A 226,509-nucleotide genomic window follows, 5' to 3' on the forward strand; every position below is an offset into this window, starting at 1 on the left:
TCACCCAGAATCTGGTCGACAACCGCGGGGAACTCGAGGAGCTGTTGCACGTCTTCCCGACCAGCCTGGCCAACTTCTACAACATCTACAACCCCGACACCGGAACCGAAGCCGGGGTTTTCGTGCTGAACAACTTCTCGAACCCCATCGAATTCGTCTGCGGTGGTATCGCCAGCGTGGAGAACCTCGGTGCCGCGGAGGCGGCCCGGAAATGTCGCGACTACCTGGGACCGGTGCTCGGCCTGATGAACTTCAACTACCTGCCCGTGCCGGTGAACCCCGCGCTGGGCGCCTCGCCGCGCCCGGAGAACATCATCTACAGCGAACCGCATCTCGTGCCGCAGGTGGTGGACCCGGCAGCCGCACCGCAGCCCCCGGCCCCCTCGCTCGCGGATATCCTGTTCCCCGGGGGACGGTGATCACATGCCGATACCTGGTGGCCGGACGAGATGGCACCGGAGGGTGCTCAGCTGTGCGTGTGTCCTGCTGACCGCCACCGGCTGCGCCTGGGACGGGGTCAACTCGTTACCGCTGCCGGGCGCGGCGGGTCGCGGCGGCGATGCCACCGTGCTGTATGTGGAGATGGCCGATATCGGGACGCTGACCCCGAATTCCCCGGTGCTCATCGACGATGTGGTGGTCGGCAGTATCGGCGAGATCCGGGTGGAGAACTGGCACGCGCTGGTGGAGGTGTCCATCGAGCCGGGGGAGGTGGTACCCGCCAACGCGCAGGCCCGGGTCGGGCAGACCAGCCTGCTGGGCTCGATGCATCTGGCTCTGAATCCGCCGCCGGGACAGCGGCCGCGGGGCCGGCTGGAGCCGGGAGCGCGGATCGGACTCGACGATACGGCCACCTACCCCTCGACCGAACAGACCTTGGCCTCGCTGTCGGTTGTGGTCAACGGCGGTGGGCTGGGGCAGGTGGGCGATATCGTCGGGAGTCTCGGCGCGGCCTTGCAGGGCCGCGAAACCGTGATCCGCGCCCTGCTGGACCGGCTGGACGTTTTCCTCGGCACCCTCGACGCTCAGCGCGCCGATATCGTCGCCGCTCTCGACGGCCTCGCGCGGCTGGGCGGCGTTTTCGCCGCCCAGCGCGATGTACTCACCGAGGCATTGCGCGAGATCCCGCCGGCGCTCGACGTGCTCATCGCCGAACGGCCCGATCTCGTCACCGCGCTGGACCGGTTGCGCACCTTCAGCGATACCACCGGTGGTGTCCTGAACACCGTGCGCGACGATCTGCTCGCCAATCTGCGCAATCTCGAACCCACCCTGCGCGCGCTGGCGGCGGTGGGGCCGGACCTCAATTCGGCGATCCAGTTCGCGACCGTGTTCCCGTACGGCCAGTACCTGGTCGACAACGGGGTACGCGGCGACTACATCAATCTGTTCGCCACCGTGGACCTCACGATCCCGCGTCTGCGCCGGGAACTGCTGCTGGGCACACCGTGGGGTGATCCGACCGCGGTCATCCAGGCAGCCGTCGGCGATCCGGGTTATGCGGAGCAGACCAGGAACCCGCTGGGCTTCGGGGTGGTTCCGCCCCCCGCGGCCCCGCCCGCGCCCGCCCCGGCGGAGGCCCCCGCGCCCGCTCCGGCCCAGGCCCCCGCTCCGGCGCCGAATCCGGTGTTTCCGCTACCCCAGATCCAGCTACCCCGGATACCTCTGCCTCCCGGGATAGGAGGCGGCTGATGCTGCTGTCCCGTTTCGTCCGTGCCCAGCTGGTCGTCTTCGGCATCCTGTCGGTGATCGGCCTGGGCGTGATGTCGGTGGTGTACATGAAACTCCCGGTCCTGGCCGGTATCGGCACCATCGGGGTCACCGTCGAGCTCCCGGAGGCCGGCGGACTCTACCGGTTCGCCAATGTGACCTACCGCGGGGTGCGGGTGGGGAAGGTGACCGGCGTCGAACTCGGCGGCGATGGGGTGCGGGCCACGCTGGCGATCGATGGTTCGTATCGGATCCCCACCGATCTGCTCGCGGAAGTCCGCAGTGTTTCGGCGGTCGGCGAGCAATACGTGGATCTGCTGCCGCGTACCGATTCCCCGCCCTATCTCTACGACGGCGCGACCGTCGAACGCCGCGATACCGCGGTACCACAGCCGGTGGGCCCGATGCTCGACCGGCTCAGCGCCCTGGTGGGCACCATCCCTCGGGACGATCTGCGCCGGCTGCTGGACGAGATGTTCGCCGGCGTCAACGGCGCGAGCGACGATCTGGAATCGCTGCTCACCTCCGCGGAGAAACTGACCGCGGAGATGAATGGGGTAGGCGAACAGACCCGCACCCTGGTGCAGGACAGCGTTGCGCTGCTGGATTCGCAGGTGCGGTCCGCGGACGCCATTCGTATCTGGACCCGGGCCACCGCGGACGTTACCGGTCAGTTGGTGGCCGATGATCCGCACATCCGGAATCTGCTGCGTTCCGGGCCCGGTTTCTCCGACGAGGTGGCGCGGCTGCTGGATTCGCTGCACCTCACCCTTCCGGTGCTGCTGTCGAACCTCACCTCGGTGGGTCAGCTCGCGGTCACCTACAACGCGGGCCTGGAACAACTGCTGGTACTGCTGCCGCCGGCGGTATCGCTGGTCCAGGCGGTACAGCCCACGAAGAACGCTTCCGGGTTGGGTATCGGCGACTTCCGGATCAGCGGTGTCTCCGATCCGCCCGCCTGTACGGTCGGCTTCCTGCCACCCTCGCAGTGGCGTTCACCGCAGGACGTGACGACCATCGATACCCCTGACAATCTGTACTGCAAACTGCCACAGGACCATTCCGTGGCGGTACGCGGTGCGCGCAATATCCCTTGCGCGAACAACCCCGCCAAGCGGGCACCCACGGCCGCGATCTGCAACAGCGACCAGGAATACGTTCCGGTGGCACCGGAACAGCCGGTGCTCGGCCCGTATCCCCGTGATCCCGAACTGGAAGGCCAGGGTGTGCCGCCGGATTCGCGTTTCGCGCCACCGCCCGGTAACGCGCCCGCCGCGGACATCCCGGCTCCGGCACCGGCGGTCGGGTTCGCGCGGTACGACCCGGACACGGGGGAGTACCTGGCGCCGGACGGGCGGCTCTACCGCCAGACCGATCTGGTGGCGGACAGTCACCGGAGCTGGGAGGAGATGCTTCCGCGCTGAAGAACGAGGGTGGGCGGTGGTTTCCGCGGCCGCCACCCGGAGGATCGGCGCCCGGCCGGGCCGGATCGGTGTGGACCCGGACATCGGATGGGGCCCGCGTGCTAACTCCGGGGCAGGCCGAGGACGCGCTGGGCGATGATATTGCGCTGGATCTCGGAGGTCCCGCCCGCGATCGTGCCGGAGAAACTGCGCAGATAGCGTTCGAACCAGCTCGGCGCGTGGTCCTCCAGGTTCAGCAGGTTGTGCCGGGAGGTGACCGCGGGGTGGATCAGCCCGTCGGCGCCGGCGGCGTCGAGGGCGGCTTCCAGGCCCCGCTGCACGCTCTCCGAGCCCAGTAGCTTCAGAACCGACAGCGCCGCCACATCGGTTTCGCCGCGGGCCTCTCTGGCCAGTGCCGTGGAGCCCAGTAGTTCCAGGGCCTGCAGATCCATCACCGCGGTGGCGAAACGGTCGGTATCCAGTTCGGTACGCGGGAGGAAATCCTGCACCAGCATCCGCAGGCGCTGGGCGAAACTCATCCAGAGCAGGGTGCGTTCGTGGCCGAGGGAGCCGGTGGCCACCGTCCAGCCCTGATTCGGCGCGCCGACCAGGTTCTCCACGGGCACCCGGGCGCCGTCGAAGAACACTTCGTTGAAATCCAGATCGTCACCGGCGCACGCGGAGGCGAACGGCCGTCGCCGCACTCCGAGCGTATCGGTGGGGATCAACAGCACCGAGATACCTCGGTGTTTGGGTGCGTGCGGATCGGTGCGGACGAAGGTCAGGAGGACATCGGAGTCGTGCGCGCCCGAGGTCCACACTTTCTGACCGGTGACCACGTAATGGTCACCGTCGCGCACCGCGCGGGTGCGTAACCCCGCCAGATCCGATCCGGCGCCGGGCTCGCTCATCCCGAGCGCCGCGGGCATCTCGCCGCGCAGGATCGGCACCGCCCACTTCCGTTGCTGCTCGGGCGTTCCGAATGTGATGAGGGAGGCGGCGATGATGCCCTGGCCCTGCGGGTTGCAGCTTTCGTAGATCCGGCGCGCCGCCAGTTCCGCACGGTGTACGTACTGTTGCAGTACGGTCGCGTTGCGCCCGCCGAACTCGGGCGGATAGCCCGGCACCAGCCAGCCGTGGTCGAACTGCAGGCTCTGCCATCGCCGTGCCCATTCCGGGACGTGGGAGCTCGAGCGGGGCCGTTCACCCGCGATCGCCTCGGGCGGCAGATGCTCGTCGAGGAACGCGATGAACTCGGCGCGGAACTGCTCCACGTCCTCGTCGAAAGTCAACTGCACGGTGTACCTCCTCTGGCTATATATGAGAATATCATTCTCCTAATGGGATATCCTAGTTTTCATAGGCGGTGCGGCCAGGGTGGACGGTGGGTTCATCCGGGTGCTCGCCACGGTGACGGGAGGTACGGCCATGCGGAGTGCCGGCGGCGGGCCGACCCTGCGGCAGCGCATCGACGCGCGGTCGGTGCGCACCACCGAACTTTTCGGCAGTACCCAGGTGCGGCGCTTCCTGGATGCGGCGCGCTCGCTGATCACCGAGCGGGGCAGCACCGATTTCACCATGCACGAGGTGGTCGCCCGGGCGGGGCAGTCACTGCGCAGTTTCTATCTGCTCTTCGACGGTAAGCACGAGTTGTTGCTGGCGCTCTACGAGGAGGCGATCGCCGGGATCGCCGACCGGATCCGCGAGGCCACGGCCAACGACGACGATCCACTGGACAGGCTGCGCATCGCCGTCGAGCTGCTGTTCGAGTTCTGCCGGCCCGATCCCGGCGCCCATCGTCCGCTGTTCACCGAATTCGCACCCCGGCTGCTCGTATCCGAACCGATCGAGATCCAGGTGGCGCACGCGGCGCTGTTCGACCTGCTGGCCGATCTCATGCGGGAGGCCGGCGCGGCGGGCCGGCTGCGGTCCCGGACCCGGCCACGCCGGTTGGCCGCCATGACATTGCACACCGTGATGTTCGTGGCGCAGGGGGCGCGACCCGAGGACGGCGCGCATCCGATCACCGCGGCCGAGGTGTGGCGGCTCTGCGCGTTCGGTGCGGTCGGGAAGGCCGGGGGTGTGGGGCTCGGCGGGTGAACCGGAACCGAGGACCGATCGGCCGCTCGATGCAGGGGGGTGACATCCAGCGGATATGATATTCTCTATTTTCGAGAATATGAATATCATCCGCCGGGTGCCGACTCGCGGTGCTCGGCGTTCAGGAAGTAGTCGCATGAGTATTTCGCTACTGCTGGATATGGCGGCCTCCTGCGCGCCCGATCGGGTGGTCGTCGTATCCGGTGACGTGCGGTGGACCGGTGCGGAACTGGACGCGCTGGCGCACGGGGGCGCGGGCGCCATCGCCGCCTCCGGCGCGCGCAGTGTGGCCTATGTGGGCACCGGCGGCGCGCTGCTGCCGCTGCTCGTCTTCGCTTCCGCGCGGGCCGGGGTGCCCTTCACTCCGCTGAACTACCGGCTCGGCGGCGATAAGCTCGCCGAGCTGGTGCGGCGACTCGATACGCCCCTCGTCGTCCATGACGACGCGTACACCGAGGCGGTGAAGGGTGACGCGGAGCTGCTGTGGGATTCGGAGCTGTTCCTGGAGCGCGCGCGTACCACCGCACCCGCCGGGGCGGAACCGGACCCCGAATCGGCGGCCGTCGTCCTGTTCACCTCCGGGACCACATCGCAGCCGAAAGCGGTGGAGCTCTCCCACAACAACCTGGTCGGCTATATCACCGGCACGGTGGAGTTCGCCTCGGCGGCCGACGACGATATCGCCCTGATCTGTGTACCGCCGTATCACGTCGCCGGTATCGGCGCGGCACTGTCGAACCTCTACGCCGGGCGGAAAATGGTTTATCTGCGCCATTTCGATCCGCGCGAGTGGATCCGGCTGGTCGATACCGAGCGGGTCACCACGGCGACCGTGGTGCCCACCATGCTGGACCGGATCGTCACCGGCCTGCGGGCCACCGGCTCGCGCCTGCCCACCTTGCGCATCCTGGCCTACGGTGGTTCCAAGGTGGCGTTGCCGCTGGTGCGTACCGCGCTGGAACTGCTGCCCCACGTCGGCTTCGTCAACGCCTACGGTCTCACCGAGACCAGTTCCACCGTCGCGGTCCTCGGCCCCGACGACCACCGGGCCGCACTGGCCTCCGCGGACGAGAAGATCGCCCGCAGGCTCGCTTCGGTGGGGCAGCCGGTACCGGGCATCGAGGTGCAGATCCGCGACGACAGCGGTGCCGTCGTGCCCGCCGGGATCACCGGAGAACTGTTCGTCCGCGGGGCCCAGGTGTCCGGCCGCTACACCGGGATCGGCTCGGTGCTCGACGCCGAGGGCTGGTTTCCCACCCGGGACCGCGCGGTGCTCGACGCCGACGGCTATCTGTTCATCCACGGACGCAGCGACGACACCATCATTCGCGGAGGAGAGAACATCGCACCCGCGGAGATCGAGGACGTGCTGGTGGAACACCCCGCCGTGCGCGATATCGCGGTGGTCGGCGTGGCGGACGCCGAATGGGGGCAGATCATCGTGGCGGTCGTGGTGCCCGCCGATCCCCCGCACACCCCGGACCCCGAGGAGCTCCGCGCCTGGGTGCGCTCGCGGCTACGGGGCTCACGTACCCCCGACCGGGTGGTGTTCCGGGCGGAACTGCCCGCTACCCCCACCGGGAAGATCTTGCGTCGCGAACTCGTCGCCGAACTGACCGGAACCGCCGGTGCCCGATCACACGGCCGCTGAAAGGAAGAACGCTCATGGTCACAACCGGTACCCGGCTACGCAGCCAGGTGTGTACCACCGAGGTCATCGTGGTGCGCACGGCCGGAAGCCTCGACGATCTGCGGGCGGGAGGAGTGCCGATGGTCCCTCTCGAAGGTGCCGCGCCGGCCCCGGCCGGCAGTCCGCGAGAAGGGTTCGCCGACGGCAATCTGATCGGTAAACGCTATATCGACGACAGCGGCGCCGAGGTTCTCGTGACCAAGGCCGGCGCCGGCACGCTGAGCGTGGGAACCACCCCGTTGTCCATCAAGGAAGCCAAACCGTTGCCCGCGAGCGACTAGACGAGTGATCGAGGTGGGAGAGATGTCCCGGACCACCACGGACCCGCTGATCCTGGCGGCCGAGCAGGCCGATGCCGAAGCGGCGGCCGCGGAGGCGGAGGCCGTCGCCGCGCAGGCCTCGGCCACAGCGGCCCGGGCCCGGGCGCGGGCCGCGCGGTTGCGCCGCGCGGCCGCCGGACCGGGAAGTGCCCCGGAAACGGAAACGGTGGCCACCGATCCGGCGGGGGCGGCCGCGCCGGTAAGCGACCATACCGCTGCCGCCGCGCCGACCGGGACAACCGCTGCTGCCGCCGCGCCGACCGGGACAACCGCTGCTGCCGCCGCGCCGACCGGGACAACCGCCGGTGGCGGCGATACCGGGGTAACCGAGGCCGGGGACACCGAGGTGGAGGCCGCGGATACCGGAGCAGGAGGGACCGTGAGCGCCGGACCGCGGTCCGCCGGGGCCGCCGGCGCGGAGGTACGGGCAGCCGGAACCGTCGAGGCCGAACCGGCCGACACGGCGCCGGACCCGGGAGCGCACGCCGAACCCGCCCCGAAAGGTACGGTGCGCGGCCGCTTCGCGAAACGGCTCCCGCGGGTGCCGGTCCGCGCGCTACCGCGCCCCTCGGGCCGGGTGCTCGGGCGGATCGCGGCGGCTGTGGTGATCGTCGTATCGCTCGGTGCCGGCGGTTTCACGGTGTGGAACCACTACCGGCTCACCGCCGAGCAGGCGCGTGCGGACGAGTACCTCGAGGCCGCGCGGGCGGGGGTCATCGCGCTCACCAGTCTGGACTCCACTCGGGCGGCCGATGATGTGCGCCGGGTGCTGGACCATTCCACCGGTGCCTTCCGAACCGATTTCCAGTCCCGTTCCGAGGATTTCACCAAGGTGGTGGCACAGTCCCGGGTCGCTACCCGGGGCGAGATCACCGCCGCCGCCGTCGAATCGATGACCGAGGAGTCGGCGGTCGTCCTGGTTTCGGCGGTTTCGAAGGTCACCAATTCCGCGGGGGCGCAGGAGGAGCCGCGGGTGTGGCGGTTGAGTGTCACGGTCACCCGGGACGGCTCCGCGGTGAAGATGTCGAAGGTGGAGTTCGTACCATGAGAATGCCCGGTTTCCCCCGTACCGTCCGCCGGCCCGGCGAACCGGTCCTCCTCGTGCTGTCGGCCGTGGTGGCGGTGGCCCTGGCCGCCCTGCTGGTCTTCCATTGTCGCCCGGACGCCCCCGGGGATGCGGTGCGCAACGAGGTGCTCACAGCGGCGACGGAGGGCACCGTCGCCCTGCTGTCCTATTCGCCGGATTCACTGGACCGCGATTTCGCCGCCGCGAAAGCACGGATGACCGGCGATTTCCTCACCTATTACACCCAGTTCACCGGGAAGGTCATCGCTCCGGCCGCCACGGAGAAGTCGGTGCGGACCTCGGCGACGATCGCGCGTTCGGCGGTGGCCGAACTGTACGAGGATTCCGCGGTCGCGCTGTTGTTCGTCAACCAGACCACCACCAGCGCCGAGAAACCGGAACCCGCGCTGGCCGCGAGCAGTGTGCGGGTGACTCTGTCGAAGGTGGACGGTTCCTGGCTGATCTCCTCGTTCGATCCCGTCTGAGCGCCGCCGGAGGCGGGCGGGTGGACCGGCGCGGACGACCGGCGTGCAAAATGGGATGTATGCCGCAAACGAGTCCTGTGACCGCATGGAAGGCCCTCCGTGAGGGTAACGATCGTTTTGTCGAGGGTGCCCTGCAACATCCCAACCAGGGCGTGGCCCTGCGCGCCGAACTCGCCGCGGGCCAGCATCCCGCCGCGATCGTCTTCGGTTGCGGCGATTCCCGGGTGGCCGCGGAGATCATCTTCGATCAGGGGCTCGGCGATATGTTCGTGGTCCGCACCGCGGGGCATGTCATCGACAGTTCGGTCCTCGGGTCGATCGAATACGGGGTGGAGATCCTGCACGTGCCGCTGATCGTGATCCTCGGACACGATAGTTGCGGTGCCGTCCGCGCGACGATCGACGCGCTCGATGACGGCGCGGTTCCCGGGGGGTTCATTCGCAGCGTCGTCGAACGCGTCGCGCCCTCGATTCTGCTGGGCCGCCGGGAAGGGCTGTCCTCGGTCGACGAGTTGGAGGCCCGCCACGTCGAGGAGACCGCGCAGCAGCTGGTCGAGCGGTCGGCCGTGGTCGCGGAACGTATCGAGGCCGGTGAACTGGCGATCGCCTGTGTCACCTACGAGTTGGCCGAGGGCCGCGCCCGGCTGAACCGGGCGATCGGCGATATCGGCCAACTCGAATAACGGGCTCCGGCGCCGAAGGGGGCCGGCCGCGGCTATGTGTCCGGCATGCTCGGCGATTCCACTGTTTCCGCGTGGGGAGTGGCGCCGGGCCCGGTGGTTTCGGGCAGCCTGGTGATCGCGTGTACGGGGCAGTCCAGGAGCGCCCGGGTCACGGCGTCCCGGTCGGCCGGGGCGATCACCGGATCACCGGCGAGCGAGGCGTAACCCCAGTCGTCGAGTGGGAAGTGTTCGGGTGCGTGTGCGGCGCAGATGCCGAACCCGGCGCAGAGCGTGCGGTCCAGTTTGATCTTCACAGCAGCGCCTCCGTCTCCACCCGGTAGGGGGCCCGGCCGGGCGCGGGTCCGGCCGCGCATTCCGGGCAGGGCTTCCCGAGGTGGGCCGCCACCTCCCGTGGGAAGCGGTCCAGCAGACCGGCCGCGGTATCGCAGGCGGCGTCGAGGGTTCCGCAGGCCCCGCGTCCGCGCAGCACCGTCGACCAGCGGCGGACTCGGCGCAGGTCGTCCGCGCCGGCGCGGCCCTCGGCGAGTGCGGTGACGGCCGCGGCCATGGCGGCCGTTCCGTTGAAACACGATCCGCACTGCCCCGCGTTCTCCCGGTCGAAATAGTTCAGCACCGCCGCGGCCACGGCCACCGGGCATTCGGTCGTGAGCAGCGCGATCGCCCCGCAGCCCAGGCCGGCTCCTGCCTGCCGCAGGGATTCGTGGTCGAGGGTCAGCTCGAGAACCCCGCGGCCGAGTAAACCGGTGAAATATCCGCCGATCAGTGCCCCGCGCAGTTCCGTCTCCGCTGTGCCGTGCAGGGCGAGCAGGTCCGCGAAGGGCAGGCCGTGCGGGAGCTCGTAGAGAACGGGTGGACGCCCCGCGGCGGTGACCGTGGCCAGGAAGGTCCCGGGGGAGAGCGGAGTGCCGGTGGCACGGAAGGCGTCTGTACCCCAGCGGTCCAGGAAAGGGAGATTGGCCAGAGTCTCCACATTGCTCACCAGCGTGGGCAGACCGGCCACCCCCGCTTCGAAGGGGCGCGGTGGTTTGTCGGTGGGTACGGCCGGGCCGCCGTTGATCGCCCGGACCGCCGCCGTCTCCTCCCCGGCGACGTATCCGGCGGCGACCCGCACCACCGTGACTTCCGGCCCGCCGGGCAGCGCACCGCCGAGTTCGGCCAGGGCCGCTTCGGCGCTGCGGGCCGATTCCGGGTCCGAGACGTAGACGTAGCCGCGCCGGGCCCCCACCAGCGCCGCCGCCAGTCGCATACCGTCGAGCACCAGGTGGGGCCGGTTCCGCAGCAGCCAGCGATCCTTGAACGAGGCGGGTTCGCCCTCCTCGCCGTTGGCCACGACCACCGTTTCCGTCCACCCGGCCGGTGCGCCGGCCCCCGCCCGGCCACCGGCCCGGACACCGCGCACCTTCACGGCGAACGGGAAGGCGGCCCCGCCCCGCCCACGTAATCCGCTGTGTTCGACCGCCTCCGTGAGGGCCTGTACCGGCCCCAGGGCGCGGTAGCCGCCGCTCGCACGGTATTCGTCGGCGCTCTCCACTCCGCCGCCCGTCCGGAGCAGGCGCGGCTCGGTGCCGGGATACGGGACCACGGTGAGCCCCCCGGCCGAGGAGAAGGTGTGCTGCATCGTCCCTCCTGAGTGGGCGCGGCGCCGGGCCGCGCGTATTAGGCTCTTACACATGCGAACTGCGGTGTTGCGGGTGAACATCGACCCGGCCGGTGAACTCACCGCCGATTCGCTGACGCGGGGTACGGCGGCCCTGACCGCCGGACTCGCCGACACCGGGGGCCGCGTGCTGGAGAAGGATCTCGCCGCGCTGCCACCCTCCCAGCGCGAGATCCAGGTGCTGCTGGAGACCGCCGACGCCACGGCCGATACGGAGCGTCTGGTCGCGCTCTGCGCGCTGGCGTTCGGTACCGAGCCGCTGCCCGGGGTGGTCACGTATATCAGCCGCGGTACCGACGCGGACGCCCACGGCGTACTCGCCGGCTTCGGCCTCACCGGGGAGATCGTCCGGTCGCCGGACCCCGAAGGCTACGACATCCTGTGGGTCCACCTGCGCGAATCCGATCTCGAGCGCGTTCCGGAGAGCCGGATACACACCGCCCTGGAAGCCGCCACCAACTGCGAGGTCCGTATCCATACGGTGTGATCCCGTGCCCGCAGCCGTCATCACCGGTCCAGGAATTCCAGGATTCCCGGCGCGGCCAGCACCCAGGTGTCGAACATGTTGTACCGCCGCACCCGGCCGTGGGCGCGATCGGCCATGGCCCGCTCCCAGGCGTCCTCCGGCCACGGCGGGTCGATCAGCGTGGACCCCTCGATCAGGCAGCTCACCTCGAGCGACGTGCGTTTGGGATGATCGAGATCCTTGGCTCCGCCGCGAATGACGAGGGTGGGTATCCGGATGCGGTCGAACATCTCGTCGTCCACCCCCGGTATGGTCTGCCCCGGTTTGGGCACGTAGGCGTTGAGCCAGCGCAGGGAGAGCCGGACGAATTCGTCGGCATCCAGCGCGCGCAGTCGTCGCTCGTTGTCCGGGTTCTCCGCGATGCGCTCGCGCCACTCCTTCATCCGCAGCAGTCCCTCGATCCCGAGCCCGCGCACGGCCTGCAAACTGGGCAGCACATAGTAGGCGCCCAGATTGAAGGTGCCGTAGACGCCGCCGACGATATTCCACAGCACCAGATCGGTCACCAGCTCCGGGTACAGCATGGCGGTGAGCATCGAATCGCGGGCGCCGCCGGAACCGCCGGCCAGGATCACCGGCCCGGTGCCGAGTGCGGCCAGCAGGCCGCGCAGGGTTTCGGCGCGCATATGCGATTCGGTCTGCCCGTAGAACTGCACATCCGACGCGCCGCAATTGGGCCGATCCCAGAGCAGCACGCGGTGCCCGCCCGCCACGAGGGCCTCGGCCAGCGGGCGCAGTCCGGGAATATCCTTGCTGTAGCGGCCACCGGGGGTGAGCACGATGAGATCGCCGGTCGTACCGAGTATTTCGTAGACGACCTTTCCGCCGTTGACCGTGACCGCGGGCATCGCACACTCCTGAAGGGTTCGGGTGGGAACCGGATCGGCGCTGTAGCGACCGCCCGGATCCGCGTACTGTCCGTCTCGGCTGATCAGGCGGTGATCAGCACCTCGTCCCCGACCACCCGGACCGGATAGGTGCGGATACTCCATTCCGGTTTGACCGCGGTGGTGCCGGTGGCCAGTTCGAAACCCCACTGATGCCACGGGCAGTAGACGAATTCGTTGTCGCGCACCATCACCGCATCGCCGGGGACCGATTCGTCGACCACCGTGCGGCCGCGTGTCCGGCCCGCGCACAGGGGCCCGCCCTCGTGCGGGCAGTAGTTGGCGATGGCGTAGAACGTGCCGTTGACGTTGTAGACCCCCACTCCGTACCGGCCGATGGGCACCACCTTCGACGAACCGGGCGGGATCTCGGCCACGGTGGCGACCACGTGTTCGCGGCCCTGCGCGAGCCGAACAGCGTCGCGGCCGGGAGGTGGAATCGGTTCGCCGTCGGCGGGCCGGACGGTGCCACCGGCGGCGGGGCGCGTGGGTTCGGTGTCGATGGGCCGGCCCGGTTCGCTGTCGGCCGGGCCGGGGTGTCCGGTGTGCGCGGTCATCAGTGCACCCGAGTCTGTCCGCGCAGTGCCGGTACGGATTCCGGCAGATGGTAGGTCTCGATACCGTTGCGGAACATCACCTTCTCCCGTGCCGCCGGCGGAAGATGTTTCACCAGCCAGCGGGGGTCGTCGAAGGTCCAGTGCGGATAGTCCGAGGAGTACAGCAGGATCTTGTCCGCTTCCATCCATTCCAAGGCCCGGGTGAGTTCGGTCTTGTCCTGCGGATAGTCCAGTGGCTGGGTGGTGAACCTGATGTGTTCCTTCACGTACTCCGACGGTTTGCGGGTGATCGGCAGGAACGAACCGCGGGCCGCGTAGATGGCGTCCATCCGCCACATCAGCGGCAGGATCCAGGTGAAAGCGTGTTCCACGAAAACGATGCGCAGCTGCGGGAAGCGGTCGAAGACCCCGTCGAAGATCAGGCTCATCACCTGGTTCGCCGCCAGCAGCGAGTAGGTGACCATGAAATCGTGGTTGTAGCTGGGGAACCCGACCGGCGGCATGGGCATCGTCTCGTATGCCCCGCGGCTGAGATGACAGCTCACCGGCAGCGAGTGCGCCACGGCCGCGGCCCAGATCGGGTCGTACCGCGGATCACCCCACGACGGCCGTGGTTCGGCCTTGATCAGGATCTGTGCCATGTAGGGATGTCCGGCCCAGTGCTCGATTTCGGCCACCGCGGCCCGCGGCTCGTCGATCGCCACGCAGATCGACCCGCGCCAGCGCTGGTGCCAGTTGTTGTACGGGTCGAGCCAGTGCGCGTCGAGCCAGCGGTTGACCGCGGTGGCCATCGCGGCGGTCGCCTCGGGGAGCCGGGTGGCCTTCACGGTGGGTTCGAGGATCACGATATCGGAGCCCGCCGCCATGATGAGCTGGCGGAAGGCCATATCCGGGTCGCTGCCGGGGAATTCGCCGTCCGCGGGAAAGGTGTCCACGCGCATGGCCTTCGAATGCGCGTAGTCGGGCGCGTCGTAGACGATGGTGTCGCCGACACGGTGGCTGAGGAAGAACGAGCTGCGCATCGGCTCCGGTATGTGGTCCACCAGCTCGCCCCGCCGGGGGACCGGGTGGACATCGGAGTCGACGACGCGTACCGGAACCATTTCCGTGGCGGGAATACGTTCCCGATCCTGTGCCGTGGTCATAGTGCCTCCTGGAGCACCTGTGCGAGAGCGGCCGTACGCGGTGCCGGCATCAGCCGGCCGTGCGCACGGCGTCCATATCGATGCCGTACAGGCGCGCGGCGTTGCGCCAGTAGAGTTTTTCGCGCTGCTCGGTCGTGAGAGCGGCCGGCAGGGTGTCGGTATCGCCGCAGTGCCAGTGCGGATAACTGGAGCCGAACATCACCATCTCGTCCTTGCCGGTGAAATCCAGCCATTCCGCCGCGAAGTCCGCGTCGCCGGGCCCGTCGATACCGGCGTGCACGAAGTACACGTGCCCGGGCAGGTAATCGCTGGGCATCCGGGGCGCCCACGGTGTCTGCTCGAGGTGCGGCCGGCCGAACGTATCCATCCGCCACGTGAACGGGGTCAGCAGATCGGCACCGCCGTCGGCCCAGACGAATCTCAGATCCGGGAACCGCTCGAACACACCCTCGGCGATCATGTTCATCAGGTGGTAGAGGTAGTTCAGGCCCATGAACCCGAAGTACTGCTCGTAGGTGCGGGGGTGACCGGAGGGTGTGGGCGGCAGGCCGATGCTCTCCCCGGTCTCGATATGCGCGGCCACCGGCAGGTTCGCCGCGGCCGCCGCCTCCCACAGGGGCCAGAACTGGGGTTTACCGTAGAGTTCGCGCGATTGCAGCGGGACGCCGAGCTGCACGATCCGGGGATGGCCGCCCAGGCGCTCGATCTCGCGCAGGGCGCCGCTGATGTCCTCCGGGTTGACCCGCAGCGTGCCGCGGAACCGCTGGGCGTAGGCGCTGTTCTCCAGCCAGCGCGAGATCAGCATATCGTTGTGGGCGGACAGTACCGCGGTGGTGAGGTGCCGGTCGGGCAGGATACCGCGGGTCATCGGATGCAGTACCGCCACGTCCACCCCGCGCGCACCGAAGAGGTGCTCGCCCACGAACTCCGGGTCCGAGCCCGGATACCCTTTACGGGGTCCGCGGGCGCCCTCGACGTATTCCCCGCCGGGCGCGCCGTACCAATCCATTTCGGCGTCGGGAACGCCCCGGCTCTTGAACGGTTCGCGCAGGAAGCCGCGCATATCGTCGTTCGAACGGAAGAAGATGTGCACGCTGGTATCGATCACCGGGGTGCGGGTGCCGTCGGGCAGGTCCTTCATCGCGATACCTCGGGGGAAGAGGTACCGGCCGAACCCCGCGGTATCGGCCGGTACCGCGGGAGTCAGTAATCGATCACGGCGGCCTCCGGCCGCTCGGTCACCGGGGCGGCCAGGCCCTGTTCGTCACAGATTCGCTGGAGCCGGTCCAGGGTCTCGTCGAGGCCGGGGCCCAGGCGTTCGCCGGGGGTGAAGGCGGCCGGCAGATGCCGCATGCCCTGGATGACGCCGATGGTGTCGTAGTGCACGGTGCCCTCGGGATCGCAGGTGTAGTCGGGCATCCGATCCAGCACCGCCAGCAGCATCGATTTGAATACCGTCCGCGCCACATTCGATCCGATGCACCGGTGGACGCCGAGGCCGAAGCTGAAGTGCCGGTTGCCTTTCCGGTCCAGCACGATCTCGTCGGGCTCCGGGAAGATGGATTCGTCCCGATTGGCCATCGCCCAGGAGAGCCACAGGCGGTCCCCTTCTCGGAACTCGGTGTTCTGGTAGGTGCAGTCCTCGGCGATGGTGCGGCCGTCGCCCGGTGCGGGGGTGAAGTAGCGGAGGAACTCCTCGGTGGCGGAATCGAGCAGTTCGTCGCGATCCCGGCTCAGTTCCGCGCGCTGTTGCGGATGCTCCGACAGCCATTCCAGCGAATGCGCGGTGAGGGCGGTGGTGGTGTCGAAACCGCCGCCGATGAGCAGGCCGATCATGCCGAGCAGCTCCATATCGGGGGCGGGTTCGCCGTCGATGCGCAGTTCGGTGAGCGCCTTGATCAGACCCGGGCGGGGAGCGGTTTTGGCCTCGTGGAGGCTGGTGAGGATATCGAGGCCCATCGTGCGGTGCATCTCCGCGACCCGCGCGGCATCCGGGGAATCCTCGGGTGTGTAGACCGAAGCGTGCACCGGATCGCTGTACACCGACCATTTCTTCAGCGGAATACCGAGCATGGCCAGGGTCAGTACCGCCGGGACGATATTGGCCAGGTCGTCGACGAAATCGATACGGCCGGTCTCGATCTTCTCGTCCAGGCAGGCCCGTACGACTTCGTCGATGAACGGTTGCCAGCGTTTCACCGCGGCGGGGGACAGGTACGGGTTGAGCACCGAACGGTAGAGGCGGTGCTCCGGCTCGTCCATTTCCAGCATGCCGCCGCGCACCATGGCGGCCCGGCGCGGTTTGGGAATGGAGATGCCCTGGTAGCCGCGGCGTTCGTTGTGCACATCGTGGTCGACCGAGACCTCCGGGCAGCGGGCGAGTTCGAAGACCGCGTTACCGCTGGCGGCGACCCAGTGCCCGTCGTAGGTATCGGTCCATGCCACAGGGCATTTCGCGTGCATCTCGCGGGTGATCGCGGTGAACCGCTCGCGGTATTCGGGGGTGTGCCGATCGAAATGGTACCGATTCTGTTTACGCCGGTCGTTATCCGTAGGAGTCACGGTCTGTAGTCCCTCTGCTGGTCACTGGGTGCGGCGAACCTTCGCCGGGGTCCCGGAACGCTGCGCCGCTCCGGGAGTCGTCGGGGTGCCGACTCGCCACCGGGCGGCGGCGCGCAGATCGATCGCCCTGCGATATACGCGCCGTCGGCACCGGCGTGGCCGGGCGGGGTCAGAGCTTGTGGTCGTACCACTTCAGGTAGCCGCCGGCGTCTACGCGCATCTGCATACCTGTGACGTAGCGGGCTTCGTCGGAGACGAGATACAGGATGGCGTTGGAGATGTCGACCGGTTCGATCCACGGCGTCTTCATGGCCTGCTGCACGTAGAAGGCGGGTTCGGCATCGGCGCGGGTCGGGTGTTCCAGATCGGGCCGGAACGATCGGTACATCGGTTCGCTCTGCAACATATCGGTGTTGCAGTTGGTGGGGTGTACCGCGTTGGCACGGATACCCCGGGGTGCGAGATGCCGGGCGATATCGAAGATGTAGTACGACAGCGCCCGCTTGGAATGTACATAGGCCATTCCGCCGAGATCCGCGCCCGGACGGTCCATCTTGCTGGTGTCCACCATCGCCGCGGTGGAGCCGGTGGCCACGATGGCCGCGCCGTCGCCGAGATGCGGGAGTGCGGCCTGGATGGCGTTGATCGTGCCGACCAGGTTGGTGTCGATGACATCGATCCACGCCTGGATATCGGGTTGGCCCTTCATACCGGCGACACCGGCCTGGGCGATCACGATATCGAGTTTGCCGAATTCCGCGACGCCCGCGTCCAGCGCGGCTTTCAGCGCGACGGCGTCGCGGACATCGGTCCGGGTCGCGATGATGCGGCGCCCGGTCTTCTCGACCAGGCGCACGGTTTCGTCGAGGTCTTCGGGGGTGGCCAGCGGATATCCGATGGTGGGCAGATCCTGGCAGAGGTCGACCGCGATGATATCGGCGCCCTCTTCGGCCAGGCGTACCGCGTGGCTCCGGCCCTGACCGCGCGCGGCGCCCGTGATGAATGCGACTTTGCCCTCGACACGTCCCACAGCATTCCCTTTCGATCCGTATTCGGGAGTGGCCTGCCCGGGGCGCCGGACCACCGGAGGTGAACGGCGGCACGGGGCAGGGTGCGCGGCGCACGCCGCGCGTTGATCCGGCCGTGGACCCGGTGCGGTATCGACCCGGCACCGCCGGGCGCCGGTGGCGGACATACGGCTGTTCTCGTATGCGAAAAGAACTACGTTTTCGCATACGAGAACGGTACTCTACCCCTGGGGTCGGCGGCAAGGTTTGACAATGAGGCTGGTTGCCCGTTCGGTCCGTAGTCGAGTGCCGATTCGGCGGCCGGGTTTCGCCGCGGTTCCGTGGGCGGTATCGGTGCCGTCGAATTCTACGTTCTCTTGAAAAGAGAATTTTATTTTCACCAGTCGGCGGCGGGGCCGCGACACGTTGTCCGCTCCCTTTTCGCGTGGTCCGGCGACTCCGCCGGCGCGGAAGGGGTGAACGGATATGAACATCCGAGCCGGCCGAGGCGGTGGCATATGACGCGGGCCGTTCCGGACGCACTACGCGCCCGGTATATCGCGAACGGCTGGTGGACGCGCGACACCATGGGGGGTCTGCTCGGCCGCGGTCTGGCCGCCGCACCCGCCGGCCCCGCGCTCATCGCTTTCACCTCCGGCACCACGAGCGCGCCCAAGGGTGTGGTGCATAGTCACCAGACCCTCGGCTGCGAAGCCCGGCGGCTCGCCGAACGCAATACCGAGGATCGCGGCGACCAGTATGGTCGAGCATCCCGACTGCACTCCGGGGCATCTCGCGCATATGCGCTATGTGGGCCCGGGTGGTTCGGCCGTGCCGGCCGCGGTGACCCGGATGCTGGCCGAGCTCGGGATCACCGCCTTCCGTGCGTACGGAAGTACCGAGCATCCTTCGATCACCGCCTCGGCGCTGGACGCCCCGGAGCGGGAGCGGCTCGCCACGGACGGCCGGGCGATGCCGGGGGGTGGAGATACGGATCGCGCCCGACGGCGAGATCCTGAGCCGCGGGCCGGATCTGTGCCTGGGATATACCGATCCCGAGCTGACCGCGCGGGCGTTCGATGCCGAGGGCTGGTACCGCACCGGTGATATCGGGGTTCTGGATGCCGCCGCCTGTCTGACGATTGCCGATCGCAAGGCCGATATCGTCATCCGCGGTGGCGAGAACGTGGGGGCGCGCGAGGTCGAGGACGTGCTCGACGCGATGCCGCAGGTGGTGGAGTCGGTGGTGATCGCGTTGCCCGATGAGCGCTTCGGTGAGGTGGTGGGCGCGGTGTTGCGGCTGCACCCCGGATGTGTCCTGCCGTCTCATCGGGAGGTGCGGGAGTTCTTCGAGCGGGCGGGGGTGGCGCGGCAGAAGCTGCCGGAGCGGTTGTTCGAGGCCGCGGACTTCCCGCGGACACCCAGCGGCAAGATCCAGAAGCATTTGATCCGTGAAGGTATTGCGACATCCGTACTGCGAGAATAGTATTCTCAAAAAGCGAGATTATCGTTTTACGCGGCGCCGGTCCGGCTCGTGTTCGCACGGCAGCCCGCCGGACCGGCGCCTTCTACCCCGCCTGCTCGCCGAAAGGACAGCGCAGTGCCATCGCATCAGCCGCCGGCCGCCGAACCCGCCCCGAGGACCAGCTGGGACGAGGAGACCGATGTCGTCGTCCTGGGCAGCGGCGCCGCCGGACTCACCGCGGCGCTCACCGCCGGGGTGGAAGGCGCGGCGGTGGAACTGTTCGAAAAGGCGCCCACCGTAGGCGGGACGAGCGCGGTCTCCGGTGGCCTGGCCTGGATCCCCGCGCACAACCGGGCGGAGCGGGAACTCACCGTCGACGCCGCGCTGGCCTATCTCACCGCGCAATCCCTGGATTCCATGGACGACGAGCTGGTCGAGGTATTCGTCCGCACCGGCGCCCGCATGCTGGATTTCGTCGAACAGCACAGCGGTGTCACCTTCGAAGTCGCCGAGGGTTTCCCGGATTACAAACCCGAACTGCCGGGCGGACAGCCGGCCGGTGGCCGCTCGCTCGGCCCGGCCGCCTATGACCTGGCCCGGCTCGGCGCCTGGCGTGACCGCCTCACCACCTTCCCGCTCGACTGGAGCAATGTCGGGTTCGACGCCGAAACCCGGGCCCGGTTGCGTGCCGTGCTCGGTGCTGCCTCCGCCGATATCTGTGTGGCCGGCCAGGCACTGGTGGCCGGACTGCTCGAAGGCGTACTGGCCGCCGGGATCATCCCGCGTACCGGGGCGCGCGGAGCGGAATTGATCACCGAGGGCGCGACTGTCGCCGGGGTCCGGATCGCGGTCGGGGACGGGGAGCTCACGATCCGGGCACGCCGCGGCGTGGTGCTGGCCACCGGTGGTTTCGAATGGGACCCCGGCCTGGTGAAGGCTTTTCTGCGCGGTCCGATGACCGGCCCGGTATCGCCGCCGCACAACACCGGCGACGGATTGCGGATGGCCATGGCGCTCGGCGCCGATCTCGGCAATATGGGCGAAGCCTGGTGGGTGCCGGTGGTTCAGCTACCCGGTGACACCATCGGCGGCCGGCAGCGCAGCCGCAGTGTGCGGCTGGAACGGACCCGCCCGCGCAGCATCATCGTGAACCGGGCCGGGAAACGGTTCGTCAACGAGGCCGCCGAGTACAACTCGATGGCCGGTGCCTTCCACTACCTGGACCCGCGCGGCGGGTACGTGAACAACCCCGGCTGGATGGTCTTCGATGCCGAGCACCTGCGGCGCTACGGGTTCCTGGGGGTCGAGCCGGGCGGCGCCGCGCCGGAATGGTTCTGCGAATCCGCGGATCTCGGCGAACTCGGCGCCCGGACCGGTATCGACCCCGCGGGGCTGGGCCACACCGTCGCCGAGTGGAACCGCGCGGTCGCGGCCGGCGCGGATCCGCAGTTCGGCCGCGGCGCCAGCGAATACGACGGTTATTGGGGCGATCCGGACGCCGATACGGTCGCCGGCCGCACGCTCGGGCCCCTCGACACCGCCCCCTATTACGCGGTGCCGGTGACCGTGGGCGCCATGGGCACCAAAGGTGGTCCGCGCACCGACCGCGATGCGCGGGTACGGCATATCGGCGGTGCGGTGATCCCGGGGTTGTACGCGGTGGGGAATGCGATGGCCGGGGTGACCGGCCGGGCCTACGGCGGCGCCGGCGGAACCATCGGGCCCGGGATGGTGTGGGGGTTCCGGGCCGGATACAACGCCGCCACCGGCGAATCGGTGAAGTGCTGAAACGGCACCCGCCCCGGTGGATCGACAGAGCGGAAGGTAGCAGTGCCGGAATACGAGAGTGTGTGGTGCGACCTGCAGGGCGTCGCGTTCAGCCAGGGGTATCTGGATGTGGAGGGAGTGCGCACCCGGTACCTGCACGCCGGTGACCGCAACGCTCCGGCGCTGGTGCTGCTGCACGGGTCGGGTGGGCACGCCGAGGCCTATGTCCGCAACCTGGCGGCGCACGCCGCGCACTTCTCCACCTGGTCGATCGATATGCTCGGCCACGGGTACACCGGCAAACCCGGGCATCCGCTCGAAATCGAGCACTATACGCGGCATCTCATCGCCTTCCTGGACACCATCGGCGCGCCCCGGGCACATATCAGCGGCGAATCGCTCGGCGGCTGGGTGGCCGCCCGGACCGCCTACGAGCATCCGGGCCGGGTCGACCGCCTGGTCCTGAACACCGCGGGCGGATCGCAGGCCGATCCGGAGGTCATGCGACGGATCGTCACCCTGTCCATGGCCGCGGCCGCCGACCCCACCTGGGAGACGGTGCAGGCCCGGATCAAATGGCTGATGGCCGATAAATCCAAGGATTACGCCGATATCGTCGCCAGCCGGCAGCGGATCTATCGGCAGCCCGGATTCGTCGACGCCATGCGCGACATCATGGCGCTGCAGGATCCGGAGGTCCGGGCCCGCAATCTGCTGGGCCCGGCGGAATACGGCGGTATCACCGCACCGACTCTGGTGGTGTGGACCAGCGACGATCCCACCGCCGACGTGGCCGAGGGCAAACGGATCGCGGCCATGATCCCCGGTGCGCGGTTCGAGGTGCTCCCGGGGTGCGGCCACTGGCCGCAGTACGAGGCACCCGCGGCCTTCGACGCACTCCATCTCGAATTCCTGCTGGGTGGTTGATATGGACACCGGAAACGGCATCGGTGCGGCAGCGGTCGAGGTCCTCGTCGTCGGCGCGGGGCCGGTGGGCCTGACCCTCGCGAACATCCTGGGACGCTACGGGGTCCGGACCCTGCTGGTGGAGGAGCGGCCCGGCCTCATCGATTATCCGCGCGGCGTCGGGATGGACGACGAATCGCTGCGCACCCTGCAATCCACCGGCTTGCTCGAGCGGATCCTGCCGCATACCAACCCGGATCAGATCATGCGGTTCGTGGACGGGCGGCGACGGCTGCTGGCCGAGATCGCGCCCACCGACCAGCCGTTCGGCTGGCCCAAACGCAGTGGTTTCATCCAGCCGCTGGTGGACGCCGAACTGCTGCGCGGCCTGGACCGCTTCGACTGTGTGGAGATCCGCTGGGGGACGGCGCTGACCGGCTGCCACGACACCGGCGAGCTGGTCGTAGCGGAGCTGGAAACCGCCGACGGCCCGGAGCGGATCCGCGCCCGCTATGTGGTGGGCAGCGACGGCGGGCGCAGTACCACCCGGCGCGCGATGGGGGTGACGTTCGCGGGCACCACCTCCTCGACCCGCTGGCTGGTGGTCGATATCGACGGTGATCCGCTCGGGCATCCGAATGTGGAGGTCGGCGCGGACCCGGTACGGCCGAATGTCTCGATATCGCTGGCGCACGGTATCCGGCGGTTCGAATTCCTGCTCCACGCGCACGAAACCGACGCGGAAGCCGAAACCCCCGAATTCCTGGCGCGGCTGCTGGCCCCCTTCGTTCCGCATCCGGAGCGGCTCGAGGTGATCCGGCGGCGGGTCTACACCCACCATTCCCGGATCGCCGGTGAATTCCGGAAGGGCCGGGTGCTGCTGGCCGGAGACGCCGCGCATCTCATGCCGGTCTGGCAGGGACAGGGCTACAACAGCGGTATCCGGGACGCGGCGAACCTCGGCTGGAAGCTGGCGGCGGTGGTGTCGGGGCTCGCCGGCGCCGCCCTGCTCGACACCTACGACCAGGAACGGCGCGAACACGCCCGCGCCATGATCGATCTGTCGACCTTGGTCGGGCGGGTCATCTCACCGACGAACCACCGGGTCGCCGCCGTGCGGGATGCGCTGGTGCGCGGGCTGGCGCTGGTACCGCCGCTGAAACGGTATGTGCTCGGGATGCGGTTCAAACCCATGCCGCGCTACGACCGCGGCGCGGTGGTGCACGGCTGGTCGCGGTCGCCGCGGTCCGCTGTCGGCACCCTGTTCATCCAACCGCGGGTCGCGACCCGTGCGCAGCCCGCGGTACTGCTCGACGACACGCTGGGTCCGTGGTTCGCGGTGCTGTGCTGGAACAACCAGCCACGAAAAGCGCTGGGCGAAAAGGAATTCGGGATCTGGAAGGCGCTCGGGGCGCGTTTCGTGGAGGCGCGGCCCGCCACCCAGCTGCACTGGACCGGACACGACGACCCGGATGTGGTGGTCGTCGGGGACAGCACCGGCGCCTTGAAGAAATGGTTCGACGCCCAACTCGATTCGGTGCTCTTCCTGCGCCCGGACCGCTGTATCGCGGGCGCCTCCATCGCCCAGCACGCCGCCGAACTCGGGGCGGCGCTGCGCAGAACTTTTGAACTCACTCCGGGAGGTACCGATGCCGCTGGCCGTGTGCTGCGTCTCGCACAGCCCGCTCCTTGAGCTCCCGGGGCCCGGGCCCGAGCTGCGTGCGGAGGTCGGAGCAGCACTGGACCGGGCCCGGGATTTCGTACGCGAGTTCGACCCGGAACTGGTGGTGCTGTTCGCCCCGGACCACTACAACGGTTTCTTCTACAAGCTCATGCCGCCCTTCTGCGTCGGCACGGCGGCGACCGCGGTGGGAGACTACGGGACCCACGCCGGACCGTTGCACGTTCCGGAGGGGCGCGCGCTACGGCTGGCCGAAACGCTGCTCGATACCGGGATCGATATCGCTACCTCGGCGGAGATGTCGGTCGATCACGGCACGGTGCAGCCACTGCAGCGGTTGTTCGGTGACGCCACCGCGCGGCCGGTGATCCCTGTCTTCGTGAATTCCGTGGCGACACCGCTCGGTCCGCTGCGCCGGGTGCGGGCGCTGGGTACCGCGGTCGGTCGCCATCTCATGACCCTGAGCGAACGAGTTCTGGTCATCGGCTCGGGTGGTCTGTCCCACGACCCACCGGTGCCCCAGCGGGCGACCGCTCCCGAGCCGGTGCTGGAACGGATAGTGCACGGGCGTGCGATGACCACCGAGCAGCGGGCCGCTCGGCAGACCGCGGTGATCGCGGCCGCCCGTGATTTCGCCGCCGGTGACAGTCCGTTGCGGGCGCTCAACCCGGAATGGGACCGGGCGTTCCTCGACCTGGTGGACACCGGCCGCCTGGCGGCCGTCGACGACTGGGACAACAACGAGATCACCCGGGTCGCGGGCAATTCCGCGCACGAGATCCGCACCTGGGTGGCGGCGTTCGCGGCCTTGGCCGCGCAGGGGTCGTACCGGACCGAGGTGCGCTACTACCGGCCCGCGCCCGAGCTCATCGCCGGTTTCGCCGTGCGTACGGCCCGGTCCGCCGATGAGGCGATCGACGACAGGAGGCGATGAGTGAGCACCGACGAGACGGAATTCGACGAAACCGTCGATCTGCTGGTGGTCGGGTCCGGTGGCGGCGGGATGAGCGCGGCGCTGCGCGCCGACGCGCTCGGACTGGAGACCCTGGTGGTGGAGAAGGCCGAGTACTACGGGGGTTCCACCGCGTTGTCCGGCGGCGGCATCTGGGTGCCGAACGCGCCGGCGCAGCAGCGGGACGGGTTCGCGCTCGACCCCGGCGCGGTGCTCGGATATCTGCGGACCATCACCGGTGGGCTGGTCACCGACCAGCGGTTGCGTGCCTACGTCGAAAAAGCGCCGGAGATGATGGCGTTTCTCGAAAAGCGCAGCCGGTGGCTGGAATTCGTGTGGAAACCCGGATACGCCGATTACTACCCCGAGCTCGCGGGCGGTTCGCCGCAGGGCAGCACCATCAATGTGCCGCCGATCGATCTGCGCGCCCTCGGCGACGAGGAAGACAAGCTGCTCAAACCACTCGCCCTCGCGCCGAAGGGGATCTGGCTGGGCCCCAAGGAGCTGCGGCTGTTCTACCAGGTCCGGCAGAACTGGCGTGGTAAGGCCGTGATGCTCAGGCTGCTCTGGCGGATGTTCCGGGCGCGCGTCTTCGGCGACCGGATCGCCGCCATCGGCCAATCTCTGATCGCCCGGTTGCGGCTGGCGTTGCAGGAACGCGATATCCCGCTGTGGCTGGGCTCGCCGATGATCTCGCTGATCACCACTGCCGGCGGCGAGGTGACCGGAGCCGTGGTGCTCCGCGACGGCGCGGCGGTGCGGATCCGGGCGCGGCGCGGCGTGATCCTGGCGACCGGCGGTTTCGACCACGATATGGCCTGGCGCAAAGCGGAACTGCCGGAAGTGGAGCAGGACTGGAGTTTCGGTAATCCGGCGGCTCTCGGCGACGGTATCCGCGCCGGACAGCAGGTCGGCGCCGCCACCGATCTGATGGACGAGGCCTGGTGGTTCCCGGCCGTCCAGTGGCCGGACGGCCGGATGCAGTTCATGCTCAACGAGCGGATGATGCCGGCCCAGTTCATCGTGAACGGCGCGGGAAAGCGGTTCGTCAACGAGGCCGCGCCCTATATGGATTTCGGGCACGCCATGATCGAAGGGCAGCGCAGCGGGGTCACCCATATCCCGTGCTGGCTGATCACCGACCACAGGTCCTGGCGCAGGTATGTGATCGGCGGGCATCTGCCCATTCCGAAGGTGCCGTTCGCCCCGGTTCCCACCGGTTTCCGGATGGTACGGGCCTGGCTGGAATCCGGGGTGGTGAAAACCGCGGACACCTGGGCGGAACTGGCCGAGCGGATCGGGGTGCCCGCCGCCGCGCTCGCCGCCACCGCGGCCCGGTTCGACGAGCTGGCCCGGTCCGGGCACGATGACGATTTCCGGCGCGGGGACAGCGTCTACGACAACTACTACGGCGATCCCACGCTGCCCAATCCGAATCTGTACCCCCTCGGCAAACCTCCCTACTACGCCTTCCGCATCGTGCTCGGCGATCTGGGCACCTCGGGTGGTCTGCGCACCGACGAGCACGCCCGGGTATTGGGTGCCGACGGGTCGGTGATCGACGGCCTGTACGCGGTGGGCAACACCTCGGCGGCGGTCATGGGCCGCAGCTACGCCGGCGCCGGAGCCACCATCGGCCCGGCCATGACCTTCGGATACATCGCCGCCGAACACTGCGCGGGACGGGTGGCGGCCACGGGGGACGACGGCGCGGGGGCGGGCCGGCTCGCGGCCGCGGGCGATGACACGACGACGGAATCCACTGGAGGTAACCGATGAAAATATCCCTCTTCTACGAGTTCGCCCTGCCGCGGCCGTGGAGCGACGACGACGAATTCGAGATGTTCTCCGACGGGCTGGACGAGGTGGAAGCTGCGGACAAGGCCGGTTTCTCCACCGTCTGGCTCACCGAACACCATTTCCTCGAGGAGTACTGCCACTCCACCGCGCCGGAAATGTTCCTCGCCGCCGCCAGTCAGCGGACCGAGAACATCCGGCTCGGCTTCGGGGTGATGCATCTGCCGCCGGCCATCAACCACCCCGCCCGGGTCGCCGAACGGGTCGCCACCCTGGACCATCTGTCCGGCGGGCGCGTCGAATTCGGTACCGGAGAATCGTCGTCGGTGGGTGAGCTCGGCGGTTTCGGTATCGACCCCGCCGATAAACGCGGCCAGTGGGAAGAAGCGCTCGATGTCACCATCCGCTGTATGACCGAAACCCCGTTCACCGGGTTCAAGGGTCAGCACATCGAGATGCCGCCGCGCAATGTGATCCCGAAACCGCGCCAGCGGCCCCACCCGCCGCTGTGGGTGGCCTGTACCCGGCCGTCGTCGGTGCAGATGGCCGCCCAGAAGGGGATCGGCGCGCTGAGCTTCGCCTATACCGGCCCCGGGCCGCTCGGCGACCGGGTGCGCGGCTACTACCAGGAATTCGAGGAGAAGGCGGCGCCCACGGTTCCACTGCTCAACCCGAACATCCTGGCCATCGGCGGTGACCTGTCGATGATGGTGGCGCGTACCGACACCGAGGCGATCCGGCGCCTCGGTGTGGGCGGCGGCTTCTTCTCGTTCGGGATCATGCACTACTACATGACCGGTATGCACACCCCTGGCCGCACCGGCGTGTGGGAACGCTATCTGGACGCGGTGAAAGAGGACGAGACCCTCGCCTACGGGCCCGGCCGCGGCGCCATCGGCTCCCCGGCTACGGTGCGCGAATTCCTGCGCGGCTACGAGGAGAGCGGGGTCGACGAGATCATTCTGCTGCTCAATCCGCGCAGCCACGAGGGCACGATGGAATCCATCGAGCTCATGGGCAAGGAGATTCTGCCCGAATTCATCGAGCGCGACGAGAAAGCCGTAGCGGAGAAGGCGAAACGGCTGGAACCGGTGCTGGAGAAGGTCGAGGCGCGTCGCCGCCCCCTGGCCTCGCCCGAATTCGACGAGCAGTACTCGTTCGGCGGCCTGCCCACCGGCCGCGGCGGCACGTTCACCGCCAGTGAGATCCCCGAGGCCATGGCCGAGATCAACGAGGGCCGGGTGCAGGCGGCGCAACGGCTCCGGGAAGAACAGCAGGGCTGATCTCTGCCGGTGGGACGGGAACGAGGTGAGGAGAGCCGGGTGGACACCATCGACCAGCGCTGGCGCTACGACGGTAAACGCGTGGTGGTGACGGGTTGCGCCTCCGGTATCGGCGCGTGTGTGGTAACCCAGCTGCGGCAGCTGGGTGCCGAGATCGTCGGGCTCGACCTGCTCCGCCCCGGCACCGGACTCGACGAATTCCACGAGATGGACCAGGCCGATCCCGCCTCCATCGACCGCGCCGTGCGCAAGGTCGGGCCGGGGGTCGAGGCTCTGTTCAATATCGCCGGCGTCTCCTCGGGAATCGGTGATCCGCTGCGGGTGGTGACCATCAACTTCCTCGGATTGCGGCATTTCACCGAGGCCCTGGTGCCGGATATGCGGCCCGGTGCGGCGGTGGTCAGTGTTTCGTCGCTGGCCGCCGCCGGGTACCTGGACAACCGCTGGGCGGTCAAGGGGCTGCTGGACACGGAGTCGATGGCGGCCGGGATCGATTGGTGCGCCGACCATCCGGAGGCCCTCGCCGACGGCGGGTACCGGTTGTCCAAGGAGGCGATCGTCCTCTACACGATGCGGCGATCGGTGGAGCTGGCCGCACGGGGGATCCGGATGAACTGCACCGGCCCGGGTGTCACCGAAACTCCCATCCTGGACCAGCTGCGCACCGCGTACGGCCAGGACTATCTCGACGGGATCCCCAAACCTCTGGGCCGGGCGGCCGATCCCGTCGAACAGGCGGCGGCGCTGCTGTTCCTCAACAGCCGGGCCGCCGGCTACATCACCGGCCAGGTGCTGTGGGTCGACGGCGGGAATCTCGCCGGACGCCTGGCGAACGAACTGGCCGGTTCCGCGCCGGCGGTTACCGAATGAGAACCGAAGGAGGAGCAGCGTGGCTACTCTGACCGAATTCCGCAGGGTCGGCGACAGGGTGCGCAACTGGGGGCGCTGGGGCGCGGCCGACGAACTCGGCACGCTCAATTTCATCACCCCCGCCAAGGTCGCGGCCGCCGCCGGGCTGGTGCGGTACGGGAAAGTGTTCCCGCTGGGTATCGATTTCGGTTCGTCCGGGCCGCAGGGCGCCTTCCAGTTCCGGCAGAACCCGACCCATGTGATGACCGTCGACGGCGGCGACGCCGAAACCCTGGTGCAGTACGGTCCGAAATGGCTGCGCAATTCCGTGGCCACCCAGTTGAGCGGTTTCTTCGAGGACAACCCGTTTCGTTTCAACGACGATCTGGTCGTGATGCCGCTGCAGGCCGCCACCCAGTGGGACGCGTTCTCGCACGTCTACTACGACGACAAGCTCTACAACGGTTTCCCGGCGAATTCGGTCACCAGCCTGGGCGCTTTCCACTGCGGTATCGACAAGGTGGACAGCAAGGGGGTCACCGGTCGCGGGATCCTGCTCGATTTCGTACGGCACCGCGGCGCCGATACCTATCTCGTACCCGGTGAACCGATCACCCCCGACGAACTGGACGAGGTCGCCGCCCGCCAGGGCGTGAGCGTCGAATCGGGCGATATCGTGCTGATCCGCACCGGCTGGTGGAACCGTTTCCTCGAGGCCGGTGACGGCGCTGAACCCTATTCGGGCCTGGACTGGCGTTGCGCGCAGTGGTTGCACGAGCACGAGATCGCCGCGGTGGCGGCGGACAATCTGATGGTGGAGGACCCGGTTTCCGGCGTCGAGGGCACCTTCTTGCCCATGCATATGCTCTGCCTTCGCGATATGGGTCTCCTGCTCGGCGAATACTGGGATTTCACCGCGCTGGCCGCCGATTGCGCCGCCGACGGCGTCTACGAATTCCAGTTGATCGCACCCCCGCTGCGCATCGTCGGCGCCGTGGGTTCGCCGATCAATCCGATCGCCATCAAATAGGAGGCCGGTGATGACCGCGGGAAGCACCATGGTGGATCGCACAGAACTCGGCACGGATACGCGGCCGTTCGTCGTCGGTCTCGGCGGGACGCTGCGGGCGAACTCCTCGACCGAGCGCGCGTTACGGCACTGCCTGGACGAGGTCGAGCGCCGCGGTGGGCGTACCGCCCTGTTCAGCGGCGCGGATATCAACCTACCCATGTACAACCCGCACGATCCCGCCCGCACCCCGCAGGCGGTCGCGCTGGTGGAGGCGCTGCGGGCCGCCGATGCCGTGCTCGTCGGCTCACCCGGCTATCACGGCGCGATCTCCGGCCTGGTGAAGAACGCCCTGGACTATGTGGAGGATATGCGGGCCGATTCCACGGTCTACCTGGACAACAAGCCGTGGGGCTGTATCACCTGCGCCTACGGCTGGCAGGCCGCGGTCGGCACCCTCGGCCAGCTGCGGGGGATCGGTCACGCCCTGCGTGCCTGGCCCACTCCTCTCGGTGTGGCGATCAATTCGGCGGACGAGATCTGGGACGAGACCGGCGCCCTGGCCGATCCGGGGGTGCGCGGGCAGCTCGAGTTGCTGGCCGCCCAGGTGCTCACCCGCGCCAGAGCGATCGGCGGCCCCGCATGATGCGATACCTTCGCCTTCGCTTCGGTCTCCGCGTCAGTATGCCGGCCGATCGCCGGTCTCGGGGGTGCGGCATGGAGACAGCATGAGCGGTTTCGCGCACCGCACTCTCGTGGTGGACGGTTTACGCACGCATTTTCTGGAGGCGGGGGCGGGTGAGCCGGTTGTTCTGCTGCACGGCGGCGAATTCGGCGCGAGCGCCGAAATCGGCTGGGAGCACACCATTACCGCGCTCGCACAGCGCTATCACGTATTCGCACCGGATATGCTCGGCTTCGGCGAATCGGCCAAGGTCGTCGATTTCGCCGACGGCCGGGGTATACGTATCCGCCATATCGCCCGGTTCTGCGCGCTGCTCGGTATCGAATCCGCGTATTTCGTGGGTAATTCCATGGGCGCGGTGAATCTGCTGGCCGATACCACCGCCGCGCATCCGGTGCTGCCGGTGCGCGCCATGGTGACCATCTGCGGTGGCGGGCAGATCCGGGCCGGCGAGCATATGCGAGCCCTCTACGATTTCGACGCCACCCTGCCCGCCATGCGCAGGATCGTCGCCGCGCTGTTCGCCTCGCCCGCGTACCCGGCCGACGAGGATTATGTGCGCCGCCGGTTCGATTCGGCGACCGCTCCCGGCGCCTGGGAGGCGGTCGCGGCCGCGCGGTTCCGGCGTCCCGATGCCCCACCGCCGCCCGGTCCGGGGGATCGCCCGTTCGAGCGGATCCGGGTCCCGACCCTGGTGATCGAGGGCGGTGCCGACAAACTGCTGCCCCCGGGCTGGGCCGCCGAACTCGCGGCCCGTATCCCGGATGCCCGTTCGGCCGTTGTCGACGAGGCCGGGCACTGTCCGCAGCTGGAACGGCCCGACGCGGTCAACGCGCTGCTCCTGGACTTCCTGGACCGGCAATCCCGTCCCGCGCCGATCCCCGGCTACGCGCGTAGCGGGTGAGCCGCCGCGGAACCCCCGAGGGCTACGGAAAGTCGTGACGAGAGGAATCCAGGGTATGGGCAACGAATTGGCGGGCAAGGTCGCGGTGGTCACCGGGGGCGCGACCGGGCTGGGCAGCGCCATGGTCGAGCGGTTCGTGGCCGAAGGCGCCCGGGTGGTGGTGGGCGATCTCGACGCCGACGGTGGTGCCGCCGTGGCACAGCGCTGTGGCGCCGGTGCGCTGTTCCGGACCACCGATGTCGCCGACCCCGATCAGGTCGCCGCGCTCGTCGAGTTCGCGGTGCGGCGTTTCGGCGGACTGCACATCATGTGCAACAACGCCGGTATCTCCGGGAAGATGCACCGCAGCATCCTGCACGACGATTTCGCCGACTTCTACCGGGTGATGTCGGTCAATGTGCTCGGTGTCATGGCGGGGACCGGGATGGCCGCCCGCCATATGTCCGAGCACGGCGGCGGCTCGATCATCAACCTGTCCTCGGTGGGCGGGGTGCAGGCCGGCGGCGGGGTGATGACCTATCGCGCCTCCAAGGCGGCGGTCATCCATTTCACGAAATCCGCGGCGATCGAACTGGCGCAGTACGAGATCCGGGTCAACTGCATCGCTCCCGGCAATATCCCCACCGATCTGCTCGCCAAGGCCTCCACCACCATGTCGCCGGAGAAAGCGGAGCGGATGACGCGGGCCATGCGGGAGATGATGAACCAGGACCGCCCCCTGCCCCGGGAGGGCACGCCGGCTGATGTCGCCGAAGCGGCCGTCTACTTCGCCGGGGACCGCTCCCGCTATCTGACCGGAACGGTACTCACCGTCGACGGTGGCACCACCGCCGGTAAACCGTTGCGCCCCCGCGGGCCCGCCCCGGCGGCCGGCGGTTCCGCCTCCGTTCCGGCAGCAGCGTCGTGAACCGGCCGCGCCCGATCCACACCATCAGAGAGAGAACGTCATGAAAGTGACTGTCGAACAAGGGAAATGCATCGCCGCCGGGCATTGCGTGATGGCGGCGGACGCGGTGTTCGATCAGCGCGAGGACGACGGCATCGTCGTCCTGCTGGACGAGAACCCGCCGGACGAGCTCGCCGCCGAGGTGCGCGAGGCCGCCGCCGTGTGCCCCGCCATGGCCATTCACGTCCACGAGGAGTAGCAGTGTCGAATTCTTCCGGAGCCGAAACACCCACCCAGGCCGCACCGGACCCGGCCGAGATCCTGGCCTATCCGCAGGACCGGGCGCCCGGCTGCCCGTTCGCACCGCCACCCGCGGTGCTCGGGCTGATCACCGAGCGGCCGCTGAGCCGCGTCCGGATCTGGGACGGCAGTACCCCGTGGCTGGTCACCGGTTACGCCGAACTCAAAGCGCTCATGTCCGATCCGCGGATCAGCGTCGACGATTCCCAGCCGGGCTTTCCGCACTGGAACGAGGGCATGCTCGATCTGGTCGGCCATCGCGCCAAATCGGTGTTCAACACCGACGGCGAGGAGCACAGCCGGTTCCGCCGGATGATGACCAAACCGTTCACCGTCAAACGTGTCGACGCGCTGCGCCCGGCCATCCAGCAGATCACCGACGATCATATCGATGCCATCCTCGCCGGCCCGCGGCCGGCGGACCTGGTCGAAGCGCTGGCGCTGCCGGTGCCGTCACTGGTGATCAGCGAGATGCTGGGCGTGCCCTACGCGGATCACGAGTTCTTCCAGCAGCACGCGACGACCGGTGTCTCCCGCTATGCCACCAAGGAGGAGGCGGCGCAGGGCCGGGTCGGCCTGGCCCGGTATCTGATCGACTTGATCGAGGCCAAGATGGAGAACCCGGCCGAGGATATGGTCACCGAACTCGCCGAACGGGTCACCGCGGGGGAGATCTCCATGAAGGAGGCCGCCCAGATCGGCACCGGGGTACTCATCGCCGGTCACGAGACCAGTGCGAACATGATCGCCCTCGGTGCCCTCGCCCTGCTCGAGCATCCCGATCAGCTCGCTCTGCTGCGCGATACCGACGATCCCAAGGTCGTCGCGAACGCGGTCGAGGAACTGCTGCGCTATCTGAGCATCATCCAGAACGGCCAGCGCCGGGTGGCGCTCGACGATATCGAGATCGGTGGGCACACCATCGAGGCCGGTGACGGCGTCATCATCGACCTCGCACCCGCCAACTGGGATCCGGACCAGTTCCCGGAACCGGAGAAACTCGATCTGACCCGCCCGGCCCGGCTGCACGTCGGCTTCGGTTTCGGGCCGCACCAGTGCGTGGGCCAGCAGCTGGCCCGGGTAGAACTGCAGATCGTCTTCAAGACGCTGCTCGAGCGGATACCCGGTATGCGGCTGGCGATTCCGCTGGAAGACGTCGAATTCAAACACGACAAGCTGGCCTACGGCGTCTATCGCCTGCCGGTGACGTGGTGAGCACACCAGCGACTTTCCGAGAGGTGACCGACCCGTGACGACCAGCGCACCCAGTGAGCTCCACTACGACCCCTACGACGTCGAGCTCAACGCCGACCCGTATCCCATGTTCAAGCGGCTCCGTGAGGAGCGGCCGCTGTACTACGACGAAACCCACGATTTCTACGCGCTGAGCCGCTTCGCCGATGTCAATGCCGCGCTGATCGACAAGGACACCTTCAGCTCGGCGCGCGGCGCCATCATCGAGCTCATCAAGGCGAATATCGAGATTCCGCCGGGCGTGCTGATCTTCGAGGATCCTCCGGTGCACACGATGCACCGCAAACTGCTCTCCCGGATGTTCACCCCGCGCAAGATCTCCGCCCTCGAACACAAGATCCGCGAATTCTGCTGCCGCAGCCTGGATCCGCTGGTGGGTACCGGCCGGATCGATTTCATCGCCGATCTGGGAGCGCAGATGCCGATGCGGACCATCGGCATGCTGCTCGGTATTCCCGAGGAGGAGCAGGAGGCGGTCCGGGATTTCGCCAACGACCAGATGCGCACCGAAGAGGGCAAACCGATGCGGGTCTCGGCGGAGAGCCTGGCCAGCGGCGAGCTCTTCGAGAAGTACATCGACTGGCGTGCCGAACACCCTTCCGACGACATCATTTCCGAGCTGATCGGGGTGGAGTTCGAGGACGAGACCGGAACGGTCCGCCGCCTGACCCGCGACGAGATCCTCACCTACGTGAATGTGGTGGCCGGCGCCGGCAACGAAACCACCACCCGGCTCATCGGCTGGGCCGGGAAGGTACTCGCCGAACATCCCGATCAGCGGCGTGAGCTGGTCGAGAACCCGGCACTCGTCCCCGCTGCCGTCGAGGAGCTGCTGCGTTTCGAGCCGCCCGCCCCCCATGTGGCGCGTTACGTCACCCGCGATATCGAATATCACGGGCAGACCGTTCCCGAGGGCAGTGTGATGATGATGCTCATCGGCGCCGCCAATCGCGACCACCGCCAATTCGCTCCCGACGGCGACGTGTTCGATATCCATCGGGAGAGCAAGCCGCATCTGGCCTTCAGCGTGGGCACCCATTTCTGCATGGGTTCGGCGCTGGCCCGGCTGGAAGGGCGGATCGCGCTGGAGGAGATCCTGAAGCGCTTCCCCGCATGGGAAACCGATCTGTCGAATGCGAAACTCTCGCCGACTTCGACGGTGCGGGGTTGGGAGTCCATGCCGGCGTTCACCACCTGAGTCGTCGTGGGTGGGCCGGGGGCTATCCGGTACCGGTCGCTGCGGATGCCGGAACTCCGCGTACCGGTTAGTCTGCTTCCGTAGTTCGAGCATGCGGAGCGGAGTGCCATGGGTGAGAAGAACCGGCAGTGGGTCCTGGTGCGGCGGCCGGTGGGTAATCGGTACGCGGACGCGGTCGAATTGCGGACGGGGGAAACCCCGGAGCTCGGCAGCGGTGATGTGCTGATCCGCAACATCTACCTGTCCCTGGACGCGGGCACCCGGATGTGGATGGGCCCCCGGGAGGACTCCTACTCCCCACCCACACCCCTCGGGTCGGCGGTCATCAGCACCGTGGTGGGTTCGGTGGTGGACTCCCGGCATCCCGACTACCGGGCGGGTGATCTGGTGCGCGCCTATGGCCAATGGGCGGATTTCTCCCTCTCGCGCCCGGACGAGGTCTATGTGGAACGGTTGAGCCGCACCCTGGACGACCCGCGTCAGCACCTCGGCGTATTCGGTGCCAACGGCTGGACGGCCTACCTGGGGGTGCTGGAGTACGGCGAGGCCGGGCCGGGGGAGACCTTCGTCGTCTCGGCGGCCTCCGGGGTGACCGGGGCGCTGGCCGGGCAGATCGCCCGGCTGCACGGCTGCCGGGTCGTCGGGATCACCGGCTCACCGGAGAAATGCGAATGGCTCACCGGTGAACTCGGCTTCGACGCGGCGATCGACCGGAACGCCGGTGAACTCGGCCCCGCCCTGCGCGCCGCCTGCCCCGACGGTGTGGACGTCTATTTCGACAATGTGGGCGGCGCGGTGCTCGACGACGTGCTGGGAGCGATGAACCTGTTCGGGCGGGTCGCGGTGTGCGGGCTGCTCACCCACTACGACCGCGACGAGCCCGCCGCCGGGCCCGCCCGCTTCGATCAGATACTGATGAAGCGCCTCACCATGCGAGGGTTCTTCTCGCCGGATTTCTACCACCGCGGCCCGGACCTGAATCGCCGGATGCGGTCGTGGTACGAGGAGGGCAAGCTCCGCATGAACTTCGACGTGACGCCGGGCTTGGAGCACACTCTCGACGCCTACGCCCGCCTGTTCACCGGGGCGAAGGTGGGCAAAGCGCTGGTACAGGTGGGCGAGCCGGACTTCTGAACCCACCGGCAGCTCGGCCGCGACGGAGTTCGCGAAACAGGTCTGCGGCCACGGGTGGTTCGCGGCGACACCGGCCGGCTACCACCTCGTCAATGGCTGGGTGCCGATAATCCAGCCTCTACGCTGGCCTGATGTTCTTCATCTTCGGTTTCGGCACCAAGCGCAAGCCTCTCGGCCCCGGAGAAACTCGGACCTGCCCGCGCTGTCACAACACCACGCAGTGGCTGCGCATGCGGGAATTCAAGCAGTTCACGGTGTTCTTCGTGCCGGTTGTCCGCTGGAAGCGCCGTCGGTTCGAGGCCTGCGGAGTCTGTGGCGCCGAGATCGCGGCCTGAACGGAGACGCCGGGGGCGCCGAGCGGGCGGTGCGGCGGCCGATTATGCGTTCGCGCCAATCGGTATTGGCATTCTCATTTTTCGCAAGTATCGTATTCAACGATGAACGACGCAGTCCACACCTCCTCGGGTATCCCGCTCGAGCCGGTCTACGGGCCGGACGATCGGCGTACCGAACCACCCGCGCCCGGCGTGTTTCCGTTCACCCGGGGCAACTACGCCACCGGATACCGGGGACGGCTGTGGACCTTCCGGCAGTACTCGGGCTTCGGTACGGCCGAGGAGTCCAACCGCCGCTACCGCTATTTGCTGGAGCAGGGCGGCACCGGGCTCTCGGTGGCCCTGGACCTGCCCACCCAATGCGGTTACGACTCCGACGATCCCGAGGTGCTCGAGGAAGTGGGGCGCGTGGGTGTCGCCGTGGACACCCTGGCCGACGTCGAAATCCTGTTCGACGGCATTCCGCTGGACGAGATCAGCACCAGTTTCACCATCAACGGCACGGCCGCGATCCTGCTCGCGTTCTACGTCGCGGCCGCGGAGAAGAAAGGCGTGCCCCGGGCGGCGCTCACCGGCACCATCCAGAACGACATTCTCAAGGAGTACGCCTCCCGCGGCACCTGGATCTGGCCGCCGCAGCCCTCGCTGCGGTTGATCGCCGACACCATCGAGTTCTGCGCCGCCGAAGTGCCGCGGTTCAACGCCATCTCGGTGGCCGGAGCGCATTTCCGGGATGCCGGCGCGACCGCGGTCCAGGAAATGGCGTTCACCCTGGCGGACGGTGTCACCTACTGCGATACCGTCGTCGAACGCGGCCGGATGAGTATCGAGAAATTCGCCCCGCAGATCTCGTTCTTCTTCTACACCCACGGTGATTTCTTCGAAGAGATCGCCAAATACCGGGCCGGGCGGCGCCGCTGGGCCACCATCGTGCGTGAACGTTACGGCGCCACCAGCGACAAGGCCTCGATGTTCCGCTTCGGCTGTGTCGCCGGCGGCGCCTCCCTCTACGCCCCGCAGGCGCAGAACAACCTGGTGCGGGTGGCCTACGAGGCCATGGCGGCGGTGCTCGGCGGGGTGCAGTCCATGTTCACCGCGGCCTGGGACGAGCCGTTCGCGCTGCCCAGTGAGGAATCGGCGACCATGGCGTTGCGCACTCAGCAGATCCTGGCCTACGAAACCGGTGTCACCCGGGTGGCCGACCCTCTGGGCGGCTCCTACTTCGTGGAAGCGCTGACCGACAGCACCGAGGCGGCCATCCAGGAGATCATGACCGACCTGGAGAATCGAGGCGGCATGGTCCGGGCCATCGAGGACGGGTATCTGCAGGGCCTGATCGCCGACGAGGCCTACACACTGCACCGGGATATCGAATCCGGCGCCAAACCGGTGGTCGGGGTCAACACCTTCGTCTCCGACGAACCCGCCCCCGAGATCGCGACCTACGAACTGGACCCCGCGGGCCGCGAAACCCAGTTGAAACGGCTCGCCGAGGTGAAGGCGCACCGGGATTCCGCCGCCGTCCGCGCCACCCTGGCCGCGCTGTCCCGCAGCGCAGAGGGAGACGACAACCTCATGCCTCGGTTGATCGACTGCGCCAACGCCTACTGCACCGTGGGGGAGATGACCGCCGCGCTCAAAGCGGTCTGGGGCGAATTCCGGCAGCCGGTGGTGTTCTGATGACCGCCCGGGTGCTGGTCGCCAAACCCGGCCTGGACGGCCACGACCGCGGTGCGAAGATCGTCGCGCGCACCCTGCGCGACGCCGGGTTCGAGGTGGTCTACACCGGTATCCGGCAGCGTATCGAGGACATCGTGTCCATCGCCGTTCAGGAGGATGTGGCGGTGGTGGGGCTGAGCATCCTGTCCGGGGCGCATATCGCACTCACGAAACGGGTGGTCGACGCCCTGCGCGCCGCCGACGCGGCCGATATCGCGGTGGTGGTCGGCGGCACCATCCCGCAGGGTGATATCGAGAAGCTGCGCGCCGCCGGGGCCGCGGCGGTCTTCCCGACCGGGACACCGCTGGACCGGCTGGTCACCGAGATGCGGGCGCTCACCGGTATCGAGGCCCCGTCCCGACTCCCGGGCGCCGGGCGCCCGGGTCCGGAGCCGCCGCCGTGACGGTGGGCGGCGGCTCCTCTCGAATCGTCGACAGGTGGAGGAATCGTGCGGATCGGTGTGATGATCGGGCCCGAGCGTGGCGATACCGCGCGCAAGGCCGCCCGGATGGCCGACGATATCCGCTGGGCCGAAGCGGCCGGGCTGGATACCGCGTGGATCCCGCAGATCCCCACGGATTTCGACGCGCTGATCACCGTCGCGCTGCTGGGTTCGGTCACCGAGCGGATCGAGCTGGGCACCGCTGTGGTCCCGCTGCAGGCGCAGCATCCGATAGCGCTGGCCCGGCAGGCATTGTCGGCGCATGCGGTGGCCGGTGGCCGGCTGGCACTGGGGGTGGGACCGTCGCATCACTGGATCGTGCGGGACATGCTCGGGCTGCCGTACGAGAAACCGGCCGCCTACACCCGCGATTACCTCGAAGTGCTGACTCCCGCCTTGAACGGGCCGGGCCGGGTTCAGGTGTCGAACGGGACCTTCACGGTGGACAATCCGCTCGATCTGGGCCCGGTGGCCCGGATTCCGGTGCTGGTGGCGGCGCTCGGCCCGGTGATGTTGCGCATCGCCGGGGAGCACACCGACGGCACCATTCTGTGGATGGCCGACGAGCGGGCCATCGCCGACCATATCGCTCCGCGGATCACCAAGGCCGCCGCGGCCGCGGGCCGCCCGGCCCCCCGTATCGTGGCCGGTCTCCCGGTATGCCTGTGTACCGCCGCGGAGGTGGACACGGCCCGCGAGCGGGCGAACCGGATCCTGGGCGAGGCCGAGGTCTCCCCGAACTACCAGCGCCTGCTGGAGCAGGGCGATGCCCGCGATATCGGCGATATCTGTCTCGCCGGCGACGAGGACGCGATCGCCGCCGGTCTGCGCCGCTACGCGGAGGCCGGCGCCACCGATCTGTCCGTACGGTTGCTGCCGATCGGCGATACCCGTGCGGAACTGATCGCCTCCAAACGACGTACCCGGCAGATGATCGCCGATGTCGCGAAGGACCTCCGCTGATGCGATACCTCCGCCTTCGCTGCGGCCTCCGCGGTCCGCATGCACCCGCGTCGAAGGAGCTGCTATGACCTCGGGTCCGCTGGCCGGTATCCGGGTTCTGGAGGTCGGCACCATGCTGGCCGGCCCCTACGCCACGATGATGCTGGCGGATCTCGGCGCCGACGTGGTGAAACTCGAACCGCCCGGCGGGGATATCTCCCGGAAGGTCGGCGATTCCTATTTCGCCAGCCTCAACCGCGGCAAACGCAGTATCTGCCTCGACCTGGCCTCGGCCGAGGGGCAGCGGCGGCTGGGTGAACTGGCCGCGGAATCCCATGCGCTACTGGTGAACCTGAAACCCTCGGCCATCCGGAAACTGGGCCTCACCTACGAGGCGCTGCGCCGGTACAACGAGCGTCTCGTCTGCGTCGCCCTCACCGGATTCGGTCTCGGCAACGGTGACGATCCGGCGTTCGACTACGTGGTGCAGGCCGCGACCGGAGTGGCCGCCCTCACCGGCGACCCGGCCGGGCCGCCCACCCTGCCCGGCTATTCGTCCGCCGACAACTCCACCGGTCTCACCGCGGCCCTCGGCTTGCTCGCGCAGATCGTCTCCGGACGCGGCGGGCAGATCGATGTCTCGCTCCGCGATGTGATGCTCTCCCAGCTCAACTACCACGCCGCCGCCTACCTCGACAACGGCACCGAGCCCCAGCGCCGCCCACACGGTGCGCACTCCTATTACGTTCCCGCGCAACTGTTCCCGACGGCCGAGGGTTACCTGGCCCTGTTCGTCACCCACGACGGTTTCTGGAAATCCTTCGCGAAGGAAGCCGGGATCACCGGTTTCGCGACCATGGCGGAACGGGTGGCCCGGCGCGCCGAAGTCCTGAGCCTGGTGACCACCGCTCTGACCACCGATACAGCGGTCTCCTGGGAAGCCCGGCTACGCCCGCTGGGGGTACCCGCCGCGGCGGTACGCACCCTGCCGCAAGCCTTGGACGACACTCCGGAAGTGGTGGTGCGGGCCGGGGAACACCGGCTCGTCGCGTGCCCGGTGCGGGTGGCGGGCTGGACACCGGACTACCGGCCACCGCCCCGGCTCGGCGAACACGGCGGCGCGGTCGCTCGAGCAACCGCGCCCCACGGTCGGCCTCTTCGAAACCCGGCGTCAGCGGATGCGCCTCGGGGGGGAAGGTGAATCGTTGCCCCACCGGGAAAGGGCGGGAATACCGAGAGAAAGGTCCCTACGTGGAGCAACCGTCGAGCAGGAGGCGGATGGTGAGACGCACGTCGTAGTTCGGATCGACCATTTCCGCACCCGCGCAGATATCGCCGATGGCGCGCATCAGCTGATAGGCGGTGATGTCGTCGGTGATCTCGCCCGCGTTCCGGGCGGCGGCGAGCAGGTCGTCGAGCACCGGCACGAGCCGGTCGAGGAACAGTGCGTGCAGGGCGGTGCGGCCGTCGGGATCGTTGCGCATCGCGGCGCCGAGGCCGTGCTTGGTCACCAGGAAGTCCGCGAAGAGATCCACCCACCGGCGCAGTGCGGCCGACGGTGAGCTCGCGGTCGCGAGCAGCGTGGGCCCGGCCTCGGCGCAGGCGTCGACCTGGTGCCGGTAGACGGCCGCGACGAGGTCCGCCCGCGTGGGGAAGTGCCGGTAGATCGTCCCCATACCGACACCGGCTGCGGCGGCGATCCGGCGTACCGGTGCGTCCACCCCGTACGTGACGAACACCGATGCCGCGGCGTCGAGCAGGGCCCGCTCGTTGCGCCGAGCGTCGGCCCGTTTGGCCGAGCTCCCGGTGGCCGGAATCGTCTCGTCGCCGGTGTCCATGCGATGCCTCTTTCTCACGACTGCGCTTGCCAAGCGGAACATTGCTCCGTATATTCGGAGCAGCGCTCCACTTAGCAGTGTATCTGCCGTTCACCCCACCCGAAGCCATGTCGCCACGGGAGCGAGCGCACCGTAATCGAAGGGAACCCCATGCCTGCACCCGATATGACCGCCCCGAGCGCCGTACCCGCCCTGACCACACCCGTCATCAGCGTGAAACCGGTCGTCCTGCCCGATCCGGAACGCGGCGAGGACCTGCAGGTGCGTGTCTCCGCGCCCACCACCGGCACCGATCTCCCGGTTCTGGTGTTCGCCCACGGCTTCGGCGAATCGATGTCCTCCTACGATCCGCTGGTCGACTTCTGGGCGAGCAACGGATTCGTCGTCCTGCAACCCACTTTCCTCGATTCCCGCACCCTCGGCCTCACCCCCACCGACCCCCGCTACCCGGATATCTGGCGCATCCGGGTCCGGGATGTCACGCGGGTACTCGACGAACTCGACCACATCGTCGCCGCGATCGCGGGACTCGGCGACCGCATCGACCGGGACCGCATCGCCCTCGCGGGGCACTCGTGGGGCGGGCAGACCACCGGCATGCTGCTCGGCGCGCGGGTGCTCGGCGCCGATGGGCAACCGGGACCCGATATGACCGATCCACGTGTGAAAGCCGGTGTACTCCTCGCCACCACCGGAATCGCCGGCGACGATCTGACCCCGTTCGCCGCGGCGAACTTCCCCTTCATGCGCCCCGACTTCACCGGCTCTACCACACCGACCTTCGTGGTCGCGGGCGACCACGACCGGTCCCACCTCTCCACGCGCGGCCCCGACTGGTTCACCGACGTCTACACCCACAGCCCCGGCGCCCGAAGCCTGCTCACCGTCTTCGGCGGCGAGCATTCGCTCGGCGGTATCCACGGCTACAACGCCGCGGACACCACCGACGAAAGCCCCGAACGCGTGGCCCTGATCCGGGAAATCACGTGGGCCTATCTCCGCAGCGCGCTCGGTATCGACGACACGGCATGGAAAGAAGCGCAGCTCGCCCTCGCGCGAACCGCCGACCCGATCGGGCGCATCGAGAACAAGTAGAAGCCCCTCCGGCCGAATCGGATCCGGATGCGCCCGCGTCCCGCCTACTGTCCGCCGCCGCGGCACTCCCGGAGCCGCCGTGCCGGTTCATCCCGTACGCACAGCCCCACTTCGCTCGGCTGCGGCCGGTCGATCCGGATTCGGGAGGGAAGGTCGGCAGCGCAGGCGGCACCGGGTTCGAGAACCATGGGCACGGGCCGGATCAAGCTCGCCGACGCTCGTTTTCCACAAGATCCCATACGGTCGTCTGCCGGCGAGTCCGGTCCCACCATTGCACACAGGTACGGTCGGGGACATCGGTGGCCATGGCCGCGTTGATCTTGCCGAGCGCGCGCCGCGAACGGGTGAACTGCCAATCGGCGGCGTGGTCTTCCGCCGTGTAGTCGGCGATCCATCGCGTTGCGCTGAAATGCGGTTGCGGGGGCACGGGAAGCACCGAGTTCTCGGTGAGCGACAGCCCCAGAGCAACCGCGTCCTCCCGGGTCACGGCGGTGGAGTGGGTGAACCATACGCGGTGTCCCGGATCCCGGGGGTCGCGGCAGACCCCGATGAGACGGGGGTCGCCCGCGAACAGCACCCATCCAGTGAACTCGTGTTCGATCGGGGTTACCACTTCACCGGCGATATCGCCGTATCTGCTGGTCAAGTGGAGCGGAGTGTCGGCGGAAGTCACCCATTCGTGGTGTTCACCGGTTCTCCGGGACGGCCGGCGACGCGGTCGCCGTATCCAGGCGCCGTGCTTGAAGCGATACGGTTCCCACGGGTAACGGTCGAGAACATGGGCGATACACGCCAGCTCATCGGGAGTTCCGATATCGTTGGCCGGTTTCACGATGCCACCTCACCTCGTAGCGTCAGTACGGCAGATCCGCGATCCACGGCGAATCATTCGCCGTGCCGCGGAAACGGGCCCCGCGCCGCGGCGAGACCTTGTTCGCCGGTGGAGTTTCCGGCTCGACCCGATGTGTCTCCTGCGCTGCGGCAGGGCCGCGGCGCCGCGACTTCTCGGGCAACCAGGGAAGGGAACCGATTCGCTCCCAGCGGCGTCTGATCTACGGGATCGCTGATCTACCTGCGCGAGGAGTGGTATGAATAGTCGGCAGCCGGCCGCCCGTGGCCCTGGTGAACCGGAGTCAGGGGCTCGGTTTGCGTAATTTTCTCGTAGCACTGGCCCGATCGGGCGTGCTCGGTTCGCTGGCCAAGGTCGCCGGCTGGATGGGTGTAGCCGCGGTGGGGATGCTCGTCATCGCGTGGGTCGGCAACCCCTACGCCGACGATGTGCCCGAAGTGGAGCAGGCGGCTCCGTCGTGGCTGCCTCCCGCCCCGGCGGAGTCACCGCCGGAACCGCCACTACCGCCCGGATTTCCCTCCATGGCCTTTCCGCCGCCGCTACCCGAGGTGGTCGCGGGGCAACCCCGGACTGTTCCGACAAGATTCGGGCTCGACTACTCCGTACCCGCAGGGGACGGCTGGCGCCCGTCCAACGGCCGGACCGTCAGCTGGTCCGAAGGCGGCCGGACGATCGCTTCCTACGGCGCGGTGAGCGATTACGGCTACGGCTATTGCCCGGAAACCGAGGGTTCGGTCCTCGCGAGAGTCGGGGTCCGGGGCCGCAACGGCATCGATATCGACACCGCGGCGCGTGAAGCGGCCGATCGAGCCGGCGCGATATTCTCCGGCGCCGCGGGCGCTCGTCCCGATGTGGACCTCCGAGGGCCGGTACCGGCCGAAGTCGCGGGGCGTCCCGCCGTCCGGTACACGGCGGTGGTCACCAGAATCCCCACCGAGTCCTCCTGCGACCCGAGCGCCGCGCAGTTCGATGTCGTGGCCACGCCCGCATACGCATCCGCCGAGGTGATGGTGCTGATCCTACAGCGGCACACCGGCCTGCCGGACGCCCTGAGCGAGCGCGATGCCGAAGCGATCCTGACTTCCCTGCACCCTACGAAGCGATGACGAAAGAAAGGCCGGACAGGTGGCGGAAACACTGATAGCGGAATCGGCGCAGATCGCCGGGCTGGGGAATGCGCTCGACGCCGTGGGTGCCGATGTGAAGGCCATCGCCGATTTCGTGGGCGCATATTGTGTGGTGAGCTCCGAGGGCCTCGGCGGGGCGATACTCGAGCCGCTGACCGCGCCGTTCACGCACGCGGCGGGGACCTTCGAAACCCGGATGGCCGGTATCGGCAACACCACCGCGAACAGCGGCGACGAACTGAACCGTACCGCATGGATGTACCACGACCAGGACAAGAAGACCTACGAGGCACTCAATGCGGCCACTACGAACCTGATCACCGGCCAGGGGGTGGCCCTCGATGCCGATCGGGAGAACACCGGCTTGGTCATGGACTACCCCGATCCGGTCGCGTACCCGAAACCGAACGAGATCCAGCTCGACCCGCCTTCGGCGGCGCCCCCGGAACTCGCGGATCTGATCGCGGAGACCACCGGCGTGGTCGGTGATGTCAACGAGGCGGTCAAGAACGTCACCAGGATGGCGGGCAGTGAGGTCAATATCCTGGAAATGGTGCTCTCCCGGATCACCGCGAACTGGAACGAGCTGCGCCGGATCGGTGAGACCTACAAGGTCGCGGGCAATGCGATGGAAAGCTCCGGGGCGAATCTCGAGGACGCGGTGCGCCGGGTCGGTCCGCACTGGGACGGCAGAGCGGCCATAGCCTTCGAGGCGTGGGCGGGAAGTCAGGTCGCGGCTATGAAGTGGGAGGGGCCCGTGGGACGGGTCATCTCCGACCTGCTCAACACCGTCGCCGACAAGATTCGTGACGGTGTCCGCCGGGCCTGCGAGAAACTCCGCGATTTCGTGACCTCCTTTGTGGATTTCCGCAGTACCAAACAGATTTTCAAAGCCCTCGTCAAGAAGATTCCCGGAATCGGGACGGCGCTCGAGATCATCGATATGGCCCGGAAGGTCTGGGACATAGTCGATCTCGTCAACACGATCATCACCGAGATCGAGGATGTGCGAAATCGGACGAAGGAGTTTCTGGAGTGGATCGGTAATCCGGTCGGTAAGGGTAAGGACTGGATCACCCAGAAGCTCGAGCCGATCACCAGCCGTGTCGACGACGCCGCCCGGCGGGCGGCGCTGGTGAACGATATCGGGAAGGTCGCCCAGGCCGAGGACACGATGAACCGGCCGAAGGAAGCCTATGAGGTCGGGTCCGGCCGGGCTCCGTGGGAGGACGCGGTATGACGATCGTTCGGCGCGGTTCGATAACCGGATCAGGTGGTAGCGGTGTTCGATGACCCGAACCTGGACCCCGGCGTGGAGGCCATGGCCCGCCGGGTCCTCACCGCGGCGCAACGCCTGGAGACGGCGAGCCTACGAGTGGAACGCGCCGTGCTCGAGGATCTGTGGAACGCACCGGTTCCGGTGAGCGAGGAACTCATGGCATCACTGGCGGCGATGCCGAATGCCTCACCGGAGTTACGGCACTACGGCGCGCGCGTCGAAGCGGGCGAATGCCGCTGGCCGGATATCGAGCAGTTCGCACGGCCGGTCCCGCCGGAGGTCGCGGAATTGAAGAATTCGCCCTCCTATGTATGGATCTGGGGGCCGCCGGTTTCCGCACCGGAAACACCGATACCCCGGCCGATCGCGCGCCGCGACGACAACGTGGTCGGCCCGAGCGATTGGCCCGACGATTTCGATGAATACCCGGCACAAAGGACTTGGTTGCAATGAGAAGAACATTGGTGACGGCACTGCTCGCCGGAATCGTCACGGTGACGAGTACTTCCTGCGGTGGCGGTGGTGACACGGCGGCCACACCGCGCGCCGATCATCCCTGCGATATCCCCGCCGCGGCCCTGACCGAAGCGGGAATCGCACCGGAGCCCTTGATGACCGAACCCTTCGGGACCGAATTCTCGGGATGGGAGGGCTGCATCTGGAAATCCGCCGCCGGGTGGTACGACGCGGCCGTGTACTTCGGGCCGGCCTCGCTGAACGAGTTCCAGCAGAACCCGCGCTACCAGGATTACCGGGTGGTGGGGCCCGCCACGGTCGGCGATCGGACGGCACTCGAAATCGGCGACGCACTCGACCCGGAGCGGAAGGAACGATGCTACTTCGGTGTGGAACTTGCGCAGGGCATGGCGCTCATCTGGTCGCGTCTGCCGGTCGGGCCGGGCGGGCGCGCGGCAGGTGGCGATATCTGTGCGGAGGGTGAGCGGGTCGCCGGGGAATTGAGCCCCTACCTGCCCGGATGACGGTGTGGCGACGCATTGTCGATGGTCTGATCACAAAGGAGTTGGCTTGTCCGTATCTACCCGTAAACGCCTCGCGGTGCTCGCGTCGGCCGCGGTTGTCCTCGCTGTAGCGGGATGCGCCGGTGCTGATCACGCTACGGCGCCCGCCCCCGCCCCGGCGACGACCACAGCCGGCGTCGCGGCGTCCCCGCCGCCTGTCGTGCCCAGTGTGAACCCGGTATCGGGCCTGGATGCGTGTGCTCTGCTGACCTCGGAAGAGGTGGTCGGCATTCTCGACACCCAGGGCTTGGCCCCGGAACGCACGAACGACGAGAAGGACGGCCGGGTGGTCGCGGAATCCTGCAACTGGGGTTCGGAATCGGAAGGACTGGTCTCCGTGGGGTGGATGCTCGAGCCGATCCCCGCATGGGGCGAAAACGAACGATCACGCGCCTTCACCGAAGCCGTCGGCCGCAAGGTCACGCTGAACCCATGGGACGGAAAAGCCTGCACCGTCTTCGCCGAAAGAGCGAACGGCAACCTCGGAATCAATATCGTCCCCTCCGCGGAGTACTTGACCGCTCGGCCCTCGGCCCCGGGAGACGACATCTGCGACCGGAACATGGCGACGATCGTCACAGCCTTCGGGCGCGCCCGACCCGCATAGCCCCCGCACCCGCTGATCGCGGGGCTGCAGGCCGATTTCCGGTATCTCTGACATCGTGGACACCATGTCGCTCCGTCGCCGAAATACTTTCCTGCTCCGCACTTTTCACTTCCGCGCGGCGGGGATAGCCGCCGTCCTCGCCTGTGCGGCGGTGACCGCTGCGGGGTGCGGGCAGATGAAATCGGAGACCATGAAGGTGGGTGACTGCGGCTATTTCACGCAGGAGCAGAAGAACCGTTCCTGGGATCTGCAGCACCGGCCCTGCACCGATCCGGAAGCCGCGCTGGTGGTTGTGCGCGAGGCGGCGAGAGCGAACTGCGCCGACCACTCGTACAGCTGGGTTCCCCGCGGGAGGAGAACGGGAAAAACCATTTATGTCTGCACCCACCTCAATGCTCGGGTCGGTGACTGCTTCAACGATCCGGAGTACCGCTACGGGAACCTGGATCTCCTGCGGAAAGTGCCGTGTACGACGCCGGGGGCGTACCAGGTGAATACTCGTGTCGAGCGTGATGAATACGGCGTCTGCGACGCTGTGCGCCGCAAATACGAACAGACCACCAGTATCCGGCACAAACAGCCGCCGGTCTCGTTCTGCCTGCATCGCGTCGACGCCTGACCGCCTCGCCGGAGAGATGAACGCGGCGGGGTGGGGAGCAGGCGCACGCCTCGGCGTGGCCGGCTGTCACCGTTGCGGTACCTTCACGGAGTCGTACGGCTACGAAGGGAGCAGAGGTGTTGGGGGCGGGCGCGACCTTCGCTGGGTACCAGGTCGAAAAAGTGCTGGGGCAGGGCGGTATGGGCACCGTGTACCTGGCGCAGCATCCGCGGCTGCCCCGCAGCGTGGCTCTGAAACTGTTGAACCGGGAGGTTTCCACCGATCCCGAGCTTGTCCGCCGTTTCGAACGGGAAGCCGATGTCATCGCGCGGCTCGAACATCCGGGGATAGTCGGTGTACTGGACCGGGGCGCCGACGACGGTCATCTGTGGATCGCGATGCAGTACATCCGCGGAACCGATGCCGCGTCCTGGGACGCGCGGGCCCATCCGGTGGGCACAGCGGTGCGCTTACTCGGCGAAACCGCGTCCGCGCTGGATTTCGCGCACAGCCGGGGGGTGTTGCACCGCGATGTGAAACCGGCCAACATCCTGATCTCCGAGGCGGATTCGTTCCGGGAATCCCGCGCGGTGCTCACCGATTTCGGAATCGCCCGCCTCACCGACGCCACCGATACCAAGATCACGGTCACCGGTACGTTCACCGCGACCCTCGCCTACGGTTCGCCGGAACAGCTGTCCGGTGAAGTGGTGGACCACCGCTCCGACCAGTACTCCCTGGCCTGCACCCTGTTCGCGCTACTGGCCGGGCAGCCACCCTACGCCTCGACCAACCCGGGGCAGGTCGTGATGGGACATATCGCGCAGCCCGTGCCCCGGCTCACCGCCGTCCGGCCGGATCTCCATCCGGCGGTGGACGCGGTATTCGAGCGCGCGATGGCCAAACAGCGCGACGACCGCTTCGCCACCTGCACCGAGTTCGTCACCGCGGCGCGTACCGCACTCGAGGGCCACCGTATCGGCGCGCCGGCCGCCCGCACGGCGCCCACCGTGCACAATGCGCAGGCACACGGCCACGCGATATCGCCCGGCCCGAATCCGGTGTTCCCTACCCCCGCCGGCCGAGTCGCACCACCACCACCTCCGCCGCCCGAAGCTCAGCTCTATCCGGCTTCGCAGGGCGCTCGCCGCGCGGAGGGGCGGAACGGGTCGTCGCCGTCGCGATTCCCGGCTTTCACCGCGGCGATCACCACACTGGTCATGAGCTTGCTTCCGGTGGGCATCTTCATGGAAGCTTTCAGGGAATTCACCCAGCATCCCAACACCCCTGACATGATCGGCACACTGGTCATGGGAGCCGTAGTAGTGCTGTGGGTTACGGCGGGGCTCTCCTTGTTGGCGGGCACGCGTGTCGGCCGGATCTTGACGGGTATCTGCTCTGTTATCGGGCTTCTGATTGCAGGGGGTGCCTTGTTCGTGCTCACGGTACAGCGACAACTCGAGTTCGGGGCGTTCCTGGTGTTCGCCGTGATCACCGTGTGCAACGGAGCCGCTCTGTGGTGCACTTTGGCGCGGGACACGGGACTATGGATCGATTACCGCACCCGTAGCCGACGCCGGTGAGACCAGCGCAACTCACCGATGCGGGTCGGGCACTGCCTGCTACCGTCCGATTCGCCCGGTGTCGCCGGGCCGGTCCGGCTCGGTTTGCCGCCTGATCTCCGAGCTCGTCCTCTCGAATTTCCCGGGTTCCATGGCGACCGAGCCGCGTCCCATGTGCCTGATGTGGGCTGTCGCGGTTGAGCGACGGATGGGGAGGTCGGTAGGGTCGGTTGGACGCGGGGGGCCGGCCGGTTCCCGGTTCGATATGGAATGCCGGTGTCGGGAGGTTCGTGATGACCGTTGGTCGATCGATGCGGGGGATTCTGTGTGGTGTGGGGGCTGCGCTGCTGGTCGCGGGGTGTGGGTCCGGAACCGAGGGGTCGGCGTCTTCGGTGACCACGACCACCGGGTTGCCGATCGCGGCGGAGGCGCCGTCGTCGTTCGATCCGTGTACCGATATTCCGCAGGAAGTGCTGGCGTCGGAGGATTTGCGGCGAGGGGTGACGGACGCGAATGTGGACGGGTCGCGAGGGATCAAGTGGCGGGGGTGTAGTTACGTGGCTCCGGACAGCTATGCGGTGGGGATCACCACGACGAACTTGACGCTGCCTGTAGTGCGGGACAACGACCAGTTCGTGGTCCGGCAGGAGTACACGGTCGACGGCCGGGCGGCGATAGCGGTGAACGCGGCCGACGATACCGACGTGCGGGCGTCCTGTTTGTTCTATGTGGAGATGAACGGAGGAAGTCTCGAACTCTCCATGGATAATCCGGCGTCGAACGATAAGACCGGCCATCTGGATACATGTGAACTCGGGCTGGGTCTGGCTCAGAAGCTCGCTCCCTTGATCCCGGATGCTTGAGCGGACGGGAACCAGCAGTTGTGATAAGCGGGAGAGAGTTCGGAGATGAGTGAGGATGCGGCCTCGCGTCCTTTGGAGGATCTGCTGACCGAGGCGCGAGAGGGGCGTTTGTCAGTGAATCTCGGTGCCGGCTCGCCGGATACGGTGCGGGTGAACGCCGAAGAATTCGTGTATATGGAGCGTGACTGTGAAGGGTTCAAACTCCTGATACGGGAATTGCAGCGCATCGCGCGGGAAATCCATAGCCGTGAGCGATGGGATCTCGGGGAGGCCAGTAAAGATCTTTCCTCGGCCGCGGTGCTGGTCAACCGTTTCCGTACCAAGGCGCAGAACGCGGAAGACGGAAACGATATCCACGCGATTCTGGAGGAACATTACCGGATCGTCGAGGATATTCAGGAGTTGCACCGGGTGATCGCGCAGCGGTATATGGAGACCGATGAGGCGTTCGCCGGCCGGTACAACGAGTTGATGGCCGGGGCGCCACCGGTCGTGCCGTTGGCGCTGCCGTCGCCGTTCTTGCCGACTCCGGGGCAGTAGGAGAAGCGTGGTGCGGCTACGTGGCGCGTCGGTCCATTCGGAACAGGGGGTGCGATGACCGTTCAGAACGAAGGCCCGAAGATCGGTGACCCGGAGGAACCCAACGGGTTCTCCCATAGCGAGATCAACGAGGCGTTCGAACCGCTGAGTCCGGGTGAACACGGAATGACGGCGTCCGAGCAGTACGGGCAGATCGCCGATCAGTGGGAGAGCGGGGTGAAAGTGTTCGCCGCGCGTATCCGCCGGTCCAGTGCGGCGGCCTGGGAGGGGCCGGCGGCGGAGCAGTCGCGGCAGGCGATCGGCAATTACGCCACCAGGGCCGAAGACCTGGTTCCCGCGTTGAATGCGCTCGCGGTTCAGGTTTATGACGCCGTCGTGTCGATCATGCGCACCCAGAACAATCTGCCCGAGGTGATCGAGAAGCGTTGGGGTATACACCCGTCCGAGTGGACCATTCTCGGGTTTCATAACAAACGGACCGATAACGAGGAAGCGGCCCGGCAGGTCATGCGGGACTATTACGTGACCGGTTTCGTCCAGGCCGATACGAAGATCCCGGTCCTGCCCGCTCCGGTGAACCCGACCCAGCCCCTGCACACCGATCTGCCCGCCGGTACGCGCGACCAGCCCGGGCCGGGCGGTACCTCCACCGACCAGGGCGGCGATCCCAACGGCACGGATACCGGCGGACCGCAGGGAGAGAATCCCACCGGCGAGGAACCCGGGACGGAACAGCCGGGCACCGAACAACCGGAGGAGCCGGGTACCGAACTGCCCGGGACGACGCCCGCGGGGACGACGACCCCGTCCACCACCGAGAATCCGGCACCCACCACACCCAGCACCACCACCGTGCCGAGTACCACCTCGACCACCCCCGGGCCGGGGACACCCGGTTCCCCGAGCGGCAGTCCGGTGACCACCGGCGACCCCGGCCGCAGTGTGCCCGGCACCCCGAACACCACCGGGACTCCGGCGGTGGCGACCACCGGGACCACCAGTTCCAGCGCGGCGCGCAGCGGTATGCCGGGCATGATGTCGCCGGGTATGGCCGGTCGCGGCCGGCAGGGAGAGGACGACGAGAAGCACCAGTCCCCGGACTATCTCGTCAACGCCGAGAACACCGACGAACTGCTCGGGGATCTGCCGCCGACGATTCCCGGCGGGGTACTGGGCGCCGATATACCGGCCGCGCGGCCGGTGGAACGCGACTGACCGACTCGCCGCCCGCTCCGGGGACCGACCGGCGACGGGCGGCGCGGAGGTGTCGGCAGTTGTCACAGGATCGAGGAAAAACCACCGATAATGAGCACCTGGATCTGGGAGCCGGACGATTTCGCCGCGCTCTGGTACCGCGACGGGATCGACCGGTTCCCGCGCCCGCTGCACTATCTGAGCCGCTACAAGACCCGCAATTCGTTCGAGGCGCATGCGGCGGCCGTGCGGGCGCGGTACGACCGGGACGAGCGTGAACTGATCCGGCGAACCCTGCACACCGTATCCGACGGTGATCTGCGGATCGAGATCCTGGGGGCCTCGACCGTGACCGTCAAGGGCCGGATGCGTGAATACCGGGTGGTCGGCTCGCGTAATGCGCATTATGGGGTGGTATTGGCGCAGTCGGCGATCGACGGTGTCGACGGCCCGATCCATGCCCAGCTGTTCGCCGCCGAACAGCTGCCGAAACGTCTCGCGGCGCTGGTGCCGCCGTGCGATCCCGGCCGGGAGGCGGCGGCTACGTTCCATATCGACGATCTCGCCCCCGGCGGTGCAGAGCGGCAATCCTTCCGGCGCGGTCCCGGTGAACAGTACCGGCGGCTCGCGCAGCGGCCCGCGGACGGCGGCGGTGTGGCGGGCCTGCGGGTCGGGTCGGTTCTGGATCGTCCCGAGCCCTGGTACCGGACTCGGTGGTTCGATATCACCGGCGACGGCCGCTACCTGGAAAAGCGGACCCGCGACCATGTCACGCTGCGGCCCGTCGCCGCCGCCGAGCTCGCGGCCGGGTTCGCCGACTGGATCGACCACGCGCTGCTCCGGCTGCGCGAGGACGAGCCGGATACCTGGTAGCACCGTCGGTGCTGCCCCGGCTGTTCGCGGCAGCATCGGCGAACCCGCGCGGGCGGTGCGGCACAGGGCCGTCGGCTCGCTGCTATTCATCGAGATACCGTGCGATATCGGTGAGAGTGGCTGCCGTGTGCAGCGGTTCACCGTCCACAGCGTCCAGCAGCGACCATCCGGCTGGTGTGCCCGGCTCGCGGACGAGCCGGTAACCGAGGCTCTCGGCCTGGGCCGCGAGCATATCGAACGGTACGAGGTGATGGTCGCGCCCCGGGGCTTCGCTCATCGGGCTTTCCCGGTTTCCTGAGACGACCAGTGACGCAGGGCGTTCGATACCCGGACGAGGGTGGATATATCGGTCGGCGGTTTCCATTTTCCGCCCACGGGGATGGAATTCGCGCCGGGGATACGGCGCGGCAGTTTTTCTTTCACGAGCGCGGTTTCCTTCGTGTGGGCGGATCAGTACTCCGAGAATTCCCGGCCGTCGGGAATCATTTTGCGCGCCTCGATCAAGTGGGCCCTGGCCTGTCTTTTGACCGGGCAGGTCGCCGAGAGGCATTCGATATGGGTCTGCATCACCTGGTGCGCGTAGCCGACGGTCATCACGGGTACGCGCCGGTGATCGGTCACCGGTAGTCCGAACAGCATGGTCACCTCGTCACGTCGGGGAGGGGTCGGCCGCTCCCGCTCGGCGAAAGCTGCACGGTGCGCTTAGAATTCGCCGAACTGGTGCGGAGTGATATGGAAAATTCCGCCACGGAACTTCCCATACCTTTTTGCGCGCACACTCAGTGAACCACCCTCTTCCCCGATTGGGAACCGATACGTAAGATTCAGTCGCACAATGGAATTGCTCCGGGTGGATGGGTAATTCCGAGCAGTTCGACTGTTCCATTCGAGATGGAATAACCGCGAGTAACGTCAACGGAAGGGGATATACCTGTGTCGATCGAACTGAACGCCACGAACCCACCGACCCTGCCGCGCCGGGTACTCGGCCGCCGCTTGCGCGAACTGCGCGAGGAGGCCGGGATGAGCCGGGCGAATGCGGCCCGGCGGTGCGAGATGGGCGCGCAAACCCTGTGGCGCTTGGAATCCGGGCGCAACAGCGAGACCAAGAAGATGGTGGTCAATGCGCTGTGTGATACATATGGAGCGAGCGACGCCGACCGCCGCGAATTGCTGTGGCTGGTCGAAGAATCCCGTAAGGACGGGTGGTGGCAGTCGTCGTATGCCGGTGCAGTGGTGCCCGAGGCGGAGATGTTCCTCGGGCTCGAACAGGCGGCATGTGAGGTCTTCTCGTGGCAGACCATCCTTTTGCCGGGACTGTTGCAAACTCGCGCTTATCGAACTGCCCTGTGGGAGGTCGCGAAACCGCTCGGGCGGTCGATCGAGCTCGATCGTGAGGTTGCTCTACTCCAGCGGAGACAGGAGAGGTTGTACGACTCCTCGGGTTTCGCCTTGGAAGTAGCGCTGAGCGAGGCCACGCTTCGGCAGCGTATCGGCGGCGCCGAGACCATGGCACATCAGCTGGACCATCTTGTCGAGGTGGCCGCGCTGCCGCGGGTTTCGCTGCGAGTCGTACCGTTCGATGCGCCGGATCATCTTGGATGGACAGCGAAGCACTTCGTCTACCTGGGATTTCCTGAGCACCTGAACCCGGTTCTGACCGAACCACCGGTTGTGTACATCGAGGGGTTCACCGGATCGTTGTACCTGGACAAGCCAGGTGAGATCGACTGGTATCAGGCAGCTCGCGCGTCGATCCTGGACGTAGCATTGGACGAGCGAGAAACACAGCGCCTCATCGAGGCGACGGCGAGGGAGTATCGGGCATGAGCGTCGACCTATCCGGAGCAGCCTGGTTCAAGAGCACCCGTAGTGCCAGCGGAAACGATTGTGTCGAGGTCGCCCACTTGCGTGGTGGTCTGGTGGGGGTGCGGGATTCCAAGAATCCCAGCGGTCCGGCGCTGGTTTTCGGGCCGGGGGAGTGGGATACCTTCACTGCCGGTCTGCGCGCGGGTGGGCTCGGCTCAGCGGATCGAGGCATCTGAAGTATCGGGTCGAAGCGGTCGTGCTCCCGCCGCTCGGCCGGAGTGCCGCCGGTTCTTCATCGGCCCGCCCGGTCGCCCCGCATACCCGCTGCTCTGCACTCGGGCCGTCGATGCCGACGGGTGGGGCCGGCTCGATGAGCGGTTTCGCTCGGATTGCCGGGCGGATCAGCCGATATCGACCGGGGAACGGATATTCGAACGACACGCCTACTCGGTCGGTGCGCGTTCATTCGACCGCGGGCGATAACCGGACCCGTGTAAGAGCGGATGTCCTCGCCCGATGGGTACCCGTTCCCCGGTCGGCAAGGACCGGGAGGAAGTCATCGGTACCGCTACCGTGTCAGCGGGTGTGTCAGGGCGGCGTCAGGGCGGTGTCAGCGATGACGGCGACAGTATTCCTATGAGCAACATCGAATCGAGCGCGGAAGTCGCCGGTAACCACTCCAAGATCCTGAGCAAGGATTTCCGCGCTGTCGCCCGGACAGCGCGGGAAACCGCGCTCGGCGGGCGACAGCGAGTCCGCTGAGCTGCGACCGAGCGGCCACAGCCGGCCGATGGTCCATCCCCCGGGACGTCGTCCCGGAATCTCCCCTCATCGAACAGGCCGAACCTGTTTCAGCACAACCAGTTCCGAAGGAGCTCCGCCATGTCCATCACCCTGACCGACCAGGACAAGTCCATCATCCGCACCGCCGCCTACGGTGCGGTATCGCTGATCTCCGCCGCCGACGCGGCCGGTTCCCCGCACAAGGCCGCCACCCGCGGCTCGATCGCCCTGACAGCGGCGACCGGCCTGGTCGGGCACGTGCTGGCCGCCAAGTCCAGGGATATCGACGTGAAAGGTAAGACCGTCGCCGACCTCGCCGATCAGGTGCTGCCGGCCTTGACCGCGGCCACGAGTCTGCTGAAAGCACAGGATCCGGTCGAGGCCGACAATTTCCGCAACACGGTCCTGGTGGCGGTCGAGGCGGCCACCCGCCCGCACGGGAGTGTGCCCGGCCCCGTCCTGGCCGATATGACTCGTAAGATCACCGCTGCCCTCGACGCCGCGTGACGGCAGCCGCCGGGGCCTGGAACAGCAGGATTCCAGGTCCCGGCGTCCTGTCGTCCGCTGGTCCTGTGGTCTGCTACTTCTCCGGAGATCTCGCGGAACGTGCGGTCCGGAAGTGGCGTACCAGTGCGCCGCCGAGCACGATCACCGCCAGGAGCACGACGGTCGGCACGAGGACGTCCCTGGTGGATCGAGCGACTTCCACACCCGCTACGACCAGGGAGATCAGGGCGATCAGGGCCGGTAGAGCCGGCAGCTGCCCGGTCAACTCTTCTCCTGCTCCGGACAGACCTGCGAGGCCCTGCGTTCGTTGCGCTGTTCGCCTGCCCTGCCGATGTACCGCGTAGCAACCGGTCGGCGCGGCGATGAGTTCCCGGTGCGGAAGGCGTCTACACCGGTATGTCGACGCATACTCTCGAAACCACCGGTGCCGATATCGTCTACGACGTGCACGGCCCCCTGCCGGCCGCCGCGGGCAGGCCGCCGCTGTTCCTGATCGGGCAGCCCATGGAGGCCGCCGGTTTCCGCGCGCTCGCCGCGCGTTTCCCCGACCGCACCGTCGTCACCTACGACCCGCGGGGTATCGGCCGCAGCGTCCGCAAGGACGGTCGCGTCGACCACGTGCCGGAGGTCCAAGCCGAGGACGTTCACGCCGTGGTCGAAGCACTCGGGGCCGGTCCGGTCGAAATGTTCGCGAGCAGCGGCGGCGCGGTGACCGCGCTCGCGCTCGTGGCGGCCCACCCCGATGACGTGGTCACCCTGGTGGCGCACGAGCCGCCGCTGATTCCGGTGCTGCCCGATGCCGCGGCCGCCGAACGCGCCCGCGCGGCCGTACGGGACGTATACGAAGCCAAAGGTTTCGGTGCCGGGATGGCGGCCTTCCTCACGATGGGCTCCTGGCAGGGCGAGTTCACCGACGAGTACTTCGCTCAGCCCACCCCCGACCCCACCCTGTTCGGGATGCCGGCCGAGGACGACGGCTCCCGGGACGACCCGCTGCTGTCGGATCGGTCGTGGGCGGTCAGCAGCTACCGCCCCGACCCCACCGTGGTGGCCGCGGCGCGGACCCGCGTCGTCATCGCCGTGGGAGCCGAAACGGGAAATACGTTCACCGGCCGCACAGCGGTGGCGACAGCCGAACTGTTCGGTCAGCGGGCGACCGTGTTCCCCAGCCATCACGGTGGCTTCCTCGATGGTGAATTCGGATATGCGGGGCAGCCCGAGGAATTCGCGCACAAGCTGCGCGAAGTCCTGGACGGTCAGGACTGAGCACACCAGAGGGTACGTACCTGCCCGTCCCGGCCGCACTCCGCCGTTCGGCAGAGTGTGGCCGGTCCCGCATTATGCCGGTGTGTCCTGGAGAGACGGCTTTCACGCCGAGGTGAGTACGGTGCCGAGGTTCGCCGCCAGTGCCTCCGCTATGGCGCGAGCGCCCGGCACCAACTCGGCCTGCCCCGCCCGAGGGCCGCTGATACCTTCACGTTCGGCCATATGCGAGCCGAAGACGGCCACGCTGACGAAAACATTGCTCTTCCGGAAGGCGTTCGAGGCGGTATCGTCCGGAGCCCCCCAGGCTTCGAAGGACTCATCACCGAGGCCGGTTGGCGCGCTGCCTTTCGCAGCATCGAATGCCCGATCGAAATGACGTTCCGTGGCCGCGACCGCGTCATCGCCCGATTTCAGCGAGAACGACAGGGTGATGGTGCGCTGGAGGGGTTGCCCGGCCGACCAGGGCTCGACCTTCTGATACCGGGCGCTGCACACTTCGACGGTTGTTTCCGGGGTGGACAGGCCCGCGCTCTCATCTTCGAACCGGACCGCCTCGCTGAACAGCGCGCCCGTATAGGCGCGGATGGCATCCATCGCCGGTGCCGACACCTGCGCGCAGGAATCCGGCAACCCACCGAACATCGGCCTCGTCCCGGTGTGCCCGGTTTCCTCGGCTCCGCATGCTGTTACGGCCCCGAGAATCAACAGTGCGCTCATCGTGGTCGACCGAAACCCTCGGAAACGACTCCGCATCCGCCGCCCGCGTTCCATCCCGCGACCCCCTTCTGTTTCCAACCGTCGTCCTGATTGTCGTACACGCGAGACTCGATGGTCGGAGTTCGGATTGTTCGCTGTCCGGGAGCGTATCGGGCGGACCTGCCGAGGGCGGCTTCCGGTCCGGAGCCTCAACCCTTGCCCAAGGTGCGGCTCAGGAGGGGGAGGAGACGGTCCCAGTGGCGTTGCAGCCCGGCGGGATCGAAAGCGGCGGTATCGGACATGGTGAAGCCGTGGACGGTACCCGGATAGATCTCGGAGGTGTAGCCGACCCCCGCGGCGTCCAGCATATGGTCGAGTTCGCCGAGAGCGGCGGGCGTGAGATCGGTTGCGGCGTGGCCGAAGTGGATCTGCGCGGTGACAGGGCGGAAGCCGTCGGGGCCGTCGGCGGCCACGGGGGCGTGGAATGCGGCCAGGGCGGCTACCCGGCCGGGGTGGGCGGCCGCGGTGCGCGTCGCCAGGAGGCCGCCGATGCAGTAGCCGGTGACCGCGACCGGACCGGCCGGCGCTCAGAGGAGCACCGGGTCGCCTATCCGTGTGCGGCGTAATGCCGTCCCGGTAGTCATCGCCGCACAGCCTAACCCACCGCGCACGGTCATCGGTATCCGCGCGGAGCCGGTCAGCGGATACCCGGCAGGCGCACCCGCGCGACCAGGGCGCGGTGATCCGCACCCGGTAGTCCGACGGTTTCCACCGCGACCGCACGGGCCTGCGCGAGAACGATGTGGTCGATACCGACCACCGGCGGCCACCATTTGTCGGTCGGGTAGGTGACGAGATGTCCGGCGCCCGCCTGGGCGGCGGCGTCGCCGAAACGGTCCGATACCAGTGCGCGGAATTGCGAATGGTCGTGGGTCGCGTTGAAGTCGCCGCCCGCGATCACCGGCCGGTCGGCGGGGGAACGGTCGAGAATGCCGCGCAGCCGGGTCAACTCGTCGGCCCAGACCCGCGTGCCGAAAACCGGTGGTACCGGATGCAACGCGTACACCGTGACCGGCCCGGCACCGGGGATATCCACCGTCGCCGAGAGCTGGTTCAGGACGAAGCCGTCGTATTCGACGGTCTCCGACAGCGGGTAGGCGCTCCAGATTCCCGTACCGGCCGCGGTCCGGCCGGGTGAGAGGTACCGGTAGGGCAACAACCGGTCGAGGCCGGCCCGGCCGAGATCCGTCACCGCCGCCGGGGTGAGCTCGTTGACGGTGAGCACCCCGACCTCCCGTTCCCGCACCTGCTGGACCAGGGATCGGGGGTCGGCACCGTCGAACAGCAGATTGGCCTGCATGACCGTCAATTCGGGGCCGTCGCCGGTGCTCGGGTGGGCGAGATACAGCGGAGCCTGGGTGCATGCCGCGGCGGCGGCGACGAGCACCGTCACCGCCGCGCCGCGCCACTGCCGCACGGCTGCCCACACCACCATGGCGACCGGCGCGGCACCCATCAGGTACGGCGCGAGGGAGGCGGCCAGCACCAGCGGTTGAGCCGATGAGCGGCTGAAATGCAATCCCACCCCGGCGGCTCCGGCCAGCGTCGCCGCCCAGGCGAGGGCATGGATTCCGGCGCGGATCCATTTCGACATCACGGGGACAGACAAACACACCGGTGCGCGCCACCGGGCGCCGCGGCCCTGTATGCGCGTCCGGCCGATATCGCACTCGGAATACGAGCGATCCAGGGAGGTCGAGAGGCCACCCGAACGCAACCCCGCTCCGGTCGGCACGTGTTCACCCAGTGGTAAGGGGTGGGCTTGCGGAGCCGGCCGACCCCGGTGACGGGTCGGGAAGAAGACCGGGCCTACACGGTGGGCTGCGGGCATTCCGGTCGTGGTCGATGGGCCGTGCCGGTGAACGCGCCGTCGGTGTGTACGCGCGGCCGTTGTGGATTCACGCGGCTCGGACGAGGCGGTTGGCGAGGGTGGACATGGTGTAGGTGCCGATGCCCAGGACCACTTCCAGGGCGTTGCGCTCGGTGAACCCCTGTGCCCGTAGGGCTTCGAGTGCCTCGTCGTCCACCGCGCCGGCGTGCGCCAGCACTTCCAGGGTGAAGGTCCGGATGGCCTCGAGGCGCTGGTCTGTCAGCGTCCGGCCGGCGCGTAGCGCCGCGATCAACTCGGAATCCGCACCGATCTTGCGGAGTTTGCCGGTGTGCATGGCGATACAGAGGTGACAGTCGTTTCGTACCGCGACGACCATGATGACGACCTCGCGTGCCAACGGATCGAGGGTGCAGTGCTCGAAACTCTCGCTCATGGCGAGGAATCCGTTGAGCAGTTCGGGCGAGGTCGCCAACCGCGCCACGGCTTCGGGCACCGTGCCGCCCGAGCGTTGCGCGAAGGCCGCCATCGTCTGTCGTGCGGCTTCCGGGGCGGTGTCCAGGGTATGGGTGTCGAACATTCCAGCTTCCTAATATAGACAACATGGTTGACGATGAAATGGTAAACCAGGTTGTCGTTTCCGGCAACGATGGCGACCGTGGCGCCCCGCCCAGGCCCGGCTACGAGCTCCCGGTACTGCTGTTCGCGGGATTCCGCACGCTGATCGACGAGCTGCACGCCGAACTCGCCCGGCAGGGCTACCCGGATATGCGCCCCGCGCATGGTTTCGCCATGCAGGCCATCGGTCCCGAGGGGGCGACCGCCAGTGATATCGGCCGTCGGCTCGGAATTTCCAAGCAGGCGGCCGGGAAGACCGTCGACCGCCTGGTCGCCGCGGGCTACGCCGAACGCGCCGACGACCCCGCCGACGCCCGCCGCAAACTCGTCCGTCTCACTCGGCGCGGATTCGACGCGCTGGCCCGCTCCGCGGCCGTCTTCGACCACCTCCGCGCCACCTGGTCCGAACGGTTGGGTGAAACCCGACTTCGCGCGATGGAAGACGACCTACGCGCCGTCGCCGCCCCCGCCGCCTTCCGGCTCGACGCCGAGAGTTGGCTCGGTGGAATGAGCTGACGCCTTACCTCTTCGGCCGTGCCGTGCCGTGCCGTGCCGTGAGTGTGCGGGTCGGTCGTTCGGAGCCGGCCGGGTCTTCGGCCGCCGGGTTTCCGTTCCGTGTTCGATACCGCGGAGGGTGGGCCGAGGTTCCGGCGAGATCGGCGAGCGGCGCCGGTGGAAGTGGGCATCCCCTCTCCAGCGCTGGTGGGCGCGGGTGGGCCCGAGTACCGTTGCCGTGTTCCGGGCCGCTCGCGTGCCTCGGGCGGGGAATCGGGATCACTCCAACGAGGTGAGAAGAGATGGACGGACTCCGGACCGTCGTACTGGTCGCGGCCACCGTGGCCACCGGGCTGATGGCCGGGGTATTCGGCATCTACGCGGTGGCGATCATGCCCGGCCTGCGGACCACCGATGACCGCACGTTCATCGGCGCGTACCAGGCGATCGATCGCGCGATCATCAATCCGCTGTTCCTGGCCACTTTCCTGGGTGCCCTGATCCTGTCGGCCGCGGCGGCGTTGCTGCATCTCGGCGGTGCGGGCCGGTCGGTGCTGCTCTGGTCGGCGGCCGCGGCGCTGCTCTACCTGATGGCGGTGGTGATCACCTTCGCTGTGCACCTGCCGCTCAACGATGCGTTGAAGGCCGCGGGCGCACCCGCCGACCTGGCCGATCCGGCAGCGGTGCGGGAAGCGTTCGCCGAGGCGCGGTGGGTGGCCTGGAATATCGTGCGCACGGTGACGAGCACGGCGGCGTTCGCCTGCCTGAGCTGGGCGCTGGTGCTATGGGGGAAGACCCAGACCGCGAGCTGACCGCGCGGATATACGCGAGCGCTGGGCGGCCGTGTCGATACACCGCCGGGGTGGGGCCGCGCGGCATCGAGATCGCGTAGCGATCGGATACGTGCGCCCGGTCTGCTCAGCGGGTGGCGGCTCGTCGGGCGAATTCACCGACCACGGCCGTCGTCGCGGTGACGACGATATCGTCGACCCATTCCGGGATCGGGGCTGCCCGCGCGATGAAATCGCGGACCATGCCGTACGGAATGGCCTTGACCGTAGCGCTCGCGATATCCATGGCGTATTCATCGGCGGTGCCGAATTGGGCGGTGACCGCATCGCGTAAAGCGGCGTTCATCTCGTCGTTCACGGTGGTGATCGCGGCGCGCAGATCGTCGGGGCCGATCTCGAGCAGTTCGTCGCGATGGAACATTTTCATCGCGCGCGCTTCGGTGGGATGGTCACGGCAATAACGCGGCAGGTACGCCGCGGCGGCGAGTAACGGGTCGGGGCCGGTCAGTGCGTGGATGAGGCCGATATGAAAGCGACGGATCGAACGCAGCCAGAGTCTGGCGAGGAGTTCGTCGCGGGAGGCGAAACGCAGGTAGATCGACCCGGTGGGTATGCCGGAAGCGGTGCTGACCGCCGTTATCGCCGGTCGGCCGATCGCCGGGTCGGCCAGCAGATCGCGGGCCGCGTCCAGGATCTGATCGTCGGTGAAGCGCCGGGGTCTTGCCACAGGGACAGCCTAGGGCATAGTTTTAGAATATGGATTCTAAAACTGGGTTCCCGGTAGTCGGCAGCATGCTCACCTTCATCGGCGCCGCCCACACCGCGCTGGGCGTCGTCATATGGACGACCCGAGACCAAGACATGGCGCTGTCGTTCTGGTTCACCGCCTTCGGTGTCGCCGGAGCCGGTCTCGGGGTCGCGGTGATAGAGGTGGAACGAGCGCGCGGTTACGTCACCACGCCGGTCCTTGCCGCTACGGCGGTACTGGCCGGTTTCGGGCTCGCCTTCGAGCCCGTATCGGGATTCCTCACTGTTCTCGTACCGCTCGCCGTCGGTGTCCGGCACTGGCTCGGCAGGCGGAAGGCCGTCACCGCCCTGGTGTAGGGGCCGGTATCCCCGGGAGAGCGATCGACGTCTTCTCCGGTGTGGGTGGCTGTTGACGATCACGAAAAGTCTTTCACAGCAGCATTATTCAGGGACAATGAACGAGCAACGCCCCTTCGCTCCGCCCGGCACGCAGCGGCCCGTATCCGTGGTCCGGTCCCGCCGCCATGAGGACACCGCCGAACCGAGCGCCGGGTGATCGGCACCTTGCTGGCTCTCGGAGCGGTCACCATCGCCCCGACCGCCTGCGGTAGTAGCGAATCCGGTGCCCGGCAGGCCCCGACGAGCCCGTCACCGGTATCGGCAGGCCTCCGGCCCGGGAACTTTCCTGCAGGGCACGACCGGGCAAGGCGGCACCACCACCCTCAGTACCGGTGGGTCCACCCCGATCACCATGCGCCCGCTGACCTTCCACGACAATGCCGCCACCGTCGAGATATTCCCCGGTAACCCGTGAACACAGCCGCATCGTGACATGGACAAGGGAATCGACCTGTTTCCCGGACTTCGCGAACGATCGCGCGATCAGTACTACCCGCCGGCATCGGCGTGTGCCGATGCCGACGGGCCCCCGAATCCGCTCGGGTGCGCACCGGGTATCTCCTCGGTCCGGTAGCCGGGCAGGTGACGGGACCGCGTTTCCGGTGCGGTGGCCGCCGCGGCCGGTCAGCCCCGGCCGGTAACCGGTCCGCGGGCCGCACCCGGCTGGGCCCGGAGAACCTCGCTGGCAAGGAATTCGCTGCGGTGTGCCCCGGGGTCCAGCCGGCCGCGGCTGTCGTCGCGGGAGGACTGTCGCCAGATCGGGCTGTCGACGAAATGGTTGTCGAACCGTTCCTGGGTTTCCAGGATCTCGACCGGGTTCGCCAGGCCCTTGCGGATCCGATCGCCCAGCCGGAAATAGTCGAAACGTTCGATACCCGGGGTGAAGACGATCAGGACGTCCGCCGAGGAAGTCGCGGGGGCAGCCCAGGCGTGTGTCATATTCGGCGGGATCAGCAGGAAATCGCCGGCGCCGATCTCGTGGATCTCCTCGCCGGCCAGCACGCGCAAGCGCCCGTCGAGCAGGTAGAACAGTTCGGCGGAAGTCGAGTGGTAGTGCGGCGGCGGGCCATCGGCGCCAGCGGGCAGGAATGCGCGGTTCGCGCTGAGTTTTCCGCCGGTCATATCGTGGTCGGCGTAGAGCCGCACACCCATGGTGTCCAGCGTCTCGGCCTCCTCGTGCCGGACGAGCAAGGCCTTGTCACCGGTGTTCGGGGCACCGGTATCGGAATCGGTCATCGTTTGCTCCTGACGTTCTCCCGGAACCGCTCCGGGTAATGGCATAGAGATCTCGAGGCGTCCTGGTGTGACATCGAGGACACGGAGCTGCCACGGTCACCCGGATCACCATTCGAATCCGTGTGTCCCGGCGCCCACGTGTTCGGTCCGGCCGTCGCCGAGCCGGATATCGCCGGTCGCGCCGGGTGGAATCGTCACCTCCAGGTGCACCCGGTCGCCGCTGGATCGCCAGCTGCTGCGGGCGATCCCGAACGGGGTGGTGACGGATGCCGACGCATGCGTGAGGCCGCCGCCGACGAACGGCTCGACCCGGACGACGCGATAGCCCGGCTCGGCGGGGGTGATGCCGGCCAGCCCTTCGATCAGCCATCGAGCGACGGTTCCGAACGCGTAATGGTTGTGCGACCCTTTGCCGCTGCCGTCGCGACGGTAGGCCTCCCAGGTCTCCCAGGTCGTGGTCGCGCCCCGCCCCACCTGGTGCAGCCACGAGGGCGCGCTCGTCTGCAACAGCAGAGCAAAGGCCAGATCGGCGCGGTGACCGGCGGCGAGCACCGGCAGGATCATGGGGGTGCTCAGGAAACCGGTGCCGATATGGTGGTCGGCCTGCTCGATCAGCCGCGCCAATCGGGCGACCGCGGCCGGACGCTGCGATGGGGTGAGCAGATCGAATGCCAGGGCACGGACGTAATCGTCCTGCTTGTCCGCCCCGATCCGGCCGTCCGGCCGGACGAACGCGGACCGCCACGCGTCTGCGATATGTTCGGACAGCTCGGCGTAGTACTGCGCATCCTCGGCCGCGCCGATCACCTCGGCGATACGGGACAGCATCCTCGTGGAGTGCGCGAAGTAGGCCGTCGCGACCACCGGCCGATGCCGGATCAGGTCACGGGCGAGGACCGCGAACGGTTCACCGGGACGCAGCCACTCACCCCAGTGGAAGCCGGTGTCGAGGATGTAGCGCTCCTTCGCGCCGACCCGCTTGCGTAGCCACCGCGTGGGGGAATGTTTCGTCCGAGCGGTGCGCTCCAGATGACCGACCCATCGCCGCATACTGTCGTACCGGCGTTTCAATACCGCTGTGTCGCCGTAGTACCGGTACAGCGTCCACGGCAGCGCGACCACGACGTCGCCCCAGCCGACCGCGGTCGCCGTGAGCCGGGTGAGCCGGCTCGGCCCACCACTGAACGCGGACGCTTCGCTGGGCACGAACGGTGGGACGGTGCCGTCGGGAAACTGTTCGATCGCCAGATTGCGCAGATACCGGTTCAGGTAACCGTGCGCGTCGACCAGCAGGGCAGCTGTGGGCGCGAATACCTGGATATCACCGGTCCAGCCGGACCGCTCGCGAGTCGGGCAATCGGTCGGGGTGTCGGTGAAGTTCGACCGCAGGCTCCACAACACATTGCGCTGCAGCCGGTTCAGCCGCTCGTCGGAGCATTCGAAGGCGCCGGTTACCGGTAGGTCGGAGGACAGCACCACCCCCTGCACATCGCCCACCGCCAGGTCCGGCTCGAGCCCATCGACCTGGAGATAGCGGAACCCGTGAATCGTGAACCAGGTCTGGAACCGCTCGTCGTGGCTCCCGAGGATCACCTCGTCCCGCTGCGGAGCGACCTTCATCATCGGCGGCGCGTCGAGATAGGTCAGATCGACTTCTCCCGCGGACGTGAGCAGTTCGCTGTGGGTGAGCTGTACTCGCGATCCGCGCCGGCCCGACAGCCCGATCCGCACCACCCCGGCGAAGTTCTGGCCGAAATCGACGATCTGCGCACCCGAAGCCAGCCGGGTGATCGTCCGCGGGGCCATCGTCTCGATCGCGCGCACCGGTGGGAGCTCCTCCGCCACCAGTGAACGAGACGGCTGCGTCAGCACCTCGACCGGCGCCATCCGCGCGGGCGGATGGTCGTCGCGGAGCCAGTCGTCCGCGGATATCCGTAAGTCGCAGCGCTCGCCGTGCATCGGGTCCGCGGCGCGGATACGTCCCGGACCGCCGTACCAGCTCGGGCCTGTCCCGACACCGACCGTGCGGCCGTCGGCCAGCTCCAGTTCGAGCTGCGCGAATCCCGCGAGCCGGTCCCCGTAGACCGCGCGCCGGGCATTCATCCCGAGACGTCCTCGGTAGCGGCCGTCGCCGAGCGCCAGCGCGATGACATTGCGTCCGCGCCGGAAATTCCGCGAGACGTCGTAGGTTCGGTACTCGACGATCGAGTCGAACGGTGTCCATCGCGGAACGAGCGCGGGGCCGGTCAGATCGCGACCGTTGACGAAGAACCGGTACCAGCCCAGCCCGCTGACATAGGCGCGGCCGCGCACCACCTCTTCGGTCAGTTCGACCGTACCGCGCAGATATACGGCGGCATCCGGGCCGGGCAGTGTCGTAGGCGCCGCCGAAACCCAATGCGCGGACCACCAACCCGGATCCAGCACCCCGGTCTCGAACCAGGCCGGCTCGCTCCACGCCCCGCACCGGCCGTGCGCGTCCTCCAGGCACACCCGCCAGTGATACCGGCACCGCGCCCGCAAGGGTGGGCCCTGGTACGGCGCACCGAACGGCAGTGCCGACTCGACTCGCCCACTGCGCCACACCGTATCCGCGCCGAAATCCGCGGAAGTCGCTACCTCGATCAGATACGCGACCTGCGCCGCCCGGTCGTCCTCGGTAGCGGCGGGAAGCCACGAGAATTCGGGCACGGGGTTGTCGATGCCCAGTGGAGCGGTCCGGCGGTCGGTCCGGAGTCCGGTGGCGGGCAAGAGCATCGCTTTCTGCTGCGACATCGATCATTCCTCGGTGACGAAATCGGCCATCATGGACATGTCCTCGTGCTCGAGGTTGTGGCAGTGCAGCATGTAGCTACCGGGATGGTCGGTGAACCGGACGGCGATCTCGACGGCTTCGGCGGGATTCATATCGATGGTGTCCTTCCACCCGGAGTCGAACGGCCCGGGTGCGCGATTGTTGCGGGACAGCACCACGAACGGATCCAGATGTATGTGCACCGGGTGGCGGAAATCGCTGACGAAACGCCATATCTCGGTGGTGCCGAGGCGGGGACGTGCCAGCACCTGACCTGCTTCGTACGGCTGCCCGTTGATGGTCCAGCCGTGGTCGGGCCGGAGCTGGAAATGGAAATCGCGGGTGGTCACCGCCCGGCCCGGGGCCGGCGCGGGGCCGCTGCTCAAACGGTCGGGTAGCGGCGGTGAATCGCGAACCGGACCGGTGATCTCGAAACACATGACCTCGCCGGCCGGACCGCTGCCGAGCCGGTTCACCAGCCGCACCCGGGTGCCCGGGCGATACCGGGCGAAATCGACGAGGATATCGAACCGTTCGGCCGGGGCGGCGTCGATGCTGTCGTGCGGAAGCGGGCGCGTGAGCAACCCGCCGTCGCTGCCGATCTGCACCAGAGCGGCACCACCGGGTGGCGGTGGGTCCAGCTCCAGGCGGTAGCGCCGGGCGTTGGAGGCGTTCAGCAGCCGGAATCGGTAGCGGGTCGCTTCCACCGGTAGTACGGGCCAGGGGGCGCCGTTGACCAGGACGACATCACCGAGCACACCGTTCATGTAGTTTTCGGTGACGCCGTGGGCGTGCAGCCGTGGATCGGCGAGGGGGTAGCGGAACGATCCATCGGCGGCGAAGGAGCGGTCGGTGATCATGAGCGGAATATCGTGCTTCCCACCGGGCAGGCCGAGGGCGTCTTCCTCCTCGTCGCGGATCAGATGGAAGCCCGCGAGCCCCTGCCACACCATGTATCCGGTGACACCGTGACCGTGGTCGTGGTACCAGAGCGTCGCCGCGCGCTGGGCGTTCGGATAGCTGTAGTCGCGGTGGCCGTGGGCGACCGTCCGGAGGCCGGTGTGCCCGGAGTGCGCCGCGGAGTGCCCCTGCCCCACGGGCAGCGTCACATCCATCGGGTATCCGTCGCTGTCGGCCGGGGTGTGTCCGCCGTGCAGGTGGACCACCGTGGGCCGGGGCAGTTCGTTGCGATGGCGCACCACTGTCCGGCGGCCCGAGCGGGTCACGATGGTCGGTCCGGGGAAACTTCCATCGTAGGTCCAGGCCGGGGTCCGGTAGCCGGGGACGATCTCGAGTTCGGCGATCCGCTGGGTGATCTCGTAATAGTCGACGTCGGCCTCCTGCCGGGCCGGGTCGAGCACCCGGGGTATCGGTAGCGGTGACCGGAAACGGGGCGGTAGCGGTAGCTCACTGGGCAGGACGAGTTCCGGCCGCCCGGGTACCAGCAGGTGAGCGCCACCGGCCCAGCCGGCAGCGGCCACCCCGGCGACCGTCGCCGCCGTACCGAGGAACCCGCGCCGCGTCATCCGCCGCGTCATCGCGATCCCTCCGGTTCCCTCGGGGTCTGCCACCAGGCGGCGTAGGTGGTCTGCAGCACCCCCACAGTGAGCAGTACCGCCAAGGGCACATGGGCGACCAGGATCCGCTCCTCACCCAGCGGGAACAACACCCCCACGATCACCAGCTGCACCACACTCGTCAGCACCGGCCGCCAGGTCGTCAGACGCATCCGGGCACAGGTGATCGCCGCGATCGTCTGCACGACGAGCAGCAGACCGGTGAGGCCGCCGTTGCGGGCATGCGCGGCCAGCGCTTCGAAACCGCCGGACAAGAAGCTGCCCGCCAGCGCGGCCTGCATCAGGACCAGCACGGCCACGCCGGTTGTCGCGGCGCGCAACGAAAAGACCGGCCATCTCGCGGGGGCGCGTTGCGCGGAGGCCGGGGACGATACGGCGGTCACCGGATTCCGCTCAGCTTGTCGGGGTTGGTGATCGAGTAGATACCGGTGATGCGGTCTTCTCCGGGCGCGAGGTCCACCACGACCACGGCGAGCGGGCTGTCTCCGGTGAACACCAGCGCACACGGATCGTCCCCGGCCCGGCGGTAGCGGATGTCCAGTCCCGCGGGCAGGGTTGCGGCGACCGACACGAACAGCGCGGCGACCGCGTCGCGCCCCCGGACCGGCCGCAGGCTGGTCGCCGGACCTTTACCTCCGCCATCGGTCCACAGGGTCACCTCCGGCGCCAACACCTCCAGCAACGCCGGTAGGTCACCGCCCAGGGCGGCGGCAGCGAACCGCTCGGTGACCCGGGCATGCACCTCCGGCTCGGCCTTCCGGCGCGGCCGGCGGGTATGGACGTGGCGGCGGGCGCGGCTGGCCAGCTGCCGGACGGCGGCCGGGGAGCGATCCAGGATCCGCGCGATCTCCGGATGATCGAACCCGAACACGTCGTGCAAGACGAATACGGCGCGTTCCAGGGGGGACAGGGTCTCCAGCACCACCAGCAACGCCATCGACAACGACTCGGTGTGCTCGAGCGCCGTGCTCGCGTCGTCGCCGGCCACCAACGGCTCCGGTAACCACTGACCGACATAGGTCTCGCGCCTACGGTTCAGTTCGGCCCGCCGGGCCAGTGCGGTGTTCGCCGCGACCCGAACGAGGTAGGCACGGGGGTTCTCGACCGGCTCGGCCTCGGGGCGCCGATGCCGAGCCGCCCACGCCAGCCACACCTCCTGCAGCACATCCTCGGTGTCGGCAACGCTGCCGAGCATGGTGTAGACCACCGAGAACAACAGTTCGCGGTAGCCGAGAAACCGATCCGTGACCGCCTCGTCGACGGCATGCTGCGGCGTAGCCGCCATGGTGAACCTCCTCAGCCGTTCCATTGTGTTCGCGACCGAAGAGGTTCACTGCGGGCACTGTGTGACAGAGTGGACGTAATTGTGACCTACGCGACTCCGGACCAGAACCACACCTGCGGTCGAGCGAACCGGGCCGGTTACCTCACCCGTCATCCGCGGTCCAGGTAGAGCCGTTCGCAGGGCAACCGTGGCGTCCCGGCCGTGGAGGCGTGGAGCAATGTGACCGAGCCTGCCTGCCGGTTACGCCACTCCGCCATGAACAACAACGCCGCCGTCCGGCACGCCACATACTCGAGCCTTGTCCCGTGCAGGAAAATGCTCAGCTGCAGCGGGTATTCGCTGTCCACGGGACACCGAAGGTGCTGCGCCTGGACAACGGGCCGGAAATGATTTCAGCAGCGCTGCGATCGTTTTGCAACGACCGGGTCGGGATCAGCTATATCCCGCCGGGCACCCCGTGGAACAACGGCTACGTGGAATCGTTCAACCGGCGCCTGCGGGTGGAGTGCCTGAACCGCAACCACTGGACCAGCCTGCTCGAGGCGCGGGTGGTGATCGCCGATTTCAAGCATGAGCACAACCACCGGCACCGGCATTCGGCGCTGGGCTACCGGACCCCGGCCGAGTACGCTGCGGCCTGCACCCACACCCACCATCCGGTGGGCTGCGACATCAACTGAACACCGATCAAACGACACCGACTCTGAAACCGGGTGCTCGCGTTATCGGGGACTGGTCAGTCGAACCGGCCGCGCGGAAATCTACGTGGGCCGCGCCGTATCTCGTTCGGAACAGTTCGAGCCGGGCGGTCGCTCGGCTATGTGCGTTCGATCCAGAATCCCCCCTTATCGATCACGATTTCGCAGGGCCCGGCGATCGTACCGGCCTTGTATACGGCCTCGCTGAGATGCGTCGACATCAACAGCATCCACGTCTCCCACTGAGTGCTCGCCCCGCCGGGCTTCCCGGTGTCCGCTGTGACGCTTGTGTAGTAGTCGCGAAGCTGTTGCTCGGTGAACCGGAACTTCAGCGGAGGAGCGACCGGTCCCCCGACGGTGGCGGTGACTTGCAGCCTGCCTACGTCGCCGCGGCTGATTCGGTACCCGGCTTCGGTGCCGGCGCGAATAACCGATTCGATGAGTTCGTCGACGCTGGGCTCAGGCTCTGCCATCACAGCCTCCTCCGGGGGATGCGGTAACGATCACGCCGTTCGCGTTCACTATCACGGTGGGCTGAACGGTTTTGGCTATGGTTCCGGTAGCACGATTCACCAGGTAGATCTGCCCGGTATGACAATACTTGCCATCGCGGACCGGGCCGTGCCAGTCCGGGGCGTCGTGGGCCTTGGACATCGCCATATCGGCAATGTCCCGCCAGTTCCGGCCCTCGATTGCCGCCAGGTTCTCCCAGTCGCTCATATGCCGTTGTTGGATATGTCGGTATCCGCTCCTGTCGTTACCGCAGAGCAGCTTCCATTCACCGAAGGTCGTGACGACCTTGTCCTCCGGCGAGCTGGCTCCGCACGCGCCCCACGGGAAGGATGCATGAGCCACCGGACTCGGCGTCAATCCCATGATCGGTAACGCTGCCGCGGCCACGGCCGTCACAAGTACACATATCTTCAACTCGACTCCCCCTCTTGCACCGATCGGTGCCCTGCTTGACAACCTACTTTGACGGTGCAGGCACCGTTTCGGTTCCGCGTCTCTGACGCCGCGCCCGAGTACTACAGAAAACCGCTGGTAAAGCTGCTGAACGCACGGGATTCAGCTCTCGGTACGGGCCTTGCGGCGCAGGCCGACGCCCGTGCCACTCGAGCGATGGTGAAGGCGATCATGGGTGATAATCGGAGCTGGATAAAGATGGTGGGGTAAATGAGATCGCGCGAATTCATCATGTTGCTGAAGAACTTCGGCAAAGTGGAGTGGTATCGCCACGTCGGGGGGATCGATGGCGACGGGAGGGCGAGGCCACCGCTCGTGGTCTGGCGGTTCTCCGAGCCTCGGCCGGTGGAATTTGCGGCCGGGCTGCGCGGCATCGTCGAGGCCGACAGCCGCGAGGTCGATTGGTTGTTCGATACTTCTCGCCGGAACTGGGTGCTCGTGCCGAGCCGGGTGATGGAAGAGAAGCATCGTCACGGGTTTGCGGTCGAAGCGCAGGCCGTCGACCTGCTGCAGGGGGAAGATCCAGAGTTCGGCCAGCGGTCGGTGAGCGACTTCGAGCGAATCCTACGGGCTCTGGATCAACTCGTGGGAACACCGGAATAGGGGCATCTGCCGTCCTGCTCCGCCACGACGGCCACATCGTAGGGTGCGGCGACGAGCAGGAGAACCTGCCCGAGCGCTTGCCGCGCTGGTTCGGCGCAGCCCGCACATTCAGCGGTCCTCAACGGCAGCATGTGAGGAATCGACCTCGGCAAGGGGCATGTATCCGAGGCTGCCCGACAACCGGGAGCGCAAAGCGCGGGACACCGGCTGCACCGGATCATTCGTAGCGGACCGTCACCGAGGGGGTGTCGGGGACCGCCTGGCAGGTGAGGATGTAGCCCTCGTCGAGGTCGTCGTCGGTGAGGGCGTCGTTGACCCGCATGGTCGCCTTGCCCTCGGTGAGTTTGGCCATGCAGGTGGCGCAGTTGCCGGATTCGCAGGAGAACGGGGGTGCCAGTCCGGCCCGGCGGGCGCTTTCCAGCAGGGTTTCGCCGTCGCGGCGGGGGACGGACTTCTTCTTCCGGTTGAGGAAGATGGTCACCGTGCCCTCCTCGGTGCTCGCCGCGGCGGGAGGTGCGGTCGCGACGGTGTTCGCCGGTGCCGCAGCGGGTTTCGGCGGGTCGGCCGCGGGTGGGGCCGGTTTGGCCGGGCCGCCGCCGAAACGTTCGGAGAAGATCCGGCCCGGGCCCGGTAGCGCGTTCTCGACGAGTTCCATGAAGGGTTCCGGGCCGCATATATAGGCGTCACCGGCGGTGTGGGGGCCCACGAATGCGAGGACCTTCGCGGCGTCTACGTAACCGTGTTCGTCGTCGCGGTGCCGCAGGACGGTCAGGCGGCCGGGGTAGCGGGCGGCCAGTTCCGCGAGGGCGGTTTCGAAGATGGCGGAGGCGCGGTCGCGATCGGCGCACAGCAGGCGGACGGTGCGGCCGGTGGTGGCGAGGGTGGTTTTGGCCAGGGAGATGATCGGCGTGATGCCGCTGCCGCCGGCGAAGCCGAGCACCGGGGCGTCGCCTTCGCGCAGGCAGAACCGGCCGGTGGGCAGCGTCAGTTCGACCTCGTCGCCTTCGCCGAGGTTGTCGTGCATCCAGTTCGAGACCAGGCCACCGGGTACGCGTTTGACGGTGGTCGTGAATTCGGTGTCGGTGTGGGGGCAGCTGGACATCGAGTACGAGCGGAAGTACGGCTTGCCGGCGACGACCACCTTGAACGTGCAGAACTGGCCGGCCTGATAGGAGAAGGGGCCGTCGTGCGGTTCCAGCACGAAGGTGCGGGTGTCCGGTGTCTCCCGCACGATCCGGATCACCTTCGCGCGCCGGAACAACGGTGGTCTCGCCATGGCCTCCTCCTTCTGGTATTAAGATTCTATCCAGGCGAGAATGATATTCTCAAATTCGGATAGGAACGGCCATGAAGTGTGATCTGATCGGGGAACGCGGATGACGGGTCCCACGGTACTCGCCTTCGCGGAGCGCGAGTACACCCGCGCCGAGCTGGACGCGGCGGCGGACGGCCTGGCCGAGGTGCTCGCGGAGCGCGGCGTGGCGGCCGGGCAGCGGGTGGCGCTGATGTCCTCCAACCGGCCGGAATTCGTGACCGCCGTCCTGGCCGTCTGGCGGCTGGGGGCCGCCGTCGTGCTGCTGAGCCCGGCGTGGAAACGTGCCGAGGTCGCGCACGCGCTGGAGATCACGGAAGCCCGGCACGCGCTCGGCGATCACCCGGTGCTGGCCGAGCTCATGGACATGATCTCTCTGGACGATCGGGTACCGCCGGCCACCCGGAGCTTCGCCGCGCCCGACCCCGGCGGCGATGCGGTGCTCGTGTTCAGTTCCGGTACCACCGGACTGCCGAAGGCGGTGCGGCATACGCATGCCTCGTTCGCGGCGGCGGTGCGGCACTGGCGCGATGCCCTGCGGTTGGGGCCCGGCGACCGGATCCAGGTGGCGACCCCACCGTCGCATATTCTCGGCATCCTCAATATCGTCACAGCCCTCGAATGCGGCGCCCGGGTGCGGCTACACCAGCGATTCGAGCTGGAACAGGTGCTGCGGACCATCGAAACAGACAAGATCACCATCGAGATGGCGGTGGCGCCGATCGCGCTGGCCATGGCGCGGCATCCGGATCTGGAGAGCTACGACCTCTCCTCCCTGCGCTACATCATGTGGGGCGCGACCCCGGTGACGGCCAGTGTCGCCGAAACCGTCACCCGGCGCACCGGCGTGACGTGGCTGCCCGCCTACGGGGCGAGCGAACTCCCGGTGATCGCCTGCAATCCGATCGGCTCATCGCGGCTGGATTCGGTGGGTGAACCCGTGCCCGGGGTGCGGGTACGGGTGGTGTCGCTGGACGACGGGAAGCCGGTGGCGCCGGGGGTGGACGGGGAGATCCAGGTGCGTGCCGAGTCGGTGATGGCCGGCTACCTGCCCGATTCGGCGACCGCGGGGGCGTTCGACGACGGCTGGTACCGCACCGGCGACGTCGGGAATCTGGATTCCGACGGCTGGCTGCGGCTCACCGACCGGTCCAAGGAAATGATCAAGGTCCGCGGGTTCCAGGTGGCTCCGGCGGAGATCGAGGCCGTACTGCACGGCCACGACGCGGTCGCCGACTGCGCGGTGTTCGGGGTGCCCGACGGCGCGAACGGGGAGGCGATCATGGCCGCCGTCGCGACCTCGGCGCCGGTGACGGCCGAGGAACTGATGACGACCGTGCGGGAGCGGCTGGCCGGTTACAAGCGGTTGCGGCGGGTGTGGTTCGTGGACGAGATCCCCCGTCTGCCGTCCGGCAAGGTACTGCGGCGAGTGCTGAAGGAGCGGTATGGACGTCCGGCCGACGAGTGAACAGCGGCAACTACGGGACGCCGCGGCGAAACTGGCCGGCGAGCTCGGACCGGGTTCGGTATCCGATCTCGCGGACGCCCGGCGCCGCGCCCGGCTGGAGGAAGCGGTGACGGGTACGGGCTTTCGGGAACTGCGTTCCGACGGCGCCTCCGGGGTGGAGGTGGCGATCGTGGCCGAGGAATTCGCGCGGGGTCTGGTGGACGTCCCGTTCCTGGGACCGGTTCTCGCCGACGATCTACAGGGCCGGCTCGACGGAGACACCGCGCGGTGGACGGTCGCGCACGCGGGGGTCGCGATCGATGCGGCCGGCTGCGACCGGGTGCTGAAGCTGGAGGGCAGTGGGGTGTTCGCCGGGCCGGTCGGAGACGAGGTGGCGGGGGCGGATCTCACCCGGGCCGCAGGAGCGGCCGCGGGTCCGTGGGAATCGCGCGCCGATATCTCCCCCGGACACCGGGACCGCTGGCTGGCCTTGGCCATCGCCACCACCTGCGCCGATCTGGTGGGCGCGGCGCGTGGCGCGCAGCGGCTCGCGGTGGACTACGCGAAAGTCCGGGCGCAGTACGGGAAGACGATCGGCTCCTATCAGGCGATCGGGCATCTGCTGGCGGAGAGCGAGGCCCTGATCGAGGGCTCGATCAGCGTGCTGTGGCATGCCGCCTGGGCCGTCGACGAACTCGAACCCGCCGCGGCGCTGCGGGCCGCGCGGATCGCCAAGATCTATGCCGCGCGCGCCGCCCGCACCGTATGTGAAACCGCGATCCAGGTGCACGGGGGGATCGGTAACACCTGGGAATGCCTGGCGCACGTGTATCTGCGGCGGGCGCTGGTGTCTGCCGAACTGTTCCCCGTACGCCTGGAGGAGGCCGGTCGTGGACTTTCGTGATTCCCCGGAGGAGGCGGCGTTCCGGGAACGCCTGCGCGACTGGCTCGCCGAGGTGGCGGGAAAATACCCGACCTCCGGTGACGAGTACTGGGCCCGGCAGGGCGAATGGCATGCCGAGCTGTACCGGGCCGGATTCTTCGGGCTGTCCTGGCCCCGGGAATACGGCGGCCGGGAACTGCCGCCGGTGTACGACGTGATCCTGGACGAGGAACTGGCGCTCGCGGGAGCGCCGCCGCGGCCGAGCCTCGGCTATCTGATCCAGGGCCTCGGCCGGCACGCGAGCCCGCAACTGTGCCGCCGCTTCCTGCCCGGCATGATCGACGGGAGTCAGCGGTGGTGCCAGGGTTTCAGCGAACCGGGCGCCGGATCGGATCTGGCTTCCCTCACCACCACCGCCACCCGCGACGGTGACGAGTACGTGATCCACGGCCACAAGATCTGGACCAGCTATTCCGATGTGGCCGACTGGTGTCTGCTGCTGGCCCGCACCGATCCCGCCGCCCCCCGGCACAAGGGGATCTCGGCATTCGTGCTCTCGATGAAACAGCCCGGGGTGTGGCAGCGACCGCTGGAGATGATGAGCGGGGTGACCACCGAATTCGGGCAGGTCCTCTTCGACGGTGCCCGAGTACCCGCGGATCAGATGGTGGGCGCGCCCGGGGAGGGCTGGCAACTGGCCATGACCGTGGTCGGGCACGAACGCGAACCGTCCACCCTCGGATACGCCGCGCGCTACGGGAAGCTGGTGCGCCAGCTGGCCGCGCGTACCGAAGGCGCGGTCCCCGGCGAACTCGCCTGGGCCGCGGTGCAGGCGGAGATGCTGCGGCTGCACGTGCGCCGGCGGCTGTCCGAACAACTGGACGGGGTGACCCACGGTCCGCAGGGGTCGCTGGACAAACTGCTCATGACCTGGGTCGACCAGTCGGTCGGGCATGCCGCGCTCGCCGTGGCGGGCACCGGCGACCAGGAGATGTTCGGTGCCTACCTCTACAGCCGCGCGCAGAGCGTGATGGGCGGGACATCGCAGATCCAGAAGAACATCGTCGCCGCGCGCATCCTCGGATTGGGAGCCTGAAATGTACGATATGCCGCCGGAAATCGACGTCCGCGCCGACGGGCCGCTGCGGATCATCACCCTCAACCGCCCGGACACGCTCAATGCCGTCGACGATGCGCTGCACACCGGGCTGGCCCGGCTGTGGCCCCGGCTCGCCGAAGACCACGAGGCGCGGGCTGCGGTGCTCACCGGCGCCGGCAAGGCGTTCTCCGCGGGCGGCGATTTCGCGTACCTGGCGGAGCTGGGCCGCGATACGGTGCTGCGCGAGAAGACCATCGCGCACGGTCGCGATATCGTGCTCGGGATGGCGCGCTGCCGGGTCCCGGTGGTCGCCGCGGTCAACGGGCCCGCCGTCGGTCTCGGCTGCAGCCTGGTATCGCTCAGCGATATCGTCTACATCGCCGAAACCGCCTACCTCGCCGACCCCCATGTGCAGGTCGGGCTGGTGGCTGCCGACGGTGGCCCGCTGACCTGGCCGCTGCACACCAGTCTGCTGCTGGCCAAGGAGTACGCGCTCACCGGTGCGCGTATCCCGGCCGAACGCGCGCGGGAGATGGGTCTGGCCAATCATGTGGTGGCCGATCCGCTGGCGGAGGCGCTGGCCTGCGCGAAGCGGATCGCGGGAATGCCCCGCCAAGCGGTGGAAGCGACCAAGCGGGTCCTGAACATACAGCTCGAGAAATCGGTGGCGGCCACTCTGGACTACGCCACCACCGCGGAGTACCAGTCGTTCCAGACCGACGATTTCCACACGACGATCGCCCGGCTCGACTCGGGGAAGAAGTAGCTTCCGGGGGACGAATACCGCAGTGGCCATTGGTTTTCCGCTCTCTATGCTGAGCGGATGGACGCACCAGCCTGTGAGTACCACCCGTGGCCGGAATTCCGGCCGGTAACCGAATCGACATGGGAAGGAGTTCTCTCGGAGAACCAGGAGACCGGTGCGCCGGAGCTGACGTGGAAGATCTACTTCGACGGCTGGCCGAACGGGGATTCCGGGGTGGAATTCCATATCGAGTCGATCCCGTTCGCCGTATCGTCGTGGCGTGAGCTCGAAGGCGCGCAGGCCGAATGCGAAGAGTTCGGCGAGCCGATCGAGGCCTACCTCTACGACGGCGAACACAGCAATTTCGATTATGTGCGCGTCCGGGCGCTGCATCAGACCGGAACGACGGTGCGCTTCGTGATCCATCTGGGCTGGTGCGAGGTGGACCGGGTCAAAGTGGAATCGGCCGAGGAAGAGTGGGCCGATATCGATCGGCTGCGGGCGGTGGTGGATGCCGAGTTCGCGGGCATAACGGTCCACACGCCGGAGCACCGATCGGCCGATTTCATCGATACCACCGGTTTGGTGTTCGACGCTTCCGCCGGCATCTATCGGCCGTCCGGGGATCGAGCGCCCCAGCCGGATGACGAGTAGGTAGCCGACAGGGATTCCGGGCATGGGATGGTACCGGTGATCCCGGTACCGTCCTGCGGGGCGAGTACTCTCCCCGGCCGATGTTGTCGCTGCCCTCTGGTTCGATCGCGTTGTGACACAGGTCGAACAGCATCTGTTCGCGGTGATTTCGAGGCACATATCACCATCGAATCGCGAGCAGCTCACGCCACGTCTGTGAGCATCGCGGCCGGCCCCGGCGCCCCGCTCATATCGCCGCGCTGGTGGTTACCGGAGCGCTGCCGCGATGGTGTCGACCCGGTTGGTCCAGACGAAACCGGTGAATCCCGGAGGTATCCGGTCGAGGGATTCGGGAGTGTCGAAGCCCTCGGAGAAACCGCCGGAACCGGCGACCAGCACGATTCTGGCATCCGCGTCGGCCATGCGTTCGGCGAACTGTTCCGGCCAGCCCCACAGCACGGGCACGTAGCCCTCGGGAATATGCAGTTGCGTGTGGTGGCAGGCGGCGGGGGCCGCGCCGGCCCAGCCCACCGCCTCGTACCCGCCCAGGCAGTCGACCATGATCTGCTTGGACATGACGCGCATATCGGGCAGGCGTTCGCGGATGGCTGCGATCGGCTTGTCGCCGCCGTAGACGGTGAGCCGGTCCGAGTTCTCCCCGGCCAGTTGCTCGGCCAGGGCCGCGCCTTCCGCGGGATCGTTGCTCTTGATATCGATCAGCAGCGACTGGGTGGGGAAGGCGGCGAGTACTTCCTCGAGGGTGGGCATGAGACCGACACCTTTCCCCCGGAAAGGATAGGTTTTGCCGCCATCGGCGGTGTAGCCGTATCCGATATCGAGTTTCCGCAGTTCGTCCATGGTGTAGTCACGGGTGGTGCCGGTGCCGTCGGTGCGGCAGTCGAGTGTCCAGTCGTGGAAGACCGCGAATTTGTCGTCGGCGGTCCAGTGGACGTCGAACTCCACCTGATCCGCGCCTGCGTCGAAGGCGGCCCGGATCCCGGCAATGGTGTTCTCCAGGTAGCCGTGGACCGGTGGGTTGATACGCGAGGCGGTGCAGGTGTCCGCCTCGATACCGTCCATGGGGTAGGTCTGTGCCATGCCGCGGTGTGCGAGCACCGACGGTCGCCCGCCGGGATCGGCGGCGGCGGGTGGCGTTGTGGTGTCGGCGAACAGGAATCCCGCCAGCAGTGTGCTCACCATGAGGGGCATCCAGTAGCGCTCGGTCTTCCATTGCCGCCGCGGGGTGGACAGCGAAACATATCCGGGCTCGGGCATGCCGGTATCCTGGCACATCTCCGATGTGGCCGGCGAGTACGAGATGAACTTCGATACCCTTGTGCCGCAAGGGTTCACGATCGAATTGCCGGGGGATCCGCTCATTTCGGGCAGGGAAAGCGCAGCAGGCTCCCGTGATCCTGCGGCGCACCTGCCCGATGCATGTATTCGAACCGAATCACGGGTGTCGAAAGAGCTTGGATGGCAGTCTGATACATGTGACGGGTGTAGACGCTGGGTTCTGGGTCCGGATACTCGGGGTCGTGCTCGGGCCGGGGCAGAAGGTGTACCGGATGTGGCGGCCGAGTACCGAGCGAGAATCGATCGCGCTGCTGTCGGATCGATTGGCCGGCAAGGTCAAGGAAGAAGAGGAAAGGTTACAGCGGGAGCTACGGGCCGAGGGCCGTTCGTTCATGAACGTGAAGTTCACCGCCGCTCCGCAACCCCGCCGAGGCAATAAGGCCCTGAAGAGCGCCGAGGTCGGGAAGATCGCCGATTACTTCGTGTTGCCGCCCGAAAGACACCGGCACCGGCTGGTCGTACTCGGTAAGGCGGGGAGCGGCAAAACGGTGGCCGCCACCTATCTGGTGACCAAGCTCCTGGACAAACGGTGGGATATCGCCGAAGGACAGCGCGCCGAGGAACCGGTACCTGTGCGGGTCAATGCCGCGGGCTGGGACGGCAGAGCGGAACTGGACCGGTGGCTGACCACCCGGCTCGGCATCGACTACCGCCTGCCCGCCAACGTCGCCCAGGAAATGGTCGAACGTGGCCTGATCCTGCCCGTGATCGACGGCCTCGACGAAATGGACCCCGACGACGAGGACAGACCCCGCGCTCGCGCGTTGCTGTATCGGCTCAATCACGCTCCGTGGAGGCACCGGCCCGTCGTGGTCCTGTGCCGATCCACCGAATTCGAGCGCCTGACCGATATCAGTCGGGACAACGGACTGCACGGTGCCACCACGATCACCCTGCAGAAATTGCCCACCGAACTGGTGATAGACCACCTCACCAGCTACGAGCACGATATCGGCACCCGCGACACGGCTTGGGCCGATCTCACGAACCATCTCCGCGACCACCGCGACGGCCCCTTGACCGAGGCACTGAAGAACCCTTGGTTGCTCGATCTCACCATTACCACCCTGAGCGACAGACCGGACACCGCCGCACGGCTCATCGCCTGTACCGATATCGATGCCGTTCGCGGAATCCTTTTCGCCGCACAGGTTCCCGCCGCTGTCGCAACGACCGGTGGTAGCGAGAAGTACCGCGACTACACCAGCGACAACGTCGAGAAGTGGCTGCAGTCCCTGGCCCGATGCCTCCGGCGGCGCCGCCACTCCGGCAGAGACGGCACCGCCATCAGACTCGACGAAATCTGGGAAATCGCCGGATCCGCCCGCGCCCTGCACGCGATCGCGGTCGGACTCCTGGTGGGAGTCACGGCCGGGCTCGGCTTCGGGCTTGCGGGTTGGCTCGCGCGCGGGCTCGTGGTCGGGCTCGTGCTCGGGCTCGGGTCCGCGTCCATGGGCGGGCTCATCGGCGGGCTCGTGGCGTGGCGCAGCCCAGCCTCTCTCCCGGCTCGTGTGGCTTGGAGCGTGCCCGGCAGATCCCGCTGGAAAGAATGGCTCGGGAGCGGGCTCATGGGCGGGCTCATCGCCGGGTTCACGGTCGGGCCCGCGGTCGGGCTCATGGGCGGGCTCGCAGTGGGGCTCGTGGGCGGGCTCGCGACCGGACTCATGGTCGGGCTCAGAGTCGATCCGGAAGAACGATTGGCTCTCGTGGTCGACGAGCGGCGACTTATTCGCGACGACGCCCGAGCCGCAGCCGTTACTGCCGTTGCCTTCGGTCTCGTGGTCGGGCTCCTGTTCGGGCTGAACACCGGGCTTCCGGCCGGGTTCGACACCGGCCTCGCGTTCGGGATGGCGGGCGGCCTCACAGCTGGGCTCGGGGGCGGGCTCGCGTTCGGGATCGCGACAGGCCGGTTCTACGTCGCCGCAATCGTTTTCCTATTTACGAAGGATTTCCCGAAGAAACCCGGCCTGTTCCTCGACTGGGCCCGCCGCAATGGCCTGCTCCGGGTCAACGGCATCGCCTATCAGTTCCGGCACGAGACCTATCAGCAATGGATCCACGCCCGCGCCCGGTCCGGCGAAGTCGCCGCGGTTCCCGCTGCGGACAGCGCCGAACTTCGGTGAGGATCGCTCGGAGAAGGCTTTCGGAAGAGCGAGTGCGGTGTCGGCGGGCGCGGTGTGCCGACCTTCGGGATGACCTCCGGAAGGGGATCGAGCAGTTCACCGCGATATCGTCCGGACACAGGTCTGGGGCCGGGCCGAGATAGCGACTGCGCCGGTCCATCCCGGACGCCGCACCGGGGGTGCGGGCTCGCTCACTTCGGCGGGAAACGCAGGGCACCGTCGAGGCGGATGACTTCGCCGTTGAGGTAGTCGTTCTCCACGATCGACTGCACCAGCTGCCCGTACTCCGGGGAGCGGCCCATCCGCTTGGGGAACGGGATCTGCGGGGACCAGTACTGCTCGAGCTGGTCGGCTGCCTTGCCGTAGGCGGGGGTGTTGAAGGTACCCGGGGCGATGGTCACCACGCGGATGCCGAGCGGGGACAGATCGCGGGCCGCGACCAGGGTCATCCCGATCACGCCGCCCTTGGCCGCGGAGTAGGGCAGTTGGCCGATCTGGCCTTCGTATCCGGCGACCGAGGCCGTGTTCACGATGACTCCGCGCGAACCCTCTGCGGTGGGTTCGGATTCGGCGATGGCCGCGGCGGACAGCCGCATCACGTTGAACACCGCGATCAGATAGAACTCGATGGTGGTGCGGAATCCGTCGAGGGCCAGCGGCGAACCGTCCTTACCCACCAGCCGGCCTCCGCTCGCCGGGCCGCCGTGCGTATCGACCGAGATGCGCAGTGGGCCGAGGGATTTCGCTTCCGCTACGGCCGCCCGGACCGACTCCTCGCTGGTGGCGTCGGTGTGCACATAGCGGATACCGAGTTCGTCGGACAGTTGTTCGCCCTTGTCGTCGGCGATATCGGCCACCACGACCTTGGCGCCGGCCGCGTGCAGGCGCCGGACCGTGGCCTCGCCCAGGCCGCCCGTGCCACCGACGACAATCGCCGAACTTCCCTCGATCTGCATACCGACACCCTCTCTTGCGATTACCGCTCTCTAATTGAGAGAATACTATTCTCATGTATATCGGCAAGATCGTCGACGTGGGGGAAACCGGAGAGAACTGATGCCTGAAGCCGTGATCGTATCCGCGCTGCGCACCCCGATCGGTACCGCCGTGAAGGGAACCCTGCGCGAAACCACCGCCTTCGACCTCGCCCACCGTGTGGTCGAGGCGACGACGAAACAGCTGGAAACCGATGCGCCCGTCGACGATGTGATCCTGGGTGAGGGCCGGTACGGCGGCGGAGTGATCGCCCGGCACGCCGCGATCACCGCGGGACTCACCGGTGTGCCCGGTCTGGCGCACAACCGGCACTGTGCGGCCGGGATGGCGGCCGTGCAGACCGCGGCGGCCGGTATCCGGGCCGGAATGGACCGGCTGGTTCTCGCCGGTGGGGTGAACGCGGACTCCACCGCGCCCAGGACGCGGTTCCGCACCGGTCCCGGCGAATGGGCCGATCCGTGGACCTCACCGTCGCATCCGGACCGGCCGGACGCGCCGAACCTGGACATGTCGATCACCGTCGGCTGGAACACCGCGGTGAAATCCGGTATCTCCCGGGAGGAGCTGGACGCCTGGGCGCTGCGGTCGCATCGCCATGCGGTCGCGGCGATCGACGAGGGCCGGTTCGCCGACGAGGTGGTACCGATCGATACCCCGTTCGGGCAGTTCGCGGTGGACGAACATCCCCGCCGCACGACCACCCTGGAAAAGCTCGCGTCGCTGAAGGTACTGCACCCCGAGATCGAGGGATTCTCGATCACCGCGGGCAACGCGGCCGGCGCCAACGACGGAGCCGCCCTGCTCACCGTCGCCAGCGACGAACTCGGTCTGCCGGCCCTGGCCACGATCCGGTCCTGGGCCTCGGTGGGGGTGGACCCCGCCGATACCGGCCTGGCGCCCATCGAGGCCATCACGAAAGCCGCCCGGAAGGCCGGTATCTCGCTGGGCGAGGTGAAGCTGTTCGAGATCAACGAGGCGTTCGCGTCGGTACCGATCGCGGCCGTCCGGGCGCTGGATCTGGACCCGGACCTGGTGAACGTGAACGGTAGCGGCTGCTCTCTCGGGCATCCCGTGGCCGCCACCGGCGCGCGGATGATCGTCACCACGGTGCACGAATTGCGCCGGCGCGGCGGTGGACTGGCGCTTGTCGCCATGTGCGCCGGCGGTGGAATGGGGTCGGCGACAGTCCTCGAGGTCGCCGCGCCGTGAGAGTTCCGGAGTGACGACGCGGGGGAGCGGAGGGGCGGTGGAGTGAAGAATCGAGACACCGCCGGCCCCGGTCCGCACCAGACCGCAGCCGGCGCCATGGCACTGATCACCGCAGCCCGCGCCGGGTCGGTACGGGCGGCGGGCCGGCTGCTCACCTTGATCGAGGGCGACCGGCGCGAGGAGGTGCTGGAACTGTTGGCGCCCGCGCCGATCCGGGTGCTCGGGTTCACCGGCCCTCCCGGCGCCGGTAAATCCACGACCATCGCCGCGGTGGTCACGGTCTACCGCGCGCAGGGCCTGCGAGTGGCCGTACTGGCCGTGGACCCCTCCTCGCCCTACAGCGGCGGCGCTCTGCTCGGCGACCGGATCCGGATGGCCGCCCATATCGACGATCCGCGGGTACTCATCCGCTCGATGGCCACGCGGGGCCATCTGGGTGGGTTGTCGGCCGCTGTGCCGGCGGCGATCCGATTGCTGGCCGCCCTGTCCTACGATCTCGTGGTCATCGAATCGGTGGGGGTCGGGCAGTCGGAGACCGAGATCGCCGCGGTGGCCGATCCGACCGTCGTGGTGCTGACCCCGGGCGCCGGAGACGCGGTGCAGGCGGCGAAAGCCGGACTGCTGGAGGTCGCCGATCTGCTGCTGGTGAACAAAGCCGACCGGCCGGGCGCCGAACAAACCGTCCGCGATCTGCGGGCGGAATCCGGCGCGCCGATCCACACCGCCGTCGCCACCACCGGTACCGGTATCCCCGAGCTGGTGGCGGCCATCGACGATCATCACCGCGCCGATACCGCGGAACGCCGGGCCGCCCGCGCCCGTTCACAGATCCTGTCGCTCGCGCACAGCAGGCTGCGCTCCCATCCCGGCCTCGATCTTCTCGCCGCCGAGGTCGCCGCCGGGCGGCGTGATCCCTACACCGCAGCGGAACTGCTGGCACCGTGAGCCGCGGAACCACCGGGCGTGGTGACAGTCGATGCCGGCGGCGCGGGCAGCGCGGCGGGCGCCCGGTCAGACCATGGTGGCGGGAACAGCGGTGATCAGTCCCCCGTCGACCAGCAGGTCCTGGCCGTTGATATAGGAGGCTTCGGGGGAGGCCAGGAAGGCGACCGTGGCGGCGATATCCGCCGGCGTGCCGAGCCGGCCCGCCGCGACCGTCGAAACGGCCGCGGACTGTGCCCGGTCGGAAACATTCGCGGTGTACGAAGGGGTTTCGATATAGCCGGGGCTTATCGAGTTGACCCGGATCCGGCGTGGCGCCAGCTCGGCCGCGAGTGATCGCGCAAGGTTCCCGGTGGCAGCTTTGGTAGCCGAGTAGAGGGACGCGTCCGGTACACCGCGGTGCACCGCCCACGACGAGTTGACCACGATCGCGCTGTTCTCGGACAGCAGCGGCAGAGCCTTCTGAATGGTGAAGAAGACGCCCTTGAAGTTGGTGGCGATCACGCGGTCGAATTCCGTCTCGGTGATCTCCGAGGTGGGGACGAAGGCCGCGGTCCCGGCATTGGCGAAGAGTACATCGAGCCGGCCATAGCGGCTCCGTATTCGTTCCATGAGGAAGTCGAGGTCCGCGGTATCGGCGACGTCGCCGCGGACCGTCAGCAGGCGGTCACCACCATCCATTTCCCTTGCCGCGGTGGCGAGCTGGTCCTCACCCCGGCCGGTGATGATCACCTGCGCGCCTTCGGCGAGCAGCCGCCGGGCGGAGGCCGCTCCGATACCACTGCTGCCGCCGGTGACCAGGGCGACCTTGCCGTCGAATCGAAACTTCTCGGTGGGCATCATGAGGTGTCCTACCTTTCAAAGTGTGGGCCTGATCCGGTCATTCGTAGGATCGGAAGGCCCCGGGGGTTTCGGGTATGGCTGTCATTGCGGCGCTGTTGGTCCTTTCCCGTGTGCGCGGTTCGATCAACATCGAACCTTCCGGTGTTCATTCCGGAATGCACACCGGATGCGGATATCCGCCCGCGCACTGCAACGCCGGACGGTCCGGAACCGCGGCACCGCCCGGTCCCCGCGCATACCGGAGATCGTGACGCGCGTATGGGGCGACTCAGGGGCGGAAACGCAGGAGGGCCTCCTGCGCGAAGGAGGCCACCAGAGTGCCGTCGGCGGTGAGCACATCACCGCGGCCGTAGGCGCGGCCGTGTGCCATGACCGGCCCGTTGTGCCGCAGCAGCAGCCAGTTGTCGCAGCGGAAAGGGCGGTGGAACCAGAGGGTGTGCGAGGTGGTGGCCGAGGTGAACGCGGTGCCGTTACCGCTGTGGTCGAAACCGTCCACCGCGCGCAGCACCGTGCCGATCACATTGAGGTCGGAGGCGTAGGCCACCAGCCCCGGGGCCATTTCGGGGCCCACCTCGGGTGTGCGCATCCACAGGTCGTACTGGGCCGGACCGGCCGCCTTGTCGTTCAGATCGGTGAGCGAGCGGGTCTCCCACGGGATCAGCCCGATCTCCACCTGTCGTTCGGCGCCCGGGACCGGAGGTACCGATGCGATCTCCTGGCTCACCGGACCCTCCTCCATCACGGTCATCGACACCAGTGCGGTGGCGATCACCTCGCCCTTCTGGCGGGCGACGATGGTCAGGGTGGCGAAGGAGCGGCCGCGATGCTGGGGTTGCACCACGTAGTAGACCGGTGCGTCGCTCTTGCCCTCGCGCGCGAAGATCACGTGCACGGATTTCACCGATTTGTCCGGGCAGGCGAAAACGGCCGCACGCAGGAACTGCGCCAGCAACTGGCCGCCGAACAGCCGGTGGTACTCGAGTTCCTGGTTGGGGCCCTCGAATACCGACAGGGTGGCCTGTGGATCCGGGGAGGGTGCCGGGTCGTCCGCACCGGGGTGCGATGAGGACGGACGCAGGCGTAGGTCCATACAGGCGAGGAGGTCGGTCCAGAGATCGGGCATACACCGAGTGTAAACCCGTATCTCCTCTCTGGAGAACCTTGTTCTCGGCTAGCTTCGGCGGGCGAACCCCTGGGCGCAGAATTCCCAGATCTCCTCGGCGGAGATCGGATACGACGTCTCGTCATCGATTCCGCCGTTGGACTGTGCGGTGAACATGACCGTCTGCATCACCATGGCCGCCATCCGGCGCGGATTGACATCGGCGCGTAGTAGTCCGGCCTTGTCGGCATCCACCATCAGTTCGGTGAAGAGAGTCAGCAGCGGAGTATGTGCCACCTTCACCTGGGCAGGGTGGCTGACCAGCAGCTGGGGTGCGAAATCGGTGAAGAGGGGACGCTGGGCGGTGGGGTCCGGGCGGCACAACTCGAAGAGGAGTTCCACGGCGAGCTGGAGCCGGTCGAGGGCGTCGTCCTTGCCCGCGGCGGCGGCGCGGATCTGGTCCGCGGTGCGGCTCAGGGCATCCTCGAAGAGTGCCAGCAGCAGCTCGTGCTTACCGTCGAACTGCAGGTAGAAGCTGCGCAGCGACTGCTTCGACCGGTCCACGACCTCCTGGACCGTGAAATCGGTGGTGCCCTTCTCGGTGATGATCGCCTGGGCGGCATCGAGAAACCGCTGAACCCGCTGTTCGGCGCGGAGTTTCGCGGTGCGAATGGAGCGCTCGACGGCGCGCTGCTTCCAGGCCGGTTCCTCGCTCGGGCTGGTCACCGGCCGGCCCGTCCGATCTCATCGATCCCGTATGTGGAGAACATGAATGCACTGTACCGGAGAATGTCCCATGTCTGGGCAGGCACGTCCCGTGTTCGCGCCAGTGGGGAGACTATTAATTTCATCTAAAGAGAATGATATTCTCCTAAATGGAACGCAACCCGCCCTCAGGAGGCAGCCCGAATGCTCTTCGAGTTCGACGCCGATCAGCGGCTGCTGCGCGAGACGGTCCGGGAGGTCACCGCCAAGGAGTGTCCGGCCTCGGTGATCCGGGAGATCGTGGACGCCGGGGCCGACCCGGGCCGGCTCTGGGAAACCTATGTCGAACTCGGCTGGACCGAACTCGTCGAGCCGGCGGCGACCGTGGAACTCGGTATCGTGCTCGAGGGATTGGGCCGGGCCACCGATCCGACACCGTATCTTGCCACGATGACCCAGTTCGCCCCGCTCGCAGGGGGTTTCGTCGCCGCGGAGGGGACCGGCGCGGCCGTGTTCGCGGGTGTCACCGCCAGCCGTGACGGTGACGGCTGGCTGCTGCGCGGAACCGCCGATCAGGTACTCGACGGTGACCGCTGCGACCGGCTGGCCGTGGTGACCGACGCGGGTGTGTTCGTGGTGCCCGCACACGCGGTGAGCGCCCGGCGGCTCGAGATATTCGATCCGGTGCTGCACCTGGCCGAGGTCACCGTCGACAATGTGTGGGTGACCGACGGCGACCGGTGCGCCGCGGACCCGCGCCGCGCCCACCAGCTCGCCCTGACCGGACTGGCCCTCACCACGGTCGGTGCCTGCCAGCGTGTCCTGGACCTCGTGCTCGAACATGTGCGTACCCGGCGGCAGTTCGATACCCCGATCGGTGCGTTCCAGGCGGTGCAGCACAAGGCCGCCGATATGCACGTGGCCATCGAACGGGCGCGGGCGCTGGGATATTTCGCGGCGCTGTGCCTCGCGGAGAACGATCCGCGGCGCCGGCTGGCGGCGGCGATGGCGAAGGCCGCGGCGGGTGAATGCCAGTCCGTCGTCTTCCGTCACGGTGTACAGCTTTTCGGGGCCATGGGCTTCACCTGGGAAAACGATCTGCAGTTCGCGATCAAACGGGCCAAGGCCGGCGAACTGTTGTTCGGGGGCGCGGCCGTGCACCGGGCGGTGGTCGCGGCGGAATACCGCGCGGCCCGGCGCTGATCGGCGACATCATGGGATCGCGCCCGCGCGGCGGCCGGTCCGCCCGGTCTCCGGGCGGCGCAGTACACGGAATACCAGCCCCGGGCCCGGCGCCCGGGGCTTCCCGGAATCGAGGAGCACAGCTTTGCCGTATATCGACTACGAGGTCGCCGACAAGATCGCGACGATAACCCTGAACCGGCCCGAGGCCGCCAATGCGCAGAATTCCGCCCTGCTGGACGAGCTCGATGCCGCCTGGACCCGGGCCGCCGCCGACGACGAGGTCGTGGTGATCGTCCTGAACGCCGCCGGTAAACATTTCTCGGCCGGCCACGATCTGAAGGACGACAGCTGGCCGAAGCCGGAGAAACTCACCCTCGACTGGATCTACCGGAACGAGAGCCGACGCTATCTGGAATACACGCTGCGGTGGCGCAATGTGCCCAAACCGTCGATCGCGGCGGTGCAGGGCCGGTGCATCGCCGGTGGGCTGATGCTGTGCTGGCCGTGCGATCTGATCATCGCGGCCGATAACGCGCTGTTCTCCGACCCGGTGGCCATGATGGGTATCGGCGGGGTCGAATACCACGGTCACACCTGGGAACTCGGGCACCGGAAGGCCAAGGAGATCCTGTTCACCGGCCGGCCCGTCACGGCGCGGGAGGCCGAACAGACCGGCATGGTCAATATGGTGGTGCCACTGGCGGAATTGCCGGCCAAAACCGCGGAGGTGGCCGCTCAGATCGCGCGGATGCCACCCTTCGGTTTGCGGCAGGCCAAGCGCGCGGTGAACCAGACGCTCGACGTCCAGGGTTTCTACGCCGCGATCCAATCCGTTTTCGATATCCATTCCACCGGTCACGGAAACGCGCTCAGCGTGAGCGGGTATCCGATTCTGGTGGACCTCGAACAGATGAAGAGCAATATCAAGTAGGTGATGATCGGGTCGTCCCGTTCGCCGCGGTGACGATCTCTCGTATCGGAAAACCGGCCGCCGCCACGCTCACCGCGGCGGCTTCTCCGGAGGCCGGGGAGGCGATCGCCGTCGGTGGTCCGGCGCCGCCCGCCACCCTGACCGTCCGGCCGGAAAGGAACACCCTCGGCTCGGTGCTCCGGGGACGGCCGCGGGCCCGCGCTCCGAGTGCCGGTATGACGTCTCCGGTGTGCGGGTGCTCGGCGCGAAAACCACCGATATCGCCTACACCTGCTGCCGGGCGGCGGTCCGCTACTGCCGGACAGCCGGGACAGGCGATCGGGGAGGGCGATAGCTGGAAGGGGCCGCCGTGACGTGCTGCGCGCTGCCGCTGGTGCGGGGCGGCAGGGAAACCGTGCCGGCTCGCGGCTGATCCGGCCGTCCGGCGGGTCCCGCGCACCGGGACGGGAAGCCCGCGTAATAGGCCGGATATTTCTCCGATCAAATACCGTGAATCCGCCTGAACCCCTGCGGATACCGGGCTACACTCCCGCGACAGCTGCGGTAACGCCCTTCGCGATACCGCCTATCAGCACTCTTCAGAAAGTTGAACAGATGTTACGAAGACGCCGGGCGGCCCGTTGTGCCGCGGCCGGTGGTATCGCGCTCGCCCTGACCGCGATCACCGGCTGCGGCAACTTCTTCGGCCCCGACAACTGCTATGTCCTGCCCACAACCGCGGCCCCGGCCGCAGCCGTGGTCGAAGAAACAGCCGCTCCGGCCGCCGCCGGAGCCGATTCACCGGCGGCGGCGAGCGCCGCGATCACCGGCGTCTACGAAGCGTTCTTCGATCCCGGAACCTCGACCGCGGACCGGATCGCCCTGGTCGAACGCGGTGACGAATTCGAAACCGAGATATCCGGAATGGTGAACCATATCCGGACCGCGCTCACCACGGTGGAAATCGCCGATGTGACGCTGCTCGGACCGGAACGCGCCGAATTGCGTTTCACTCTCCAGATTTCCGGTAACCCGGTGGTGAGCGATCAACTCGGCCACGCGGTCCGGGAACCCGAGGGATGGAAGATCGCGGCCTCCACGATGTGTGGTCTGGTCGCCATATCCGGAGGTACCTCGCAGGCCTGCGGGTGACCGGAATCCGGCCCCGGCAGCCGGAGCGCCCGCCCGGGCGGCGTCGAGCCGGGAAATCCGGCCACCGCCCTGGCGCGCCGACCAGGGCGAGGGCATCGCCGATCAGTGGAATCACAGCTGGGGTAACCGGGGGGCGTAACCGAGGGCGCGCAGGATCGCGCCGGCCTCCCGGGTGAGCTCCCGGGCACTGCCGAGTAAACCGTCGAGCACCAGTGCGCGCCGGTAGTGACGATGGAACTCGTGTTCGGCCGTGAAACCGATCCCACCCAATACCTGCTGGCAGTTCCGCGCGGTGAACAGTGCCGCGCGTCCGGCCGCGGCCTTGGCCAGCAGCCCGCTCAGCGTATCGAATTCGGCCGGTCGCAAGGGGCGGCCACCGGGGAGTGCGGGATGGTCCGCGTCCCGGGCGGAGAGCCCCAGGGTGGCCTCGGCTCCCTCGATGGCGACCAGCGATTCGGCGAGCCGGTGCCGGATCGCCTGGAAACCGGCCACGGGCCTGCCGAACTGGTGCCGCCGCAGCGCGTGCGTACGGGCCAGGCCCAGCATGGCGCGCGCCGAGCCCACCAGCCACCAGCTCAGCGCCCGCCGGGCCGCGGCAGGGGGCGGATCAGCGATGACCGCGGAGGAGCCGGTGGTCACGCCGATGCGGAACAAGGGGAGCTCGGGGTCGAGCAGGCCGGAGTCCGCAGCGTCGGTGTAACTCCAGCGCATCAGGATGCCGCCCGTGAACGGAAGAGGAACGGCTTCGCCCGGGGCGCGACCGGCCGCGTGCGCGAAGACATCGTTGAGCAGCGGCGCGTGCGCGCCGGTCTCGCCGAGGAGCCGGAACACCAGCGCCACGGCGATCTCGGCGGTTTCCGGGGGCCCGGTGAGCAGCTCCGGCCAGCCCAGAGCGCACAGTGCCGCATACAGTTCGGCTCCGGTGGCCGCGCTCATCGTCTTACGGAGCGTATCGGCGAGCAGGGTCTGTTCCTCGGCGTCCACCTCACTCCTTCCCCAGATCGAGCAGGCGGCGGGCGATGATATTGCGCTGGATCTCGGCTGTGCCGCCGTAGATGGTCGCCGCCCGCGAATACAGGAACTCCGGGCGCCACTCGCTATCGGCGAGTTCGATCTCGCCCGGCAGCAGATCCCGGGCCGTATCGAACAGCTGCTGTTCCGCCGTCGCCAGCAGCACCTTGTCGATGGAGGTCTCCGGGCCCAGCGCGGCGCCGGCGGCGAGCCGTCGCTGGGTGGCGCGGGACCGGCAGCGCACCGTGTGCAACGCCAGGTAGGCGGCGCCGAGGTCGGCATCGTCGGTGGCCGCCGCGGTCCGGTCCAGTACCCGGTCCAGGCGGGTGAAGAGATAGGCGATCCGATGCCAGAAACAGGTGGAGCGCTCGTAGGGCAGCAGGTCCATCGCCACCCGCCAGCCGTCGCCGGGCCGGCCCAGCATTCGGTCGGCGGGCACCACGACCCCGTCGAAGAACACCTCGGCGAATTCATCCACCCCGTGCATCGTGCGCAACGGCCGGACCGTGATCCCTGGGGTGTCCATATCGATGAAGAAGGCGGTGATCCCGTCGTGGCCAGGCCCGGTGCGGGTCAGCAGAACGCAGCGGGACGCGAACTGCGCCAGGCTGGTCCACACTTTCTGCCCGTCGACCACCCAGTCCGTGCCGCGGGGTTCGGCCCGGGTGCGCAGCGAGGCGAGATCCGAACCGGAGCCGGGTTCGGAGAAACCCTGGCACCACTGTTCGCTGCCGTCGAGGAGCCGGGGCACCGTACGCGCGGCCAACTCGGGGCGGGCGTAGGAGATCACGGTGGGCGCGAGTACCTCGACCATGGAGTAGATCCCGGGCTCGGCGAGGCCGCGGGTGGCGATCTCCTCACCGAGTATCGCCCGCAACAGCGGCTCGCCGCCCAGCCCGCCGACCGTCTCCGGCCAGCCGTACCGCATCCAGCCCGCGTCGTAGAGGGCGCGGCGCACCCGGCCCAGTTGGGCGACCTGGGCGTCGAAACCGGTTTCGGGTCCGGGGGTGAGGTCGTGCTCGTCCAGCCAGGTGCGCAGGCGGGTGCGGAATTCCGCCACCTTCATGCTGTGTCCACCGCGGGCCGCTCGAAGGCATGCGGGATACCGGAATCGTGCACCCCGCTGCGCCGGATGAAGGTCATGGCGCGGGTGCGCAGCCGCCAGCCCTGCTCGGTGCGCCGATAGGTATCGGTGTAGTAGCCGATCCGCATATCATGGCTCGAATGCTCGACGAAGCACAGGGGCTGGGTACCGGTGCCGGTATCACCGTCCAGTTCGATCAGCGGCGTGCCGGTGAGGAAGAGGCCCTTCGGTGCGGCGGCCACGAGTTCGGGGAACACGTCGAGGGTGTAGGTGTCGCCGAACGCGCTGTAGGTGCCGTCGGGGGTGAACACGCCGATCACACCGTCGATATCGCCCCGGGTGATGGTCACCGCGTAGCGGGCCAGCAGTTGCTGGATCTCGATCAGGTCATCGGTTGCCGACATAGGTCTTCCCACCTTTCATCACGAACCGCACCCGCTGGGTGACGGTGATATCGGCCAGCGGATCGCCGGGCACCCCGATCACGTCCGCCAGCAGGCCTTCGGCCAGCCGGCCGCGATCCGCGACCCGGATCAGCTCCGCCGCGGTGACGGTCGCCGCGCGCAGCACCGACAGCGGGTCCAGGCCGCGGTCGACCAGCGCCACCAGTTCGTCGGCATTGCGGCCGTGGGGAATGGCCGGTGCGTCGGTACCGGCCGCGATCTTCACTCCGGCGTCGAAGGCCGCCTTCACCGAAGTACGGGCCCGGGGGAACATGTCGGCGGCCTTGGCCTGCAGTTCCGGCGCCGCCCTGGATACGTCCATGGCGTCGGCCAGCCGGGTGGTCGGCACCAGATAGGTGCCTTCGCGGACCATGAGGTCGATGGCTTCGTCGTCGATCAGGAAGCCGTGCTCGATACAGTCGATCCCGGCGCCGACCGCCTCCTTCACCGCCTCCGCTCCGTGCGTGTGCGCGGCGACCCGCAACCCCCGCCGGTGCGCCTCGTCCACGATCGCCCGCAGCTCCTCGGTGGAGTAGTGCTGTGCGCCCGGGGCGCCCGTCAGCGACATCACCCCGCCCGAAACGCAGACCTTGATCAGCTGGGCGCCGTGCTTGATCTGGTAGCGCACGGCCTTGCGTACCTCGTCCACCCCGTTGGCGATGCCCTCCTCCAGCGTCAGTTTCAGCACGTCGGGGGCGAACCCGGAGAACATGGTGGGGTCGAGGTGACCACCGGTGGGTGTGATGGCGTGGCCCGCGGGCACGATGCGCGGGCCGTCGATCCACCCGGCGTCGATCGCTTTGCCCAGGGCCACATCCAGCAGATAGCCACCGGTTTTGACGAACAGGCCCAGATTGCGCACGGTGGTGAACCCGGCACGCAGGGTGCGCCGGGCGTTACCCACCGCGCGCAGCATCCGCAGCGGCGGGTCGTCCTGAACCGAGGAGGTCAGGCCGGTTTCACCCCGCCCGCCCATCAGGAGGTTCACCTCCATGTCCATCAGGCCGGGCAGCAGGACGAGATCACCGAGCTCGACGATCTCCCCTTCCGGCGCGCCCCCGACGCCGGCGATCCGGTCGCCGTCGATACGCAGGATGCCGGGCCGGACGATCTCGCCGGTATCCACGTCGAGCAGCCCGGCGGCTCGCAGGGTCAGCACGGTCAGACCACCGGCTCCCGCACGATATCGAGATAGGCCGCCCCGCTGTCGGGCACCCGCGGTTGCTTCCACACCTCCACCGGGAACGACACCATCACCAGCGACTGCAGCAGATGGAACAGGTTGCGCGCGTCCTCGGGCAGATCGTCCAGCGGGAAGCGGTCGCAGTAGGCGATGGCGTCCTCGAGACGTGGGAAGGCCGCGTCGTAGAAGGCCTGCATATCCGGCATGGTCGAGGCCAGACGTTTGGCGTATCGCTCGGGTTCGGTGGCCAGGATCCAGTCGGCGAACGGTGCCAGATCGGCGAATTCGGCGGGTAGTGCGGCCTCGGTGGCTTGTTCAGCGGTTGCCATTGCGGTACTCCTCGACTGTGTCCCGGGCCGTCCTGTGCAGGTGACGGAGCAGGATCTCCTGATCATTGAGGGGGAATTCGGTGACGGTGCGGGTCGCCAGCATGGTCTGGGTGGCCTCGAGGGTGTTGGCGTCCTGGAGCGCGTATTCCTTGAATGTCACCCCGGCCAGTTCCTGGGCCAGCCGTTCCCGGGCCGTTCTGGCGGGGACGAAGTACAGGTTGGCCTCGAAGATGTGGCGGTCCACCGCGGTCGGCCAGTAGTGGTAGGTGAGATACCACCCCGGCGCCCAGAACAGCAGTGAGAAGTTGGGCCAGATCTCGAATTCGTCCACCCCCCAGGCGCGGTGGCCGCTGGGATTGATGCCCACCGGTAACGGATCCAGGCCCTCGATATCGGGCCGGTCCCACGGACCGAACAGGCCGCTGCGCAGCACCCGCTCGATCGGTTTGACCATCGCGAGGTCCTTGGGGGGCGCCATCCCGCCCCACGAGGAGATCATCGAATGTGGTTTCTGCAATTCGTAGTGCAGCGCCTCGTAGCCGTAGCCGGCGAGTTTGTCGGCCTCGTCCTTGACCGCCTGCTTCATGTGCAGGATCGGCGCGTGGTAGAACTCGGCGAACGCGTCGATGAACAGTTTCCAGTTGCTGCCGATCTCGGCCTTGTAGCTGAACACCTCGGTCATCTCGTGGAACGGATAACCTTCCAGCCCTTTGATCATGGGGCCGAGGAAGGTGGTCAGCGGTTCGGCATCGGGGTCGAGGTTGACGAAGACGAACCCTTCCCACACCTCGCAGCGCACACTCTCGAGTCCGTAGTCGGCGCGGTCGAGGCCGAAGAACTCCTTCTCCTGCTGAACGAAGGTCAGTTCGCCCTCCAGGCTGTAGCGCCAGGCATGATATTTGCAGGTGAACTGTTTGCAGAAGCCCGAGGTCTCCTCGTTGGGGAAATCGTCCCAGACCAGTTTGTTACCGCGGTGGCGGCAGATGTTGTGGTAGGCGTGGATCTCGTCGTCGTTACCCCGCACGATGATCAGCGAGGTGCCCGCGCAGGAGAGTTCCTTGGTGAAATAGCTGCCTTTGCGCGGTAACCGTTCCACCCGGCCGACATTGAGCCAGGTGCGTTTGAAGATGGCGTTGCGCTCGTCCTCGTAGAACTGCGGGTCGATGGAATCGGTGTAGTCGACCGGACCGGTGCCCAGGTCGGGGTAGTTCTCGGTCCAGCTACCCGCAGCCGGCTTGTTGAAGTGTGCCAAGGGATTACCTCTCGTACTCGGTGCGGATGCCGAGGGTGTTGAATGCCACGGCGAGTGTGCTGTAGGTGCCGACGGTGAAGATCAGGTCCATCCGCTGGTGCTCGTCGAGCAGCGCGCACAGCGCCTCCCAGGTGGTATCGGACAGATTCGATTTCTCGTCGAGTTCGTCGACCACCCGCAGGATCAGCCGGTCGGGTTCGGTACCGGCCTCGCCGCGGCGGACGGCTTCGATCTCCTGCGCGGTGATCCCTTCGGCGAGAGCGGCTTGCCGGTGGTGGTTCCACTCGTAGACGCAGTCGCGCCGGTGTGCGACCCGCAGGATGACGAGTTCGCGTATCCGGGGTGGTAGCGAGGACCGGAAGAGCAGATGGACGTTCAGGGTGAGGAACGCCTTGGTCAGTGCCGGGTGCCGTACCAGCGTCGCCAGGGCGTTGCTCGCGGATTCGGGGTTGCGCAGCGCGCGCGGCAGCATCACCCGGAGCGCGGCATCGACTTCCTCGTCCCATTGGTCCGCGGGCAACGGTGGTACGCGCATCGCGCCTCCTCTCTCTGAGAATGGTATTCTCAGTTTCGAATAACAGATTTCCACGCATGGGCCGGTTAGTCAACGCGAGGGCTTATCTACAGGTGAGGGCCACGCGGTGCGGTGGGGGTCCGATGTGGCTGTGGCGCTCGTGCCGGCCTTCCGGAGTGTTGGGTACCCGAAAAGCAGGATATTGATTCTCGATAAGTGAGAAGCTAGTTTTCACTCACCGGGAGCTGGGCGCGACACCCGGATACGCCGGGGAGCCCCGGGCATGGAGCTCGGTGCACGGGCGGGACGCGCGCCCGCCCGATCACGCTCGGCCGGCCGGTGGGGTCGGCGCAGAAAGGACCATCGTGAGACCGAAGCGAACAGCCGCCGCCCTACTGGCCGTGGCCCTGCTCGCCACCGCCGGATGCGGCGGACGCAATGGCAGCGAAACCGATTCCGCCGCATCGACCGGCCCGGTGAACGCCGATTTCGGTGACCTGACCGGTGTCTGCCGGGACGGTGACGCCTCGGGCGCGCCCACCCAGGGCGTCACCGATAACGAGATCACCGTCGGCGTCTTCACCGATATCGGCTACTCGAAGAACCCCGAGTTCGTCGACGCCGCGAAGGTTTTCACCTCCTGGTGCAACGCCGCCGGCGGTATCAACGGTCGCACGATCACCACCGAGATCCACGATGCGAAGATGATGGCGGTCCGCCAGAAAATGGTGGAGGCCTGCCGCACCGATTTCGCGCTGGTCGGGGGCGGGGCCGGACTCGACGGCCTCGGGGCGAAGGAACGGCTGGAATGCACCCTGCCCGAAATTCCGGCGCAGGTCTCCCAGCAGCCGAACCTCGGCACCGATCTGCAGGTGATCCCCTCACCCAGTACCTACGCCCACTACGACCCCTACAACGGTTTCCGGCAGTGGCTCACCGAAGAGGCCTATCCGCAGTCGGCGGGCGCCGTCGGCATCATCAACGGTGATTCCCCGGTGACCAAGATCCTGGGTGACAAGGCCGTCGAATCGCTGCGGGCCATGGGCGCGAACGTCGTCTACAACGAGCTCTACCCCGTAGGCGGTGTCACCGACTGGACACCCTACGCGCAGGCCATCAAGAACAGCGGAGTCCGCGGACTGATCTTCTACGGCGAGGACGCCCCGCTGGCCAAACTCGAGGAAAAACTGACCTCGATGGATTACCGGCTCGACTGGATCGACCCGAACAACAACGCTTTCCGGCCCGACTACATCGATCTACTGGGCCGTTCGGCGAGCTTCCAGAACAATCTGGTGGACCTGGGCGGGGTGGTGCCCCCGCAGCTGGCCGGCGAAGCACCCGCCATGCGGCGGCTACAGGAACTGTACGAACAGTACGCGCCGGATGCCGTGATCACCCTGCCCGCCGTGCGCGCCTTCTCGGCATGGCTGCTGTTCGCGAAGGCGGCGAACAGCTGCGGCTCGGAGCTGACCCGGACCTGCCTGGTGGAGACCGCCCAGCGGGAAACCGCGTGGACGGGCGGTGGTCTGCACAGCCCGAACGATCTGTCGAACAAGGACGCGCCGCCGACCTGCTTCAATGTCATGCAGGCCACGCCGGAGGGATGGAAACCGGCGGACTTCGGCGCCGACAACGGCCTCTTCCGCTGTGATATCCCGCCGTACCGGTACACCGGCGACTACGGTGAACCGCTGACCCTCGCCGATGTCGGCAAAACCATGGCGGACGTCCAGTAACCTGCCATGGACCAATTCCTCGCCTTCGGGATCGTCGGGCTGAGCACCGCGGCCGTCTACGCCGTGATCGGCAGCGGCCTGGTGCTCACCCATACGACCACCGGCGTCTTCAACTTCGCGCACGGCGCCGCCGGCATGATGGCGGCGTTCTCCTACTGGCAGCTCACCGTCGGCTGGGGGGTACCGGTACCGGTCGCGCTGGCCATCGTGCTGCTGGTCCTGGCCCCGCTGTCCGGGCTGCTGGTGGAGCGGGCGCTGCGGGCGGTTCAAGGGCTGGGTGACGCGGAGAAGCTGGTGATGACTGTCGCGCTGCTGAGCGGTCTCATCGCCACCGCGCGCTGGATCTGGGATCCGATACAGGCGCGTACGCTACCGGTTTTCTTCGCCGACGCCGAACCGATCCGGCTCGGGTCGGCGACCGTGACCTGGCATCAGGTTCTCACCATGCTGGTGGCGGTCGTGGTGGCGGCGGCGTTGCGGGTACTGCTGTTCAACACCCGCACCGGTGCGGAAATGCGGGCCACCGTGGACGACCGGGCCCTGGCCGGGCTCACCGGTGCCGACCCGGTCCGCGCCGGCCGGGTGGCCTGGATCCTCGGCATCGAATCGGCCGCGGTAGGCGGTATCCTCATCGCCCCGACGGTATCCCTGGATGCCGCCACCCTCTCGCTGCTGATCGTCAGCGCCTACACCGCCGCGATCTTCGGCCGGCTGCGCAGCCTGCCGATGACCTTCCTCGGCGCGGTCGTGGTGGGGCTGATGGAGAGTTATCTGACCGGTTACCTGCCGCAGAACGAATACCTGCCCGGGCTGCGCCTGGCGGCACCGGCACTGCTGCTGCTCGCGGCGCTGCTGCTGTTCCCGCACGACCGGTTGCGCGGGCGTGACCGCACCCTGAGCCCCGTACCCATCCCCTCGCGCGGGGGCGCGGTGTTCTTCGCCGCGCTCATCGTGGTGCTCGGCTCGGTGATCGCCACCACCCTCGGCGAAAGCGATCTCATCGCCTACGGGCCGATGTTCGCGTTCGGTGTCATCGCGCTGTCCTTCGTCCCGCTGTCCGGATACGCGGGCCAGATTTCGCTGGCCCAGCTGAGTATGGCGGGCATCGGTGCCCTCGCCTACGCGCATCTGGCCCCGGACGGGCAATGGTGGGGGCTGCTCGGCGCGGTACTGATCGCGGCCGCGGCCGGGGCGCTTGTCGCACTGCCCGCACTACGGCTCTCGGGCGTGTACCTGGCGCTGGGTACCGCCGCCTTCGCGGTGGTGCTGGACCGGTGGATCTTCACCCTGCCCGCGTTCGAGGTGGCGGGCGTGCGCATCGCGTTCTTCGACCAGGGCTCGGTCGAGGTGGTGGGGCCGAATCTGTTCGGGCTGGCGCTGGACACCGCCGGGCGGATCACCGTGTTCGCGGCGGTCTGCCTGGCGCTGGCCACCCTCGGGGTCGCGGCGCTGCGCCGGGGGCGGTACGGCCGCCGGCTCATCGCCCTGCGCGACAGCGAAGCCGCCTACGCCACGCTGGGCGGGAACCTGCTGCTGGCCAAGGTGGCGGTTTTCGCGCTCGGCGCGGGTCTGGCCGGGCTCGGCGGAGCGCTGTACGGAATGCAGCTGGGGTCGGTGACCCCGGAACAGTTCAACTTCGTCGCGGGTCTGCCCCTCTTCCTGGTGGCGGTGTTCGCCGGACTGGGTGCGGTGGGCAACGGGCTGTTCGTGGGTATCGCGCTGTTCGGGCCGCTGCTGGCGGTACCGGTGCTCTTCCCGTCCACCGAGAACCTGGTCCACGTGATCCCGGCACTGGCCGGTATCGCCTTCGGCGGCGGCGTGGTGAGCCATGGGGCGGTGGCCCGGATCCGGGAGGGATTCGAGGCCGCGATCCGTAACCGGGCGGCGCTGGCGGCGATGGTGGGTATCCCGGTGCTGCTGTGGGTGCTGCGCCTGGCCGGTGCCATCGACGGCTGGATCCTGTTCTGGGGTTCTGTTCTCGGTGTTTTCACGGTGCGGATCTGGGCGAACCATCGCGAACAGCGCGCGGTCGCGGCGGAATCCGATGTGCCGGTCGAGTGGTGGGGTGTGAAACGGCCGTGGCGTCCGTCGGACAGGGAGGTGCTCGATCATGCCATCACTGCTGGACGTTAGTGGTATCACCGTCGCCTTCGGCGGCCGGCGGGCTCTCGACGGCGCCGGGCTGCGTGCCGAGGCCGGGCGGATCACCGGTTTGATCGGCCCGAACGGTGCCGGGAAGAGCACTCTGTTCGATGTGATCTGCGGGCTGCGGCGACCGGTCGCGGGCCGGATCCGCCTGGGGGAGCGGGATATCACCCGGTTCGATCCCGCCCGGCGGGCCCGGCACGGGATGGCCCGGACCTTCCAGCGCTCGGAACTGTTCGGCCGGCTCTCGGTGCGCGACAACCTGCTGGTCGCCGCCGAACTCGGCCCGCACCGGCGGCACGCGAAGCAGATCGCCGACGAGCTCCTCGATCGTCTCGGCCTCGGCGCGCGCGCCGGCGATCTCGCCGATTCCCTCCCCACCGGGCCGGCCCGGCTGGTGGAGGTGGGCCGTGCCCTGGCGCTGCGGCCGGCGCTGCTGCTGCTCGACGAACCCGCCGCCGGCCAGGACGACGCGGAAACCGAGCGTTTCGCCGGGCTGCTGCGTTCGGTCGCCGCCGACGGAACCGCGGTGGTGCTGGTGGAACACGATATGGGCCTGGTGATGAGCGTCTGCGATCACGTCTACGTCCTCGATCTGGGCGTGGTCATCGCCGACGGCCCGCCGGAGACGATTCGCGGTGACGCCCGGGTACTCGCGGCCTACCTGGGGGAGGACCGATGACCGCCCTGCTGGAAATGCGCGGTATCCGTGCCGCCTACGACACGATCACCGTGCTGCACGGTGTCGACCTGAGCGTGCGGGCCGGTGCGGTGGTGGCGTTGCTCGGCCCCAACGGAGCGGGGAAGACGACCACACTCGCGGTCGCCGCCGGCGTGCATCCGGTGACGGACGGGGAACTGTGGCTGGGCGGCCGCCGGGTGAACGGGGTCGCCGCCCGCGCGCTGGCCCGAGCCGGGGTATGCCTGATCCCGGAGGGCCGCGGTATCTTCCCGAACCTCACCGTGCGCGACAACCTGCTGATGATGACCTTCACCGGCCGGCCGCGCGCGGAGATCGAGGAAATCGCGTTCGCCCGGTTCCCGATCCTGGCCCAGCGCGCCGGGCAGACGGCCGGCACCCTGTCCGGCGGCGAACAGCAGATGCTGGCGCTGGCACGCGGATTGGCCACCGACCCCGCGGTGCTCATGCTGGACGAATTGTCCATGGGGCTGGCGCCCTTGGTGGTCGGCCGGCTCTACGAGCAGGTCGCCGAAATCGCCCGGCAGGGGGTCGCGGTGCTCATCGTCGAACAGTTCGCCGCCGCCGTTCTCGATATCGCCGACTCCGCCGCCGTCCTCATCCGCGGCCGGGTCGAACACCAGGGCCCGCCCGACGCCGGATTGCGCAGCGAATTGGCCACCTTCTACCTAGGAAGTCCCCGATGACCGAATCAACTCGTGCGGACCGTTTCGTCCAGGAACTCGCGGATCTGAGAATTCCCGATCCCGCCGCCGGGCGCGGCGCACTGTGGCTGCGAGCCGGTGCCGCGCTGCTGATCCTGGGTCCGGTGGTGACCGTGCTGGCCTATCTGCTGTCGCACAACACCTCCGACGCGCTGGTGCAGCGCGACGCGCTCGTCGTCGCGCTGGCCGGGGTGGCACTGAGCATCGTGGGCGCGGCGCTGTTCCTGCGCTACTCGCTGACCGGCGTGCTGCGGTACTGGATGGCCCGGCAGTCCTACGACCTGGCCCAGCTCGCCGACCGGTTGCCCGGTGGGGACGGTCGTGAGCTGGGCGAGGCCGGTGGCCCGGCCACGGTGAACCGGTGAACGCCGGGGCCGGACCGTGGCCCCGGCGGTGGAGCCGCGCGCTGTCGCGGTGACGCACCCCGCGCGGCGGTGGAGGCGAACCGGCCGGTGTTCGACGAGAGGGAGTTGATGTGTCCGACGGTATGAGTTTCGAGCTGACCGAGGATCAGCGGCTGATCCGGGATTCGGTGGCCGAACTGGCCCGGAAATTCGACGATCGGTACTGGATGGAAAAGGACCGGGAACACGAATTCCCCACCGAGTTCTATCGCGCTGTCGCGGACGGCGGCTGGCTGGGCCTCTGTATCCCCGAGGAATACGGCGGCCACGGTCTCGGAATCACCGAGGCTTCGATTCTGGCCGAACAGGTCGCCCGCTCCGGTGGCGGAATGAACGCCGCCTCCGCGATCCATATGTCCATTTTCGGTATGCAACCGGTGGTGGTGCACGGTTCGGAAGAGCTGAAACAGCGCACCCTGCCGCGGGTGGCCCGCGGGGATCTGCACGTATGTTTCGGTGTCACCGAACCGGAGGCGGGTCTGGACACCAGCCGGATCACGACCTTCGCCCGCCGCGCCGGCGACCACTATGTGGTGAACGGGCGCAAGGTGTGGATCTCGAAAGCGCTGGAGTCGGAGAAGATCCTGCTGCTGACACGCACCCGGAAGTACGACGAGGTCGAGAAGAAGACCGGGGGGATGACGCTGTTCCTCACCGATCTCGATCGCGATCACGTGGATATCAGGCCGATTCCGAAGATGGGCCGCAACGCGGTGTCCTCCAACGAGGTGTTCATCGACGATCTGCGTATTCCGGTCGAGGACCGGGTGGGCGAGGAAGGACGCGGGTTCGACTATCTGCTCGACGGCCTCAATCCCGAGCGGATGCTGATCGCGGCCGAAGCCCTCGGCCTGGGCCGGGTGGCCCTGGATCGAGCGGTCCGCTATGCCTGTGACCGCGAGGTTTTCGGCCGCCCGATCGGTAAGAACCAGGGCATCCAGTTCCCGCTCGCCGACTCGCTGGCCCGGTTGGACGCGGCGGAGCTGGTGCTGCGGAAGGCGACCTGGCTCTACGACCGGGGCGAACCCTGTGGCCGGGAAGCCAATACCGCCAAATATCTGTGCGCGGACGCCGGTTTCGAAGCCGCCGACTGGGCGCTGCAAACCCACGGTGGGATGGGCTATTCGGAGGAGTACCACGTCTCCCGGTATTTCCGGGAAGCGCGAGTGATGCGTATCGCGCCGATCAGTCAGGAAATGATCCTCAACTATCTGGGATCGCATGCGTTGGGAATGCCGAGGAGTTACTGATGGCAGCGAAGAACGGTTTGTTCGATCTGACCGGGCGCGCGGCCCTGGTCACCGGGGCGGCGGGCGGTATCGGCTCGGCGGTGGCCCGTGCGCTGGCCGCCCACGGAGCGGCCGTACTGGTCACCGACCTCGACGGCGCGGCCGCCGGTGCGGTCGCGGAGAAGATCGCCGCGGACGGCGGCCGGGCCCGGGCGTGCGCACTGGACGTGGCCGATCCCGGATCCGCCACCGCGGCGGCCCGCCGGGCCGCCGAACTGGGTGCGGGAACCGTGCACATCGTCGTGAACAATGCCGGGATCACCGCACCGGCGATGTTCCCGAAGACTACGCCGGAATCGATGCGCGGGATCTTCGATGTGCACGTACTGGGAACCTTCCATTGCAGCCAGGCCGTGCTGCCGTATCTGCCGTCGGACGGAACCGGCCGGATCATCAATGTCACCTCTTCCGCCGGGCTCACCGGAACGCTGGGCCAGGTGAACTATTCCGCCGCCAAAGCCGGGATCATCGGTCTCACGAAATCGCTGGCCCGGGAACTCGCCCGCCAGAACATCCTGGTGAACGCATTGGCCCCGCTGGCGGCTACGCCGATGACCGAAACCATCCGTACCGACGAGAAATTCGCCGAGCAGATGCGCAATCGTATTCCGCTGCGCCGCTGGGCCGAACCCGACGAAGTGGCCGGTGCCTTCGTCTTCCTGGCCTCCGATGCCGCGTCGTTCGTGACGGGACAGGTGCTGCCGGTCGACGGTGGCATGGTGATGTGATGCCCGGGTCCGGCCCGCTGGCGGGCGTGCTGGTGGTAGCGCTGGAACAGGCGGTATCCGCCCCCATGTGTACCCGCACCCTCGCGGATTTCGGCGCCCGGGTGATCAAGGTGGAGAACCCGGCCGGTGGCGATTTCGCCCGTCACTACGACGATGTGGTGGCCGGTCAGGCCGCCCATTTCGTCTGGGTGAACCGGGGCAAGGAATCGCTGGCGCTGGATCTGAAATCCGAACGCGGGCTGGCTCTCCTGCACGAGCTGCTGGATCGCGCGGATGTGCTGGTGTCGAATCTGGCGCCCGGTGCGACCGCCCGGCTGGGGGTGGCCCCGCCGCAACTGGCCCGGCGCCACCCCCGGTTGATCGCCCTGGAGATAGACGGCTTCGGTGCGGGTGGTCCGCTCTCGCACAAGCGGGCCTACGACCTGCTCGTCCAGGCGGAGTCCGGGGTGTGCGCGGTGACCGGGCGTCCCGGGGAACCGGCCAAACCCGGCCCCGCCGTCGCGGATGTGACGACGGGGCTGTACGCGGCACTGTCGATCCTGGCCACCCTGTGCGGGCGGTATCGCGGAACCGGGCCCGCCGGTGCGGCGATCGGTATCAGCCTGTTCGACACCATGGCCGAGATGATGGGGTACCACCTGCACTACACCCGGCATTCCGGGGTGGAACAGCAGCCGCTGGGTATGAGCTCACCCGCCGTGGCGCCCTATGGCGCCTACGCCACGGCGGACGGGCACACCGTGGTGCTGGGCACCACCAACGACCGGGAATGGCAGCGGCTGGCCCGCGATGTCCTGTGCCGTCCGGATCTGGCCGGAGACACCCGGTTCCGCACCAATACCGATCGAGTGCGTCACCGCCCGGCGCTGGACGCGGCCATCGGTGCCTGGTGTGCCCGGCACACCCTCGCCGAGGTGCAGGAAGCGGCCGACGATGCCGGTATCGGTAATGCGCGCTACAACACCGCGGCCGAGGTGCTCGCCCATCCGCAATTGGCGCAGCGCCACCGCTGGCGCGAGATCGGTAGTCCCGGTGGGCCGATACCCGCCCTGTTGCCGCCCGCCGTGATCAGCGGTTTCGAGCCGCGGATGGGCGCGGTGCCGGGTCTGGGGGAACATACCGGCGCGATCCTGCGGGAGCTGGGCCGCACCGCGGCCGATATCGCCGCGCTACGCGCCGATGCGGTGATCGGCCCCGAATACGTGGGCGCCGGGGAGCGGTCGTGAAAGCGCCGGAACCGGATCTGATCGTCGCCGACCGGGGTCCGGTACGGACGGTGACGCTGAACCGGCCGCAGCGTAAGAACGCGATGACCTGGGCGATGTGGCGGGAGCTGGCGAATATCCTGCGGGACACCGCCGATGACCGGGCGGTCCGGGCGCTGGTGCTCACCGGGGCCGGGGGCGCGTTCTGCTCGGGCGCCGATATCTCGGTGCCCGACGCCCGCCATCCCCTGGACAAGATGCGGATCTTCACCGATCTGGCACTGCACCTGCACGAGCTGCCGGTTCCCACCGTCGCCTTGGTGCGCGGGGTGGCCGTGGGCGCGGGCTGGAATCTGGCGCTGGGCTGCGATCTGGTGGTGGCCACCCCGGACGCCACTTTCGCGCAGCTCTTCGCCCGGCGGGGGCTGTCGCTGGATCTCGGCGGTTCCTGGCTGCTGCCCAAGCTGGTGGGTCTGCAGCAGGCCAAACGGCTGGCGCTGCTCGCCGAAACCGTCGACGCCGCGCGAGCCGAAACGCTGGGCCTGGTCACCTGGGTGGTCGCCGCGGCCGAGGCCGAACAGTTCACCGCCGACCTCGCGGATCGGCTGGCGGCGGGGCCCCCGGTGGCTCTGGCCCAGTCGAAAGCGCTGCTCAACGAGGGCGCGAACAGTACATTGCGGGAGGCATTGGCGGGCGAGGCGCGGGCCCAAGGCATCAACTTCGCCACGGACGACGCCCCGGAGGCGTATGCGGCCTTCGCCGGGAAACGTCCGGCCCGGTTCACCGGCGCCTGGTCGTTACCGCCCGCCGGTGGGGCCGTGCGGAAAGGAAGTGGGTAGATGCGGGAAGTGGTGATCGCCGGCGCGGTGCGTACTCCGGTCGGTGAACGTAAGGGCGGCGGCACCGCCGGCGTCACCGTCGTAGAACTCGTCTCCTAGGAAGAATATGCGCCGCGAGCTGTTCACCGCCGACCACGAAGCCTTCCGGGCGCTGGCGCGGGAGTTCATCGAGAAGGAGGTCGTCCCGCGCTATCCGGAATGGGAGAAGCGGGGCCGGATGCCGCGTGAAGTCTTCCGGCGACTGGGGGATCTGGGGTTGCTCGGGACCGCCGTCCCCGCGGAATACGGTGGTCTGGGCATCCGGGACTACCGGTACAACGTGGTCTTGCAGGAAGAAGCGCAGCGGGCGCTGGTCACCCTCGGTACCGTGCGCACCCAGCTCGACGTGATCCTGCCCTATTTCCTCGAATACGCCGACCCCACCCAGCGCGAACGCTGGTTCCCCGGGCTCGCCGCCGGCACCCTGCTCACCGCTGTGGCGATGACCGAACCGGGTACGGGATCCGATCTCGCCGGTATCCGCACCACCGCCGTGCGCGACGGGGAGAACTATGTGCTCAACGGGGCGAAAACCTTCATCACCGGGGGGCTGCTCGCCGATCTGGTGGTCGTGGTGGCCCGCACCGCCACCGATCCGGGCAACCGGCGCGCGGGCCTGACACTGCTCGTGGTCGAGGACGGGATGCCCGGTTTCACCAGGGGACGGGTGCTGGACAAGATGGGTTGCAAGGTGCAGGACACGGTGGAGCTGTCGTTCACCGATGTGCGGGTTCCGGTGGCCAACCGGCTGGGGGAGGAGGGTGCCGCCTTCGGCTACCTCGGCCACAATCTGCCGCAGGAGCGGATGACCGTGGCGGTGGGGTCGGTGGCCCAGGCGCGGGCGGCGCTGACCGCGACGATCGAATACGTCAGGGACCGCAAGGCTTTCGGCACACCGGTGGCCTCGTTCCAGAACACCAAATTCGAACTCGCCGCCGTCTCCGCCGAGATCGAGGCCGCGCAGACCATGGTGGACCGGGGTGTGCGGGATCTGGTGGACGGGTTTCTCTCCGGTGCCGATGCCGCGCGGGTGAAACTGTTCGCCACCGAGACCCAGGCCCGGGTGGTGGACCGGTGTCTGCAGCTCTTCGGCGGCTACGGCTACATGATGGAGTACCCGATAGCCCGGCTGTACAACGATGCCCGGGTGGCCCGGATCTACGCGGGTACCAGTGAGGTGATGAAAGTTATCATTGCCAAGGATCTCGATTTGTGATGTATGGCATAAACATTCCTTTCTTGAGAGCTGCATCACATGATGATTGCCGGGCCTACTGTTTCAGCAGTTGGTTCGTCGAACGGAGTACCGGGTGAGCAGCCCACGGGATGGAATCGGCAGAGCGACCCGGCCCGGCGAACTTCCCGGCCGGGCAGGTGCCGGATTGTGCGCCGTCGAGATCATGCGCGCGCACGCCCGTCGCCATCCCCTACGGCACCGGCTCGCCATCGTGGCGCCGAACACCGTCGAGGTGGTGCGGTACGCGGGCGGGCTGATCTTCGACCGGATGGCGGCCGGCTGGGAGGTCGTCGCGGTCCTCACCGAAACGGATGCGGTACGACCCCTGGAGATCGTGGGGGCCGCCGTGGTGGATCTGACCACCGCGCTGGACTCACCGGTCCACGACACCTGGCCGGAAAGCGTTCTGGTGGCGCCGGAGATCTTCGTCGCCGACGAACGAGTCCGGACCGGTGTGATCGATTGCCTCGACGGGGGACTCAACGAACTCGCGGTGTGGGGAGAGGACCTCCCGGAGGAACTGGCCGCGCGGGTGACCTCGGTGCACCACCGGCTGAGTGTGGCCGCCCGGGCCTTCAAACGGTGCGCGCTCGGCGCCGCCGGTATCGGGCCGCAGGCGGAGGAGAGTATCGAGGTCTTCCACGGGGGTGCCGTGCTGCTCGCGGATCTGCGCGGATGTCAGGATCTGGTTCGAGCGGTCTGAACCGGCCGGTGGGAAGGGCTCCGTGTATCGGTCCGGCCCCACGTGCGGCTCGGACGCGGGGGCGCCCGCGCCGCACCGCCGCCCGAACAGTGCGGCCGGGTGGTTCACCCGCCGCGATACCGTGCTCGGGCGGTCGGGTCGATCACCACCTTGCCCACGGCATACCCTTCGGCGACCTCGCGGAGCGCTTCGACCGTGTGCTCGAGGGGGAAGACCGCCCCGATATGCGGTCTCACCCGTTCGGCGAGGTCGCCGCCCACCGCGGTGCCGTTGGTGGCGCCGATCCCGGCGATCAGGTTCCCGTTCAGGGCATTGCGCGCCTGCGGGCGGTTCAGGGTGAGGACGGTGACCGGCCCGCGCCGCTCGACCAGGAATTCTTCATCGCTCATGACCGGTACCCCGTTGTCTCGGCGAGTTCGGCGGCCGATCGCATGAGGCCGGGCACGATCGGGCCGAAGGATCCCCGCTCGGAGGTGGTCGGGCGGATCGCGCGGCAGGCGGTGGCCGAGCGGGAAGCCGAGTACGCGGACGAGATCCGCCGGCTCCTGGACGCCGCTCTGGAGCAGGTGCGCCGGTGCGGTCCGGGTGCGCGCCCGCGTGTGGCGGATATCGTGGCCGCGGCCGGGCTCTCCAACGATGCCTTCTATCGGCATTTCCGTTCCAAGGACGCACTGATGGCCGCGGTGCTGGCCGACGGCGCGGAACGGCTGGTGGACTATGTGGTGCACCGCATGTCGAAGGAGTCCGGCCCGCAAGAGCGGATCCGCTGCTGGGTGGCGGCGATTCTGGCGCAGGCCGGCGCGGCGCTCGCCGCCGACGCCCGGGCGGTGTTGTGCCATACCGGCGATCTCGGCGCGGATCTCGTGACAGGCCGGGCGGGGTCGGCGCCCCGGCGGCTCGCCGTGCTGCTGCACGATCCGTTCGCCGATCTCGGGGTGCGCGAACCGGAATTCGCTGCCGGTCTGGCGGCGTACGCGACGGTGGGAAAGCTTTCGGAGTACCTGTGGGCGAACGTGGAGCCGTCGGATGTGGAGGTCGAGCGGATGGGCGATTTCTGCCTGGCCGTGGTCGCCGCCGCGCGGGGAGGCGCCGCGAGTGCTGCCGGGTAGCGCGGAGGTGGGGTGCGGCGCTGTTCGGTGGGGCGGATACCTCCGCCCGGATGCCGGCGGGTCTCGCTGCCGGTGTGGATGCGGCGGCGGAGGATGGCGAGCCAAAATAGGTAAACATTGCAATCCTTATGAGGATTGCCGTAGGGTGCTGCGTATGGACTTCACGATGGGCGCGGCCGCCGGGAAGCTCCGAGGGGAGTTGCGCCGGCTCATCGCCGAGAAAGTCCCCGCCGACTACCTCGGTGCCTTCACCGACGACCCGGCCGATCTGGCCGTGGCCCAGCGTTTCTGCGCACTCCTGGCCGCTCGCGGCCTGCTCTGCCTGGCCTGGCCCGAAGAGTTCGGTGGCCGCGGCGCGACGGTCTGGGAACAGACCGTGGTGCGCGAGGAGATGTGGGCGCAGCACGAACCGCGTGGCGCCCAGTACATGGGGGTCAACTGGGTGGGGCCCACCGTCATGCGGCACGGCACCCCCGAACAGCGCCGCGAACATCTACCGCCGATCGCCCGGGGCGAGGTCGTCTGGTGTCAGGGGTTCAGCGAACCCGACGCCGGCTCGGACCTGGCGTCGTTGCGCACCACCGCGCGCCGCGACGGCGACGGGTGGTCCATCTCCGGGCAGAAGATCTGGACCTCCTACGCGACCATGGCGCAGTGGTGTTTCCTGCTGGCCCGCACCGCCGAGGGCGAGCGAAAGCAGCAGGGACTCACGGTTTTCCTGCTGCCCATGTCGGCTCCCGGCATCACGGTCCGGCCGATCGCCTCGATGCTGGGGCCGCATCACCTCAACGAAGTGTTCTTCGACGGTGTGCGCGCCACGGACGCCGATGTGCTGGGTGGGGTGGACGAGGGCTGGGCGGTGGTGCAGGAAGTGCTGGCGTTCGAACGGGTCGGGATAGCGCGCTATGCCCGCTGCGAACGGCTGCTGCACCGGGCGCCCGAGGTACTGGGCCCGGCCTGGGACGAAGTCCCGGCCGCCCTGCGTGGCCGTTGGGCGCGCTCGCTCACCCGGTGCCGGCGAGCCCGGCTGCTCGCCTATCAGGTACTCGCGCTGCAGCAGTCGGGTACGGTCGCGCCCGGCGACGCGGCGGCCTACCGGATCGCGGTGACCCGGCTCGATCAGGAGAGCGCCGAGGTGCTGGTGGAACTCGCCGCGGCCGTACCCGGCGATTCCGCGGCGCGGCGCCGGTTCCGGCGGGCGGTCGAGGATCACTGGCGGTATGCCAATGCCGCCACGGTCGCGTCCGGAAGTATCGAGGTACAGCGCATCCTGCTCGCGCGCGAACTACTGGCGGACCCCCGGCCGGGTGGTGCGGTGCGCGCTCGATCGCGGTGGACCTCGGCATCCGGAGCGCGGGCGGCCACGGAACGGTCCGAATCGTGAGCGAGACCAGCGGGCGACCGGGGAACAGTACAGCGGAGACCGGTGCGCGGCGACCCGGGCGTACTCCGGGGCCCGACGCCGCGCCGGCGCGGCGGGAGCTGCTCGCGGACCGGCCGCGGAACCGGGAGCGTCCTCGCGACCCGTCGGCGCGGCCGGACGGCATCTCCCGCCTCGGTGGCAACTCCGCCCCCGATATCCGCCCGGGTAGGCCGCCGGTCCGCGAACCGGTGCGGCTCGGCCCCGCGGCCGCTGCGGTCACGGAATCACCGGCGGACCGCGACCGGCGGGAAGGCCGCGACCGGCGCAGGAGGAGAGCGTGAGTACGTCCAACGGTGCCGCCGGGCACGATATGCGGATAGAAATATCCACTGAGGCAAAGGAATTCGGTCGCTCGGTGGTGTACGCGCTGCGTGCGGCCGGTGGTGACGCCCTGGTCCGGCTGGCCGAAGAAGAACCGGACCGGCGGCAGGCGCTGATCGAGCCGGTCCTCGCCGAACTCGGCGCGTGGGAGCTGGCGCCACGGCGGAGCCCGCTCGAACTCGAGGCCGCCGCGGCGCTGTGCCGGGGCGCCGGATACTGGGCCACGCCCTACCCCGTGGCGGAGCGGCTGGCCCGGCCGGCCGCCCCCGGTTACGACGGCCTGATCGTGGTGTCGGGGGCCGAGCCCGCGGGTGTGGTGGCGGGGGTGGACCTGCGGTGGGCGACGGTCGCGCCGGACGGTGCCCGGGGCGTCGCCCGGCCGCGGGAGGCGGTGGGGCCGGTGCGGCATACGGCGTTCGTCACCCCGCTCGATATCCGGCCCATCGACGGAGACGGCACCCGCGATCTGGCGCTCGCCCTGACCCTGCCGTGCTGGACGCTGCTGGGCATGTTGGACCGGGCCCTGGAACTGACCCGCCACCATATCGGGATACGCGAGCAGTTCGGCCGGCCGCTGGCCGAATTCCAGGGGGTGCAGTTCCAGCTCACCGAGGCCGAGGTCGATCGGCGGGGAGTCGATCTACTGGCCCGGTACGCCCTGTGGAGTATCCAGACCGGCCGCCCGGAGGCGGTGGACGATGCGCTGGCCCTGCGGCTCGCGGCGCTGGAAGCCGCCGATATCGTCTTCCGGACCGCGCACCAGTTGCACGGCGCCATCGGATTCTGTGATGAGACCGGCCTGTCCTGGCTGTCCCGGTACAGCCTGCCGCTGCGCCGGCTCCCGCTGGGGGTGTCCGGAACCGAAGCGCTGCTGACCACGCGGATCGGGCGACGCGGTCTGGCGGGGTTGTTCTCCGATCCGGTGGGGGTATGAGATGCGATACGACCTGCCCGGGGTGCTGACCGTCACCGGTGCGGGAGCCGTGCGCACCGTCACGCTCAACCGTCCCGGCGAACTGAACGCGGTGAACGCCGAGTTGCATCGGGCTCTGGCCCGGGTGTGGCGGCAACTCGCGGCCGATGCCGCGGCCCGGGTCGTGATCCTCACGGGCGCGGGGCGAGCCTTCAGCGCGGGCGGCGATCTGGACTGGATCAGCTCGTTCCTGGACGATCCGGTGGCCCGCGACGAAAGTATCCGGGAGGGCGCGGAGATCATCGAGGAACTGCTGCGTTTCCCGCTTCCGGTGATCGCGGCGGTCAACGGGCCCGCGGTCGGTCTGGGTGCGAGTATCGCCGTGCTGAGCGATATCGTCCTGATCTCCGACCGTGCCCATCTGGCCGACCCGCATATCGCGGTCGGGCTGGTGGCCGGCGACGGCGGGGCCGCGTTCTGGCCGTTGCTCACCCCTGTCCTGCGTTCGCGCGAGTACCTCTACACCGGCGATCGGATCGACGCGACCACCGCGGTCGAACTCGGGCTGGCCACCCGGGTGGTTCCCGCCGCGGAGCTGCCCGCCGCGGCACAGGCTCTCGCCGACCGCTTGGCGCACCTACCGCAGAGTGCGCTCAGCGGCACCAAACGGGTGGTGAACATGTATCTTTCGCAAGCCCTGGCGGGGCCGTTGCAGGCCGGTTTCGCCGCCGAGGTGGCGACCATGCAGTCGCCGGAACACCGCGACCGGCTACGCGCCCTGCGGGGAGCCGGCCGGACAGCGCCGGGAGACGCCGATGGCCCCCGACGGTGATCTCGCCGCCTTCCGCGCGGAGGTGCGGCAGTGGTGCCGTGACAATGTCCCGGCGGGGTGGCGTACCGCCCAGACCGGTGTCGGCGACGCAGAATTCGTGGCTTTTCAGCGAGACTGGTTCCGGCGTTTGCGTGCGGCGGGATACGCGGTGCCGCACTGGCCGAGCGCCTACGGCGGCGGTATGCCGATCCCCCGGCAGGTCGTGCTGTATCAGGAACTCGCCGCGCACGACGCCCCGCGCCTGGTGCTGGCCTTCGTGGCGATCCACCATGCCGCGGCCACCCTGCTGGCCGGCGGTACCGAGGAGCAGCGCCGGCGGCATCTGCCGGCGATTCTCGACGGTGAACTGTGGGCCCAGGGGTTCTCCGAACCGGACGCGGGTTCGGACCTGGCCGGTTTGCGTACCGCGGCCCGGCGCGACGGGGGTGATTACGTGGTCACCGGCCAGAAGGTGTGGGCCAGTGGCGCGCAGTACGCCGACTGGTGCCTGCTGCTGGCCCGTACCGATCCGGCCGCACCGAAACGGAAGGGGATCTCGTATTTCCTGATGGATATGCGCAGCCCGGGGGTCGAGGTGCGGCCCATCCGCCAGGCGACCGGGGAATCGCATTTCTGCGAGATCTTCCTCGACGAAGTGCGTATTCCGGCCGCGAACCTGCTCGGAGCCGAGAACCGGGGCTGGCAGCTGGCGCAGCGGACGCTGGGTGCCGAGCGGGGGCTGACCATGCTCGAACTCGCCGAACGCCTCGGGAACGCCGGTTTCGGGTGGTTGCTGGATGCCTGCCGGACCCGCGATGCCTTCGGGCGGCGCCCGGTCGACGACGGGTACACCGCCGACCGGCTGGCCCGGCTGGAGATCGAACTGAACGGGCTGCGTGCGTTGTGCCGGGATCTGGTGGAACGCCACGAGGCGGGTGCCGCCGGTCCGGCCGATGCCTCGATCGTCAAGCTCTACTACAGCGAGCTCCTGCAGCGGATGACCGATTTCGGTGCCGAGATCTGCGGTCTGCCGGGGCAGACGGTCCTGCGCAAGCCGCTGTCGGGCGGATGGGAATCCGGAGCGTGGGTGCTGGATTTCGTTGGTTCGTGGGAATGGACGATACCCGGCGGCAGTAGTGAGATCCAGCGCACCATCATCGGCGAACGCGGTCTGGGCCTGCCCCGGGAACCGGTGGGGGAACGATGAGCGGCGAGTTCGGTGAGTTCCACGACGAACTGCGTACTGTCGCGCGGGAGCTGCTCGGACGGTCGGGGGACGTGGCCGACTGGACGGTGCTCGCCCGTGCCGGATGGACCGGGCTGGAGGTCGCGGCCGAACACGGGGGAGCGGCGGCGACCTTCGCGGAGACAGCGATCCTGCTCGAGGAGGTGGGGCGGGCGGCGGTGCGCACCGCCTACCCGAGCGTCGCCGCGGCGGGCGTCGGCGTTCTGGAACTCCTCGAGCCGAACGCCCGCCGGGACGCGGAACTGCGTGCCACCGTCGCGGGAACCGCGGTTCCCGTCACGGTGCTCGCAGGGGATATGGTGCCGGCGGCCGGCGGCGAAACGGCCTGTGCCGGCACCGGAGGCATAGTACCCACATTCCGGCTCACCCAAACCACCGCGAATATCCATCTGTCCGGTTCCGCGGCTTTCGTTCCGGACGCGCCGGTCGCCACCACCCTGCTGGTACCGGCACAGGCCCCCGACGGCGCCGCCCATCTCGTCTGCGTGGAACCGGGTACGCCCGGTGTGCGGGTCACCGGACAGGAGGTGGTCGATACGACCCGGAACCTCGGCCGGGTGACGGCCGACGAGGTGGTGGTGGCGCCGGACTCGGTCCTGTCCTTCCGGGGTGACCCGCGGCGCGCGCTGCGCACTCTCTACGACCGGGCCGCCCTGGCCGTCGCCTGCGACGGCCTGGGGATCGCGGCGGCCATGCTGGACACCACGGTCGGGTACGTCCGGGTACGAACCCAGTTCGATCGGCCCATCGGGTCGTTCCAGGCGGTGAAACACGCCTGCGCCGATATGCTCGTGGACCTGACGCTCGCCCGGCGATTGGTCGGCGACGCGGTCTCGGCGGTGACCGGTGGCGCGCCGGAGAGCGGCCGGGCGGTAGCCATGGCCAAGGCCTACACCGGTGAAGCCGCGGTGCGGATCGCCGGTAAGGCGCTTCAGTTGCACGGTGGTATCGGTTACACCTGGGACAGCGGTATCCACCGCTATCTCAAGCGCGCCACGCTGGGCCGGGTGCTCTACGGCGCGCCCGCCGAGCATCGCGGAACACTGACCGGCCGTTATCGGAGAACGTGACCCCGCCGGACTACGGCCGGGACAGACGTCGTGCGGCCAGCTCCCGCAGCTCACCGGATCTGATCTTGGCGCTGCCGGTGAGGCAGAGATCGTCCTCGGTGAAGAACAGGATCTCGCGCGGCACCTTGTAACTGGCGAGCTGCTGTCGCAGGAACTCCCGGATCTCGCCCGCTTCCAGCGACCGGTCGCGGTGCGGGACCACACAGGAGACGACCAGCTCGCCGAGGGTTTCGTGCGGGACCCCCACCGTGCGCCCGATCTTCACTCCCGGATAGTGGCTCAGGATCTCGTCCACCTCCAGCGGTGAAACATTCGCGCCACCGGTCTTGATGATGTCGGTGAGCCGTCCCTCCCAGTACAGGCGGCCCACCTCGTCGAGGTAGCCGCCGTCGCCGGTATGGAAGAAGCCGTCGTCGTCGAGGGTTTCGTCGAGCGGCGTGCCGAGGTACCCGAGCATCAGGGTCGGTCCCTTGACGCAGATCTCACCGTGCTCGCCGCGGCGCAGCGCCGTACCGGTGAGCGGATCGGCGATCTTCACCGTCACCCCCGGTAGCGGCACACCGCTACTGCCCGCGATGACCTCCTCCGGAGTGCCGGCGGGAAAACAGGTGGTGATGGTGAAGGTTTCGGTGTTGCCGTAGGCGTGACCCGGTTCGGTCCAGTCGGTATCCACGGTGGGATGGGTGGCCAGCGGCAGAGCGCGGTCCACGAAACGCAGACTGCGCAACTGCGCGGTGCCCCAGTTCGGCGCGCCCTGCAACTGGGCGTGCTGATGCGGCCAGGCCACCGGGAAGGTCACCCGGTGGGAGCCGATGAGCTCCAGTGCCGTCGTGGCGTCGAACAGCGACTGCAGTACCAGTGTTCCGCCGGCGGCGAGGGTGGCGCCGAGCGCCTGGGCGAAATTCCCCGACCAGAAGAAACCGTTGGCCGTCCAGCAGCGCACGTCGTCGTCGGGACCGAACCCGAACATACGCCGGAACCGCCACATCTGGATGGCGACGCCGCGATGCGCGCTGCGGATACCTTTCGGTTTGCTGGTGGTCCCGGACGAGAAGAACAGCACGGCGGTATCGCTGGGCCGCACGGTGGCGGCCGCGGCGTCGATCAGCGCGGGGTCGGTATCCCTGCCCCGCGCCAGGAAGGCCTCCCAGCTCTCGACCGCGGTCGCGCCGGCCGGTGCCCCGATGGCCGCCAGATACCGCAGGAAGGGATAGGCGGTGACGGCGAGCGCACCGGGCGCGGCGGTGCCGAGCGCCGGGTGCAGACCGGTGAGTACGGCGGTGAAATCCGTTTTCGCCACGTGACGTTCGTACAGCAGCACCGATACTTCGGATGTCCGCAGCAGATGGTCCAGTTCGGGGGCGGTGGAGAAGGTGCTGAGCGCGACCGCGACCCCACCGGCCAGCGAGATGCCGAATACGGCGGCCGGCCATTCGGCACGGTTGGTCATGAGCACGCCGACGCGGGTGTCCTTCCCGACGCCCAGTGCCCGCAGTGCCCGCGCCACCTCGTGGGCCCGCTCCCACAGGTCGGTGTAGGTCCATTCCACGCCGTGGGCGGGGGACAGCAACGCGGTGCGCCCGGCGTAGCGTTCGGTCACTTCGCGGAGGAACCCCGGAAGGGTCAGCGCCCCGAGGCCGGGTTCCTCGTGCAGCGGTGGTCCCGTGACGATCGCCACCGGCCGGTCGGGAGTGTGCTGGATGCCGGTGCTCATCGCCGGTTGTCCTCTCTGACGGTGGTACCCGCGCGGGTTGCGCCGCTACAGTGGGAGTTCGACCTCGGCGGTGCAGTCCACCAGTACGCCGCCGTCCTGGTTGGTGAGTTTCAGCCGTATCCGGACCAGCGGCACCCCCCAGCTCGATTCCGGCTTCTTGTCCACGATCTCGGCGTCGAAACAGGTGATGTCCCCTTCGAACGCCGGCGAGCGGAAATCGGCCTTGGAATGGCGGACCATACCGTCGTTACCGGCCCAATAGGCCAGATAATCGGTGCACCAGGCGCCCATGGTGGCCCCGTACCCGTAGGCCCGCGCCATGCCCACGGCGCCGGCTTTGTCCGCGTCGATATGGCCGCGGGAGGGACCGACGTAGAGGCCGTCCCGCAGCCGCGGGTCGATTTCGGCGCCCTCTTCGTCGAAAGCGAAACCCTCGGTCCAGCCGGGGTCCTGATGGACCCACGGGTCCTCGACCCCTGTCGGCGCCGTCCACCGGAAGGTGCCCCAGATGTTGAACAGGAAGGCCCGGTATTCGGTGGTGAAGCTCGCGATACTGTGCGGGCCGATCACCCGGCGCGGTAGCCGGTCGCCGACCTTCACCTCGTCGAACCGCGGCGAGACACCGAGCCGGTTGGACAGCAACCATTCGGTGCGCAGCGCCTCGATCTCGGCCAGTTCCGGGGCCGACCATGTCTTGATCTCACCGAGCTGGTTCTCATACATTCCGCGTTCGGCGGCCTCTTCGGCGAGATACCGGATCGCGGTCGAGCGTTCGCGGGCCACGAGGGCACCGTGCTGGTTGCGATGGGTGGTGTCGCCCCGGGAGAACATGGTGGGGCCGGCGAATCTCGTTTCCACCACCTTGTAGTCGTGGAAACGCCGCTCCTGGAACAGCTGGTCGCCGGGGCGCACCGGGCAGCCGTAGAACCACCACTCCTCGCCGCCGAAGATCAGGTGACTGTTCGGGATCCGCCCCACACAGGCCGGCGCCGCGCCGTGCCCGTAGTCCAGGGCCACCGCGATCGACTGCGGGGCGATCAGCCCGCCGTAGCGGGATTCGCGGGCGAACTCCTGATCCCAGTGCAACGGGTTCGGGTAGTCCATCGCCATCACCCAGCGGCGGATATCGGAGGCGCTGCACGGCTCCCACAGTTGCCCGCCGCCGATCGGTGTGCCGACCCGGTGCTCGACATCGCTCAGATCGAGTGCGACTGTGCGCTCGGTCGATTTCTTGTTCACGACAACTCCTGCTCAGCGGTTCACGTCGACGACTATCCGGCCGCGGACCGTGCCCGCGACGAAACCGCCGGCCGCTTCGATCGCCTCCGCCAGCGTGATCTCGCGGACGATCGAATCGAGTGCGGCCGGATCCAGGTCGCGCGCGAGGCGGCGCCAGGCGGCGAGCCGTTTCCGCCGGGGTGCCAGCACACTGTCCACCCCCAGCAGTGAAACGCCGCGCAGGATGAACGGGGCCACGGTGGCCGGGAAATCCATGCCCTGCGCGAGGCCGCAGGCGGCCACCGGGCCGCCGTAGCGGGTCTGCGCGCAGGCATTGGCGAGAGTATGGCTACCGGCGGTGTCGACGACTCCGGCCCAGCGTTCCTTCTGCAGTGGTCTGCCCTTGTCGGCGAGTTCGGCGCGATCGATGACAGTGGTGGCGCCGAGTTGCTTCAGGTAGGCGTGTTCACCGGCTTTGCCGGTGGCCGCCGCCACCGTGAAACCGGCCTCGGTCAGCAGAGGGATGGCGATACTGCCCACACCGCCGGTCGCGCCGGTCACCAGCACCTCACCCGCTTCGGGGGTGAGGCCGTGATCCAGGAGGGCAGCGACGCAGAGCGCGGCGGTATAGCCGGCCGTGCCGATGGCCATGGCCTGGCGTTCGGTGAACTCGGTGGGTAGTGGGATCAGCCAGTCGCCGTCGAGCCGGGCGCGCTGGGCCAGCCCGCCCCAGTGGGTTTCGCCCACACCCCAGCCGTTGAGGACGACCCTGTCACCGGCGGACCAGTCGGCGTGGGTGCTCGCGGTCACGGTACCGGCGAGATCGATCCCGGGAACCATGGGAAATCCGCGGACCACCGGGGATGCGCCGGTGATGGCGAGGGCGTCTTTGTAGTTGAGCGTGGACCAGGCGACCTCGACCTCGACGTCGCCCTCGGGCAACTGTGCCTCGTCCACGCTGGTGAGCGCTACCCGCGAACCGGTCTCGTCCTTGTCGATGAGAAGTGCGGAGAACATCGGTGATGTGTTCCTTCCTGGATCCGTTCGGTGGCCGTTCCAGCGGCTCGAGCGGGGTGCGCGGGGACAGCGCTCGGCTCCGGCGAGCGTGAGAATTATGTTCTCTTAAACAAGAATTATATTTCCATCGGACTGGGTGCTGTCAACACCCGGCCGGCGGTCAGCGGGCGGTCCAGCCTCCGTCGACCACGATGGTCTGCCCGGTCACGTACCGGCCGGCGTCACCGGCCAGCCATACGATCGCGCCGACGATGTCCTCGGGGGTGCCCTCGGTGGGCAGCGGGATATTGCGACGCAGATATTCGGCGCCCCGCTCGCTGTCGTAGAGGCTGCCGGTGATCTCGCTGCGGAAGAAACCCGGCGCCACCGTATTGACCCGGATGGCATACCGGGCCCACTGCACGGCGAGTTCCGTGGTGAGTCCGGACAGCCCGGTCTTACTCGCGGCATACGCGGCCTGCGGGATACCGGGAATCCCGACCCGGCCGCTGATCGAGGAGACGTTCACGATCGCACCGCGCCCGCGCTCACGCATATGCGGGAACACCTGCTGGGCCAGGAGCAGCGGTGCGAGCAGATTCAGCTCCAGCGTGCGCCGGATATCGTCCGCCGACTCCGCCTCCGCGCGTGCGGTACCGAACCGGTTGCCGGCGGCGTTGACCAGGATTTCGGGCGGGCCCAGGCCCGCGGCGACCGCGGGCACGAGTTCGGCGAGCGAGTTCGGATCGGCGAGGTCGCAGCCCAGCGCCAGACCGCCGATCTCGGCGGCCAGCGTCTCCAGCCGGTCCCGCCGGCGGGCCACCACCGCCACCCGCGCGCCGAGCCCGGCCAGCGCCCGGCTCACCGCGGCGCCCAGCCCGGAGGATCCGCCGGTCACCAGCGCCACCCGGCCGTCGAGTTCGAAGGGGCGCACCGCCGCCGCACGCGCTTCGTTCATACCCGGTCTCCGGGCGCGATCAGCGACGGGAGTTCGGTGCGCACGACCTTGCCCATGGCATTGAGGGGCAGGGACTCGACCGCGGCCCACACCTCGGGCACCTTGTACCCGGCCAGCTCGCCCCGGCAGTACTCGGCCAGGGCGGCGAAATCGACCGGGGCGCCGCCTGTCTCGATCACGGCGGCCACCTGCTGTCCGAGTCGGGCGTGCGGTACGCCGCAGACGGCGGCCCGGCCGACCGCCGGATGGGTCGCCAGCACCCGCTCCACCTCGAGCGGGTAGATATTCGCGCCGCCGCGGATGATCACCATTTTCTTGCGGTCCAGGACCGTGAGCCAGCCGTCGGTGTCGACGGTACCGATATCCCCGGTGGCGACCGGCCCGTCCGGTACGGGCCGGATTCCACCGTTCTCCCAGTACCCGAGCGGTGGGCGCCACAGGCCCGCCCACGGGCCGTCGGTACGCCCGGCGAGACGTAGTTCACCGAGCTCGCCGGGTGGAAGCCGGTTGCCCGCCTCGTCATAGGCGGCGACATCGTAGTGCGGTAGTACCCGGCCGCTGGCTCGTTCCCGCCGGTCCGAACCGGGTGGATCGATGGCGACCACCGTCGGTGCCTCGGTGAGGCCGTAGGTGGCCCGCGGTACCAGGCCGTGCGCGGCGGCGAATGCCGAACGCAAGGCATCGGGGGTATCGCCGCCGCCGCTCCACACCTCTCGCAGCGTATCCAGGCGCAGCTCCGGGTGGGTGGCGAAATCGTGGAGCTGGGCGGGGGCTCCGTTCCATACGGTCACCCGTCGCGTAGCGATCCATTCCGCCACCCCGGCGTGGTCGCGGCGGTCCATGATCACCGCGCATCCGCCGGCCTGGGCGGTGAGCAGGGTCGACAGCACCATGAGATTGAGGATGGTCAGCGGGAAACTATCACCCTTGCGCAGCTCGGGGCCCCAACCGCGAGTGGCGATCAGGACGGCACCGGGAACCAGCAGATTGCGCTGGCTGTGTACCACCGCCTTCGGCCGGCCGGAGGTGCCGCTGGTGAAGGCGATTCCGGCCGGGGCGTCGAGGTCCGGTGCGAGTGCGGGTATTTCGACGTCCGTCGCGCGGGCGGCCGCCCAGCGCGCCGGATCCACTCGAGCCGGGGAGTCGATGAGGCAGCGCGGTCCGGCGAGTACGACTTCCGGGTCGACCAGTTCGTACAGTGCGTGCTGTTCGGCGGCGGTCAGGGCTTCGCCGATTCCGGCCCAGACCGCGCCGATCCGCTGCGCGCCGTGGAACGCGGCGACGATCCCGAGGTCGTTGGGGAGGCAGGCCGCGACGCGGTCGCCGGGCCGCACGCCCAGCGCCCACAGGGCGCTCGCCGCCGCGCGGGCCTGCTCGTCGAGTTCGCGATAGGTCCACACCCCGGATGCCGCCTCGAGGGCGGGAGCGTTCGGGCGTGCGGTGAGTGCGGGACGCAGGACATCGGCGATGGAGGCGGGTAGGCGGGGAATCCGCTCGCCGCGACCGGCATTCCTGTCGCTGCCATTGAAACCGGGCACCTCTCCTTGATATCACTATCCTTACAAAGATTCATCAGATAGCTGCCGATTCGGTACGGCGGCCGATGAAGGTAGGGCGTATGCGGCACACAGGTCCCCTGACCGGGGTGCGGGTGATCGACCTGACGGCGATGGTGATGGGGCCCTACTGCACCCAGATCATGGCCGATATGGGCGCGGACGTGATCAAGGTAGAGCCCCCGGCCGGGGACAACACCCGCCGGATCTCGGTAGCCCCCGAATCCGGGATGAGTGGTGTATTCGTCAATGTCAACCGGGGCAAGCGCAGTGTGGTGCTCGATCTGCGCGCCGCGGCGGGCAAGACCGCGCTGCGCGAATTGATCCGCGGAGCGGACGTTTTCATCCATTCCATGCGCGGTAAGGCGGTGACCGCCCTGGGATTCGGCTACGAACAGGTCGCCGCCCTCGAACCGGCCATCGTGTACACCAACTGCTACGGCTACGGCCGGCGCGGTCCCGACGCCGACCGCACCGCCTACGACGATACGATCCAGGCCGAATGCGGGCTGCCCCACGTACAGGAACTGCTCACCGGCACATCGGGATACGTGGGCACCATCATGGCCGACAAGATCGCCGGACTCACCGCTGTCTACGCCACCACCATGGCGCTGTTCCACCGCGAGCGGACCGGCGAGGGTCAGGAGGTGGAGGTGGCCATGTTCGAAACCATGGCGGCCTTCATGCTGGTCGAACACGCCAACGGCGCACTGTTCGATCCGCCGCTGGGCTCCGCCGCCTATCCGCGCGCGGTGACGCCGGAACGTACCCCGTACCGCACCGCGGACGGCTTTATCTCGGCACTGGTCTACAACGACAAACAGTGGAACGCCTTCGTATCGGCCGTTCGTCCGGCCTGGGCGGGCCCGGAGTTCGCGACCCTGCCCCAGCGCGCGGAGCGGATCGGCACCGTCTACGCCCATCTGCGCGACACCTTCCGCACTCGGACCACCGCCGCCTGGCTCGAACTGCTGCATTCGCTCGATATTCCGGCCGCCCCGGTACGAACGCTCGACGAACTGTTCGACAACCCCCACCTGAACGCGGCGGGGTTCTTCGAAAATGTCGACAGCCCCGGCGGGCCATTGCGTTTCCCGGGCCCGCCGACCTGGTTCTCCCGGACACCGGGCCGGGTGGCGGGGCCCGCACCCCGCCTCGGCGCCCACACCGGTGAGGTACTGGGGGAGATCGCGCGGAGAACCGCCGCCGGCGTGCCGGGCCGCGGTGACGGACGGGGAACGGCGATATGACCGGCCCCGCGCTCGACCTGAGCGCATGGCTGCGGCCGGGCGACCGGATCGTGATCGGACAGGCCTGCGGGGAACCGTCCACCCTGGTGGAGGCACTGATCGAGCAGGGACCGGGTATCGGCGGCCTCTCCGCCTTCGTGGCCACGAGTTTCTCCGGCCGCTTCGCTCCCGGTATCGGCCGCTCCGTCGCGGTGTCGAGTATGGGCGCCATCGGGGCGCTGCGTGGCCTGGCCCGCAGCGGTGAACTCGCCATCGTGCCCTGTCATGTGGAGCGGGTGGGACCCATGATCGAATCCGGGCAAATCGGCTGCGATGTGGCCTTCGTGCAGGTCGCTCCCGCGGATTCCGCAGGCAGGCACAGTTTCGGTTTGATCGGGGACCACGTCCGGGCCGCGGTCGACCGGGCCCGGGTGGTGATCGCCGAGGTCAACGACCAGGTGCCCTACACCTACGGGGAAGGGCTGGATGCGACCGAGATCGACTGCGCGATAACGGTGTCCCGGCCGCCGGTGGAGGTACCGCCCGCCCCGGCCGGGGCGCTGGAGGAGGCCGTCGCCGGACATATCGCGGCGTATATCGGTGACGGTGCGGTACTGCAGGTGGGGGTCGGGTCGGTACCCGAGGCGGTCCTGCGCCGGCTGGGCGACCGCAGCGATCTGGGCGTGCACTCGGGAATGATGGGCGAGGGCCTGGTGGATCTGATCGAGGCGGGAGTCCTCACCAACGCGCGCAAGAAATTCGCCCCGGGCGTCTCGGTCACCGGTGCCCTCATCGGTACCCGGCGGCTCTACGATTTCGCGCACCGCAACCCGGCGCTGCGCCTGTGCCCCACCTCCTACACCCACGATGCGGCGGTACTCGCGCGGATCGAGAACCTGGTGACGCTCAACGCGGCGCTCGAGGTGGATCTGACCGGTCAGGTCAACGCCGAACAATCCGGTGCGAGCTATATCGGCGGTACCGGTGGGCAGGTCGATTTCGTCCGGGCCGGCCTGCGTGCACCCGGCGGCCGATCGATCATCGCCCTGCCCGCCACCGCGAAAGGGGGCACCGTCAGCCGGATCACCGGTGCGCTGTCGGGGCCGGTCACCACCGCACGCAGCGAAATCGACGTGGTGGTCACCGAATTCGGCGCCGCCGAACTGGCGGGCCGGACGCTGGCCGAACGGGCCCGCCGGCTGGTCGGTATCGCCCACCCGGATTTCCGGGAGGGCCTGGCGCGTGCCGCGCATCGTATCGAGCAGCGAGGTTACTGAATGGAAGACGCCGTACTCTTCAACGCCCGTGCCGATGGAACAGCGATCATCACGCTCAACCGCCCGCGAACCCGCAACTGTCTGTCCGCGGAAGTCCGGGCGGGGCTGTTCGCGGCGTGGCATCGTTTCGAGCACGATCCGGCGCTGCGGATCGCGATCCTCACCGGTGCGGGGCCCACGGCTTTCTGCGCGGGGGGTGATCTGCGGGAAATGGTGGATACCCGGATGGCGGAACCACCGCGCGATATGTTCCCCGTCCCCTACGACACCGTCGAGTTGTCGAAACCCACTATCGCGGCCGTCAACGGCGCGGCCTTCGCCGGCGGCTGGATGATCGCGCAGGCCTGTGATCTGTGCGTTGCCAGTACCACCGCGACCTTCGCGGTGAGCGAGGTGAAGGTCGGCCGTAGTTCACCGTGGGCGGCGCCGCTGATCCATATGATCCCGCAGCGCATCATGATGGAGATCCTGCTCACCGGTGATCCGATCACCGCGCAACGCGCGTACGAGATCGGCCTGGTGAACCGGCTGGCCGAACCCGGGGAGCTGTTACCGGCCGCGCTCGACCTGGCCGCTGTCGTGCTCGCCGGGGCGCCGCTCTCCGTGCGGGCCGCCCGTGAAACCGTCATGCTGGCCACCGAAATGGGGCGTTCGGCCGCGCTGCGGGCGGCGCGCCACGCCTCGGCTCGCGCCTATCACAGCGCGGACGCGCAGGAAGGACCCGCCGCGTTCGCGGAGAAGCGGATGCCGCGCTGGACGGGCCGGTAGCCGATCCGCACGCACTGCTCGCGGTGACCCTCGCCGCGATCATGTTCTCCAACGTCTTCGTACCCACCGAGTCCATGCCCGGCGCGGTGCGGGCGATCGCGGAGTGGAATCCGGTGAGCGCGCTCGTGGCCGCGGTACGCGAGCTGTTCGGCGCGCCGGGCGTTGTCGCCGCGGACGCGGCGTGGCCGCTGCGTGAACCGATCGCCGCCTCGCTGCTCTGGATCGCCCTGATCCTGGCGGTGACCGTGCCGGTGGTCCTACGGCGGTACGGCGCGGATGAGCATTCCTCGCTCCGGCCGGCCCGCGGCCCGGCTTCCGGTCTCGGTGCGGTGTGCGCGCAGAGGCGTCCGGAGCTCTTCTCGCGGCCCTACCCTGCGGGTTCGTCGATGATCTTGATAGCCCATTCGGGACAGGCGTCCGCGGCGGTTCGCACCGCCTCGTGGAGGTCCTCCGAGATTTCCTCACCGATCGCCTCGGCATAACCGTAGTCGTTGAGGGCGAACACTTCCGAGCACAGCGTGGTGCAGATTCCGTGGCCTTTGCAGGAGTCCGCGTCGACGATCACCTTCATGGACCTAGCCTTCCGTGCGGTCGAATTTCAGATGCAGCGCCACGATCCCGCGCAGGATGAAAGTCGGCAGGTAGGTGTATCGGCGGTCGCCCGCCGGGCCGTGCGCGCTCGCATCGATGCGGATATCGGTGGTCCGTTCCAGCAGTCGTTCGATCACGACCTTCGCCTCGGTACGCGCCAGCGGTGCGCCCGGGCAGGTGTGGATACCGCGGCCGAAGGCGATATGCGACCGGGCGTTCGAGCGTTGCGGATCGAAGGCGTTCGGGTTCTCGAACCGGCGGGGATCCCGGTTGGCGCCCCCGTTGGCGAGCATGAGCACGGTTCCGGCGGGGATCTCCACACCGCCGACCGTGGTGGCGGTTTTCGCCAGCCGGAAATCGCCCTTCACCGGGCTCTCCATCCGCAGCATCTCTTCGATGAAGTTGCCGATCCGCTCGTGGTCCGCGCGCAGCCACCGCTGCAGTTGCCGATCCTCGGCGATCGTCTTCAGCGCCGAGGACAGCAGCCGCACCGTGGTCTCCTGCCCGGCGGAGAACAGATTGGTGGCCACGCGGACCACATCGATCACCTCGGGCCGGCTGCCGTCGGGGAAGGTGGCGGTGGCGAGGCCGGTGAGGACATCGGCGCGGGGACTCTCGCGCCGGTCGGCGATATAGGCCGAGAACTTCTCGTAGAGGAACTCGATCGGGTTGTGTTCCATCGCGTGGTCGGCGTCGGTGCTGCCGACCGTGCCGGTGCGGTGCGGGTCGCGCTGGAGGGTGTTCAGGAACTCTTGCTGATCCTCCGGCGGTACCCCGAGCAGGTCGGCGATGATGTAGAGGGTGAAGGGGCCGGCGAAATCGCGGATGAGTTCACCTTTGCCGGGAGCGAGGAACTCGTCGAGCATCTTATCGGCCATATCCCACATGGCCTCTTCGTTCTCCCGGAGACGTTTCGGGGTGATCAGCCGCATGAGCAGACCGCGGTGCGCGGTATGGGTGGGCGGGTCCAGAGCCGGTAGTTGATCGCTGAACGGCAGCGAATCGCGGTGCTCGGCGATGAGCGCCTCCACATCGGAGTTCTCGTCGATGGGAACGGGAAAGCCGGGGAAGGGGCCGGTGACCGAGATGCAGGAGGAGAACCGCTCCGCGTCGTTGAGTACTTCCAGCGCCTCGTCGTAGCCGGTCACCATCATGACGTTGTGGTGTTTCTCCCGGGTGACCGGGCACTGTGCGCGCAAGGCGTCGAAGTAGGGGTAGGGATCGGCGACCAGTTCCTGCCCGAGGAAGAAGTCCAGATCCTGGAAGTTTTTCACGTGACGGTTCCCTTCACCTCGCCGGCTCCCACCGCCACGAGCAGCACTGCCGGTTGACTTCCGCATTTGAGAATATAACTCTCATCTGTGAGTATGAGATTTCCACACGGTATGCCGTGCGTCAACCGGAGGACCGCAGAAAATGCCCGACGAACTCACCGCTGACCAGCGGCTCTTCCAGCAGACCACCCGAGAGTTCCTGGCCGCTACCGTGCCCGTGGCGACGGTACGCGCGCTCGGCGAGGCCGGTACCGGCTTCGGCAGCGACTGGTGGCGATCGGCCACCGAACTCGGCTGGACCGCCATGCTGGTGTCCGAGGAGCACGGCGGCGGCACGATTTCCGGTCGGCCGATGACCGAATTGACCTTGGTGGCAAGGGAACTCGGCCGAGCCTGTGCGCCCGGTCCGTTCGTCACCGTCAATGCCGTATTGGCGGGGCTGGCGAGCGCGGGCAGTGGCTGCACCGAGACGATCCCGGATATCGTCGCGGGTGCGGTGATCGCCGCGTGGGCGGTCTACGAACCCGGCCGGGGAATGGAAGTGATCACCACCCTGGCCGCGCAGAACGCTCCCGCCGAGGGGGTAGGGGTCCAGGCGGTGCGCGACGGTGCCGGTTACCGCCTGACCGGAGTGAAGGACCGCGTCGAATCCGGTGAGCGGGCCGATATGTTCCTGGTATCGGCGCGGAGCGCCGACGGGCCGGTCCAGCTCCTCGTACCCGCGGACGCCCCCGGGGTGACGGTGACCCCCACCTGGACCCTGGACCTGGTGCGCCGTACCGCCCGTATCGATTTCGACGGGGTCGCGGTGCCGCCGGACGCGGTGGTGCACACCGGGGCCGCCGCGGCCGCCGCCGTACGCGCCCAGTTGCACACCGCCGCGGTGCTCACCGCGGCGGAGACGGTGGGCGCCACGGACAAAGCGGTGGAGGCGACGCTGGCCTGGTTGAACGACCGCTTCACCTTCGGCCGGCCACTCGCCTCGTACCAGGCGCTCAAACACCGGATGGCCGATAACAAGACCTGGCTAGAGGCCTGCCGGGCCACCGCCGCGGCCGCCGCCGCGGCGATGGACGACGATCCGGGCGGCGCGGACGAGGTGGTCAGTGTCGCGAAATCGTATGTGGGTGCGAAAGCTCCGGTGATCGGCCAGGACTGCGTGCAGTTGCACGGTGGCATCGGGGTCACCTGGGAACACGATCTGCACCTGTACCTGCGCCGGATCGGCCTGGGGCGCGCGTTCTACGGCACGCCCGAGGAACATCGGCGCCGGATCACCGATCTCCTCCTCGCCGCCGCGTAGTGCGACCGGCATCCTCCTGGAAGGCGGTACCGCTGTGACCACCGAACTGGAACCCGTGCCCGAGTTCCGCGAGCGCGCCCGGATATGGTTGCGCGACAATCTCGCGCCCGCGCCGCCGGATCAGGGCCCGCCGGACAGCAAGCAGGAGTGGGACCGGGCGCGTGAATTGCAGCGCCTGCTCCACGACGGCGGTTTCGCGGGGATCTGCTTCCCGAAGGAATACGGCGGTCTCGGTCTGAGCCCGGCGCATCAGCAGGCGTTCACCGAGGAGGCCTACGCCTATGAGATGCCGGTGATCCTCAACGTCCCCACACTGTCCATCTGTGCCGCCACTCTGCTCGATCTGGGCACCGAGGAACAGAAGCAGCGGCATCTACCCGCCGTGCTCCGCGGGGACGAAGTGCTGGTGCAGCTGTTGTCCGAGCCCCGGGGCGGGTCCGATCTGGCCGGGCTCACCACTCGCGCCGAGCGAGACGGGGACCGGTGGATCCTCAACGGTTCCAAGATCTGGAGTTCGGGCGCCTATGCCGCGGACTACGGTCTGTGCCTGGCCCGTACCAACTGGGAGGTGCCCAAACATCGTGGGCTGACCATGTTCCTCGTGCCGATGGGTGCCGCCGGGGTGACCGTGCGGCGGATCAAACAGGTCACCGGGTCCACCGAGTTCTGCCAGGAGTTCTTCGACGATGTGAGCCTCGACGTGGACGCGGTGCTGGGCCGGGTGGACAACGGCTGGGAGGCCGCCTCCCGGTTGCTCCATCACGAACGGTCCGCCATCGGCGGTACCTCGCCCTATCTCAGTGGTGCCCGCCCGCATCTGGGCGGGGAGGATTCGCGGATCCTCGAGCTGGCCCGCCGGCTCGGCCTGCTCGACGATATCCGCGTCCGCGAGGATATCGGTGAGGCCCGGGCCATGACCGTGGTCCGCGACCAGCTCATCGCGCATATCACCCACGGCATCCGCGCGGGGGAGCTGCCACCGGCAGCCGGTTCGATCACCCGGTTGTTCAGCGCCGAGAACTCCTGGTTGCAAACCGATATGGCCGTCAAGGTCGCCGGCGCCGCGGCGGCCACCCACATGCCCGGTGATCCCGCCGATACCGCCAGGATCGGCACCGATTTCCTGTTCCGCGCGGCCTGGAGCCTGGCCGGCGGTAGTACCGAGATGGCGCGGAATGTGATCGGTGAACGGGTGCTCGGTATGCCCCGGGAATACGCCGCCGACCGGGATGTGCCGTTCAACGAGGTCGAGCGCGGCCGGTAACCGGCGGGCGGTCATTCGTCGCCGGGGCGGCGTTCGTCCGGGCCGGGTGGGAGGTCGGCCAGAATCTGCAGGGCGTTGAGGAAGCCGCGCCGATCGGCGGCCGGAATGTGGTGGAGAAGCCGTTCCTCGCGCGCCCGGATCTCCGTCTGCGCCGCCGCGGCGAGGCGGTGGCCCGCCGGGGTGAGTTCCAGCAGGCGGGCGCGGCGGTCGGCCGGATCCGGGGTGCGTTCGATGAGCCCACGGTGCTGGAGGTCGTCGAGTACCGCGATGATCCGTGTCTTGTCCGCCCCGATCTCCTGTGCGAGAACTCCCTGGCCGCGGGCGGGGCCGCGGCTCAGGGCGATGAGGACCGTGTACGCCCACATGGTGAGTCCGTGGTTGTCGAGTACGGGGCGTTCCAGCGCGATGAGGGTTCGCATGAACGGTGCGAGCATGGCCGCGAGGTCCGGACGATCCGTTGATCCCATGGATCGAACCTACCGCGCGAAAATAATAAGCATTGACCTACTATAAGCATGTGCGTATCGTCTCGGCCATGACTACCGAAGACCTTCGAGAACTCGACCGCCGGGCCGTGCTCGGCACCGTGGATATCGCCGGACTCGTCACCGCCGACCGTCTCGCCGACCCCACCCCCTGTGCCGGCTGGAACGTGGGCGATCTGCTGGCGCATATGGCCGTTCAGCACCGCGGATTCGCCGCGGCCGCCCGCGGTCACGGCGACGACCCGGCGCTCTGGCGTCCGCGCTCGCCGGGGCCGCACACCAGGGACGAATACCGCGAATCGGCCGCGGAGGTACTGGCCGCCTTCGCCGAACCCGATGTGCCGCAACGACTCTTCGCCATGCCGGAATTCGGCCCCGGTGTCACGGTGCCGGGGCATCGGGCCATCGGATTCCATCTCGTGGACTACGTGGTGCACGGCTGGGATCTCGCCCGCGCGCTGGAGGTGGACTACCCCTGGGACCCGGATTTCGCCGAACCCGTGCTGCGTATCGCCGAAGAAGTCCCCGACGGCCCGGAACGGGAGAATCCGGGCTCACCTTTCGCGCGGGCACTGCCGGACGAGGATTCCGGCACCCCGCTGGAGCGGATCCTGCGCCTGCTCGGCCGCTCCCCACGGTGGCCGGCGACCGACTGATCCGCGAACACTCCGTGGCCCGAGCCGGTCCGGGGCCCGGACCCGGCCGAGCCGCCCGTTATCCGCGGGCGATCTCCGCGCGCCAGGCCGGGCTGTCGACGTAGTGGTTGTCGTAGGTCTGCGAGCTCGCGCGGATCTCCTCGACCGTGGCCTCCCCCTGGTACACCCGCTCCAGCAACCGGTAGTAGTCGAAGCGGTGCAGACCCGGGGTGAAGACCACGAGCAATTCGGCCTCGGTATCGAGGGCGGGGGCGAAGGCGTGCGGCACCGTGGGTGGAACGGTGAGGAAATCACCCCGGTCGAGCCGGACGACCTCCTCGCCGAGCAGCATTCGTACCGAACCCTCCAGGACCAGGAACATTTCGGTGGCCTTCGTGTGGAAATGCGCGGGCGCACCCGGTGAACCCTTGCGCAGTGTCGCCTTGTTGGCGGTGAGTGCACCCCCGGTCTCCCCGGCATCGCCGAGCAGGGTGATCAGACTGAGCGCGCCGTCCTGCAGCGTCTCGGCCGTCGCGGAACGCACCAGCAGCGGGGCGGTGGGCTGTACGGAGGTGGTCATCGGGACTCCCAGGGTTCGGGCGGGGCGTTTCACCCGCTGCTTCCTTCTTCTGCGAGGTCGACGAAGTGGCCACGGGGAGTGTGACATCGGCCCGCGGAGCCCGCCGTCGTACTCGCGCCGACCGGCCGTGCGGTCGCCCCCACGGAACGCCTGCCCGGCTTCTTCCGGCGGCCGTATCCGGGACGAGGTCAGGCGGGATCGACCGCCGCGCGTATGGCGGGCTCGAGCGGCCCGAGATCGGCACCCAGCCGGTCGGCCAGCTCGCGGGCGACCGCGACATCCTTGCGGAGGAAATCACCGACCGATGCGGCGAACGCCGCGACCGAACCCTTCGCCGCGACGCTGCGGACCGCCCGGCCCGAACTACTGGCGTGCGGTAACGCGGCCAGTACCTCGGCCTCGGTGAGGCCCAGCCGGCCGGCCAGCCGCACAGCCGCGGTGACCAGACCTATCTGCGCGGCGAACAGCGAATTGTTGACGAGTTTCACCCGCTGGCCGTTCCCCAGCGCCCCGACCTCCAGAATCGGATCGGCGTAGGCCGCCAGCACCGGGCGGGCACGCCGCACCCCCGCCGCGTCCCCGCCGAGGAACACCGTCAGCGACCCCGCGGCGATATCGTGCGGGCCGCCGCTCACCGGCGCGTCCACCACATGGCGGCCCGCGGCGGCCGGGGCGGCGGCGAGCGCGGTCACCGTCTCGGGGCTGCCCGTGGTGTGCACGATCAGAACCGTCCCGGCCGGCACGGTATCGAGCAGGCCGCTGCCCACACAGACCTCACGGACCTGCTCGTCGGTGAAGACACAGATCACCACCGCCTCCGCCTGCTGCCCCGCCTCGGCCGCCGAGCCGACAGCGGTCGCCCCGGCCGTGGTGATCGCCTCGCGGGCGGCGGGAGTGCGCCCGGCCGCCCGGACACTGTGGCCGGCCGCCACCAGGCGGCGGATCATGGGCACACCCATCCGGCCGGCGCCGACGAATCCGATACGCACTCGATTCTCCTTGGATCGGGGCGCCGGCAGCGCCGAGGACATGACGACCCGGAGGTCACGATTGTCGGCGCGGCCGGCCCATCATGCGCAGAGTGGCGTCCGCGGTGTCCAGCACCACGCCGCCGGCGCTATCGGCGGCCGCCGCCAATTCCGCCACCAACCGCACGTCTTTACTCAATAGATCGCCGGCGTGTCCGGCGATCTGATCCAGCGATCCGCCACCGGCCAGGATGCGGCCCAGCGCGAAACTGCTACCACTGCCGTTACCGATCACCTCACCCAGCCGCCGCGGGCTCACACCGAGCCGCGCACCGAGTTCCAGAACGCTCACCGCGGTGGCCAGATGGGCGGTGAACAGCAGATTGTTCAGCAGTTTGGTGGTCTGTCCGGCGCCGACATCGCCCAGGTGCACCACCGGGTTCGCGTAGGTTCCGAAAACCGGCAGGCAGCGCGCGAGTGTCTGCTCGTCTCCACCGGCCATGACCAGCAGCCGTCCCGCTTCGACCGCGGGAGCGCCGCCGCTGACCGGGGCATCGATCAGTGAAACGCCCTGGGCGGCGACGCTTTCGGCCAGCGATCGGCAGGTGCCGGGATGCACCGTGCTGTGGATGGCGATCACCGGGGGCGCGGTGCGTTCACCCGCCGACGCGGCGAACCCGGCCAGTACCCCGTCCGCGCGTTCGAGTACGTCCCGCACATCGTCGTCGCCGACCACACACAGGCAGACGAGATCGCTGGCGGCGGCCAGCGCCGCCGGGCTGCCGGCGAACTTCGCGGCCGTATCCGCGTACGGGTCCAGGGTCGCGGCCCGGCGGGCCCACAGGGTCGTCGGATACCCGGCCTCGACGATACGGCGGGCCATCGGCCCGCCCTGACTTCCCAATCCGATGAATCCGACGCGCATATGTTCCTCCGTTCGCACAGGTCAGGATTCGGAGTCCGCCGGGGCGCCCGGACGCCAGAACACGGCCAGCAGCCCGGCGGTCGCGAGGAGGCCCAGGCCCAGCGCGATCGCCCCGCCGGTCCAGCCGGTGATCTCGATCCCCAGGGCACGGTCCAGCGAGAGCTCGCCGGGGCCGAGCAGCCCCAGTACCAGGCTGACGACCGCCAGGACGAGTACGTACTCGTAGCCGTCCTTGAAGACGAAGAACCCGTTGGTCCGGTGCGCCAGGAGACCGGCCACCAGCATCACCGAGATCACCGCGGCCGCGGCCAGGGGCGTGAGCAGGCCGAACACCAGGAGCGCGCCCGCGCCGATTTCGGTGAGCACGCTCAGCCATGCCTGAAGTACCCCGTTGCGCAGGCCGAGACCGCTGAACCAGCGCGCGGTGCCGGCGATCTTGCCGCCGCCGATCCAGTGATTGACCCCGTGGGCGATCATGGTGCCTCCCACGACGAGGCGCAGCAGCAACAGTGCGATATCGGTGACGTCCATCGGTTACCTTTCCGGCCGCGTTACGCCGCCGCCGTCGAATTGCAGGGTGGTTCCGGAGAATTCTCCGGTGCTGCGGGCGATGATGCATTCCTCGGCGAAGGCCAGCGTGGCGAGGTGGTAGACCGGCGCGGTATAGCCGAGGCTGATGTTCCCGGCCGGTACCGGCCAGTTCGAGGCCCAGCAGTTCGGCGCCGCGCTCGTCGGCCGCCATCCGCACCGCCAGTTCGCAGCCCGCCGAATGCGCGAGCAGGAGCACGCCCGCGCCGCGCGGGGCGCCGTCCAGTAGCGCGTCGATCGCGCCGCCGTGCAGGGCGACCACCACGGCCCGCGGCGCCGGCGCCGCGGCCAGCAACCCGGACACCGGAATACCCGCTACGGACGGCACTGCGGCGACCACCGGCAGCGGACCGGTGGAATCGGCCGATACCGCCTCGGAGTCGATCAGCGTCACCACACACCCCGGCTCGCCGCGCCCATCAGGCTTCGCTCCGTAGCAGGACGACCCCACCAGGGGTGAGCCCGCCGCTGGACACCACCGCGACCTTCGCGCCGCCGACCTGCCGGTCGCCGGCGGTACCGCGCAGCTGGACCACCGCCTCGTGCAGCAGGCCCATCCCATGGGTGCGGCCGTGCGAGAGCTGGCCACCGTGGGTGTTCAGCGGCAGGAGGCCGTCGCGGGCGATGTTCTTCCCGCCGTCCAGGAAATCCTTGGCCGCACCGATCTCACAGAAGCCGAGTGCCTCGATCCAGGACAGGCAGTTGATGGTGAAACCGTCGTACAGTTCGGCTACGTCCACATCCTCGGGCCGCAGATCGGTGCGGGTCCACAGATGCGCCGCCGGGCCGAGCACCTGCGGTTCGTGGGTGAGTGTGCTCTGGTCCCATTCGATCCGCTCGGCGATCTGGGTGCCCACGGCCTCCACCCGGATGGCCGGTCCCGGTAGATCCGCTGCCGCGGCACGGGAGGAAACGATCACCGCGACCGCGCCGTCGCACGGTACATCGCAGTCGTAGAGGCCGAACGGCGTGGTGATCGGCCGGGCGTTCAGGTAATCGTCCATGGTCAGGGGGTCGCGGTAGACCGCGCTCGGGTTCGCCGCGGCGTTCGCCCGCTGGTTCAGTGCGATCCAGCCCAGCGTTTCGCGGGTGGTTCCGTAGTCGTGGAAATGCCGCTGCGCCTTCTGCGCCAGCGTATGCGCGGCCGAGATGGACCCGAACGGATGCAGCCAGCTGGTGGTCCGGCCGCTGTTCGGCGCCGTGCTGGTGCCGCGTCTGGTCAACTCGTTGAACGTGGCCTCCCAGACCGTGCGGAAACACAGCACATGGGTGGCCAGCCCGGCATGGACCGCGAGCATGGCGGCGATCACGGAACCGCCGGGCCCGAAGGTCTCGATACCGCCGTTGTGCCAGGTGGGCCGGATACCGAGTGCGGCCTCGAGCGCGGTGACCCCGCCTTCCCCGAAGCCGCCGAGGTTACCGCCACCGGGATAGGAGGACAGCCCGTCGATATCGCCGAGGGTCAGCCCCGCGTCCGCGACGGCCTGTTCGCAGGCGTCGACGGTGAGGGCCAGCGGCGGTTTCATCAGCCGTCGCCCGATTCGCGACATCCCGATTCCGGTGAGCGCGACACTGTCTTCGAACTTGGGGCGGCGCAGCATGGGGGAGACGTGCCGGCCGAACTGGTCCGGGGCGATCTCGTCGGCCGGTAGCGGCGCCGGGCCGGGTTGCCGCGCGGTGGGGCGGAACAGTGGCAGCCAGACATCGTCGTCCTGCTGGAACACCACCTCCAGCCGCATACCGAGGGTGAGTTCCGCCGGATCGCAGTCGACGATATTGGTGGTGAGCCGGACCCGCTGATCTTCCTCGAGCGCTACTGTCGCCACCACGTACGGCGGTGGCAGCCCGGGCAGGCCGAAACGGTGGTTCACCGTGAACGACGCCAGGATCGCGGTGCCGGAGACGGTCCGGGGCGCCAGTTCCCGGCCGCGGCAGTACCGGCAGATCGGCTGCGGCGGATGGATCAGCGCCGAACACGCCCGGCACTGCTGTATCCGGAGCCGCCCGTCGGCACCCGAGGTCCAGAAGAACTCGGTGTCCAGGGACAGCAGCGGGAGCGGTCTACCGGATCGGGGTGCCGGATCGTCACCGGCCGGCGGGGTCGGTCCGCTCGCTCGTATCGGCGGTGTCGTATCGCCCTCGGGCGTCGGCGGTGCCATATCGCCTCCTCGTATCGCCGGTGCGGCGGCCGGGGCCACCGGGGCGAAGTGTGTCCTCATCGCAGCGGCGGACGGCCGGCCGTCCGCCGCGGGTCGGAAATCGTGGGCCGGGGTCCTTCAGATCCGGGCGCTGTCGCGGCGGACCGTCACCGGCTCGGCGAGCCGCTGCTCGTCGCAGATCGTCTGTGACTTCTCCAGGGTTTCCGCCAGACCCGGACCCACCGGCTCGCCCGGAGTGAAGGTGGCGGGCAGATGGCGCATTCCCTGGACCACCGCGATGGTCTCGTAGTGCACGGTTTCCTCCGGGAGGCACCGGAAATCCGGTATCCGGTCCAGGACGGCGGTATCCGGTTGGTCGAACACCGCGGGGTCGCGATTGGCCATCGCCCAGGACAGCCACAACCGTTCCCCTTCGGCGAAGCGGGCCCCGGCCAGTTCCACGTCCGCGTTGAGGGACCGTCCGTCACCGGGGGCCGGGGTGAAGTAGCGCAGGAACTCCTCGGTCGCCGAATCCAGCAGTTGTTCCCGCTCTCTGCTGAGGATTTCGCGTTGCTCCGGATGTTCGGAGAGCCATTCCAGGGAATGCGCGGTGGTGGTGGCGGCCTTGTCGGTGGATTCGGTGGCGGCCATCGGATGCCCCTCGGACTACTCGGTGAGCGAGATCGCGCGCTCGGGGCACGAATGCACCGCTTCGCGCACCTGCTCTTCTCGGTCGTGGGCTACATTCTCGTCCACCGGGGACGAATGGCCGTCGATTTCGCTGAGTTCGAACGCTTTCGGCGCGATCATCGCGCAGAGGGTATGCCCTTGGCAGCGTTGCTGGTCGACATGGACCTTCACGGTGGTACTTCCCTTCGGATGCGGTGGGCGGATTCCCGGGGCGGGTCAGGTGTTGCGGCCGCCGTTGACGCCGATGATCTGACCGGTGATGTAGCCGGCCTCTTCGGAGATGAGGAAAGCGCAGGTGGCGGCGATATCTTCGGGTTTGCCGACCCGTCGCACCGGGGTGCGCTGGATATGGTCGGCGACACTGCCGCCGAGCAGGCGGCGTTCCTCGGATCGGCGCAGCATCGGGGTATCGATGAAGCCGGGCGGTACCGCGTTGACCGTGATCCCGGCGGGGCCCAGTTCCAGCGCCAGCGATTTGGTGAGTCCGTTGACCGCCGATTTCGACGCGACGTAATGGGACATGAACGGCTGGCCCGAATGGGCGCTGGAGGAGGAGATGTTGACGATCCGGCCCCAGCCCGCCGCGAGCATATCCGGTAGGACCGCCTGGGTGGTGTGGAAGACACCGTGCAGGTTCACCTCGATGACCCGCTTCCATTCGGCGAAATCGATGTTCTGGAAGCGTTTGAATCCGTCGACGCCGGCGGCGTTGACGAGAACGGTGATCGGGCCCAGTTTTTCGCGGATACCGGTGAGCGCGGCGGCGATGCTGTCGGGGTCGGTGACATCGGCCCGATAGGCGAGATCGTCTTCGGTGGAGGCGTTGCGGTCCAGGGCCGCCACATGGAATCCGTCGCTGCGCAACCGCTGCGCGATGGCCAGTCCGATACCCGAGGCGCCGCCGGTGACAACTGCGGTTTTCACGCTTGCCTCTCCTCTCTCGCACCCACCGGTGCAAGAATGAGCATTCCGAATAAAGAGAACCGTACTCTCGTGAGGAACTGGTGCGCAAGGTTCGCGAAAGCTGCACATCTGGCGACTCCGGTGCCTGGGTGGGATCGCTCCGGCTCGCCGAATCGGCAGTGGGGCCAATGCTGGCAAATGTACTATTCTCCTCAAATGAGAATGCTATTTTCACGAACTTTCGAGGAGGCGGGATGTCAACGCAGGAAGAAGCGATGACCGCCACGCAACGGCTGCTCATCGATGGGCGGCTGGTCGAGACCGGACGCACCCTGGCCTCGATCAATCCCGCGAACGGTGCGGTGGTCGGCTACGCCCCCGAGGCCGGTGTCGCCGAGGTCGACGCCGCCGTGGCCGCCGCCCGCCGTGCGTTCGACACCACCGACTGGTCCACGAATCACGAATTCCGCGCCCGGTGCCTGGATCAGCTCTACCGCGCCCTGCGGGACAATGTGGAGGAACTGCGGGCCCTGATGATCGTCGAGGTGGGCGCGAGCTACATCCTCACGAAGGGCAACCAACTCGAAACCCCGTTCGAGATCGTCAAATATTACGCCGGGGTACTGCGTGACTACGCCTGGACCGAGGACCTGGGCCCGGTGGAGATCCGCGGCGCGCGGCATCAGCGCTGGGTGGAGAAGGAAGGCGCGGGAGTCGTGGCGGCCATCGCCGCCTACAACTACCCCTACCAGCTGGCCTTCGCCAAACTCGCGCCCGCTCTCGCCGCGGGCTGCACGGTCGTACTCAAAGGCGCCCCCGATACCCCGCTGATCACCCTGGCCCTGGGTGAACTCATCACCCGGCACACCGATATCCCCGCGGGTGTGGTGAACATCCTGGCCGGTTCCGACGTCGCCGTGGGGGAACGGATGACCACCCACCCCGACGTCGACGTGGTCTCCTTCACCGGCTCCACCCCGGTGGGCCGCAAGATCATGGCTGCCGCCAGCGCCACCCTGAAGAAGGTGTTCCTCGAGCTCGGCGGGAAATCCGCCGCCATCCTGCTCGACGATGCCGACTACGCCATGGGCGCCGTATTCGCCGCGTTCAGCATCTGCTCCCACGCCGGTCAAGGCTGCGCGATCACCACCCGGCTGCTGGTGCCGCGCGTGGATCACGACAAGGTCGCCGAACTGGTCGTCGCGAACCTGGCCAACATCACCTACGGCGACCCGGCCGACCCCGCGAACTACATGGGCCCACTGATCAGTGAGCGGCAGCGCGACAAAGTGCACGGACTGGTCGAACGGGCGGTCGCCGCGGGCGCCACGCTGGTGACCGGCGGCGAGAAGGTGGACCCGGGCTTCTTCTACAAGCCGACACTGCTGGCGAATGTCGACCCGGACAGCGAGATCGCCCAGGAAGAGGTGTTCGGCCCGGTGCTGGCGCTCATCCCGTACGACGATATCGACGACGCCGTGCGGATCGCCAACAATTCCATCTACGGCCTGTCCGGTGGGGTTTTCGGGGTCGACGCGGAACGAGCCCGCGCGGTGGCGCGCCGCATCCGTACCGGCACGTTCAGTATCAACGGCGGCAACTACTTCCACCCGGACGCCCCCTTCGGCGGCTACAAACAGTCGGGCGTCGGCCGGGAGATGGGTGTGGTCGGGATGGAGGAGTTCATGGAGAGCAAAACGCTCGCCGAGGTGGTCTCGTGACCGGCCCACTGGAGGGGGTGACGGTCCTCGAAGTCGCCATGTACGGGTTCGTGCCCTCGGCGGGCGCGGTACTCGCCGACTGGGGCGCGAATGTGATCAAGGTCGAGCACGCGGTGACCGGTGACCCGCAGCGCGGCCTGCGCCGGATCGGCAAGTTCGAGGTCGAAGGCGATCCGAACCCGAATATCGAGCACGCCAACCGCGGTAAACGCAGTATCGGCGTGGATATGTCGGTGGCCGGCGGCCGCGAGGTCGTCTACGAACTGGCGCGGCGCGCGGATGTGTTCCTCACCAGTTTCCTGCCCTCGGCTCGCGCGAAGTTCGGGATCGATATCGACGATATCCGCGCGGTCAACCCGGCCGTCGTGTACGCCCGCGGCAGTGCGCTCGGTCCGCGCGGTCGGGAGGCCGATCGCGGTGGCTACGATATGACCGCGTTCTGGTGTCGCGGGGGAGTCGCCGCCACCATCACGCCGGAAGGTATCGACGGAATGATCCAGCCACCCGGCCCGGCCTTCGGAGACACCATCTCCGGTACCAACCTGGCCGGTGGGATCGCGGCGGCGCTGTTCCGGCGGGAACGTACGGGGGAACCCTCGATCGTCGACGTCTCGCTGCTGGGAAGCGGTCTGTGGTCGCTGGGGCACACCATCGCGCTGTCGGCGTATCAGGGCGAGCCGCTGATCGCGCCGCCGCCCGGTACCCACGGCGCGATGTCGAATCCGCTGTCCGGGCTCTACCGGACCGCCGACGACCGGTACCTCTCCTTCGTCATGTTGCAGCCCGGAAAATTCTGGGCCGATGTCTGCCACCATATCGACCGGCCGGAACTGGCCGAGGATCCGCGTTTCGCCGATGCGGCGCGGATCGCCGCGAACACGGACGCCGGGGTGGAGATCCTGCGCGAGGCGATCGCGCAGCGGACCCTGGGCGAGTGGACGAAGAAGTTCGCGACCCTGAAGGGGCCTTGGGCGCCGGTGCAGGATTCCCGGCAGGTGGGGGAGGACGAGCAGATCCGGGCCAACGAGTACCTACTGCCGGCGGGTGAACTCGAGCTGGTGTCCAGCCCGGTGCAGTTCGACGTCACCGCGCCGGAATTACGGCCGGGCCCGGAGTTCGCGGCACAGACCGAGGAGGTCCTGCTCGAACTCGGTCTGGACTGGGACCGCATCATCGAACTGAAAACCGAGGGGGCGATCGCCTGAGAGCGTTCGCGAAGCTGTCGCGCCGGATCGGGCCGGGCCCCCGATCGAGTGGCCCGGCCCGGTTGTCGCGGTCAGCTGCTCTCGCAGCCGATACCGTTGCCGTCGCGGTCGAGCCCGTATTCGTCGGGGCCGATCACCCGCACCCGGCCCGTGTACTCCGGGCCGTTACCGCTGCCGCCTGCACAGTCGACATCACTGGTGACAGGGACGCACGGATCGTAGGAGGCGTGGCATCCCGCCGGTTGCGCGGTGGCCGGCTGGGCGGCACCGATCAGACCGGAGGAGACGAGGGCGAGGGTGAGGGCCCCGAGGGCGGCCGGCAGTCGCATGAGAAGCTTTCTTCCGAGGGAGTGAACGAAACGCTGAAGTTTTGCACGGCGAGAGTCACCGTCATCCGGTTTCAATGGAAACAAGACCTGTAAATCGGCGTTACCGGATCCTTACCGGAATCCCGGACAGCGGCTCCTCGGCCGGGAATCGTCCCGGTGGTGGGGGTGTTGTTCCGGGCACGTCCCGCCCGAACGTCTCGGAGGCCGCCTCATGACGACACCCAGCGTGAACGGATTGATCGACACCACAACCGATTTCGGCGCCCGGGTCGCCGAAAGACTGGAAAACGAGCAGATCGTGTGGCTGACGACCGTCGGCCCCACCGGTACCCCGCAGCCGAACCCGGTGTGGTTCCACTGGCAGGCGGGGTCCTTCCTGATCTTCAGCCAGCCCGACCGGCCGAAGCTCCGCAATATCGCCCGCAGCCCCCGGGTGGCCCTGCACTTCAACAGTACGGCGGGCGGTGCGGAGATCGTGGTGTTCGGGGGCAGTGCCCGGGTGGAAGACGCGGTCGGCCCGGAGGAGGTCGCGGCCTACCTCGACAAATACCAGGAAGGGTTGGCCGGGCTCGCCACCACCGCCGAACAGTTCCGTACCGAGTACTCGGTGCCCATCCGGGTCGTCCCCGACCGGATACGCGGTTTCTGAACCGGGGGCCGCCCGGCGAGATCGTCCGGGCGGCCCCCGTTTGTTCAGAACTCCAGCTCGGACCAGGGGATGCGGATCGGAAACGGGAAGTCGACGGTCACCGCGTCGGAGTCCTTCGGCGTCCATTTGCCGATCAGCCGATAGTCGGCGTGGCGAAATCGGACTTTCCGGTCCGGCCGAAGAAGATATTCGTTTCGGTATGGACGCGCCAGCACTGTCCGGGGTCCCTGCTCATTTCGCGGCGTGCGCACCCCCGGAGGCCGTTCCACAGCAGGTTCGTGAACTCCTGGTGTTCGGCGGGACCGCGACGCAGCCAGACGACCCGGCCTTCCCAGAGCTCGATCTGGCGGGCGAGTTCCTCCGGAAGTTGTCCCAATTCCTCCCAGGTCATGTACTCCGGAAGGTCGGGGCGTTGCCTGGAGCGGGAAGGCATGAGCCCATAGTAGCTCCGGTAATCGCAGCTCACCGTGCTATTCGGCGGTTGCTCACGGGGCCGGGGCCGGTGCGTGCGGGTCGCCCGGCCTGTCCGGGTGGTCAGCTCGCGTATCTGGCGGCGTAGCGTTCGGCGTACTGGCGGCGGGTCGTGGTGGACAGGTCGACGTCGGCGGCCGCTGCGCGTAGCGCGCCGACCGTGGCGCGCTCGCGCGGTGTGCGGGCGAACGGGTCCCAGCCGAAGAACCGGCAGGCATTCTGCCAGGTGATCTTGTCGATATCGGAATCGTCGGCGCCCGCCGATTCGAGTTCGTGGAGTACGAATTCGGGCGCGCCCGGCCACAGTGAATCCGAATGCGGGTAGTCGCATTCCCACGCGATATTGTCGATACCGATCTCGTGCCGCAGTTTCAGTGAGGTGGGATCGGTGACGTAGCAGGCGAGTACATGCTCCCGGAAGACGTCGCTGGGCATCTTGCCGCCGAAATCGCGGCGCAGCCAGCGCTGGTTGGTGTAATGCCGGTCGGAGCGGTCGAGGAAGAACGGGATCCAGCCGACACCGCCTTCGGAGAGCGCGACCTTCAGCTGCGGATAGGAGCGGAACGCCGGACCCCACAGCAGATCCTGGGTGCCGATCAGCGAAATGCTGGGCGCGAGGATCATGAGATTGTCGATCGGCGCGTCCGGCGCCAGTTTCAGGACGCCGAAGCCCTGGCCGATATGCAGGTTCATCACGGTGTCGTTATCGCTGAGCGCCTGGAAAACCGGGCCCCAGTAGTCGATATCGTGATAGCTGGGCAGGCCGTCGATATGGGGCAGTTCCGGCATGGTCACCGAATGGCAGCCCTTGGCGGCGACGCGGTTGATCTCGTCCACCGCGAGTCGCGGCTCCCACAGCGGCAGGATCGCGATCGGGATGAACCGGCCCGGATAGGCGCCGGCCCATTCCTCGATATGCCAGTCGTTGTAGGCGGAGATCATCGCGACGGTGATCTCGTCCATTCCGCCGCGGCTCAGATGCCCGGCGCTGAAACCGGTGAAGGTGGGGAAGCACATGGAGGCGAGGACGCCGTTGGCGTCCATATCGCGTACCCGGTCGTGGATGTCGTAGACGGCGGGCCGCATCTCGGCGTATCCGGCGGGGTCGTAGCCCCATTCCTCGGGCGGCCAGGAGACGACCGCGTTGAGGCCGGTGACGCCGGTCGGCCGGTCCCGGTATATCCAGCGATCGATGCCCTTGTCGTCGACGACGACCTTCGGCGCGTATTCGGCGTACTTCTTCGGCACGTGGTGGTCGAACATATCGCGCGGTTCGACCACGTGGTCGTCGATGCTCACCAGGATCATATCGTCGATATTCACCGGACTCCTCGCTGTTCGTGGTCGCCGCCGGGTCACCCGGACCTGCGAGATTTTTGATCTCTTAAAATGAGAATTACACTCTCATATCAGGTTCACGATACACCGTGCCCGTGGGCAGGTCGACCGATCGGGGACGGCGGCTCCGCCGGTGCTCACGCTCCGGAACGGGCGGTCCGGAAAGGTAGGCGATATCGCAAGAGCTCGGCAGCCGGTAGCGCGGTCGCAACGAACGCCGGCTTCCCCGATCCGGCGATGTTCGGAGCCAGAGGATGCGTCCGGCCGGCCGTTCGAGATCTCGGGGTGGGGTGACGGGGGTTTCCGAAACGGCTACGAGTACGGTGGCCGGTTCTGTCGGCCGCCGATGGAGGGGCCCACGTACCGATTCCTGTTCGCCAGGAAGACGAATGGTTACGGAATGGACTGTTCACGTCCGGTGAAGTGAAACGCTTCGACCCCGCAGCTGTGCGCGAACTTCCGCCACGGTCTACGGGCTCTCGGCGGAGTACACGGGGACACCGGCGATCACCGTGAGCCGCACCGCCGAGCGCTCGGGGGTGCCGATCTCCGCCGGGGGCATCCGCAGCAGGAGCAGATCGGCCGGTGCGCCCGGGGATACCGTCCGCAGCACCCCGGGCGCGTCCGAACGCCCGAGGAACAGCGAGAGCGCCGTGCGAAGCGGCACCCGCTCCCGCCCGGCACCATCCGGCCGCGGCTGTATCGCGGCACGCAGAACGGCCCACGGGTCGGCGCCGCCGAACGGGGCGTCGGTACCGGCCGCCACCGGTACCCCCGCGTCGATCAGTGAGCCGAGCCGCCAGTGATCCGGCCGGTCGCCGTCGGGTACCTCCCGCGCGTACTGGGCGGCGCGCTCCACCGCGAAATGCGGTTGTGTCACCACGGTCACGGCGCGGGCGCGCAGCCACCCGACGGTATCCGCGGCGACGAGAGCGCCGTGCTCGATCCGGTCGCCGGGCACGACACCGGCCGTATCCAGCGCGAGCATGGTGAGCACCAGCTGCACCCGGGTCACACAGTGCACCGCCACCGGACGGCCCACCGCGTGCGTGGCCCGGATCCGGGCGGTGAACTCGTCGATATCGGGCAGTGTGGTGTCGTCCAGCAGGAACTTGGTGGGGCCCAACGAGAAACGTGCCACTTCGGGTGCGGTGATTCCGGGCGGGGCCATACAGCACAACCGCTGGCGGATCGTCCCGCTCGCCACCTGCCGCGCGAAATCATCGATATTGGCCCGGTCGAGCCCCGGGGTGGCGTCGGTACAGCCCGTGACGCCCGCCGCGGCGCCCGCCGCGCTGAGCGCCCCGAGATCGGAGTTCGCGGTGGGGAGCCGCTCACGTAACCAGGTATCCATCCGCCAGAGACGTCCGGTGACGCGCTGCGCGGTATCGCGTTCCACCCCGTCGTGGAAACAGTGCGAGAGTCCCACGGCCCGGCATCCCGCCGAATTCAACGACCACAGCGCACCGGTCCGGTGCTGCACCCGCACCGGGCGTGTGGGCACCAGCCGGTCCAGGGCCCAGCGATCCAGCGGTCCCGCGACCTCGTCGTGATAGCCCACCGCGCGGATCCACCGGCCCGGCGCGAGCTCGGCATCGGCGCGTCGCAGCGCCGCGGCGAAACCGGCCGCGTCGCGGACCGACGGTGGCCCGACGGTCAGCGAATCCCGCTGCGCGGCCAGCGCCCGCAGATGGATGTGGTGATCGTGGAAGCCGGGCAGTAGCCAGCCGCCGCGCGCGTCGATATCGTCCTCGCCGGCCCGCGGTCGCAATCCGGTACCGCATTCGGTGATCCGCTCCCCGGCCCAGCGCACATCGCGGTGAGGGCTGCCGAAAACGGTGGCGTTACGGATCAGCACGGCGCGACCGGGTCCGCGGTGCCGAGCCAGGGGGCCCGGTGCCGCCCAGCGGGTTCGGTGACCCGAGGCGGCAGCACCGGTTCGCATCGGCCGCCGGCCGCGCAGCGCACCGACCATCCGACCGCGGTACGTATCAGGCGGTGCGGCCCGTGATCGGGTGGCGGGCCGGCGGCGAACGCCGCGGCGGTGTCCCGCATCGACAGATCGATCAGCACTCCGCCGCCCGCGGTGAACGCCGCGAGGACGGCCAGGGCGGCGCATACGCCGGAGAGCGGATCGGCGACGGCGTCGGCGCAGAACACCGGGCCCGACGCGGTCCAGCCGACCAGCCCGCCCGCCACGGCGGCATCGTCACCGAACGCCACCCGCATGGGTTCGGCGCGCCCGTATCCGGTGAGGCCGAGCCAGATCTGCCCGGGCCGGTGGGCGCGCTGCCCGGGCGCCAGGCCGAGCGCCGCGAGCGCGCGCGGGCGGGAGGCCTCCAGCACGATATCGGCCCGGTCGAGTAGCGCGGCCAGTTCCCGGCGCCCGGCCGCGGAACGGAAGTCCACCGACCGGAGCTCGTGCCCGGCATGCAGCCAGTCGAAGAAACGCCGGTCGGCGCGCGCGCCGTCAGGACGCTGCGGGCTCTCGACCTTCACCACATGCGCTCCGGCGAGCCCCAGAATCCGGGCCGCCAGCGGGCCGGCCCACATCGCGGACAGATCCACGACGAGACACCCCGGCAGCCGCGAAAGGTGAGCGCGTTCGGCGATCCGCGTCATCCGCCACGGGGCGCGGGCGACACCATCGGCCGCACGTGGGGGCAGCGCGGCACCCGGTACACCCAGCAACTGGGCCCGGTCGCTCAATTCCACGGCGGGCGTGGTCGCGGCCGCGCGGGTCAGCGCGTCCCACGGCTCGTCACCTCCGGCGCCGCCGACGATCGCGGGTACCGCGGCGATATCGTCGGGCCGGGAAAGGGTGATCGCGCACCAGCCGTCCGCGGTCGGCAGCAACCGGGTGGCGCCGCCCGCGGACCGGCGGCCCGCCCGTTCGTAACCCGACCACGCGGCGCGGCGGCCGAGGACGGTGGCCGGATCGGGCTCGACTCGGATACCCACCGCTTCGGTGAGGTCACCCACCGTGCGCAGCGCGGCGCCGAGCAGACCGTAGGCGGAGGCGGGGGAGAGATCGGGGGGACCGTCGGCGAATCCGGTGAGAGCCATGGCCCCGGAACCGGCCCAGGCCAGGACCGGGCATTCGCTCGTATCCGTGCGGTGATACGCGAGGGTCGCGCCGAGGCCGGTGAGCCATCCGCGCACGATACCGGCCGGGTCATCCGGTTTCCTCGGGTTCGCGGGCACTACGCGCCCTCGTCGATCGCGTCCACCAGACCCCAGCGCAGCGCCGCGGCGGCCGTGAGCCGGTCCCCGGTGATCATGAGCCAGGCCGCGCGCCAGCGTCCGATCCGCCGCGGCACGCTCACCGTCCCCCCGGCACCGGGAATCAGCCCCATGGCGACCTCCGGGAACGCGAAGAACGCCGACGGCGCGGCCACCACGGTCCCGCCGAACGCGGCCATCTCCGCTCCGGCACCGATACAACCCCCGTGCACACGCACGGTGAGGCGGTCGGTGAGGCGGTCCATCAGACGCCACGGAGCGCGATCCAACCGGGTCAGGTAGGCGGCCACCGGATCATCGGACGTGCCGAATTCGGCGAGATCGCCGCCACTGCAGAACGATGGCCCCGCACCCGATAACCCGACCGCGGTGACGGCCGGGTCCACAACCGCCGGCAGCAGCGCGGCGAGCAGTTCCTCACGCAACCGGAAACTCAGCGCGTTACGGCGCTCGGGATGGTCGAGAACGATCCGGTAGTGGTTTCCTGCCCGCTCGGCCCGTACCAGGTCGCGGCCGAGGCACGAGGCCGGCCGCGCGGGACCGCGCTCGGCCAGCCAACGCCGGAACTCACCGCCGCCCAGCAGCATCGAGAACACCGCCGCCTCGGCCGCGAGTCCGCGCACCGTCTCCGGGTGCCCGGTCTGCCGGAGCACCTGGCCGCAGGCGACGGCAGCCTGCGGGTTGTGCGCCACCGCCGACCACAGCCCCGCGATCGCGGAGTCCAGTGCCTCGACCCGGACGAGTTCGGGGCTGTCCACCGGCGCCTCGGTCAGCGTGAACGCCGTGGCGCGCAGCACGGGTGCCAACCGTGGTGCCGGTGCCCCCCGCAGTACGCCGGCGACCAGTGCCGTCGAATCGCGGCATCGGGCCGCCAGCCGGGTGAGCACCGCGTCGTCGGCCGTATCCAGCGCATCCAGATCCAGCAGGATCAGCGGTCGCGTCGGCACCCCGGTGGGGGAGAGTTCGAGTTCCAGGGGAAGATCGAACTCCGCCGCCGAGGTGAAATACGGAGCGTTGCGATCGGTGGCGGGTTCCGTGCGGCCGATCATTCCTGCTTTCTACCAGGGGCACTGTCAGCGCAACCGGTCTTTCATCACTTTGCCGGTGGCGTTGAGCGGTAGCTCGTCCAGGAACACCACCGAGCGCGGCACCTTGTACCCGGCCATCCGCTCCCGGCACCACGCGAGGAGCTCGGCGGCGCTGATCTCCTGGCGCGCGACCACGAACGCTCTGCCCACCTGGCCGAGCCGCTCGTCGGGAACTCCGATGACGGCGGCCCGGGCCACCTTCGGATGCTCCAGCAGGAAACCCTCGATTTCGGCCGGATAGGCGTTGAACCCGCCGACGATGTACATATCCTTCTTACGCCCGATGACCTTCAGCCGCCCGGCGTCGTCGAGGCTGCCCAGATCGCCGGTGTGCAGCCAGCCGTCGGCGTCGATCGCCGCCGCCGTGCCCTCCGGGTCGTCCAGGTAGCCCTGCATCACGCTGTAGCCACGGATGAGTACCTCGCCGTCCTCGGCGATACGCAGTTCGATCCCGTCGCAGGCGCGGCCCGCGGTGGTCGCGATCTGTTCGAAGGTATCGCCGGGGCGGGAGGCGGTGGCCGTGCCCGCCTCCGTCAGGCCGTAGCCGGTCATGATCGACCGGAACGGCAGCTCCTCGCGGATACGCCGGATCAGGTCGACCGGGATATCCGCCGCTCCCGTGACAGCGGCCCGCAGCGACGAGATATCGTGCGTGCCCCGGTGTTCGAGAAGGGAGTGGTACAGGGTCGGTGGTCCCGGAAGCATGGTCACCCGTTCGGTTTCCACGAGTTCGAGCACCCTGCCGATATCGAAGACCGGTACCGGCAGCATGGTCGCGCCCCGGATCAACGACGATACGATCCCGGCCTTCAGGCCGAAGGTGTGGAAGAACGGGTTGACGAGCAGATATCTGTCGCCTTCCCGTAGATCCGCCAGATCGCACCATTCCGCGTAGAGCCGCAGTGTCTGCAGATGGTTCATCATCACGCCCTTGGGGCGTCCCGTGGTGCCCGAGGTGTAGATGATGTCGGCGATATCGGTACCGGCGACCTCCCGTTCGAACGGCGCGCCGCTGCCGAGGAAATCGGATTTCAGATCGACCACGGGCACTCCGGGAGGTGCCGGATAGTCCGCTCCGAGGAATCCTTTCTGCACCAGCAGGATCCGGGCACCGCTGCGGCGGATGACATCGGCCGCTTCTTCGGCTTTGAAGCGGGTGTTCACCGGTACCAGCACCCCGCCTGCGGTGAGCAGGCCGAGTGCGGCGACGATCCACTCCGCGGAGTTCGGGGCCCAGATCGCCGCCCGGTCCCCTGTACCGATACCCGCCGCGGCGAAGGCACCCGCGGCCCGGCGTACCCGGTCCACGAGTTCGATATAGCTCCACCGCCGTTCGCCGTCGACGACCGCTTCGGCGTCGCCGAAGCGGTCCGCCGCGGACAACACCAGCTGCGGAATGGTCTGCCGGCCCGCTGCCGCCTCCGGGCCCGACTCGCTCATACCCCGAGCAGCCGCGCCAGGTTGCCGCCCATGATCTTGGCCTGGTTCTCCAAGGGCATGTCCTTGATCTCGTGGATATAGCGGGCCGGTTCGGCCAGGCCCTCCGGATGCGGCCAATCGGAGCCGAACAGCACATGGTCGGCGCCCATCACCTGCGACAGTCGTTCCAGATCCTCTTCCCAGAACGGGCTGACATAGAGGCTCTGTTTGATGGCCTCGATCGGATCCCGGAAACCGAAGCCCTCCGGTGCCTTCTTGTAGACGTCGGACAGTTGCTGCAGCAACGGTTCGAGCCAGGCCGAGCCGTTTTCGATAACGGCGATCTTCAGCTCGGGGAACCGGTTCAACGCGCCGTGGCACACCCAGGAAGCGACCGCGTCGGTGACCGGACGCCACTGGTTGGTCATGGCGAAGGTGTTGGTCTGGAAGGGGAGCATCTCGAGGCTGTTGCCGTCCCATTCGGCGTCGAAGCGCGAATAGCCACTGTCGGAGGAATGCATGGTGACCAGGACGTCGAGCTCGACGACTCGTTTCCAGAACGGATCGAATTCCGGCAGGGCGAACGACCGCATGCCCTTGAAACCGGGGACCGGGGCCGGGCGTACCAGGATCGCCTTGGCGCCGTGTTCGACGACGGCCCAGTTCAGTTCGTCGATCGCCCGTTCGACGATCGGCAGGGTGATCACCGGCACGGTGAAGATCCGGCCGGAGTGGACGAAACTGCCGTCTTGACCCCAGTCGTCGAGCATCCAGCGGTTCAGTGATTCGATCACCGCGTGGATCAGCTCGGGATGGTGGCGCATACGCTCTTCGACCAGGCTGGCCAGGGTCGGGAACATCAGCGCCCGCTGCAACTGGAGATCGTCCATGACCTTCAGCCGGGCCTCGGGATCACGGAAGGCGTCGATCGCTTTCATCGATTTGCCGAAGATCTCACGCCGGCTCTTGCCCTCGGGGTTGCCGTGTTTGAAGTACTCCTCCATGGCGCCGGGGCGGGCCACGACCTCGAAGGTGGGGTTGGGGATGTACTCGCTGATCCGACCGAGTACCGCGATCTTGGTGCGGCCGTTGATCTCGACGTACTGGATCGCCCCCTCGTACTCCTTGGGCAGGTGCCGGGTGAGCGCTTCCTTGGTCTCGTAGAGATGGTTGTCGGCGTCGAAGAGCTGGTAGGGCAAATCCACTTTGGTCATGAGATCCTCCTTGGCTATTTATGAGAATCGTATTCTCATAAAGGGTCGGTCGCAACGGCTTCGCTCCGCGCCGCGGCCAGATCGCGCCGGACGGCGAACTTCTGGATCTTTCCGCTGGGCGTGCGCGGGAAATCGGCGACGATATGCAGTTCCTCGGGCCACTTCTGTTTGGCGAGGCCCGCGCGCTCGAAATGCGCGCGCAAGGCCGCGAGATCGGGTTCGCGGTGTGCCGGCAGGCAGCGCACGACCGCGGCGGTGCGCTCACCGAGCCGCGGATCCGGTACGGCCACCGCGATTCCCTCCGCCACTCCGGGCAGGGTGAGCAGTACCTCCTCCACCTCCAGCGCACTCACGTTCTCGCCGCCCCGGATGATGATGTCGGATTTACGGTCGGTGACGGTCAGATAGCCGTCGGGGTCGCGGGTGCCGATATCGCCGGTGCGGTACCACCCGTCGGCGTCGAAGGCGCGGGCGGTGAGCGCGGGATCGGTGTAGCCGAGGCACAGATCCGGGCCCCGGCTGATGATCTCGCCGTCAGGGCCCAGCCGGATCTCCACCCCGGGTAGGGCGGCACCGTCGGTGAACATGCGTTTTCCGGCGGGAGCGGTGGCCGGTGAGCCGGTGACCGAGGGATGCTCGGTGCTGCCGTAGGACCGGAAAACGGTGATTCCGAGGTTTTCCAGCCGGGTGCTCACCGCGGCCGGTACCGGCGCCCCGCCGAGCCCGGCGTAGCGCAACTGCCGGAGATGGGCCGGCCGGTAGTCCGGGTGATCCAGCAGGCTGGTGACGAAATAGCTCACGCCGCCACCGACGCAGATGTTCTCGGTGGCCATGAGCTCGAGCACCCATCCCGGATCCCAGAGGTCGATCAGATGGATCGGAGCGCCGTCGAGCACCGGGATCAGCAGTGCGTTGAGCATGCCGATGAAATGCCCCACCGGCGCCGAGGTGAGCTGGTCGCCGCGGTCCGGTGGATACATCCCGGCCAGTTGGCGGACCTCACAGGCCAGGGTGTTGTGACTGTGTACGACGCCCTTCGGAGCGCTGGTGGTGCCGGAGGTGAAGGCGATGCACGCGGGGCCGTCGGGGTCGGTGGCGAGCACCCCCGGCATCGGTTCTGGATCGAGGAGGTCGTCGAAATCGCGTCCGACCACCCCCACCACGGGAACCGTGGTGCTCGACCGGGGATCGAATTCGTTGTGGCCGAAACGTTCGCAGGTGACGAAGACCTTCGGTTCCACCGCGGTGAGGATGTAGTCGAGTTCCTTGCGGCCGTAGAAATGCGCGATCGGCACGACGGTGGTGCCCAGGAGTGCGGAGGCCCAGTAGGTGACCGCCGCCTCCATCCAGTTGGGGAGCTGGAAAGCGACGATATCGCCCGGGCCCACCCCGCGACGGTGTAATCCGGCGGCCAGCCGGCACGCGATATGTTCCACGCCGGCGAAGGTGCCCGAATACGGGTGGATTCGGGAGTGCGCCGCGAAGGTCGTCGTGGGAGCGGCGGCGAGGCCGCGGGCCAGGAGTTCACCGAGCGTTTCGTCGGCCCACCACCCGGCTTCGCGATAGCGACGGGCCAGTTCGGGAGGGATCGTGCGCAGGGGCGAGCCGGGCCCGGAGGTGGTAGCGGAGCGTGGCTCTGGGGGGCCGTCGTTCGTGCGCCCTGGATACGGCATCTGGAACTCCCGATCCGCCGCCGGAAACCGGCGGGAAAGTATATTGTTCTCTAGCTAAGAGAATCACATTTCCGTCGAGGAGAACAAGTTGTGATCGAGCTCGAACGGGCGGACGGTCTGGCCGTCGTCACCGTCAACCGGCCGCATGCGCGCAACGCGCTGGCCCCGGACACGATGGACGAGCTGGCGAAGGCGATCGACGGCGCGGCCGGTGCCCGGGCCCTCGTCATCACCGGAGCGGGCGATCGCGCGTTCGTTTCCGGGGGAGATCTCCGCGAGCTGGCCGCGTTGCGGACCGAGGAGCAGGCGGCCGCCATGGCGAACCGGATGCGGGAGGTGTGCGATAAGCTCGCCCGCTTCCCGGGACCGGTGATCGCCGCGCTGAACGGGCATGCGCTGGGGGGTGGCGCCGAGGTCGCGGTGGCCGCGGATATCCGGATCGCCGCGGACGATATCGCCATCGGGTTCAACCAGGTGGCTCTGGCGATCATGCCGGCGTGGGGCGGAGCCGAACGGCTGGCACGGCTGGTGGGCCACGGCCGGGCGCTGCTTCTGGCGGGTACGGGGGAGCTCGTGTCCGCCACCGACGCCGAACGCCTGGGCCTGATCGATCGGGTACTGCCGCGCGCGGATTTCGCCGCGGGGTGGCGTGCTCTGGCGGCCGCGCTGGCCACCCCGGCCGCAGGGGAGATCAAACGGGTCGTCTCCGGCGCGAGCCGGGAAGAGGCGGTGGCGGCCTTCGCTCGGCTCTGGGTGTCCGACGCGCACTGGGCTGCGGCGGACCGGGTGCTGAATCGGAGGAGGTGAGCTCGTGATACGGGGCCGCTTACGGCGAGAGCGTGTTCTCCAGGAGATCGATCTCCCGCTCCGCGAACGCGAAGGTTTCGGCGTGGCCCGCCGTCATACCCAGTGCCTGTTCGAGGACCACCATCCGGGCCGAACTCGTCATCAGTACCGAGAGCACCTCGGCCGGAAAGCGGTTCGTATCGACGCCGTACTCGCCGAGCAATCGGGCCAGTGCCTCGGTCTGTGCCGCGCGGAACCGTTCGGAGTAACGGACCACTTCGGTCCGGATCGCCGACCGGTGATTGGCCAGCCCTACGAACTCCATGGTGAACCGCGCCGCCGTGGTGTCCGTGCTGAATTTCCACAGCGCATGCAGGGGGCGATCGGATTTCAGCACCCGCGTCAGGGTTTCGAGACCCTCGTCGGCCCGGCGGCGGAAGAGTTCCAGGAACAACTCGTCCATGGACCGGAAGTAGTAGTGCACCAATTGCGGTTTGAGTCCGGCGTGCTCGGCGATCCGGCGCGAGGTCACCGCCGCCCAGCCCTTTTCCAGCATCAGCTGTTCCGCGGAATCCATCAGGACGCCGCGGTTCTTGGCGTCGGGCGCGCCGAGCCGCCGGGGTGATGACATGTTTCGGCCTCCTCCAGGATTTCCGCGTGGTGACGCCGGTCATCGGGTCACCGGGGATCGTATCCCGCGGCCACGGAGTGTTGACGTCCTCCCGTCGCCCATGCTAAGCATGTGCTCAGCATCACACCTGAGCGGTCGCTCAGCAGGGGTCCTCCCGGTCGGCGCCCGGGGTGTGGTGTGGTCCGGCGCGAGGAGGCTGCCGTGGGGAATTCGCGACGGCGGCACGCGCGCCCGGTGGCAGGTATCGCGGCGGCGAGCGGGCCGCGGCGCGACCGAGCCGGTATCGACCGGTTGTCCCCGGCCGGCGACAGATTCTGCTGATATCAGGAGGTTCCCGTGACCGATTTCGATACGGTCGACTACTTCACCGACCCCTCGCTGGTGCCGGATCCCCATCCCTACTACGACCATCTGCGCGCCAAATGCCCGGTGACCCGGGAACCCCACTACGGTGTCTGGGCGGTCACCGGATACCAGGAGGCCACTGACGTCCTGCGCGATTCGGACACCTTCTCCTCGTGTATCGCTGTGGGTGGCCCGTTCCCGCCGCTGCCGTTCACCCCCGAGGGCGACGACATCACCGCCCAGATCGCGCGGCACCGGACCCAGCTGCCGATGTACGAGCACATGGTCACCATGGACCCGCCGGACCACACCGCCGCCCGGTCGCTGCTCAACAAACTTCTCGTGCCCTCGCGGCTGAAGGAGAACGAGGAGTTCATGTGGAAACTCGCCGACAAACAGCTCGACGAGTTCATCGACGACGGCCGCTGTGAATTCCTCTCCGCCTACGCCAAGGTCTTCACCCTGCTCGTGATCGCCGACCTGCTCGGCGTTCCGGAGGAGTATCACGAGGAACTGCGCGTCAACCTCGCCGGCGGGCCCACCGTGGGGTCGATCGACAAGGAGATCGTGCCCACGAATCCGCTGGAGTGGCTGGACAACCTGTTCGGTGAGCTCATCTCCGATCGTCGTCGCAACCCGCAGGACGATGTACTGACCTCACTGGCCCGGGCGAAATATCCCGACGGCTCGACCCCGGAGGTCATCGACGTGGTTCGTACCGCGACGTTCCTGTTCGGGGCGGGTCAGGAGACCACCGCCAAACTGCTCGGCAGCGCGATGCAGTTCATGACGGTCCGGCCCGATCTGCAGGACGCGCTGCGCGCCGACCGGAGCAGGATCCCGGTTTTCATCGAGGAGACACTGCGGATGCAGGCGCCGGTGAAAAGCGGATTCCGGCTGGCGAAGAAGCCGGTGGAGATCGGTGAGGTGGCACTGCCGGCCGGTTCTTTGGTGATGGTGTGCCCGGGCGCCGCCAACCGCGACCCGCGCCGTTTCGATAATCCGCACGAATTCGATCTGGACCGTCCCAATTTCCGCGAACACATGGCCTTCGGCCGCGGGGTGCACACCTGCCCCGGCAGTCCGCTGGCACGTGTGGAGGGCCGGGTCTCGCTGGAGCGGATTCTGGACCGGATGCTCGATATCCGGCTCGACCCGGAAAAGCACGGCTCCGCCGAGGATCCCCGGTTCACCTTCGAGCCGACGTTCATCCTGCGCGGCCTGACCGAACTGCACCTCACCTACACGCCGAACTCCTGAAAACCCACCACCACGACAGGATCCAGTTCTCCTACTGCTGGAACCGGGAAAAGAGGTAGTCATGACCGGACGGGTCGAAGGCAAGGTCGCCTTCATCACCGGCGCGGCACGCGGTCAGGGTCGCAGCCATGCCGTACGGCTGGCCGAAGAGGGCGCCGACATCATCGCCGTCGACATCTGTAAAACGATCGATACGGTGGAGATCCCGCTGGCCACTCCGGAGGATCTCGCCGAAACCGAGGAACTGGTGAAGAAGACCGGCCGCCGGATCGTCACCGCCGAGGTCGATGTCCGCGATTCCGCCGCGCTGCGGGCCTCGCTCGCCGAAGCCGTGGGGGAGCTGGGCAGACTGGATATCATCGTCGCCAACGCCGGGATCGCCAGTGGCGGCGACACCCTGGCCGAGACCGATGAACAGGTCTGGCAGGACATGATCGACGTCAACCTCAGCGGTGTGTGGAAATCGGTGAAAGCCGGTGTCCCGCATATCCTGGAGGGCGGCCGGGGCGGTTCGATCGTGCTCACCAGCTCGGTCGGTGGCCTCAAGGCCTATCCGCAGACCGGCCACTACGTCGCCGCCAAACACGGTGTCGTGGGCCTGATGCGGGCGTTCGCGGTGGAATTGGGTCAGCACTCGATCCGGGTCAACTCGGTGCATCCCACCCATGTGAGCACCGCGATGATCATGAACGAGAAGACGTTCAAGATGTTCCGTCCCGATCTGGAGAACCCCACCGCCGACGATATGGCGCCGATCTGCCAGATGTTCCACACTCTTCCGGTGCCGTGGGTGGATCCGATCGATATCAGCAATGCCGTGCTGTATCTGGCTTCGGACGAGGCCCGCTACCTCACCGGCGTAACCCTGCCCGTGGATTGCGGGTCGATGCTGAAGTGACGGCGCGCGGCGGAGCGCTTACTGCTGCGCCGTCGCCGACGGCGGGATCGGCCGCGAGCGCCGATCACCGTCGTCCTGTTTACCGCAGGTCGATACCAGGAGGGCGATGATCAACATTCCCATCATCGCCGCAACGGCGAGCGGGACCTTGGGCTGACGCAGTTCCTCGGCTTCGTCGTGGGCCGCTTCCAGCGGCAATTGGTACTGGATGAGGGTTAACGCAGGCTCCGCATCGACGGCCGGGGTTCCGCTGGACCGGTTCGCACCTCGTTCGGCGTTCTCGGGGGCCGACGGCGATCCGATTTCCAACACTTGACCACTGATCATGGCTGAAATGGTATCGGCATCCGACCGGCAGGTATCCAATAATTTCCCACCATTGGGAGCTTTCGTGCTCGGCTGGAACGCGGATCGGCGGGGTTTTCCGGCCCTTGTGAGCGTATCGGTGATACCTCGGGCGGGCGGCCGGGCGCCGGTTTCCGTCTTGTGAACAGCGAAGGATCCGGCGACGGTCTGATTTTCTAAAGCATTGTCGCACAAGGAAATTCGATACGAATCGTCACTCGACCGGCCGGGCTTCTCCGGTATCGGACGCTATCGGATCGGGGTGCCGATGCCGGGCCGGTCGCCACCTGTGGGCGGGAGCATACCGTCTGCCGGAAGTGGGATGGGTCTCCCGAGGTTCCGAGACGGACATCACTCGAGGGGCAGGGTCCGGCGCAGTTCGGTGACGGCGATACGAGCGCCTTCGGCAATGGCGGCGTCGACCGCCGGGAGCGCCGGGTCGGCCCGGGCGGCGCGGGTGAACACCGCCACCGCGACCGGATATTCGCGCGGGAACTCGACGACGGCGACCTCGTTGCGAATGATGCCGATGGTCCCGGTCTTTCCCGCCACCGCCACCCCGCGATGCGGGAAACCGGCGGCGATCCGGTGCGGCCAGACCTGGCGTCGCATCACCGCCCTGACGAAATCCGTCTGCTCCGGCGACACCACCCGCCCCCGCCAGACGGCGGACAGCAGCCGGGTCATCTCCTCCGGCGTGGTGGCGCTCGTATAGGCGGGATCGTACGCGGAGACGGTCCACGCCTCGTCGTTGTCGGTGAGCGCGGCGAAAGCCTCGACCGTGCTGTGCGTATCGGTATCCCGGACCAGGCTGCGCTGGATATCCGCCGTCCCCCCGATGAGACGAGTGGCCGTGAGACCCAGCGAGTCCAGTAGTTCGTGTACCGCGGTCAGGCCGATCTCGCCGAGCAGCAGATCCGCGGCGGCGTTGTCGGACACCGTCATCATGGAGGTCGCCAGATCACGGCGGCTCATGGTGACCGGATCGTGCAGGGCGGAGATCCCGGTCGGTCCGGGGGTGCAATCGGCCGGGTTCAAGGTCAACCGGGCGAGCGGATCCAACCGGCCGGCGTCCACGGCGCGGCAGTAGGCAAGGAGGAGCGGCAGTTTGTAGACCGATGCGGTGACCACCCGCTCGTACCCGCCGATGGAGATCTCCTCGGCAGTGCCGTCGCAGCGGCGGGCGTGCAGCCGCCCGGTGCACCCCGCGTCGGCGAATACCGCCCGGATCCGTTCGGCCGCGGTCACCGCAGGCGTTCCCGGTACAGCACCCCGTCCAGGGCATCCGCCTGGCCCTCGGCGCCGGGGCGGTGGATCACCCGGCAGCGCAACGCCACCGTCTGCGGTGCCATCCGCAGCCACGCGACACCGGGGATATGCGACGGCGGAGTGGTGGTGAGACCGAAGCACGCTCCCGCGGCGACCGCGGCGAGCACCGCGCGATCGTCGTGCACCGTAACGGCCGGTGCGTCCAGGCCCCGTTCGCGTAGCAGGTCCCGGACCGTGTCGGAGGCAGGCGGATTGGCGGCGCGCGGATAGGTGGCATAACCGAGGCCGGCCAGCATCGGGAAGGCCGGGCGTCGGCTCGTGGCGCTGCGATGGTCGGCGGGGACCACGACCCAGCGCGGTAGTTTCACCACGGGCCGGGCCTCGACACCGTCCACCAGTGCCGGATGTTCGATCACCGCCACATCGCAGAGTCCGGAACGCACCGCCGCCACCAGATCGACGGTGCCGCCCACTGTGGTGGACACCGCGGCGCCGGTGGTCTTCCCGGTGCGCAGAACGGTGACGCAGGCGGTGACGATCCGATCGGGGAGCGCCGCGGTCGCGCCCCAGTGCACTGTGCCACGGGTCCGGGCGATCCGCTCGGCTTCGGCGAGAAACCGTTCGGCGTCGTCGACCAGCAGCCGGGCCCGGGGCAGGAGCTGGCGGCCGGCCGCGGTCAGCACCGCCCCCTGCCGGGTGCGGTGTACGAGTTCGACGCCGAGCTTGGTCTCGAGCCGGCGCAGGCCCTGGGACAGCGGTGGCTGTGTCATATCCAGGGCGGTGGCCGCCCGCCCGAAATGCCCCTCATCGGCGATGGCGACGAAATAGCCGAGATGGCGGATCAGGTCCATAGCGATATTGAACCAGCGGGCGTTCGTGAGTCGGTCCACCTGCCGATTCGCGGGCCTGGTCCGATACCGAAACAGGGATTGAGCTGTATCTATATCAAATGTGAATGACATGCGGGAGTGTCGGATATTGGCGCCGTTCGCCGGGGCGGTGTGTGCTGCGGGTGTGAAACCGATCCGATCCGCATACCGCATGCCGGTGGGCCGCCGGTTGTCGGCGATCGTGCTGGTGGTCGCCGCCCTGATCACCGGCGCCTGCGGGGCCGATACCGGCACCACCGGGAACTCGGCCACATCGGCCGCCGACGCACCGGAGATCGCGGAGTTGGGCACTACGTTGCTCACGCTCGAGGATCGGTACGACGTCCGGTACGGGATCGCCGCGTACGAACCCGCGCGGGGCAAGACCTTTCACTGGAATGCCGGGGACCGGTTCGGGATGGGCTCGGTCTTCACGGTGTACGCGGTGGCCGCTGTTCTGCGGCTCGCCGAACGCGGGGAGCTGGATCTGAACGAACGGGTGCCGATCGATCCCGAGAACATCGTGCCGAACTCGCCGACCACGAGCTACCACGCCGGTGAGACGTTGAGCTGGTACGAGTTGAGCCGCGCCGCGCTCGTGCGCAGCGACGGTACCGCCGCCAATATGCTGTTGCGCCGCCTGGGCGGGCCGCGCGCGGTCACCGATCTGGCACGTACCGTCGGCGATACCGAAACCCGGCTGGATCGCTGGGAACCCACGCTGAACGAGGCCACCCCCGGCGATCCGCGCGACACCAGCACCGCCGCGGCCCTCGCGACCGGCTACCATCAGCTGCTCCTCGGCGGTGCCCTGGACACGGTGCATCGCCGCATGCTCACCGGGTGGTTGCGCTCGAGCGTCACCTCGCGGGAACGGATACGTGCGGGCCTACCGCTGGGCTGGGTCGCGGCCGACAAAGCCGGTGGCGGCAGCTACGGTGCCGCGAACGCCGCCGGGGTGGTATGGGGTCCCACCGGGCGCTCGTTCGTGCTGGTGATATTCAGCCGCTCCACCATCGGCTACCCCACTGCCGCCCCCGCCGACGTGGCCGTGGCCGATGCCGCCACAGCAGTCCTGAAGGCCATGTCGAAGTGAGTGTTCCGGTGTGCTCGTACGGCCGGGCGACCCACGGGCCGGCGATCGGTCACGGGGAGCCGAGTTCCTTGTCCATATGGATCGACGAGATCCGGTACCCGCTGCGGCGGTACAGCGCGATGGCCGCCGCGTTGTCGCCCACCACGTTCAGGCCGAGCCGGGTGCCGCCCCCATCCGCCACCAGCCGTTCGACGGCGGCGAGGATCGCCGAACCGTAGCCTCGGCGCCGGAACGGTTCGTGTACGTCGATGTCGTAGAGCCAGGCGGAATCCGCCGTGCCGGTGGTGGCCTGGGGGTCGGGCCCGACCCATGCGTCACCGACCACCTCGCCGTCCTCGTTCTCGGCGACGACGAGATGGTGTCCTTCGGTATCGCGTCCGGCGGGCAGGAAGTGGGCCGTGCCCTGTCGTGCCCGCTTCCATGCCTCGTCCGCGGGCATGAACCTGCCGAGTTCCCGGGCGCCTTCGGCTTCGCGATGCCGCGTGGCCTGTTCGTACTCCGCTTCCGTCATTTTCCGCAAGGTCACCTTCGGTATGTCCATGGCGACCATCTTCGACGGAAGGGCGAGCGAGGCAACCGAATTCCGGCCGGAGTGGCGCGGCGGCCACCACAGCTGCCGTCGTGGCAACCGGAGAACCGCGGGCCGGTATGGGCTCGGGTCCGGGAAGCATCCGGGGGAGTGGGCCGGGTGCGTGCCTGGCCCGGCTGTGACCGCTACGCCGGTGGCCCTCGCGCGGCGAGGTGCTCCGCAATCTCGCCCGAATCGAATATTTCCCGAATTGAGAATGGTATTCTCGCTGGTGATGCCGGGTCGGCGTACGCCGGTTCGCGGTAGCGCTCGGGTATGCCCGTTGCGGCCCGCGTCAGGTTTCTTTCATCCTTACAAAGATTGCAATACTTGTTGCACTTGTAGGTATAGGGCGTTAGATTCCTTACAAGTCCGCGACATCGGGGCGGATCAACGCCAGCGGCCGGGTCGGTTGGGAGTCAGTCGGAATGTTGCAGCAGGAGGCCCGCTATCGAGGCGGCCGATCGATCGGGCTCGCGGCGGGCTGGAGCCAGCGGCGCGTCACGCCACCGAGCCGGTTGTTCGGCGCCAACGGGCTGCGCACGGGGCCGGACGGCCGGATCTACATCGCCCAGGTGACCGGAAGCCAGATCAGCGCCCTCGATATCGACACCGGCGCACTCGAAACCATCAGCGCCAAGGGCGGCGATATCGTCGCACCCGACGACTGCGCTTTCGACCCCGCCGGAAATCTGTACGCGACCGAGGTGATGGACGGTCGTGTCAGCGTCCGCCACACCGACGGCACCACACGGTTGCTGCGCGCGGATCTGCCCAGCGCCAACGGCATCACGGTGTACCGGGGCCGGCTTTTCGTCAACGAATGCCGGCCCGGTGGACGCCTCATGGAACTGCCGTTGGACGGCGGTACGCCGCGCATCCTGCTGGAGAACCTGGCCCAGCCCAATGCCATGGAGGTCGGCCCCGACGGGTTGCTCTACTACCCCGTGATGGGCACCAACGAAATCTGGCGGGTCCATCCCGACGGCGGCGAACCCGAGCGGGTCGCCGGTGATCTCGGCGTACCGGACTCGGTGAAATTCGATTCCGCGGGATACATCGTGTCGACCCAGGTGGCATCCGGCCAGGTGCTGCGCATCGATCCACGCACCGGCGAGAAGACGGTACTGGCGGATCTCGGTCCGGGCCTGGACAACTGCACGCTGGTGGACGGCCGGCTCTTCGTCTCCCATTTCACCGGTGAGATCACCGAGATCCGATCCGACGGGAGCACCCGCACCACCCTGCCGGGCGGGCTGAACTGGCCGCTGGATCTCACCGTGGGCCCCGACGGCACCCTGTTCGTCGCCGACGGCACCTATTTCTACGCCGCCGGGCCCGACGGTCTCGAAACCGTGGGCATGCTGTTCGGTCCGGCCTACCCGGGATTCATCCGCGGGGTGACCGCCACGGGGCCCGGCGAATTCGTCGTCACCACCTCCGGCGGCCAGATCACCCGCTGGCGGCCCGCCGCCGGGGAGAGCGAAATCCTGGCCGGCGGGGAAGCGCCGTTCGATCAGCTGTACGGGATAGAGACCGGGCCCGGGGGCCGGACGGTCGCCGCGGAGTTCGGCACCGGCCGGGTCATCGGGGTCACCGGCAGCGGCGGCTTCGAGATACTGGCCACGGGGCTCGCCGGCCCCCTCGGCCTCGCCTTCACCGCGGGCGGTACCTGCCTGGTCGCCGAATCCGGTGCGGGCCGGATCGTTTCGGTGACACCCGCCGGGGTGGACACGGTGGTCGACGGGCTGGACACCCCGCAGGGCATCCTCGTTCGCGGCTCCCGGCTGCTGATCGTCGATTCCGGTGCGAAAACTCTTGTCGCGGTCGATCTGGATACCAAGGCGCGCGAGGTACTGGCCTGGAACCTACCGGTGGGTGCCCCGCCCGGGGTCGTTCCGAAACCGCTGCTGGGCATGCCGCCGTTCTCGGGCCCCCAGGGGCCGTTCGCCGGGATCGCCGCCGCGGCGGACGGAACCCTCTATGTCTCCGCCGACGCCGAGGGCAGTGTGCTCGCGTTCCGGAAGGACGGGCAACCATGACCGGCGACTTCTTCGGCCTGGCCGGTCGCGTGGTGATCGTATCCGGTGCGGGCGGCGGCGGAATCGGCACCGCGGTGACCAGACTGGTCGCGCAGGCGGGCGCGACGGTCCTGGGTGTGAGCCGGGGCGCGGAGAACCTCGCGAAATACGTCGGACCCCTGGCGGCAGAGGGACTGAAGGTGATCCCGGTGCAGGCCGACGCCGCCACCGACGAAGGAATCGCCACCGTGCTGCGGGCCGCCGGCCGGGCCGGCGGCGACCTCTACGGCCTGGTGAACATCGCCGGGGGCGCCGCCCCCGCCACCTGGATGCCGGCCACCCGGGTGACGCGGGCGGACTGGCGCGCGCTGTTCCAGCAGAACCTCGAATCGATGTTCTTCATGAGCCAGGCCGTGGCCGCCGAGATCGCCGGCCGGGGCCGGCCGGGATCCATTGTCTCGCTGTCCTCCATCAGCGGGATGAACACCGCCCCCTTCCACATCGCCTACGGCACCGCGAAAGCCGCGCTGGCCGCCACCACCCGCACCCTGGCGGTCGAACTGGCACTGCGCGATATCCGGGTGAACGCCGTCGCACCGGGTGTCACCGAAACCCCCGCGTCGGGGACCTACGTCGACGAAGACGCGGACCGCGACCGGCGCGCCATCGCGATGGGGCGGCGCGGCCGCCCCGAGGAGCAGGCCGGTGCCGTGCTGTTCCTGCTCTCGCGGTTGTCGTCCTACATCACCGGTCAGACGATCCTGGTCGACGGGGGACTGAACCTGAAATGGACGCATCTGGGCGCCGACAACACCTCGCTGTTCCTGAAGGACGAGGGTTTCCGCGCCGCCATCACCACCTAGCCACCGATATGTACCGCACCGACACCGACTGTCCCCGGCCCCGGGGTGGGAGAACGCCATGAGCGAAACCGTCGACGATATCGCCACGAACACCGAACCGCTGTCCGCACCGATGACGATCGGGGTGGAGGCGTATCTGAGCCCGGAATACGCCGCGGCCGAACGGGACAAGCTGTGGCGCAAGGTGTGGCAGCAGATCGGCCGGGTCGAGGAGATCCCCCGCGTCGGCGACTACCTCACCTACGAGATCCTCGACGATTCGTTCGTCATCGTGCGCACCGCACCCGATACGATCCGCGCCTACCACAATGTGTGCGCCCATCGCGGCCGCCGGCTGATCGACACCCCGCCGGGCGAACGTAACGCCAAGGGCCGTAAGAAGCAGTTCGTCTGCGGTTTCCACGGTTGGCGCTACGACCTCGAAGGCCGGAACACGTTCGTACCCGAGCGCGAGGACTGGCCGTGCGGGCTCACCGAACGCAACGACGGCCTCGTCGATGTGCGGGTGGACACCTGGGGTGGCTGGATCTGGATCAACCCGGATCCCGACGGCACGGAGAGCCTGCGCGACTACCTGGAACCCGCGGCCACCCTGCTCGACCCCTTCCACCTGGAGAACATGCGCTATCGGTGGCGGCGCTGGCTGGTATTCGACTGCAACTGGAAGGTCGCGCTCGAGGCCTTCATGGAGACCTATCACGTGCCCTACACCCACCCCGAGTTCATGAACTTCGGCATGTTCCTGGGCTGGGCGCGGGCCCAGGGCAAACACAGCAATATCGGATACGACGCGCCGAAAGGTATGGAGGAGAACCAGGGCAAGCTCCGTATCGGCCACGGACCCGACGCCCGGAAATCCACCATCGACCTGCAGAACTTCACCTGGGAGAACGCCAATACCAACACCACCTGGACCATGGTCGAGGCGGCGCGCCGGCTCGTCGACGAGCTGCCCGAGGGCACCCCGGCCCCGGAGGTCATGCAGCACTGGCTGGCCTCGGCCCGCGCCGACGACGAGAAGCGCGGTGTCATCTGGCCGGTCGTATCCCCGGCCGAGGTCGCGGCGGCCGGAACCGCGTGGCAGATCTTCCCGAACTTCCAGATCGGGCACGCGGTGAACAATATGCTCTGCTACAGCGCCCGGCCCTACGGTGACGACCCGGGCACATGTATTTTCGAGGCCGCCGTGTACGAACTCTTCCCCGAAGGGGAGGAGCCGGAAACGGAATGGGTGCACACCCCACAGGACGATCCGGGCTGGCGCACCGTGCTGCCGCAGGATTTCGACAATATGGCGGCGGTGCAGCAGGGTATGAAGACCCAGGGTTTCACCGGCCCCAAACCGAATCCCTATCGCGAGCGCAGCATCGTCAACCTGCACCACAACCTCGCGAAGTACATGGGCACCGGCGCCCCGCGCGACCTCGCCTGATCCCGGCGCCACCGGCCCGATCCATCCACCGAGGAATCCGAATGAACAACTGCGCACCCACGCGGACCCCCGAGATCGACCATGCCGCGCTGCGGGCCACATATCTGGCCGAACGCGATAAGCGGCTGCGGCCGGAGGGACAGCAGCAGTACGTGGTGACCGAGGACGGATTCACCGGCTTCTTCGAAGGCGACCCCTACACCCCGGTGGCGCCCCGGGAACCGTTGTCGGCGGATATCGATGTGGTGGTCCTCGGCGGCGGCTGGGCGGGTCTCATCGCGGGTGCGCGGCTGACCCGGGCCGGGGTGACGGATTTCCGGATCATCGAACTGGGCGGCGATTTCGGCGGTGCCTGGTACTGGAACCGGTATCCGGGAATCCAATGTGATTCCGACTCCTACTGTTACCTGCCGCTGCTGGAGGAGACCGGGTACATCCCGGCCCAGAAATACGCCTACGGTGATGAATGCTTCGAGCACGCACAGCGCATAGGCAAACACTTCGGTCTGTACGAGAAGGCGATCTTCTCCACGATGGTGAAGTCCCTGGAATGGGACGGGTCGCTCGAGCGGTGGCGCATCGGCACCAACCGGGACGACGATATCCGTGCCCGGTTCGTGGTGATGGCACAGGGACCGTTCAACAAGCCGAAACTGCCGGGTATCCCGGGCCTGAGCGATTTCACCGGCCATATGTTCCATTCCGCCCGTTGGGATTACGCCTACACCGGCGGAGATATGCGCGGGGGCCTCACCGGTCTCGAGGACAAAACGGTCGCGGTGATCGGGACCGGGGCCAGCGGGGTCCAGGTGATCCCGCATATCGCCCGCGCCGCCGAGCATCTGTACGTCTTCCAGCGCACACCGTCCTATATCGACGAGCGCGGTAACGTCCCCACCGACCCCGAATGGGTGGAATCGTTGCGGCCGGGCTGGCAGTCGCGGCGCCGCCGCAATTTCCACACCGCCGCCTTCGAGGCGTTCGCGCCGGGCCAGCCGGACCTGGTATGTGACGGCTGGACCGAGGTCAGCCGCAATGTTCAAGCCTATCTGGACGAGAACAACCTCTGGGCGGAGGTGACACCGGAGAAATTCGCCGAGATCCGGGAGATCCAGGACTACCGGGCGATGGAACGGATCCGGCAGCGGGTGGATGCTGTCGTCGACGATCCGGTGACCGCGGCGGCGCTCAAACCGTATTACCGATTCCTGTGCAAACGACCGTGTTTCAACGACGAATACCTGCCCACCTTCAACCGCGACAATGTGACGCTGGTCGATGTCTCGGCCACCAAGGGGGTCGAACGGATCACCTCGAAGGGCATCATCGCGGCCGGGGTGGAACACGAGGTCGACTGCATCGTTTTCGCCAGCGGTTTCGAGATCACCACCGGACTCGAACGCCGCTACGGTATCCATCCCTTCACCGGCCGCGACGGGCGCTCGCTCTACGACCACTGGTCGCGGGGTTACCGCACCCTGCACGGCCTCACCAGCGACGGTTTCCCGAACATCTTCTTCACCGGATTCATCCAGGGCGGTGTCACCGCGAGCACCACCGATATGTTCGATCAGCAGGCCACCCATGCCGCCTACATCATCGGTGCGGCGCTGAACCGGGATGCGCGGACGGTGGAACCGACCACCGAGGCCGTGGACCGCTGGTGCGCCACCATCCGGGAAACCGCCGTAGACAACAGCGACTTCCAGCGTGAATGCACCCCCGGCTACTACAACAACGAAGGGGAGCGCACCATCCGCTCCCATCTCGGTGAACCGTACTGGCCGGGTTTCTACGCCCTGGAGGACATCCTGCGGAGCTGGCGGGAAACCGGCCGCCTGGAGGGGCTGGCGCTCGGCGCATGACACGCCGTGGCCGAGAGTTGGGAGAAGCGTTGTCCGAGATGCGGTTCGACGGGCGCGTCGCGGTGGTCACCGGCGGCGGCCGCGGTTTGGGGCGGGCGTATGCCCTGCTACTGGCGGCCCGGGGCGCCGCGGTCGTGGTGAACGATGTGGGCGGCGGTATCCCGGGTGATGGCGGCGATGCCGAAGTGGCCGGGGCGGTGGCCGAACATATCGTCGCCGCCGGTGGGCGGGCGGTCGTGAATACCGATTCGGTGGCCACCCCGGAGGGTGGCCGGGCGATCGTGGCGACCGCGCTCGACACCTACGGCCGCATCGATGTGCTCGTCCACAACGCGGGTACGGTGCGTTCCGCTCCACTCACCGAGATGAGCTACGCGGATTTCGACTCCGTACTCGACGTCCATCTGCGCGGGGCGTTCCACGTTGTGCGCGCGGCATTTCCGGTGATGCGCGCGGCCGGCTACGGCCGGGTCGTCCTGACCTCCTCCATCGGCGGCCTGTACGGCAACCGGAACGTCGCCAACTATGCCGTCGCCAAGGCCGGCGTGATCGGGCTGTCCAATGTGGTGGCGCTCGAGGGCGCCGAATACGGCGTGAAATCGAATGTGATCGTGCCCGCGGCGATCACCCGGCTCGCCGACGGGCTCGATACCTCGAACTATCCGCCGATGGAACCGGAACTGGTGGCGCCCGCGGTGGGCTGGCTGGCCCACGAATCCTGCTCGGTCAGCGGGGAAATGCTGGTGGCGCTGGCCGGACGGGTGGCGCGCGCCTATATCGCGGAAACCCCCGGTGTCTACCAGCCGGAATGGAGTATCGAGGAGGTCGGGGCCCGGATCGGTGAAATACGCGACACCACGGATTCGTGGCTGCTGCCGGTCGTTCCCTCGGCACACAGCGACCATATCGGCCGGAGTTTCGCCATGGCCACGGGAGGAAAATGAGTATGGCGGTCAAAGTTTACGAACGGATTCTGGATCTCTTCGAAGCCGAGGGAATCGACACCGTTTTCGGTATCCCGGACCCGAATTTCGTTCATCTCTTCCACCTCGCCGACGAACGGGGCTGGAACGTGGTGGCCCCGCATCACGAGGAATCCGCGGGGTTCATGGCCGAAGCCGTCTCCCGGATGACCGGTAGGGCCGCGGTGTGCATCGGTACCCTCGGTCCCGGCGTAGCCAATATGGCCGGCGCCATGATGTGCGCCAAGGTGGAGAATTCGCCGGTGATCTTCCTGGGCGGTCAGCGCGCCCGGATCACCGAACAGCGGGTCCGCCGGGGCCGGATCCAATTCGTGAAACAATCCGGCCTGTTCGAACCGTCGGTGAAATACGCGGCCAGTATCGAATACGCCGACCAGACCGACGAGGTCATCCGCGAAGGTCTGCGCAAGGCGCTGTCGGGCACCCCCGGCCCGGTCTATATCGAATATCCCTCCCATGTGATCCAGGAGGAACTCGAGGTCGCCCCGCCGCTACCGCCGGAGCGCTACCGCCTGGTGGGCCAGACCGCGGGCCAGGACAAGGTGGATGCCGCCGCCGAACTCATCCGGCAGGCGCGGCAGCCGATCCTGCTGGTGGGGCATGGGGTACACACCGCGCGGGCCGGTGCCTCGGTGAAGGCGCTGGCCGATCTCATGGCCTGCCCGGTCATCCAGACCTCCGGCGGCACCTCGTTCATCGCGGGACTGGAGGACCGTACCTTCCCCTACGGATTCTCGCCGTCGGCGGTGGAGGCGGTGGTGGAATCCGATCTGTGCCTGGCCATCGGCACCGAACTCGGCGAACCCGTGCACTACGGGCGCGGCCGGCACTGGGCGGCCGGAGAGGAGCAGCGGAACTGGATCCTGATCGAGCAGGACCCCACCGCCATCGGCGTCAACCGCCCCATCGACGTACCGCTGGTCGGCGATCTGCGGGCGATCGTCCCGCAGCTCACCGCGGCCCTGAAGAACACTCCGCGCACCCCGACCCCCGAACTCGCGCGGTGGATCGAACAGGACGCCTCCCGGCTCACCGAACTCGCCGAGAGCGCGCCCACCGGCGGTACCCCGGTCCATCCCGCCCGGCTGGTCGTGGAGGCCACCAAGGATTTCCCGGCCGACGGGATCCTGGTCCGCGACGGTGGCGCCACCACGATCTTCGGCTGGACCTACACCCAGTGCAAACCGCACGACGTGATCTGGAACCAGAACTTCGGTCACCTCGGTACCGGGCTGCCCTACGCGGTGGGCGCTTCGGTCGCCGACGGCGGGAAACGCCCGGTACTGATGATCACCGGCGACTCCTCGTTCCAGTTCCAGATCGCGGAACTGGAGACCGCGGCGCGGCTGAACCTGCCGCTGGTCTGCGTGGTCGCCGTGGACTACGCATGGGGGCTCGAGGTCGGGGTGTACAAGCGCACCTTCGGGCACGGATCCCGCGAAACGGCGGTGCACTGGAGCAAGGACACCCGGCTCGACAAGGTCGCCGAGGGCTTCGGCTGCTACGGCGAATACGTCGAATCCGACGCCGAGATCGCCCCCGCCGTCGAACGTGCCTTCGCCAGCGGTAGACCGGGCGTTGTCCACGTCGCCGTGGATCCGAAGGCCAATTCCGAGGAAATGCCGAGCTACGACGAGTTCCGCACCTGGTACGCGGAAGGGATGCAGTGATGCGCGAATATCCGAGGTTCTATATCGGCGGCAAGTGGACCGAGCCCGTGCGGGAACGGACCATGGAGGTGATCAACCCCGCCACCGAGGAGGTATGCGGGCGGGTGGCCGTGGGGTCGGCCGCCGATGTGGATGCCGCCGTCACCGCGGCCCGCGCGGCATTCCCGGCGTGGTCCGCCGGTACGGTGGCCGAACGGCTCGACCTGTTCCGGGCCATCGGCGCCGAATACACCGAGCGCACCGGTGATCTCGCCGCGGCGTTGACCGAGGAGATGGGCGCTCCGAGCGGGCTGGCCGGTGGGTTCCAGGTCGATCTCGTGGTCGGGCATCTGCGGCAGGCGGCCGAGGTGCTGGAGAACTACCGGTTCGAGGAGCAGCGCGGCGCCACCCTGATCGTGAAGGAACCCATCGGTGTCTGCGGCCTCATCACGCCGTGGAACTGGCCGATGGCCCTGATCGCGGTGAAAGTGTTTCCCGCCCTGGCCACCGGGTGCACCATGGTGCTCAAACCGTCCGAGCGTTCGCCGTTCACCGGGCAGATCTTCACCGAGGTGCTGGCCGCGGCGGGGGTGCCGGCCGGGGTCTTCAATATGGTGCAGGGCGACGGACCGAGCGTCGGTGTGCCGCTGTCCGCGCATCCGGGGGTCGATATGATCTCGTTCACCGGCTCCACCCGCGCGGGTATCGATATCGCCCGCAATGCCGCGCCCACGGTGAAGCGGGTGGCGCAGGAACTCGGCGGTAAAGGGCCCAACATCATCCTCGACGACGAGGATCTCGCCACCAATGTGGGCCGGGGTGTCGCCGATATGATGGGCAATTCGGGCCAGACCTGCAGCGCGCCGTCGCGCATGCTGGTCCCCGCGAACCGGATGCGGGAGGTCGTCGCGGCCGCGCGCGCCGCTACCGAGGGCCTCACGGTCGGCGATCCCACCGGTGCGGTCGCCGTCGGTCCGGTGGTCGCGGGCTCACAGTTCGACCGGATCCAGGCCCTCATCCAGAAGGGGATCGATGAGGGCGCGACCGTCGTCGCCGGTGGTACCGGCCGTCCGGACGGCCTGGAGAAGGGGTTCTATGTCAAACCCACCGTGTTCGCCGATGTCACCAACGAGATGACCATCGCGCGCGAGGAGATCTTCGGGCCGGTCCTGGTGATCATCGGTTACGACACCGTCGACGAGGCCGTCGATATCGCCAACGACACCGATTACGGTCTCGCGGGTTTCGTCGCGGGTCGTGACCTCGACCGGGCTCGCGCCATCGCCCGTCGCCTGCGGGCCGGATCGGTCGCCATCAACGGCGGTTTCGATTTCGCCGCCCCATTCGGGGGCTACAAGAAGAGCGGTAACGGCCGCGAATGGGGTGCGGCCGGATTCGAGGAATACCTGGAGATCAAAGGCATCCTCGGGTATGCGCCCGAAGCGGCCGAGGCGTAGCCCGACGCGGAACCTCACCCCGGGCGTCGGCAGGCTCCGCCCGGCCGCCGTTCGAGCGGTGATACCCGGTGCGGCAACGAGATCGGAGGAGTCATGAGCGAAGAACCCGCCCCGTCCGGCTACCGGGAGCGCCCCGACTACCGTGTGGAGCTGCTCGCCCGCACCAATGTGATGACCGCTGTTCACGCCGGGCAACGGCTGGCGAGCAGCGATTCCTGCCTTCTGGTGGACGAGCAGGATCACGGGCTGGTGGTGTACTTCCCGCCCGGCGCGGTGGACCTGAGCCTGCTCGAAACCGTGGAGCTGCGCACCGTCTGTCCGTTCAAAGGACGGGCGTGCTACTGGACCGTGCCCGGCAGCGACCGGCCGTGGCTCGCCTGGAGCTACCCCGAGCCGCATCCTCAGGTGGCGCGGCTGGCCGGATACATCGCGTTCGATCAGGCCGCGGTCGAGGTGACCATCGGCGCCGGCCGCTATACCGGAGTCCGGCGGTGACCGGCCTGCCCGCCCCGGAACCGGCCGACGGAGCGCCGGAGTCGTCGATGGCACGTATGGTGGCGATATTCGACGTCCGGCCGGATCCGGCGGTGCCCGCCCGTTTCTCCGGTGACAGCGACGGCGGCGGCCGACGAGTGGTCGACGGCAGCCAGATCCTCGGGCAGAGCATCGTGGCCGCGGCCAAATCCCTCCCCGGCCGGACCGTGCGCACCGCGCACGCGCTGTTCGTCTCCGCGGCCGATCCCGATATCGCCCTCGAGTTCACCGTGACACCGATCCGGACCGGACGCAGTTTCGCGAGCGCCACGGTCACCGTCCGGCAGGATTCGAAGGTGCGGGTGAGTTGTGCGATTCTGCTCGACGAACCACAGCCGGACGTGGTCCGGCGCGATATTCCCGCGGGTCTTGCGGTACCGGGGCCCGCGGAGGCCGTCCCCGCCGCGAATCTGCCGCTGCCGGGACGGGAGGTCCGTATCGTCGGCAGTACCGATATCGACGACCCCGGCGAAGTGGGTCCGCCGGTGGTGGACGCATGGCTGCGGTACGCGACCGTTCCGGACCGGGACGAGCTGCGCCGAGCCGTACTCGCCCATTTCACCGGGCATCTGGGGATCTCCACAGCGCTGCGGCCCCATCCGGGCCTCGGCACCGCGCAGGCCCATCACACCCTGTCGACCGCGCCGATGGGAATCGCGGTCACCTTCCACGAGCCCGTGCGCTGGGAGGGCTGGCTGCGCTATCACCACGAAGCCACCTATGTGGGCGCGGGCACGGCGTATATCCGCGGCCAGATCAGTACCGAGAGCGGTCGGCTGATCGCCTCGTTCACCCAGGACGCCATGATCCGCGCCTTCGCGCCGGGGCCGGTCACCGAGATACCCGCCGCGGCGCGGCTGTAGCTCAGCGCCGGGCGGCCTGAGCGGAACGGATCGCCTGCTGCGCCGGTGTCGACGACGCGTTCACGATGCCGTCGTCGAACCGTTCCAGCAGCAGCGCCTGGGTGGCGGCCAGATGGGCGCAGGCCATGTGCTCGGCGGCCGACGCCTGTCCGGAGGCGATATCGTCGACGATCTTCTGATGCGTGCGCACCGCCGCCCGGGCCTGCTCCGGCGAGGGGTATTCGCCCCGGCCGGTCAGTGCTTCCGCCCACGCCTCTTCCTGCGCGGACCACAGGGCCACCAGGCTGCTGACCACATACCGCACCGTCGCGTTGGGGGTGAAGGAGACCACCAGGTCGTGGAATTCCCGGGCGGTCTGGGTGAACGCCACTCCGTCGTCGATGAGCTCCAGCGATTTCTCGACGTTCGCCGTGAGCACCGGGACCACCACATCGAGCCGGTCCGCGCGCCGGGCGCATTCCGCCGCGCACATGGGTTCCAGCATTTGCAATCCGGTCGCGAGATCCCGGAGCGTGACGCGGCCGCCCTGCAGCGCGAGCCCGAGGTGGTAGGCGGCCGAGGTCTCGCCGGGGCGGTGCACCTCCGCGCCCCCGACATTGCCGCGGCGCACGGTGACCAGACCCTCGGTCTCCAGGATTCGGATCGCTTCCCGGATCGAGGGATAGGACACGCCGAATTCCTGGACCAGCTGATCCTGGGTGGGCAGCCGATAATCGTCGGTGCCGTTCAGGATGCGGGTGCGCAGTTCGTCGGCGACGGTCTGTGCCACCCGATGCTGGGCGACCCGCCCGCGTCGCGCGGCCGTCACCGGGACCGCATCCCTTCGGAAGAGTGCGCCATGGCCCGAGTTTATCAGTGTGGTAGCTAGCTCCTGAATGATTGTAATGATTGTGCGGATGAACGGTCACCCGGTCGGCGCCGCCTCTCGATGACTCCTCCGTCTGTCCGCCACCGCGCAGTACATCGCCCCGGCCGCGGTCGCCCGGAGGCCGCACCAGATCGCCGTACTATGCCGCCAACCGGAAACTCACCGGCATCTCCTATCGGAACCTGTCACTGTCACGCGGGAGAAAACGAGCCGGAGCGCCCTCGAATTCCTCGGCGGCCCACAGGGATCGGGATTCGGCGGTGTGTACGGCCTCATCGGTCGGCAGGGTGGAATTCGGTCGAGTCGGAACGCCTGCCCTCTGATCCCGGGGCGGCGAGAAGGGCCGCGATGCGCCCGGACGCGACGACGGCCACCTGGCGCGCGACCCGGGGCGGGGCCGCCGCGGACCAGATGGCCGCTGGATCGATCACCGCCAACCCGACGGGCGATCGATCCGGGAACGCACGAGCGGCGATCGGTGGGTCACCGATCGCCGGTCGTGCTCAGGAATTCGTCATCGCGAGAGCGTGTTGCGCAGCTCGGTGAGGGTGGCGCGGCGCTCGTAGGTGATCCAGGCGAAGATCGCGGCGAGCACCAGGGGGAAGATCGCCATCGAGGGCTTGTCGACGAGGAAGGCCTGCGTCCCGGCGGCGAGCACGGTGAGAACGGACAGGCCCGCGGCGGCCGCGGCGGACAGCCGTGGCACCATCAGGCCGATACCGCCCGCCACCTCGGCCACTCCGATGAAGACGAGCAGCCCGAAGGGGATGGTCAGATTCTCCACGGCGTTCTCCGTCAGGATGTGCGGTATCACCAGCTTCGGCCCGCCGGAGGCGATGATGAAGAACAGGCCGAGCAGGATCTGCAGAGTCCACAGGACCCGGTTGCGGATCTTGGCCGGGCGGTCGGCGACGGCGTAGGAGAAATCGGCGGTGGAGGTGGCGGTGGTGGTCATTTCCGGTTCCTTCTGTTCGGTCGCGCCGGGTTGGTAGCGCGTTCACCAGATAGGACGGAGCACCGTCCGAGAAGTCATCGCTGTCCGCGAATTTTTTTCGGAGCCCCTGCTGTACCGGCTCGGCCCCGGAAGCGAGCCGGCCGCTGCTGTTTCCGTGGCCCCCTCCCGATCGGCCACGCGGGCGAGCCGGCGGATCGCCAGGTGCGGACACGGGCGCGCCCGGCGGGTGAGCGCCGGGCGCGCGATCGGGGACCGTGGGTCAGGAGACGACGCCGCTGAGCTCGTTCGGGACATCGGGCAGGGTGACCGAAGCGGTCACCGCGCCGGAGGCCAGATCGATGCGGTGGATCTGTTTGGTCGCCGGATCACTGACATAGGCGATATCGCCGCGGACGAACAGCGCGGGACGCGGCTGCTGCCAGTCGATCGGTTCCTGCCAGGGATCCATGACATCGATGGTCCGGGAGACCTTCCCGGCGACCGGGTCGATCACGTGGAGGGCGCCGTCGGTACCGAGTACGAGAGCCTCGCCCCGCGGTCCCCGGGCCAGCGAGCGGAAGGTGTAGCTGGTGCCGAGATCGACCAGGCGTAGTGTCCGCTTCTCCGTATCGATCAACGAGATCTGTTCGGGCCGTTCCAGTTCGGCGTGCTCGTCCTTCTTGTAGTCACCGAGCACTATCGGCGACACCTCGCTGCCCGCCTGATTGCCGATGCGGCCGTACGGGGTCGGGCTGGTGACCTTGCTCAGTGTGCCGTCCCGGTAGATCAGCACCCCGTTCTCGCAGCCGACGACCAGCGCATCCCCGGCCGCGGTGGCCTCGCCGTGCACCCCGGGGCAGTCCTCGTTGCGGGCGATCTCCTCGCGTCCGGCGTCCAGGATCGCCAGCCCGGACCGTTTCTCCTCGGTGCCGAGAGTGACGGCCAGTTCACCGCTCTCCAGTTCCACGGCTACACCGTGGTGCGGGGCGGCGGCCTGGTACGTGGTGGTCTCCGGGGCCCCGCCGGCGAGATCGGCGGGGCCGAAGGAGGTCACGAGACCGGTGCCGTCGGAGAACAGCACGGTACGGCCGGCGTGCCGGACCACGTGTCCCGGTTTCGGTCCGGGGAATTCGATATCGGTGAACCGCGCGCCCACCGCGTCGAGCACCTCGAATCCGGCCGATGTCGATACGACGACGTGCCGGTCGTCTCCGGCCGGATTGATCCGGTTGAATCCCGCCAGTTCCACGCCGCCGCCCCGGACCAGAGTGGTGCCGTCCAACAGGTGGATCCCGCCGTCGTAGGTCACCGCCAGCGGTGCGGCTATCGCCGTGTCATCGTCGGTATCGGCACCGCAGCCGCTCAGCGCGACGACCGCGGTGAGCAGACCGGATAGGGCCGCGGCCCGTTTCGTGCCCGTCCGAATATGCATGACGCTCCCTCATCTTCTCCTGTGCTGGCTGCGGCAGCGCGATATCGCAGCGGTCCGGTCATGCGGGCGCCAGACCGTCCACCACGGCGGTGGTGTTGGCGCGCATCATTTCCAGGTAGGTGGCCGCGCCCTCGCCGGGCGCGGTCAGTGATTCCGAGTGCAGGCCGACGATGCGGACCTGTACACCGGACTGTTCGGCCAGCGCCTGGGCCAGCCGGTCGGGGCGCGCGGAATCGACGAAGATCGCCGGCACCCCGGTGGTGCGGATGGCCGTGGCCAGATCGGCGAGATCGGCCGCGCTCGGTGACGCCAGGGTGGTTCCCCCCGGAATCACCGCACCTACCACCTCGAAGTCGTATCGGTCGGCGAGATAACCGAATACGTGGTGGTTGGTGACGAGCTTGCGGCGCTCGGGCGCGACCGTCCCGAACCGGTCCCTCATCCACTGGTTCAGTCGGTCGAGTTCCGTGAGGTAGCGCTGCGCGTTCGTGCGCACGGCCGCGGCGTCCACGCCGGGCACCGTTTCGATCACGCGGTCGCGAATGATCTCGACCGCGCGGTGTACCCGCTCGGGGTCGGTCCAGAAATGCGGGTCCGGCCGGCCCGCCCCGTCACCGGCGCGATACGGCAGGGGGTCGATCTGCGGGCCCACCGCCAGCGTCGGGATCCCGGCGTCGGCGGCGGTGGCCACATGGCGGGCCAGTCCCTCTTCCAGCCCCAGGCCGTTCTCGATGACGAGATCGGCGTCGTCCAGCACCGCGGCCTCCTGCGCCGACAGCGCGAAGGAGTGCGGATCCGAACCCGGCGGCATCAGGACGGTCACCGGGGCCGTGTCACCGACCACCGCCCGGGTGATGTCGCCGAGGATATCCGTGGTCACCACCACCCCGGCGCCACCGGAATCCGTGGTGCCGCAGCCCGCTACGGCGAGAGTGCCGGCCAGGAGGGCGGCGCAGAGTCGGAGAAGGGTTTTCATCGGCCGGTCTCCACCATCAGCTCGGGTGCGATATCGAGTGGGAAGGTCCGGGCGATCCGCAGGTCGTCGGCGTAGTCGATCTCGTGGATCGCGCGGGCGGCCGGGTCGTTGACATAGGCGCGGTCCGCGTCGACCAGCAGCACCGGTGGCGTCGCCGGGTTCACGGGCGCGGCGAGTACCCGGGTGTGTGCCGTCTCGGCACCGGTTACGGGATCGTAGGCGTGCAGGACACCGTCGGGGTCGAGCGCGAGGATCGCGGTACCCGCGCCCGCGGTGGTGGCCGCGACCACCGGACCGGTTTCGATGGGGCGCCAGGTGCGCCGGGCGAGCTCGAGGACGAGCACCCGCGGGCCGTGCACGGTGACCAGGACATCGCTGCCGCGGCGGTGGAAGAACCCGTCGGCGCGGCCCGTCGTGCCGGGTGGAGAGGGCAGTTTCTCGGCGGTGAACGCACCATCGTCCTCGGCGACCAGTAGTGCGCCGTCGGCGCAGGAGAAGACCGCGCCCCGCCGGGTGAGTGTATGCGCGCCCGTCTCGGGGCACGGGGGTGTGAGCGTCCGGACGAGTGTGTCCTCGCGGCTGCGGACCTCGATCCGCCCGGCGGGATCCGCGGTGAGGAGATGGCCGCCGTAGGGGAGAGCGGCCCTTTTCAGCACCGGGCCGGGGCGGAACTCGCCCGCGTCGAGAGCGGTCCGGTCGGCCAGGGCCGTGGAGCCGTCGGCCAGTACCGCCGCGGCCACCACGGTATCGCTGTGCGCGGTGCGGACCGTGCCGTCGAGGGTGCCGATCCGGCGCGGCTGGGTCCGGTAGTAGTGCACATGGTCGCCGTGGTCGACGACCCAGCTGCCGCTGTCGAGAACAGTGGTGGTGCCGGTGGCGGCCAGATAGGCGTAACGCCCGTCGGCGGCGATACCGGTGACTCCCGGCACCGGGTCCTGGGCGAGGATCTCCTCGGTCACCAGGTCCAGCACCTGGATCCGGCCCGAGGCGCGTTCGGCGATCACCAGCCGCGGCTGCGCGCTCGCGCTCTCCTCGGCGCCCGCCACATAGCCGTGCGGGGTCGGCTCGGCCACGGGGTCGCCGTCGCCGCTACCGCAGGCGGTGATGGGTAGCAGGAGGAGCGCCGATACCCCGGCTCGCGCTTTACCGCCGATCGGCCGGCGGCCCCGGCGTGGTGTCCGGACCGGTTCCGGATCGCCGGTGGCGCCGGGGCCCGGCCCGCCGGAGCGGTTCGTCCGCGTGGTGGTGCGGATCCGTGCCACGAGCGCGGAGGCGAAGAACAGCGCGACCGCCGTCGCGGCGATGGTGGCACCGGCCGCGGTACCCGCGTGCCAGGAGACCAGCAGTCCCACCACGGTGGACACCGCGCCGAAAAGGGCTGCCAGCATCATGATGCGCGGGATCCGGTGGGTGAAGTAGGTCGCGGCGGCGGGTGGGGCGATCAGCAGTCCGAATACGAGCAGTGTGCCCACGATGTGGAAGGACGCCGCGATCGCCAGGGTCAGCAAGGCGAGCAGGGCGATCTGCGCGCGGCGCGGATGCAGGCCCAGCGTATGGGCGGTGCGGGGATCGAAACTCAGTGCGACGAAGGCGCGGTGGCCCGAGACGGTGAGCGCCAGCGCGAGCAGCAGGGCGGCCAGCAGGAAGACGAGATCCCGGTCGCGGGTGGCGAGTACGTCGCCGAAGAGGAACCCGGTGAGGTCCACCGCGAACGATTGCGACCGTGATATCAGGATCACGCCGGTGGCGAGCATACCGACGAACAGCAACCCGATTCCGGTATCGGTGGACAGGCGCCGGTTGCGGCTGAGTACCGAGACCCCGGCTGCCATGGCCGATGCGCTGATCAGCGCGCCGAGTAGCAGGTTCCCGCCGAGCAGGGCCGCGACGGCGACGCCGGGCAGCATGCCGTGGGCCATGGCTTCCCCCAGAAAGGCCATACCGCGCACGACGACCCAGGTACCGGCGAGCGCGCACAGACAGGAGACCAGCAGTCCGCCCCACAGAGCCCGTTGGACGAATGAAACCTCGAACGGGGCGATCAGCCACTCCATGATCGAACACTGTAAACTGATAACGATTGTCATTACAAGTTTGTTGCGGGAGTCATACGATGCGCACGGCGGATATCGAAATCACCGGTCTGGCCGCGGGTTACCCGGGAAACCCGGTATTGCGCGAGGTCACCGCGACGCTGCCGGGAGGCCGGGTGAGCGCCCTGCTCGGACCCAACGGCTCCGGTAAATCCACCCTGCTCGCCGTGCTCGCGGGCATTCTCGAACCGGCGAGCGGTTCGATCCGGCGTCCCGGTCACCGCCGACCGGCCCTGGTCGTGCAGCAGCAGGCGGTACCGGCGACGCTCCCCATCACCGTCCGGGAGACCGTCGCCATGGGCCGCTGGGCGCATCGGGGCCTCTGGCGCCGGCTCACCTCGGCCGACCGTGCCGTGGTCGCCGACTGCCTGGCGCGGATGGATATCACCGATCTCGCCGGCCGCCGGCTCGACACCCTCTCCGGTGGGCAGCGGCAGCGGGTGCTCCTGGCCCGCGCGCTGGCCCAGGAATCCGATCTGCTGCTGCTGGACGAGCCCAGTACCGGGCTCGATTCGGCGGCCCGGGCGGCCATCGGCACGGCCGTCAGGGAAGCCGCCGCCGCCGGGGTCACCGTGGTCCACGCCACCCACGATTACGCGGATGCCCGGGATGCCGACCACTGCGTACTGCTGCGGGGTGGGCGCCTGGTGACGCAAGGTGAACCCGGTACCGTCCTCGCGGCAGCCGGCTGAGCCCGCTGTTCGCGCGGCCGCGGTGCGGGTCCGGGCGAACGCTGGTGCGACGATGAGAACATCCTCTACTGTTTGTCTCATTGCTCGCCCGCAGCGACGACAGGGAGGTCGGATCGTGGACTCGTGCCAGGTGGCCAGGGCGTTCGTCGCCGTATCGCGCCGAGCCGGAATCCGTCGACGGGAGCCGTAGTGCAGAATCGCCCGACCGCAGCGGAGCTGCTGGAATCACTTGCCGAACTGCTGGAGGACACCCTGCTGCCGGCGCTGCCCCCGGATCTGCAACACCGGGCACGCGTCGGTGCCAACCTGGCCCGTATCCTCGGGCGCGAAGCCGAACTGGGTCCCGCCGCGGCCGCCCGGGAAGCCGAACTGCTCGCCGCGGTCCCCGAAGGCGACGAGAACGCGCTGTGGCAGGCGCTCACCGAGATCGCGCGGGCCGATCTCGCGATAGCCAAACCCGGCTACGACAGCTGGGAGGGCGAATGAGCACCGATCCGGTCCGGGGGCTGGCCGAGTACCTCACCGGCGAATTCGGTGGTGAGGTCACGATCTCCGAGGCGCGGTTCCTCTCCGCCGGGGCACGCCGGCGCAATATCGCCTTCACCGCCACCACCGGGGGAACACCGCGACGGCTGGTGGCGACCGTGGTGCCACCAGCGGTCGAACTCATGCCCGTCGGCGCCGAGGCCGCGGTGCGGGAGCTCGCCCGTACCGCGGGCGTCCCGGTACCGGCCGTGGTCGCCGTATGCGCCGACACCGCCTACGTGGGCGAACCGTTCCTGGTCTCCGAGCATATCGACGGAGAGACCGTGCCGCGGCGGGTGTTACGCACCGTCGCCGCGGCCGGTAACGCGGAGACGATCGCGCGGCAGTGGGGCGCGGCCATGGCCGGGCTGCACGGTATCGACCCGGCCACCGCCCCGGAAGCGGTTCCGGCGGCCGGAGCGGACCCGGCGGCCGAACAACTCGCCGAGGCCGAGGCGGCGGTCGCGGCATTGCTCGCCGACCGCCCCGTCTTCTCGCTCGCGCTGCGCTGGCTGGCGAAACGCCTGCCCGGCCCGCCGCCGCGGCCCGCCCTCGTACACACCGATATGCGCAACGGCAACCTGATCATCGGCGCCGACGGGTTGCGTGCCGTACTGGACTGGGAGGGCGCCCAGCGGTTCGGCGACCCCATGCGCGATGTCGCCTGGCCCGCCCTGCGGATGTGGCGGTTCCGCGAGGACGCCGCGGAATTCGGCGGAATCGCCGGCCGGGCGACCTTCGTCCGCGGATACGAGGAAGCCGGGGGAACCTTCGATCTCGACCGGTACCGCTGGTGGAAGGTCATGGGCACGCTCTACTGGGGAGCCGGTCTCGCCCAGCAGGCGGCGGCCCATCTGGACGGTACGGTCCGGGATATCGTCATGGCCGCCAGCGGCCGCCGGGTCTCGGAAATCGAATGGGATCTGCTCATGCAGATCCGCCCCCGCGTGAAAGCATAGGAGAGACCGTGGATTTCGAGCTGCCCGCCGAACTGCGTGCCTATCTGGCCGAACTCGACGATTTCATCGAGCGCGAGATCGAGCCCCTCGAACGAGCCGACGACAACATCCGGTTCTTCGACCACCGTCGCGAGGACGCACGCACCGACTGGGACCGCGGCGGCCTGCCCAGCGCGGAATGGGAGGAACTGCTCGCCGAATCCCGCCGCCGCGCCGATGCCGCCGGTCACTACCGCTATGCCTTCCCCAAGGAATTCGGCGGCCGGGACGGCACCAACCTGGGAATGGCCGTTATCCGGGAACATCTCGCGCGGCGCGGTCTGGGTCTGCACTGCGATCTGCAGAACGAGCACGCCATCGTGGCCAACAATGTCGGTCTGCTGCTGATGCTGGAATACGGGACGGCCGAGCAGAAGGCGCGGTGGGTGGACGGTCTCGCCGCGGGCACCCGGTTCTTCGCCTTCGGTATCACCGAACCCGAGCACGGCTCCGATGCCACCCATATGGAGACCACCGCCGTCCGCGACGGCGACGACTGGGTGATCAACGGCTGTAAGACCTGGAACACCGGGGTGCACATCGCCGACGCCGATCTCATCTTCGCCCGCACCTCCGGTGCGGCGGGCGACGGACGGGGTATCACCGCGTTCCTGGTTCCCACCGACGCCCCGGGTTTCACGGTCGAGGAATATCTGTGGACCTTCAATATGCCCACCGATCATGCCCGCGTCTCCCTCACCGATGTGCGTGTCCCGCATTCGGCGATCTTCGGGCAGGAGGGTCGCGGCCTGGCGGTGGTGCAGCATTTCTTCAACGAGAACCGCATCCGGCAGGCCGCGTCCAGTCTCGGCGCCGCGCAGTACTGCGTGGACCGTGCCGTCGCCTACGCCAACGAACGCAAACCGTTCGGTAAACCGCTCTCGGCGAATCAGGCCATCCAGTTCCAACTGGTCGAACTGCACACCCAGTGCGAGATGCTGCGCGCGTTGGTGCACAAGACCGCCTGGTCGATGGACACCTACGGGACATTCGCCGTCTCCGAACAGGTCTCGATGTGCAACTACTGGGCCAACCGGCTCTGCTGTGAGGCCGCCGACCGGGCCATGCAGGTGCACGGGGGGCTCGGCTATTCCCGCTACACCCCCTTCGAGCACATCTACCGGCATCATCGCCGCTACCGCATCACCGAGGGGGCGGAGGAGATCCAGATGCGGCGGGTGGCGGGATACCTGTTCGGGTTCATGGATCGCGCGGTGGTGAAAGGCGTCGGAGCCGAGGGGTCGGCAGCCGGGAAACCCGCCTCGGCGTAGCCGCCCGGCGGGCGGATGCCGGTCCGGGTACGTGGCGCCGTGGCGTCGGACGGGCCCACCGGTGGGTCAGGAGTGGAGGTACGAGCACCGATGAGCGCACAGCCGCAGAAAGTTCTGGTCGCCAACCGCGGCGAAATCGCCCTGCGGGTCTTCCGGGCGGCGCACTCGCTGGGGATCGGCACCGTGGGAGTGCGTTCCCGGGACGACGAAGGGGCGCTGCACGCCCGGCGGTGCGACGAATCGGTGGTGCTGCCCGGATCGGGACCGGCGGCCTATCTGGATATCGACGCGGTGCTGACCGCGGCGGCCCGGTGCGGTGCGGAGATGATCCATCCGGGGTACGGGTTCCTCTCGGAAAGCGCGGATTTCGCGCGCGCCTGCCGCAAGGCGGAGATCACCTTCGTGGGCCCGTCCACGGAGACCCTGGAGTTGTTCGGAGACAAGGGCCGGGCCCGCGTCCTCGCCGCCGAGCACGGGGTGCCGGTACTACCCGGAACCTCCGGTCCGACCACGCTGGCGGAGATGGCGGAGTTCCTTGCCGCGGCGGACGGTCCGGTGATGGTGAAGGCACTCGCCGGCGGTGGTGGACGCGGCACCCGGGTGGTCCGCACGGCCGCCGAGCTGCCGGGCGCCTTCGCGGAATGCCGGGCCGAGGCCACCGGCGCCTTCGGTAGCGGTGAGCTGTACATCGAACAGTTGCTCACCGGTGCCCGGCACCTGGAAGTGCAGCTCGTGGGAGACGGGACAGGGGAGGTGAGCCACCTCTGGGACCGGGACTGCAGTGTGCAGCGCCGCCACCAGAAGCTGATCGAGGCCGCCCCCGTCACCGTCCTCGGCGAGGACGCCCGGGCGCGGATGCTCACCGCCGCGGTGCGGCTGGGCCGGGCCGCCGAGCTGTGCGGGGTCGCGACGGTGGAGTTCCTCGCGCTGCCCGACGGCCGCTGCTATTTCCTGGAGGTCAATCCGCGGTTGCAGGTCGAGCACACGGTCACCGAACAGGTCACCGGGGTGGACCTCGTGCGCACGCAACTGCGGCTGGCCGGTGGCGCCACGCTCGCGGAGCTCGGCCTCGACCAGAGCGCGATCCCGCCCCCGGCCGGCGCGGCCCTGCAGATCCGGATCAACGCCGAAACGGTCCGCCCCGACGGGACACTCGCACCCGCGGCCGGCACGCTCACCGGTTTCGATATGCCCAGCGGCGCCGGAGTCCGGGTGGATACGGCGGGCCGCACCGGCGCGCCGGTCAACCCTCGCTTCGACACCCTGCTGGCGAAGATCGTGGTACACCACCGCGACGGTGGCACCGCCGCGCACCGGCTCGCCGACCGGGCGCTGCGGGAGACCTCGATCACCGGTGTCCCGACGAATCTGGCTTTCCAGCGCGCGCTGCTGGCGGACCCGGTCTTCGCCGCGGGCGAGCACGATACGACATGGGTGGACCGCGACCTGGCCCGGATCGCCGCCCGTGCCCGGGAATTCGAACAGGAAGCCACGGTACCCGCATCACCGGCGCCGGAGGCAACGCGCGGAGCTTGCGGTGATACGCCGCCCGGCGACCCCGATGCGGTGCGGGCCGGTACCGCGGGGGTGGTGGCGGCGATCGAGGTCGAACCCGGCCGCGGTGTGCCCGCCGGGGCCACGGTGGCCGTGGTCGAGGCGATGAAGATGCATCATCCGGTACGCACGGACCGAGCCGGCACGGTGGCGGAGATCCCGGTACGGGTCGGTGATTTCCTGGCCGAGGGTGACACCGTGGTGCGGCTGGGACCGAGTACCGCCGATGAGCCGGTGGACCGCCCCGTGGAAACCGTTGTCGCCCCGGACCATATCCGTCCCGACCTCGCGGCGCTACGGGAGCGCCGCGCCAAACTCCACGACGAAGCCCGCGCCGAGGCCGTGACCAAACGCCACCGTCTCGGTATGCGCACCGCCCGGGAGAACATCGCCGCGCTCACCGACGACGGCCTGCTGGTCGAGTACGGCGGTTTCGCCGTGGCCGCCCAGCGGGCCCACCGTGATCTCGCCGAGCTCGAGGCCCGCACCCCCGCGGACGGAATCGTCACCGGACTGGGCCGGATCAACGGCGATCTCTTCGCCGCCGACCGCAGCACCTGCGCGATCCTCGCCTACGACTACACGGTGCTGGCGGGCACCCAGGGCTATTTCAGCCATCAGAAGACCGACCGCCTGCTGAAACTGGCCCGCGCCCGCGGCTATCCGCTGGTTCTCTTCGCCGAGGGCGGCGGCGGACGCCCGGGGGACAGCGATCCTCCGATGGTGGCGGGCCTGCACTATCCGACATTCGCCGCGATGGGTGCCCTCAGCGGTGAGGTACCGACCGTCGGAATCGCGGCCGGCCGCTGCTTCGCCGGTAACGCCGCCCTGCTCGGCAGCTGTGATGTGGTGATCGCGACCGAGAATTCCACGATCGGTATGGCGGGCCCGGCGATGATCGAAGGCGGCGGGCTCGGGGTGTACGCGCCGGAAGAGGTGGGTCCGATCGAGGTGCAGCGGCACAACGGGGTGGTGGATATCGTCGTCGCCGACGAGGCCGAGGCGACCGAGGTCGCGCGCCGCTACCTCGCGTATTTCCAGGGCCGGGTGCCGGCGGGTGCTGTCGCCGACCAGCGTGCCCTGCGGCATCTGATCCCGGAGGATCGCAAACGGGTATACGACATCCGGGCCGTGGTGGATACACTCTTCGATCTCGGTTCGGTGCTCGAGCTGCGCCGGGATTTCGCGCCCACCGTGCTCACCGCGCTCGCCCGGATCGAGGGCGCGCCGGTCGGGGTGGTGGCGAACGACCCCGCTTTTCTCGGTGGCGCCGTGGATGTGGCGGGTGCCGATAAACTGGCCCGGTTCCTGCACCTGTGCGATGCCTACGGCCTTCCGGTCGTATCGCTGTGCGATACCCCGGGTTTCATGGTGGGCCCCGAATCCGAGCGGCAGGCCGCGGTTCGGCATTTCTCCCGGCTTTTCGTACTCGGTGGGCATCTCACCGTGCCGCTGGTGACCGTGGTCCTGCGCAAGGGCTACGGCCTCGGGGCGCTGGCGATGGCCGGGGGCGGTTTCCACGAGACCGATATGATCGTCGCCTGGCCTACCGGAGAATTCGGCGGGATGGGCCTGGAAGGCGCGGTGCGCCTGGCCTCCCGGGATCTGCTCGCCGCCATCGAGGACCCCGCCGAGCGGGCCCGCCGCTTCGACGAATTGGTGGCGCTGGCCTATCAGCGGGGCAGCGCGCTCAACACCGCCGCCCACCTGGAGATCGACGATGTGATCGACCCGGCCGATACCCGCGATGTCCTCGGCGCGGTGCTGCTCTCGCGGCCGGGACCGCCGCGGGAGGGCTGGCGCAACAGCCGGCGGCGGGTGGGCATCGATACCTGGTAGCCGCCGATGAGGTGGGCGCCGCGCTCCTCGGCGCGAAACGAACCGGAAAGACCGGTGATGCTCCTAGGCTCGGAGCGGGCCGGTCGTCGTAGGGGCCGACCGGCTCGCCGCCGACCCGGCGCCTCCGCGGCGCACCCCGACCGACGGCACCGGGTTCTCCCGGCTGCCGGGACAAGGATCAGCCATGAGCACCTCCCCGGTACGGATCGAGCGCAACGGCCCGGTGCTCACCGTGATCCTCGCGCGTCCGCAGGCCCGCAACGCGGTGGACGGCCCGACCGGTACCGCGCTGTTCGAGGCCTTCGCCGCTTTCGACCGTGATGATTCGGCCTCGGTGGCCGTGCTGTGGGGCGAAGGTGGCACCTTCTGTTCCGGCGCCGATCTGAAGGCCTTCGGTACCGACCGGGCCAATCCGCTCACCGCCGATGGACGCGGGCCGATGGGACCGACCCGGATGCGGCTGGGTAAACCCGTGATCGCCGCGGTCGCCGGGCATGCCGTGGCCGGTGGGCTGGAATTGGCCCTCTGGTGTGATCTGCGGGTCGCGGCCGAGGACGCGGTGTTCGGGGTGTTCTGCCGGCGCTGGGGTGTTCCGCTCATCGACGGCGCGACGGTGCGCCTGCCCCGGCTGATCGGCACCGGCCGGGCGCTGGACATGGTGCTCACCGGCCGGCCGGTCGGTGCCGCCGAAGCGCACGCGATAGGACTGGCCGACCGGGTCGTTCCGGTGGGGCGGGAACGCGCGGCCGCCGAAGAACTCGCCGCCGAGATCGCCGCCTTCCCGCAGACCTGTCAGCGCCACGACCGGCTTTCGCTTCTCGAACAGGAGGGGATGACCGAGGAGCAGGCCCTGGCCAACGAATGGGAACACGGCATGATCTCCCTCGCCGCCGATGCCGCCGCGGGTGCCCGGCGCTTCGCCGCGGGAGCCGGCCGCGGGGGCACCTTCACCGAACGGGATTGACCGGGCGCGAGCGGCGTGTCACCGGCTCGGTGTGACCGGTGTACGTGCCAGCAGTTCCGCCAGGCGGGCGCTCATCGCCCGGCCCGCGGTGTGCAGGGGTTCGGTGGAGCGCAGGGTGCGGCTCAGTACGAACGCACCCTCGAGCGCGGTGAGCAGCGCGAGGATGAATTCCCGGGCGGCGGCCCGGTCCAGCCCGCGTCCCGCGAAATACGCGCTACCCTCCTCGATCCACGCGGTCATGACCTCGGCGGCGACCGCGCGCAACTCCGGTTCGGTATCGGCCACCTCGCCCGCGACGGTGCCCACCGGGCACATATTGATCCATCCGGTCTGCTCGATCTGCTCGGCGGCCGCGGTGAATGCCGCGGGTACGGCTGCCCGCAGATCCGGGTGGGGGTCCAGGAGCAGGGGGAGGAGCTGTCCGTAGGCCACCCCGGCGGTGCGTAGCGCGACCGCCGCCAGCTCCGGTTTCCCACCGGGGAAGTGGTGATACAGCGAGCCCATGGGTGCGTTCGCGGCCAGGGTGATCTGTTTGACGCTGGTTCCGCTGTAGCCCCGGGTGCGCAGTAGTTCGGTCATCGCGGTGACCAGGCGGTCGCGGGTACTGGTTGACATCTTCTCGGCCACCGACCCAGAATAGAACAGACACTCTAGAGCACTCACTCTAGAGTGATCGCTCGAAAGGAATCGCACGGTGCCGATGATCGAACTGCCTGCGGGCCGGATGCACTATGTGGAGCAGGGCGAGGGCCCGCCCGTGGTCCTCCTGCACGGTCTGCTGATGAACCACACGGTGTGGGACGGCGTGCTCGATCTGCTGCCGCCCGGCTTCCGCTATATCCGGCCGGATCTGCCACTGGGCGCCCACCCCGTCGCGCTGGAGCCGGGCACCGATCTGAGCCTGCACGGCCTCAACCGGCTCATCGCGGATTTCCTGGCCGCGTTGGATCTCCGGGATGTGGTGCTCGTACACAGCGACTGGGGCGGCGCGCTGTTCCTCACCGCCTACGGCCTGGACGAGCGGGTGAGCCGGCTGATCGTGCTACCGTGCGAGGCGTTCGACAATTTCCCGCCCGGGCTACCCGGGAAAATGGCCACCGTGGCCGCCTGGCTTCCCGGCGGAATCTCGCTGGCGCTGTGGCAACTCCGGGTACGCTGGTTGCGCGCGTTACCGTTGCTCTTCGGGTGGATGGCCCGCGTCCCCCTTCCCGACGCGCTGGTGCGCGGCTGGACCGAGCCGGGGCTGCGCGACCCCCGGATCCGCCGGGACCTGCTCGCCTACGTCCGGTCCGGCTTCCGGAAAGCCGAACTGATCGCGAATACCGAAGCGCTGCGGCACTTCCCGGGCGACGCCCTGATCCTCTGGTCCAGCGCGGGCAAGGTGATGCCCCGCGAGCACGGCCGGCGGCTCGCCGAGCTGATCCCCGGCGCCCGGCTGGTGGAGATCGACGACGCCTACGTGTTGTCCATGCTGGACCGGCCCGAGGCCGTCGCGGCCGCGATGGCCGATTTCCTCACCGCCGATCGGGCCGGTCGAGCCTGACGGCGGCGGCACCGTTCACAGCCGGGGCGCGACCTCCGCCGCGAAGAGCTCCATCGTGGCGGCAGCCTCTTTCGCACCGACCATGAAGATCACCGAGTCGATACCCTGGCCGGCCCGTTCCCCCAGCCGGTCCACCAGCATGGCCGGGGTACCGACATATCCTTCGTCGAGCGCGAACGCCGCGGCGCCGTACCGACGCCGAGCCCGGGCCCGGACCTGCGGCAGTTCGCGGTCGTCCGCGGCCAGTGCCAGGACGGCCTGATGCGAGCGGCGGATCGAGGCGGGATCACGACCGGCCCGGGCGCATTCGGCGTCGAGGAGCTCGGACAACCGCGTATGGTCGCGGAGTCCGTAGGTGGGTACGTTCCAGACGTCCGCGTAGCGAGCGACCAGGGGAATCGTGTACTTCGGGCCCGCGCCGCCGATATGTACGGGCGGCCGGGGACGCTGCACCGGTCCCGGTGCGTTGGGGATATCGTCCACCCGGAAATACGTTCCCGCGAACGAGGTGCGTTCCCGGGCGAACATCGCGGTGATGATCTCCAACGCCTCCCGCAGGCGTTCGGAGCGCTCACCGGCTGTCCCCCAGGGCAGCCCGGTACGCAGATGCTCGTCGCGAACCGACCCGCTGCCGAGCCCGAGTTCGAGCCGGCCACCGGAGATCACGTCCAGGGTCGTCGCCATCCGGGCGAGCACCGCCGGATGGCGGAAATTGTTGCACAGCACCAGCGCGCCCACTCGCAGAGCAGTGGTTCCGGTGAGCAGGGCGGTGGCCGTGGTCCACGCTTCGAGAGAGGGCTGGGCGGGCAGACCGGGCGCCCACAGATGATCGAACAGCCACAGACCGGTGAAACCGGTGCGTTCCGCGGTCCGGGCGATCTCGAGCAATGGCGCGAACTCCGCCACGATCTGCGGAACATAGATCCCGAACTCCACGGCACCGAAGCTAACAGTCGTACCACCGGCCGGACGCCGTTTTCCGCCCCGCGGTCCGCTGAGCGGCCCGGCGTCACCGGTTCGGCTCCGGCGCCGTGGAGGACATCCGCGGCCTCAGGCCACCTCGGTATCCCAGGTGGCGATGGCCCAGATGATCACCACATCGAGGGCGATGATCAGGATCGACCACAGGGGGTAATAGGGGATCCACAGGAAGTTGGCCACGATCGACAGGCAGGCCAGCCCGATGGCGACGATCCGGGCCCATACCGCTCCCGTCATGAGAGCCAGGGCGGTCAGGACCAGCAGGATCCCGATGACGATATGCACCCAGCCCCACCCGGTGAGGTCGAATTCGTAGATGTAGCGGGGCCCGGCGACGAACACCTCGTCGTCGGCCACCGCGGAGATACCTTGGAAAAGGGTGATGAATCCGGCGGTGAGCAGCAATGCGGCCGCGGCGATCGAGGTGCCGCCGGCGATGGCCTGTTTCCGTTCGCCGGATCTCGGGTGCGTGCCGGTGGGCCCGGTTCCGCTCGGGGTCTGCGCGGCGGGTTCGGTGGTCATAACAGCTCCCTTCGGGGTGGGAGGGGCCACCGACCCTGGGAACTGACCGTTGTGGCGCCCTCGTACGCCACACTTCGATTCCGTTGTCCTGCTCGTAAAGTATCCCACCCCTCGGCCCCTTTCCTCGAACTCGATGGGTATCGGGATGGCTTCGGAATACTTCGGAAAAGGTTTTCCGCCCGGGCGCCGATTCGCGGGCGCGCTGTTCGACCGGCGCTACCGGAGTTGACAGCGGCCGGTTCCCGGCCCGGCTCGGCCGGTCCACGGCGGCGCGGATGGAATCGGAGTGCGCGGTGCGTCCGGTGGAGACCGCATCATCCCGCCGCGGCCCGCGCCCTCTCGCGCACCTTAGCGGCCAGCTGCTCGGGCATCGGGTCGTGCCGCAGGTATTTCCGGCTGAACTGCGCCACCCCGTGGGTGAGTGAACGCAGATCCACCGCATAGCGGGCGAGTTCGGATTCCGGCACCTGCGCGCAGATGAGGGTGCGGCCGGGCTCGGCCGGTTCGGTGCCGAGTATGCGCGCGCGGCGCACGGACAGGTCGGTGAGCGCCGCGCCGAGATGCTCGTCGGGGACCCGGACCTCCACCAGCGCGACGGGTTCGAGCAGCGCTATCCGGGTCCCCGCCGCGGCGTCGCGCAGGGCGAGCGCCCCAGCGGTCTGGAAAGCGGTATCGGAGGAATCGACCGAATGTGCCTTACCGTCCACCAGGCTGACCCGCACGTCCACGAGCGGGTTGCCGGTCGCCACCCCGCGCGCCGCCTGCGCCCGCACCCCCTTTTCCACCGAGGCGACGAACTGTCGCGGTACCGCGCCGCCGACCACTTTGTTCACGAACTCGATACCCGACCCTTCCGGCAGCGGTTCCACCTCGATCGCGCAGACGGCGTACTGACCGTGCCCGCCGGATTGTTTGACGTGCCGCCCGCGCCCGGCGGCCTTTCCCCCGAACGTCTCTCGTAACGGGACCCGGGTCTCCTCCACATCGACCTCTACGCCGAACCGGCCGCGCAACCGTTCCAGCGCCACATCGCGCTGCGCTTCGCCCAGGCTCCACAGCACGAGCTGGTGGGTGTGCTCGTTGTTCTCCACCCGCAGCGCGGGGTCTTCCGCCGTCAGCCTGGCCAGGCTCTGGGGCAGTTTGTCCTCGTCCGCCTTGCTGTGCGCACGAATCGCCGTGGGTAGCAGGGGTTCGGGCATCCGCCACGGTTCGATCAGCAGCGGCGCCTCGGCGGCGGAAAGCGTATCGCCGGTTTCGGCGTGCCCGAGTTTGCCGATACAGGCGATATCGCCGGCCACCGCTTCGCCCAGCGGGCGTTGTTCGCGACCGAAGGGGGCGCTCACCCCGCCCACCCGGTCCTGCGCGTCGTGCCGATCGACGCCGCGGCCGCAGATGTGCACGGTATCGTCCGCGTGCAGGGTTCCGGAGAACACCCGGACCAGCGACACCCGGCCCACGTAGGGGTCCGACGAGGTGCGGATGACCTCGGCGGCGAGTTCGGCGTCCGGGTCGCAGTGCAACGCGACGGGTGCGGCGGGTTTCCCCGGCCGGACCGCCGATACCGGATGTTCGGCCGGTGTGGGGAAGCCGGCGGTGGCCAGCTCCAGCAGTTCGAGGGTGCCCAGTCCTTGGCGGCCCTCGCCCACGGCGGGGGCGGCGAACAGTACGGGGTGGAAACTGCCGCGCGCCACCGCTCGCTCCAGATCCGCCACCAGTGTGGCGAGCTCGACCGGTTCGCCGCCGAGGTAGCGCTCCATGAGTGTTTCGTCTTCGCTTTCGCCGATGATGCCCTCGATGAGCCGGCCGCGGGCCTGTTCGATGAGTGCCACCTCGGCCGCGCTGGGCTCTCGCCACCGGCGCTCACCCGTGGAATAGTCGGCGACCCGCTGCTCCAGCAGTTCCACCAGCCCGGTCGCCGGTCGGTGCCCGTCCGCCGCCGCGGCCCCGTACACCGGCAGATGCAGCGGGAGTACCCGCTCCGCCGACCCGCCGCCGAGCAGCGCCTGGCAGGTGGCGGTCATCTCGTCGAAATCCGCGCGCGCGGTGTCCAGATGCGTCAGCACGATCGCTCGCGGCATACCGACAGCCGCGCATTCCTCCCACAGTGCCCGGGAGGTGCCCCCTACTCCTTCCACACCCTCGGCCGCCGATACGACGAACAGGGCCGCGTCGGCCGCGCGCAGACCGGCCCGCAGCTCACCCACGAAATCCGCGTACCCGGGCGTATCGATGAGGTTGATCTTGATCCCGCCCCACCGCACCGGGACCACCGACAGCTGCACCGATCGGTGCCGCCGCTGCTCGATCTCGTCGTAATCCGACAGCGAGGTGCCGTCCTCGACCCGCCCGGCCCGGTTCACCGTCCCCGCGGTCAGCGCCAGCGCCTCCACGAGTGTGGTCTTCCCGGACCCGCTGCTACCGACGAGCACCACATTCCGGATCCGCTCCGGCCGCCCCACCCCGTTCGCTCTGTCCTCCATGATCCACCGTCCTCGGGAATCTGCACGCGGTTATGTTCGAGCTTCCCACCGGCGATGGCCGTGGTCCATGGGTGAACGCACTTCACCTGCGATGTAGGGGAGCCGTTACCGGGAGGTGTCCGCCCGGTGGCGCTACCGCCCCTCGGCAGACAGGCTTTCCGCAGTGCCATGAGCAGGTGAGATAGCTGTGTAACATCAATGGAAACAAATGTGATCTACCTCCTGATGGTGTGCTGAGTCGCGCCCCGACCCGAGGAGTCGCATTGGCGGATCTTCCCGGCGAACAGCAGCGATCCACCCATGGGCCGCGCGGATACCCGCCGGGCCCGCCCGCCGGGGTTCCGGGCCGCTACGGGCAATCGCGAACACGGAGGTGGCCGTGGATCGTCGTCGGCCTCACGCTGGTGTTCATCCTCCTGTTCGGAGGCTGCTTCGCCCTGGTGGCGGAGTTCGTGAAGAAGGTCGAGGAGAGATCCGGGCGGGAGATCACCGTGACCTATCAGGTGGAGAGCATCGGTACCGCTGTCCCCGTCGTCCACCCGGGTCGCGACCCCGGCAGGGCTCGGGAGCGCATCGTCGCCGGGGCGTGGACGAAAGACGTCGGCCTCCGCGGGGCCCGTCTCCTGCTGCCTTGCTGTGCCGGTCAGCAGTCCGGCTGGAACGGAAAACATTTCCCGACGACCGGCGGAGCCGGAGCCGGAGCCGCCGGCGGTAGCCCGGCTGCGGGTGGTGGGGCCGGCTCCGCGCTGGAGATCTGCTGATCGGTACCGATTTCCCGCGGCTCGGGCTCGTCGCCGCGGACATGACTCCACAGCCACAGCAGTGCGGCGGCGAGGGCGATCGCCGCGAATGCGGCCGCGGTCTGGAAATGGCCGCGGCGTCGATCCCCGGAAGCCGCGGGCGCCACCTCGGGTGACGGTTCCGGTATCGGCTGTGGTTCGGGCCGGGGGACGTGAGGAGCCGGTTCATCCGGTGGGGCGGGCGGCGGTGGGGTGGGTGTGACGGGGCGCGCTGCCGGTACCGGTGGTCGAGGGATGGGCTTCACCGGCGCCGCCGGTGTATCCGGTAGTGGCGTCGATTCCAGCGGGAACCCCTCTTCGGCGAGTTCGGTGACCGTGATCCGGTCACCGAACTCGAGGGCCTCGATCAACGCATAGGCCTGCTCGGCGGTCCAGACGACGGCGCTACGGTGATGAGCACGGTGGAACCAGGCGCGGAGCGGGTTGGGAGTATCGCACAGCAGGACATCACAGCCCTGCGGAGGCGCCGATTTCTTCTCGAGCCGCATGGTCGACTCGCGGGGCGGGACGACCAGCACGAGACCGGTGACGAATGCGCTGCCCCCCACCTGCCGGATGGCCGCCTTCATCTTGAACACGGCATCGCGCACCTGATCGTAAGGAGTGGTGTCACTGCCTCGGACGCCGACGGGATCGCCCGCGTAACCGGGGACGGTCCAGCGGGTATTGGTGGTGCAGTGCAGTACGCCACCGGTGGCCTCGGGGGCGATGCCTTTGATCTCCCCGGCGACGGTCGTATGGGGAGTGATGACCACGAGATCCACTTCCTGCCCGCCGGCGAAACAGTTCATGATCGCCACGCCGGGTATCCGGTATTCCTGGTCCCAGCTCCGCAGCCAGGCGGCGATCCGCTTTTCCGCACCTGACCTGAGTTTGTCGGCAATGACCAGCATCGCGAGCACCCCTCCCTGTCGCCGGTGATGTGGTCACCATATCCGGTGCCGGGTACTCCGGTACGAAAACCGTTGCCACGGAAAGGCTTTGTGCGCGCCGGAAAGGGGTTGTCCCAGTGGGTTCCATCGTGCCGGTGCGGGGATACGGAAATGGGCCGTGCGGGTGAACGGCCTGGGCGAATGTGGTGACGCCGTGACAGCGATGCGCCCGCAGCCGGGGCAGGCGACTGCGGGCGCATCGGAGGGTATGCCGTTACCGGCGCTCATCCACCGAAGCCGGCCAGGGCGGAAGCGAGAGTATCGGTATCGAGAACCCCCAGGGCCTGGTCGCGTACATCCGGGCAGGTTTGTGTGGTGACGGTATCGACGATGCCCGTGTCCTGGATGATTTCGTCGTTGAGGCCGTCGTTGCGGGCAGCCCAGTTCTGCACCGTGCCGTTGAAGGCGACCCGGGCCGCCACCGGCCCGAGATCGCCCCAGTTGTCGAGCTCGCTGCCGATCATGTCGCAGAGTTGCCGGGATGCCTCGGGAGTCACGACGTCCTCGCCCTCGTCGCCCTGGGTCGCGGGCGCCGAGGTGGCGACGGTGCCGGTGGTGGGCAGTGCCTCGTCGTTGTCGGGGTCTCCGCCGCAGCCCACGACGACTGTGGCTGCCAGCAGGGTTGCCGCGATCAGGGCGGGGCGGGTCATACGGGTACGGCACTGCGCCATCGGATTCTCCTCACATACCGGACGAGGTTGCTTGTGCGGCGCGTACCCCGTTCGTGGGCGGTCAATCGCCCCGCGAGCCGATATCGGTGAGGCCGGATCCGCGGACTCCGGACGACTACCGAATCGGCGCGGTGCCGTCCAGCAGGGCGAGGCGGCTGGCGGTGCGGGCGATATCCGGCGGCAACAGATCGCCGGTGAGAATTTCCGTCAGCGGCGCCGGTGCGATGAGATCGACGGTGATCTCACGGTCGCAGAGAACATCGACGAGGTTGGCGAAGCGTTGCGCCGCTTCGCGATTCGTGGTCGACAGGGGCGGTATGCCGGACAGGGCCCAGACCGGGAAGCGGTCGGCCAGGTTCAGGTAGTCGATGGTGGAATACGGGGCATCACACAGGTCGGCGAAATCGAACCAGATCGATGTACCGCGCACCGCCCGGGCGGAGACCGTGCGGGTGCCGAGATCCACCTGCCGTCTTTCCTCCGGTCGCGGGGCGGTCAGTCCGGCACCGGCCAGCTGTTCCGTGGTTCCCGGCCACAGGTAGCGGCCGCACCGGAACCCGGAGAGGGACCCGTCCGGCCCGGGGACCTGCCGGTAGTCGCGATCGCCGGTCACGGCGACGATATCCAGAGCGGTTTCCAGCGCGGCGGCCACGGGCTCGACGAGATGGTGGAAGAGCGGGTTCGGCAACAGGCCGGCGGGGGGATAATTCGAGGTGGCGACAAGCGTGATCCGTTGTGCGAAAAGGGAATCCAGTACGCGGGCCAGAATGGTGGCATCACCCGGATCGTGCACATGGAATTCGTCGAAACACACCAGCCGGCAGTCGCCGAGTAGTTCGGCCACCGCGCGGTCACCGGCCGCGCGCTCCCCACGGTGGGCCGCACAGCGGGTGTGGAATTCCCGGAAGAACTCGTGGAAATGCATCCGGCGTTTCCGTGGGGTCGGCGCGGCCGTATAGAAGGTGTCGACGAGCCAGCTCTTACCCCGGCCCACCGGCCCCCACACATAGACCCCACGGGGAGGTGGGGTGAACGGTCTCCGGCGGCGGGACAATTCGGTGCCGAGCCGGGCGAGCCGGAGGGCGGCGGCGCGCTGGGATTCGTGCAGGACGAACCCCGCCTCGCGCGCCGCTGCCTCGAAAACCCCCGGTGCCCACCTGGTCCGCGCCGCCACCCGTATCTCCTCCTGTCTCCGCAGCCAGCCTGGCAGGCGATGGCGGCGGAGCCCAGAGACGAGCGGCACATGTGAAAATCATCGCCGCCGAGGAGAGGCCCCGGTCACGCGGCAGGTCGGAGGTCGAAATCGTGCGGGTCGAGTTTGCGTACCCGGCGCCGGTACCGGGTGACCGTGCCCGGCCAGTTGTTGGTGATCTTCCCGGCGGCGTTGCGGTACCAGCTGGAGCAGAAGTTCCACGGGGTTCGTTCGAGACGTTGCTGCAGCGCGTCGTTGAAGGAACGCTCGGTCTCCGCGCGGACCTCCAGGACGGACCCCGGGCTCTTCGCCAGCAGTTGCGCGGCCTGCCGGATGTAGCGGGCCTGTGTTTCGATCATGTAGATGATCGAGCCGACGCCGAGATTCGTGTTGGGTCCGTACACCAGGAACAGATTCGGAAAGTGGGGCACGGTCATCCCGTAGTAGGCATGGGCTCCCTCGGACCATTCCGCGGCGAGTTCGCGGCCGTCGCGGCCGCGGACACGCATCGGCCACAGGAATTCGGTGCCCTTGAAACCGGTGCCGTAGATGATCACATCGGCTTCGTGCAGGGTGCCGTCGGAGGTCCGCACACCCTGCGGGGTGATCTCGGTGATACCCGCGGTGGTCACCTCGACATTGGGCTGGGTGAGCGCCGGATAGTAGTCGCTGGAGAACAGGGTGCGTTTACAGGCGATCGGATAGTCAGGGGTGAGGGCGGCCCGCAGTTGCGGATCCTCGACATTCTTGCGCAGATTGCGGGCGGCGATCCGGGACACCAGCCGGCTGATGATCGGGAGTTCCACCAGACCCAGTGAGGACACCTCGGCGGTGAGCCACCAGCCGAGGCGTTCCAGCAGCAGCATCCCGGGGATCTTCGCGAACAGTTTGTGCTGGACCGGCGAATAGTCGGTGTCGAATTTCGGCAGTACCCACGCGGCGGTGCGCTGGAACAGGGTGAGGTGACCCACCCGCGGCTGAATTGCCGGAACGTATTGGATGGCGCTCGCGCCGGTGCTGATACAGGCCACTCTTTTCCCGGTGAGATCGACCTCGTGATCCCACAGCGCGGAATGGAAGGAGGGACCGGCGAAACTTTCGACGCCCGGGATGGCCGGGAACTGTGGCCGGGACAGCTGCCCGACCGCGGAGATCAGCACATCGGCGGTGCGGATGGTGCCGTCGGCGGTGTGGACGGTCCAGTGGCCGGCGGTTTCGTCGAATACGGCCTCGGTGACCTCGGCCCCGAACTCGATGTGCTCGAGCAGTCCGTGTCGTTCGGTGACGCCGCGCAGATAGTCGTGGATCGCGGCCTGCCCGGAATAGCGCTGGGGCCAATCGGGTTTCGGCTCGAACGAATAGGAGTACAGCGGTGAGGGAACATCGCAGGCCGCGCCCGGATAGGTGTTCTCTCGCCACACACCGCCGAGGTCGTGGGCTTTCTCCAGGATGACGATATCGTCGAAGCCGTGGCGGCGGAGTTCGATCGCCACTCCGATACCGCCGAACCCGGCGCCGACGATGAGCACCGATAACCGGTGTGCCACGCTCATACACCCTCCCGTTTCGCTGCGGTTCCTTTCACTGTAGGACGGCGACACGGTCGCGTATCGACACTTTCGGCCAAGTAGGCGGGAGCGGGCCCGGACCGGTGAACGGCTCCCGCAGGCTCGCGCCGGCCGGCTTCGCCTGCGGAAATCCGATTGCCGCGGGCTCCGGCCCGTCGATAGGGTGGCGCGGTTTGCCCCTCCGAGAGCCGAAGGAGAACCACGGCCGTGGAATCTCTCACCGAACGCGAGATCAGAGCGTCGTTCGTCAACTGTTCGAAAGGCGACGCCAAACGTCTGTCGGTGCCCACCGACCTTCCGGACCGCCCCTGGGACGATCTCGACTTCCTGGGCTGGTCCGATCCGGGACTACCCGGCCGGGCCTACATCGTGGTGCCCGCGGACGACGGCCCCGCCGGGGTCGCGCTGCGCTACGAAACGGGCGGCCCGCGCCGCTCCCAGATGTGCACCATCTGTTCGACCACCCACACCAACGGCGGAGTCGTCCTGATGACGGCCCGCAAGACCGGGGAAGCCGGGCGGCGCGGCAATACGACCGGAACCTATATGTGTGACGATCTGAGCTGCTCGCTGTACGCCCGCCGGAAGAAGTCACCGACCTTGGGCCGGGCCTATCGGGACGATTTCGATTCCACGGACCGTATCCGGCAGGTCCGGGAGAACATGATCGCATTCCTCGGGCGCGTCCGCGCCTGATCGCCCCCAGCTGTCACCACGTGAGAAAGAGGTAATGGCCGATGTGCCGATACTCGAGACCCCGCCCGCAGGGGATGCGCGGATTCCGTACGCCGACGGAATCCGCCACCTCCGTCATCCTCCCCGGCCGGGACGGTCCGGCTCGCCGGACCGCGCCGGTCGGGGAGGAACGGCGGCCGGCCGCGCGTCCCGGACGGCTCACGCTTCGCGTTCGCCACGATGCTCTGCCAGCAGGGCCACGATCGCGCTGTGCCCGTTCTGGATCGACGCCTCGCCGTGGTCGTCGCGTAGCGTGATCACCTCCGTGCCGTCGCCGGCGGGCGCGCGGTGCACGGTGAAAGCGCGGTCACGCCACCACGGCTCGGCGGCGAGGAAGGCCACCGGATCACGGTCGGCGAGGTCGGCGGCCACGGCCGCGGCGGTGCGGCCCTCCGCGTTCACGCGTGCCGGATCCGCGCCGTGCGCCAGCAGCGACCGTACGATTCCGTACCGGCCGCCCCGGGCGGCCGCGGTCAACGGTGTTCCCGGCGTGTTCGGGTCGGCACCGGCCGCCAGCAGCAGATCCACCGTTTCACGGTGACCATTGCGTGCCGCCCACAGCAGGGCAGTCGTACCGGGGCCGGTCTGTCCGGGATGCCCGGGTTCGGGTAGGTCGGGGTCGGCACCGCCCGCGAGCAGCGCCGCGACGGTCTCCACGTGATTCCAGCAGGCCGCCGCGCACAGCGGCAGCCCCTCGTCGGCGGCCCCACCGGGCAGGTTCGGGTCGGCACCGTGGGCCAGCAGGAGCCGGACCGGTCCGGCGGCGCCGCTCACCGCGGCGCGATACAGCGGGGTCGTCCCGTCCGCGTTCGATTCGTCGGGGTCCGCCCCGGCGGCCAGTAGCTCTTCCATCACGGCCGGATCCGCGGCATCGACGGCTTCCACGAGTTGCGTCACCCGTCCATTACAACGGGCCCGTCAATCGACTCGAGCCCCCGACGGGGTGGCCGTCCGTGGGCGAGCGGGTAGGACCGCGACGGCTTCCCGCCCGCGCTATGCGGGGATGCCGAGTCCCTCGGCGAGCAGCGGCCAGGACTTGTAGAACGCGTCGCGCCAGTAACCCCAGGAGTGCGTGCCGGCCGGCACGTAGTCGAAGGTGGCCGGGATCCGGAGCTGCTCGAGCCGGTCCTGCAGATTATGGGTGCACCAGTTGGTGGCGGCCTCGATGATGCCACCGATCAGGAGCTGATTGGCCAGGCCGTAGGGGCCGGGCAGGGTATGTTCGCCGTCGAGGGTGTCCCACGGGCCGGGTAGCCCGTTTCCGCTCGATACGAACAATCGGGTGCCGCGTAGCGCTTCGGCGTGTACGACCGGGTCGTTGGCCGCCCATGCCGGGTCGCTCTCTTCGCCGTACATATTGCGGACGTCGCCGCCGCCGTAGGTTTCGACCACCAGCTTGGCGAACTGCTGCCCGACCGGGTCCGCCAGCTGGGCGCATCCGCTGTAGCCGGCGACGCTTCGGTAGAAGCCGGGTTCGGCCTCGGCCAGCTGCAGGACCGCGGTGGCGGTCATCGAATTGGCGGCGATGGCGTTGACTCCGTTGGTGCCCAGGGCTTCGTCGACCAGTGGCGGGAGTTCGTAGAGGAAGAACGTGCGCCATTTGTTGCGTCCGAGTACGGGATCGTCGTGCTTCCAGTCGGTGTAATAGGCGAACGCGCCGCCGATGGGCATGACCACGTTGACATCCTTGGTGGCCAGGAAATCGCCCACATCGGTATTGGCCCACCAGGTTGCCGTATCGGTGCCGCCGCCCGCTCCGTTGAGGAGGTAGAGCACCGGCCGGGGCTGCGACGCGTCGGCGGGGCGCTGCACCCGGACCGTGATGTTCTCGTCCATGGCCACGGAGTGGACCAGCATGGTCAGGCTGCGCTCGTCGACCCGGCTGGAGACAATCCTCGAGCCGTTCGGGGCCACCGGATCGGCGAGCAGTTTCTCGGACGCGATGATCGGGTCACCGGTTTCGGCCGAGCCGTGCCCCGCACCGAATGTCGCGACGGCCGCGGCGAATACCGCAGTGGTAACAGCGGCCGACAGCGCGCGCCTCGGTCGTTGGCGTCTCACGTGGAACTCCCGGATCTCGACTTGTTTGTGGAGGGCGGCCGGCGGATCGCGGCATCCCGATCCGGCGGTTGATCGCTCAACCTTAACCAGCCGTGGATAGCGCCGTCCCGCTCGTTGCGCTGTTCCTCTGCCGTCCGGCCCCGTCGCGGCGGCTCGTTCCGGCCCGTGGGCTCACTCGTGAGCGGTTAGCCTGGAGGAATGTCCCGCTTCGGCTGTACTCGGCGACAACGCGGCGGTACCGCGGATATCGGAGGCAGTGGGTGACGACCGCCGGCGTGGATTCGCTGCCCGTGGAGGTGCGGCCGTATCTGACGGAGCTGGTTCGCCGGATCCGGATCGCCTACGGTCCGCACCTGATCGGTGTTCTCGCCGTGGGTTCGCTCGCACTGGCCGACTACCGGCACGGGCGCAGCGATATCGACGTCATGGTGGTCGTGGACCCGGCCGCGGCCGCGCGGACGCACCGGGAGCTGGCCGCGGTGCTCGATCACACCGAATTGCCCTGTCCTGCCGCGGGGTTGGAGCTCGTCGTCTACGACGCGGATTTCGCCGCTTCCGGTTCGTCCGGGGCGGGGTATCTGCTCAACCTGAACACCGGACCGCTGCTGCCCGCCGTGGCGGACTTCGATCCGCGTGATTCGCCGGGGTTCTGGTACGTCATCGATCGCGCGATCGCCCATCAGAGCGGAGTGTCACTGGCCGGGCCGCCGGTACGTGCCGTACTCGCGCCGCCGTCGCGTACCGGGACACTCGCCGCGGTATCCGCCTCGGTCCGCGAGCACGCCACCGGGGCCGGGCATCTCCCGGACAACCGGGTGCTCAACGGGTGCCGGGCCGTGCTGTTCAGCAGTACCGGCCGGTGGATGCCGAAACGGGAGGCGGGCCGGGTGGTCGCGGAATCCGCACCGGAGTTCGCCGTGCTCGTCGAGCAGGCGATACGCAGTTTCGCCGGTCCGCGCTCGGCGGCTCTTGCGCTTCCCGCCGATGAGGTCGCTGTTTTCTTGGAGTGGGTGTGCCGCACCGTCACCGAGGCCGCTTCGGGGGGCGGGGCGTGAACGCCGGTGCGGCGCCTGCGATGTAGTGCGCGAACTGCGGGTTCCGGCAGCCGGCCGTAGCAGGGGTGGCACGGGCCGCCCGCCGTCGGCGCGGGAGGCCGAGCGGCCGCGGAAGTCAAAATATGCCTTGACAGGAATATTCCTTAATAGGAATACTTCGAGTGTGGCACGCGATGTATTCGAGGTTCTCGCCGATCCCACTCGGCGACGGATTCTCGATCTCCTGCGGGACGGTGAGCGAACCGTCGGTGATCTGGTGGCCGCGCTCGATACCGCGCAGCCCAATGTGTCGAAACATTTGAAGATGCTCGACGCGGCGGAACTGGTGCGGGTGCGGGTGGACGGCCCGCGCCGGCACTACGGCCTGGCGCCGGCCCGGCTCCGGGAGATCGACGCATGGCTGGCCCCGTTCCGCGAGATATGGGCGGACCGGCTCGACGCATTCGAACGCTATCTCGACACTATGCCCGACGAACCCGAGGAGTGATATGACGGAAATGACCGAGCGTCTCGGCGAGGTCCTGCACGACGGCGAACGGGTGGGTACCCGCTACGAACGCGCCCTGGCGCACCCGCCCGCCACAGTGTGGCGGGCGCTCACCGAATCCGAACATCTACGGCACTGGTTTCCGGCGGATATCCTCGGTGAGCGCCGGGCCGGGGCCGAGGTCCGGCTCCGGTTCTGGCCGGAATCGATCGAACAGGCCGGGGCGGAGCTCGCGGAAGTGGGTATCGATCCCGATGATGCGGTGCTGCCGGGCCGGATACTGACCTGGGAGCCGCCGCGGGTATTCGAATTCCTCTGGGACGACGAACAGTTGCGTTTCGAATTGCTGCCCGACGGGCCGGGCACCCGGCTGCTGTGCACCGTCTGGTTCGGTATGCCCGGCCCTCGTGGTTTTCCGGGGACCGCCGCCGGATACCACGTATGCCTCGACGCCCTGGCGGATTCGCTGGACTCCGGCTCCGGCGGAATTCCGGAACCCGAGGCGATCGCCGCACTCGAACGCCGGTACGCCGATTTCCTCGACGCGAAATCCGGTTGAACGGAATTCGTTCCGGCTGTGCGAGAGAGCGGCCCACGCCGCAGGTGGCCGCCGGATGGCGATCGGACACCGGTTCGAGTGAACTGGTGTCCCGGTCCGCATCCTCGCGTTCAGCGCCATCTACGCCCGGAGGGCCTCGGCGAGCTCGTCGTGGAGATCGGCCGTTCGCTCGAGAAGGTCACCGAGCAGTCGACGTTCTCCAGCCACGACCGCGAACTGCGCCTTGCCCAGAGCGCGCGCCTGCTCGTCCAGCAGCCCGGAGATGGTGGGGTCACTCAGCTCTTGGGCGGCGTCGAGCCGTCGCCGGGCTCCGACTCTGAGCGAGAAATCGCCGAGGATCGTCGCGGTCTCGCGGTCGAGGCCTGCACGTGCCCGCTGTGCGAGATCGCGCAGAGCCACGCTGTTCTCGAGGTCTCGAGCCCACGCGGCAGCCAGTGGGAGCAGGTCGTGAACCACCTCGGCGGCGGAGCGATCAGCCACTTTGTCGAAACCCGTCCGTAGCGGGAAGCGGCCGAGGCAGTACTCGATCGGGCCGGCCCAAGCAGCGAGGAAAGCTTCTCGGGGCAGCCAGGCGTACGGGAACCCCTGCGGATCATGCATCAGGACCCCATCCGCATCCGCGGCGAGCACGGTGACGAAGTGATCCGCGCCGAACGGGCGGTCGGATCCGGGCTGATGCAGAAGCAAGCCCATCTCCAACGGTCCTACGAACACCGGCGATGTCGCGGTCAGTCGCATCAACTCCGCATAGGCGGACACATCGTTGTCGAAGACGAGTCGCTCGCTCTCCCAGCCCAGCAGGGCCAGCGCCTGGTCGACGCCACGATCAGGATCCCAGCCGGCGGGATCGAAGTAGGGGACACCGCCGATGATCTGGAAGCCGAACGCCGAGCCGGTGAGCACTTCGAGGAACGATGGAGACCACGCGCCTCCCATCGCGGTGCTCAACGCACTCGAATAGCAGTACGGCCCGGACTCGATGTAAGCGCTCACCTCCACAGGCTGGCAGTTTTCCCGCCTTTTCTCACCTTTCTCACCACCACCATCGGCGAGCGGGCGCGTGTGACGGCCGACATACGCGCTGCGTACGACCGAAACGTGGGCTCCGGAATCGGAGAGCCCGCGCACATCCCTCAAAATGCGATCGTCGGGCAGTGATCCACGAGCCCCTCGCCGGGCTGCGAGGTCGCGACAGCGAGGCACCAGCGTCGTCGGAGCCCCCAACAGCCCAGCAGCCGGAACGCTCCGCCGCTCATTTCTGCCATACATAACAGGCTGCCACCGATCAGCTTCCGGCATTCAGCGGACGAGGACAGCGGCCAGCCCTATGTGATTCGCAGCGTTGAGTGCACCATCGTCTCGAAACCTGGTTACGAGACGGATCAGAGTTCGGAGCTCCGCGGCCCCGTCGCTGAGCCGTATCGGAGGAATCGTCGCCTGAGCTATGGGCCGTGCCGTCGGGTTTGCATGACAAACCTATTTTGGCAATGTCTCGCCACCCTCCGGTTTCCGGTGACAGATGCGGAAAACCACCCATCGGCGCCGCGGGCCGGGGTCCGGATCTCGGGGTCGGTCCAGGTGATCGCCCCGATGTGTCCGCAGCGCTTGCGGTTCTATGTTCTCGTGTGTGACCGCTACTTCCCTGCTGCGCCGGGTCGGCGCGCTCGTGATCGCCCTGGTGCTGGCCGGTGTACCTGCCGCCGCGTCCGCGGAGCCGGTTCGTTTCGGCCTGCCCGCACCGACCGGACCGTATCCGGTCGGTAGCGCCGAACTGCATCTGATCGACCCGAGCCGGAACGATCCGTGGGTACCCGAGAGTGCACGGGAGTTGATGATCACCGTGCGCTATCCGGCGCGACCGAACACCGCGCCGAAAGCCCCGTACATGACCGCCGGGGTCGCCGCGGCCGTAGCCGCCGGCGATGCGGGCAAACTCGGCGTCGAGCCGAACCTGCTCGACTACAGCTTCCCCACCCATTCCGGCCTGGGCCCACCCGTGGCCGAGGGGAGCTGGCCGGTCCTGCTGTACTCGCCGGGGGCGACCCTGTCGCGTTCCCATGGCACTACACAGATGGAACAGTTGGCCAGCGACGGCTATATCGTCGTGGCGATCGACCACACCCACGAAGCCGAAGCCGTCGAATTCCCCGGCGGCCGCGTCGCGCGCAAAGCCCTGCCGGCACCGACCATCGATGTCTCCAAACGCCTGATCGCCACCCGTATCGCGGACACCCGGTTCGTCCTGGACCAGCTGGAACGGCTGGCGGCCGGCGCGCACCGCGACGCCGACGGACGGGCCCTACCGGCCGGGCTGAACACAGCGCTCGATCTCTCCAGGGTCGGCATGTTCGGTCACTCCGGTGGCGGATTCACCACCGCCGAGACCATGGTCGTCGACCAGCGCATCAGCGCGGGCGCCGACCTCGACGGCAGCATGGCCTACTCCCAATCCGCCCGCGACTTCGGCCGAGCCGCCGACGAAGGCCTGGACCGGCCGTTCCTGCTGATGAGCGCCGGCGACCACAGTCTCGACACCGACGCTTCCTGGCAACAATTCCGCCACCACCACCGCGGCCTGCTCTGCCGAGTCCACCTGGCCGACGGCGAACACTTCAGCTACACCGACCACCAAATGTTGCTCCCCCAACTGGGCGGCGCCGCAGCAGCGTTCGTCGGCGCCGTCGATCCTGCCTACAGCCTCACCGTTCAACACCACACACTCAGCACCTTCTTCGGCACCCATCTACCCCACACCCGCGACGAGAACCGAACAGCAGCACCCGGCTGCCCGTGACCCCGGACGAGGGACGCCGCCTACAGAAGCTCACCGAGACCAGTAAGCAGCCGATCCGGACTCGTCGCGCGATCGTGGTGATGGCCTCGGCGCAGCATCGGCCGGTCCCGGCGATATGGCGATTGATGCAGGCCTCGGAAGCGTATGTGCGGCAGGTGACCCACGATTTCAACGAACGGGGGTTCGACGCATCGGAGCCAAAATGGAGCGGGGCAGGCCGAGCAAGGTGGATCCAGCAACCTCGGCGACGCCTTCGTGGCCGATACCGAACGGCCCCCGGAACGGAACCTCTCCGCAAATACCGGCGACGACGGGATCGATGAGCCCCGCGCGGATGCCGAGCTGCATGGCACGCGAGACGTGACGGTGGATGGGCAGGGTGTCGCCGTCGCAGCGGCCGGCCACGAACGGGCGCATGATCGCGTCCCGTGGTTCGGCCAGGGCCGGATCCGGGCGTTCGCGCCATTCGAGGTGGTGGGCGCGGATCAGTTGTAGTTCCCGCATCAGCCGCGCTGTCCCGCCGCCATGGCCTTCAGTTCGGCGAAACGCACGCTATCGCCGGCGGCACCTCAGGTGCCCTCGGGCTCCGGGCCATGCTATGCATGAGTCATGCATGATATTAGGACGGTGAATCTGCTCGGCGCGACAGCCTTGGCGGTCACCGACGTGATGCTCGGGCGAGTGGCCGAGGACACCGGCATCGGAACCAGTGCCGCTGCGGCCTTGGTTGTCCTGGCGGGATCGCCCGGGCTCAGTGGCACGGAGTTGGGTCGCCGGATCGGGTCGAGTCAGTCGGCGGCAGCGCGCATGATCGATACCCTGCTACGCCGGGGGCTCGTGGAACGTCGCACCGGGCAGGGCCGTGAAATCGCCATCCGCCTCACCGAACTCGGACAACGCGCTGCGGCGGATATCCTGGTCGCCCGCGGCGGCGGGTTGAGTCATGTTCTCGACCCACTCGACACTTCCGAACGGCAGACTCTGGCATTACTGCTGGACAAGCTGCTGACCGGTCTGTATGCCGATATCGGCAGCGCCGATCTGCTGTGCCGGCTCTGCGATCGGCGATCGTGCACGACCGGTGCACCGTGCCCGGTGGGCCGGGCCGAACGGGACCGGGCCGGATGACGGCGGGCGCGGCGCTGGCCCTTGCCTCCGCGGCCGCCTACGGTGTCTCCGATTTCGCCGGCGGGCTGCTCGCGCGACGAATCGATCTCCGTGTGGTCGCCGTCCTCGGCCAGCTCGGCGGACTGGCCGTGGCCCTGGCCGCGGCACCGCTGTTCTCCGGCCGGTGGGATGGCGACAGTATGCTCTGGGGCGTGCTCTCGGGCCTGGGCACCGGCATGGGCATGCTGTTCCTTTTCCGTGGCCTCAGCCGGGGCGCCATGAGCATCGTCGTACCGGTCAGCGCCGTCACCGGTGTGGCGTTACCGGTCCTGGCCGGGGTGCTGTGGCTCGGCGAACGCCCGGCGGCGCTGTCCTGGGCCGGGGTGGCCGTGGCGATTCCAGCTCTGTGGCTGGTCTCCCACGGTGGCGGTGACGCCGACGGCCCGTCGGCGGGTACCGGTGACGCGCTGGTTGCGGGGGTCGGCATCGCGGTGCAGTATCTTGCGCTGGCGCAGAGCGATCCGGTCGCGGGGCTATGGCCGGTGGTCGCTGGACGCCTGGCGGCGATTCTGGCCCTGCTGCCGCTGCTGAGCGGTACCCGCGAGCGGCCACGCTCCGGCATCCTGGCGTGGTCGCTGGCGACCGGCGCCGCTGCAGCGATAGCCCTGATCTGCTACCTACTTGCCGGCCGAGAACAACTGGTGGTGATCGCGGTGGTGCTGTCCTCGCTGTATCCGATCATCCCGGTCGTCCTCGGACTGGTGGTGCTGGGTGAGAAGCTCACCCGGGTGAGAACTGCCGGGCTGATCATCGCGATGCTCGCGGTAGCACTGCTCGTGCTCGGCTGAAGCCCGCGCTCACGCGCAAGGCCGGTGAGGCCACACAGCAGGCCGCCCGCTGACCAACTCACACCCCGCCCGCGGCAGCGCGGTGCTCATGCGCTGCCCCGGTGCGGGGTGGCCGGTCGCTCCCCACCGGTCCCGGTCAGCCCGCGGTGTGCTCGAGCGGGTCGGTGACCCGGGGTGTGGTCGTCGGGGTGGCGCTCGAGGTACCGGGAACAGTTGCCGTAGCGGTGGGGGAGACCGGCGGGGTCGTCGTCTCCGGCGCCGTGGTGCTCACCGGTCCCGGCTCCGCGGCAGGAGCCGTGACCTCCGGTGCCGTCGTCGCAGGGGCCGTGGTGGACGGTGCCGTGGTCGTTTCCGGGGCGCTCGGGGCGGCCGAGGTCGTGGAATGCTCCGGTGCCGTGGTGGTGGTCGTCGGGGCGGTGTCGCTCGTCGTGGGCGCTGTCGTCGTCGAAGTCGCGGCCCCGGTTGTCGGCTCCGCGGTCTCGGTTGCCGGCTCCGCGGTCCCGGTTGCCGGCTCCGCCGAGGTGGCGGCCGCCGCGCGGTAGGCCTCGTCGAGATCTTCCGCGGTCGGTGTCGCGGTGGTGTCCAGCGGTTCGCCCGCCTGCGCCTGTTTCGCGAGATGAGTGAGCCAGGCCGCGGCGTACTCGGCCGAAGTCAGCGGTTTGCCGTTCGCCGGATCGGCATCACGCCAGTAGTCGAAATGATGACCGGAGGCATTCGGGCCGAGGGTGAGGTTGTACGGGTCGGACAGGATCACCGGAATGGTGTTCTGGTTCGTGACGATCAACCCCACGACCTCGTTCAGCACCTTCTGCGGCAGGTAGGCCAGCGGCGATATCTCGTCGGTCGAGATGGCGTCCGCGGGCGCCGGGGCCGGAGTGTTCGAGCCCGGCACGTACGCCGGATCCGATACCCGCAGCAGCACCTCGAGGAATGTTTCGTCCCTGGCCATCCAGTTCGGCTGCGACTCGATATCGGCCAGCGCCAGCAGTGTGACCCGGCTCAGCGCGACCGCGACATCCTGTCCGGTCGCGGGAGTGAGCCCCTCACGCTCGAGGGCGTCCACGTTCACCTGCCGCGCCACATTGACCACCAGCTGCAACAGGGCGATATTGTCCGGGGCCGCGCAAGTGAGATCGCCGTCGGAGCAGAACGAGGCGATCTTGCCGTCCAACGCCCCGAAATCGCCGCTGGTCCCCGGCAGCGCACCCTGACCCGGCACCGGAGCGCCACCGTTCTGGTACAGCTGATCGAACCCGTCCGGGTTGCCGTTCGGGTTCTCCGCCCCGGGGAAGGGCCCGTCACCCGCGGAACGCCCGGCATCCGCCAGGATGACCACACCGGTGACCTTGCCCGGGTCGACGATCGCGTAGCCGCCGTCCTGCTGTTCCTGATGCCCGATCTCCATGGCGACCCGGCGCACCACATCGGCGCCCTCGCTGTAGCCGACGATCGCGAACCGGGTATCGGGGCAGGCCTGCGTGATCTCCCGCATCACCTGCTGGGTGTTGGCGACACCACTGGTCACGGCGTCCTCGTAGGTGGCCATATTCGCCGGGTAGGCGATGTACACGGCGGCGTAGGAGCCCGGGTCCACATCATCGGCCGGGGCATTGACCACCGGGTCGACCCACTCGCTGCTGTGATCCCCGGACAGGGCCGCCGGTAACGGTTTCCCATCGGCGCCGACCAGCAGTTTCGTGGTGTCCTCGGCCGGGGTGTCCCCCCGCCCGGCCACCGAGATGGTGACCATATCGTGGCATTCGGTGACCGAGACCTTCAGCCGCGTGTCCACCGGTTGCGATGCGGTCGTCATCGACAGCGACGCCGCCACCACGGCCACCACGCCCAGCGTCGCCGGGGCGGCGACGGCCGAGGCGACGCGGTGCTGCGCGAGATAACCGCGACACCGCACGAACCAGCTACTACGGAAGACCATGTCCCGTGCTCCATTCCACAAGTGACAAAATGGACGGACAGGCCCCCCGACGGGCCATGACGTCACCGGAGACGTCGCGGGGCGGGGGCGTGGCGTTACGCGATCACTGCGGGTCCAGTGCTCCGCCGTGGTACTCCACACTGGGACTCCACAGGAAGAAACTGTCGATCCCCGCTCCGTAGGTGGCCTCGATCTGGGCTCTGACCTGGGCATCGCCGTAGGAGACACCCAGGCTGAAATCCTGCAGCCAGGGAATCACCCCGGCTCCCGTGCCCTCCGTCACGGTCAGGAAGTCCCGGAGGGCGGCGGCGACGATATCGAACGGCTGGGAGTTCGGATCCGCGACACCGTACTCGCCGGTGTTCCAGTGCGAGGGGTAGATCATCGGCGCCACGAAATCCACCTGACGGGCGATGAGCCCGATGTCCTGAGCGATCTGATCGGGCCGGGTGGCGGCGATACCGTAGACGGCCGCGCTCTGATGGGCGCCGGCGGCGTGCACCGGTTCCCGGCTCTGCCGCAGGAAATCGGCGACCGCCGTGGTGGCCGCTCCGGTGAGTCCGGGGAACCGCATACTGCTCAGGCTGCCGTCGGGACGCCGGACATAGTCGTACATGACCCCGTCGAAGCCCAGTTCCGCGGCCTCGACCGCGAGCGCGATATTGTAGGCGCGCACCTCGGGGTGGGCGAAATTGGTGAAGGCGATGGCGCCGTAGTGACTGGAATACGGTTGCCCGGAGGGATTCTGTACCACCCAGTCGAGGCGGCCGTTGTGCCAGGCCCAGGCCGCCAGCGTGGGATCGCGGAACGCCACGATCCGGCCCACCACCTGCACACCCATCTCGTGCAACTGCCGCAGCGCGGCGCGCGCGTCGTAGATCGGGGTGGCCGCGCCGGTGGAGCGGGCCAGCGGAACCCGCGAATCGTAGCCGACGACGCCGTCCTCGTCCTTGATGTCCAGCTGTACGGTGTCGATCCGGCGCTCGCGGGCGAGATCCAGCACCGATTCGCGCAATCCCTCGTGCGACCAGGCATGCGCGGTGACGTGTACGGCGCGCATCCGGGGCAGATCGATCCCCGTGGGGAGCTTGCGGGTGGTCTCGTTCCCGGCGGCGTCGATCGCGACCACCTCGGCTCCGGACGGATACCGCGGTAGGACGGCTTCGAAAGCGCCGCCGGGGCCGGGGAGCACCGCATGCGTACCGATGGTGACCCGCTCGGCGCCGGGCGCCCGGCCCCGCACGGTGACCGGATCGCGATAGGACCGGACGGTCTCGGTCCGGGGCAGCTCCAGTTCCGGGGCCGCGGTGTCCACCGTGAACGTCGCCGTGGCACCCGGGCCGTCGCGCAACCATCCGGCCGGCCCGCCGGGCGGAATCTCGGCGGTGAAGGTGTGCTCGCCGTCGGCGAGCCCGTCCGGGCGGTACACCACCGTGTTGCCGTCGATCCGGCCCCGCACCGGTGATCCGTCCAGGGTGAGCCGCAGGCGGTGCGGATCGTGACCGGTGGCGTCCACCCGTAGTTCCAGATCGTTCAGCGCCGCCGCGCCGACGGGGCCCGGCGGCAGACCCGCCAACGGGAGGGCCGATGCCGGGGAACGTCCGGCGCCGAGACCGGCCGATACCAGCAGAACCGCTACGAGAACACCGAAAACCATGGCCACCGACCGTTTCCGATCGGCGGGCCGCAACCGCACGAGCACAACACACCAACTTCCACGAGCACCGTCCCGGTCACTATTGCCAGCCTGTGTCCGCGCGAACCCATTTCGCGGAGACGAACCGTAAATCGTTGTCCGCACGTAATATCCGGGCGATGGTGCGGTACGCGGAATCTGCTGTGCGGCTGGTGGTGGCGCTACTGGTGGCCGGGTCGGCCGTGGCCTGCGGGCATCCGCGCGAACCCGCCGCGACACCTCCCGCGCCGGCTCCGGCGGCGGCTCCGGAAAGTGCTCCGGCACCGCCGGACCCGGCCGCTGTCGGCGCCGACGAACTCGGCCGGGTCCCGATCCTCATGTACCACCAGTTGTCCGAATCACCGGCGGGTGAATACGACCAGACACCCGCGGAATTCCGCGCGGAACTGGAACGGTTGTACCGCGAGGGCTACCGCCCGGTCACCGTCGCCCAGTACATCGCGGGCACGGTGGATATCCCGGCGGGTACGCATCCGGTGGTGCTCACCTTCGACGATTCCACCGGCAGCCAATTGCGGTTCACCGCGGACGGACGGCCCGCCGCGGACTGCGCGGTGGGCATTCTGGAGGATTTCGCGGCCGAACATCCGGATTTCCCGGCTCGGGCGACGTTCTACGTCACCAACGATCCGTTCGGTGGTGATCCGCACGCGCTGCGGTGGCTGGCCGAACACGGCTACGAGATCGGCGCGCACACCGCGAACCATCCCGATCTGTCGGGGCTGGACGCCGCGGGGGTGCAGCGGGAGTTCGCCGACAATGTGCGGGCGATCAGCGTCGCCGCTCCGGGAACGGTGGTCCGCACGATGGCGCTCCCGCTGGGGGTCGCGCCGGCTGATCCGGCTCTCGCCGTCGCCGGTTCGTGGGGTGGTACGGATTACCGCTTCGATGCGGTCATGCTGGTGGGGGCAGATCCGGCACCGTCGCCCTTCACGGCGGTCGATCCCGCGGCGGTACCGCGGATCAGGTCCGGGCCCGGCGCGGTGCCGTTCGATTCGGCGTACTGGCTGGACGTGCTCGCCGCCGACCCCGGCCTGCGCTACACCTCCGACGGCGACCCGGACCGGATCTCGTTCCCGCGCGGCTCCGCCGGCCGGCTCGCCGCGCGCTGGACGGACCGGGCGAATCCGTACTGATCGGGGCGCCCGGCCGCCGTGCTCAGTCCGGCAGCCGGCGCAGCTCCAGCACGGTGAGGCCCAGATTGTCGATGCGGGCCAGGACACCACGGATACCGGTGGAATCCGGCACCGGGCCCGACAGCACCGTGGTGCCGCTGTCCCGGTCGCCGGCGAGTTCGGGAAAGGCGGCGAGCGCGCGTTCGGAGAGTTCGCCGTCGATGGTGAACTGATATCGCATCGCCGTCTCCTGCTTCGTCCCGGACCGGTGGTGACGGTCGGCCGTCGTATCGGACCGAGTGTGCCGCACCGCGCTGCCCGTCTACATCGTCCGTGCCGGGTGAAAGCCGTGGCTCAGAGCAGCCCGGTGCGGCGGGCTTCCTGCAGGGTCTCCATGCGGGAACCGGTACCGAGTTTGGCGTAGATTCCCCGCAGATGCGTTTTCACCGTATTGATGGAGATTCCGAGATCATCGGCGATGTGCTGGGTGGTCCGGCCCGAGGGCAACTGGCGCAGAATCGTCAACTCGGTGGCGGTGAGGGCGGGATGATCGGCTCGCCGGCGGGCCCGGTGCCCGGAGCGGACGCTGTCGGCGAAGGCACTGCGATGGCCGAAACAGCCGGCGTAGTAGTCGAGCAGCTCGATGACGCCGGGAACATCGAAGAAGGGGCGGGCGATCCGGTGGGTGGCCGCGATGCACAGGCCGTTGTCCACCGCCTCGCGGGCCTTCGCCTCGTTGCCCAGCTGATGGTGGGCGCGCGCGGAGAGCAACCAGGCGGTGAGCCGCGCGACGGGATGCACCCCGGGCGAACCCGCCAGCAGCGGCTCCACCTGGGTGATCACCGCGTGATGGTTACCGCCGGCCGCGATGAGCGCGGCTCCGGCCAGGATCACCTCCGGGGTGCGGCCCAGCACCGTGCGGCCACGTTCGAGTACTCCTTGCGCGGTGGCGGTTTCGCCCGCGTCCAGCAGGGCCCACACCGCCGCACCGAGCAGGCCACCACTCAACGCCGGTGGCGGATCGAGATCGAGCAGCCGGCCGATACTGCGGCGCAACCGGTCGGCGGCGGCGCCGCGGTCGGCGCAGTGATGACAGTCGAGCAGGCTGCCCACCACATGCGGTAACTGCCCGGCGACCGGTCCGGGCGTTCCGTCGTGCCGGATGTGCTCGGCGCACAGGACCCGGATCTGGCCCGGCTGGGGATCGGTGCCCTGGAGGTAGGCGCCATAGGCCTCCAGCGCCGTGGCGTGCACGGTTTCCGGGAGGTCCAGCAGATCGTGGTCGCGGGCGATGGCGGCGGCCCGTTCGGCCCGCTGGCGCATGGTGGTGATCGAACCGGCCAGCCCCGCGGTGACGGCGAGCCTGGTCACGGCGATCAGACGCAGCCGTGGGTGGCAGCGGGACCGGGTACGGGTCAGCGCGATACGTAAACGCTGTTCGCCTCGGGCGAGATCCCCGCCCAGGGCCAGCGCGGTCCCGGTGGTGACGGCGAGGTAACCGTCCAGGTCCGGTCGGTCGGCGGGCGGCATCCGTTCCGGGAACACCGGCGCGGACGCGGCACTACCGGTTGCCACCGCCAGTTCGGCGTCGACTGCGGCGGTGAGCGCCTCGAGCCGGTAGGGGCCCGCGATGGAGAGCGGGTCGTCGTCGGCGAGCAGCCGTGCGGAATCGCGGTACGCCTGGGCCGTCGTACGATCACCGCGCAGCAGGGCGTCGGTGGCCTGCAGCAGCCGCAGGAAAGGGTCGGCCAGGGTGGCCGGGGCGGCCGTGGCGAGCCCGTCGAACAGTGTTTCGCCGTGCCCGGCGAAGATCAGCGCCAGTCCGTGATCGGCGAGGAAATCCGCGAGTGGGCGGTGATCGCCGACGGTGAGCAGATGCGGGAGGGCGGAGGAGAGCTCACCCGCCGACACCAGTTGCCGGGCGGTGCGCAACCGCAGATCCGAGCACAGAGCCGGGCCGAGCCGGTTGGCCTCGGCCAGGAAATACGCCCGCAGCATCGGGTGATAGCTGTACCGCACCTTGCCGCCGCGGGGCAGCGTGGTCATCGGGAAATTGATCCGATCGAGTTCGTAGAGATGATGTGCCGCACCACCACCGACCAGCTCGTCGGCGAGTTCTTCGGTGAACTCCTCCGGGATGCTGGTACAGGTCAGGAACCGGCGCAGGGCGGGGGAGAGAACGTCGATGAGTTCACCTACGAGTAGGTCGGCGAACGCGTGTGGCGGCCGGGCGAGCGCGGTGAGGGCATCGGAGTGGTTCTCGGTATGGGTGGCGAGGTAGATGGCCGCGATCCGGACCAGCGCGGCCCACCCCTGGGTGAGCGCCATCAGGGTCGCCAGCGCCTGCTGATCGAGTGTGCATTCGTGGCCTGCGCACAGCCGGGCGGCTTCCTCCGGAGTCAGGGCGAGATCCCGGGCACCCCACCGGGTCAGCCGGGAGTGCAGTTCCAGCCGATGCCACCGGATCGGGGGGTCGAAGCGGGCACACAGCACGGTGGTCACCGTCGGTGGGGCGTGCTGCAGAAAATATTCGAGCCCGGCCAGCGCGAGCGGGTCGGTGACGAGATGCGCGTCGTCGATGATCACGACGGTCGGTTCGGTTTCCTCGGCCAGCGCCGCGACCACCGCGTCCGCCTCCCCGACACCGGCCGCGGGTTGCCCCGCTCCGGCGCCGGAGAGTTGCAGGCGGGCGCGCAGTTCCGCCCACAGCGAGGTCTGCTCGCGCACCGTCACCCATGCCGTCCGGGCACCCGGATGCGAGCGGGGTAGCTGCGCGGACACCCATTCGGCGACGGCGACGGTTTTGCCGATCCCCACCGCTCCGCAGACCAGCAGCACCCCACCGTTACCACCGGCGACGACGGTATCCAGTACCGCGTGTAATCGGGGGCGCGACACCGGTTCGAAAGGAAACATCGGGATGGATGATCGCGTTCGGGCCCGGGGTAGCGGCCGGCCTGCCGGAGCAAGTGTTGGTGAAGTGGTCACGGTGCCTCCCGAAGAGGGTTTCCGAAAAAGCACGAGCACGCACTCGGCCGCAGCCTACCCGAGCCGGGGGCGCCCCCAGCCGGTCCTGAACCAACCTGTTACCTGGGCGTATCCGCTGATTTCATCCGCCTCGGGTGAGCCGGGGAGCGGGCCCAGGCCGGGCGGGACGCCGTACCAGATGTACCCGGGCCGGGTTCACCCTCGAGGGGTGAGGCGCGGCCACCGCGCGAGCGCGAGAGTCATCACACCTGCGCTCGGAAGGAGTGGAGATGTCAACGACACCGCATCACGGGGCGACGACCTCGGGCGGGACCCCGATCAAGCAGGGCCTGGCCGCCGGTACCTCGATCGGCGCGGCGGTTCTGCTGCTCACCGTCGGAGTGCTCTCGTTGCTGCAGGGTATTTCCGCGGTCGCCGACGATGAACTGTTCGTCGTCGGTGTCGACTACATCTACGAGTTCGACATCAGCGCCTGGGGCTGGATCCATATCGTGCTCGGCGCGGTGCTGATCATCAGCGCGCTGGGATTGCTGACGGGCACCACCTGGGGGCGGGTGCTGGCGGTCTGTATCGCGGCGCTGTCCATTCTGGCGAATTTTCTGTGGCTTCCGTACTACCCGTGGTGGTCGACGCTGGTCATCGCGCTCAACGTGGTGGTGATCTGGGCGGTCACCACCTGGCGGCCCCAGACCTGACCTCTCACTCGGCACGGGTATCGGCACAGCGCCGGTACCCGTGCCGGCCAGCGGCCGGACCCGCGCGACGGGACGTCGGCGCCGCGGGTGAGCGAGCCCGCCCTCAGCGGCCGGCCATACCGAACAGCCGGGCCGGTTGCCGGGGCTGCTGCGGATCAGCGGCGGCGGGTTCGGGAACCGGCCCGGCGTCCGAGCAGCGCTCCGGTGAGCAATCCCGCCGCGAACATGATCAGCAGAATCAGCCACATCGGTGACCGCACCGTGATCAGCAGGAAGTTGATGCCCACCTCATCCCGGTTCTGGACGATGAACACCACCGCGAGCACGGTCAGTACGAGGGCGAGCCACTGGTTGAGGCTGACGCGGCTGCGCAGCGGCGGTTTCGGTGCGTTCGGTGCGTCGTGGGTCATGGGGTCCTCCGGACACCAGCAGGGGCGGTAGCCAGTATGCGCCGCCGGCACCGCACCGGCCCTCACCCGTCGCGGGGGAAACGGGATCCACGAAGGGCGGGCGCCCACCCGACGGCCGGGTTCACCCGCGCCGGATGACGCCGCTACCGGGCTCACGGTGGTTGTCTGTGGGACACCGATAGCGCCCGCAGACCGCGAATCCGACCGGGGTCGGGCCGACGTGTGGAGAGGTGAGCAGTATGCCGCTGGACTTCGGCGACACCACCGATTTCGGCAACGCGACGCGCGGCTTCGTCGCGGCACCCGATTCGCCCGTGGTGCGGGCCGCCGACGGGAGGACGGTCTGGGACGGCGGCGCCTACCGGTTCCTGGACGGCGACTGTCCGCCCACCGCGCACCCGAGCCTCTGGCGGCAGGGACAGCTCTGTAACGAGCAGGGGCTGTTCGAGGTCACCGACGGTATCTACCAGGTGCGCAATCTGGATATATCGAATATGACCCTGGTCGAGGGCCGCGACGGTGTCGTGGTGATCGACCCGCTGCTCTGCGTGGAGACCGCGGCCGCCGCACTGGCCCTCTACCGGCGCCATCGCGGAGACCGGCCGGTCACCGGGATGATCTACTCCCATTCGCACGCCGACCATTTCGGCGGTTCCCGCGGTGTGCTGCCGGACGGGCGGCCGTCCGTGCCGATCCTGGCGCCCGCCGGCTTTCTCGAACACGCGGTGAGCGAGAACGTCTATGCCGGAAATGCCATGACCCGGCGGGCGGACTATATGTACGGGGCGCTGCTGCCGAAAGACCCGGCCGGCCAGATCGGTACCGGACTCGGGACGACCACCTCCACCGGTACGGTCACGCTGATCCCGCCCACCGTCGACATCACCCACACCGGGCAGGAAGCGGAGATCGACGGGGTCCGGATGATTTTCCAGCTCACCCCGGGTACCGAGGCGCCGGCCGAGATGAACTTCCTGTTCCCCGCGCACCGGGCCCTGTGCCTGGCCGAGAACGCGACGCACACCATGCACAATGTGCTGACTCTGCGCGGTGCGCTCGTGCGGGACGCCCGGGTATGGGCCCGCTACCTGGACGAGGCCGTCGCCCGCTTCGGTGACAAGGCCGATATCGCGTTCGCCTCACACCACTGGCCCACCTGGGGTCGCGAGAACTGGACGGCCTGGGTGACGGGGCAGCGGGATATGTACGCCTACCTGCACGACCAGACCCTGCGGTTGCTCAACCAGGGACTCACCGGGGCGGAGATAGCCGAACGCTTCGAATTCCCACCGGAACTGGACCGGTTGTGGGCCGGCCGGGGCTACTACGGGTCGGTGAGTCACAACGTGAAGGCGATCTATCAGCGGTACATGGGCTGGTTCGACGGGAACCCCGCGCACCTGTGGGAGCATCCGCCGGTCGCGCAGGCACAGCGGTATGTCGCCGATTACGGCGGTACCGACGCCGTCGTGGCCAGAGCCCGCGAATACGCCGGTCGCGGCGATCCGCGGTTCGCCGCGACGCTCCTGTGCCACGCCGTGTTCGCCGAACCGGACCATACGGAGGCGCGGGAGGAACTGGCACGGGTCTACGAACGGCTCGGTCACGGCGCCGAGAACGGCCCCTGGCGCAATTTCTATCTCACGGGTGCGCGGGAACTCCGGCAGGGACCGGGAGCGGCGGCGCTCCGAACGGCGAGCCCGGAAATGCTGACCGCTCTGACCACGGACATGATCATCGATGCCCTCGCCGTCCGGATCGACGGCCCGCGTGCCGCGGAGGTCGATTTCACCATGGACTGGGAACTGATCGACGAGAATCGCGTGTACCGGCTGACCCTCTCTCGTGGGGCGCTCACTCACCGCACCCCGACGCGGGACGCCCCCGCCGCCGGTCCCGCCGATGTCACGTTGGCGCTGACCGGGCAACAGCTGGTGAATGCCCTCGCCGGCAAGGGCTTCGACGGAATATCCGTCACCGGCGAGGAGAGCCTGCTGCCGAGGTTTCTCGGGTTGCTGGATACTCCGGACTCCCGCTTCCCGATCGTGACGCCGTGACCGCTGTGTGCGGTAGCGATACGCGCACCCGGTCGGGGCACCGGGAACGCGCGGGGGGCGTCGTATCCGGCCCCCACAACGGAGGACACACCATGCACCCGTTCGCCTACCATCCGCTCGAACTCGTCCAGGCCGTGATCCTGGCCGTGCGTTGTGTTCTCCACGTGTATTCGTCGGGGACCCCCTGCGTCCCGATCTGAGATGGGCGACTCGGCGGGGAGTGTGCCTGCCCGCCTGTGCGGGCAGGCACACCGGTCGTCGGTCGTCAGGGGCAGTCGGTCGGTTCGCCGATCTTCACCACGGAGAGCAGCGCGTCGTCCGTACCGACCGGCGCGCCGGGGGCGGGCTTCTGCGCCACCACGATCCAGTTGCGCTGCTGTACCTGTTTCCGGCCCGCGCCGGTGGCGTCCTCGCTGCGGGAGTGGAAAATACCCACCGTCTGGATCAGGTCCTGTGCCGCCTGCAGGTTCATGCAGGTGACCGCGGGCATCGGGACGCGGCTCGGAATGCCGGTAGCGGACGGTGCGGTACCGGTCGCGACCGCCTGCGGTGCGGCAGGGGGTGCCGTCAGGACGACGGTGGTGATCTGTACGGGGACGGGCGCGGGGAGAGGGGTATTCGACTCCGCCTCGGACCGCGGTAGCCCGCATCCGCCGAGCACCCCGGTGAACAGCACGATCGCGCACACGCCGACTCTCTTCATGGATATCCTCTCGGGTTCCCTGTTATGTGCTGTAGATCACCTCGAGATCGTTCTGCTATCGGAGATCGTTACGCGGAGATCGAGGAATTCGTCTCCGGCTGTGCGCGACAGCGAAGAGCCGGACCCGCCGCCCGGCGGGTCCGGCTCGTATACGTGCGTCCGGTGGTGCGGGTTATCCCGCCGCGGCCGCGAAACCCGCGCGCAGATCGGCGAGGATGTCCTCGATTCCCTCGATACCCACCGCGAGGCGGACCAGGCCCGGGGTGACACCCGAGTTCAGCTGCTCCTCCGGGGTGAGCTGCGAATGGGTGGTCGAGGCGGGGTGGATGACCAGCGAACGCACATCACCGATATTGGCGACATGGCTGTGCAGGGTCAGCGCATCGACGAACTTCTTCCCCGCGTCCACACCGCCGGCCAGCTCGAACGAGATCACCGCGCCGGTGCCGTTCGGGGCGAGCTGCTTACCGCGTTCGTACCAGGGCGAGGACGGCAGACCCGCGTAGGACACCGAGGTGACCTCCGGCCGTTCGGTGAGGAATTCGGCGACGGCTTGCGCGTTCTGCACATGCCGCTCCATCCGCAGGCTCAGGGTTTCCAGGCCCTGGCTGATCAGGAAGGCGTTGAACGGGGAGATCGCCGTGCCCAGGTCGCGGAGCAGTTGCACCCGGGCTTTGAGCGCGAAGGCGGGAGCGCCGAGATCGGCGAATACGGCGCCGTGGTAGCTGGGGTCCGGTTCGGTGAAACCCGGGAAGCGGGGCGCGTCACCGGCACGGACGGTCCAGTCGAAGGTGCCGCCGTCGACGATGACGCCGGCGATGGCCGCCCCGTGCCCGCCCAGGTACTTCGTCGCCGAATGGACGACGATATCGGCGCCGTGCGCGAGGGGACGGATCAGGTAGGGGGTCGCGACGGTGTTGTCGACGATCAGCGGCAGCCCGGCCTGGTGCGCGACCTCGGCGATCCCGGGGATGTCCAGGATGTGGTTCTGCGGGTTGGATACCGTCTCGCCGTAGAAGGCCTTGGTGTTCGGGCGGATCTCGGCGCGCCACTGGTCCAGGTTGTCGGGATCGTCCACGAACGACACCTCGATACCCAGCTTCGGCAGCGTGTAGTGGAAGAGGTTGTACGTACCGCCGTAGAGGCGTGGGCTGGAGACGATGTGATCACCGGCGCCGGCGAGGTTCAGGATCGCCAGTGTCTCCGCGGCCTGGCCGGAGGACAGCAGCAGGGCCGCGACGCCACCTTCGAGCGCGGCGATCCGCTGCTCCACCGCGTCCTGGGTGGGGTTCATGATCCGCGTGTAGATATTGCCCGGTTCGGCCAGCCCGAACAGCGCCGCGGCGTGCGCGGTATCGCGGAACGTGTAAGAGGTGGTCTGGTAGATCGGCAGTGCCCGGGCATTGGTGGTGCCGTCCGGGGCCTGCCCTACGTGCACCTGCTTGGTCTCGAAGCTCCAGCCGGCGGTGGGGTCGGCCGGCGGGGTGGATTCGGTCATTGCGAAATACTCCTGTAGGGGTGGGTAACAGCCGATCGCGCCGGACAGCGCAGCAGAACCACTTCGGGCAGCACGCGTTCCGGCCTGCCGCGGCCAGTGCACTGCTGCGGCCCGTCAAACCTAAGCGCAACCGCGCTGAAATGAACACGGTTTTGCTCGCACTGAGTTCAACTATGCCGTGTCGGCGCGGGGAACGCGAGGGCGGAACGACCGCCACCACCTCTTCGTTCACTCCGCCGTGACGAAACCCTGCGCCACCATCCAATCGCGGGCCACCTCGGCGGGTTCCCGGCCCTCCACATCCACCTGCCGGTTCAATTCGGTGATCGACTCGTTGGTCAGCAACCGGGAGATCGGTGCCATGATCTCGGCGACCTGCGGATGCGCCGCGGCGAACTCCGCGCGCATCACCAGAGCCGCGTTGTACTTGGGGAAGAACGCCCGGTCGTCGCTCAGGAGCACCAGGTCCAGTGCGGGAATCCGGCCGTCGGTGGCCGCGACCGAACCGAACGCGCACTGCTCGGCGTCGGCGGTGGCCTGATAGACGACCGCGTCCTGGACGATCCGCTTGGGCACCCGGCCGGCGTCTATTCCGTAGGCGCGCGCCATACCGGGAAAGCCGTCCCGGCGCACATTGAACTCGGTGCCCACACAGGTGGCCGCGGCGGCCGGGTCGGTGGCGGCGAGACGTGCGTAGTCCGAGAGGGTGCGTACGCCGGTCCGCTCGGCGGTGCGCCGGGCGGTGACCAGGGCATAGGTGTTGTTCATCGGGGCCATCGCCGTCCACAGCATGGCATTCGCCCGCAGGTCGGCGTCGCGGACCGCCTCGAACTGCCCCCGCTCGTCGGGGACGGGCGTCTCGTTGCCGAGATAGTTGACCCATCCGGTGCCGGTGTAGTCGTAGGCGATATCGATCTCACCGTTGAGCTGGGCGTCGCGCAAACTGTTGGAGCCCTGGATATCGGTCAGATCGCGAACCTCGGCGCCCGCGGCGACCAGCGCGAATTCGATGAGATAGCCGAGAATGTTCTGTTCGGTGAAGTCCTTCGAACCCACGGTGACCGGCACGCCCTCGAGTGCCGGGACGGGCCGGATACTTCCCGGACCCACCCGCAGCGGTACCGCGCTGCCGGCCTGCAGACCGCATCCGGTGAGCAGCAGCGCCACCAGCGCGATCGGCCACAGTGCCCGGGGGGGTGCTCATACCAGCCCCCGAGGGCCGAGGAAGCGTTCGGCGACCGCGCCGAGCCAGTCCACCAGCAGTGCCAGTGCTACGGCCAGGACCGCGCCGACGATCAGGGTGACGTTATCGCGCAACTTGTACCCGGTATCGATGAGAATTCCGAGCCCGCCGGCGCTGACGAGGAACGACAGGGTCGCCGTGCCCACCGCGAGCACCAGCGAGGTGCGCAGGCCGGCCAGGATATAGGGAACCGCCAGCGGGAACTCGATGCGGCGCAGTACCGTCGCCGCCGACATACCCTGGCCGCGACCGGCATCGATCAGCAGGGGGTCCACCTGCTGATAGCCGAGAATGGTGTTGCGCAACACCGGAAGCAGCGAATAGAAGGCGATCGGTGCGACACCGATCCAGAAACCGGTGGTGCGGGTGGCCAGGTAGAACAGCACGATCAGCCCGATGGCCGGGGCGGCGGCACCGATATTGGCGATTCCGACGAAGACCGGTGCGAACCGGCGACAGCCCGGCCGGGACAGCAGCGTGCCCAGCGGGACCGCGACGGCGACCACGATCCCCACCACTGTGGCGGTGATCAGGATGTGCTGCCAGGTGACCGTGGCGATAGTACGCATATTCAGGCTCGCCTGCTGGGTGAGGGTGAGCTCCCGGCGGAACGCCCAGAGCAGCACTCCCGCCGTGAGCAGCAGCACCAGCGCGGGCTGGATCAGCAGGCGCAGACGGTCGGCCCGCCGTTCGGCCGGGCGGCGTGATGATCCGGTACCGGCGGCCGGGACCGTGATATCGGTGGCGGTCACAACGGGACATCCGTTCGGCCGGCACCGGGTGCTGGGCGCGAGCCGGCACCGTGCGCGCCGCGCTGGGCGGCCAGATGGCGCACCAGAGTGCCGATCGTGATCAGCCCGGCGTATTCACCGCCGGGCCCGGTGACGATCGCGGTCGCGTCCGGGTCGGTGAGCAGTGCTTCCAGGCCCTCCTGCAGCGTTGCTTCCAGGGACAGGGTCGAGCCCACGGGGGAACCGGTCCCGCGTACCGAATCCGCTCCGGTGAGCTGCTCGGCCGAGATCCGGCGCAGGGGGCGGCGATCGGCATCGAGGACCAGCACCCACGGTTGCCCGGCAGCCGCTGCCCGGACGGCCTCGGCCGTATCGTCCTCGCGCACGGTGGGGCAGTCGCCGAGATCGGCATCGCCGATCCGGGTCAGGGTCAGTTGTTTGAGCGAGGCGTCCGCACCCACGAACCCGGCCACCGTCGGGTCCGCCGGGTCGGCCAGGATCGCGGCGGGTGTGTCGTATCGCAGTACCCGTGATCCTTTGCCCAGCACCGCGATCCGGTCACCGAGTTTGACCGCCTCGGTGAAATCGTGGGTGACGAACACGATGGTCTTGCGCAGCCGCGCCTGTAACCGCACCAGTTCGTCCTGTAGCGCACCGCGGGTGATCGGGTCCACCGCCCCGAAGGGCTCGTCCATGAGCAGTACCGGTGGATCGGCGGCCAGCGCCCGCGCCACACCCACTCGTTGCTGCTGCCCTCCGGAGAGCTGTCGCGGGTAGCGGTGCCGATAGGTGCCGGGATCGAGACCCACCAGTTCCAGCATTTCGTCGGTGCGGGCGGCGATCCGTTTCCGGTCCCAGCCGATGAGGCCCGGGACGGTCGCGATGTTCTTCGCGACGGTCATATGCGGGAACAACCCCGCCTGCTGGATCGAGTAGCCGATCCGGCGGCGGAGCCGGTCGGGGTCGATGGACGCGGCATCGCGGCCGTCGATGGTGACGGTGCCCGAGGTCGGTTCGACGAGACGGTTGATCATGCGCATGGTGGTGGTCTTGCCGCAGCCGGACGGGCCGACCAGTACGACGATCTCGCCTGCCGGAATCGTCAGCGAGACTCCGTCCACGGCCGGTTCCGCCTGCCCCGGATAGCGTTTGGTGACGGTATCGAGCACGATCTCGGCACCGGAGGGTGCGGTTCGGGTGATGGAATCAGTCACGGATCCCCCTCGGGATGGTGAAACGCCCGACGAGGAGGAAGATTCCGTCGAGAACAAGGGCGAGAACGACGATCAGTACCGTGCCCGTCAGTGCCTGCGGTACCGCGTTCGGGCTGCCGAGCCGCGACAGGCCGGAGAAGATGAGATTGCCCAGGCCGGGGCCCTTCGCATACGCGGCGAGCGCCAGGATCCCCATGATCAACTGGGTGCTGACCCGCATACCGGTCAGAATGGACGGCCAGGCCAGGGGCAGTTCGATCGCGGTGAGTACCCGTAACCGGTTCATACCCACCCCGCGTGCCGCGTCGACGACGGCCGCGTCCACCGCGGCGAGCCCCACCAGGGTATTGCGCAGAATCGGCAGCAGCGCGTACAGCACCAGTGCGGTCACCGTGGGTGCGACGCCCAGCCCGAATATCGGGATCAGGAGGCCGAGCAGGGCGAACGAGGGCACGGTGAGGATCGTGCCGGCCGCGGCTGTCGCGGCCGACGAGCCCAGCGGACTGCGGTAGACCAGTACGCCGATGAGTACCGCCACCACCGTCGCGATCAGCAGGGATTGCACCACTGCCGAGACGTGCAGATAGGAGTCCACCAGGAGTTGGTGCCGCCGTTGCACGACGAAGGTCCACAAGGTGTCCAGGATCCGACCTCCCCTCCTCCCGCGACCCGGCGAGACTATCGCGTCCGGGCCGGTCCCGCCCGGTGCGTAGTCGGCGAGAACCCCACAGAGAGTTCACGGATCGCGTGACCGGCCGCGGAGAAGGAGTACCCCGGCGCTACCGAGATCGAAACACGAGCGGGCCGATGTTGCGCTCTCTTCGGTCCGGCGCCGCCGCCCGGCGGCCGCCGCGGGGTCCGCCGGCGGAGATCGGTGTCGCTGCCCGGGCACAACCTCTGCCCGCGGTTGCGGCCCCACCCGGCCGCAACCGCGGGACAGGCGATATCACTTCCCGTCGTTATCGGGGGATTCGGGTGCGTCCGGGCGCTTGCCGGTCAGCCTCCGGTAGCCGAGGACCGCGGCGACCAGGATCGCGATCCCGATGATCACGAGTAGTTCCATACCGCGTGCGTACCCCGGGGTCACCCGCTCAATCAGCCGTATCAGCGCCGCCCGGAGGGAAGGAATTCCTGCGCCTTCGTCTTGGCGCCCTGCGCGACCATACGCCAGGCTCCCGGATCGCCGCGCAGTACGGCTTCGGCGGTGTCCTTCAACTGGTCCCAGGTGGCGTGCGGGGGAATCGGAGGCACTTCCGGATCGCAGTACACGTCGATCAGAACCGGCCGGTCGGCATGTAAGGCACGCTCCCAGGCGGTACCGAGTTGCTCCGGGGAATCGACCGTCACCGCGTCCAGCCCCGCACCGCGAGCGAAATCCGCGTACGAGATATCGGGCAGAGTCTGGGACTCCTCGAATTTCGGTGCGCCACCCATCGCTCGCAGCTCCCAGGTCACCTGGTTGAGATCGTTGTTGTGGAAAACGCACACCACCAGCCGTGGATCACTCCAGCGCGGCCGGTAACGGGCCACCGTGAGCAGTTCGGCGAGCCCGTTCATCTGCATCGCGCCATCGCCGACCAGGGCGACCACCGGCCGGTCGGGATGGGCGAATTTCGCGCCTATCGCATAAGGGACGCCGGAACCCATGGTGGCCAGGGTGCCCGACAGCGAGCCACGCATCCCGTCGCGGAACCGCAGGCAGCGCGCGTACCAATTGGTCGACGATCCGGAATCGGCGGTGACGATCGCGTTCTCCGGAATCCGCTGGTTCAGTTCCCACACCACGCGCATCGGATTGACGGGCCGGGCGTCCAGCAGGGATTGTCGTTCGACGGTGTGCCACCAGCGCGTGACGTTCTCCTCCACGGTGCCGCGCCAGGACCGGTCCTCTTTCCGGCGCAGTAGCGTGTTCAGCTGGGCCAGTGTGGCTTTCGCGTCACCCACCAGGTTCACCTCGGTCGGGTAGCGCATACCGATCATGGTGCCGTCGAGATCGATCTGAACGGCACGGGCCTGGTCGAACTCCGGCAGGAACTGGGAATAGGGAAAGCTGGACCCCACGATGAGCAGCGTGTCGCAGTCCCGCATCAGCTCGTAGCTGGGCCGGCTGCCGAGCAGGCCGATCGCACCGGTGACGAAAGGCAGATCATCGGAGAGCACATCCTTGCCGAGCAGCGCCTTGGCCACGCCCGCACCGGTGAGTTCGGCGGTTTCGAGGACTTCGGCGGCCGCGTGGCGCGCACCCTGCCCGACCAGGATCGCCACCCGCGAACCGGCCTCGAGTACGGCGGCGGCCCGCTCGATATCGGTATGGGGTGGGACCGCCGTCGGCAGGGCGACCGCCGGTGCGCTCGACGGGACCTGCTTGAACGCGTGCGCCGGAGCGGTGTACTCCTCCTCCTGTAGATCCGCGGGCAGGATGACCGCGGTGGGCGCGCGCCGCGCCAGCGCTGTGCGGAACGCGCGATCCAGCGCGTTGGGCAGCTGGGCCGAGACATTGACCTCCACCAGATAATCGGCGGCCACATCCTTGAACAGGCTCTGCAGGTCCACCTCCTGCTGGTAGCTGCCGCCCATCGCGCTGCGTGCCGTCTGGCCGACGATCGCCACCACCGGCACATGATCGAGTTTGGCATCGTAGAGGCCGTTGAGCAGATGGATCGCTCCCGGACCCGATGTCGCGACGCATACTCCGGGACGGCCACTGAACTTGGCATAACCCGTGGCGGCGAACGCGGCCATCTCCTCGTGCCGGGTCTGTACGAACGCCGGTTCGTTCCCGGCGCGGCCGAAGGCCGCGATCAGTCCGTTGATTCCGTCACCGGGATAGCCGAACACCTGCGCGACGCCCCATTCGCGGAGGCGGGCCACGACGTGATCGCCTACTTGCTGCATGCTGGATCTCCTCCGGGCCGAGGGTCTGGCTGTCCGCGACGGCATACCCGCGCCCGCGGCCGTGAATCACGACCGCGGGCGGTCAAGGGGCCACCACCCGGACCTCGCGCAGCCGCGGATCGGTGGCATCGGGCACGTTCATCCCGATCTCGTGCCCGGTGCGCAGATAGTCGAGCACCGCCTCGTCGAGCCGCTCCCCGGGTACCACCACGGGGATACCGGGCGGATAGGGGGTGAGCTGTTCGGCCGCGATCCGGCCGGCCGCTTCACCGATGGGTACCATCTCGGCCGGGCCGAAGAACGCGTCCCGGGGCAGTAGGGCGGTCTCGAGCTGTATTTCTCCCGGTCCGGGCAGCCGGATATCGCCGGCCGCGTGGTCCGCGGCGAGTTGGGCCCGCCAGTCGCTCACGGCCGCGAGCAATGCGGCGGTGGTGTGGGCGTCGTCGGCGAACGAGAGCGTCGCCAGGATGCGCCGATGGTCGCTGAGACCCAGATCGAGGTACCGGTTCCGGCGCAACCACTCCGCGGCGTCGTATCCGGTGGCCCCGGTTCCGGAGACATCCATGAGCACCTGGAGGCGGTCGAGGTCGTGGGAGGCCTCCATGCCGAGCAATTCGTCCTCCATCACCTGCACCCCGGGTATCCGATCCAGTTCGGCCCGCACATGTTTCGCGGTCCGGAGCGCTGCGTCGAGCAGACCGTGGCCGCGTTCGACCATCTGCCGGCGCCAGCCGTCCAGCGCCGCGTACACCAGCACGTTCGGGCTGGTGGTCATGAGCAGATCGGCGCAGTGCCGCAGGCGTACCGGATCGACCAGATCGCCCTGCATATGGAAGACCGAACCCTGTTCGAAACCGGCACCCATCTTGTGCACGCTCACCACGCAGACATCGGCGCCCGCGTCCATGGCCCACGTCGGCAACTCGGGATGGAAAGGCAGGTGCGCGCCCCACGCTTCGTCCACGATCAGGGGTTTGCCGCGTTCGTGACAGACCCGCGCGATACCTTCGATATCGGCGCAGGTGCCGTAGGGGCTGGGGCTGACGATCAGCGCGCCCGCGGCATCGGGGTATTTCTCCCAGGCCGCGCGCACCTGCTCCGGGGACGGAGGATGGGAGAAATGCCGTTCGGCATCCCAGCGCGGCGTGATCCAGCGGGGCAGTACTCCCGAGAAGATCAGTCCCGCCACGATCGATTTGTGGCTGTCACGGGCGACGAGCAGCCCCTTGTCGCTACCACCCGCGACGGCCATCATGGCCGCCTTGACCGATAGCGAGCTACCACAGGTGGAGAAGAAGGCCTGCTCCGCACCCACCGCATGGGCCATGAGGGTTTCGGCGCGCGCGAGATAGCCGCCGCGGGAGAGCCGATCGTCGAGTCCGGGGGAGGCCAGCACATCCGACCGGAACGCATCCGGCCCGATCACCGCCAGCACCCGTTCGTCCACCCCTCGCCCCTGCCGATGGGCGGGCGGGGTGAATCCGTAGCGGCCCAGGCGCCGATGCTCGTGCAGAGCCTCCAGCAGCGGGGCGCGGCCGTGGTCGTCGCGCGGGCGATCACCCGGTTCAGTGGCCACGGGGCTCCCGCAGGGTCGCGCCCTCGTTCGCTTTCACTCGGCGGTGTTCGAGCAGCACGATCGCGAAACCACTGATCAGGCAGACGGCGGCGAGGATTCCGGCGATCACCGCCCAACCCTCGAATCCGTAA

At 68.5% G+C, this 226,509-nt stretch carries 219 protein-coding genes and 4 pseudogenes (2 of these 223 running past the window's edge); 122 read left to right on the forward strand and 101 right to left on the reverse strand.

Annotated features, from left to right (window positions below):
• The 3 genes in view from ACYR7D_RS16650 to ACYR7D_RS16660 are tightly spaced (at most 4 nt apart) and all read left to right on the forward strand, a layout consistent with a single transcriptional unit that may run on beyond the window.
• On the forward strand, positions 1-419 hold the final stretch of the coding sequence (locus ACYR7D_RS16650; protein WP_459545490.1) for an MCE family protein. 820 nt of this gene lie to the left of the window's left edge; the window shows 419 of its 1,239 coding nt (coding positions 821-1,239); its start codon lies off the left edge, out of view; it ends in the stop codon at positions 417-419.
• A gap of 4 nt (positions 420-423) precedes the next feature.
• A complete protein-coding gene (locus tag ACYR7D_RS16655; RefSeq protein ID WP_459545491.1) occupies positions 424-1,692 on the forward strand; it encodes an MCE family protein in 1,269 nt (422 codons plus the stop codon).
• A 2-nt stretch (positions 1,693-1,694) separates the two neighbouring features.
• Entirely contained in the window at positions 1,695-3,134 is a 1,440-nt protein-coding gene (locus ACYR7D_RS16660) for an MCE family protein (protein ID WP_459550191.1), read from the forward strand.
• 101 nt (positions 3,135-3,235) lie between these two features.
• Here the strand turns inward: ACYR7D_RS16660 and ACYR7D_RS16665 are convergent, their stop codons facing one another.
• Entirely contained in the window at positions 3,236-4,411 is a 1,176-nt protein-coding gene (locus ACYR7D_RS16665) for an acyl-CoA dehydrogenase family protein (RefSeq protein ID WP_459545492.1), read from the reverse strand.
• Between the two features lie 130 nt (positions 4,412-4,541).
• Between ACYR7D_RS16665 and ACYR7D_RS16670 the strand changes: the two genes are divergently transcribed.
• From ACYR7D_RS16670 to ACYR7D_RS16695, 6 genes are all read left to right on the forward strand, one after another.
• On the forward strand, positions 4,542-5,213 hold the full coding sequence (locus ACYR7D_RS16670; RefSeq protein ID WP_459545493.1) for a TetR/AcrR family transcriptional regulator: 672 nt from the start codon (positions 4,542-4,544) through the stop codon (positions 5,211-5,213).
• Positions 5,214-5,349: 136 nt separating this feature from the next.
• Entirely contained in the window at positions 5,350-6,864 is a 1,515-nt protein-coding gene (locus ACYR7D_RS16675) for a class I adenylate-forming enzyme family protein (RefSeq protein WP_459545494.1), read from the forward strand.
• Positions 6,865-6,878: 14 nt separating this feature from the next.
• Positions 6,879-7,184 (forward strand): hypothetical protein, encoded by a 306-nt coding sequence (locus ACYR7D_RS16680; RefSeq protein WP_459545495.1) that lies wholly within the window; start codon positions 6,879-6,881, stop codon positions 7,182-7,184.
• A gap of 22 nt (positions 7,185-7,206) precedes the next feature.
• Positions 7,207-8,271, forward strand: coding sequence for a hypothetical protein (locus tag ACYR7D_RS16685; protein ID WP_459545496.1), 1,065 nt, complete (start codon positions 7,207-7,209; stop codon positions 8,269-8,271).
• Positions 8,268-8,774, forward strand: coding sequence for a twin-arginine translocation pathway signal (locus tag ACYR7D_RS16690; protein WP_459545497.1), 507 nt, complete (start codon positions 8,268-8,270; stop codon positions 8,772-8,774). Before ACYR7D_RS16685 ends, ACYR7D_RS16690 begins: the two co-directional genes overlap by 4 nt.
• A 59-nt stretch (positions 8,775-8,833) precedes the next feature.
• Positions 8,834-9,457, forward strand: a complete 624-nt coding sequence (locus ACYR7D_RS16695; RefSeq protein WP_459545498.1) for a carbonic anhydrase — start codon at positions 8,834-8,836, stop codon at positions 9,455-9,457.
• A 32-nt stretch (positions 9,458-9,489) separates the two neighbouring features.
• On the opposite strand, the gene ACYR7D_RS16700 is transcribed toward ACYR7D_RS16695, so the two are convergent.
• Both ACYR7D_RS16700 and ACYR7D_RS16705 read right to left on the reverse strand, forming a co-directional pair.
• Positions 9,490-9,750 carry a ferredoxin gene (locus ACYR7D_RS16700; protein ID WP_459545499.1) on the reverse strand — a complete coding sequence of 87 codons (261 nt, stop codon included), beginning with the start codon at positions 9,748-9,750 and terminating at the stop codon, positions 9,490-9,492.
• Positions 9,747-11,075, reverse strand: coding sequence for an NADH-ubiquinone oxidoreductase-F iron-sulfur binding region domain-containing protein (locus ACYR7D_RS16705; protein WP_459545500.1), 1,329 nt, complete (start codon positions 11,073-11,075; stop codon positions 9,747-9,749). Before ACYR7D_RS16705 ends, ACYR7D_RS16700 begins: the two co-directional genes overlap by 4 nt.
• A 52-nt stretch (positions 11,076-11,127) precedes the next feature.
• On the opposite strand from ACYR7D_RS16705, the gene ACYR7D_RS16710 reads away from it, so the two are divergent.
• Complete coding sequence (locus tag ACYR7D_RS16710) at positions 11,128-11,601, forward strand: hypothetical protein (RefSeq protein ID WP_459545501.1); 474 nt, start codon at positions 11,128-11,130, stop codon at positions 11,599-11,601.
• Between the two features lie 20 nt (positions 11,602-11,621).
• Here ACYR7D_RS16710 and ACYR7D_RS16715 read toward each other — a convergent pair whose 3' ends face one another.
• From ACYR7D_RS16715 to ACYR7D_RS16740, 6 genes are all read right to left on the reverse strand, one after another.
• Positions 11,622-12,488 (reverse strand): alpha/beta fold hydrolase, encoded by an 867-nt coding sequence (locus tag ACYR7D_RS16715; RefSeq protein WP_459545502.1) that lies wholly within the window; start codon positions 12,486-12,488, stop codon positions 11,622-11,624.
• Positions 12,489-12,571: 83 nt separating this feature from the next.
• Positions 12,572-12,967, reverse strand: coding sequence for a Rieske (2Fe-2S) protein (locus ACYR7D_RS16720; protein WP_459550192.1), 396 nt, complete (start codon positions 12,965-12,967; stop codon positions 12,572-12,574).
• Positions 12,968-13,083: 116 nt separating this feature from the next.
• Positions 13,084-14,229 (reverse strand): amidohydrolase family protein, encoded by a 1,146-nt coding sequence (locus ACYR7D_RS16725; protein ID WP_459545503.1) that lies wholly within the window; start codon positions 14,227-14,229, stop codon positions 13,084-13,086.
• A 49-nt stretch (positions 14,230-14,278) separates the two neighbouring features.
• Complete coding sequence (locus tag ACYR7D_RS16730) at positions 14,279-15,370, reverse strand: amidohydrolase family protein (protein ID WP_459545504.1); 1,092 nt, start codon at positions 15,368-15,370, stop codon at positions 14,279-14,281.
• A 62-nt stretch (positions 15,371-15,432) separates the two neighbouring features.
• Positions 15,433-16,791, reverse strand: a complete 1,359-nt coding sequence (locus ACYR7D_RS16735) for a cytochrome P450 (RefSeq protein ID WP_459545505.1) — start codon at positions 16,789-16,791, stop codon at positions 15,433-15,435.
• Between the two features lie 169 nt (positions 16,792-16,960).
• A complete protein-coding gene (locus tag ACYR7D_RS16740; RefSeq protein WP_459545506.1) occupies positions 16,961-17,821 on the reverse strand; it encodes a mycofactocin-coupled SDR family oxidoreductase in 861 nt (286 codons plus the stop codon).
• A gap of 588 nt (positions 17,822-18,409) precedes the next feature.
• Here ACYR7D_RS16740 and ACYR7D_RS16745 point away from each other — a divergent pair.
• The 21 genes and pseudogenes from ACYR7D_RS16745 to ACYR7D_RS16845 form a co-directional block, all read left to right on the forward strand.
• Positions 18,410-19,284, forward strand: a pseudogene (locus tag ACYR7D_RS16745) (AMP-binding protein); the annotation flags it as partial.
• A 114-nt stretch (positions 19,285-19,398) separates the two neighbouring features.
• A complete protein-coding gene (locus tag ACYR7D_RS16750; protein ID WP_459545507.1) occupies positions 19,399-21,051 on the forward strand; it encodes an FAD-dependent oxidoreductase in 1,653 nt (550 codons plus the stop codon).
• Between the two features lie 42 nt (positions 21,052-21,093).
• A complete protein-coding gene (locus ACYR7D_RS16755) occupies positions 21,094-21,957 on the forward strand; it encodes an alpha/beta fold hydrolase (RefSeq protein WP_459545508.1) in 864 nt (287 codons plus the stop codon).
• Between the two features lies 1 nt (position 21,958).
• On the forward strand, positions 21,959-23,629 hold the full coding sequence (locus tag ACYR7D_RS16760; RefSeq protein WP_459545509.1) for a bifunctional 3-(3-hydroxy-phenyl)propionate/3-hydroxycinnamic acid hydroxylase: 1,671 nt from the start codon (positions 21,959-21,961) through the stop codon (positions 23,627-23,629).
• The gene (locus ACYR7D_RS16765; protein ID WP_459545510.1) at positions 23,586-24,551 is read left to right on the forward strand and encodes a 3-carboxyethylcatechol 2,3-dioxygenase; all 966 of its coding nucleotides are present in this window, start codon (positions 23,586-23,588) and stop codon (positions 24,549-24,551) included. Before ACYR7D_RS16760 ends, ACYR7D_RS16765 begins: the two co-directional genes overlap by 44 nt.
• Positions 24,552-26,348: an FAD-binding protein gene (locus ACYR7D_RS16770; protein WP_459545511.1), complete on the forward strand. Its 1,797-nt coding sequence runs from the start codon at positions 24,552-24,554 to the stop codon at positions 26,346-26,348.
• Positions 26,345-27,649 carry an LLM class flavin-dependent oxidoreductase gene (locus ACYR7D_RS16775; RefSeq protein ID WP_459545512.1) on the forward strand — a complete coding sequence of 435 codons (1,305 nt, stop codon included), beginning with the start codon at positions 26,345-26,347 and terminating at the stop codon, positions 27,647-27,649. The genes ACYR7D_RS16770 and ACYR7D_RS16775 overlap by 4 nt, the downstream gene beginning before the upstream one ends.
• 39 nt (positions 27,650-27,688) lie before the next feature.
• A complete protein-coding gene (locus ACYR7D_RS16780; RefSeq protein ID WP_459545513.1) occupies positions 27,689-28,519 on the forward strand; it encodes a coniferyl-alcohol dehydrogenase in 831 nt (276 codons plus the stop codon).
• 19 nt (positions 28,520-28,538) lie between these two features.
• Positions 28,539-29,528, forward strand: coding sequence for a cyclase family protein (locus tag ACYR7D_RS16785; RefSeq protein ID WP_459545514.1), 990 nt, complete (start codon positions 28,539-28,541; stop codon positions 29,526-29,528).
• A gap of 10 nt (positions 29,529-29,538) precedes the next feature.
• Complete coding sequence (locus ACYR7D_RS16790) at positions 29,539-30,153, forward strand: NADPH-dependent FMN reductase (RefSeq protein WP_459545515.1); 615 nt, start codon at positions 29,539-29,541, stop codon at positions 30,151-30,153.
• A gap of 82 nt (positions 30,154-30,235) precedes the next feature.
• Positions 30,236-31,096, forward strand: a complete 861-nt coding sequence (locus ACYR7D_RS16795) for an alpha/beta fold hydrolase (protein ID WP_459545516.1) — start codon at positions 30,236-30,238, stop codon at positions 31,094-31,096.
• A gap of 55 nt (positions 31,097-31,151) precedes the next feature.
• Positions 31,152-32,003: an SDR family NAD(P)-dependent oxidoreductase gene (locus ACYR7D_RS16800; RefSeq protein WP_459545517.1), complete on the forward strand. Its 852-nt coding sequence runs from the start codon at positions 31,152-31,154 to the stop codon at positions 32,001-32,003.
• A gap of 40 nt (positions 32,004-32,043) precedes the next feature.
• Complete coding sequence (locus ACYR7D_RS16805) at positions 32,044-32,241, forward strand: ferredoxin (RefSeq protein WP_459545518.1); 198 nt, start codon at positions 32,044-32,046, stop codon at positions 32,239-32,241.
• A 2-nt stretch (positions 32,242-32,243) separates the two neighbouring features.
• A complete protein-coding gene (locus tag ACYR7D_RS16810; RefSeq protein WP_459545519.1) occupies positions 32,244-33,497 on the forward strand; it encodes a cytochrome P450 in 1,254 nt (417 codons plus the stop codon).
• A gap of 106 nt (positions 33,498-33,603) precedes the next feature.
• Complete coding sequence (locus ACYR7D_RS16815; RefSeq protein ID WP_459550193.1) at positions 33,604-34,734, forward strand: cytochrome P450; 1,131 nt, start codon at positions 33,604-33,606, stop codon at positions 34,732-34,734.
• A 108-nt stretch (positions 34,735-34,842) separates the two neighbouring features.
• Positions 34,843-35,868: an NADP-dependent oxidoreductase gene (locus tag ACYR7D_RS16820; RefSeq protein WP_459545520.1), complete on the forward strand. Its 1,026-nt coding sequence runs from the start codon at positions 34,843-34,845 to the stop codon at positions 35,866-35,868.
• Positions 35,869-35,999: 131 nt separating this feature from the next.
• Complete coding sequence (locus ACYR7D_RS16825; RefSeq protein WP_459545521.1) at positions 36,000-36,203, forward strand: zinc-ribbon domain-containing protein; 204 nt, start codon at positions 36,000-36,002, stop codon at positions 36,201-36,203.
• A 102-nt stretch (positions 36,204-36,305) separates the two neighbouring features.
• Positions 36,306-37,883 (forward strand): methylmalonyl-CoA mutase family protein, encoded by a 1,578-nt coding sequence (locus ACYR7D_RS16830; RefSeq protein WP_459545522.1) that lies wholly within the window; start codon positions 36,306-36,308, stop codon positions 37,881-37,883.
• A complete protein-coding gene (locus ACYR7D_RS16835; RefSeq protein ID WP_459545523.1) occupies positions 37,883-38,326 on the forward strand; it encodes a cobalamin-dependent protein in 444 nt (147 codons plus the stop codon). The genes ACYR7D_RS16830 and ACYR7D_RS16835 overlap by 1 nt, the downstream gene beginning before the upstream one ends.
• Positions 38,327-38,371: 45 nt before the next feature.
• Entirely contained in the window at positions 38,372-39,328 is a 957-nt protein-coding gene (locus ACYR7D_RS16840) for a TIGR03564 family F420-dependent LLM class oxidoreductase (protein ID WP_459545524.1), read from the forward strand.
• 64 nt (positions 39,329-39,392) lie between these two features.
• Complete coding sequence (locus tag ACYR7D_RS16845) at positions 39,393-40,508, forward strand: CaiB/BaiF CoA transferase family protein (RefSeq protein WP_459545525.1); 1,116 nt, start codon at positions 39,393-39,395, stop codon at positions 40,506-40,508.
• Between the two features lie 46 nt (positions 40,509-40,554).
• Here the strand turns inward: ACYR7D_RS16845 and ACYR7D_RS16850 are convergent, their stop codons facing one another.
• Positions 40,555-41,145 carry a TetR/AcrR family transcriptional regulator gene (locus ACYR7D_RS16850; protein WP_459545526.1) on the reverse strand — a complete coding sequence of 197 codons (591 nt, stop codon included), beginning with the start codon at positions 41,143-41,145 and terminating at the stop codon, positions 40,555-40,557.
• A 150-nt stretch (positions 41,146-41,295) separates the two neighbouring features.
• Here ACYR7D_RS16850 and ACYR7D_RS16855 point away from each other — a divergent pair, with 150 nt between their 5' ends.
• Positions 41,296-42,240, forward strand: a complete 945-nt coding sequence (locus ACYR7D_RS16855) for an alpha/beta hydrolase family protein (RefSeq protein ID WP_459545527.1) — start codon at positions 41,296-41,298, stop codon at positions 42,238-42,240.
• Between the two features lie 202 nt (positions 42,241-42,442).
• On the opposite strand, the gene ACYR7D_RS16860 is transcribed toward ACYR7D_RS16855, so the two are convergent.
• Positions 42,443-43,072 carry a hypothetical protein gene (locus ACYR7D_RS16860; RefSeq protein ID WP_459545528.1) on the reverse strand — a complete coding sequence of 210 codons (630 nt, stop codon included), beginning with the start codon at positions 43,070-43,072 and terminating at the stop codon, positions 42,443-42,445.
• A gap of 290 nt (positions 43,073-43,362) precedes the next feature.
• Between ACYR7D_RS16860 and ACYR7D_RS16865 the strand changes: the two genes are divergently transcribed.
• From ACYR7D_RS16865 to ACYR7D_RS16915, 11 genes are all read left to right on the forward strand, one after another.
• Positions 43,363-44,196 (forward strand): hypothetical protein, encoded by an 834-nt coding sequence (locus tag ACYR7D_RS16865; RefSeq protein WP_459545529.1) that lies wholly within the window; start codon positions 43,363-43,365, stop codon positions 44,194-44,196.
• Between the two features lie 19 nt (positions 44,197-44,215).
• Positions 44,216-45,457 (forward strand): hypothetical protein, encoded by a 1,242-nt coding sequence (locus ACYR7D_RS16870; protein ID WP_459545530.1) that lies wholly within the window; start codon positions 44,216-44,218, stop codon positions 45,455-45,457.
• Positions 45,458-45,499: 42 nt separating this feature from the next.
• On the forward strand, positions 45,500-45,949 hold the full coding sequence (locus ACYR7D_RS16875) for a hypothetical protein (protein ID WP_459545531.1): 450 nt from the start codon (positions 45,500-45,502) through the stop codon (positions 45,947-45,949).
• A complete protein-coding gene (locus ACYR7D_RS16880; RefSeq protein WP_459545532.1) occupies positions 45,946-46,476 on the forward strand; it encodes a DUF3558 family protein in 531 nt (176 codons plus the stop codon). The genes ACYR7D_RS16875 and ACYR7D_RS16880 overlap by 4 nt, the downstream gene beginning before the upstream one ends.
• Before the next feature lie 46 nt (positions 46,477-46,522).
• Positions 46,523-47,122: a DUF3558 family protein gene (locus ACYR7D_RS16885; RefSeq protein ID WP_459545533.1), complete on the forward strand. Its 600-nt coding sequence runs from the start codon at positions 46,523-46,525 to the stop codon at positions 47,120-47,122.
• A 175-nt stretch (positions 47,123-47,297) separates the two neighbouring features.
• Positions 47,298-47,741, forward strand: coding sequence for a hypothetical protein (locus ACYR7D_RS16890; protein ID WP_459545534.1), 444 nt, complete (start codon positions 47,298-47,300; stop codon positions 47,739-47,741).
• Positions 47,742-47,857: 116 nt separating this feature from the next.
• On the forward strand, positions 47,858-49,303 hold the full coding sequence (locus tag ACYR7D_RS16895) for a serine/threonine-protein kinase (RefSeq protein ID WP_459545535.1): 1,446 nt from the start codon (positions 47,858-47,860) through the stop codon (positions 49,301-49,303).
• A gap of 272 nt (positions 49,304-49,575) precedes the next feature.
• The gene (locus tag ACYR7D_RS16900; protein WP_459545536.1) at positions 49,576-50,145 is read left to right on the forward strand and encodes a DUF3558 domain-containing protein; all 570 of its coding nucleotides are present in this window, start codon (positions 49,576-49,578) and stop codon (positions 50,143-50,145) included.
• Positions 50,146-50,190: 45 nt separating this feature from the next.
• Positions 50,191-50,685 (forward strand): hypothetical protein, encoded by a 495-nt coding sequence (locus ACYR7D_RS16905; RefSeq protein WP_459545537.1) that lies wholly within the window; start codon positions 50,191-50,193, stop codon positions 50,683-50,685.
• A 54-nt stretch (positions 50,686-50,739) separates the two neighbouring features.
• Positions 50,740-51,900: a WXG100 family type VII secretion target gene (locus tag ACYR7D_RS16910; protein WP_459545538.1), complete on the forward strand. Its 1,161-nt coding sequence runs from the start codon at positions 50,740-50,742 to the stop codon at positions 51,898-51,900.
• A gap of 90 nt (positions 51,901-51,990) precedes the next feature.
• On the forward strand, positions 51,991-52,752 hold the full coding sequence (locus tag ACYR7D_RS16915; protein WP_459545539.1) for an ESX secretion-associated protein EspG: 762 nt from the start codon (positions 51,991-51,993) through the stop codon (positions 52,750-52,752).
• Positions 52,753-52,834: 82 nt separating this feature from the next.
• On the opposite strand, the gene ACYR7D_RS16920 is transcribed toward ACYR7D_RS16915, so the two are convergent.
• Both ACYR7D_RS16920 and ACYR7D_RS16925 read right to left on the reverse strand, forming a co-directional pair.
• The gene (locus tag ACYR7D_RS16920; RefSeq protein WP_459545540.1) at positions 52,835-53,029 is read right to left on the reverse strand and encodes a hypothetical protein; all 195 of its coding nucleotides are present in this window, start codon (positions 53,027-53,029) and stop codon (positions 52,835-52,837) included.
• A 173-nt stretch (positions 53,030-53,202) separates the two neighbouring features.
• Entirely contained in the window at positions 53,203-53,397 is a 195-nt protein-coding gene (locus ACYR7D_RS16925) for a hypothetical protein (RefSeq protein ID WP_459545541.1), read from the reverse strand.
• A gap of 351 nt (positions 53,398-53,748) precedes the next feature.
• Here ACYR7D_RS16925 and ACYR7D_RS16930 point away from each other — a divergent pair, with 351 nt between their 5' ends.
• The 4 genes from ACYR7D_RS16930 to ACYR7D_RS16945 all read left to right on the forward strand — a co-directional run bounded on the left by ACYR7D_RS16930 (position 53,749) and on the right by ACYR7D_RS16945 (position 55,851).
• Positions 53,749-54,582: a helix-turn-helix domain-containing protein gene (locus ACYR7D_RS16930; protein WP_459545542.1), complete on the forward strand. Its 834-nt coding sequence runs from the start codon at positions 53,749-53,751 to the stop codon at positions 54,580-54,582.
• A complete protein-coding gene (locus ACYR7D_RS16935) occupies positions 54,579-54,797 on the forward strand; it encodes a DUF397 domain-containing protein (protein ID WP_459545543.1) in 219 nt (72 codons plus the stop codon). Before ACYR7D_RS16930 ends, ACYR7D_RS16935 begins: the two co-directional genes overlap by 4 nt.
• 400 nt (positions 54,798-55,197) lie before the next feature.
• Positions 55,198-55,323 carry a hypothetical protein gene (locus ACYR7D_RS16940; RefSeq protein WP_459545544.1) on the forward strand — a complete coding sequence of 42 codons (126 nt, stop codon included), beginning with the start codon at positions 55,198-55,200 and terminating at the stop codon, positions 55,321-55,323.
• 120 nt (positions 55,324-55,443) lie between these two features.
• Positions 55,444-55,851, forward strand: coding sequence for a hypothetical protein (locus ACYR7D_RS16945; RefSeq protein WP_459545545.1), 408 nt, complete (start codon positions 55,444-55,446; stop codon positions 55,849-55,851).
• A gap of 73 nt (positions 55,852-55,924) precedes the next feature.
• Here the strand turns inward: ACYR7D_RS16945 and ACYR7D_RS16950 are convergent, their stop codons facing one another.
• Positions 55,925-56,116, reverse strand: a complete 192-nt coding sequence (locus ACYR7D_RS16950) for a hypothetical protein (RefSeq protein ID WP_459545546.1) — start codon at positions 56,114-56,116, stop codon at positions 55,925-55,927.
• Positions 56,117-56,247: 131 nt separating this feature from the next.
• Here ACYR7D_RS16950 and ACYR7D_RS16955 point away from each other — a divergent pair, with 131 nt between their 5' ends.
• Positions 56,248-57,117, forward strand: coding sequence for an alpha/beta fold hydrolase (locus ACYR7D_RS16955; RefSeq protein ID WP_459545547.1), 870 nt, complete (start codon positions 56,248-56,250; stop codon positions 57,115-57,117).
• Between the two features lie 102 nt (positions 57,118-57,219).
• Here the strand turns inward: ACYR7D_RS16955 and ACYR7D_RS16960 are convergent, their stop codons facing one another.
• The 4 genes and pseudogenes from ACYR7D_RS16960 to ACYR7D_RS16975 all read right to left on the reverse strand — a co-directional run bounded on the left by ACYR7D_RS16960 (position 57,220) and on the right by ACYR7D_RS16975 (position 60,281).
• The gene (locus ACYR7D_RS16960; protein ID WP_459545548.1) at positions 57,220-57,834 is read right to left on the reverse strand and encodes a hypothetical protein; all 615 of its coding nucleotides are present in this window, start codon (positions 57,832-57,834) and stop codon (positions 57,220-57,222) included.
• Positions 57,835-58,022: 188 nt separating this feature from the next.
• Positions 58,023-58,373, reverse strand: a pseudogene (locus tag ACYR7D_RS16965) (dienelactone hydrolase family protein); the annotation flags it as partial.
• A 137-nt stretch (positions 58,374-58,510) separates the two neighbouring features.
• Positions 58,511-59,467, reverse strand: coding sequence for an endonuclease/exonuclease/phosphatase family protein (locus tag ACYR7D_RS16970; RefSeq protein ID WP_459550194.1), 957 nt, complete (start codon positions 59,465-59,467; stop codon positions 58,511-58,513).
• A gap of 304 nt (positions 59,468-59,771) precedes the next feature.
• The gene (locus ACYR7D_RS16975) at positions 59,772-60,281 is read right to left on the reverse strand and encodes a carboxymuconolactone decarboxylase family protein (protein WP_459545549.1); all 510 of its coding nucleotides are present in this window, start codon (positions 60,279-60,281) and stop codon (positions 59,772-59,774) included.
• A 23-nt stretch (positions 60,282-60,304) separates the two neighbouring features.
• On the opposite strand from ACYR7D_RS16975, the gene ACYR7D_RS16980 reads away from it, so the two are divergent.
• Together ACYR7D_RS16980 and ACYR7D_RS16985 are read left to right on the forward strand one after the other, a co-directional pair.
• Positions 60,305-60,835: a MarR family winged helix-turn-helix transcriptional regulator gene (locus ACYR7D_RS16980; RefSeq protein ID WP_459545550.1), complete on the forward strand. Its 531-nt coding sequence runs from the start codon at positions 60,305-60,307 to the stop codon at positions 60,833-60,835.
• A 281-nt stretch (positions 60,836-61,116) separates the two neighbouring features.
• Positions 61,117-61,626: an anthrone oxygenase family protein gene (locus tag ACYR7D_RS16985; RefSeq protein WP_459545551.1), complete on the forward strand. Its 510-nt coding sequence runs from the start codon at positions 61,117-61,119 to the stop codon at positions 61,624-61,626.
• A 106-nt stretch (positions 61,627-61,732) separates the two neighbouring features.
• Here ACYR7D_RS16985 and ACYR7D_RS16990 read toward each other — a convergent pair whose 3' ends face one another.
• Positions 61,733-62,332, reverse strand: coding sequence for a TetR/AcrR family transcriptional regulator (locus ACYR7D_RS16990; protein ID WP_459545552.1), 600 nt, complete (start codon positions 62,330-62,332; stop codon positions 61,733-61,735).
• 29 nt (positions 62,333-62,361) lie between these two features.
• On the opposite strand from ACYR7D_RS16990, the gene ACYR7D_RS16995 reads away from it, so the two are divergent.
• Together ACYR7D_RS16995 and ACYR7D_RS17000 are read left to right on the forward strand one after the other, a co-directional pair.
• Complete coding sequence (locus tag ACYR7D_RS16995; protein ID WP_459545553.1) at positions 62,362-62,709, forward strand: DUF6463 family protein; 348 nt, start codon at positions 62,362-62,364, stop codon at positions 62,707-62,709.
• A 265-nt stretch (positions 62,710-62,974) separates the two neighbouring features.
• Positions 62,975-63,166 carry a hypothetical protein gene (locus ACYR7D_RS17000; RefSeq protein WP_459545554.1) on the forward strand — a complete coding sequence of 64 codons (192 nt, stop codon included), beginning with the start codon at positions 62,975-62,977 and terminating at the stop codon, positions 63,164-63,166.
• A gap of 209 nt (positions 63,167-63,375) precedes the next feature.
• Here the strand turns inward: ACYR7D_RS17000 and ACYR7D_RS17005 are convergent, their stop codons facing one another.
• The 5 genes from ACYR7D_RS17005 to sigJ form a co-directional block, all read right to left on the reverse strand.
• A complete protein-coding gene (locus ACYR7D_RS17005) occupies positions 63,376-63,987 on the reverse strand; it encodes a cupin domain-containing protein (RefSeq protein ID WP_459545555.1) in 612 nt (203 codons plus the stop codon).
• A 105-nt stretch (positions 63,988-64,092) separates the two neighbouring features.
• Positions 64,093-66,762, reverse strand: a complete 2,670-nt coding sequence (locus tag ACYR7D_RS17010) for an alpha-L-rhamnosidase (protein ID WP_459545556.1) — start codon at positions 66,760-66,762, stop codon at positions 64,093-64,095.
• Positions 66,763-66,765: 3 nt separating this feature from the next.
• Positions 66,766-68,319 carry a multicopper oxidase family protein gene (locus ACYR7D_RS17015; RefSeq protein ID WP_459545557.1) on the reverse strand — a complete coding sequence of 518 codons (1,554 nt, stop codon included), beginning with the start codon at positions 68,317-68,319 and terminating at the stop codon, positions 66,766-66,768.
• Positions 68,316-68,741, reverse strand: coding sequence for a hypothetical protein (locus ACYR7D_RS17020; RefSeq protein WP_459545558.1), 426 nt, complete (start codon positions 68,739-68,741; stop codon positions 68,316-68,318). Before ACYR7D_RS17020 ends, ACYR7D_RS17015 begins: the two co-directional genes overlap by 4 nt.
• Positions 68,738-69,643 carry an RNA polymerase sigma factor SigJ gene (gene sigJ, locus ACYR7D_RS17025; RefSeq protein ID WP_459545559.1) on the reverse strand — a complete coding sequence of 302 codons (906 nt, stop codon included), beginning with the start codon at positions 69,641-69,643 and terminating at the stop codon, positions 68,738-68,740. Before sigJ ends, ACYR7D_RS17020 begins: the two co-directional genes overlap by 4 nt.
• A gap of 317 nt (positions 69,644-69,960) precedes the next feature.
• Between sigJ and ACYR7D_RS17030 the strand changes: the two are divergent.
• Positions 69,961-70,323: pseudogene (locus tag ACYR7D_RS17030) on the forward strand (integrase core domain-containing protein); the annotation flags it as partial.
• Positions 70,324-70,460: 137 nt separating this feature from the next.
• Here the strand turns inward: ACYR7D_RS17030 and ACYR7D_RS17035 are convergent.
• Together ACYR7D_RS17035 and ACYR7D_RS17040 are read right to left on the reverse strand one after the other, a co-directional pair.
• The gene (locus ACYR7D_RS17035) at positions 70,461-70,814 is read right to left on the reverse strand and encodes a hypothetical protein (protein ID WP_459545560.1); all 354 of its coding nucleotides are present in this window, start codon (positions 70,812-70,814) and stop codon (positions 70,461-70,463) included.
• The gene (locus ACYR7D_RS17040) at positions 70,801-71,250 is read right to left on the reverse strand and encodes a hypothetical protein (protein ID WP_459545561.1); all 450 of its coding nucleotides are present in this window, start codon (positions 71,248-71,250) and stop codon (positions 70,801-70,803) included. Before ACYR7D_RS17040 ends, ACYR7D_RS17035 begins: the two co-directional genes overlap by 14 nt.
• A gap of 267 nt (positions 71,251-71,517) precedes the next feature.
• Between ACYR7D_RS17040 and ACYR7D_RS17045 the strand changes: the two genes are divergently transcribed.
• Positions 71,518-71,910: a hypothetical protein gene (locus ACYR7D_RS17045; protein ID WP_459545562.1), complete on the forward strand. Its 393-nt coding sequence runs from the start codon at positions 71,518-71,520 to the stop codon at positions 71,908-71,910.
• A 217-nt stretch (positions 71,911-72,127) separates the two neighbouring features.
• On the opposite strand, the gene ACYR7D_RS17050 is transcribed toward ACYR7D_RS17045, so the two are convergent.
• Positions 72,128-73,186, reverse strand: coding sequence for a 2Fe-2S iron-sulfur cluster-binding protein (locus tag ACYR7D_RS17050; RefSeq protein ID WP_459545563.1), 1,059 nt, complete (start codon positions 73,184-73,186; stop codon positions 72,128-72,130).
• 100 nt (positions 73,187-73,286) lie between these two features.
• Here ACYR7D_RS17050 and ACYR7D_RS17055 point away from each other — a divergent pair, with 100 nt between their 5' ends.
• Genes ACYR7D_RS17055 through ACYR7D_RS17075 form a run of 5 tightly spaced genes read left to right on the forward strand, consistent with a single transcriptional unit; the run spans position 73,287 to position 78,050 of the window.
• Positions 73,287-74,690, forward strand: coding sequence for a class I adenylate-forming enzyme family protein (locus ACYR7D_RS17055; protein ID WP_459545564.1), 1,404 nt, complete (start codon positions 73,287-73,289; stop codon positions 74,688-74,690).
• On the forward strand, positions 74,668-75,573 hold the full coding sequence (locus ACYR7D_RS17060; protein ID WP_459545565.1) for an acyl-CoA dehydrogenase family protein: 906 nt from the start codon (positions 74,668-74,670) through the stop codon (positions 75,571-75,573). The genes ACYR7D_RS17055 and ACYR7D_RS17060 overlap by 23 nt, the downstream gene beginning before the upstream one ends.
• Positions 75,560-76,648 carry an acyl-CoA dehydrogenase family protein gene (locus ACYR7D_RS17065; RefSeq protein WP_459545566.1) on the forward strand — a complete coding sequence of 363 codons (1,089 nt, stop codon included), beginning with the start codon at positions 75,560-75,562 and terminating at the stop codon, positions 76,646-76,648. Before ACYR7D_RS17060 ends, ACYR7D_RS17065 begins: the two co-directional genes overlap by 14 nt.
• 1 nt (position 76,649) lies before the next feature.
• Complete coding sequence (locus tag ACYR7D_RS17070; protein WP_459545567.1) at positions 76,650-77,417, forward strand: enoyl-CoA hydratase/isomerase family protein; 768 nt, start codon at positions 76,650-76,652, stop codon at positions 77,415-77,417.
• Between the two features lie 57 nt (positions 77,418-77,474).
• Positions 77,475-78,050, forward strand: coding sequence for a hypothetical protein (locus ACYR7D_RS17075; protein ID WP_459545568.1), 576 nt, complete (start codon positions 77,475-77,477; stop codon positions 78,048-78,050).
• Between the two features lie 246 nt (positions 78,051-78,296).
• On the opposite strand, the gene ACYR7D_RS17080 is transcribed toward ACYR7D_RS17075, so the two are convergent.
• Positions 78,297-79,304: a glycerophosphodiester phosphodiesterase family protein gene (locus ACYR7D_RS17080; RefSeq protein WP_459545569.1), complete on the reverse strand. Its 1,008-nt coding sequence runs from the start codon at positions 79,302-79,304 to the stop codon at positions 78,297-78,299.
• A gap of 218 nt (positions 79,305-79,522) precedes the next feature.
• Here ACYR7D_RS17080 and ACYR7D_RS17085 point away from each other — a divergent pair, with 218 nt between their 5' ends.
• Positions 79,523-81,508: an NACHT domain-containing protein gene (locus ACYR7D_RS17085; protein ID WP_459545570.1), complete on the forward strand. Its 1,986-nt coding sequence runs from the start codon at positions 79,523-79,525 to the stop codon at positions 81,506-81,508.
• A gap of 191 nt (positions 81,509-81,699) precedes the next feature.
• Here the strand turns inward: ACYR7D_RS17085 and ACYR7D_RS17090 are convergent, their stop codons facing one another.
• On the reverse strand, positions 81,700-82,464 hold the full coding sequence (locus ACYR7D_RS17090; protein ID WP_459545571.1) for an SDR family NAD(P)-dependent oxidoreductase: 765 nt from the start codon (positions 82,462-82,464) through the stop codon (positions 81,700-81,702).
• 100 nt (positions 82,465-82,564) lie between these two features.
• Between ACYR7D_RS17090 and ACYR7D_RS17095 the strand changes: the two genes are divergently transcribed.
• Complete coding sequence (locus ACYR7D_RS17095; RefSeq protein ID WP_459545572.1) at positions 82,565-83,713, forward strand: thiolase family protein; 1,149 nt, start codon at positions 82,565-82,567, stop codon at positions 83,711-83,713.
• Positions 83,714-83,809: 96 nt separating this feature from the next.
• Positions 83,810-84,658: an ArgK/MeaB family GTPase gene (locus tag ACYR7D_RS17100; RefSeq protein WP_459550195.1), complete on the forward strand. Its 849-nt coding sequence runs from the start codon at positions 83,810-83,812 to the stop codon at positions 84,656-84,658.
• Positions 84,659-84,724: 66 nt separating this feature from the next.
• Here ACYR7D_RS17100 and ACYR7D_RS17105 read toward each other — a convergent pair whose 3' ends face one another.
• From ACYR7D_RS17105 to ACYR7D_RS17115, 3 genes are all read right to left on the reverse strand, one after another.
• Positions 84,725-85,498, reverse strand: coding sequence for an SDR family NAD(P)-dependent oxidoreductase (locus ACYR7D_RS17105; protein ID WP_459545573.1), 774 nt, complete (start codon positions 85,496-85,498; stop codon positions 84,725-84,727).
• A gap of 268 nt (positions 85,499-85,766) precedes the next feature.
• Positions 85,767-86,621, reverse strand: a complete 855-nt coding sequence (locus tag ACYR7D_RS17110; RefSeq protein WP_459545574.1) for an acyl-CoA thioesterase — start codon at positions 86,619-86,621, stop codon at positions 85,767-85,769.
• A gap of 48 nt (positions 86,622-86,669) precedes the next feature.
• Positions 86,670-87,326 (reverse strand): TetR/AcrR family transcriptional regulator, encoded by a 657-nt coding sequence (locus ACYR7D_RS17115; RefSeq protein ID WP_459545575.1) that lies wholly within the window; start codon positions 87,324-87,326, stop codon positions 86,670-86,672.
• 183 nt (positions 87,327-87,509) lie between these two features.
• Here ACYR7D_RS17115 and ACYR7D_RS17120 point away from each other — a divergent pair, with 183 nt between their 5' ends.
• The 3 genes from ACYR7D_RS17120 (at position 87,510) to ACYR7D_RS17130 (ending at position 90,552) form a co-directional block, all read left to right on the forward strand.
• A complete protein-coding gene (locus tag ACYR7D_RS17120) occupies positions 87,510-88,508 on the forward strand; it encodes an acyl-CoA dehydrogenase family protein (RefSeq protein WP_459545576.1) in 999 nt (332 codons plus the stop codon).
• 124 nt (positions 88,509-88,632) lie between these two features.
• Positions 88,633-89,421 carry an enoyl-CoA hydratase gene (locus ACYR7D_RS17125; protein WP_459545577.1) on the forward strand — a complete coding sequence of 263 codons (789 nt, stop codon included), beginning with the start codon at positions 88,633-88,635 and terminating at the stop codon, positions 89,419-89,421.
• Between the two features lie 594 nt (positions 89,422-90,015).
• Entirely contained in the window at positions 90,016-90,552 is a 537-nt protein-coding gene (locus tag ACYR7D_RS17130; protein ID WP_459545578.1) for a hypothetical protein, read from the forward strand.
• 111 nt (positions 90,553-90,663) lie between these two features.
• On the opposite strand, the gene ACYR7D_RS17135 is transcribed toward ACYR7D_RS17130, so the two are convergent.
• Genes ACYR7D_RS17135 through ACYR7D_RS17165 form a run of 7 tightly spaced genes read right to left on the reverse strand, consistent with a single transcriptional unit; the run spans position 90,664 to position 96,389 of the window.
• On the reverse strand, positions 90,664-91,488 hold the full coding sequence (locus ACYR7D_RS17135; protein ID WP_459550196.1) for an acyl-CoA dehydrogenase family protein: 825 nt from the start codon (positions 91,486-91,488) through the stop codon (positions 90,664-90,666).
• Positions 91,489-91,537: 49 nt separating this feature from the next.
• Positions 91,538-92,629, reverse strand: coding sequence for an acyl-CoA dehydrogenase family protein (locus ACYR7D_RS17140; protein ID WP_459545579.1), 1,092 nt, complete (start codon positions 92,627-92,629; stop codon positions 91,538-91,540).
• Positions 92,626-93,051, reverse strand: a complete 426-nt coding sequence (locus ACYR7D_RS17145) for a nuclear transport factor 2 family protein (protein ID WP_459545580.1) — start codon at positions 93,049-93,051, stop codon at positions 92,626-92,628. Before ACYR7D_RS17145 ends, ACYR7D_RS17140 begins: the two co-directional genes overlap by 4 nt.
• Positions 93,035-94,249 (reverse strand): metal-dependent hydrolase family protein, encoded by a 1,215-nt coding sequence (locus ACYR7D_RS17150; RefSeq protein ID WP_459545581.1) that lies wholly within the window; start codon positions 94,247-94,249, stop codon positions 93,035-93,037. Before ACYR7D_RS17150 ends, ACYR7D_RS17145 begins: the two co-directional genes overlap by 17 nt.
• A gap of 2 nt (positions 94,250-94,251) precedes the next feature.
• Positions 94,252-94,602, reverse strand: coding sequence for a hypothetical protein (locus tag ACYR7D_RS17155; RefSeq protein ID WP_459545582.1), 351 nt, complete (start codon positions 94,600-94,602; stop codon positions 94,252-94,254).
• Positions 94,589-95,854, reverse strand: a complete 1,266-nt coding sequence (locus ACYR7D_RS17160) for an aromatic ring-hydroxylating oxygenase subunit alpha (RefSeq protein ID WP_459545583.1) — start codon at positions 95,852-95,854, stop codon at positions 94,589-94,591. The genes ACYR7D_RS17155 and ACYR7D_RS17160 overlap by 14 nt, the downstream gene beginning before the upstream one ends.
• Positions 95,855-95,858: 4 nt before the next feature.
• Positions 95,859-96,389 (reverse strand): carboxymuconolactone decarboxylase family protein, encoded by a 531-nt coding sequence (locus ACYR7D_RS17165; RefSeq protein WP_459545584.1) that lies wholly within the window; start codon positions 96,387-96,389, stop codon positions 95,859-95,861.
• Between the two features lie 344 nt (positions 96,390-96,733).
• On the opposite strand from ACYR7D_RS17165, the gene ACYR7D_RS17170 reads away from it, so the two are divergent.
• From ACYR7D_RS17170 to ACYR7D_RS17220, 11 genes are all read left to right on the forward strand, one after another.
• A complete protein-coding gene (locus tag ACYR7D_RS17170) occupies positions 96,734-98,107 on the forward strand; it encodes an ABC transporter substrate-binding protein (RefSeq protein ID WP_459545585.1) in 1,374 nt (457 codons plus the stop codon).
• 6 nt (positions 98,108-98,113) lie between these two features.
• Positions 98,114-100,240, forward strand: coding sequence for an ABC transporter permease subunit (locus ACYR7D_RS17175; RefSeq protein ID WP_459545586.1), 2,127 nt, complete (start codon positions 98,114-98,116; stop codon positions 100,238-100,240).
• Positions 100,218-100,934 carry an ABC transporter ATP-binding protein gene (locus ACYR7D_RS17180; protein WP_459545587.1) on the forward strand — a complete coding sequence of 239 codons (717 nt, stop codon included), beginning with the start codon at positions 100,218-100,220 and terminating at the stop codon, positions 100,932-100,934. The genes ACYR7D_RS17175 and ACYR7D_RS17180 overlap by 23 nt, the downstream gene beginning before the upstream one ends.
• A complete protein-coding gene (locus ACYR7D_RS17185; RefSeq protein WP_459545588.1) occupies positions 100,931-101,638 on the forward strand; it encodes an ABC transporter ATP-binding protein in 708 nt (235 codons plus the stop codon). The genes ACYR7D_RS17180 and ACYR7D_RS17185 overlap by 4 nt, the downstream gene beginning before the upstream one ends.
• Positions 101,635-102,021, forward strand: coding sequence for a hypothetical protein (locus ACYR7D_RS17190; protein WP_459545589.1), 387 nt, complete (start codon positions 101,635-101,637; stop codon positions 102,019-102,021). The genes ACYR7D_RS17185 and ACYR7D_RS17190 overlap by 4 nt, the downstream gene beginning before the upstream one ends.
• Before the next feature lie 122 nt (positions 102,022-102,143).
• Positions 102,144-103,310: an acyl-CoA dehydrogenase family protein gene (locus ACYR7D_RS17195; RefSeq protein WP_459550197.1), complete on the forward strand. Its 1,167-nt coding sequence runs from the start codon at positions 102,144-102,146 to the stop codon at positions 103,308-103,310.
• Positions 103,310-104,077 (forward strand): SDR family NAD(P)-dependent oxidoreductase, encoded by a 768-nt coding sequence (locus ACYR7D_RS17200; protein ID WP_459545590.1) that lies wholly within the window; start codon positions 103,310-103,312, stop codon positions 104,075-104,077. Before ACYR7D_RS17195 ends, ACYR7D_RS17200 begins: the two co-directional genes overlap by 1 nt.
• A complete protein-coding gene (locus ACYR7D_RS17205; protein ID WP_459545591.1) occupies positions 104,077-105,303 on the forward strand; it encodes a CaiB/BaiF CoA transferase family protein in 1,227 nt (408 codons plus the stop codon). Before ACYR7D_RS17200 ends, ACYR7D_RS17205 begins: the two co-directional genes overlap by 1 nt.
• Positions 105,300-106,121, forward strand: a complete 822-nt coding sequence (locus ACYR7D_RS17210) for an enoyl-CoA hydratase/isomerase family protein (RefSeq protein WP_459545592.1) — start codon at positions 105,300-105,302, stop codon at positions 106,119-106,121. Before ACYR7D_RS17205 ends, ACYR7D_RS17210 begins: the two co-directional genes overlap by 4 nt.
• 106 nt (positions 106,122-106,227) lie before the next feature.
• On the forward strand, positions 106,228-107,376 hold the full coding sequence (locus tag ACYR7D_RS17215) for an acyl-CoA dehydrogenase family protein (RefSeq protein WP_459545593.1): 1,149 nt from the start codon (positions 106,228-106,230) through the stop codon (positions 107,374-107,376).
• Positions 107,377-107,470: 94 nt separating this feature from the next.
• Positions 107,471-108,100, forward strand: coding sequence for a hypothetical protein (locus tag ACYR7D_RS17220; protein WP_459545594.1), 630 nt, complete (start codon positions 107,471-107,473; stop codon positions 108,098-108,100).
• A gap of 104 nt (positions 108,101-108,204) precedes the next feature.
• Here ACYR7D_RS17220 and ACYR7D_RS17225 read toward each other — a convergent pair whose 3' ends face one another.
• Positions 108,205-108,489 carry a zinc-binding dehydrogenase gene (locus tag ACYR7D_RS17225; protein WP_459545595.1) on the reverse strand — a complete coding sequence of 95 codons (285 nt, stop codon included), beginning with the start codon at positions 108,487-108,489 and terminating at the stop codon, positions 108,205-108,207.
• Between the two features lie 42 nt (positions 108,490-108,531).
• Between ACYR7D_RS17225 and ACYR7D_RS17230 the strand changes: the two genes are divergently transcribed.
• From ACYR7D_RS17230 to ACYR7D_RS17255, 6 genes are all read left to right on the forward strand, one after another.
• Entirely contained in the window at positions 108,532-109,209 is a 678-nt protein-coding gene (locus ACYR7D_RS17230; RefSeq protein WP_459545596.1) for a TetR/AcrR family transcriptional regulator, read from the forward strand.
• A 154-nt stretch (positions 109,210-109,363) separates the two neighbouring features.
• The gene (locus tag ACYR7D_RS17235; RefSeq protein ID WP_459545597.1) at positions 109,364-110,593 is read left to right on the forward strand and encodes an acyl-CoA dehydrogenase family protein; all 1,230 of its coding nucleotides are present in this window, start codon (positions 109,364-109,366) and stop codon (positions 110,591-110,593) included.
• 349 nt (positions 110,594-110,942) lie between these two features.
• A complete protein-coding gene (locus ACYR7D_RS17240; protein ID WP_459550198.1) occupies positions 110,943-111,887 on the forward strand; it encodes an acyl-CoA dehydrogenase family protein in 945 nt (314 codons plus the stop codon).
• A 1-nt stretch (position 111,888) separates the two neighbouring features.
• Entirely contained in the window at positions 111,889-112,698 is an 810-nt protein-coding gene (locus ACYR7D_RS17245; RefSeq protein ID WP_459545598.1) for an enoyl-CoA hydratase/isomerase family protein, read from the forward strand.
• Positions 112,682-113,884, forward strand: a complete 1,203-nt coding sequence (locus ACYR7D_RS17250) for an acyl-CoA dehydrogenase family protein (RefSeq protein ID WP_459545599.1) — start codon at positions 112,682-112,684, stop codon at positions 113,882-113,884. Before ACYR7D_RS17245 ends, ACYR7D_RS17250 begins: the two co-directional genes overlap by 17 nt.
• Positions 113,881-114,993 carry an acyl-CoA dehydrogenase family protein gene (locus ACYR7D_RS17255; protein WP_459545600.1) on the forward strand — a complete coding sequence of 371 codons (1,113 nt, stop codon included), beginning with the start codon at positions 113,881-113,883 and terminating at the stop codon, positions 114,991-114,993. The genes ACYR7D_RS17250 and ACYR7D_RS17255 overlap by 4 nt, the downstream gene beginning before the upstream one ends.
• 10 nt (positions 114,994-115,003) lie before the next feature.
• Here the strand turns inward: ACYR7D_RS17255 and ACYR7D_RS17260 are convergent, their stop codons facing one another.
• The 5 genes from ACYR7D_RS17260 to ACYR7D_RS17280 all read right to left on the reverse strand — a co-directional run bounded on the left by ACYR7D_RS17260 (position 115,004) and on the right by ACYR7D_RS17280 (position 121,417).
• On the reverse strand, positions 115,004-116,707 hold the full coding sequence (locus tag ACYR7D_RS17260; protein WP_459545601.1) for a class I adenylate-forming enzyme family protein: 1,704 nt from the start codon (positions 116,705-116,707) through the stop codon (positions 115,004-115,006).
• 45 nt (positions 116,708-116,752) lie between these two features.
• Complete coding sequence (locus ACYR7D_RS17265) at positions 116,753-117,946, reverse strand: FAS1-like dehydratase domain-containing protein (protein WP_459545602.1); 1,194 nt, start codon at positions 117,944-117,946, stop codon at positions 116,753-116,755.
• Positions 117,947-117,958: 12 nt separating this feature from the next.
• The gene (gene acuI / locus ACYR7D_RS17270) at positions 117,959-118,942 is read right to left on the reverse strand and encodes an acrylyl-CoA reductase (NADPH) (protein WP_459545603.1); all 984 of its coding nucleotides are present in this window, start codon (positions 118,940-118,942) and stop codon (positions 117,959-117,961) included.
• A gap of 160 nt (positions 118,943-119,102) precedes the next feature.
• A complete protein-coding gene (locus ACYR7D_RS17275) occupies positions 119,103-119,879 on the reverse strand; it encodes an SDR family NAD(P)-dependent oxidoreductase (protein ID WP_459545604.1) in 777 nt (258 codons plus the stop codon).
• Positions 119,876-121,417 carry a class I adenylate-forming enzyme family protein gene (locus ACYR7D_RS17280; protein WP_459545605.1) on the reverse strand — a complete coding sequence of 514 codons (1,542 nt, stop codon included), beginning with the start codon at positions 121,415-121,417 and terminating at the stop codon, positions 119,876-119,878. Before ACYR7D_RS17280 ends, ACYR7D_RS17275 begins: the two co-directional genes overlap by 4 nt.
• A gap of 80 nt (positions 121,418-121,497) precedes the next feature.
• Here ACYR7D_RS17280 and ACYR7D_RS17285 point away from each other — a divergent pair, with 80 nt between their 5' ends.
• From ACYR7D_RS17285 to ACYR7D_RS17295, 3 genes are read left to right on the forward strand one after another with little or no spacing between them, the layout of a single operon-like run.
• Positions 121,498-122,688, forward strand: coding sequence for a CaiB/BaiF CoA transferase family protein (locus tag ACYR7D_RS17285; protein WP_459545606.1), 1,191 nt, complete (start codon positions 121,498-121,500; stop codon positions 122,686-122,688).
• On the forward strand, positions 122,685-123,944 hold the full coding sequence (locus ACYR7D_RS17290; protein WP_459545607.1) for an acetyl-CoA hydrolase/transferase family protein: 1,260 nt from the start codon (positions 122,685-122,687) through the stop codon (positions 123,942-123,944). The genes ACYR7D_RS17285 and ACYR7D_RS17290 overlap by 4 nt, the downstream gene beginning before the upstream one ends.
• Positions 123,945-124,712, forward strand: a complete 768-nt coding sequence (locus ACYR7D_RS17295) for an enoyl-CoA hydratase/isomerase family protein (protein WP_459545608.1) — start codon at positions 123,945-123,947, stop codon at positions 124,710-124,712. It begins immediately after the preceding gene.
• A gap of 367 nt (positions 124,713-125,079) precedes the next feature.
• Here ACYR7D_RS17295 and ACYR7D_RS17300 read toward each other — a convergent pair whose 3' ends face one another.
• Positions 125,080-125,283, reverse strand: a complete 204-nt coding sequence (locus ACYR7D_RS17300; RefSeq protein WP_459545609.1) for a ferredoxin — start codon at positions 125,281-125,283, stop codon at positions 125,080-125,082.
• A 4-nt stretch (positions 125,284-125,287) separates the two neighbouring features.
• On the reverse strand, positions 125,288-126,577 hold the full coding sequence (locus ACYR7D_RS17305; RefSeq protein WP_459545610.1) for a cytochrome P450: 1,290 nt from the start codon (positions 126,575-126,577) through the stop codon (positions 125,288-125,290).
• 142 nt (positions 126,578-126,719) lie between these two features.
• Here ACYR7D_RS17305 and ACYR7D_RS17310 point away from each other — a divergent pair, with 142 nt between their 5' ends.
• Positions 126,720-127,880: an acyl-CoA dehydrogenase family protein gene (locus ACYR7D_RS17310; RefSeq protein ID WP_459545611.1), complete on the forward strand. Its 1,161-nt coding sequence runs from the start codon at positions 126,720-126,722 to the stop codon at positions 127,878-127,880.
• Positions 127,881-127,914: 34 nt separating this feature from the next.
• Positions 127,915-129,144, forward strand: a complete 1,230-nt coding sequence (locus ACYR7D_RS17315) for an acyl-CoA dehydrogenase family protein (RefSeq protein ID WP_459545612.1) — start codon at positions 127,915-127,917, stop codon at positions 129,142-129,144.
• 11 nt (positions 129,145-129,155) lie between these two features.
• Here ACYR7D_RS17315 and ACYR7D_RS17320 read toward each other — a convergent pair whose 3' ends face one another.
• Positions 129,156-129,611, reverse strand: coding sequence for a MarR family winged helix-turn-helix transcriptional regulator (locus tag ACYR7D_RS17320; protein WP_459545613.1), 456 nt, complete (start codon positions 129,609-129,611; stop codon positions 129,156-129,158).
• Positions 129,612-129,679: 68 nt separating this feature from the next.
• Here ACYR7D_RS17320 and ACYR7D_RS17325 point away from each other — a divergent pair, with 68 nt between their 5' ends.
• The gene (locus ACYR7D_RS17325) at positions 129,680-130,285 is read left to right on the forward strand and encodes a TIGR03086 family metal-binding protein (RefSeq protein ID WP_459545614.1); all 606 of its coding nucleotides are present in this window, start codon (positions 129,680-129,682) and stop codon (positions 130,283-130,285) included.
• Positions 130,286-130,343: 58 nt separating this feature from the next.
• Here the strand turns inward: ACYR7D_RS17325 and ACYR7D_RS17330 are convergent, their stop codons facing one another.
• From ACYR7D_RS17330 to ACYR7D_RS17345, 4 genes are all read right to left on the reverse strand, one after another.
• Complete coding sequence (locus ACYR7D_RS17330) at positions 130,344-130,844, reverse strand: cupin domain-containing protein (protein WP_459545615.1); 501 nt, start codon at positions 130,842-130,844, stop codon at positions 130,344-130,346.
• Between the two features lie 188 nt (positions 130,845-131,032).
• Positions 131,033-131,833: an NAD(P)-dependent oxidoreductase gene (locus ACYR7D_RS17335; protein ID WP_459545616.1), complete on the reverse strand. Its 801-nt coding sequence runs from the start codon at positions 131,831-131,833 to the stop codon at positions 131,033-131,035.
• Between the two features lie 55 nt (positions 131,834-131,888).
• The gene (locus ACYR7D_RS17340) at positions 131,889-132,737 is read right to left on the reverse strand and encodes an NAD(P)-dependent oxidoreductase (protein ID WP_459545617.1); all 849 of its coding nucleotides are present in this window, start codon (positions 132,735-132,737) and stop codon (positions 131,889-131,891) included.
• A 21-nt stretch (positions 132,738-132,758) separates the two neighbouring features.
• Positions 132,759-133,268: a DoxX family protein gene (locus ACYR7D_RS17345; RefSeq protein ID WP_459545618.1), complete on the reverse strand. Its 510-nt coding sequence runs from the start codon at positions 133,266-133,268 to the stop codon at positions 132,759-132,761.
• 145 nt (positions 133,269-133,413) lie between these two features.
• On the opposite strand from ACYR7D_RS17345, the gene ACYR7D_RS17350 reads away from it, so the two are divergent.
• On the forward strand, positions 133,414-133,554 hold the full coding sequence (locus ACYR7D_RS17350) for a hypothetical protein (protein WP_459545619.1): 141 nt from the start codon (positions 133,414-133,416) through the stop codon (positions 133,552-133,554).
• Between the two features lie 190 nt (positions 133,555-133,744).
• Here ACYR7D_RS17350 and ACYR7D_RS17355 read toward each other — a convergent pair whose 3' ends face one another.
• The 4 genes and pseudogenes from ACYR7D_RS17355 to ACYR7D_RS17370 all read right to left on the reverse strand — a co-directional run bounded on the left by ACYR7D_RS17355 (position 133,745) and on the right by ACYR7D_RS17370 (position 137,077).
• Positions 133,745-135,484 carry a thiolase C-terminal domain-containing protein gene (locus tag ACYR7D_RS17355; protein WP_459545620.1) on the reverse strand — a complete coding sequence of 580 codons (1,740 nt, stop codon included), beginning with the start codon at positions 135,482-135,484 and terminating at the stop codon, positions 133,745-133,747.
• 117 nt (positions 135,485-135,601) lie between these two features.
• A pseudogene (locus ACYR7D_RS17360) lies at positions 135,602-136,093 on the reverse strand (cytochrome P450); the annotation flags it as partial.
• Positions 136,094-136,129: 36 nt separating this feature from the next.
• Positions 136,130-136,324: a ferredoxin gene (locus ACYR7D_RS17365; RefSeq protein ID WP_459545621.1), complete on the reverse strand. Its 195-nt coding sequence runs from the start codon at positions 136,322-136,324 to the stop codon at positions 136,130-136,132.
• 45 nt (positions 136,325-136,369) lie between these two features.
• On the reverse strand, positions 136,370-137,077 hold the full coding sequence (locus tag ACYR7D_RS17370; RefSeq protein ID WP_459545622.1) for an SDR family NAD(P)-dependent oxidoreductase: 708 nt from the start codon (positions 137,075-137,077) through the stop codon (positions 136,370-136,372).
• 233 nt (positions 137,078-137,310) lie between these two features.
• Here ACYR7D_RS17370 and ACYR7D_RS17375 point away from each other — a divergent pair, with 233 nt between their 5' ends.
• Together ACYR7D_RS17375 and ACYR7D_RS17380 are read left to right on the forward strand one after the other, a co-directional pair.
• A complete protein-coding gene (locus ACYR7D_RS17375; protein ID WP_459545623.1) occupies positions 137,311-138,777 on the forward strand; it encodes an aldehyde dehydrogenase family protein in 1,467 nt (488 codons plus the stop codon).
• Positions 138,774-139,982: a CaiB/BaiF CoA transferase family protein gene (locus ACYR7D_RS17380; protein WP_459545624.1), complete on the forward strand. Its 1,209-nt coding sequence runs from the start codon at positions 138,774-138,776 to the stop codon at positions 139,980-139,982. Before ACYR7D_RS17375 ends, ACYR7D_RS17380 begins: the two co-directional genes overlap by 4 nt.
• 71 nt (positions 139,983-140,053) lie before the next feature.
• On the opposite strand, the gene ACYR7D_RS17385 is transcribed toward ACYR7D_RS17380, so the two are convergent.
• Positions 140,054-140,311, reverse strand: coding sequence for a hypothetical protein (locus tag ACYR7D_RS17385; protein ID WP_459545625.1), 258 nt, complete (start codon positions 140,309-140,311; stop codon positions 140,054-140,056).
• A gap of 211 nt (positions 140,312-140,522) precedes the next feature.
• On the opposite strand from ACYR7D_RS17385, the gene ACYR7D_RS17390 reads away from it, so the two are divergent.
• Positions 140,523-140,960, forward strand: a complete 438-nt coding sequence (locus ACYR7D_RS17390) for a TIGR03667 family PPOX class F420-dependent oxidoreductase (protein ID WP_459545626.1) — start codon at positions 140,523-140,525, stop codon at positions 140,958-140,960.
• A 133-nt stretch (positions 140,961-141,093) separates the two neighbouring features.
• On the opposite strand, the gene ACYR7D_RS17395 is transcribed toward ACYR7D_RS17390, so the two are convergent.
• From ACYR7D_RS17395 to ACYR7D_RS17430, 8 genes are all read right to left on the reverse strand, one after another.
• Positions 141,094-141,393, reverse strand: a complete 300-nt coding sequence (locus tag ACYR7D_RS17395) for a hypothetical protein (protein WP_459545627.1) — start codon at positions 141,391-141,393, stop codon at positions 141,094-141,096.
• A 101-nt stretch (positions 141,394-141,494) separates the two neighbouring features.
• A complete protein-coding gene (locus tag ACYR7D_RS17400; RefSeq protein WP_459545628.1) occupies positions 141,495-142,754 on the reverse strand; it encodes an amidohydrolase family protein in 1,260 nt (419 codons plus the stop codon).
• Between the two features lie 484 nt (positions 142,755-143,238).
• Positions 143,239-144,627 carry an amidohydrolase family protein gene (locus ACYR7D_RS17405; protein ID WP_459545629.1) on the reverse strand — a complete coding sequence of 463 codons (1,389 nt, stop codon included), beginning with the start codon at positions 144,625-144,627 and terminating at the stop codon, positions 143,239-143,241.
• Positions 144,621-145,973 carry a CoA transferase gene (locus ACYR7D_RS17410; RefSeq protein ID WP_459545630.1) on the reverse strand — a complete coding sequence of 451 codons (1,353 nt, stop codon included), beginning with the start codon at positions 145,971-145,973 and terminating at the stop codon, positions 144,621-144,623. Before ACYR7D_RS17410 ends, ACYR7D_RS17405 begins: the two co-directional genes overlap by 7 nt.
• Complete coding sequence (locus tag ACYR7D_RS17415) at positions 145,973-147,061, reverse strand: enoyl-CoA hydratase/isomerase family protein (protein ID WP_459545631.1); 1,089 nt, start codon at positions 147,059-147,061, stop codon at positions 145,973-145,975. Before ACYR7D_RS17415 ends, ACYR7D_RS17410 begins: the two co-directional genes overlap by 1 nt.
• A 24-nt stretch (positions 147,062-147,085) precedes the next feature.
• On the reverse strand, positions 147,086-148,540 hold the full coding sequence (locus tag ACYR7D_RS17420) for a FadD3 family acyl-CoA ligase (protein WP_459545632.1): 1,455 nt from the start codon (positions 148,538-148,540) through the stop codon (positions 147,086-147,088).
• Positions 148,537-149,733: an amidohydrolase family protein gene (locus tag ACYR7D_RS17425; protein WP_459545633.1), complete on the reverse strand. Its 1,197-nt coding sequence runs from the start codon at positions 149,731-149,733 to the stop codon at positions 148,537-148,539. Before ACYR7D_RS17425 ends, ACYR7D_RS17420 begins: the two co-directional genes overlap by 4 nt.
• 35 nt (positions 149,734-149,768) lie before the next feature.
• Positions 149,769-151,331 (reverse strand): AMP-binding protein, encoded by a 1,563-nt coding sequence (locus tag ACYR7D_RS17430; protein WP_459550199.1) that lies wholly within the window; start codon positions 151,329-151,331, stop codon positions 149,769-149,771.
• Between the two features lie 165 nt (positions 151,332-151,496).
• On the opposite strand from ACYR7D_RS17430, the gene ACYR7D_RS17435 reads away from it, so the two are divergent.
• A complete protein-coding gene (locus ACYR7D_RS17435; protein WP_459545634.1) occupies positions 151,497-152,213 on the forward strand; it encodes an enoyl-CoA hydratase/isomerase family protein in 717 nt (238 codons plus the stop codon).
• Positions 152,214-152,232: 19 nt separating this feature from the next.
• Here the strand turns inward: ACYR7D_RS17435 and ACYR7D_RS17440 are convergent, their stop codons facing one another.
• Positions 152,233-152,823 carry a TetR/AcrR family transcriptional regulator gene (locus ACYR7D_RS17440; RefSeq protein ID WP_459545635.1) on the reverse strand — a complete coding sequence of 197 codons (591 nt, stop codon included), beginning with the start codon at positions 152,821-152,823 and terminating at the stop codon, positions 152,233-152,235.
• Positions 152,824-153,159: 336 nt separating this feature from the next.
• On the opposite strand from ACYR7D_RS17440, the gene ACYR7D_RS17445 reads away from it, so the two are divergent.
• Together ACYR7D_RS17445 and ACYR7D_RS17450 are read left to right on the forward strand one after the other, a co-directional pair.
• Positions 153,160-154,428 carry a cytochrome P450 gene (locus ACYR7D_RS17445; RefSeq protein WP_459545636.1) on the forward strand — a complete coding sequence of 423 codons (1,269 nt, stop codon included), beginning with the start codon at positions 153,160-153,162 and terminating at the stop codon, positions 154,426-154,428.
• A gap of 61 nt (positions 154,429-154,489) precedes the next feature.
• Positions 154,490-155,326 carry a mycofactocin-coupled SDR family oxidoreductase gene (locus tag ACYR7D_RS17450; protein WP_459545637.1) on the forward strand — a complete coding sequence of 279 codons (837 nt, stop codon included), beginning with the start codon at positions 154,490-154,492 and terminating at the stop codon, positions 155,324-155,326.
• 18 nt (positions 155,327-155,344) lie between these two features.
• Here ACYR7D_RS17450 and ACYR7D_RS17455 read toward each other — a convergent pair whose 3' ends face one another.
• The 3 genes from ACYR7D_RS17455 to ACYR7D_RS17465 form a co-directional block, all read right to left on the reverse strand.
• Complete coding sequence (locus tag ACYR7D_RS17455; RefSeq protein ID WP_459545638.1) at positions 155,345-155,653, reverse strand: hypothetical protein; 309 nt, start codon at positions 155,651-155,653, stop codon at positions 155,345-155,347.
• Between the two features lie 369 nt (positions 155,654-156,022).
• The gene (locus ACYR7D_RS17460; RefSeq protein ID WP_459545639.1) at positions 156,023-156,919 is read right to left on the reverse strand and encodes a serine hydrolase; all 897 of its coding nucleotides are present in this window, start codon (positions 156,917-156,919) and stop codon (positions 156,023-156,025) included.
• Positions 156,916-157,791: a LysR family transcriptional regulator gene (locus ACYR7D_RS17465; RefSeq protein ID WP_459550200.1), complete on the reverse strand. Its 876-nt coding sequence runs from the start codon at positions 157,789-157,791 to the stop codon at positions 156,916-156,918. Before ACYR7D_RS17465 ends, ACYR7D_RS17460 begins: the two co-directional genes overlap by 4 nt.
• Before the next feature lie 163 nt (positions 157,792-157,954).
• Between ACYR7D_RS17465 and bla the strand changes: the two genes are divergently transcribed.
• Positions 157,955-158,905 (forward strand): class A beta-lactamase, encoded by a 951-nt coding sequence (bla, locus tag ACYR7D_RS17470; protein WP_459545640.1) that lies wholly within the window; start codon positions 157,955-157,957, stop codon positions 158,903-158,905.
• Positions 158,906-158,954: 49 nt separating this feature from the next.
• On the opposite strand, the gene ACYR7D_RS17475 is transcribed toward bla, so the two are convergent.
• Positions 158,955-159,446 (reverse strand): GNAT family N-acetyltransferase, encoded by a 492-nt coding sequence (locus tag ACYR7D_RS17475; protein WP_459545641.1) that lies wholly within the window; start codon positions 159,444-159,446, stop codon positions 158,955-158,957.
• 455 nt (positions 159,447-159,901) lie between these two features.
• On the opposite strand from ACYR7D_RS17475, the gene ACYR7D_RS17480 reads away from it, so the two are divergent.
• The 9 genes from ACYR7D_RS17480 (at position 159,902) to ACYR7D_RS17520 (ending at position 171,140) form a co-directional block, all read left to right on the forward strand.
• The gene (locus tag ACYR7D_RS17480; RefSeq protein ID WP_459545642.1) at positions 159,902-161,515 is read left to right on the forward strand and encodes an SMP-30/gluconolactonase/LRE family protein; all 1,614 of its coding nucleotides are present in this window, start codon (positions 159,902-159,904) and stop codon (positions 161,513-161,515) included.
• Complete coding sequence (locus ACYR7D_RS17485) at positions 161,512-162,357, forward strand: SDR family NAD(P)-dependent oxidoreductase (protein WP_459545643.1); 846 nt, start codon at positions 161,512-161,514, stop codon at positions 162,355-162,357. The genes ACYR7D_RS17480 and ACYR7D_RS17485 overlap by 4 nt, the downstream gene beginning before the upstream one ends.
• Positions 162,358-162,415: 58 nt before the next feature.
• Complete coding sequence (locus ACYR7D_RS17490; protein ID WP_459545644.1) at positions 162,416-163,789, forward strand: aromatic ring-hydroxylating oxygenase subunit alpha; 1,374 nt, start codon at positions 162,416-162,418, stop codon at positions 163,787-163,789.
• A 41-nt stretch (positions 163,790-163,830) separates the two neighbouring features.
• Positions 163,831-165,654: a flavin-containing monooxygenase gene (locus ACYR7D_RS17495; protein WP_459545645.1), complete on the forward strand. Its 1,824-nt coding sequence runs from the start codon at positions 163,831-163,833 to the stop codon at positions 165,652-165,654.
• A gap of 29 nt (positions 165,655-165,683) precedes the next feature.
• Entirely contained in the window at positions 165,684-166,598 is a 915-nt protein-coding gene (locus tag ACYR7D_RS17500) for an SDR family NAD(P)-dependent oxidoreductase (RefSeq protein WP_459545646.1), read from the forward strand.
• A gap of 2 nt (positions 166,599-166,600) precedes the next feature.
• Positions 166,601-168,307, forward strand: a complete 1,707-nt coding sequence (locus ACYR7D_RS17505; protein WP_459545647.1) for a thiamine pyrophosphate-binding protein — start codon at positions 166,601-166,603, stop codon at positions 168,305-168,307.
• Positions 168,307-169,743, forward strand: coding sequence for an aldehyde dehydrogenase family protein (locus tag ACYR7D_RS17510; protein WP_459545648.1), 1,437 nt, complete (start codon positions 168,307-168,309; stop codon positions 169,741-169,743). The genes ACYR7D_RS17505 and ACYR7D_RS17510 overlap by 1 nt, the downstream gene beginning before the upstream one ends.
• A 93-nt stretch (positions 169,744-169,836) precedes the next feature.
• Positions 169,837-170,238 carry a DUF427 domain-containing protein gene (locus tag ACYR7D_RS17515; RefSeq protein WP_459545649.1) on the forward strand — a complete coding sequence of 134 codons (402 nt, stop codon included), beginning with the start codon at positions 169,837-169,839 and terminating at the stop codon, positions 170,236-170,238.
• Positions 170,235-171,140 carry an acyl-CoA thioesterase gene (locus ACYR7D_RS17520; protein WP_459545650.1) on the forward strand — a complete coding sequence of 302 codons (906 nt, stop codon included), beginning with the start codon at positions 170,235-170,237 and terminating at the stop codon, positions 171,138-171,140. The genes ACYR7D_RS17515 and ACYR7D_RS17520 overlap by 4 nt, the downstream gene beginning before the upstream one ends.
• A gap of 1 nt (position 171,141) precedes the next feature.
• Here ACYR7D_RS17520 and ACYR7D_RS17525 read toward each other — a convergent pair whose 3' ends face one another.
• The 5 genes from ACYR7D_RS17525 to aztB form a co-directional block, all read right to left on the reverse strand.
• Positions 171,142-171,948, reverse strand: a complete 807-nt coding sequence (locus tag ACYR7D_RS17525) for a FadR/GntR family transcriptional regulator (RefSeq protein ID WP_459545651.1) — start codon at positions 171,946-171,948, stop codon at positions 171,142-171,144.
• 574 nt (positions 171,949-172,522) lie between these two features.
• Entirely contained in the window at positions 172,523-172,963 is a 441-nt protein-coding gene (locus tag ACYR7D_RS17530; protein ID WP_459545652.1) for a DoxX family protein, read from the reverse strand.
• A gap of 259 nt (positions 172,964-173,222) precedes the next feature.
• Positions 173,223-174,374 carry a zinc metallochaperone AztD gene (gene aztD / locus ACYR7D_RS17535; RefSeq protein WP_459545653.1) on the reverse strand — a complete coding sequence of 384 codons (1,152 nt, stop codon included), beginning with the start codon at positions 174,372-174,374 and terminating at the stop codon, positions 173,223-173,225.
• Between the two features lie 58 nt (positions 174,375-174,432).
• Complete coding sequence (gene aztC / locus ACYR7D_RS17540; protein WP_459545654.1) at positions 174,433-175,350, reverse strand: zinc ABC transporter substrate-binding protein AztC; 918 nt, start codon at positions 175,348-175,350, stop codon at positions 174,433-174,435.
• Positions 175,347-177,404 (reverse strand): zinc ABC transporter permease AztB, encoded by a 2,058-nt coding sequence (gene aztB, locus ACYR7D_RS17545; protein WP_459545655.1) that lies wholly within the window; start codon positions 177,402-177,404, stop codon positions 175,347-175,349. The genes aztC and aztB overlap by 4 nt, the downstream gene beginning before the upstream one ends.
• 59 nt (positions 177,405-177,463) lie before the next feature.
• Here aztB and aztA point away from each other — a divergent pair, with 59 nt between their 5' ends.
• The 6 genes from aztA to ACYR7D_RS17575 all read left to right on the forward strand — a co-directional run bounded on the left by aztA (position 177,464) and on the right by ACYR7D_RS17575 (position 185,286).
• Positions 177,464-178,135, forward strand: coding sequence for a zinc ABC transporter ATP-binding protein AztA (gene aztA, locus ACYR7D_RS17550; RefSeq protein ID WP_459545656.1), 672 nt, complete (start codon positions 177,464-177,466; stop codon positions 178,133-178,135).
• Between the two features lie 189 nt (positions 178,136-178,324).
• A complete protein-coding gene (locus tag ACYR7D_RS17555; protein ID WP_459545657.1) occupies positions 178,325-178,621 on the forward strand; it encodes a DUF6285 domain-containing protein in 297 nt (98 codons plus the stop codon).
• Entirely contained in the window at positions 178,618-179,619 is a 1,002-nt protein-coding gene (locus ACYR7D_RS17560) for a phosphotransferase family protein (protein WP_459545658.1), read from the forward strand. The genes ACYR7D_RS17555 and ACYR7D_RS17560 overlap by 4 nt, the downstream gene beginning before the upstream one ends.
• A gap of 8 nt (positions 179,620-179,627) precedes the next feature.
• Positions 179,628-180,929, forward strand: a complete 1,302-nt coding sequence (locus ACYR7D_RS17565) for an acyl-CoA dehydrogenase family protein (RefSeq protein WP_459545659.1) — start codon at positions 179,628-179,630, stop codon at positions 180,927-180,929.
• Positions 180,930-181,019: 90 nt separating this feature from the next.
• A complete protein-coding gene (locus ACYR7D_RS17570) occupies positions 181,020-184,322 on the forward strand; it encodes an acetyl-CoA carboxylase family protein (RefSeq protein WP_459545660.1) in 3,303 nt (1,100 codons plus the stop codon).
• Positions 184,323-184,506: 184 nt separating this feature from the next.
• Positions 184,507-185,286 carry a crotonase/enoyl-CoA hydratase family protein gene (locus ACYR7D_RS17575; protein ID WP_459545661.1) on the forward strand — a complete coding sequence of 260 codons (780 nt, stop codon included), beginning with the start codon at positions 184,507-184,509 and terminating at the stop codon, positions 185,284-185,286.
• A gap of 18 nt (positions 185,287-185,304) precedes the next feature.
• Here ACYR7D_RS17575 and ACYR7D_RS17580 read toward each other — a convergent pair whose 3' ends face one another.
• Positions 185,305-185,901 (reverse strand): TetR/AcrR family transcriptional regulator, encoded by a 597-nt coding sequence (locus tag ACYR7D_RS17580; protein WP_459545662.1) that lies wholly within the window; start codon positions 185,899-185,901, stop codon positions 185,305-185,307.
• A gap of 85 nt (positions 185,902-185,986) precedes the next feature.
• On the opposite strand from ACYR7D_RS17580, the gene ACYR7D_RS17585 reads away from it, so the two are divergent.
• On the forward strand, positions 185,987-186,829 hold the full coding sequence (locus tag ACYR7D_RS17585; protein ID WP_459550201.1) for an alpha/beta fold hydrolase: 843 nt from the start codon (positions 185,987-185,989) through the stop codon (positions 186,827-186,829).
• 15 nt (positions 186,830-186,844) lie between these two features.
• On the opposite strand, the gene ACYR7D_RS17590 is transcribed toward ACYR7D_RS17585, so the two are convergent.
• The 7 genes from ACYR7D_RS17590 to ACYR7D_RS17620 all read right to left on the reverse strand — a co-directional run bounded on the left by ACYR7D_RS17590 (position 186,845) and on the right by ACYR7D_RS17620 (position 195,960).
• Entirely contained in the window at positions 186,845-187,765 is a 921-nt protein-coding gene (locus ACYR7D_RS17590) for an LLM class flavin-dependent oxidoreductase (RefSeq protein ID WP_459545663.1), read from the reverse strand.
• Positions 187,766-187,879: 114 nt separating this feature from the next.
• Positions 187,880-188,332, reverse strand: coding sequence for a DUF7144 family membrane protein (locus ACYR7D_RS17595; RefSeq protein ID WP_459545664.1), 453 nt, complete (start codon positions 188,330-188,332; stop codon positions 187,880-187,882).
• 314 nt (positions 188,333-188,646) lie between these two features.
• The gene (locus tag ACYR7D_RS17600) at positions 188,647-190,812 is read right to left on the reverse strand and encodes an elongation factor G-like protein EF-G2 (protein WP_459545665.1); all 2,166 of its coding nucleotides are present in this window, start codon (positions 190,810-190,812) and stop codon (positions 188,647-188,649) included.
• Between the two features lie 643 nt (positions 190,813-191,455).
• Positions 191,456-192,505 carry a nuclease-related domain-containing protein gene (locus ACYR7D_RS17605; RefSeq protein ID WP_459545666.1) on the reverse strand — a complete coding sequence of 350 codons (1,050 nt, stop codon included), beginning with the start codon at positions 192,503-192,505 and terminating at the stop codon, positions 191,456-191,458.
• A 263-nt stretch (positions 192,506-192,768) separates the two neighbouring features.
• Positions 192,769-193,215, reverse strand: coding sequence for a hypothetical protein (locus ACYR7D_RS17610; protein ID WP_459545667.1), 447 nt, complete (start codon positions 193,213-193,215; stop codon positions 192,769-192,771).
• 115 nt (positions 193,216-193,330) lie between these two features.
• On the reverse strand, positions 193,331-194,389 hold the full coding sequence (zapE, locus tag ACYR7D_RS17615) for a cell division protein ZapE (protein ID WP_459545668.1): 1,059 nt from the start codon (positions 194,387-194,389) through the stop codon (positions 193,331-193,333).
• A 104-nt stretch (positions 194,390-194,493) separates the two neighbouring features.
• The gene (locus ACYR7D_RS17620) at positions 194,494-195,960 is read right to left on the reverse strand and encodes a flavin-containing monooxygenase (protein WP_459545669.1); all 1,467 of its coding nucleotides are present in this window, start codon (positions 195,958-195,960) and stop codon (positions 194,494-194,496) included.
• Positions 195,961-196,182: 222 nt separating this feature from the next.
• Here ACYR7D_RS17620 and ACYR7D_RS17625 point away from each other — a divergent pair, with 222 nt between their 5' ends.
• Positions 196,183-196,671, forward strand: a complete 489-nt coding sequence (locus ACYR7D_RS17625; protein ID WP_459545670.1) for an FBP domain-containing protein — start codon at positions 196,183-196,185, stop codon at positions 196,669-196,671.
• A 198-nt stretch (positions 196,672-196,869) separates the two neighbouring features.
• Here the strand turns inward: ACYR7D_RS17625 and ACYR7D_RS17630 are convergent, their stop codons facing one another.
• Together ACYR7D_RS17630 and ACYR7D_RS17635 are read right to left on the reverse strand one after the other, a co-directional pair.
• On the reverse strand, positions 196,870-197,607 hold the full coding sequence (locus tag ACYR7D_RS17630) for an ankyrin repeat domain-containing protein (protein ID WP_459545671.1): 738 nt from the start codon (positions 197,605-197,607) through the stop codon (positions 196,870-196,872).
• A 96-nt stretch (positions 197,608-197,703) separates the two neighbouring features.
• Complete coding sequence (locus ACYR7D_RS17635; protein WP_459545672.1) at positions 197,704-198,771, reverse strand: alpha/beta hydrolase; 1,068 nt, start codon at positions 198,769-198,771, stop codon at positions 197,704-197,706.
• 260 nt (positions 198,772-199,031) lie between these two features.
• On the opposite strand from ACYR7D_RS17635, the gene ACYR7D_RS17640 reads away from it, so the two are divergent.
• The 3 genes from ACYR7D_RS17640 to ACYR7D_RS17650 all read left to right on the forward strand — a co-directional run bounded on the left by ACYR7D_RS17640 (position 199,032) and on the right by ACYR7D_RS17650 (position 200,872).
• Entirely contained in the window at positions 199,032-199,826 is a 795-nt protein-coding gene (locus tag ACYR7D_RS17640) for an aminoglycoside adenylyltransferase domain-containing protein (protein WP_459545673.1), read from the forward strand.
• Positions 199,827-199,989: 163 nt separating this feature from the next.
• The gene (locus tag ACYR7D_RS17645) at positions 199,990-200,313 is read left to right on the forward strand and encodes an ArsR/SmtB family transcription factor (protein WP_459545674.1); all 324 of its coding nucleotides are present in this window, start codon (positions 199,990-199,992) and stop codon (positions 200,311-200,313) included.
• A 1-nt stretch (position 200,314) separates the two neighbouring features.
• Positions 200,315-200,872 carry an SRPBCC domain-containing protein gene (locus tag ACYR7D_RS17650; protein ID WP_459545675.1) on the forward strand — a complete coding sequence of 186 codons (558 nt, stop codon included), beginning with the start codon at positions 200,315-200,317 and terminating at the stop codon, positions 200,870-200,872.
• A 120-nt stretch (positions 200,873-200,992) separates the two neighbouring features.
• Here the strand turns inward: ACYR7D_RS17650 and ACYR7D_RS17655 are convergent, their stop codons facing one another.
• Positions 200,993-201,865, reverse strand: a complete 873-nt coding sequence (locus ACYR7D_RS17655; protein WP_459545676.1) for a hypothetical protein — start codon at positions 201,863-201,865, stop codon at positions 200,993-200,995.
• Positions 201,866-202,499: 634 nt separating this feature from the next.
• Here ACYR7D_RS17655 and ACYR7D_RS17660 point away from each other — a divergent pair.
• Positions 202,500-203,666 (forward strand): alpha/beta hydrolase family protein, encoded by a 1,167-nt coding sequence (locus ACYR7D_RS17660; RefSeq protein WP_459545677.1) that lies wholly within the window; start codon positions 202,500-202,502, stop codon positions 203,664-203,666.
• 168 nt (positions 203,667-203,834) lie between these two features.
• Here ACYR7D_RS17660 and ACYR7D_RS17665 read toward each other — a convergent pair whose 3' ends face one another.
• On the reverse strand, positions 203,835-204,170 hold the full coding sequence (locus ACYR7D_RS17665; protein ID WP_459545678.1) for a hypothetical protein: 336 nt from the start codon (positions 204,168-204,170) through the stop codon (positions 203,835-203,837).
• A gap of 105 nt (positions 204,171-204,275) precedes the next feature.
• Between ACYR7D_RS17665 and ACYR7D_RS17670 the strand changes: the two genes are divergently transcribed.
• A complete protein-coding gene (locus tag ACYR7D_RS17670) occupies positions 204,276-204,794 on the forward strand; it encodes a MarR family transcriptional regulator (RefSeq protein WP_459545679.1) in 519 nt (172 codons plus the stop codon).
• Positions 204,791-205,621 (forward strand): EamA family transporter, encoded by an 831-nt coding sequence (locus ACYR7D_RS17675; protein ID WP_459545680.1) that lies wholly within the window; start codon positions 204,791-204,793, stop codon positions 205,619-205,621. The genes ACYR7D_RS17670 and ACYR7D_RS17675 overlap by 4 nt, the downstream gene beginning before the upstream one ends.
• A 136-nt stretch (positions 205,622-205,757) precedes the next feature.
• Here ACYR7D_RS17675 and ACYR7D_RS17680 read toward each other — a convergent pair whose 3' ends face one another.
• Together ACYR7D_RS17680 and ACYR7D_RS17685 are read right to left on the reverse strand one after the other, a co-directional pair.
• Positions 205,758-207,557 (reverse strand): cutinase family protein, encoded by a 1,800-nt coding sequence (locus ACYR7D_RS17680; RefSeq protein WP_459545681.1) that lies wholly within the window; start codon positions 207,555-207,557, stop codon positions 205,758-205,760.
• Between the two features lie 103 nt (positions 207,558-207,660).
• On the reverse strand, positions 207,661-209,214 hold the full coding sequence (locus ACYR7D_RS17685) for a putative glycoside hydrolase (protein ID WP_459550202.1): 1,554 nt from the start codon (positions 209,212-209,214) through the stop codon (positions 207,661-207,663).
• A gap of 92 nt (positions 209,215-209,306) precedes the next feature.
• Between ACYR7D_RS17685 and ACYR7D_RS17690 the strand changes: the two genes are divergently transcribed.
• Complete coding sequence (locus ACYR7D_RS17690; RefSeq protein WP_459545682.1) at positions 209,307-210,389, forward strand: polysaccharide deacetylase family protein; 1,083 nt, start codon at positions 209,307-209,309, stop codon at positions 210,387-210,389.
• A gap of 22 nt (positions 210,390-210,411) precedes the next feature.
• Here the strand turns inward: ACYR7D_RS17690 and ACYR7D_RS17695 are convergent, their stop codons facing one another.
• Together ACYR7D_RS17695 and ACYR7D_RS17700 are read right to left on the reverse strand one after the other, a co-directional pair.
• Positions 210,412-210,609 carry a hypothetical protein gene (locus ACYR7D_RS17695; protein ID WP_459545683.1) on the reverse strand — a complete coding sequence of 66 codons (198 nt, stop codon included), beginning with the start codon at positions 210,607-210,609 and terminating at the stop codon, positions 210,412-210,414.
• Positions 210,610-210,722: 113 nt separating this feature from the next.
• Positions 210,723-213,284: a LuxR C-terminal-related transcriptional regulator gene (locus ACYR7D_RS17700; protein ID WP_459545684.1), complete on the reverse strand. Its 2,562-nt coding sequence runs from the start codon at positions 213,282-213,284 to the stop codon at positions 210,723-210,725.
• A 341-nt stretch (positions 213,285-213,625) separates the two neighbouring features.
• Here ACYR7D_RS17700 and ACYR7D_RS17705 point away from each other — a divergent pair, with 341 nt between their 5' ends.
• Positions 213,626-214,051: a DUF7144 family membrane protein gene (locus ACYR7D_RS17705; RefSeq protein ID WP_459545685.1), complete on the forward strand. Its 426-nt coding sequence runs from the start codon at positions 213,626-213,628 to the stop codon at positions 214,049-214,051.
• Between the two features lie 155 nt (positions 214,052-214,206).
• Here the strand turns inward: ACYR7D_RS17705 and ACYR7D_RS17710 are convergent, their stop codons facing one another.
• Positions 214,207-214,461, reverse strand: coding sequence for a lipopolysaccharide assembly protein LapA domain-containing protein (locus tag ACYR7D_RS17710; RefSeq protein WP_459545686.1), 255 nt, complete (start codon positions 214,459-214,461; stop codon positions 214,207-214,209).
• Between the two features lie 239 nt (positions 214,462-214,700).
• On the opposite strand from ACYR7D_RS17710, the gene ACYR7D_RS17715 reads away from it, so the two are divergent.
• Positions 214,701-216,518: an alkyl/aryl-sulfatase gene (locus tag ACYR7D_RS17715; RefSeq protein WP_459545687.1), complete on the forward strand. Its 1,818-nt coding sequence runs from the start codon at positions 214,701-214,703 to the stop codon at positions 216,516-216,518.
• 265 nt (positions 216,519-216,783) lie between these two features.
• Here the strand turns inward: ACYR7D_RS17715 and ACYR7D_RS17720 are convergent, their stop codons facing one another.
• The 9 genes from ACYR7D_RS17720 to ACYR7D_RS17760 all read right to left on the reverse strand — a co-directional run.
• Entirely contained in the window at positions 216,784-217,221 is a 438-nt protein-coding gene (locus ACYR7D_RS17720) for a hypothetical protein (RefSeq protein WP_459545688.1), read from the reverse strand.
• A gap of 172 nt (positions 217,222-217,393) precedes the next feature.
• A complete protein-coding gene (locus ACYR7D_RS17725) occupies positions 217,394-218,719 on the reverse strand; it encodes a bifunctional o-acetylhomoserine/o-acetylserine sulfhydrylase (protein ID WP_459545689.1) in 1,326 nt (441 codons plus the stop codon).
• 228 nt (positions 218,720-218,947) lie between these two features.
• Complete coding sequence (locus ACYR7D_RS17730) at positions 218,948-219,889, reverse strand: glycine betaine ABC transporter substrate-binding protein (RefSeq protein ID WP_459550203.1); 942 nt, start codon at positions 219,887-219,889, stop codon at positions 218,948-218,950.
• A 30-nt stretch (positions 219,890-219,919) separates the two neighbouring features.
• Positions 219,920-220,714, reverse strand: coding sequence for an ABC transporter permease (locus ACYR7D_RS17735; RefSeq protein WP_459545690.1), 795 nt, complete (start codon positions 220,712-220,714; stop codon positions 219,920-219,922).
• Positions 220,711-221,907 carry an ABC transporter ATP-binding protein gene (locus ACYR7D_RS17740; protein ID WP_459545691.1) on the reverse strand — a complete coding sequence of 399 codons (1,197 nt, stop codon included), beginning with the start codon at positions 221,905-221,907 and terminating at the stop codon, positions 220,711-220,713. Before ACYR7D_RS17740 ends, ACYR7D_RS17735 begins: the two co-directional genes overlap by 4 nt.
• A complete protein-coding gene (locus ACYR7D_RS17745) occupies positions 221,900-222,550 on the reverse strand; it encodes an ABC transporter permease (RefSeq protein WP_459550204.1) in 651 nt (216 codons plus the stop codon). The genes ACYR7D_RS17740 and ACYR7D_RS17745 overlap by 8 nt, the downstream gene beginning before the upstream one ends.
• Before the next feature lie 461 nt (positions 222,551-223,011).
• On the reverse strand, positions 223,012-224,802 hold the full coding sequence (locus ACYR7D_RS17750) for a thiamine pyrophosphate-requiring protein (RefSeq protein ID WP_459545692.1): 1,791 nt from the start codon (positions 224,800-224,802) through the stop codon (positions 223,012-223,014).
• Between the two features lie 82 nt (positions 224,803-224,884).
• A complete protein-coding gene (locus tag ACYR7D_RS17755) occupies positions 224,885-226,378 on the reverse strand; it encodes an aminotransferase class I/II-fold pyridoxal phosphate-dependent enzyme (protein WP_459545693.1) in 1,494 nt (497 codons plus the stop codon).
• Positions 226,368-226,509, reverse strand: the 3' portion of a protein-coding gene (locus tag ACYR7D_RS17760; protein ID WP_459545694.1) for a hypothetical protein. The gene runs 182 nt beyond the window's last position; only the last 142 of its 324 coding nucleotides appear in the window; its start codon lies beyond the right edge, outside the window; the stop codon is at positions 226,368-226,370. Before ACYR7D_RS17760 ends, ACYR7D_RS17755 begins: the two co-directional genes overlap by 11 nt.

Source organism: Nocardia sp. X0981 (genome assembly GCF_977089955.1).

Excerpts from the sequence above, each read along its gene's own strand:
- ACYR7D_RS17560 (WP_459545658.1), top strand. The coding sequence starts at position 178,618 with ATGAGCACCGATCCGGTCCGGGGGCTGGCCGAGTACCTCACCGGCGAA.
- ACYR7D_RS16995 (WP_459545553.1), top strand. The coding sequence starts at position 62,362 with ATGGATTCTAAAACTGGGTTCCCGGTAGTCGGCAGCATGCTCACCTTC.
- ACYR7D_RS17290 (WP_459545607.1), top strand. The coding sequence starts at position 122,685 with ATGACCGGCCCCGCGCTCGACCTGAGCGCATGGCTGCGGCCGGGCGAC.
- ACYR7D_RS17425 (WP_459545633.1), bottom strand. The coding sequence starts at position 149,733 with ATGACCAAAGTGGATTTGCCCTACCAGCTCTTCGACGCCGACAACCAT.
- ACYR7D_RS17190 (WP_459545589.1), top strand. The coding sequence starts at position 101,635 with ATGACCGAATCAACTCGTGCGGACCGTTTCGTCCAGGAACTCGCGGAT.
- sigJ (WP_459545559.1), bottom strand. The coding sequence starts at position 69,643 with ATGGCGGCTACGCCGCAGCATGCCGTCGACGAGGCGGTCACGGATCGG.
- ACYR7D_RS17595 (WP_459545664.1), bottom strand. The coding sequence starts at position 188,332 with ATGACCACCGAACCCGCCGCGCAGACCCCGAGCGGAACCGGGCCCACC.
- ACYR7D_RS17440 (WP_459545635.1), bottom strand. The coding sequence starts at position 152,823 with ATGTCATCACCCCGGCGGCTCGGCGCGCCCGACGCCAAGAACCGCGGC.
- ACYR7D_RS16900 (WP_459545536.1), top strand. The coding sequence starts at position 49,576 with ATGACCGTTGGTCGATCGATGCGGGGGATTCTGTGTGGTGTGGGGGCT.
- ACYR7D_RS16675 (WP_459545494.1), top strand. The coding sequence starts at position 5,350 with ATGAGTATTTCGCTACTGCTGGATATGGCGGCCTCCTGCGCGCCCGAT.
- ACYR7D_RS16710 (WP_459545501.1), top strand. The coding sequence starts at position 11,128 with ATGCGAACTGCGGTGTTGCGGGTGAACATCGACCCGGCCGGTGAACTC.
- ACYR7D_RS17320 (WP_459545613.1), bottom strand. The coding sequence starts at position 129,611 with ATGGGATCAACGGATCGTCCGGACCTCGCGGCCATGCTCGCACCGTTC.
- ACYR7D_RS16905 (WP_459545537.1), top strand. The coding sequence starts at position 50,191 with ATGAGTGAGGATGCGGCCTCGCGTCCTTTGGAGGATCTGCTGACCGAG.
- ACYR7D_RS16940 (WP_459545544.1), top strand. The coding sequence starts at position 55,198 with ATGAGCAACATCGAATCGAGCGCGGAAGTCGCCGGTAACCACTCCAAG.
- ACYR7D_RS17375 (WP_459545623.1), top strand. The coding sequence starts at position 137,311 with ATGTCAACGCAGGAAGAAGCGATGACCGCCACGCAACGGCTGCTCATC.
- ACYR7D_RS17480 (WP_459545642.1), top strand. The coding sequence starts at position 159,902 with ATGTTGCAGCAGGAGGCCCGCTATCGAGGCGGCCGATCGATCGGGCTC.
- ACYR7D_RS17610 (WP_459545667.1), bottom strand. The coding sequence starts at position 193,215 with ATGGCGCAGTGCCGTACCCGTATGACCCGCCCCGCCCTGATCGCGGCA.
- ACYR7D_RS17685 (WP_459550202.1), bottom strand. The coding sequence starts at position 209,214 with ATGGTTTTCGGTGTTCTCGTAGCGGTTCTGCTGGTATCGGCCGGTCTC.
- ACYR7D_RS16790 (WP_459545515.1), top strand. The coding sequence starts at position 29,539 with ATGACCGCGGGAAGCACCATGGTGGATCGCACAGAACTCGGCACGGAT.
- ACYR7D_RS17165 (WP_459545584.1), bottom strand. The coding sequence starts at position 96,389 with ATGCGCGTACCACCGTTGCCCGCGGACCAATGGGACGAGGAAGTCGAT.
- ACYR7D_RS16670 (WP_459545493.1), top strand. The coding sequence starts at position 4,542 with ATGCGGAGTGCCGGCGGCGGGCCGACCCTGCGGCAGCGCATCGACGCG.
- ACYR7D_RS17045 (WP_459545562.1), top strand. The coding sequence starts at position 71,518 with ATGAGATCGCGCGAATTCATCATGTTGCTGAAGAACTTCGGCAAAGTG.
- ACYR7D_RS17355 (WP_459545620.1), bottom strand. The coding sequence starts at position 135,484 with ATGGCACCGCCGACGCCCGAGGGCGATACGACACCGCCGATACGAGCG.
- ACYR7D_RS17105 (WP_459545573.1), bottom strand. The coding sequence starts at position 85,498 with ATGATGCCCACCGAGAAGTTTCGATTCGACGGCAAGGTCGCCCTGGTC.
- ACYR7D_RS16970 (WP_459550194.1), bottom strand. The coding sequence starts at position 59,467 with ATGTCGAAATGGATCCGCGCCGGAATCCATGCCCTCGCCTGGGCGGCG.
- ACYR7D_RS17205 (WP_459545591.1), top strand. The coding sequence starts at position 104,077 with ATGCCCGGGTCCGGCCCGCTGGCGGGCGTGCTGGTGGTAGCGCTGGAA.
- ACYR7D_RS17130 (WP_459545578.1), top strand. The coding sequence starts at position 90,016 with ATGTTACGAAGACGCCGGGCGGCCCGTTGTGCCGCGGCCGGTGGTATC.
- ACYR7D_RS16820 (WP_459545520.1), top strand. The coding sequence starts at position 34,843 with ATGGGTGAGAAGAACCGGCAGTGGGTCCTGGTGCGGCGGCCGGTGGGT.
- ACYR7D_RS16765 (WP_459545510.1), top strand. The coding sequence starts at position 23,586 with ATGCCGCTGGCCGTGTGCTGCGTCTCGCACAGCCCGCTCCTTGAGCTC.
- ACYR7D_RS17515 (WP_459545649.1), top strand. The coding sequence starts at position 169,837 with ATGAGCGAAGAACCCGCCCCGTCCGGCTACCGGGAGCGCCCCGACTAC.
- ACYR7D_RS17505 (WP_459545647.1), top strand. The coding sequence starts at position 166,601 with ATGGCGGTCAAAGTTTACGAACGGATTCTGGATCTCTTCGAAGCCGAG.
- ACYR7D_RS17665 (WP_459545678.1), bottom strand. The coding sequence starts at position 204,170 with ATGCGGGAACTACAACTGATCCGCGCCCACCACCTCGAATGGCGCGAA.
- ACYR7D_RS17510 (WP_459545648.1), top strand. The coding sequence starts at position 168,307 with ATGCGCGAATATCCGAGGTTCTATATCGGCGGCAAGTGGACCGAGCCC.
- ACYR7D_RS17310 (WP_459545611.1), top strand. The coding sequence starts at position 126,720 with ATGCCCGACGAACTCACCGCTGACCAGCGGCTCTTCCAGCAGACCACC.
- ACYR7D_RS17050 (WP_459545563.1), bottom strand. The coding sequence starts at position 73,186 with ATGGCGAGACCACCGTTGTTCCGGCGCGCGAAGGTGATCCGGATCGTG.
- ACYR7D_RS17015 (WP_459545557.1), bottom strand. The coding sequence starts at position 68,319 with ATGACGCGGCGGATGACGCGGCGCGGGTTCCTCGGTACGGCGGCGACG.
- ACYR7D_RS17650 (WP_459545675.1), top strand. The coding sequence starts at position 200,315 with ATGACGGAAATGACCGAGCGTCTCGGCGAGGTCCTGCACGACGGCGAA.
- ACYR7D_RS17620 (WP_459545669.1), bottom strand. The coding sequence starts at position 195,960 with ATGAGCGTGGCACACCGGTTATCGGTGCTCATCGTCGGCGCCGGGTTC.
- ACYR7D_RS16910 (WP_459545538.1), top strand. The coding sequence starts at position 50,740 with ATGACCGTTCAGAACGAAGGCCCGAAGATCGGTGACCCGGAGGAACCC.
- ACYR7D_RS17680 (WP_459545681.1), bottom strand. The coding sequence starts at position 207,557 with ATGGTCTTCCGTAGTAGCTGGTTCGTGCGGTGTCGCGGTTATCTCGCG.
- ACYR7D_RS16760 (WP_459545509.1), top strand. The coding sequence starts at position 21,959 with ATGGACACCGGAAACGGCATCGGTGCGGCAGCGGTCGAGGTCCTCGTC.
- ACYR7D_RS17530 (WP_459545652.1), bottom strand. The coding sequence starts at position 172,963 with ATGACCACCACCGCCACCTCCACCGCCGATTTCTCCTACGCCGTCGCC.
- ACYR7D_RS16850 (WP_459545526.1), bottom strand. The coding sequence starts at position 41,145 with ATGGACACCGGCGACGAGACGATTCCGGCCACCGGGAGCTCGGCCAAA.
- ACYR7D_RS16690 (WP_459545497.1), top strand. The coding sequence starts at position 8,268 with ATGAGAATGCCCGGTTTCCCCCGTACCGTCCGCCGGCCCGGCGAACCG.
- ACYR7D_RS17695 (WP_459545683.1), bottom strand. The coding sequence starts at position 210,609 with ATGCGATATCAGTTCACCATCGACGGCGAACTCTCCGAACGCGCGCTC.
- ACYR7D_RS17465 (WP_459550200.1), bottom strand. The coding sequence starts at position 157,791 with ATGGACCTGATCCGCCATCTCGGCTATTTCGTCGCCATCGCCGATGAG.
- ACYR7D_RS17010 (WP_459545556.1), bottom strand. The coding sequence starts at position 66,762 with ATGTCGCAGCAGAAAGCGATGCTCTTGCCCGCCACCGGACTCCGGACC.
- ACYR7D_RS17495 (WP_459545645.1), top strand. The coding sequence starts at position 163,831 with ATGAACAACTGCGCACCCACGCGGACCCCCGAGATCGACCATGCCGCG.
- ACYR7D_RS16945 (WP_459545545.1), top strand. The coding sequence starts at position 55,444 with ATGTCCATCACCCTGACCGACCAGGACAAGTCCATCATCCGCACCGCC.
- ACYR7D_RS17185 (WP_459545588.1), top strand. The coding sequence starts at position 100,931 with ATGACCGCCCTGCTGGAAATGCGCGGTATCCGTGCCGCCTACGACACG.
- ACYR7D_RS16705 (WP_459545500.1), bottom strand. The coding sequence starts at position 11,075 with ATGCAGCACACCTTCTCCTCGGCCGGGGGGCTCACCGTGGTCCCGTAT.
- ACYR7D_RS17075 (WP_459545568.1), top strand. The coding sequence starts at position 77,475 with ATGGACGCACCAGCCTGTGAGTACCACCCGTGGCCGGAATTCCGGCCG.
- ACYR7D_RS17145 (WP_459545580.1), bottom strand. The coding sequence starts at position 93,051 with ATGTCGGCAACCGATGACCTGATCGAGATCCAGCAACTGCTGGCCCGC.
- aztD (WP_459545653.1), bottom strand. The coding sequence starts at position 174,374 with ATGCATATTCGGACGGGCACGAAACGGGCCGCGGCCCTATCCGGTCTG.
- ACYR7D_RS16960 (WP_459545548.1), bottom strand. The coding sequence starts at position 57,834 with ATGAGCGCACTGTTGATTCTCGGGGCCGTAACAGCATGCGGAGCCGAG.
- ACYR7D_RS17295 (WP_459545608.1), top strand. The coding sequence starts at position 123,945 with ATGGAAGACGCCGTACTCTTCAACGCCCGTGCCGATGGAACAGCGATC.
- ACYR7D_RS17715 (WP_459545687.1), top strand. The coding sequence starts at position 214,701 with ATGCCGCTGGACTTCGGCGACACCACCGATTTCGGCAACGCGACGCGC.
- ACYR7D_RS16715 (WP_459545502.1), bottom strand. The coding sequence starts at position 12,488 with ATGCCCGCGGTCACGGTCAACGGCGGAAAGGTCGTCTACGAAATACTC.
- ACYR7D_RS17350 (WP_459545619.1), top strand. The coding sequence starts at position 133,414 with ATGTTCCCGGCCGGTACCGGCCAGTTCGAGGCCCAGCAGTTCGGCGCC.
- ACYR7D_RS17180 (WP_459545587.1), top strand. The coding sequence starts at position 100,218 with ATGCCATCACTGCTGGACGTTAGTGGTATCACCGTCGCCTTCGGCGGC.
- ACYR7D_RS17300 (WP_459545609.1), bottom strand. The coding sequence starts at position 125,283 with ATGAAGGTGATCGTCGACGCGGACTCCTGCAAAGGCCACGGAATCTGC.
- ACYR7D_RS17675 (WP_459545680.1), top strand. The coding sequence starts at position 204,791 with ATGACGGCGGGCGCGGCGCTGGCCCTTGCCTCCGCGGCCGCCTACGGT.
- ACYR7D_RS16695 (WP_459545498.1), top strand. The coding sequence starts at position 8,834 with ATGCCGCAAACGAGTCCTGTGACCGCATGGAAGGCCCTCCGTGAGGGT.
- ACYR7D_RS17060 (WP_459545565.1), top strand. The coding sequence starts at position 74,668 with ATGGACGTCCGGCCGACGAGTGAACAGCGGCAACTACGGGACGCCGCG.
- ACYR7D_RS17275 (WP_459545604.1), bottom strand. The coding sequence starts at position 119,879 with ATGAACGAAGCGCGTGCGGCGGCGGTGCGCCCCTTCGAACTCGACGGC.
- ACYR7D_RS17135 (WP_459550196.1), bottom strand. The coding sequence starts at position 91,488 with ATGAGCGCGGCCACCGGAGCCGAACTGTATGCGGCACTGTGCGCTCTG.
- ACYR7D_RS16980 (WP_459545550.1), top strand. The coding sequence starts at position 60,305 with ATGGTTGACGATGAAATGGTAAACCAGGTTGTCGTTTCCGGCAACGAT.
- ACYR7D_RS16685 (WP_459545496.1), top strand. The coding sequence starts at position 7,207 with ATGTCCCGGACCACCACGGACCCGCTGATCCTGGCGGCCGAGCAGGCC.
- ACYR7D_RS17580 (WP_459545662.1), bottom strand. The coding sequence starts at position 185,901 with ATGTCAACCAGTACCCGCGACCGCCTGGTCACCGCGATGACCGAACTA.
- ACYR7D_RS17710 (WP_459545686.1), bottom strand. The coding sequence starts at position 214,461 with ATGACCCACGACGCACCGAACGCACCGAAACCGCCGCTGCGCAGCCGC.
- ACYR7D_RS17345 (WP_459545618.1), bottom strand. The coding sequence starts at position 133,268 with ATGGACGTCACCGATATCGCACTGTTGCTGCTGCGCCTCGTCGTGGGA.
- ACYR7D_RS16830 (WP_459545522.1), top strand. The coding sequence starts at position 36,306 with ATGAACGACGCAGTCCACACCTCCTCGGGTATCCCGCTCGAGCCGGTC.
- aztA (WP_459545656.1), top strand. The coding sequence starts at position 177,464 with ATGCGCACGGCGGATATCGAAATCACCGGTCTGGCCGCGGGTTACCCG.
- ACYR7D_RS17705 (WP_459545685.1), top strand. The coding sequence starts at position 213,626 with ATGTCAACGACACCGCATCACGGGGCGACGACCTCGGGCGGGACCCCG.
- ACYR7D_RS17390 (WP_459545626.1), top strand. The coding sequence starts at position 140,523 with ATGACGACACCCAGCGTGAACGGATTGATCGACACCACAACCGATTTC.
- ACYR7D_RS17490 (WP_459545644.1), top strand. The coding sequence starts at position 162,416 with ATGAGCGAAACCGTCGACGATATCGCCACGAACACCGAACCGCTGTCC.
- ACYR7D_RS16835 (WP_459545523.1), top strand. The coding sequence starts at position 37,883 with ATGACCGCCCGGGTGCTGGTCGCCAAACCCGGCCTGGACGGCCACGAC.
- ACYR7D_RS16915 (WP_459545539.1), top strand. The coding sequence starts at position 51,991 with ATGAGCACCTGGATCTGGGAGCCGGACGATTTCGCCGCGCTCTGGTAC.
- ACYR7D_RS16975 (WP_459545549.1), bottom strand. The coding sequence starts at position 60,281 with ATGTTCGACACCCATACCCTGGACACCGCCCCGGAAGCCGCACGACAG.
- ACYR7D_RS17450 (WP_459545637.1), top strand. The coding sequence starts at position 154,490 with ATGACCGGACGGGTCGAAGGCAAGGTCGCCTTCATCACCGGCGCGGCA.
- ACYR7D_RS16800 (WP_459545517.1), top strand. The coding sequence starts at position 31,152 with ATGGGCAACGAATTGGCGGGCAAGGTCGCGGTGGTCACCGGGGGCGCG.
- ACYR7D_RS17235 (WP_459545597.1), top strand. The coding sequence starts at position 109,364 with ATGGACTTCACGATGGGCGCGGCCGCCGGGAAGCTCCGAGGGGAGTTG.
- ACYR7D_RS17100 (WP_459550195.1), top strand. The coding sequence starts at position 83,810 with ATGGCACTGATCACCGCAGCCCGCGCCGGGTCGGTACGGGCGGCGGGC.
- ACYR7D_RS16730 (WP_459545504.1), bottom strand. The coding sequence starts at position 15,370 with ATGAAGGACCTGCCCGACGGCACCCGCACCCCGGTGATCGATACCAGC.
- ACYR7D_RS16825 (WP_459545521.1), top strand. The coding sequence starts at position 36,000 with ATGTTCTTCATCTTCGGTTTCGGCACCAAGCGCAAGCCTCTCGGCCCC.
- ACYR7D_RS16920 (WP_459545540.1), bottom strand. The coding sequence starts at position 53,029 with ATGAGCGAAGCCCCGGGGCGCGACCATCACCTCGTACCGTTCGATATG.
- ACYR7D_RS17325 (WP_459545614.1), top strand. The coding sequence starts at position 129,680 with ATGACTACCGAAGACCTTCGAGAACTCGACCGCCGGGCCGTGCTCGGC.
- ACYR7D_RS16795 (WP_459545516.1), top strand. The coding sequence starts at position 30,236 with ATGAGCGGTTTCGCGCACCGCACTCTCGTGGTGGACGGTTTACGCACG.
- ACYR7D_RS17005 (WP_459545555.1), bottom strand. The coding sequence starts at position 63,987 with ATGACCGATTCCGATACCGGTGCCCCGAACACCGGTGACAAGGCCTTG.
- ACYR7D_RS17485 (WP_459545643.1), top strand. The coding sequence starts at position 161,512 with ATGACCGGCGACTTCTTCGGCCTGGCCGGTCGCGTGGTGATCGTATCC.
- ACYR7D_RS17385 (WP_459545625.1), bottom strand. The coding sequence starts at position 140,311 with ATGCGACTGCCGGCCGCCCTCGGGGCCCTCACCCTCGCCCTCGTCTCC.
- ACYR7D_RS16655 (WP_459545491.1), top strand. The coding sequence starts at position 424 with ATGCCGATACCTGGTGGCCGGACGAGATGGCACCGGAGGGTGCTCAGC.
- aztB (WP_459545655.1), bottom strand. The coding sequence starts at position 177,404 with ATGGAGTGGCTGATCGCCCCGTTCGAGGTTTCATTCGTCCAACGGGCT.
- ACYR7D_RS17575 (WP_459545661.1), top strand. The coding sequence starts at position 184,507 with ATGAGCACCTCCCCGGTACGGATCGAGCGCAACGGCCCGGTGCTCACC.
- ACYR7D_RS16935 (WP_459545543.1), top strand. The coding sequence starts at position 54,579 with ATGAGCGTCGACCTATCCGGAGCAGCCTGGTTCAAGAGCACCCGTAGT.
- ACYR7D_RS17415 (WP_459545631.1), bottom strand. The coding sequence starts at position 147,061 with ATGATCGGCCGCACGGAACCCGCCACCGATCGCAACGCTCCGTATTTC.
- ACYR7D_RS17120 (WP_459545576.1), top strand. The coding sequence starts at position 87,510 with ATGCTCTTCGAGTTCGACGCCGATCAGCGGCTGCTGCGCGAGACGGTC.
- ACYR7D_RS17750 (WP_459545692.1), bottom strand. The coding sequence starts at position 224,802 with ATGCAGCAAGTAGGCGATCACGTCGTGGCCCGCCTCCGCGAATGGGGC.
- ACYR7D_RS17570 (WP_459545660.1), top strand. The coding sequence starts at position 181,020 with ATGAGCGCACAGCCGCAGAAAGTTCTGGTCGCCAACCGCGGCGAAATC.
- ACYR7D_RS16985 (WP_459545551.1), top strand. The coding sequence starts at position 61,117 with ATGGACGGACTCCGGACCGTCGTACTGGTCGCGGCCACCGTGGCCACC.
- ACYR7D_RS17095 (WP_459545572.1), top strand. The coding sequence starts at position 82,565 with ATGCCTGAAGCCGTGATCGTATCCGCGCTGCGCACCCCGATCGGTACC.
- ACYR7D_RS17605 (WP_459545666.1), bottom strand. The coding sequence starts at position 192,505 with ATGCTGGTCATTGCCGACAAACTCAGGTCAGGTGCGGAAAAGCGGATC.
- ACYR7D_RS17340 (WP_459545617.1), bottom strand. The coding sequence starts at position 132,737 with ATGCGCGTCGGATTCATCGGATTGGGAAGTCAGGGCGGGCCGATGGCC.
- ACYR7D_RS17395 (WP_459545627.1), bottom strand. The coding sequence starts at position 141,393 with ATGCCTTCCCGCTCCAGGCAACGCCCCGACCTTCCGGAGTACATGACC.
- ACYR7D_RS16775 (WP_459545512.1), top strand. The coding sequence starts at position 26,345 with ATGAAAATATCCCTCTTCTACGAGTTCGCCCTGCCGCGGCCGTGGAGC.
- ACYR7D_RS16805 (WP_459545518.1), top strand. The coding sequence starts at position 32,044 with ATGAAAGTGACTGTCGAACAAGGGAAATGCATCGCCGCCGGGCATTGC.
- ACYR7D_RS17670 (WP_459545679.1), top strand. The coding sequence starts at position 204,276 with ATGCATGATATTAGGACGGTGAATCTGCTCGGCGCGACAGCCTTGGCG.
- ACYR7D_RS16855 (WP_459545527.1), top strand. The coding sequence starts at position 41,296 with ATGCCTGCACCCGATATGACCGCCCCGAGCGCCGTACCCGCCCTGACC.
- ACYR7D_RS17725 (WP_459545689.1), bottom strand. The coding sequence starts at position 218,719 with ATGACCGAATCCACCCCGCCGGCCGACCCCACCGCCGGCTGGAGCTTC.
- ACYR7D_RS17230 (WP_459545596.1), top strand. The coding sequence starts at position 108,532 with ATGAGGCCGGGCACGATCGGGCCGAAGGATCCCCGCTCGGAGGTGGTC.
- ACYR7D_RS16680 (WP_459545495.1), top strand. The coding sequence starts at position 6,879 with ATGGTCACAACCGGTACCCGGCTACGCAGCCAGGTGTGTACCACCGAG.
- ACYR7D_RS16890 (WP_459545534.1), top strand. The coding sequence starts at position 47,298 with ATGAAATCGGAGACCATGAAGGTGGGTGACTGCGGCTATTTCACGCAG.
- ACYR7D_RS17200 (WP_459545590.1), top strand. The coding sequence starts at position 103,310 with ATGGCAGCGAAGAACGGTTTGTTCGATCTGACCGGGCGCGCGGCCCTG.
- ACYR7D_RS17140 (WP_459545579.1), bottom strand. The coding sequence starts at position 92,629 with ATGAAGGTGGCGGAATTCCGCACCCGCCTGCGCACCTGGCTGGACGAG.
- ACYR7D_RS17035 (WP_459545560.1), bottom strand. The coding sequence starts at position 70,814 with ATGGCAGAGCCTGAGCCCAGCGTCGACGAACTCATCGAATCGGTTATT.
- ACYR7D_RS17420 (WP_459545632.1), bottom strand. The coding sequence starts at position 148,540 with ATGAGCGAGTCGGGCCCGGAGGCGGCAGCGGGCCGGCAGACCATTCCG.
- ACYR7D_RS17330 (WP_459545615.1), bottom strand. The coding sequence starts at position 130,844 with ATGACCACCTCCGTACAGCCCACCGCCCCGCTGCTGGTGCGTTCCGCG.
- ACYR7D_RS17700 (WP_459545684.1), bottom strand. The coding sequence starts at position 213,284 with ATGTTTCCTTTCGAACCGGTGTCGCGCCCCCGATTACACGCGGTACTG.
- ACYR7D_RS17175 (WP_459545586.1), top strand. The coding sequence starts at position 98,114 with ATGGACCAATTCCTCGCCTTCGGGATCGTCGGGCTGAGCACCGCGGCC.
- ACYR7D_RS17070 (WP_459545567.1), top strand. The coding sequence starts at position 76,650 with ATGTACGATATGCCGCCGGAAATCGACGTCCGCGCCGACGGGCCGCTG.
- ACYR7D_RS17080 (WP_459545569.1), bottom strand. The coding sequence starts at position 79,304 with ATGCCCGAGCCCGGATATGTTTCGCTGTCCACCCCGCGGCGGCAATGG.
- ACYR7D_RS17455 (WP_459545638.1), bottom strand. The coding sequence starts at position 155,653 with ATGATCAGTGGTCAAGTGTTGGAAATCGGATCGCCGTCGGCCCCCGAG.
- ACYR7D_RS17055 (WP_459545564.1), top strand. The coding sequence starts at position 73,287 with ATGACGGGTCCCACGGTACTCGCCTTCGCGGAGCGCGAGTACACCCGC.
- ACYR7D_RS17215 (WP_459545593.1), top strand. The coding sequence starts at position 106,228 with ATGCGCCGCGAGCTGTTCACCGCCGACCACGAAGCCTTCCGGGCGCTG.
- ACYR7D_RS16815 (WP_459550193.1), top strand. The coding sequence starts at position 33,604 with ATGTTCAAGCGGCTCCGTGAGGAGCGGCCGCTGTACTACGACGAAACC.
- ACYR7D_RS17225 (WP_459545595.1), bottom strand. The coding sequence starts at position 108,489 with ATGAGCGATGAAGAATTCCTGGTCGAGCGGCGCGGGCCGGTCACCGTC.
- ACYR7D_RS17475 (WP_459545641.1), bottom strand. The coding sequence starts at position 159,446 with ATGGACATACCGAAGGTGACCTTGCGGAAAATGACGGAAGCGGAGTAC.
- ACYR7D_RS17255 (WP_459545600.1), top strand. The coding sequence starts at position 113,881 with ATGAGCGGCGAGTTCGGTGAGTTCCACGACGAACTGCGTACTGTCGCG.
- ACYR7D_RS17195 (WP_459550197.1), top strand. The coding sequence starts at position 102,144 with ATGAGTTTCGAGCTGACCGAGGATCAGCGGCTGATCCGGGATTCGGTG.
- ACYR7D_RS16955 (WP_459545547.1), top strand. The coding sequence starts at position 56,248 with ATGTCGACGCATACTCTCGAAACCACCGGTGCCGATATCGTCTACGAC.
- ACYR7D_RS17600 (WP_459545665.1), bottom strand. The coding sequence starts at position 190,812 with ATGGAGGACAGAGCGAACGGGGTGGGGCGGCCGGAGCGGATCCGGAAT.
- ACYR7D_RS17285 (WP_459545606.1), top strand. The coding sequence starts at position 121,498 with ATGCGGCACACAGGTCCCCTGACCGGGGTGCGGGTGATCGACCTGACG.
- acuI (WP_459545603.1), bottom strand. The coding sequence starts at position 118,942 with ATGTTCTCCGCACTTCTCATCGACAAGGACGAGACCGGTTCGCGGGTA.
- ACYR7D_RS17090 (WP_459545571.1), bottom strand. The coding sequence starts at position 82,464 with ATGCAGATCGAGGGAAGTTCGGCGATTGTCGTCGGTGGCACGGGCGGC.
- ACYR7D_RS17110 (WP_459545574.1), bottom strand. The coding sequence starts at position 86,621 with ATGCCCGATCTCTGGACCGACCTCCTCGCCTGTATGGACCTACGCCTG.
- ACYR7D_RS17720 (WP_459545688.1), bottom strand. The coding sequence starts at position 217,221 with ATGAAGAGAGTCGGCGTGTGCGCGATCGTGCTGTTCACCGGGGTGCTC.
- aztC (WP_459545654.1), bottom strand. The coding sequence starts at position 175,350 with ATGAAAACCCTTCTCCGACTCTGCGCCGCCCTCCTGGCCGGCACTCTC.
- ACYR7D_RS17250 (WP_459545599.1), top strand. The coding sequence starts at position 112,682 with ATGGCCCCCGACGGTGATCTCGCCGCCTTCCGCGCGGAGGTGCGGCAG.
- ACYR7D_RS16725 (WP_459545503.1), bottom strand. The coding sequence starts at position 14,229 with ATGACCACGGCACAGGATCGGGAACGTATTCCCGCCACGGAAATGGTT.
- ACYR7D_RS17260 (WP_459545601.1), bottom strand. The coding sequence starts at position 116,707 with ATGAGCACCGGCATCCAGCACACTCCCGACCGGCCGGTGGCGATCGTC.
- ACYR7D_RS17240 (WP_459550198.1), top strand. The coding sequence starts at position 110,943 with ATGCGGATAGAAATATCCACTGAGGCAAAGGAATTCGGTCGCTCGGTG.
- ACYR7D_RS17155 (WP_459545582.1), bottom strand. The coding sequence starts at position 94,602 with ATGGCAACCGCTGAACAAGCCACCGAGGCCGCACTACCCGCCGAATTC.
- ACYR7D_RS16845 (WP_459545525.1), top strand. The coding sequence starts at position 39,393 with ATGACCTCGGGTCCGCTGGCCGGTATCCGGGTTCTGGAGGTCGGCACC.
- ACYR7D_RS16880 (WP_459545532.1), top strand. The coding sequence starts at position 45,946 with ATGAGAAGAACATTGGTGACGGCACTGCTCGCCGGAATCGTCACGGTG.
- ACYR7D_RS17585 (WP_459550201.1), top strand. The coding sequence starts at position 185,987 with ATGATCGAACTGCCTGCGGGCCGGATGCACTATGTGGAGCAGGGCGAG.
- ACYR7D_RS17245 (WP_459545598.1), top strand. The coding sequence starts at position 111,889 with ATGCGATACGACCTGCCCGGGGTGCTGACCGTCACCGGTGCGGGAGCC.